This is a genomic window from Gemmatimonadota bacterium, from assembly GCA_016720805.1.
Taxonomy (GTDB): domain Bacteria; phylum Gemmatimonadota; class Gemmatimonadetes; order Gemmatimonadales; family GWC2-71-9; genus Palsa-1233.
In genome coordinates, this window is the sequence record JADKJZ010000003.1 from 1 (window position 1) to 227,995 (window position 227,995).

Here is a 227,995-nt window from a genome sequence, read left to right on the forward strand (position 1 = left end):
CACATTGGCCATCGGCATGATGCCGAGCGAGTCGAACTGGGACGCGACCGGCCGCCGGGCGTTGGCACGGGAGCGTTGGAAGACCTGCGCGCCCTGCGCCCGCTGCGCCGGATGCGGCGCCGGACGCGGATCGGGGAGGAGGCGCATGGTCGGCGAGGCGACGCGGGGCCGACCGCTGACCTGGGCCAGGAGCGGCGTCGACGCATGGTGGAGCAGCGCGAGCCCGAGCAGGATCGTGGCAGATCGGGTCATCGCCCGCTTCCGTTGGTCTGGCGAGGGCTCCAGGCGCGGGTGAGCTTCCACGTCAGGCCGCTGCGCGTAAAGGTCAGGACACCACCATCATCGGCAGTCTTGCCTGCCGGATAAAGGACGACATCGACCTGTGAGGGCGCACGGTAGCGGTACGAAGTGATGGTGTTGCCGGTCAGGGAATCGGCGGCGCCCGGGCCCGGGAGGCGCGTCCCGAACCCGGTCACGATCTGCGACAACCCCTCCGGCGTGACCGCCGCGTCGACCAGCCCGCCGAGCAGGGCGATCGCGGCGGTGGCGCCGATGCCGGAGCGTGCCCGGCCCTCGAGACCCTTCCGGAGGTCTTCCCGCAGGTTCATGCGGAGCACCGGGAAGTCGACCGTGGCCTCGAGTTCGGCCTCGTTGCCGAAGGCGACGCCCTGCAGGAAGCGGTCGTAGGCTCGGCGCGGGGCGACGTAATACCAGACGCCGGTCACGAGCAGGGCCATCAGGACGGTCCAACGGAGGAGGCGGGCCATGCTGGAATGTAGGGGGAGGTCGGCGAACCGCGAACGGCGAGCGGCGATTTGCGCTCTGCATTTAACGGCGTTAGGCTGACGGTATGCCCTCCAAGCGCCGCCGCACTCGCGAACGCGAAGCCACCCACGACCGCATCCTCGATGCGGCGCGGGAGTTGTTCGTGGAGCGCGGGGTCGAGGCGACCACGATGCGGGCGATCGCCGACCGGCTGGAGTGCACCGCGCCGGCGATCTATCACCACTTCGCCGACAAGCAGTCGCTGCTCCGCGAGCTGGTCACCCAGGACATCGGTGCGCTCGGCGCGAGCTTCCAGCGGTTGCGGCAGGTCGCCGACCCGGTCGAGCGGCTGATCAAGTTGGGGATGGCCTACGTCCGCTTCGGCCTCGAGCATCCGCAACACTATCGGCTGCTCTTCATGACGCCGGGGGCGAAGCGGGACATCGGTGGGGACGGCGTCGGCCGGATCGAGCGTCATCCGGAGAGTGACGCCTACGGCATCGTCCGCGCCACGGTCACCGAGGCGATCCAGGCCGGACGCTTTCACGGACTGTACGGCGATCCCGAGCGCGTGTCGCAACTCTGCTGGGCGTCGGTCCACGGGCTGATCTCGCTCCACGCCGTCTTCGCCGATGATGCGTGGATCGAGTGGCGTGACGTGGAGACGAGTGCGGAGCGGATGCTTGCCGCGCTCGTAGATGGGATGATGGATGATGGATGATGGATGGGCGCTGGCAGCCATCCATCATCCATCATCTCTCATCCATCATCCTTACGGCGTCGTCCCCGGCTCCGGCACCAGCATGAACCTCGCGACGTTCTTCGGGTCGAGGAACTTCTGCGCCGCGGTACGCACCATCGCCGGGGTGAGCGCGGTCAGGCGCGCATCCCAGGTGAGGATCTCCGCGAGCGGGCGTCCTTCCTGCTGTGCCTGACGCAGTTGGCCGAGCCACCAGCCGTTGGTCTTGACGGCGACTTCGGTGCCGCGGCGATACTGCGCCACGAACTTCTGCAGCTCATCGGCCGTCGGCCCGTCCTTCCGGAGCGCGGCGATGATCCCCTGTGCGGCGGTCCACAGCGTGTCGACCTGTTCCGGCGTCGACGTGAACTGGATCATCGCGTTGTATTCCCCGTGCGGCTGGCGGCTCACCTCGGTCATCGCGTTGACGCTGTAGGTGGCGCCCATCGCCTCGCGGAGCGTTTCGAGCAGTCGCGTCTGCAGGATCTCGCCGACCGCCTCGGCGGCGAGTTCGGTCATCGCATCGGGCGGTTCGGTCGCGCCGGAGAAGACCGCGAACTGCTGGGCCACCGGCTCCTTTCCCTTCCGAATCGTCTTGGTGATCACGCCGGCGGGCGGCCGCGGGGCCACATCCTTCCAGCTCTCCTTCCGTCCGGTGACGGGGAGGGCGCCGAGCCACTGCTCCACCCGCGGACGGAGGGAGTCGAGTTGCACGTTGCCGACGATCAGGAAGGTGTAGTCACCGAAGTCGGCGAAGCGCTCCGTGTAGATCGCCCGCGCCCGATCGGCGTTGAACATCTCCAGGGTGGCGGCGGTGACCGCCGGCTGGCGCGGTGAATGCTGCGTCATCACCGCCGACAGGGTGTCGAGCAACGCCATCGTCGGGATGCGATCGCGGCCGGCGAGTTGACTCTTCAACTGGTTGACGAAGGCGGTCACGGCGTTGGAGTCGTAGCGCGGCGCGGTGGCGTTGAGCCAGAGCAACTCGAAGAAGGTGTCGAGGTCCTTCGGCGTCGTGGTGCCGCCGATCCCTTCCGTGAGATCGGCGATCGAGGCAGAGACGCGCGCGACCTTGCCGGCCAGTCGGCGACGAAGCGAGGCGGCATCGAAGTCGCCGACGCCGCTCTGCTGCACGATCACGGTGGCGAACTGCGCGTTGAGGACGTCGGCATCGCTCACCAACGAGGCGCCGCCGGGCGACCAGCCGGAGACCACGATCTCATCCGCCTTGAAGGTGGTCGGCTTGACGAGCACCCGGATGCCGTTGGAGAGCGTCCACTCGGTGAAGCCGAGCTCGCTGTTCTGTTTCTCGGCCACGATGCGCCCCGCCTTGGGGATCATCGGGACGAGCGGGCCGGCCACGGTGGTCTCGGTCCATGCGTCGGTGGTCATCGTGTCGGTGCGCGCGACGATCGCGAGCAGCGCCGCCTGTGTCGGCACCGTCATCCCGGCCTTTTCCGGAATGCGCGCGGCGAGGAAGCGATCGCTCCCCGCCGCCTGCTCGCGGAGGGCGGCATCGATTTCGGCCTTGGTGATCGTCGGCAGGAGTTGCTGCGCGAGCGCGAAGCGCGTCTTCGCCGATGGGGTGGTGTTGCCGCTGGTGATGGCATCGACGTAGAGGTCGACGAAGGCGTTGCTGAACGCCTTCTCCTGCTCGTTCGCGGCCACTTCCCGCCCGCGCAGCAGCGACGCCTTGGCGCGCTCGAGCTCGGCGGGGAGGACGCCGTGTTGCGCCAGGCGACGCGCCTCGCGCAGCACCTCCTCGAACGCCTGGGTCAGCTTCCCTTCCTTCGGGCCGACCGAGACCGAGAAGAGCTCGACGTCGCGAATGAGGCGCGTCGGGCCGATCCCGGCGCCGACGAAGCCGGCATTCGGATTCCGCGCGAGGTCGGCGAGTCGCTGGCCCGCGATGGTCGAGACGATGGCATTGATGAGGGCGCGACGCTCGTCCGCCTCACGCCGATACGGCCCGTGGGACGGGCGCCGCACCAGCAACTGGATCGACTCGCTGCCGAGCTCGGGATCGGTGACGATCGAGACGCGGGTCCCCGGCTGTTCCGGAATGGGGGCATCGACGCGCGGCCTTGGCCGCGGCGGATTGGTGAGCTTGCCGAAGCGATTGCGGATCAGCGCCTCGAGCCGATCGGCCGGCACGTCGCCGACGGCGATCACGGCCATCAGGTCAGGGCGGTACCAGTCGCGATAGTAGCGCTTGAGCGGCCCCGGCACCGCGTGCCCGATCGTGGCGGTGTCGCCGATCGGCAGCCGCTCGGCGTAGCGCGAGCCGCGGAAGAGGAGCGGGAATTCCTTGTCCTGGATGCGCTTGCCGGCGCTGAGACCGCTGCGCCATTCGCCGAGCACCACGCCGCGCTCATTCACGACCTCGGTCGAATCGAACGAGACACCACTCGCCCAATCCTGGAGGATGTCGAAGGCGCGCTCGAGCAGCTCCGGCTTGTCGGTCGGGACGGGGAGGATGTAGACCGTCTCGTCGAAGGAGGTGTAGGCGTTGAGGTCGGCGCCGAAGCGGACCCCGATCGATTCGAGATACGAGACCAGGTCGTTCTTCTTGAAGCGCGTGGTCCCGTTGAAGGCCATGTGCTCGATGAAGTGCGCGAGCCCGCGCTGATCCGGATCCTCCTGAATCGATCCGGCCCGCACCACCAGCCGCAGCTCAAGTCGATCGGCGGGGAGGGGGTGCTGTCGGATGATGAATCGGAGGCCGTTGGAGAGCGTCCCGGACCGGACCGCGGGATCGGCTGGGATCAGGGCATCGGGGGTCTGGGCGGCGAGCGGGGCGGCGGCCAGGAGGAACAAGGCGAGCGAGAGGTGACGCATCGACGGTCCGGAGAAGAGAGATGCCGGAAGATACCGCGCGTCAGAGGGTGATGGCCGCCACGCGCGGGTCGCCATAGCGGGCCGCGGCCACCCGAAGGCTGAGGTTCGGCAGGATCGTCGCCTCCCTGGCGGCGTGGGTGTGTCCGGCCAGGACGGTGAGCTGGTGGTCGGGATGGGCCATCGCAAAGCGTCGGAGGACCGCCCCTGTGGCTCCGGAGACCAGCAGCGGGTGCCATTCGGGGCGGGAGAGGCGGCCGCCGGCGGGGAGTCCCTCGACAAAGGGCGGCACATGGGTCGCGACGACGATGCGGCGGTAGCCCGGCGCGGCCCGCTCCAGGAGGGTGGCGAGCCGCGTGGCATCGGCGTCGGCCAGGACGCGCTTGACCGCAAGCTTCGAGATCCGGTCGGGCTGCGCTGCGACCTCGGCGATCAGCCGATCATCATTGAGGACCAGCGGGGTGGTGAGGGCGTTGCCGGCGCGGCCATCGGCCCAGCCGTCGACGCCGACGAGGGCGGTGTCCGGATCGAGGGGAACGACGCCGGCTGGCGGCAACCATCTGATGGCTGGATGGGTCTCACCCAGAGCGATCACCGCGTCCCGGACGCCACCGACGCTGCCGTGGTAGTGGTCGTGGTTGCCGAGGACGAAGTAGAGTGGCGCGGCGGCGGCGTCGGCGAGGTCGACCAGGTCCTGGACGAGGCGCGGGGCGGTGGAGAGGTCGCCGGTCAGGATGACGGGAACGGCCGGCCCCCGACGCAATGCGAGGCAGAACGACTCGATCACCCCGGGTGCGGCGTGGTCGAGATGGAGGTCGGTGGCCCAGCGGATCCCGGTCATCAGCGTCTTTACCCTTGGCCGGGGCGGCGCGTCAAGTCTGGTGCGAACTGCCGGAATGTATAGATTGGATGCACTGCGGTATTGATTCAAAGTAGAACGTCCCACCGTTGGAACGCAGGATAAAGCACCCCTACTCACTCTGTTGGAGGCTTCACGTATGCGGATCAAGTCCATGTTTGCAGGTGCAGTGCTGGCGCTCGGCGTTGCCGCCTTTGCGCCGTCGACCGCCTCGGCGCAGGTCGGCTTCGTCGTGCAGGGCAGCTACGGCTTCGACGTCGAGGAGATGGGCGTCGGCGCCGGCGTGAACCTCGGGTTCTGCGGCGCGTTCTGCGATGGCCTCGACAACAGCGAGATCGGCATCAACGTTCTTGGCGGCTACAAGCTCGGCACCGGCAAGGCGGCTCCGTTCGTGCAGGCCCGTTTCGCCATCGGCGGCGCGGAGCAGCTCTACGTGACCGGCGGCTTCCGCTTCTAGTCACCCTCGGCGCATGACCCTTCGGGGTCGGGCGTCGGACCACGCGGGGACCTCCTCAACGGGGGGTCCCCGCGTCGCGTATTGGGGGGGATTGGCGCGGAGCGAGCGAACGGGGCGCAGCATGCTGCGCCTGTACACTGAGCTTCGGCGCGGTTCGTTGGGATCACGGTAGGGTGAGCCGGGCGCAGCATGCTGCGCCCATACACACTGAGCGTCGGAGCGGTGCATGAAGATCTCGAAGTGGGCAGGGGTGCTCGGGGCGGTGCTGGCGCCGCTCGGGGCGGGGGCCCAGGCGCCGCGGCTGTCGATCATCACACAGGCAAGCTACGCGACGGACTTTGAGGCCTTCGGCGTCGGTGCCGGGCTCGGCTTCCCGATCCAGGAGTCGAAGGTGGGCGACGGGATCCGCGGCCAGGCGACCTTCGACTGGTTCTTCCTGGACAAGGTGGTTTCCGGCCCGCTCGCGACGAAGCCGACCTACTGGGAGTTCAACATCAACGGCACCTATGAGCTGCCCAAGACGCACGGCGTCTACGTCGGTACCGGGTTGAACTACACCAACTACACGGTCGATGGCGCGCTCTACACCAACGCCGGCGGGACGGAGCTGGGGTTGAATGCGATCGCCGGACTGAAGCTGGGGCGGGGCCACGGGGCACCGTTCGCCCAGGCCCGCTACGAATTGGGCGGCGGCAAGCAGCTGGTGCTCACCGGCGGCATCGAGTTCTAGGGGAGGCGGGGCCGGGTGATTCCCGGCCCCGTTACTTTTCACGACTTCCTTCCTGCCCGGAGCCCCATCCGATGCTTGCCCATGTCGAAGACGCCTACGAGGCCCTCTACACCGGCCGCTCCTACCAGCACGAGATCGGGCTGGTGGATCGCCTGCTGGACGTGCGGCTCCCGCCGCCGCCCGAGGACGAGGAGCCGGAGCCACGTCGGGTGCTCGAAATTGGTTGCGGGCCGGGCCTCCGCCTCGCGGTGCTGAATCAGTGGCACGGGAAGTACCGCCCGGAAGGACTCGACCGCGACCCCGAGATGCTCCGTCTCGCCGCTCGCCGCCTCGGCGAGGTCCCGCTCCACCTCGGCGACATGCGCGACTTCACCGTCGAGGGACAGTTTTCGGCGGTGCTCTGCCTCTTCGGAATGATCGGCTACATGAAGGACGTGGCCGATCTGACCAAGGCGGCAGCCCGGATGCGGGCACACCTCGCGCCGAAGGGCGTCCTGCTGCTTGAGCCGTGGCTGTCGCCGGAGCAGGTGACCGGCGGACACGTCAAGATTGACCGGGCCGTACGCCCAGGGCTCTTCGTGCAGCGGATGAACTACACGCGCATCGTCGGCAACCGCTCGCTGCTCGACATCCACTACCTGATCGGCACCGACTCCGGCGTCCGTCACGTGCAGGAGCTCCGCACGCTGACGCTGTTCACCGACGCCGAGTATCGCACGGCGCTCAAGGCGGCCGGCTTCGGCGACGTGGTGCTCGAGGCGTATGGGCCGCAGGGGCGCGGTCTCTATATCGCGCAGGTCTGATCGATCCGTGTTGCCAATTGATGTCATCCTTCCCGCGCTTCGGGCTGCACTCGCCGAGGCGCGGCGCGCGGTGCTGGTCGCGCCCCCGGGCGCCGGCAAGACGACGCGCGTGCCGCTGGCGTTGCTCGATGCGCCGTGGCTAGGTAATCGGCGCATCGTGATGTTGGAGCCGCGTCGGCTCGCCACGCGTGCTGCGGCGACCTACATGGCGGGGTTGCTTGGCGAGCGGGTCGGGCAACGCGTCGGCTACCGGATGCGGCAAGACACCAAGGTCAGCAGCGCCACGCGCATCGAGGTGGTGACCGAGGGGATTCTCACCCGCATGCTGCAGGACGACCCGACGCTCGACGGGATCGGTGCCGTGTTGTTCGACGAGTACCACGAGCGCTCGCTGGTGGCCGACACCGGACTGGCGCTCACGCTGGCCGCTGCCGAACTCTTCCGTGACGACCTGCGGTTGCTGGTGATGTCGGCGACCCTCGATGGCGCGGCCGTCGCGACGCTGCTCGGCGACGCGCCGCTGCTCGAGAGCGAGGGGCGCGCCTTCCCGGTTGAGACCAGGCATGCTCCTGCGCGGAGCGGTGTGCGGCTCGAGGCGCACGTGGCCCAGGTGGTGCGGGAGGTGCTCGCCACCGAGACGGGCTCGGTGCTGGTCTTCCTCCCTGGTGCCGGCGAGATCCGCCGAGTCGAGTCGCTGCTGCGGGACGGGGTGTTGCCGAGTGATGTCAGTGTGCAGCCGCTCTACGGGATGATGGAGGGGAGCGCGCAGGATGCGGCGATCGCCCCGGCGCCGGCGGGGCGGCGGAAGGTGGTGCTGGCCACATCGATTGCTGAGACGTCGCTCACGATCGATGGCATTCGGGTGGTGGTCGACGGCGGAATGATGCGGATTCCGCGCTTCTCGCCGCGCACCGGAATGACCCACCTCGAGACGGTGCGGGTGTCGCGTGCCTCGGCCGATCAGCGGCGCGGCCGCGCCGGGCGCCTGATGCCCGGCATCTGCGTCCGCTGCTGGAGCGCCGGGGAAGAGGCGGGGCTGGTGCCGCAGACGCGCGCGGAGATCCTCGACAGCGACCTGGCACCGCTGGCGCTTGATCTGGCGGCTACAGGCTTTGCGGACCCGACCGCCTTGCGTTGGCTCGACGCGCCGCCCGCCGCGGCGTTCGCGCAGGGGCGCGACCTGCTCACCTTGCTCGGCGCGCTCGATGGCGCGGGTGCCCTGACCGCACACGGTCAGGCGATGGCCGGACTCGGCACCCATCCGCGTTTGGCGCATCTGTTGTTGCGCGCGCGTGAGGGTGGGGCATCGACGCTGGCGCGCGCGGCGGCGCTGGTGGCGCTGCTCGACGAGAAGGATCCGCTCCGCGGCACGATGGGGCCACCCCCGGCGGACTTGGCGCTGCGACTCGACTTGCTCGATCGGCGGAGCACCGAGGGAGCCGGAACTCTTGGGGCGACGGTGGATCGCGGAGCGCTCGAGCGAGTGCGCACCACAGCGGCCTCGTGGCGGCAGCGGGTGGGGAACGCACAGGGTGCTGGCGCAGTATGGTCCGACGGCGTCCTGCTCGCGCTGGCGTATCCGGAACGCGTGGCCCGGCAGCGTGGTGGGCCAGGGCGCTTCCTGTTGCGCAACGGGCGCGGCGCCACCTTGCCGGCGACCGACCCGCTGGCGCACGAGGCGTGGCTGGCGATTGCGGCGATCGAGGATGTCGGACGCGAAGGGCAGATCCGGCTGGCGGCTGCGCTCGACATCGCCGAGCTGCTGGTGCATGCGAGCGAGCAGGTCGAAGTGGTCGACGAAGTGACATGGGACGACGTGAGTGATGCTGTTGTCGCGCGGTGCCAGCATCGGCTCGGCGCATTGGTGCTGCGCGAGCAGCCGCTGCGCGAGGTCGATGCCGAGGCCGTTCGGGGTGCGTTGTTGCAGGCTATTGCGGCTCGCGGCCTCGAGGCGCTGCCGTGGTCGGCCGGCGCGACGCAGCTGCGGCAGCGGCTGCATTTTCTGCACGCCCTCGACGCGCGCTGGCCCGACGTGAACGACGCTGCGTTGCTCGCGACATTGCCTGATTGGCTCGGTCCGAAGCTCACCGGCGTGCGAAAGCTTGCGGCCATCGCGCGGGTGGACCTTACCGGGGCGCTGCTCGACCACCTCGACTGGGAGCAGCGACGGCGGCTCGACGAACTCGCGCCGGAGCACGTCGAGGTGCCGACCGGCTCGCGGATACGCGTGGACTACGGCGATCCGGCGGCACCGGTGCTTGCCGTGCGGTTGCAGGAAGTGTTCGGCCTCCGCGAGACGCCGAAGGTCGGCGGTGGCGCGGTGCCGCTCACGATGCACCTGCTCTCACCTGCGCATCGTCCGATGCAGGTGACACGGGATCTGGCCAGCTTCTGGGCGACGGGGTATTTCGACGTGCGGAAGGACCTGCGCGGGCGCTACCCGAAGCATCACTGGCCGGACGATCCGCTGACCGCGCCACCGGTCCGGGGCGCCAAGCGGCGGGGCTGAGCGCTATCCCTCGAGCGCCTCGATCAGCTCGTCCAGCGTGAACGGCTTGGGCAGAAACGGCACCTCGCGGTTGCTGAAGGTGTGCCGAAGACGATCATCGTCCGTGAATCCCGACATCAGCACGACGCGTTGGGCCGGGTAGCGCTTCTCGATCTCTTCCAGCAATTCGAAGCCGGTGTGGCCCGGCATCGCGTGGTCGGTGAGCACCACGTCAAAGGGCGTAGCGCTCTCGGCGAGCGTGGCGAGGGCCTGCTCCGCGCTGTCGACGCTGGTGACACTGATGCCCCGGTGCTCCAGCAGGCGCTGCGTGCTGCGACGGACGCCCGGCTCATCGTCGACCAGGAGCACGCGGTGCACGGCATGGCTCGCGTGCTTCGGCAGATGCCGGGCGCCGACGGAGGCCGAGTCGTCCACGCCATCGAGGACGGGGATGATGAGGCGCACGACGGTGCCGCGGCCCGGCTGCGACTCGACCTGCACCGCGCCCTGCAGGCGCCGCACAAAGCCATACACCGTCGGCATCCCGAGGCCGGTGCCCTTGCCCTGGGGCTTGGTGGTGAAGAACGGTTCGAAGAGCCGCTCGCGAACCTCCGCGGTCATCCCGATGCCGGTGTCGCGCACGGTGATGATCACGAACCGGGAGGCGGCGGTCGCCTCGGTCGCCTCGAGGTTCGGGACGTCATCCGTCACCTGGGTGGAGATCACGACCGTGCCGCCGTCGGGCATCGCATCGCGGGCATTCGCCACCAGGTTGAGCAGCGCGAGTTCGAGGTTGGCGGGATCGAGACGCAACAGCTGTTCAGGCGCGCCCAGTTCGAAGGAAAGGGCCTGGGCCGGGCCGAGCATCCGTTGGAGCAACGGCGCTACCTGCGACACGACGGCATCGACGACGACCACGGCGCTGTGTTCCACATCCTGGCGCGAGAAGGCCAGCAGTTGACGCGTGAGCGCCTTGGCCCGGTCAGCGGCCATGGCGATGTCCTGCAGGTTCTGCACGTGGGGATCGCCCGCAGGCGTGGTACTGAGCATCAGCTCCGTCGTGGAGCCGATGGCGGTGAGCAGGTTGTTGAAGTCGTGGGCGATGCCGCCGGCGAGCTTGCCCACGGCATCCATCTTCTGCCCGTGACGGATCTGCTCCTCCAGCGCCTTCTGGTGCGTCACGTCGGAGTGCGTGCCGACCATGCGCACGGCATGGCCCTCGGCGTCGCGGGCGAACGCGCGGCCACGGGCGCGAATCCAGACCCAATGCCCGTCTGCGTGACGCATGCGGAAGGTCATGTCGTAGTCGTCGCCGGGCGCCTCCAGGTGCCGCTCGACGGCGGGCCACAGGATGGATAGATCCTCGGGATGCACCAGGTGGGTGAAGACGGAGATGTCGCCGAGCCGGCCCTCGGCCGGGTACCCCAGCATGCCGAACCACTGCGGGCCGAAGTAGATCTCCCCGGTGACGCAGTCCCAGTCCCAGACCCCATCCCGGTTTGCCTCGAGGACGAGGGCGAGGCGCTCCTCCGCCTCGTCCCGCGCCGCCTCGGACAGCTTGCGCTCGGTGATGTCTTCCGCCTGCACGATCATCTGCGCCGGACGATCGGAGTGGCCGCGGACGCCGGCGACCGTCATCAACGTCCAGACGAGCGTACCATCGCGCCGCCGACAGCGCCGCTCGGCCCGACTGCTGGCGAGACGCCCCGCGGCGATCTCGCGGAGCACCACCGAGGCCGCCGGGATCTCGTCGGGGTGGAGGATCTGATGCCACTGCGTCCTGGCCGCTTCCTCGAGGGTATAGCCGAACATGCTTGCCAGCGCCGGGTTCACGCGCAGGGTCGTGCCATCGTTGGAGACCAGGGCCATGCCGACGGCAGAGTCGTCGAACGCGGAGCGGAATTGTTCCTCGCTCTCGCGCAGGCGCGCCTCCGTCTCGACCAGCACCGTGATGTCGCGCGTGATGGCGTAGATGATGCCGGGATCGTCTGCGTGGGCCCGCACCAGCTCGCCGCGGGTGCGCATCCAGCGAATCGCTCCCGAGGGCGTGATGATCCGGTAGGACACCTCGAAGGGAACGGCTTCGCCCGGGTTCCAGGACGGGAGCGACAGTCGTCCCCGACGCACCCGCTCTCGATCGTCGGGATGCACCATCGCGCGGAGCTCGGCGATGGTTGTTGGCAGCGGTGCGTCGGGTGGCAAGTCAAACAGCGTACGATAGCTCTCGGAGACGACCAGGGCCTCGGTGCCCTGGTGCATCTCCCAGGCGGAGAGGCCGGCCGCGTGCATGGCAGTACGATAGCGGCGCTCGCTCGCCTCGAGTTCGGAGCGGTCCTCGATGACCAACTGTCGATAGTCGTAGGGGAGTGGTGTCTCCGACATCTCGATGGGACGCCACACGCCATCGGCCGAACGCAGCTTGCATCGGAGCGATGGCGGATGGACACCTTCCGCGAGCGGGCAATCCAGGTGATCCGGCAGTCGGAGACCGGCCAGGGCGCTCGGTGCCATCTGCATCAGGGTGGCGAATGCCGCATTGGCCTCCACGATCTTCCCGTCCGGCGCCACCAGCACGATCGAGTGGGTGGATCGCTCGAAGAGCAATTCGCGGAGCCGCGTCGACACCGCCAACTGGACGGCGCGCTGGCGCTCCGCGGAGAGATCCTCGATGAGCACCAGCAGCGTGTCGGAGTCTTCACGCGTCGCCGTCTGCCGCACCCAGGTCGCTTCGACGGCACCGGACACGATGGGATATTCGTCCGTCTGCGGCGCGTCACTCGCCAGCGCTTCGGCGAAGCGATCGACAAAGCGGTCAATGCGTGGGGTGGGGAAGATCTGACGGAGCGTCGAACCGGCCACCTGCGAGAGTGGCCGGCGAACCATCGCCGCGATGATGGCGGATGCCTCGGTCACACGAAAGTCCGTGATGCGATCGAGGGCATCACGCACTGCGGTCAGGCGAAAGCCGTTTCCCGGAAGCAGGGACGCCATGGTGAACTATACCCGGTCGGTCGCCGAGGACCAGCTTGCGGCGCGAAGGGGGGAGCGCCGCCCGACGCGACCGCCACACCAAGGTGGGCATGGCGGCCGCATGGCACTAGAACCGCAGGCCGACGGTGATCGGGATCAGCGTCGACTTCGGATCGCCGAAGCCGTACATCAGGCGGCCTTCCGCGAAGAGGTTCTTCCCGAAGCGGATGCCCATGCCGGCCGTCATCGCCGGATCGGAATTGGTGTTGGTGAAGCGGACGCCGCTGACGACGGCCTGATTCTCGTTGCGCACAATGCCGACGCCGCCGATGACATACGCCATCGGGGAGACGTCCAGATCCGCGCGCACGAAGGCGGCGAAGACGTTGGCGTGGGCGTCGGTGAAGGCGTCCTGATTCAGCCGATGCAGCGAGGCGTGCAGCTTGAAGGCCACCTTCGAGTCCAGCGCGCGATAGCCGATGGAGGCGGCGCCGTGGAAGCCGGTCTCGTAGAGGTCGGCAGTGTTGCCCATCGGGATCGTCACGCCGCCGCCGAGGGTTGTTTCGAACGAACCACCCTGGGCCGAGGCAAGGGTCGGCACGGTGGCGGCAAGAAGGGCAGCGAAGAGAACGGTGCGCATGCGGATGCTCCTGGTGAAGGTCCCACCGCGTTGGGCGGTGGTACTAACCAGAGAACACGTCCGAGTGTGCGGATGGCACACACAACTATTTCGGCTTGAAACGTTCTCCATCGTTGGGTGGAGTCCACGGACGCTTCGGTTCGAAGGTTTGCCACAGCAGTGCCGACACCTTGCGCAGGAGGGTGTAGCCCTGATTCGACGCGAGATAGGTGGTGTCCTGCTGGTTGCGCGTGATGACCGCGAAGACGTAGTCGCCGCTCGGGGCGTTCACGAGCACCACTTCCGAGCGCGAGCGATCGACGGCCCCCTGCTTCGACGCGGCTTGCACCCAGGGTGGGATGGCGGAGAGTGCTTCGCCGGTGAAGTAGATGCGCGTCAGGTGTCGATACATCTCGGCCGATGCCGCCGGTGACACCGCCTTCCCGTCGCGAATGCGCACCACCAGTTCGGCGATTTCGCGCGGCGTGGTCTGGCCCCATCCCATCGCGGCGCGGTTGGCCTGACGCCCCGGGGTCCGCGAGTTCATGCGGGTCGAATCGAAGCCGTTGGTCGCGAGCCAGTTGTTGATGACGGTGCCGCCGCCGACGAGCGACTGGAGCCAGAGCGCGGCGGCGTTGTCCGAGGTGGTGATCATCATCAACGCGACCTGCGAGAGGGGCACCTTGACGCCATCCCGCAACTTGTCGAAGAGATCGTCCTCGCCGTTGTAGCGCAGCGAGTCACTCCACGTCAGCGTTGTGTCAAAGCGCAGCGCACCTTGCTGCATCCGGTCGAAGAGGGTGGCGAGGATCGGCACCTTGATCATGGACGCCGTGGGGAAGAGCTCGTCGGCGCGGATGACGGCCCCGCGACCGCTCTTCAGGTGACGGACATAGATGCCGACGTCGCCCTGCACCGCGCTGGCCAGCGCGTGGAGCTTGGCTTCCAGCGCCTGGTCGCGTTTCACGGCCGGCCACTGGCTCTGGGCGGCGAGCGGGGCGGCGGTCAGGAGGAGGAGGAGGGTGGTGCATCGAAGAAGGCGCATCGGGCATCTCATCGGGATGGGGCGGGGCACGACGGGGAATACCTGATAATAGCTGCGAAACCGGGGTAGACTTCCGCCCGCCCGAAACCCCTCCGGAATCCGTGCCGTACAGGCTCCCGTTCGCCGGTTGCCGTTCGCCGTTCGCCGTCTACTCCCCACCCTCCCCCCGGACCTCCGATGCTGTTGCTCGCCACTGCCCTGACCGCTGTGACCCTCGTGGTGCCCGGTGGGCCCGATCCCGATCCGCGGGTGCATTCGGGGCGTGCGGGACAGACGGCGGTGAAGCCGCCGAGACTGTCGGGGGTCACGACGGTCGACGGCGTGCTGGACGAGCCGATGTGGCGGCAGGCCGCGGTCCTGACCGGCTTCTCGCAGTTCACCCCGGTCGACGGTGTGGCGGCGGGCGATTCGACCGAGGTCCTGGTCTGGTACTCGGCCACGGCGCTGCACATCGGCGTCCGGGCCTTCGCCCCGAGCGGCACCGTCCGGGCGACGCTGGCGGAGCGGGACCGGATCGGCAGCGATGACCAGGTGCAGCTGTACCTCTCGACCTTCAACGACGGGCGCCAGGCGTCGTACTTCGCCGTGAATCCGCTGGGGGTACAGGCGGACGGCGCCCTGAACGAGAGCGGCGGCGTCTCCTGCGGGATGATGGGGTGCGGCGCCTCGACGCGGCAGTCCCCCGATCTGTCACAGGATTTTGTCTGGACGTCCAAAGGGTCGCTCACGGAGGACGGCTACATCGTCGAGATGCGGATCCCGTTCAAGAGCATCCGGATGCAGGGGAGCAAGGTGCAGACCTGGGGCATCAACCTGCTGCGCAAGGTCCAACGGAGCGGGCAGGAACAGACGTGGACCACGACGAAGCTGGCGGCGTCGTCCTTCCTGGCCCAGTCGGGCCGACTGGAAGGGCTGACGGACCTCGATGCCGGCCACGTGCTCGACATCATCCCGACGGTGACGTCGCGGGTGACGGGTGCACCGCCGTCGGGCAGCGGTCGATTCGACTACGGTGGGGGGACGCCGGAGTTCGGCGGCGACCTCCGCTACGGCGTGACCCCCAACCTGACGTTGCGCGCCACGGCGCATCCCGACTTCTCGCAGGTCGAAAGCGACGTCACGCAGTTCGCCTTCGATCCGCGGCAGGCGGTGCGCTACCCGGAGCGACGGCCGTTCTTCCTCGACGGCGTCGAACAGTTCGATGCTCCCTCCGGATTGATCTACACGCGCCGCATCGTGCAGCCGGTCTTCGCGACGAAGTTGACGGGCAAGGTCGGCAACACCCAGGTCGGCGCGATGGCGGCGGTTGACGACCAGGCCGGCTCGGCGTTCGACAGTCACCCGGTCTACGGGATTGTCCGCGCCTCCCACGACCTCGGCCCCGGCTCGCGGATCGCCGGGCTCTGGACCGAACAGCACGACGGCGACGCCAGCAACCGCGTCCTCGGCATCGACGGCCGCCTGGTGATCAAGGGAATCAACTCGCTGACCTGGAGCGCGGCGTACGCCCACGACAACCGCAACGGCGTGGTGACCAACGCGCCGATCTTCAGTGCCGGGTTCCGGCGCGCGGGGCGCAACCTCCGGCTCAACTACTCAATGAACGCGGTGCCGGGCGACTTCATCACCCGCTCGGGGCTGATCGGCCAGCGCGACGTGGCCAACGTCGTCTTCGACCACAGCTACACCTGGCTCCTCGGCAAGAAGACGGTGGAGTCGGTGACCGGCGGCGTCTCGGTGCAGGGAACGTGGAAGTACGACAACTTCGTGCATGGCGGCGAGATCCTGAACCGCTATCTCCACTTCAACTCGACGGCGCGGCTCAAGGGTGGCTGGAATGTCGGCGCATCGTACTTCGTCGAGACCTTCGGCTATGACTCGACGATCTATCGCGGCGTCTATGTGCAGCAGGCCAACGGCGACGTCACGCCGTTCACCGGCGGCGGGCAGCGGCTGCCGAACAGCGACTACGTCCTGCAGTTCAACACCCCGGCATGGAAGCACTTCGACTTCAGCGGCTTCACCCTCGTGGGGCTGAACGACGAGAACTACGCCGAGTGGTCGTCGGGGCGTTTGTTCACGACCAACCTCGGGATGAACATCCGGCCGAACGACCAGCTCCGGCTCGGCTTCTCGGTCAACGAGAACCGCGTCTATCGCGCGACCGATCACAGCCGCGTCCTGTTGCAGGACGTGCTGGTCGGCCGGATTGAATACCAGATCTCGCGTGCGATGCAGATCCGGCTGATCACCCAGTATTCGATCGATACGCGCGATTCGCTGCGTGATGACGGCCGCACCAATCTCCCGCTGGTGGTGAAGGAGGGCAACGCGTTCGTCCCCGCCGCCGCGTACGATCGACGCGGCCTGCAGGCCAACTTCCTCTTCACCTACCTGCCGAACCCGGGCACGGTGATGTACCTCGGCTACGGCAACCTCCGCCAGCGGCCCGACCTCGATGGGCGGGCGGCGCTGGGGCCGACGCGGAGCGACTTCTTCTTGAAGCTGAGCTATTTGCTCAAGATGAGGGGATAGCGGCGAACAGCGAACAGCGAACAGCGAACAGCGAAGCGTGAGACGTGAGGGAGAGGGTGAGGGGATGATCTTCCCGCACCCCTCACCTCTCGCTCGCTTTCCCGTTCGCCGTTCGCTGTTCGCCGTCAGGCCAGCCTGCTGCTCCCGTTCGCCGCATCGACGAACGCCTCGAAGAGGCGGCCGACGCCGACGTCACCGCCTTCGAACATTTCGGGGTGCCACTGGACGCCGACGGCGAAGCCTTCCGTGGCTTCCGCGGCCTCGATGAGGCCGTCGGGGGCGGTGGCGGTGGCGACCAGGTTGTAGCCGAGGGTGCGGATTCCCTGGTGGTGCATCGAATTCACCGACACGGCACCGTGCCCGAGGGCTTCGCCGAGGCGGGAATCGCCGCGGACTTCGACGTCGTGGGCCCGGTGTTCACGGGCCCAGCCGGCCGTCGGGAAGAAGTCGTGCTTGAGCGACTCGGGGCGTTCCTCGGCGAGGTCCTGCCAGAGGGAGCCGCCGAGCGCGACGTTGAGCACTTGCAGGCCGCGGCAGAGGCCGAGCAGCGGCTTGGCGTCCTTGACGGCCCAGCGGGCGATCACCAGTTCGGAGGTGTCCCGGGCGGGGTCGAGGCGGCCGAGCTTTTCGTGGCGCGGGGTGCGGTAGTAGGCAGGGTCGATATCGACGCCGCCGGGAATGAGCACCCCGTCGATCCGCTCGTAAATGGCCCGGAGGGTGGCCGGGTCCTCGGCCAGCAGGGGGATCAGCACGGGAACGCCGCCCGCCGCCATCACGGCGTGGACGTAGCGCTGGTTCATCACCCAGGAGACGGGGAGGTCCTGGGGGATGCCGTCGATGGCGTGCAGGGTCTGCGTTGTCACCCCGATGAGGGGTCTGGTCCGGGCCATCTACCGCACTCCTTCCGCTGTTTCTGCCACGAGGCGATCCACCACGTCGTGAAGATTGCCAGTTTCGCGCCACGTCGCCAGCTGGCGGTCCGCCGAGGTCCCCTCGTTGAGGATCTTGTAGGCGTACTCGACCTCCTTCCGGGAGCCGAGCTCGTCGAGGACGTCGTCGAGGAACCACTCGATCAGCTCGCGGATCAGGTCGCGGGCGGGGAACTCCTCGCCCTTGCCGAGGTCGATCAGCTTCCCTTCGAGGCCGTAGCGGATCGCCCGCCACTTGTTCTCCTCGATGAAGTGCACCGAGTACTGCCGGAAGGTCAGGTTGTCGCGGCGCAGCTTCCACAGCTTGAAGCAGATCGCCTGGAAGATGGCGCCGATGCAGACGGCCTCGTCGACGCGGGTGCAGATGTCGCAGATCCGGAACTCGAGCGTCGGGTAGCTCCAGCTCGGCCGCACGTCCCACCAGATCTTCGAGGCGTTGGGGATCGAGTTGGTCTTGACCGACAGGTTGACCAGCGACTCGAAATCGTTCCACGACTCCATCGTGCGCGGGATACCGGTGCGCGGGAAGTTGCGGAAGACGACGCTGCGGTAGCTCTTGAGGCCGGTATTGCGGCCGAACCAGAACGGCGACGAGGTCGAGAGCGCGAGGACGTGCGGCAGGAAATAGCGGCAGACGTTCATCGCATCGATGAGGAACTCGCGGTCCTCGATGCCGATGTGCACGTGGGTGCCGAAGATCAGCAGCCGCTGCGCGAGGTCCTGCAGGTCCTCCTTCACGCCGGCGTAGCGATCGAGCGGCGTGATCTCCTGATCCATCCACTTCGAGAAGGGGTGGGTGCCGGCGGCGGCGATCACCAGGCCGTTCTTCGCGGCGAGGTCCATCACCATGCCGCGGAGCCGGACGATCTCCGCGCGCGCCTCCGCCGGGGTGTGGCAGACCTGGGTGCCGACCTCGACCATCGACTGGTGCAACTCCGGCTTGATCTCGCGGAGGATCGCGGTGTCGGCCTTGAGCATCTCGGTGATGTAGCTCTTCAGCTCGCGAGTCACCGGATCGATGATCTGGTACTCCTCCTCGATGCCGATCGTGAACGACGGCTGCTTCTCGTCATCGGGGCTCCACAACGAAAGTGGGGATGGTGGAGCCGCCACCGGCGGTGACGTTCACCAGGGTCGAGGTCGAGATGCGGGTGAGACAGCCGTCCATGAACGCCCCGTGCCAGCAGAACGGCGCGGTGTCGACGATCCGATCCTCGACGTGGAGCGCGCCCTCGTGGATGGCGGGGAACGGCTCGCTCGGCAGGGCGATCCGTTGCTGCACCACGTACGGCTCGGCGACGGCGCGCGCGACGGCGGCGTGCCAGGTGGTGTCGTCCACTTCCCAGCCGAGGACGATGCCGGTGCCGCCGTAGTCGTCATTGGGCTTGAGGACGAGCGACGCGCGCTCGCGCAGCATCCAGGGCAGGAGGTCGATCGGCTCGCCCTCGATCACCGTCTTCCGCTCCTCGACCACGCGGGTCCAGGGGACGTGGCGACTGATGGCCGCCCGCTCGTCGTGGGAGAAGCGGCCGGCATTGCGTTCATCGGAGAGCACGGCGAGCGACGCCTTCTTGTGGAGCGGCTTGCAGGCGAACGGGTTCACCATGCAGACGGCGCCGTCGGCCACGGCGCGCACCATCGGGTGGTCGAGGCCGCCCTCGGCGATCAGCTCGTGCAGCAGGACGCGCTTGTAGATCAGGTCGATCACGGTGCCGTCGGCGTCCTTGAGCTTGCCCCCCTCGTAGCGCAGCGCCTCCGGCGTCGTGATCCGGCAGGGCACGCCCATGGCGCGGAAGTAATCGCGGCAGATCCGGAACTCGGCCTGGGTCGGAACGTCGTCCCAGTCGACGATCGCGATGGTCGGCACGGAGCGGACGCCGCGGAAGCGATGCCAGCTCTCGAGCAGGACGTTGTGCACGTGCCCCATCGCCGGGAGCGGGCGCACCACCCAGCGCTCGAGGAAGGGCCGCATCGCCGGCAGTGCGAGAAAGAGCTCGGCCAGCGCGTCGGTGTAGCCCGTCCCGGCCGGTGTCTCGCCGTTGTATTCGGTGATTCGGGCGATGCCGGTGACCGGATCGATGAAGGCGTCGAGGCGGGAGAGCGGTGCGGCGACGTGCAACCGGGGCGCGCGTTCGAGGAGCTGCTCTTCCCAGTCGGCAAGACGGAACTGGGCCCGGAACTCGGCGTCGTCCTGGGCCATCGCGCCGGCGTGCCGAAAGGCGCCGAGCAGCGAGGCTGACGCGGTGCGCAGCGTGTCGTACTCGTGCGGCGAAAGGAAGCGCGGCCGGATGACGGTGCAGAGCGGTCGTTCGCCGAAGGTGAGGCCGATGTCGCGCTGGCGCGCGGTCAGCCACTCCGACGACTCGCGGGCGAGTCCGTCGTCGAGGCCCTCGTGGTAGGCGGCGACCGCGTGCTGGCTCATCCCGCGCGCTCGTGCCCGGCGAAGAGGTGCTTCGCCTTCGGCTTCGGGGCGACCCGCTCCTCGAGGGCCAGCGCGATGGTGACATCGGCCATCGTCTGCACGGCCCACTCGAAGTGGGTCGGCGTGAGCGAGTTGATGTCGAAGTCCGGCGCCGGATTCATGAAGTCGATGGCGTAGGGGACGCCGTCGCGGATGGCGAATTCGATCGAGTTCATGTCGTAGCCGAGGGCGCGGCAGAGCTTCCGCACCTGCTTGATGATCGTCTCCTTCATCTCGGGCTCGAGGAACTCGCCGACGTGGTACTTCCGCTCCTTCGGGTCGTACTTCATCACCAGGACATGCTCGCGGCCGATGCAGAGGCAGCGGATGAACTCCTCCCAGACGATGAACTCCTGCACGATCATCGTCAGCATGCCGCAGCGGTCGTAGTGGTAGAGCAGTTCGTCGAGGGTGTGACAGACGTAGACGTCGCGCCAGCCGCCGCCATGGGCGTCCTTGAGGACACAGGGGAGACCGATATGGTCGATGATCCCCTGCCAGTCGAGCGGATACTCGAGGTTGCGCAGCGACTCGTCGTGCTTGATGCCGGGGACGTAGTCCTTGTTCGGCAGCAGGATCGTCTTGGGCGAGCGGATGTCGTTCGCCTCGGCGAGGGTCGCGCCGAAGAACTTGTCGTCCGCGGTCCACATGAAGGGATTGTTGATCACCTTCACGCCCCGCGTCGCGGCGTGCTTGAGCCAGGTGCGATAGAACGGCACCTCGTGGGAGATGCGGTCGACGACCACGTCCCAGGGGATGACGTCGTCGAGGGTCGGTCCGCCGAGGGTGACGAATTCCGCCACCACGCCGGCATCCCGACGATTCACTTCCTCGATGAAGGCGGGGGGCCACGACCACTCGCGTCCCACCAGGAGTCCGATGCGCTTCGGGCCGGCCTGCGATTCCTTGCTCATGACAACCTCAGTCGTGTCCACCGATATAGAGTCGCACCATCTGCTTCCACCAGGGCCAATCGTGTGCCCAGCCGTCCCAGAGCCGGAGGGCGTTGCCGATCCCGCGCTCCCAGAGGACGCGGGAGAATGCCTCGTTGCCGGGACGCAGCGGGTCGTCGCGCCCGACCGCCAGGATGATGTCCATCCGGCGGAAGGCCTCGAGGCGCACCGGGTCGTGCTCGTGCCGCATGAAGTCGGCGGGATTGTACGCGTAGACCAGGTCGTCCGAGTAGCCGTGCGTGAGCCGCTTGATGTCGACCAGTCCGCTCATGGCCAGGACGCGGCTGACCAGGTGCGGATAGCGGCAGCCGAACGCCAGCGCGTGGTAGGCGCCGAAGGACGCCCCCATCGTGATCAGGAACGGATTCGGATTGCTCACCAGAGTGAACGGCACCACTTCGTCGCGCAGATACGCGTCATAGCGCGCGTGCCACTCGGCCTGCTGGTGCGGGTGCGCGTGATCGTCGTACCAACTCTCGGCGTCGACCGAGGCGACGCAGATCAACTGCAGATGGCCCGCCGAGAGCTGATCGGCGAGCAACTGCGCCATCCCCTGGTCTTCCCATTCGTGGAACCGTCCCATCGAGGTCGGAAAGACCAGCACGCGCGCCCCGGCATGGCCATGCACCACGAGTTCCATCGACCGCCCCAGGAGGTTCGGGCTCTCCCAGCGGTGGGTGGTGCGCTGCCACATCCTGTCGGGTCCGGCGTTGAGGGTGAAGAGAGAAGCTAACAGCGAACGGCGAACAGCGGACAGCGGACAGCGATCAAGTGACCTGTGACCGGTAACCCGTGACCAGGGGTGTTCCGGGGGACAGGTCACTGGTTACTGGTCACCGGGGTTTCGGTGCATTATGAAACAATTGAGTGCCCGTCCCCGAATTGCCAGAAAGTCGATCTGGCTCCGGCGTGTAAGTGGGTACTTGCTCCGTTAAACGTTGTTAGGTAAAATCGGTCCATGGACATCAGAGCATCGCTACTCGAAGTCACCGCCCAGCTCTTTGCCGAGCACGGCTGGCGCGGGACCACGACCCGCCGGATCGCCGAGGCGGCCGGGGTCAACGAAGTGACCGTGTTCCGGCACTTCGGCTCGAAGGAGGTCCTGCTTCGGGAGGCGATCGAGTCGGCGGCCACGGTGGGTCCGCTGGCGATCCTGCCTGAGGAGCCTGGCGAGGTGCGGGCGGAGTTGTTGTCGTGGGCCCGGGCGGTTCATGCGCATGTACAGGGGCAGCGGAAGCTGATCCGGACGGCGCTGGCTGAGTTCGAGGAGCATCCCGAGGTGGCCCCGGTGAGCTGCGAGGGGGCGATGCGGGCGATGGAGCAGATGGTGGGGTATCTCACGAAGGCGCGTGCGCGTGGACTGATCGCTGACGAGGGGTCGCTCGAAGGGGCGACCGTAATGCTGATGAATGCAATTTTTCTGGATGGAATCACCCGCGATGTGGTGCCGTCGTGCGCTGGCATGACGGCGCCGGTGACGATCGAGGCGTTCGTCGACCTGACCTCCCGCGCGCTGGGGGTGACGGCGTGAGGGGCGCGTGGGTGGTGGTGGGGGCGATGATGATCGCGGCGGATGGCTGGCGCAACGGGGCGAATGCGGAGGGGCGCAGCATGCTGCGCCCCTACCCGGAAACACCCGCGGGCCGGGCGACGCCCTGCGCCTGACGTTGGGGGACGCATTGGCCCGCATGGATTCGGCGTCGGAATCCGTCGGGATCGCGCGCGCCGCGGTGCGGAGTGCCGAAGCGGGGCAGATGCGTGCCCGCTCGGCGTATCTGCCGCAGCTGAACGGGAGCGTCGCCTACACGCGCACGCTCAAGACGCAGTTCGCCGGGTTGTCGTCGGGGAGCAACGACTCCACGCCGGCACCGACCAATTGCGGGACCTTCCGCCCCAATCCTGCGCTGCCACTCGCCGAGCGACTCGACTCGCTCGAGCGCGGTCTCGACTGCACCGCGAACGGCAACGGCGGACTCGACTTCTCGAATCTGCCGTTCGGCCGCGCCAACCAGTGGAACTTCGGCCTCTCCGCGACGCAGACGATCTTCAACCCGGCACTGGCCGGCCGACGGGGTGCGGCGAACGCGGTGCTCGATCGGGCCGAGCTCGTGCTCGCGGCCGAGCGCGCCAAGGCGATCCTCGACGGCGCGCAGGCCTATCTCGATGCGCAGCTCGCCGAGCGATTGCTGGCGATCGCCGACTCCTCGCTGGCGCAGGCGGAGCGTACGCTTGGCGAGACGCGTCTCGCGCGGGAGGTCGGCAACGCCGCCGAGTTCGACCTGCTGCGTGCCTCGGTGGCGCGTGACAACCAGCGCCCGGTGGTCATTCAGCGTCGGGTGCAGCGTGATCAGGCGTTGCTGCGCCTGCGACAACTGCTCGACCTGCCTGCCGGAACGACGCTCTCCCTGGTCACGCCGCTCGGCGATACCAGTGCCGTCACGTTGCCGGCCTTTGCCGCGACGATCGCGGCGGCTGGGAGCGGCGGTGCCATGGACCGGGCACCGGTTCGTCAGGCCGAGGCCGGATTGCGGGCCAGCACGGGAAACCTGTCGTCGGCGCGCGGCAGCCGGTTGCCGTCGCTCGCGCTGAGCAGCGACTACGCCAAGATCGCGTTCCCCGACGATGTCTTCGGCATCAAGAAGTTCCTCACCGACTGGACCGTCGCGGTGCGGGTCAAGGTGCCGCTCTTCACGGGCGGGGCGCTGCGCTCCGACGTGCTGGCCGCCGAAGCCGCGCGTGATGATGCCGCGCTCCGGTTGCGCCAGGCGACCGAAGTGGCCACCCGCGAGGCGGAGTCGCTGCAACTTGAGCTGCAGGGGGCGGAAGCCGCCTGGGCTGCGAGTGCCGGCACGGCCGAGCAGGCCGCGCGCGCGTATGCGATCAGCGAGGTCCGCGTGCGCAACGGCCTCTCGACGTTGACCGATCTCGCGGAGGCCCGGCTGCAGTTGCAGCAGGCCGAGGCGAATCGTGCGCAGGCCGCGCGCGACCTCCAGGTGACGCGCCTCCGCATGGCGCTGCTGCGTGACCTTCCGTTTGGCACCGCCGCCACGGGTGGTTTCTGATGGACTCCCTTCTGACCCCACGGCCCGCGATGACGGGCGTTGAGACGACCATGCCGACCCCTCAGTCCCGCTTGCGGCGCTTCGTGCGCCTCGCCCCACTCGCTGTGCTCGCCACGGCGGCCTGCAGCAAGCCCGCCGCCGATGAGTCCGCGCCTGAACCACCAGTGCAGGTGGCGGCGGATCAGGTGGCGATGGTGGATTCGCTCGAGGTCGAGAGCGGCCCGGCCCTCTCCGGCACGCTGACCGCCGAGCGCACCGCGCAGGTCCGCTCCCAGATGAGCGGCACGGTCCTCGTGCTCTACGTCAAGGAAGGGCAGGCGGTGAGCGCCGGTCAGGCGATCGCACTGATCGACACCACGGTCGCGGCGGAGCAGGCGCGCTCGGCGCGCTCGGCACTCCGCAGTGCCCAGGTGCAGTCGCAGCTCGCCACGCGCAATGCCGAACGCGCCGCCACGCTCCTGAAGGCCGGCGCGATCGCCGATCGGGACGAGGAAGGCGCCCGGGCACAGGCGCAGTCCGCCGCCGCCGCCGTCGCCGACGCCACCTCGCGTCTGGCCTCGGCCGAGAAGCTGCTGCGGGACGGCACGGTGCGCGCGCCGTTCGCCGGTGTGATCAGTGAACTCCCGGTGAGTGCCGGCGACGTGGTGCAGGGGGGCGCCGGTGGCGCGACGCTGCTGGCGACGGTCGTCGACCCGAGCGAGCTCACCCTGGAGGCCTCGGTGCCGGCGGAACACCTCGGCGCCATCAAGCGCGGCGCCCAGGTCGAGTTCACGCTCAACGGGATGAGCACGAAGGTGGTGACGGGGACGGTGGCACGCATCAATCCGACCGTCGATCCGACCACGCGGCAGGTCCGCATCTACATCGTCGTCCCCAACCGGAATCAGGCGCTCGCGAGCGGACTCTTTGCCGAAGGGCGGGTGACGGTCGAGGCGACGCGGGCACTCGCCGTGCCGATCTCGGCGCTCGATCCGCGCGCGACGACGCCGTCGGTGAAGCGGTTGAAGGGCGGCAAGGTCGAGCTGGTGCCGGTCACGCTCGGCTTGCGCGATGCGCTGCGTGAGCGGGTCGTCGTGACCGGGGTGGCGCGTGGCGACACGGTGCTGCTCGGCGGCGCGATCGGAACTCCCACCGGCTCGTTGGTGCGCATCACGCGCGCCGACGGCTGATCGGGGAGCGACACCATGTGGATCTCTGATTTCGCCATCAAGCGCCCGATGATCACCATCGTCTCGATGCTGGCGCTGGTGGCCTTCGGCGTCGCGGCGCTGTTCAACCTGCAGACCGACGAGTTCCCCGACATTCAGCAGCCGATCGTCGCGGTGAGCATCGTCTATCCGGGCGCGTCGCCGGACATCGTCGAGCGCGAGATCGTCGAGCCGATCGAGGAAGCGGTGCTCGCCATTGCCGGCGTCGACCGCACCAAGACGAAGGCGAACGCGGTGGACGGGCTGGCGCAGTTCACGGTCTTCTTCGAGTTCTCGAAGCCGGTGGCGGAGGCGTCGCAGGACGTGCGCGATGCGATCGCGGCCATCCGCGACGATCTGCCCACCGAAATGAAGGAACCGATCATCACCCGCTTCGACCCGGCGCAGCAGTCGCTGCTGTCGCTGAGCCTCGCCTCGGCGACGATGTCGCCGGAGGCGCTGACGCGGGTGGCCGACCCGACCGTGGTGCGGGCGCTGCGTTCGGTGCCCGGTGTGGCCGAGGTCACGGTGGTCGGCGGGTCGTATCCGGAGATGACGGTGCAGATCAAGCCGGCCGCGATGCAGGCGGCCGGCGTGGGGGTCGATGCCATCGTCGCAGCGGTGGGGCAGCAGAACCTCGCCGCGCCGGTCGGCCGCCTCAACGGCGCGCTTGACGAGCGCTCGATCCGCCTGAAGGGACGCCTGGCCGATGCCGAGGCGTTCCGGCAACTGGTGATCACCAGCCGGAACGGCGCCCTGGTGCGGCTGGGCGACGTCGCGGATGTCTTCGAGGGGAACGAGGAGCAGCGGACCGCCGCGAACTTCAGCGGCAAGCCGGCGGTCGGCATCGAAATCAAGAAGGCGAAGGGGTATTCGACCACCGCCGTGGTGGCCGACCTGAAGGAGGAGCTGAAGGCCCTCGAGGGAAAGCTCCCGGGCGACGCGAAGGTGAGCATCGTGCGCGACCAGGGCTTCCGGGTCGAGCGCGCGGTGGCCAACGTGCAGTCGGCGCTCATCGAAGGCGCGGTGCTGACGGTGCTGGTGGTCTTCCTCTTCCTGAACTCGTGGCGCTCGACGGTGATCACCGGCCTGGCGCTGCCGGTCTCGGTGCTGGCCTCGTTCATCGCGGTATGGGCGTTCGGCTTCACGCTCAACACGATGTCGCTCCTCGGCCTGTCGCTGGCGATCGGCATCCTGATCGACGACGCCATCGTGGTGCGCGAAAACATCGTGCGCCACATCGAGATGGGAAAAGACCACATGACGGCCTCCCACGAGGGGACGGCCGAGATCGGTCTGGCGGTGGCGGCAACGACCTTCTCGATCGTCGCGGTCTTCGTGCCGATCGCCTTCATGTCGGGACAGGCCGGGCAGTGGTTCAAGCCGTTCGCGCTGACGATCGCCTGCGCCGTGCTGGTGTCGCTGTTCGTCTCGTTCTCGCTCGACCCGATGCTCTCGGCCTACTGGGCCGACCCGCACCAGGAGGAGCACGAGAAGGGCGTCATCACCCGGACGCTCGACAAGTTCAATCGCGGGTTCGACCGGATGACCGAGAGCTACGCGAGCGTGGTCGGCTGGGCGCTCGACCACCGCAAGTCGATGGTGGTGCTGGCGTTGTTCTCGTTCGCCGGCGCGATCTTCCTGCAGGGGGCGATCGGCGGATTCGGCTTCGTGCCGGTCGCCGACCGGTCGGAGTTCGAGGCGATCGTCGAGTCGCCGCCGAGCGCGAACCTCGCCTACACGCTGGAGCGCGCCGAGGCGGTGGCGAAGATCGCCCGCGCGCACCCCGAGGTGGCCTACACCTACATCACGGCGGGCAACCCGCTGCCGATGCGGACGCCCGGCGTCGACCAGGCGCAGGTGTACGTCAAGCTGACGCCCAAGGCGGAGCGGAAGACCTCGCAGGCCGACATCGCCACGATGCTGCGGAAGGAATTCCAGCAGGTCGGCGGCGTGAACGTCTCGGTGTACTCGTCCGGCTTTGCCGGCGCGATGAAGGAGATCCAGTTCGAGTTGCAGGGGCCGGACGCGGCGGTGCTGACGCAACTGGCCGAGCGGGCCGTCGCCGCGAGCAAGACGGTGAAGGGCGCCGCGGACGTCGGCCTCTCGGTGCGCGGCACGCGCGAGGAGGAGACGGTCGATCTCAACCGTGGGCTGGCCGGCTCGCTCGGGCTCTCGGTGGCGCAGGTGGCGCAGGCGTTGCGGCCGTCGTTCGCCGGCATCGATGCCGGTGACTGGGTCGACCCGACCGGCGAGACCCGCGACGTCCGGATCCGGCTGGCGCCGAATGCACGCTCGCGCACGGCGGACCTGGCGCAGCTGCCGATCACCGTCCGCGGGGCGAACGGCACCATCAGCACGGTGCCGCTCGGTCAGATCGCCACGGTGCGGAGCGAGATCGCGCCGGGGCAGATCGACCACCTCGACCGCAACAAGGTGATCACCCTCGGCGCCAACACCGACGGCCGTGCGCTGGGCGAGGTCTCGGCCGACATTCGCGCCAAGCTCGACAAGCTCGGTTTCCCGCCGGGGTACGGCATCATCGAGGGGGGTCAGGGGCGCGACCAGGCCGAGGTGTTCCGCAACGTCTTCACGGCGCTCGGCATCGCGGTGCTGATGATGTACCTGATCCTGGTGGTGCAGTTCGGCTCGTTCCTCGATCCGATCGCCATCCTGATCTCGCTGCCGCTGTCGCTGATCGGCGTGGTGCTGGCGCTGATCATGACCGGCGACACGCTCAACATCATGTCGTTGATCGGCGTGATCCTGCTGATGGGGATCGTGGCGAAGAACGCCATCCTGCTGATCGACTTCGCCAAGTGGGCGCGCGAGCAGCGCGGACTGCCGCTGCGCGAGGCGCTGATCGAAGCGGGGCGGATCCGGCTGCGGCCGATCCTGATGACCACCTTCGCGCTGATCGCCGGGATGATTCCCGTCGCGCTCGGCCTCGGCGAAGGCGCCGACTTCCGCGCCCCGCTCGGCCGCGCCGTGATCGGCGGCACCATCACCTCGACGATCCTCACCCTGCTGGTGATCCCGACGTTCTACGAGATCATCGACGGGATGCGGACCCGCTTCGCGAATTTCGCGGGACGGTACTTCGTGGGGGCATCGGAGTGGCGGGCGAAGACGGGGGAGTTTGTGGTGCCCGTGAAGGAGTCCTGAGTCGTTAGTCGTTAGTCGTTAGTCATCCCGAGCGAAGCGAGGGACCTGCGTGCACGCCGTTACGCAGATCCCTCACTTTGTGTGGGATGACGCTTTTCTAACGACTAACGACTAACGACCAACGACTCACTTCAGCATCCCCACCAATCTCGTCCACTGCTCATCGACTCTCCTTCCCCATGACGCTTCGTCGTGGTCGCCGTCGGGATCCTCGAGGTAGTGGAGTCCCTGATTCAGCTTCCAGCCGCGGGTGACGAGGAGGTCGCGCATCTGGCGGACTTCGTCGAGCTGGTCGTCGCCTTCCTTCACGCCGGTGTCGAGCCAGAGCTGGCCGACCGGGCCAGGTTGGGTGGCCACCCAGTCGTAGATGGCGCCGCCGGCATACCAGAAGGCGGGCGAGAGCACCCAGGCGGCGCCGAAGGTCCCGGCTTCCTGAATCATCGCGTACAGCGCGAGGAGGCCCCCCATCGAGGAGCCGCCGATGCCGGTCGATACCCGTTCCGGTCGGGTGCGGAAGGCGCGGTCGACGAGCGGCTTCACGGTGCGCGCGATGTAGCGGAGGTAGGCGGTCCCCTCGCCGACGCCGCGGATCACGTCGTCGAAGGGGGAGTACTCGCGCAACCGGCCGTGGCCGAGGTTGGGGATGCCGACGAGGATGACGGGATGCCTGGGGTGCGCGGCCATCGTCTCGAGGAGACTCCAGTGCCCGGCGTAGGAGGTCATCGGGTCGAAGCAGTTCTGGCCGTCCTGGAGGTAGACGACGGGATAGCGGGTCCGCGGGTGATGGTCGTAGCCCGGCGGCAGGGCGACCAGGACATCCCGGCGCGCGTCGCCGGGCCCCACCACGCCCTCGAATGCCCAGAGCGAGGGCGGCTCCTGGGCGTCGGGGAAGGCGACGGGCAGCGGGAGGCGGATGGGGGAGGGCACGGGGGGCAAGGATAATCGGCGAACCGCGAACGGCGAACTGTGAACGGAGATTGAGGTAAAAGGTAAGAGGTGAAACGGAGCCTCATTCGGCGCCCGTTTCACCTCTCACGTTTCACGAACAGCTGTTCGCCGATCGCTACTCGCTGTTCACTGCTAGAACAGCGTGCTGACTCCGAACATCACTCGGCGGCCGATGACGGCGCCACCAAACATCTGATAGCGCTGCTGATCGAGGATGTTCACGCCATTGGCGAACAGCCGGTAGCCTTCGCCGGTGTCGAAGCCGATGGTGGCGTTGATCTGCTGCTGCGCCGGGACGCGGCCGACGAACACACCGGCGGCCCAGTCATACGACGCCACGAAGCGGGAACTCAGCGAGGCGTTGAGGCCGTTGCGTGCCCCTTCGTAGGTCAGGCCCAGCGTCGCCTTGCGGTCCGGCGTGTTCGGCAGGAGCTGGTCGCCGGCGCGCTGGCTGTTGACGGTGAAGTCGAAGAACGAGAAGGTGGCGTCGGCCCGCAGCTCGGACGTCAACTGGAAGCCGACGCCGACGTCGAGGCCCTTCTGGTCGACGTCACCCGCGTTGGTGTACGAGACGAGCACCGCCGTGTTGCCGTTCTCGTCGCGGGTGAGGCCGGCGGCCGCGAGGGCCGTGGCCGGGTTCGCGCCCAACTGGGCCTTGATGGCCCCAATGAGGCCCGGCACCGCAGCGCCCGGCACGGCCGCCGGAGCGGTCCAGTACGGGAACGCCGAGTTCACGCCCGGGAGGAGGTCGGTGATGAAGCCGGTGATGTTGTTCTGGTAGAGATCCACCGTGACATACACCTTCTCGCTCAGCGCGCCCTTGTAGCCCACCTCATAGCCGGTGGTCTTCTCGACGTCGAGGGCCGCGTTGCCGCGGGCAAGCACCGGCACCGCGGCGGAGTTGGTGAAGAGCTGCCCCTGCGGCACGCCGGCCAGCGCGGGACCGAGCTGAGCGTTGGCGCGGAGCCCGGCCTCGAGGGCGGAGAAGTTCACCGGCGCGCCGGCGTTGGCGCGGAGGAAGAACTCCGAGTAGTTGGCGGTCTGGAACGCCTTGTTCACCGTGAAGCGGAAGGCGTGGTTGTCGTTCGGCGTGAAGACGATCGCGCCCTTGGGCGAGACCTGCCCCTCGAAGAGGTCGCCCTCGTCGTAGCGCGCGGCGCCGACGAGACGGACCTTGTCGCCGATGCGGAGCTCGCCCTGACCGAACACCGACTTGACGGCGTCGCTGCGGTCGTCGTCGGCGAGGCCCATCAGCGTGCCGAAGGTGTTGAGCGCATAGTTGCGGTACGACGCGCCACCGATCACGCGGAACTTGCCGTCGAGGAACGTCTGGTTGCCCTGTGCCTCGATGTGCGAGACGGTGCCGGTCTCCATCAACCCGTTGCCGCTGTTGAGCAGGTAGGTCGTGTCGATCGACTCGCGGCGGTTCATGTAGCCGAAGACGTTCAGGTGGCCGCTGTTGTACGCGGCGCGGAGGAACGGCTTGCGGGTCTTGCCCACCTGGGCCCGGCCGATGCCGGTCACCAGCACTTCGCCCTCGACCTGCGACGCGCCACCCTCGAGGGTGACGACGTTCGAGCCGAAGTAGCGGTCGAGGCGCACGGCGCCGTAGGCGCTGTTGATCAGGTCGCGATCACCCTTCGGACGGCGCGTGGTGCCGGCGCAGGCCTCGGAGGTGCCGCCGCAGTTCTGGCCGGCCAGCGCACGGAGCTCGGGCGTCTGCGCCTTGATCACCAGATCGCTGGCACCGGTGCGGGCCTCCTTGTATTCGGAGCGCAGCGCGAACGAGAACGCCGCCCCGGTCGTCGCGGAGACCGAGTCGATCGAGGTGCGCGAGCGGCTCCAGGTGTCGCTGGTGCTGTAGCCACCGGTGACGCGGATGCCGTAGCGGCCGGCGCCGAAGAGCGCCGAGAGACGGCCGTCGACCTTCTTCGAGGAGAGCCCGCCAATCGAGGCGCTGACTCGGCCGCCGAGCGCTTCCCGCGGCGAGAGCGTGGTCATGTTGAGCACGCCGGCGAAGGCATTCGGGCCATACAGCGCCGAGCCGGGGCCGCGCACCAATTCCATCCCGCGCATGTCTTCGGTCGACACGGTGAGCGAGTTCCACTCCTGCGAGCCGAGGAAGTCGATCGCCAGGTCGCGGCCGTCGAGCAGCGTGAGCACGCGACGATTGAGCGACGAGTTGAAGCCGCGCGCGTTGATGTTGAAGTCGTTGACACCGCTCTGCACGATGTCGACGCCGGCGGTCTGCGCCAGCGCGAGCGGCGCCTGGCCGGTGGCGCCGGTGGCCTGCAGCACGCGCGGCTCGATGCTCGAGACGGCGGCCGGCGCTTCGACGATCCGCTCCGGCTCCTTCGAGGCCGCGGTGACGGTCAGGTCGCCGAGGGCCACGGCCTTCGGCTCCAGCTCCGCATCGACGGTCTGGTCGGTGCTGACGGTGATCGTCTTCTCGACCGGCGCGTAGCCGAGCCAGCGGAAGACGAGCGTCTGGCTCCCCGCGGGGACGCGGAGGAAGACGTACTTGCCGTTGCCATTGGTGGTGGTGGCGATCGTGGTGCCCTTGAGCGTGACGACCACGCCCGCGACCGGTTGATTGTCGCCGGACCGGGTAACCGTGCCGCGGATCGCCGCGATCTGCTGCGCGGTCAGCGGGGTCACCGCGCCGAGCAGGAGTGCGAGCGCCGCGCCGAGACGAACGTTCCTCAGGAACATGCCGTCAATCCTTTGCTGGAGTATGCAGGGGGGTGAGCAGAACCAATGGGCCTGGCGGTAAAGATCATTGCGGAATGGGATTTGGGGAAGAGTCTCCCCCGGTCTGAGGGCCGAGGGCGGCGGCAAAGCGACGGACCACCCCCCCGGCGGGTTCGATCGCCGTGATCCGGGCGACCGACCGACCCGCCTGCCAGTACTCGACCTTGCCGTGGGCATCGAGCGAGCTGCGCTTGAGCTGCCACAGCGAGCGGAGGGCATAGATCGTCCGCATCCAGTGGCGGGTGCGCCGGCCCCGGAGCATCCACCGCGCGATGGGACCCGCCCGGAGGCCCATTCGTTCCACGAGAGGCGTCCGGATGATCGCCACCGGAACCCCGGTGATTCGTTCCGAGAGAACGATATCATCTTCGCCGGCCTTGAGGATCGCTGCCTTGTAGGCATCACTGGTCCGGCATTCCGTGGTGGCGATGAAGCGGGTGCCACACTGCACGGCGGCATATCCCAGGTCGAGCATCGCCCGGAATTCATCGGCCTCGCCCACACCGCCGGCCGCCACCACCGGCACCCCGAACGGGGTCAGTTCGCGAAGGAGGGTGACGGCGTCGCGCCCACCCGCGTGTCCGCCGGCGCGTCGGTTGACGGCAATCAGCCCATGCACGCCTCCCGCGAGGGCCTTCTCGGCCCACTTCGGTTCGGTGACATCGTGATAGACGACCCCGCCGACGGCGGCGACTCGTTCGACCACCCAGCGCGGATTCCCCAGCGACGTGATGAAGAAGCGGATCCCTTCCTCGAGGGCGATCTCGATCCACTTCTCCATCTGCACCCGATAGCGCGCAGATGACTGCTCGATCAGGGCGTTCATGCCGATCGGCTTCGACGTGAGCGAGCGGATGAGTCGCAGCCCCTCGCGGAATTCATGGCCATGCACGTAGGTCAGCGCGATCGGCTGGACCACGCCGAGCCCGCCGGCGTCGGACACCGCCGCCACCAGCTCCGGATTCGAGCAGGGATACATCGGGCCGCAGATGAGCGGGACCTCGACGCCGGCAGCACGCGTGAACGGCGTCTCCATCAGAGGGCCTCGAGTCGCCAGGTGACCGTCGCCACGGCGACCTCGTCGCCGGCGGCATCCCGGATGGTCGCGGTGATCTCGGTGTCGATCGGCTCGGCGCCCACCGTCGGCGGCATCGCCACGCTCTCGGCGACCAGTCGCCCGCGCGCTTTCTTGCCGTAGCTGATGCGCAGCCCGATCACGATGCCACGAACATTTGACGGGACGGCGGTGAGCATCGCGAGTCCGCTGGTCACTTCGGCCAGATTGACCAGGGCGATCGCGTGAATTGAGCGCAGGTGATTGCGGACGGCGCGTCGGTCACGCAGGGACACCGTCACGTGACCGGGTACGAGCGACTCGACCCGCGCGCCGATCGACCCGGTGTAGGGCACCATCCAGCCGAGGAGGCGCGAGAAGAGCCAGCGGCCCCCCGGCACCGCGTGCAGCCGAGCCCAGGCGGCCAGGAGGCGGGGTGCGGGGGAGACCGCCATCAGCGGCGCCGGCGGCGGCGACTGCCGCTTCGGATCATCACCTCGGAGCTGTCAATCGGGGGGAGCGCGCTCCGTGGCCTGAAGCGCCGGCGCATCGGCAGCCAGCACCGGACGCTGCGCCGGTAGAATTCGTAGTCGCGGCCGAAGCGCCGCTGCAGTTCGTGCTCGGAGCCGGGGCGAATCAGCAGGTGCCACCCGAGGGCGAGGAGCGCGAGGTAGCTGACCAGCAATGCCGATCCGGTGTACAGGGCGACGCCGATGCCCTGGGCGATGGTGGTGGCCGCAATCGGATTGCGCAGCCACGCGAACGGCCCGGTGACCACGAGCCTGGCGGGCGGCGTGAAGAGCACGGCCATCCCTTCGCCCCGGACGGCGAGCGTGAGGCGACTCCACAGATTGAGGGCCGCGGCGATCGTGAAGACCACGAGCCCGGGAATGACCAGCGGCTCGATGCCGATGTGGCGGAGCTCGGCGGCCTGTTGCCACCGGACAATGGCGCGCGGGATGTAGTACTGCAGCACACCCCAACTGACGGCCCCCTGAAGCAGTGCCGTCACGACGGGCCATGCCACGCGGGCGATGGGACGCATCCGGGCTCGGGGTGCGGGAGAGTCGGGCGCGCGGGCTTACGCCCGCGTCGCCACCGTGTTCGCGAGGAGGTACTCGAGCACATCGACTGCCGAATAGCTGGTGCGGCCCTGCAGGAACTCGGCGATCATGGTGAGGTCGTCCCCGCTGGTGAGCAGCTGGGTCTCCTGGAACCCATCCTCCCGGAACTGGCCGATGTTCACGTTGGCCATCAGGGAATTGCAGAGACAGCGACGGCCGACCGTCTCCGCCACGTCACCGCCCTTCTTCACATAGTCTTCGATCGGCTCGGAGGCACAGCGGAACCCGATCTTGCCGTCCTCGCGCGCGTAGGCGGTGCGCAGGTAGCCCATGTCGCAGATGCGCTTGCGGGGAATGCCGGCGTCCTTGTCGCCGCTCCAGGTCACCACCTTGAACGGATAGCCGGTCGGCGAGGCGAGCGGATCGGTGCGCACGGCCACCTCGCCCCGGATGGCGCTCTCCAGCACGGAGCGCTTGAGCTCGGCGGTGAAGCCGGACTCATTCGAGAAGGCGAAGAGGGTGCCGATCTGGATGCCCGCCGCACCGGCTGCCTTGGCCTTGCAGAGCCGGTCGGGCCACCCTTCGCCGCCCGCCAGCCAGAAGGGGAGACCGAGCTCGCCGATCTGCGACAGGTCGACGACGTCGCGCTCGCCATAGATCGGCTCGCCAGCGTCGTTGAGGATCATGGTGCCGCGTGGCGGCGCATTGTGGCCACCGGCCGTCGGCCCCTCGATGATGAAGCCCTGCACGCCGCCGCCACCCTTGCGGGCAAGCATCGTCGCGAGCGAGTTCGACGCGACGATGGCGAGGAACGCGGGGCGCGTCACCGGAATCGGCGTGGCACCATCCCAGTGGTCGGCGGGGTCGAGCGTGATGTACTCGGTGCGTCCTTCCTCGAGCCCGAGGACATCCATCTTCAACTGTGCCTTCTGGTGCGTCGCGAAGGCGTCGAGGGCCGGCGGAATCTCGCGCGGGATGCCGGCGCCCATCAGGATGTAGTCCACCCCGGCGAGCATGCAGCCATACAAGGCCGCCAGATTGGGGCGCTGGATCTTGGTCAGCAGGTTGGCGCCGACGAGTCCATCGTGCCCTTCCTTGGCGAGCCAGACCTCGACGAAGGCGGCCAGCATCTGGGCCTCCTCGCGCTCGCGGCGGACCACCTGCTTGTACATCGGAAGCAGCGCGTAGGGCTGCCCCGGCTCCCGTCCCTCGGGGAGGAAGTACTTCGTCAAGAACCCATCGGCCGCCCGACGAATCGGGAAGGCGGCCAGGGCCCGGCGCATGTGACCGCCCGGATCGCCGTCCTGCATGCGGCGCACGAGGACGGTGTCGATACCGGTCGCGGAGATCACCCCGAGCTGTCCGGCCATCGAGACAGTCCGGGCGAGGCGCCAATCGGAGACGGCGACGCCCATCCCCCCTTGAATGATCTCGGGCAGCGGGTGCGTGATCATGGCGTGGTCAGCCATCAGGGGCGGCGTCCTTTGGTGGTGCGTCCGCGCGCCGACGAGGCACGCGGGCGATCGCCGCGCGGGGCGGCGGGGGCGGCAGGGGCGGCGCCAGGCTGGGAGGCACGACGCGCGGCCTTTTCCTTGGCGCGCGCACGTTCATCCGACTTGCGGGCGCGGATCGCGGCGATCCGCTCGGCGAGCGGGACCTCGAGCGTGGCCTCGGGCTTGGCGCGATAATCGAAATCGGGGACGGTCACGCGCGGAAGGCGCTTGTTGAGCACCTTCTCGATCTGGCGCAACTCGCTCTCTTCTTCCGGGGCCACGAAGGTGAAGGCATCGCCGGTCGCCTCGGCGCGCGCGGTCCGGCCGATCCGGTGGATGTAATCCTCGGGGACCAGCGGGACGTCGAAGTTCACCACGTGGCCGAGCTCTTCGATGTCGATGCCGCGGGCGACGATGTCGGTCGCGACGAGGACGCGGTACTTCCCCTTCTTGAAGCCGGCGAGGGCCTCGGTCCGCTGGGCCTGCGAGCGGTTGCCGTGGATCCGTTCCGCCGGAATGCCGTGCTTGCTCAGGAAGGCGTGCAGCCGGTTGGCGCGGTGCTTGGTGCGGGTGAAGACCAGGACTTCCTGCATCTCGCCGCGCTGCAACAAGGTGAGCAGCAGCGTCGACTTCAGCTCCTGCGCCACCGGGTAGAGCGCCTGGGTGATGCCGACGGCCGGCTTGGACTGCCGCTCGAGGTTGATCAGCACCGGATCCTTCAGCATCTCGCGGACCAGCGTCATGATCGGCGCCGGCATGGTGGCCGAGAAGAAGAGCGTCTGGCGCTTGGCCGGCACGTGCTTGAGGATCCGCTTGATGTCCGGGAGGAAGCCCATGTCGAGCATCCGGTCGGCCTCGTCGAGGACCAGGTATTCGATGCCCGGCAGCTTGCCGTACTGCGACTTGAAGTGGTCGAGCAACCGGCCCGGGGTTGCGATCATGACGTCAACGCCGCTGCGGAAGGCGTGCTCCTGCGGTCCCATCCCCACGCCGCCGAAGACGGCGGCGCCGGTGATCGGGGTGTGGACGGCGAGATCGTTCAGGTCGGCGAGGATCTGCGCGGCCAGTTCCCGGGTCGGCGTCAGGACCAGCGCCCGGGTGGTCCGGCGCGGCTTGGCAATCAGGTTGTGCAGAATCGGCAACAGAAAGGCCGCAGTCTTGCCGCTGCCGGTCTGGGCGCACGCGAGCACGTCGCGACCCGCCAAGGCGGGCGGGATGGCATCCGCCTGGATGGGGGTCGGTCGGGTGAAGCCGAGTTCCTTGATGCCGCGCAGGAGGTCGGGATGCAGGTCGAGACTGCTGAAAGGCACGCAAATTCCTAGGTCGGGGACGGTGTTTCGCACGGAGCAACCTAACAACCTGTCCCACGGAATGACGACAGACGGCCTCCTGCAACCCATGCTCAGGAGTGATACGCCCCGACCCGGGCGATTGTTCACGCTTCGGCCATTCCCGGGGTGACTTACGGGCCTGGCGTGGTCAGTTCACGGAGCCAGATGTTCCGAAACTGTACAGTGACGCCGTGGTCCTGCAGGGCGATGGGCAGCCGGTCGGGGTGGGCGGTGTAGGGGGTGCGGACGCCGTTGCTGGTAGGCCCCAGCAGGATCGCCTCCTGATGGACCAGGATTCCGTTGTGGAAGACGGTCATCCGGGCGGGGACGGCGAGGAGGCCAGCGGCGTCAAAAATCGGGCGGCGGAAGACGATATCGTAGCTCTGCCACTCCCCGGGGGCCCGGGAGGCATTCACCAGGGGAGGGAATTGGCCGTAGATCGAGGCCGCCTGGCCATCGGCGTAGGTGGTGTTTTCCCACGAATCGAGAATCTGGACCTCGTAGCGCCCCATCAAGAAGACGCCGCTGTTGCCGCGCTCCTGACCGGTCCCCTTGACCTCCTTGGGGGTCCGCCACTCGAGGTGGAGCTGGACGTCGCCGAAGGGCTGCCGGGTCCGGATGGTGCCGGTGCCGGGGACGACCTCCAACGCCTTCCCGACGATCCGCCAGGGGGCCGCGCCGCCGGAAGAGTCCTTGGCGGTCTGCCACGCGGCCAGCGAGCTGCCGTCGAAGAGGACGATGGCATCGGCGGGCGGGGGGACCGGGGCGCCGGCGGGGCCGGGATGGACGATCGGCGGCTTCGGGCGCGTCATCGAGTGCTGGGGCCACTCGACGGGTGCCTGGCCGGCGAGGGGGAGGATCAGCATGGCGGTGAGGGCGGTGGCACGAGCGAGCGAGTTCAGCATGACGGCTCTCCAGGGGAATGCGCCAATCGCGGCGGCGCAGTAAGTTATCGCGCCGGCTCAACGCATGGCGTTCCACCCGTCACGGATCGTCGATCGGTCCCGTGTCGTCCTCCCCTCGGAGAATCAACTCTATGGTCTCGCTGCTCCGCGTCGCGGGGGTGGTGACGTGCGTCGCCACGATCGCATCGCCGCTCTCCGCCCAGCGCACCGCCTCGGCGGCCTACGCCATCACCAACGCCCGCCTGGTCCCGGTCTCGTCGCCGGTGATCGAGCAGGGCACGGTGGTCATCCGTGGCGGTCTGATCGTCGCGGTCGGCGCGACGGTCGCCGTGCCTGCCGATGCCCGCGTGATTGATGGCACCGGGCTCACGATCTACCCCGGCCTGATCGACGGCTTCGGCACGCTCGGCCTCCCCACGGCGACGCCCGCGGCCGCCGGGGCGGGTGGCCCGGGCGGCGGCGGTGGTCGAGGCGGCGGTGGCGCCGCGGCACCGCGGGCACCGAATTCGACTCAGGCCGTGGGGTTGCAGCCGGAACTCGCGGTCGTCAATGAGCTCGGGCCGGACGCGGCCGCGTTCACGGCGCCGCATGCGGCCGGCTTCACCACGGCGTTCACCTCGATCGGCGGCGGCGTCTTCCGCGGCCAGTCGGCGGTGATCAACCTCGACGGCACCGACGTCTCGGCGATGATCGTGAAGAGCGGCATGACGCAGCAGCTGGCGTTCTCGCGCGGCGGCGGCGGGGGCGGCTTTCCCGGGCTCGCTGTTCGGCGTCTTCGCGGCGATCCGGCAGGAGCTGCTCGACGCCCAGCGCTATCGCGACCTGACCGCGGCGTACGCGCGCAGCCCGAAGGGGATGGTGCGGCCGGCGTACGATCCGTCGCTGGCCGCGCTGCAGCCGGTGCTCGCGCGGCAGCAGCCGATGGTGATGCTGGCCAACACGCAGCGCGAAATCGAGCGCGCGCTCGACCTCGCGAAGGAGTTCAACCTGCGCGTGATCATCGCGGGCGGGACCGAGGCGTGGAAGGTGGCGGGACGGCTCAAGGCGGAGAACGTCCCGGTGCTGCTGACGGTCAACTTCCCGCGCCGCACGACGACGCCGGCCGCGGACGCCGACCCCGATCCGCTGCGCGTGCTGCGCGAGCGGGTCGAGGCGCCGAAGGGTCCGGCGGTGCTGCAGGCCGCCGGCGTGACCTACGCGTTCACCTCCGGCGGGGCCTTCCCCGAATTTCTCGCGAATGTCCGCCGCGCCGTCGGCGGTGGGCTGACGACCGAGCAGGCGCTCAAGGCAATGACGACGACGCCGGCGCAGCTCTTCGGCATCGCCGATCGGGTGGGTGCACTCGAGGCGGGGCGGATCGCCAACCTCACCATCACCAAGGGCGATCTCTTCGTCGCGGGCAGCACGGTGCAGCAGCTCTTCATCGATGGCCAGCCGATTGCGATTCCGGCGACGGCCCCGGCGGCGGGCGGCGGCGCCAATGGCGGTGGTCGTGGCGGGCGCCCGGGCACCCTCGATGGCCAGTGGACCGCGCGGATCGCCTTCGACGGCGCCGAGCGTGAGGTCACCTTCACGTTGACGCAGGACGGCGCGTCGCTCGGTGGCATGCTCGAGGGGACCTTCGGGTCGGCCGTGCTCGAGGAAGGCAGCATCGCGGCGGACGGCACCTTCCGCTTCGCCGCTTGGCTGATGCATCACGACGGACTGGAACGGGCGCAGTTCCGCGGCACGCGGCGGGGCGACGCCCTCGTCGGCGAGGTCGCGGTACAGGGCCATGGCACGTCGCGCTTCACCGGCAGCCAGGAGCGCTGAGATGACCACCACTTTCGAGGCACCCATGATGAAGTCCGCCGTGGCGCTGGCGCTGTTGCTGGCCGCGCCCGCGCTGTCGGGTCAGGCGCCGCGCGCCGCGGCCCCCGCGACGCTGATCCGCAACGCCACCGTCCTCACGGTGACGAAGGGGACGCTCGCCGGCACCGACGTGCTGCTCCAGAACGGCAAGATCGCGCAGATCGGGAAGAACCTGACGGCCCCGGCCGGCGCGACGACGATCGACGGCACGGGGAAGTTCCTGATGCCGGGGATCATCGACCCGCACTCGCACATGATGAGCGACGCGACCAACGAGGGCTCGCTCTCGGTGACGTCGATGGTGCGGATCGCCGATGTGCTCAATCCGACGGCGCCGAACATCTATCGCGCGCTCGCCGGCGGCACCACGATGCTCAACATCCTGCACGGCTCGGCGAACACCATCGGCGGGCAGAACGCCGTGGTGAAGCTCAAGTGGGGGCGCACGGCGCAGGAGATGCTGGTGCCGGGCGCGATGCCGGGGATCAAGTTCGCCCTCGGCGAGAACGTGACCCGGAAGAACAGCCAGACGGTGATCGTGCAGGGGCAGCCCGCCGCCCCGCGCCGCTATCCGACGACGCGCATGGGGCAGGAGGTCATCCTCCGCGATGCCTTCACCCGCGCGCGCGACTACCAGGCGGCCTGGGCCGACTATCGGGCGCGACTCGCGAAGAAGGAGGCGGGGTTGATTGCGCCGAGGCGCGACCTCGAGCTCGAGCCGCTGGTCGAGGTGCTCGAAGGGAAGCGGTGGGTGCATGCGCACTCGTATCGCGCCGACGAGATGCTGATGCTGCTCAACCTGGCCGATGACTTCGGCTTCAAGATCAAGACGCTGCAGCACGGCCTCGAGGGCTACAAGATCGCCTCCGAGATCGCCAAGCACGGCGCCGGGCTTTCGACGTTCGCCGACAGCTGGGGCTACAAGATCGAGGCGTACGATGCGATCCCGTACAACGTCGCGATCCTGATGCGCCACGGCGTGCTGACCACGATCAACTCCGATGACGACGGCCGGGCGCGCCGCCTGAACATCGATGCCGCGAAGATGGTGCGCTACGGCGCACTGACCGAGGACGAGGCGCTCCGCATCATCACCTACAACGGCGCGGCGCAGCTCGGCCTCGAGAGCCGCGTCGGCTCGATCGAGGTGGGGAAGGAGGCCGACGTGGTGCTGTGGAATGCGCACCCGCTGAGTGTCTATGCCTCGCCGGATTACACCTTCATCGATGGCGAGCTCTTCTTCTCGAAGGCGATGGACGCCGAGCAGCGCGCGGCGCGCGTCGCCGAGCGCACCGAACTCGAGAAGGCCGAACCCAACCAGGCCCCGAGCGGCCGCGGCGGCGCCGGTGGCCGCGGTGGCGCCGGCGCCCCTCCCGCCCTGCCTTCGAAGGAGAACCGCTGATGCGCGGCCTCATCCGTTCTGCCACGACGAGCGCGGCGATCGCGTTGTTCGCGGCCTCGCCGCTCACGGCCCAGCTTGGCTCCTTCAATCCGCGCCCGGGTCCGCAGGGGACGTTCGCCATTCGCAATGCGCGGATCGTTCCGGTCAGCGGCCCGGAGATCGCCAACGGCACGCTGGTGATCAGTGGCGGGAAGATCACCGCGGTCGGCGCCGACGCGACGATTCCCGCCGGCGCGCAGATCATCGACGGCACCGGCCTCTCGGTCTATCCCGGGATGATGGACGCCGCCAACGAGATCGGCCTCTCGGAGATTCCGCAGGGCGCCAATGCCACGATGGACGCCAGCGAGGTGGGGTCGTTCAACCCGCAGGCGCGCGCGATCAACGGCTTCAATCCGCACAGTGCCATCATCGGCGTGACGCGGGTGGTGGGAATCACCCACATCCTGTCGCGGCCGAGCGGCGGCGTGATCGCCGGGGCGGCGGCGCTGATGAACCTGGCGGGTGACACGCCGCCGACCATGGCAGTGGTGCCGCAGGCCGCGATGGTGCTCACGCTGCCCGGTGGCGGCGGCGGGCGTGGGTTCGGCGGTGGTGGTGGGTTCGGCGGCGGTGGCGGCGGTGCTGGCGCGGCAACCGCGCAGCGCGACTCGCTCAAGCGGTTGCTCGACGACGCGCGCGCCTACGGCAAGGCGATCACGGCGGCCGAGGCCGACAAGGCGCTCCCGCGGCCGACCCACGACCTCGCGCTCGAAGCGCTGCTGCCGGTGGTGAACGGCACGATGCCGGTGCTGATCGCCGGCACCACGGCCGCGAACATCCGCGACATCATCGCCTTCGCCGACTCGCAGAAGATCCGGCCGATCATCCTCGGCGGCCGTGATGCGCTGCAGGTCTCGGCGCTGCTGAAGGAGAAGAACGTCCCGGTGCTGCTCACCGGGGTGCGCGCCCTGCCGAGCCGCGAGGATGATGCGTACGACATCAATTACACGCTGCCGGCCAAACTCGCGGCGGCGGGAGTGCGCTTCGCGATCACCTCCGGCGAAGAGACGCCCGACACGCGCGACCTCCCCTACGTGGCGGGTGTCGCGGCCGCATTCGGTCTCAGCCACGAAGACGCCCTCAAGAGCGTCACCCTGTGGCCCGCCGAGATCTATGGCGTGGGCGACAAGCTGGGATCGCTCGAGGTCGGCAAGATCGCCAACGTCGTGGTGACCACCGGCGACATGCTCGAGGCGCGCACCGAGACGAAGTACCTCTTCATCGACGGCCGCATGGTGCCGCTGGAGACCAAGCACACGCAGCTGTATGAGATGTTCAAGGGGAGGCCGTAACGAGAGGGTGAACGGTGAACGGTGAACGGGTCGCGGTGGTCGGGAGGGAAAGGGTGCCACCCTACTCACTACCGTTCACCGTTCACCGTTCACCGTTCACCGGTTACAGATAAATCTCACTCCCCTTGGCCCGGAACTCCGCCGACTTCTCGGCCATCCCGGCCTTGGCGGCGTCGCGGATGTCCTGCGAGATCCGCATCGAGCAGAACTTCGGTCCGCACATCGAGCAGAAGTGCGCGATCTTGGCGCCTTCGGCGGGCAGCGTCTCGTCGTGATAGGCGAGCGCGGTCTGCGGGTCGAGCGCGAGGTGGAACTGGTCGCGCCAGCGGAATTCGAAGCGCGCCTTGCTGAGGGCATCGTCGCGGCGCTGCGCGCTCGGGTGGCCCTTGGCGAGGTCGGCGGCATGCGCCGCGATCTTGTAGGTGATGACGCCGGTCTTCACGTCGTCGCGGTTCGGGAGGCCGAGGTGTTCCTTCGGCGTCACGTAGCAGAGCATCGCGGTGCCGTACCAGCCGATCATCGCGGCGCCGATGGCACTGGTGATGTGGTCGTAGCCGGGCGCGATATCGGTGGTGAGTGGCCCGAGGGTGTAGAACGGCGCCTCGCCGCACCACTCGAGCTGCTTCTCCATGTTTTCCTTGATGAGGTGCATCGGCACATGGCCGGGGCCCTCGTTCATCACCTGCACGTCGTACTCCCACGCAATCTTGGTCAGCTCGCCCTGCGTCTTGAGCTCGGCGAACTGCGCCTCGTCGTTGGCGTCGGCGATCGAGCCGGGGCGCAGGCCGTCGCCCAGCGAGAACGAGACGTCGTACGCCTGCATGATCTCGCAGATCTCGCGGAAGCGGGTGTAGAGGAACGACTCCTGGTGGTGCGCCAGGCACCACTTCGCGATGATGCTGCCGCCGCGCGAGACGATGCCGGTCATGCGGTTGGCCGTCATCGGGATGTAGCGGAGCAGCACACCGGCGTGCACGGTGAAGTAGTCGACGCCCTGCTCGGCCTGCTCGATCAGCGTGTCGCGGTAGACCTCCCAGGTCAGGTCCTCGGCGATACCGCCGACCTTTTCGAGCGCCTGATAGATCGGGACGGTGCCGATCGGCACCGGCGAGTTGCGGAGGATCCACTGCCGCGTCTCGTGGATGTCCTTGCCGGTGGAGAGATCCATCACCGTGTCGGCGCCCCAGAGCGTCGACCAGCGGAGCTTCTCGACCTCTTCCTCGATCGAGGAGACGACGGCCGAGTTGCCGATGTTGGCGTTGATCTTCACGTGGAAGCCGCGGCCGATGATCATCGGCTCGACTTCGGGGTGATTGATGTTGGCCGGGATGATGGCGCGGCCGCGGGCGATTTCGCTGCGCACGAACTCGGCCGGGAGCCCCTCGCGGAGGGCGACGAACTCCATCTCGGGGGTGATCTCCCCCTTCCGGGCGTAGTGCAGCTGCGTCACCGGAGCGGTGCCACGGACGACGGTGCGACGGAGTCCCTCCGGCATCGCGACGCCGAGGGCCTGATCGCGCTCGGGGCGGAGCTCGACGGCGCGGGCGCGGATCCACGGGTCGCGGATCGGGGGGAGCCCCTGTCGGACATCGACGCCCTGCGGCCCGGAGGTGTCGTAGACCCGGAGCGGCGGATTCGGAGTGCCGTCGGGGGAGTCGGCGAGGGTGATCTCGCGGACCGGGACGCGCACGCCGTCGGGACCGAGGAGGTGGACCTTTTCGGAGCAGGGAAAGGCGTCGGCGAACGACGAGCCGGGGATCAGGGCAGTGGCCATGGGGGTGGACCTCGTGCTGGGTCGCCTTCCTCCGCCGGTATGAGCCGGGTCAGGTTCGAAGGGTACCTCTCAATCCCACGCCGGACGTGGCGCGGGATGCCCCTGGCGACCGGGCAAAGATAAGGGTCGGACCGCCCTCTGGCGCACCGGGGACTCGACCCCAATATTGGAATCGTCGCTTTTTGCGCCGTCGCCCCCTGACGGACTCGACAGGATGCCGATCCCGGCATCCGGCTCGACGTCGACCGACGCCGGGCACCGGGGACAGACCCGTCCCCATTTCCTCCGTTCCACTGGAGGTACCATGCGTCGAAGTGTTTTCTCAGCCGCCTTGCTCCTGACCGGCTTCGCTCTCGCCACCGCGCCGCTTTCTGCCCAGGGTTTCGTCGGGGCCGGCGTGACCACCCCGATGGGTGATTTCGGGGACGGCGCCAAGATGGGCTGGGTCGCGAACGCCGGCTTCCGGCCGTACCAGTCCGCCGACAAGCGGATGTCGATCTGGGCCGAGGGGCTGTTCGGCCAGAACAATTTCAAGAACAATGTCGACGGCAAGACGACGATGATGGGCGGCTTCGGTTCGCTCACCTACAACCTGACCGCCGAGGCGAGTGCCGTCCCCTATGTGATCGGTTCCGTCGGGTACCTCTCGAGCAAGGTGGAAGTGAACGGCGTGAAGTTCGATGCTGAAGGCGCGCTCGCCTTCGGCGGCGGCGTCGGCGTCGGCCTCAAGAAGTTCTACCTCGAGGGCCGCTACCTGACTGCCAGCAAGGATGGCAATACCACGGCGTTCATCATGTGGACGGCGGGGTATACGTTCTAGAGGGTGAACGGTGAACGGTCGCGGGTGACCCGTGACCAGTAACCGGTGAGACGTAAGAGGTGAAACGTGCCCGCGCGCCGGGACCCGTTTCACCTTTCACGTTTCACGTCCCGTCCACCGTTCACCGTTCACCGTTCACCTTCACCCCCCGTTAGCTTTCAGGACCTGCCGCCCCGGAGCTCCTGCCGTGCTGCACCTCGCGTTGGCGCTGTCGCTTGTCCTGCCCCAGCAGTCGACCCAAGGTCTCCGTCAGTTCATTCCGCCGGTCCCGACGCCGGCGTCGTTCATTTCCGATGCGCGCCATGTGCTCACCGACTCGGCGCACGCGGCGCTGGACGCACGGATTCGTGGGCTGCAGGCCGGCGGCTTCGGCGACATCGCCGTGGCGATCCTCCCCGACATCGGCGATTTCAGCCCTAACGACATCGCCGTCGCGATCTACCGTGACTGGAAGGTCGGCAGTGTCGCGCCGATCGGTTCGGCGCGGCGTGACGTCGGGGTGCTGATCCTGATCGTGCCGAAAGAACTGGCGCCGAACAAGAAGGGGCAGTGCTACATCGCGCCCGGGACTGGCGCCGAGGGGATCGTGACGGATGCGGCGAGCGGGACGATCTGTCGCGACGCGATCATTCCGCTGCTGAAGACGCGCGACTATGCCGGTGCCGTCGCGGCAGGCATCGAGGCGATCGCTGCGCGGCTGACCAATGACGAAGGGCTCGCCGACACCAGCGCCGCCGCGCACCTGGTGGAGCCGCCGCCGCCGACCGGCTGGTTCCACTGGTGGTACATCCCCGGCGGCCTCGCCGCGGTGGTGGCCTGGGTCGTGGCCGCGATCGGGATGCGGCGTCGACGCCCGCGAACGTGCCCGCGATGCGGCCGGCGGATGCATCGCCTCGGCGAATCGGACGATGATGCCTTCCTCGTGCCGGGGCAGGTCGTGGAAGAACAGCTCAAGAGCGTGGACTACGATGTCTGGGAATGCGATTGCGGCGAGCACCTCGTGCTGCCGTACAAGGCGCTCTTCACCAGCTACACCACGTGCAAGCAGTGTCAGCGTCGAGCCGCCAAGGCGAAGCGGACGGTGCTGGAGCATGCGACGACAGTGTCGACGGGCCGAGCACGCGACGCCTATCGCTGCAAGGCGTGCGAGGCGACCTGGGAGGTGATGGTCACGCTGCCGATCATCGTCGCGTCGAGTGGCGGCTCGGGCGGTGGTGGCGGTGGCGGTGGGGGCGGGGGATCGTCGTTCGGGGGGTCGGGATCGAGCAGCGGGGCCGGAGGCGGCGGCAGCTACTGATGATCCTCCTCGACGGCATCGGGCACCGACTGGCACGTTACCTCACCAAGCCCCGGCACGATCGCGTGCATGCCACCACGGCGTCGCCCGGCGCGCTTGCGCTGACGATCCGCCCCGGTGATGTGCTGTTGGTCGAGGGGAGCTCGCGCATTGCGGCGGCGATCAAGTACACGACGCAGTCGACGTGGTCGCATGCCGCCCTCTGCGTGGCCGCTCCGGCGCAGGGCGTCACCTCCGTCCAGGAACCGTCGATCCTGCTCGAGGCGGATGTCGTGGATGGCGTGCATCTGGTGCCCTTGGCGAAGTATGCTGCCCTGCACACCCGCATCTGCCGACCGGTCGGGCTGACCGTCGAGGAGATTCGTCGCGTGCTGGACTTTGCGCTCGCCCACGTGGGCCATCGCTACGATGTGAAGCACATCCTCGACCTGGCGCGATACCTCTGGCCGACACCACCCGTGCCGATCCGCTATCGTCGCCGCCTGCTGGCGCTTGGCAGCGGCGATCCGACGCGCGCCATCTGTTCCGCGCTGATCGCCGAGGCGTTCCACGGCGTCGGCTACCCGGTGCTGCCGACCGCGCGCCTGCTGCCGCCCCGCGACCCGGCGGCCGCGGCGGACTACCGCGAGGCGCTCCACATTCGGCATCATTCGCTCTTCACGCCGCGAGACTTCGATGTCTCTCCCTACTTCGAGATCGTCAAACCGACGCTGGCGCAGGGGTTCGATCCGCACCGTCTGCAACTGATCACCGATCCGCCCGGGATGGCGTGAGGGAGCTACTTTTCGGCGTCGTCCCTACTTCCTCACGTGAGGTTTCCCCTGATGTTCCGTACCCTCCGCCTTCCGGCGCTGCTGCTCGCCGCCGTGACGGCCTGTTCCTCCACTGACTCCCCCATTCGGGATGCCCAAGTGATCGAAACCACGACCTTCGCCCCTGCGCTCGGTGTCAATCTCGCCGCGTCCACCAAGCTCCCGAGCGGGATGTACATCCGCGACATCACCGTCGGCACCGGCGCCGATGTGGTCGTGGGGCAGAACGTCTCGATGCGGTACACGGGCACGTTCAACAATGGCACCCAATTCGATGCCAACACGAGCGGGACGCCGTTCTCGTTTCGTCTGGGCTCGGGGCAGGTGATCGCGGGATGGGATCAGGGGATTGTCGGCATGAAGGTCGGCGGCGTCCGGCAGTTGATCATTCCTTCCGCACTCGGCTACGGCCGGTCCGACTATGGCCCGATTCCGGGTGGGTCGATCCTGGTGTTCTCGGTGACGGTGGTCTCGGTCCCGTGATCGCATGAATCCGGCGCTGCAGGTCTTTCTCGCCTTCGTCGTCGGACTCGGTGCCGGCATCGTGGTGCCGAGCGAGGGCGTGCTGCGTGCGGTGGAGCCGTTGGGCACCTTGTGGATCAACGCGCTCCGCATGCCGATCCTGCCGCTGATCGTGATGCTGACGATCGCCGGAATCGCCAAGGCGCGTGACACGCGCGAGGCGGGGGTGCTCACCGGCCGTGCGATGGTCACGTTCCTGCTGCTGCTGGTCACCTTCACCGCGATCATGACCGCGCTGGCGCCGCTGCTCCTGACGGGGCTGCCGCTCGATCCGGCGGCAACCGCCGCGCTGCGTGCCTCCGCCAGTGCCGACGCGGTGAGTGCCGGCGCGCAGTTGACGGTCTCGGGGTGGCTGCTCTCGCTGGTGCCGACCAATCCGATCAAGGCGGCGGCCGATGGAGCACTGCTGCCGCTGGTGGTCTTCGCGCTGTTGTACGGGCTCGCGCTGACGCGCCTCCCGGAGGATGTCCGGCGCCGGCAGGGTGATGGCGCGCAGGGGATCGCCGACGTGCTGATCGTGATCATCCGCTGGGTGCTGCTGGTGGCCCCGATCGGTGTCTTCGCGTTGGCATACGGCCTGGGCGCCAAGGTGGGCGCGCCGGCCGCTGCGGCGGTCGCACGCTATCTCGTGGTGACGTCGCTCGCGATCTGCGTGGGAGGCGTGGTGCTCACCGCGATGACGCTGGCGATCGGGCGGGTGGCGCCGAAGGCCTTCGGCGCGGCGCTCGGGCCGGCGCTGGTCATCGCCTTCTCCTCACGCTCCTCGCTGGCGGCGCTGCCGGTGCTGATCACCGGTGTGCGTCAGCACCTGCGACTCCCCGAACCGGTGATCGGCGTGGTGATGCCGCTGGCGGCGTCGCTCTTCAAGTTCAACGCGGCGATTACCTGGGCCCTCGGCGCGGTCTTCGTGGGCGCACTCTACGGGGTCGAGCTGCACGCTGCCCAGCTGGTGACCTTCGGCGTCGGCACCGTGCTGCTCTCGCTCACCACGCCGGGTATTCCAAGTGGCGGCTTCCTGGTGCAGGCGCCGCTCTATCTCGCGGTCGGATTCCCGGCCGAGGGGCTCGGCATCCTGATCGCGATCGACCTGATCCCCGACCTCTTCAAGACGGCGATCAACGTGACGGGGTATGCGAGTGCGGCGGTGATCGTGGCGCGGGGAGCGAGGCGGGGTGAGCCCCACCCGCGGGGCCCCCCCCCCCCCCCCCCCCCCCGGCCCCCCCCCCCCCCCCCCGGGCCCCCCCGGGGCGGCGGGGGGGCCGGCCCCCCCCCCCCCCCCCCCCCCCCCCCCCCCCCCCCCCCCCCCCCCCCCCCCCCCCCCCCCCCCCCCCCCCCCCCCCCCCCCCCCCCGGCCCCCCCCCCCCCCCCGCCGCCCCCCCCCCCCCCCCCGGGGGGGGGGGCGCGGCACCGGCGAAGCCCGCCACCGACACGGCGATCACGACCTGGAACACGCGCGGCCTGATCATCCGCTTTCCCCGCTCGGTCTCCCCCGATTCGATCACCTACGACACCCGCGTTGCCGATGCCTTTTCCGGCTTCGAGTGGCGCCTGATCCTGATCACTGATCAGCGCCCCTACATGGCGGCGCTGGTGATCACGCCGAGCGACTCGCTCACCCTGCAGCATGTGCCGACGATCGCGGAGGCCTACCGCGTCGGCGACCTGCGCAGTTGCGATCGGACCACCGGCAATCTGGTGCTGCGTTGCAATCGGCTGGCGCAGGGGCTGGTACGGGACGTGGAGGGCCAGCTCGAGATCGCGATCGTCGACACCCGCTGGCTGCAGGCTTTGATGGCGTCGCGGACGGCGCGGGTCCACCTGCTGGTGAAGGTGGCGAAGGAGACGGTATGGGAGGAGGAGCGCCCAGTCAGGTGGGTGAGCGGGCCGTAGGGACGACGGCGAACGGGAGATCGGTGGCTTGACAATATTCCCATATGGTCATATAGTAGAGGTATGCCCAAGCGTCTTCTGCTCCCCATGCTCCTCCTGGTCGGCGTTGCCCCCCTGTCGGGGCAGGCGCTGACGCTCAGCGAGGCCCTGCGGCGTGCCGATTCCGCCGCCTTTCCGAACCGAATGGCCCGCGCCGCCTCGGCGGCCGCGTCGGCCCGCGCCGCTGGCGCCGACCAGGGCGTCCTGCCCGGCCTTCGGGCCGAGCTCGGCGCGGTGCGGACCTCCGACCCGCTCGGCGCCTTTGGCTTCCTCCTCCGGCAGCGCGGCGTCACACCGCAGGCGTTTGACCCCGCCGGACTGAACCGACCCTCGGCACGCACTGACATCGGCGCCGCGATGGTGGCGGAGGTCCCGCTGCTCAACCTCGACGCCTGGGCCGGACGCCGGGCGGCCCGCGCCGCGGCCGACGCCGAATCGGCTCGCGAGCAGTGGGCCGCGACCGGCGTCGAGCTCGACGTCATTCGCAGCTATTTCGGCGCGGTCCTGGCGCGAGAGCAGGCGCGGGTCCTCGCCGCTGCGGACCTTGCCGGGCAGGCGCACGTCCGCCGCGCCGAGAACGCCCTGGCCAATGGCCTGGTGACCAGGTCGGATCTGCTGCTGGCGCAGGTGCGGCTCGGCGACATCGCCACCCAACGGCTGCGGGCCGACGCGGATGCTCTTCTGGCCCGGCAACAGCTCGCCCTGGTGCTCGGCACGCCCAACGACACCGCTGGCGCGTTGCCCTCCCGGATTCCCGGCGTGGCCACCCGAGAGATCGCCGGCGCGGGAACACGGGCAGACCTGAGTGCCATTGCGGCGATGGTGAACGCCGCCACTCAGGAAGCGGATCGGCGGAGCCTGGCGCTGCTGCCGCGCGTGAACGGCTTCGGCCGATACGAATGGCACGACGCCTCGTCGCCGCTGGCCGGCAAGCCGATGTGGACCGTCGGGGTGATGGCGACCTGGGCGCCGTTCAGCGGGGGGGCCGAATTGGCGGCGCGCCGCGAAGCACGCGCCAACCAGGCGGCCGCGCAGGCCGGGTTGGCAGCAGCGCAGGGGGCGGCCGCGCTGGAGCTCGCCTCGGCGGAAAGCGGTGTGCGAGTGGCCGAGCAGGCCTTGGCAATCGCGATGCGCGGGACGGCGCAGGCGGCCGAGGCGCACCGGATCGTCGTCCGCAAGTACGACGGCGGGCTGGCCACGGTGGCGGAACTGCTCGATGCCCAGGCAACCGACCTCGGCGCGCAGCTTGGCGAGGCCAAGGCGCGTCATGACCTGATTGTGGCGATCGCCACGGTCGCGCGACTGCGCGGCGGCGATCTCAGCATGTTGGCGCAGGCGCTCGACGCGTCGGCCACGAACCCGGAGTGACACCCATGCGCGGACACTGGATGATCGGCCTTCCCCTCGTGCTGGCAGCCTGCGGCGGCGACGCCTCACCGGCGAAGACAGCGACGCGCGCCACTGACGGCGTTGCGATGGCAGTCGTCGACACGATGATTGTCGGCACGACGGAGGCGACCGGGCTCGCGTCCCCGATGGAGAGCAGCACACTCTCGACTCGCTTGATGGCGAGCGTGGTGGACGTGCTGGTGCTCGAAGGGGCAAAGGTCCAGCAGGGGCAGGTGCTGGTCCGGCTGGACCTTCGCGACCTTGCCGCGAAGCGCCAGCAGGCGCAGGCCGGGCTGGCCGACGTCGAGGCGCAGCGGCAACTCGCCCTGGTGAGCGCCACGCGCCTGCGCGCCATGTATGCCGACAGCGCCGCGCCGAAGGCGTCACTCGACGCCGCCGAAGCGGGACTGGCACGAGCCGAGGCGGGCGTTCGGGCCGCGAAGGCGGCATTGGCGGAACTCGACGCCGTGGCGTCCTACGGTGAGATCCGTGCGCCGTTCGCGGGCGTGGTGTCGCGACGGTTCGTCGATCCCGGCGCCTTCGTGGCCCCTGGGGCGCCGATGCTGACGGTCGATCGACTCGGCGACCTGCGGATCTCGGTGACGGTGCCGGTGGCTGGAGTGGCTGGGCTGACCCCCGGCCGGACCGTGATCGCGGTGATCGAGGGCGACACCGCGACGGCGAAGATCGAGGGCGTCGCGCGCGAGAGCGGAGGCACGTATGCGGTCAACGCGGTGGTGCGCAACGCCGACGGGCGCTTCCGTGGCGGCAGTTCGGCGGCGCTCAGGCTTCCGGGCACCGAACGGCGCGCGCTGTTGATTCCGACGGCCGCGCTCCGGCAGGAAGGTGATCTGCACTCGGTGCTCCGACGCACGGCGCAGGGCGACCTGATGACGGTGGTGCGCGTCGGTACCGCGATCGGTGATCGGACCGAGGTGCTCGGCGGTCTCACGGCGGCAGACAGCGTCGTGGTCCCTGCCGTCGCCGGGAGGCCGTGATGGGCATCGCCGGCAAGATTGCCGCATCGTGGCTGCACTCGAAGCTCACCCCGTTGGTGACGATCGCGTCGCTGGCGGTGGGCGCGCTGGCCATCGTCGCGACACCGCGTGAGGAAGAGCCGCAGATCTCTGTCCCGATGATCGACGTGATGGCGCAGCTCCCTGGCGCCGGACCGAATGAGGTCGAGCAGACCATCCTCCGGCCGATCGAGCGCCGGATGCGCGAGATCGCCGGCGTGGAGCACGTCTATGGCGTCGCCGGCGACGGCTGGGCGATGGCGACCGTCCGCTTTGCGGTGGGCGAGCCGCAGGACCTGAGCGTCGCCAAGGTGCACGCCAAGTTGATGGCCGCGATGGGCGACATGCCGCCCGGCGCGTCGCCGCCGCTGGTGACACCCCACTCGATCGATGACGTCCCGATCCTCGCGCTGACGCTGCACGGCGGTGGGCTCGACGCCGAGGGATTGCGTCAGATCGCCGTGCATCTCGAGGACGAACTGCGCACGCTCCCGGATGTGGCGCGGACCTTCACGGTGGGTGGATCGCCGCGCCAGCTGCGAGTGACGCTCGATCCGGCGCGACTCACCGCGGCGGGTGTGTCGCCGGGCGAGGTGGTGCAGGCGCTGCGCGGCGCGACGGCGCGGATGCAGGCGGGTGAATTGACGACGTCGCAGGGTGTCCTGCTGGTGGAGGTCGGCGCCCCGATCACGACGGCGGCCGACGCGGCGCAGGTGATCGTGGCATCGCGCCAGGGTCGCCCGATTCCGCTTGGCGCGGTCGCAACGGTCAGTGAGGGGCCAGCCGAGGCCACCCGACAGGTGTCGTATGCCGACTCGCTCGGCACGGCACCGGCGGTGACGATCGCGCTGGCCAAGCGGCCCGGCGCCAATGCCACGGCGGTGACGCACGCCGCGCTCGCGCGGGTCGAGGCGGCCAAGGGACGGATCATCCCGGCGAATGTCTCCGTGGTGGTGACCCGTGACTACGGCGAGACCGCTGGGGAAAAGGCCTCGGAGCTGATTCTCCACCTGGTCCTCGCCACGCTGTCGGTGACGGTGCTGATCGGCTTCTTCCTGGGATGGCGCGAGGCGCTGGTCGTGCTGGTGGCCGTTCCGGTCACGCTCGCGCTGACGCTCTTCGTCTATTACCTGCTCGGCTACACGCTGAATCGGATCACGCTCTTCGCGCTGATCTTCTCGATCGGCATCCTGGTCGACGATGCGATCGTGGTGGTCGAGAACATCTACCGCCACCTCGCGATGGGCGGGAAGGACGCTGACGTGGCCGCAGTGGAGGGCGTGGACGAGGTCGGCAACCCGACGATCCTGGCGACCTTCACGGTGATCGCGGCGATCCTGCCGATGGCCTTCGTGTCGGGGATGATGGGGCCGTACATGCGGCCGATCCCGATCGGTGCCTCGGCGGCGATGCTCGCCTCGCTCGGCGTGGCGTTCGTGATCACGCCGTGGCTGGCGATCCGGCTGCTCAAGGGGCATGTGAAGCCGAGTGGTCACGCCGAGGCCGAGTCGGCGGCGATCGCCAACGGGCGCTACTCGCGACTCATGCGCGGCCTGATCGAGAACGCGTCGCGTCGACGGCTGGTCTACCTCGGCACCGTCGGCTTGTTGCTCGCCTCGATGGCGCTGCTGGCCGTGCGGCTGGTGCAGGTGAAGATGTTGCCGTTCGACAACAAGTCGGAGTTCCAGGTGGTGCTCGACTTCCCCGAGGGGACGCCGCTGGAGACCTCGACGGCCGCCGTCGACGAGATCGCGGCGGTCCTGCGCACGGTCCCGGAGGTGGTGAGCACCCAGACGTATGCCGGCACGGCCGCGCCGTTCAACTTCAACGGCCTGGTCCGGCACTACTTCCTGCGGCAGGGAACGCACGTGGCGGACGTGCAGGTCAACCTGCTGCCGAAGGGGGAGCGCAGCCGGCAGAGTCACGAGATCGCGGTCGCGGTCCGTCCGCTGGTGGTGGAGATCGCCACCCGGTATGGCGCGCGCGCGAAGATCGCCGAGATCCCGCCGGGGCCACCGGTGATGAGCACGCTGGTCGCCGAGGTGTATGGCCCCGATGACGCCACGCGCCTCGCCGCCGCCGAGCGCGTGCGGCAGGTGATGGAGGCGACGCCGGGCGTGGTCGATGTGGACTGGAGCGTCGAGGCGCCGCAACACCGGCTCTCGTTGCGGGTCGACCGCGCGCGGGCTGGCGCCGCTGGCGTCGCCGTCGAGCAGATCACCTCCGTGCTGGCGCTTGGCCTCTCCGGCATGCCGGTCGGCCTGGCGTCGCAGCCGAGTGCGCGCGAGCCGGTGATGATCGTGCCACGATTGGCCACGGCCGATCGACAGGACCTCTCCGCGTTGCTCGCCCTGCCGGTGGCCACACCGACGGGACCGCTGCCACTCGGCCGATTCGTCACCGTCGATTCGCTCACGCGGACCTCGGCTCGGCAGTCGCGCAACCTGCGGCCGCTGATCTACATCACCGCGGACGTGGCCGACGTGGTCGAGTCGCCGGTCTATGCGATCCTCGCCATGAACGCGGCGCTCGATACCGTCCGCGTGAATGGTCAGGCGATCGCGCGGTACAACGCGGTCCAACCGGATCAGCTCGACGAGCTCGCGCTCAAGTGGGACGGCGAGTGGCAGGTGACCATCGAAGTGTTCCGCGACCTCGGGCTCGCCTTCGCGGTGGTGCTGCTGCTGATCTACCTGCTGGTGGTGGGGTGGTTCCAGTCGTACACGATCCCGCTGGTGATCATGGCGCCGATTCCGCTCACGCTCATCGGCATTCTCCCCGGGCACGCCATCACGGGCGCCTTCTTCACGGCGACGTCGATGATCGGCATGATCGCCCTGGCCGGCATCATCGTCCGGAACTCGATCCTGCTGGTGGACTTCATCCAGCTGGCGGAGGCGCGTGGCGAATCGCTGGAACGGGCCGTGATCGAGGCCGGCGCGGTGCGCTTCCGGCCGATCGCGCTGACCGCTGCCGCCGTCGTGATCGGCGGGATCGTGATGGTGCTCGATCCGATCTTCCAGGGGCTGGCCGTGGCGCTGATGTTCGGGGCGGTTGCCGCGACGGCCTTGACAATGGTGTTGGTGCCGCTGTTGTACTGGGAATTGATGCGCCGCCGTGAGCGGCAGGAGTCGTCGTCATGAAGCTCGTGCTCTTCCTCTACCTGGGTCCCGATCCGGAGCGGTTGCACGCCCTGGTCGAGGGACTCGGCCTGCCGGGTCACACCGACCTTGGCGAGGTGCACGGCGCCGGCCGTACCGGCCGGCACGAAGGCACCCGGGCATTCCCTGGCGGTGGCTCCGCGATGTTCAGCGTCGTGGAGAGCGCACAGGTGCCGGTGGTGATGGCCGCCGCCGCCGCCGCGTCGGCGGCACTGCCGCCAGGCGAACGGCTGCATGCCTTCGTGCTGCCGGTCGAACAAACGCTCTGATCACCACCTGCCCCCGGAGGGGAGTCCTCATGTGTCCTGATGGCATCATCCGCCGCTTCGCCGGCCTGTTCGTCCTGCTCTCGTTGGCGCTCGCCCATTGGGTGAACCCGGCGTGGTACTACTTCACCGCGTTCGTTGGCGTGAACCTGGTGCAATCGAGCTTCACGGGATTCTGCCCGCTGGAGAAGATCCTGGGCGCGGCGGGGGTGTTGGGGTGCAGGAAGGGGTGATCGAGGTAGGGGCGACGCATGCGTCGCCCCCACACAATGCGATATCCCGGCGCGACGCCAGCCGCGGCCGTCACGCTGTTCGCCGATCGCTTACCTGCCGACAATCGCCGCGTAGATGAGCGCCCGAATCCGCTGGTGGTCATCGACGCCACCAGTGTCGTTGAGGTTGGTCATGTAGGTGACGACCATATCCTCCTGCGGGTCGACCCAGTAGGTCGAGTGGTAGGCGCCGCCCCAGCCGTATTCGCCGATCGAGCCGGGAAGGCCGGAGGTACCGAGGTTCTGCTTGATCGAGAAGCCGAGGCCGAAGCCGTCGGAGCCGTAGAGGGTGCCGGCATGGTTGACGGTCATCAGCTTGACGGTGGTCGGCGAGAGGATGCGCGTGCCGAGCAGCTCACCGCCGTTCAGCATCATCTGCAGGAATCGGGCATAGTCGCCCGCCGTCGAGGTGATGCCGGCGCCGCCGGAGAAGGCGATCCGCGGCCCGTCGACGTAGGCGCCCTGGCCCGTCATCGCGCCCGGTGTGGGCGAAGGCTCGAGCTTGCCGTTCACGGCGGTGTACACGGTGGCGAAGCGGCCGCGGTTGGCGGGGTCGACGTAAAACGCGGTGCTGGTCATCCGGAGCGGCACGAAGAGCCGGGCCTTCAGGAAGTCGGCAAGAGTCTGGCCGGAGACTGCCTCGATCACGGCGCCGAGGATGTCGGTGTTGTAGCCGTAGACAAATGCCGTGCCGGGCTGGGCATCCATCGGGAGCGCGGCCATCCGCTTGACCACCGCCGCGACGGTTTCGTTGCGGTCGGCGAAGTACCACCCCTGGATTCCTGCGGCCTTCCACTGGTCGCTGGCCGGGCCGTAGCCGTACCCGATCCCGGCGGTGTGGGTAAGGAGGTCGCGGAGGGTGATGCGCCGCTTGGCGGGGACCACGTCGTAGCCGCCACCGCTCTTCGCGACGGCGACCGTGGTCTTCTCCCATTCCGGGAGGTAGCGGGAGAGCGGTTGATCGATCAGCAGCTTCCCTTCCTCCTGCAGCATCATGATGCCGACGCTCACCAGCGCCTTGGTTTGCGAGGCAATCCGGAAGATCGCGTCCGGGCGCATGCTGTCCTTTGTCTCGCGGTCGCGCATCCCGAACGCATGCTCGTAGACGACCTGACCATGCCGCTGGACGCGCAGTACGCCGCCGGCGAGGGCACCCTGCGCCACGTAGTCGTCGAGCAGGGTGGTGAGATTGCGGAGTCGGGCCCGCGAGGTGCCTTCGACCCTCGGGACGGCTGGTGTCGTTTGCGCAACGAGCGGCGCCTGCAGCGGAGCCGCCACCAACGCGGCGAGCAGCAGCAGGCGGCTGGTGGCGGCGCGGATCATCACTGGCCCCGGCTCGACGGTGGGACCATGCCATTCATCCGCAGGTAGGTGACGATGTTGCCGTAGTGCTCATCGTCGTGTGCCGTGTTGGTGACCAGCGCCCAGAGTTTGCTGTGCTTCTCGCCCCAGATGGTGATCTCCTGATGGATGGCCGCGTCGGTGATCGCATAGGCCTTGGCACAGTAGGCGGTCGACGCCTTGAGCGCCGCCACCAGCGCCGTCTTGGTCGTCGCGGACTTCTCGACGGCGTCCTCCTTCGGCTGCGGATCGCCGAGGACGGCGGCGCAGATCATGTTCTGCGCGCCGGCGACGTGGCCGATCAGCTCGCCGAAGGTCCGCACCCCCGCCACCGGCCGGAAGGCGTACTTCGCCTCGGGCATCTCCTCGGCGGCCGTGGTGATGAAGCCGATGGTCGGCGTCCAGACGTCGCGGACCGTGCCGGCGACATGATTGCCGGACTGTGCGGCGACCGGGGTGGCGGCGAGGAGGAGGAGGAGGAGGAGGGGAAGGCGCATGGGGGGCTCGGGGCAGGATGATGGATGATGGATGATGGATTATGGATGGACCAAGGAAAGGTGTCGCCCCGTTCCCCAAAGGGGAATCCTCGGATTCGGCTTGGCATCCATCATCCATCATCCATCATCCTGCTGTTCGCCTCTTCCCATCCCGCCTCCTCCCCCGCACGTTTGACGCTTCCCTCAGCCTCCGGTCCGGTGCCCATGTTCCGTCGCGTCCTTCCGCTGCTCCTGTTCGCCACGCCACTCGCGGCACAGGCGCGCGATTCGGTCGTTCCTGACGTGCTGGCGTTGGTGGCGCGGCCTCGGAGTGAGGTGGCGCCGGTCCTGGAGCGCTGGTCGACGGACCGGGCGGCGCTGGGGCGGCGCTATGCGGTGGAGTATTCGCCCGAGCGGCGGGAGCGCTTCCGGTCGTTCTATCGGGGCTGGCAGGCGGAGCTGCAACGGTTGCCGTTCGAGAAGCTCTCGCGGCCCGGGCAGGTGGATTTCCTGCTGCTCGACAACAAGCTGCGCTACGAGCTGGCGCTGCTCGACCGCGAGCAGAAGCTCGCCGCCGAGATGGCGCCGCTGCTGCCGTTTGCACCGACGTTGTTCGGGTTGGTCGAGGAGCGGCGGACGTTTGTGCGCCCGGCACCGGCCGATGCGGCCAAGCGGATCACCGCGATGACGACGGCGCTCGAGGCGGCACGGGCGTCGATGGCGACGCCGGCCAACCGACCGACCAAGATCGTCGCGCTGCGAGCGGCCGAAGCGGCGGCCGATCTGCGCGGGCAGTTCCAGGGGTGGCTGCGCTTCTATCAGGGCTACGACGCCGAGATGACCTGGTGGGTCGGTGAGCCGGCGAAGCGCTTTGATGCGGCGCTCGAGGCGTGGCGGAAGTACCTGCGGGAACAACTGGTTGGTGCGCGGGATGGGCAGGACGAACCGATCGTCGGCGATCCGATCGGCGCCGAGGGGCTGGCGGTGGATCTGCAAGCGGAGATGATCGCCTACACGCCGGCGGAGCTGATCGCGATCGCGGAGAAGGAATACGCGTACCTCCTGGGCGAGGCGCAGAAGACGGCGCGCAGCATGGGCTTCGGTGACGACTGGAAGAAGGCCGCCGAGAAGACCAAGAATGACTTTGCCCCGGTTGGCATGCAGACGCTCGCGGTGCGCGACATGGCGTTCGAGGCGATCCAGTACGTCGAGAAGAACAACCTCGTGACGGTGCCGCCGCTGGCGAAGGAGATCTGGCGGATGGAGATGATGTCGCCGGCGGCACAGAAGGTCTCGCCCTTCTTCCTCGGCGGCGAGGTGATCCAGGTATCGTCCCCGACCGACGGAATGACCGACGAGGAGAAGTTGATGGTACTGCGCGCCAACAACCTCCATGGCTCCCGCGCGACGGTGCAGCACGAGCTGATTCCCGGTCACCACCTGCAGGGATTCGCGGCAGCGCGGAACGGGACCAGCCGCGGCATCTTCTCGACGCCGTTCTATGTCGAGGGGTGGTCGCTCTGGTGGGAGCTCTTCCTGTGGGATCGTGGCTTCCCGGTGACGCCCGAGAACCGGATGGGGATGCTCTTCTGGCGGATGCACCGTGCCGCGCGGATCATCTTCTCGCTGAAGTTCCACCTGGGCGAGTGGACGCCGCAGCAGTGCATCGACTTCCTGGTCGATGCCGTCGGCCACGAACGCGCCAGCGCGACCGGCGAGGTCCGGCGCTCCTTCAACGGCAGCTACTCGCCGCTCTATCAGGCCGGCTACCTCCTCGGCGGAATGCAGTTGCGCGCCCTGCACGCCGAATTGGTGACCAGCGGCAAGATGACCGACCGGAGCTTCCACGACGCCGTGCTGGCGGCGGGGCCGATGCCGATCGAGATGGTGCGTGCCCAGCTGGAGCCGGAGCGCGCGCTCACCCGCACGTATCGGAGCGCCTGGCGCTTCGGGGAGTGACCTGATGGCGACGCACAGCGCGCAGCAGCGCGCCGACCGCATCATGGCGTTTCGCGCCGAGCTGTCCGAGCTCGAGGCGGCGGGCGTCGCGACGCTGGATCCGATGATGGCCGCACAGATCCGCGCGCATCACGACGCCGTCCTGACCCGGCTCGCGGCCGAGACGGAGGTCGACCTCTCGCGCGGCGAGGCGCGCCTCTCCGCCGGCATGCGCGCCGCGTCGATTCTCGGCGCCGCGGCACTCTCGGCGGCGTGGGGCTTCTTCGTCGCCGCCACCTGGAACGACATCGGCCGGCCGGCACGGCTGGCGTTGGTCACCATCCCGCCGATTCTCCTCACCATCGGCACCGCCGTGGCGGCGCGCCGTGAGAAGAGCGGCTACGTGGCCTCGATCGTGGCGACGGTCGCGACGATCGCCTTCGGCGTCAACCTCGCGGCACTCGGCGTGCTCTACGATCTGCCGGATTCACGGAATTTGCTGCTGGCGGTGGGCAGCTTCGCGATGATCCTCGCCTACGGCTACGGGCTGGTGCTGCCGTTGCTCGGCGGGATTGTCGGGATCGGCGGCTGGCTCTGGTCGCTGGCGGCGATTCCGCAGGGCCTGTGGTGGGATGGTGCGTATGGCGATTTCGAGCCGCTGGCCTTGCTCGGCCTCGGCGCGATGTTCCTGCCGCGCCTGCTGCGACGCGGTCCGCCCAGCTTCACCACGACATGGCGGGCGTGTGGTGCCGCGGCGGTGATGGTCGCGCTGCTTGCGCTCGGCGAGACCCATAGCGCGTCGCTCTTCGACGGGATGAACAAGGCACTGCTCGAGGGCAGCTACCAACTGCTCGGCGGCGCCAGCTTCGCGGTGATGATCTGGCAGGGACTCGCGCGGGACCGCAGTGAGCTGGTCCGCATGGGGACGATCGGGATGGGGATGCTCCTCTTTCTCCGCTCGGTCGACTGGTTCTGGGACCTCATGCCGAAGTGGCTCTTCTTCCTGTTGGTGGGGGCGTTGGCGTTCGGGACACTGTTGCTGTTGCGGCGGTTGCGCCTCGCGGAACGGAGGCTGTCATGAGAGCGGTCGGATTGGCGGTCGGGCTGGTGGTGGTGCTCAATGCGGTGGTGATTGTGCCCGCTGCCCGTGAGCGGGCCGCTCCAGTCCACCATGTGACGGTGCAGGCCTGCGGCGATCACATCCAGGGCGGCTGGCGCGATGGCGAACTCCCGTTGCTCACGCTGCCGTTGGCGCGTCCTGCGGGCGGTTGGGGCGATGCGATCGACGGCGTGACACTGACGAGCCTTGGCTTCACGGCAGCGCACCTGGCCTTGCTGGGCGACACCACCGCGTCCTTCGGCGAATTGCCGACGCCGCGCGAGGCATGGGTGACCATGCGCCAGCGCGATGACTCCCTCCATGAATACGACGTGGTCGGGGCCGCGACGACCCAACCCGCGGCCGGTGATGGCGTGCTGGTCTTGCGAGGGCTGGTCGGGTTCGACTGGTTCGACCGACCGCTCCCTCCCGGGATGGACTCGTTGCCATCGGCGGCGTACCGCTCGCAGGTCGGCGTCACGATCATCCGGCTGCTCCCGCCGCAACTCGGCCTCGACCGCGCGCAGGCCAACGCGCTCAAGTCGCTCCGGGATGCGACCGGCGCACGATGCCCTCGGACTCTCGCGGTCAGGTTGGCGTTCGGGAGTCGTGGCGCGGTCTGGGTGGAGTCGGTCGGCGCGACGCCCTGATGGCGATCGGCTAGTTGGTGGCCGCGAGGACGCTGCGGACGGTGGCCAGCAGCTGGTCGATCATGAAGGGCTTGCTCACAATGGTCACGTCCGCACCGACTCCAGCCCGTTCGCGCGTGAATTCGACCGAATAGCCGGAGGTGAGGATCACCGGCATGGTGGATCCCCCGGCGCGAAGGCTGGCAACGAGATCCCCCCCGCCCAACCCAGGCATCATCATGTCGGTGATCATCAGCGCCAGCGAGCCTCGGTGGGTGGCGATCGCGGCCAGCGCCTCCGCGCCGTCCACCGCCTCGATCACCTCGAAGCCGCTCCGCTCGAGCACCCGCCGCATCACCCGCCGGATCGGCTCCTCATCGTCGACGACCAGGATGCGCTGCACCGTGGCAGAGCCTCCGTCGAGGGGGAGCGGTGCGGGCAGCGTGGGCTGCGGGGCGGCGGGGAGTGGCGCCGCGACATCGTCGCCCGCGCCGGCGCCGGGTAGACGGATGGTGAAGCTGGTGCCCCGGCCCGGTGTGCTCAATGCCGTGATCCGACCGCCGGCACCGGTGATGATACCGAGGCAGGTCGCGAGCCCCAGCCCGGTGCCCTTGCCGGCCTCCTTGGTCGTGAAGAACGGTTCAAAGAGATGCTCCTGCGCCTCGGCGTCCATCCCCATGCCGGTGTCGCGTACGGTGAGCTCCACCCAGCTCCCTCCGTCTTCCGACGGGAGGCGAGTGTTGGCCATGGCGATCGTGAGTGTTCCACCATCGGGCATGGCGTCGCGGCCGTTGATGGCCAGGTTCATCACGACCTGTTCCATCTGACCCCGATCGATCAGCACCGGCGGGAGGTTCTCGGCGAATCGGGTTTCGATCTCGATGTTCTCCCCGATCAACCGTTCGAGCATCGGCAGCAGGCCACGAACCACCTCTGCCAGGTCGACGCGGGCGACCTTTGCGGGTTGCTGGCGGGAAAATCCGAGCAGCTGCCGCGTGAGCAGGACGGCACGCGCTCCGGCGCGTTCTGCTTCCTTCAGGTCGGGCCTGGCCTCATGGTCCGGTGGCAGTGCAGCCTGGGCCAGATCGATCGACGAATTGATGACGGTGAGCAGATTGTTGAAGTCGTGGGCGACCGACCCGGCGAGGCGGCCGACGCTTTCCATCTTCTGTGATTGATGGAACTGGGCTTCAAAGCGGCGCTGCGCGGTGACATCGCGCTTGATGGCGATGAAGTGCGTGACCACGCCATTCGGGTCAGACACCGGGGTGATCGTCTGCTGTTCGACATAGCGGCTCTGGTCCTTGCGGCGGTTGACGAGTTCGCCGCGCCACACCTCGCCACGCAACAGCGTCCCCCACATCTCCTCATAGAACGCCGGATCTTGTGCCCCCGAGCGAAGCAGCACCCGAGGGCTGCTGCCGAGGGCTTCCTCGCGAGTGTAGCCCGAGAGGGTCAGGAAGGCCGGGTTGCACCACTGGATGACGCCGTTTCGGTCGGTGATCACGACGGCGTCGGCGGCCGCATCGAGCGCGACCATCTCGAGGCGGGCGGACAGTTCCGCAGTCTTGCGCTCGGTGATATCGGTGTGGGTGCCGAGGATTCGGCGGGGCCGACCGTCGAGCCCGAGATCGATGCCCCGTCCGAGTGAATGGATCCAGATGAAATCCCCACGGGCCGTACGCTGGCGGAACTCCAACTGGAATTCGAGGCGTCGACCCGCCAGCACATCCTGAAAGTCCGCTTCGATGCGCAAACGATCGTCGGGGTGCATCCGATCCAGCCAGGCCGCTGCCGAAGCGTCGAAGTCGGCGGGATCATGGCCGAGCATGGTGACGTACTCGCGGCTGAGCACTGCGAGGCCAGTGGCTGGATCGAGGTCGAAGGTCCCCTGGCGACCGGCCGCGATGGCGAGGGCGAGCCTGGTCTTCGTCTCCGCAAGGTCCGCGAACTCCCGGTCACGCCGGACGCGGTCGCGCATCAGGAGGCCGAGCAGCATGGTGGCCAGCGGCAAGACCAGCAGCACCGGGGTCATCATGGCGTCCCGGGCTGCGGCGCGATGGTCGGCTGGAAGCAGGGCCGTTCCGAGGAGCGTGCCGACGTTCACCGCCACCCCGAGTGCGAGGAGCTCCGGCCAGCGCAGGTCGGCGAGCTGGTCGCGACGGCGGTGATGCCAAACGATCCCGATGGCTCCGGAGGTGACGATGCTCGCCAGCCCCATCGGCAGCCCCTCACCACCGAGCGCGATCCTGCGCGCGGCCGTCATCAGCATCGCGATCACCGTCGGCACGACGCCAGCATACAATCCGGCGACGCCGAGCAGGACGGCACGGGCGTCGAAGTGGATGCCGGGGGCCTCGTGGTATGGGAGCAACATGAGCGCGATCCCGATGCCCCCAAGCAGGAGCCCGAGCACCGCGTCCCGCCGGAGGCCGGATGCCGGGCGCAGCTTCGCTGTGACCATGTCGTAAATGGCGACCATCGCAAGCAGCAGGACGGCGTTGGCCGCGAGGGCCTTGACGGCGGGCAGGAGCATGCGCTCCTCAGAACCGGGGGTGGAGTGATGCTACTGCGAATACTACCTCATATTCGTCAGGCCGCCAGCATTGGCGCTCTTGTTGGCGGGGCACTTTGGTGCGATCCTCCGGGATGCGCTCCTACCTTGCCCCTTTGGTGCTCCTGCTGGCTGCCTGCGCGGGCGGTTCGCGCGTTGACCCCACCCCGGTGCCAGCGGCTGGGGGAGGCACGGTCCTGCTGATCTCGCTCGACGGCTTCCGCTGGGACTTCCTCGATCGGGCGGTGGCACCGAATCTCCAGGCACTGGCGCGCGGCGGCGTTCGGGCGCAGTGGATGACCCCCGCCTTTCCGTCGCTGACCTTCCCCAATCACTACACGATGGTCACCGGGCTCTACCCGGAGCACCACGGGATCATCGCCAACAACATCCGCGACGCCGCGCTGGGGACGTTCCGGATCTCCGACACGACCGCGGTCCGCAATGCGGGGTGGTGGGGCGGCGAACCGATCTGGCGCACGGTCCAGCGGCAGGGAAAGCATGCGGCGGCCTTCTTCTGGCCGGGTTCAGAAGCGCCGATCGGTGGCGCGATGCCATGGCGATTCATGCGGTTCAACGACGCGTTCCCGAACGCGGCCCGGGTCGACTCGGTGCTCACGTGGCTGTCGCTCCCGACGGGCGAAGCCCCGTCGGTGGTGACCCTGTATTACAGCGACGTCGACCACGCGGGTCATGACGACGGCCCCGACGCGCCCGCAACCGATTCGGCGATCGCCCGCGTCGACTCGATGATCGGCCGCCTGATGGCCGGCCTCGCCGCGCGCAAGCTGACCGACCGGGTGAACGTCATCGTGGTCAGCGATCACGGCATGATTGCGACCTCGGCCGAGCGGGTCATCAAGCTCGACGACTACATCTCCTTGGCCGACGTCGAGGTGGTCGACTGGTCACCCGTCGGCACCCTGATCCCGAAGCCGGGCAAGGAGGAGGCGGTCTACGCGGCGCTCTTCCGCGCACATCCGCAGCTCACGATCTACAAGAAGGGCGAAATTCCCGCGCGCCTCCACTTCAACAGCCATGCGCGGATCACGCCGCTCGTGCTGGTGGCTGATCCGGCTGGACCATCACCACGACCGCGCGCCTCGCGGCACGGCGCCCGAATGCCGGCGGTCACGGCTTCGATCCGGCGGCGCGCGAGATGGGAGCGCTCTTCGTGGCGTCGGGGCCGGCGTTTCGGCAGGGCGTGACCGTCGCGCCGTTCGAGAACATTCATCTCTACAGCCTGATGGCGCACCTCCTCGGGGTCACGCCGGCGCCGAACGACGGCTCGCTCGACAGCGTGCGCACCTTGTTGCGCGGCGCGCCGGAACAAGGGGCATCGGCGGATCGGATTCGCGGTCACTTGATCACGTTGGCCTCCGACGCATACGAAGGCCGGCAGCCCGGCACCCGTGGCGACACCCTGGCGACGCGCTACGTACAGCGTGCGATGGCGTCAGCGGGACTCTCGGCGGGCAGCGCGGATGGCACGTGGTTGCAGTCGGTGTCACTCCTTGGCGTCACACCAGGCGGGACGGTCCGTCGCTGGCAGGACAGCGCGACACGCTCGACATTCGACGCCAGCGATCTCCTGCTCTGGACGCGTGGCTTGGATGGTCCGCGTCGACTCGACGCGGGGGACGTGGTGTTCGTGGGTCATGGCATCGTCACCGCCGACGGACGCTGGGACGACTACAAGGGCGTCGATGTGCGCGGGAAGGTGGTGGTGCTGCTGGGGGGTGTGCCGCAGGCCGCGACGGGGGTGTCGCTCGCGCCTGGGGAACAGCAGCGCACGGCGACCGCGCGCGGTGCGTGGGCCGTGGCGATGATCGTGAATCCCGCCCAGTGGGCCCAGCTCAGCCCCGCCTTCCGCCGCGAGACCGTTCGACTCGCGGGCGACACCAGTGTGGCCGGGACACTCGAAATCCTCGTGCATCCGGATGCCGCGACACGCTTCTTCGGTGACGGCACGGCGCTCGCCGCCGCCCGCAGCGAGGCTGCGGGGGCGAACTTCCGGCCGCGTGCATTGCCGGGCAAGGTGCTCGTCGAGTATCTGCCGCGTCGCCGGGCGGTCGTGTCGCCCAATGTCCTCGGCCTGCTCACGGGCAGCGACCCCGCACTGCGCGATGAGGCGGTGGTGGTCACGGCCCATTGGGATCACTTCGGTCGCAATCCGACGCTGACCGGCGACCAGATCTTCAACGGCGCCTTCGACAACGCGCTGGGCACGGCGAGCATGCTCGAAATGGCCCGGGTGCTCGCGGCGGGCCCGCGACCGAAGCGCAGTGTGCTCTTCATCGCCACCACCGCCGAGGAGTCCGGCCTGCTCGGCGCCACGTGGTACACGCGCCAACCGCGCTTCCCACTGGCCAAGACCGTGGCCGCGGTCAACCTCGATGCCGGCAATCCCTGGGGTCGCACCCGCGACGTCATTGTGCTCGGCGGGGCGCTGTCATCGCTCGACAGCATCTTTGGGGCGGTGGCGGCGGCACAGGGGCGACGCGTGACGCCCGATCCCTATCCGGAGCAGGGCTTCTACCGACGCTCTGATCACTTTGCCTTCGCGCGTGTCGGCATCCCCGCGATGTTCACCGCCACGGGCATGGATTTCGTCGGTCGGCCAGCCGGGTGGGGAAAGGCGTTGTTCGATCGCTACCTCGCCGGCACGTACCACTCACCAAGTGACGAGGTTGGCGGGGACTGGGACCTCCGCGGCGGTGCCGAGGATGTTGATGCACTGGCTGAGACCGTGCGCCGCATCGCGAACGCAGCGGGTCGGCCCAGGTGGAACAATCAGCCGGAAACCGCCTCCTTCCGCGCGGCGCAGGCCGCCCAGGGCAAGACGCCATGACGATCGATCGCCGGCACTTCCTCGCCGCGAGTGCGGCCGCCATCCCTGCCCTGCGCGGGCTGCAGCCGCGACTCACCGTGGCACCGAGCGCCGACCGGATGGCGTGGTGGCGCGAGGCGCGCTTCGGGATGTTCCTGCACTGGGGGCTCTACTCGATCCTCGCCGGGAAGTGGAAGGACGACGATCGGTGGGCCGAGTGGATCCGGCACAACGCGAAGATCCCGATCGACGAATACGATCAGCTGCGGGCGCGCTGGAATCCGACCGGCTTCGATCCGGACCAGTGGGCGCACATGGCGCAACGCGCCGGAATGCGCTACGCCGTGCTCACCACCAAGCACCACGACGGCTTCTGCCTCTTCGACTCGAAGGCGACCGATTTCGACGTGATGCAGACGCCGTCGGCGCGCGACATCTGCCGCGACCTCGCCCCGGCGCTCCGGAAGCGCGGCATTCGCGTGGGGTGGTATCACTCGATCATGGACTGGCATCACCCGGACTACCTGCCGCGCCGCGATTGGGAAGCGGCGACCCGGCCGGCGTCGGAGGCGCAGTTCGCCCGCTACGTCACCTACCTGGAGACGCAGATCGACGAATTGCTGACCAACTACGGCGGCATCGACGTGCTCTGGTTCGATGGCCAGTGGGAGGCGACCTGGACGCACCAGTTGGCGCTCGAGCTGGAGCAGCGGATTCGCCGGCGGGCGCCGCACATCGTCATCAACGACCGGATCAACGGAAGCGGCACGCCGAAAGGCGTCCGGCTGGGTGACTTCGGCACCCCCGAGAACGAGGTGCCGGCGACGGGAACGCCCGAGCGCGATTGGGAATCGTGCATGACGATGAATGAGAACTGGGGCTACAAGGCGAAGGACCAGAACTGGAAATCGCCACAGAAGCTGGTGGAACTGCTGGTGGAGACGGCCTCGAAGGGCGGCAATCTCCTCCTCAACGTGGGCCCGATGGCGGATGGCCGGTTTCCGGCACCTGCGATCGAACGACTCGAGGCGGTTGGCGCATGGATGGCGGTGCATTCATCGGCGATCTACGGCAGCCGGGCCTCACGCTTCGCGAAGCCGGTCGGCTTCCGTGCAACGACGCAGGCACGCCGCTGCAACCTCTTCCTGACGAGCTGGCCCAGCGGGCTGCTGCCGTTGCCGGGGCTGCGAACAATGCCGACGCGGGTGGAGCTCCTGGGAACTCCGGGCGCCGCCGTGCGGGTGGTCGAGCAGGGGGCGGGGCTCGCGCTCGAGGTCCCCGCCACGGCGCCGGCGGGGTTGCTGCCGTGCGTGGTACTGCACTTCGCCGACGACTGGCAGGTGATCACGCCGCGCGGCTGAGGCCCTTCAACCCGTCGGGTTTTTCGAGTAGCTTGCCAAGGTGACTGCTTGCGCGGTTCCCGCACCACCCCGTGCCTGAGGTGACGATGGGATTCTCCGCCCGACCGCGCCTTCGCTTCGGCGATGGCGATGTCTACCAGCTCCGCATCGAATTGGAAGGGATCCTCCCTACGGTCTGGCGCCGCGTGGCGGTGTCGGGTCGTGCCTCGCTCCAGGAGCTGCACGGCATCATTCAGCGGGCGTTCGACCAGGACGACGAGATGTCGTTCGGCTATCGCTTCCTGGTGGATGGGGTCGAGTATCTCGACCCCGATGACGAGCCACGCCGCGGCCACGCCGCCGATGCCATCGCCCTCGAGCAGCTCGGCCTCCTTCCCGGCGCCCGCGTCGAACACGCGGTGGAGCACCACGGCGAAGGATGGCGGCACGTGGTGTCGCTGGAGCAGGTGACGCCGCGCCTCGTGGGTCAGCGCCTGCCGTCCTGCCTCGGCGCGGGACGTGCGGCGCCCCCGGAGCATTGCAGCGGGGCTCCCGAGTACCGGCGCTTGCTCGAAGCGCTGCACGATCCCCTTGACCCCCACGCACGCGACTGGCTGCCGGAGGATTTCGATCCGGCGTACGTCGACGTGGTCGCGATCAATGCGGCGCTGGCGAAGTTGAAGCGGCATCGGCCGGCGGCGTGAACACCAGGGATGATGGATGATAGATGATGGATGATGGATCACCGCTTGCGGGGCCCGATCATCCTGCATTCACAGACTTCATCCATCCTCCATCCTCCATCATCCATCATCCTGCGGTCTCCCATGCGCCGTCTCCTCCCGCTCTGCCTCGCGTTCGTTGCCTGCTCCAAGGCGCCGTCCGTTCCCCCCACCGACCTCGTGCTGCGCAATGCGACCGTCTACACCGGCGATTCGCTGGCGCCGACGGCGACGGCGGTCGCGGTGCAGGACGGCAGGATCGTCTATGTCGGCGACGAGGCCGGGGTCGCCAAGTACATCCGCGAAGGCACCGAGACGATCGACCTCGCGGGGCGCTTCGTCTATCCGGGCTTCGTCGATGCGCACGCGCACTTCACCGGGATCGGCCAGCGTGAGCAGCGGCTGAACCTCGAAGGGACCTCGACCAAGGACGCCTTCCTCGCCAAGGTCGAGGCCGCCGTCGCCAAGGCGAAGCCGGGGGAGTGGGTCACCGGCCGCGGGTGGATCGAGACCTTCTGGACGCCGCCGGTCTTCCCGACACGGCACGATCTCGACAAGATCGCGCCGAACAATCCCGTCGTGCTGACGCGCGCCGACGGCCACGCCTCGGTGGCCAACAGCGCGGCGCTCAAGCTGGCGGGGATCACGGGCATGTCGGTCGCCCCGGCGGGTGGCGCGATCAACCTCGACCCCGATGGCGAGCCGACGGGTATGCTGATCGACGCGGCGCAGGGGCTGCTCCGCGACCTGGTGCCCGAGCCGACCGAGGAGGAACTGGAGCGGGCGCTCGAGTTGGCGAGTGATCGCTCGGTGATGCTCGGCTGGACCGCGCTGCACGACGCGCACGGTTCGTGGCCCGAAGTGGCGCGGATGCGGAAGCTCTTCGGTGAGGGGCGGATCAAGGTCCGGCTCTACAAGACCATCAGCGGCCCGGGCGAGGCCGCCGATTCGCTCATCAAGCTCGGGCCGCTTCCCTCGGAATTCGACGACCACTTCACGCTGCGCGACATCAAGCTGGTGATGGACGGCGCGCTCGGCTCGCGCGGTGCGGCGTTGCTCGCCCCGTACACCGACGACCCCTCGACGACCGGACTGATCACCACCGACACCGTCGCCGTGCGCGACATGCTGCAGCGCGCCCTCAGGGCCGGCGTGCAGGTGGAGATCCACGCGATCGGCGACCGTGGCAATCGCCTCTCGCTCGATCTCTTCGAGGCGGCGTTCAGCGCGGTGCCTGCGACCGAGCGAAAGGTGGCAGCGCCGAGGTGGCGGATCGAGCATGCGCAGATCGTGGCGCCGTCCGACTTGCCGCGGTTCAAGTCGCTCGGGTTGATCGCCTCGATGCAGCCGTCGCACGCGATCGGCGACCTCTTCTTCGTGCCGAGCCGGATCGGCGTGGCCCGCACGTCGGGGGCGTACGCCTGGGAGTCGTTCCTGAAGATGGGCGTGCCGGTGGCGGGCGGCACCGATGCGCCGGTTGAGCGCGGCGAGCCGTTGATCGAGTTCTACGCCGCCGTGGCGCGGAAGTCCCTCGACGGGAAGGACGGTCCGGGCTGGCATCCGGAAGAGAAAGTCAGCCGCCATCAGGCACTGCGGATGTTCACCTGGTTCCCCGCGTTCGCGTCGTTCCAGGAGGATCGGTCGGGGACGATCGCCGTCGGGATGCGCGGCGACTTCACGGTGTTCGACAAGGACATCATGACGATTCCCGAGCCCGAGATCCTCACGACGACGAATGTGCTGACGGTGGTGGGGGGGAAGGTGGTCTTCAAGAAGTAGTCATTAGTCCTTAGACGTTAGACGTTAGACGTGACTAGCGACCAACGACCAACGACCAACGACCTACGACCTACGACCTACGACCTATGACTTACGACCTCCCGAGCGTGCCTGCGATGTCCAACCGTCTCCTGCTGGCGCTTGCTGCCCTCGGAGTGATGATGAGCGATGCCCCGCTGGAGGCGCAGGACTGGGCAGGGCTGAATCGCTATCGCGCGGCCAACGCGGAGCTCGGCCTTCCGACGCCCGGTGAGCAGCGGGTCGTCTTCTTCGGCAACTCGATCACCGAGGGATGGGCACCCTACTTCGCCGCGCAGTTTCCCGGAAAGCCCTACGTCGGCCGCGGGATCAGTGGGCAGACGACACCGCAGATGCTGATCCGGTTTCGGCAGGATGTGGTGGCGCTCAAGCCGGCGGTCGTGGTGATCCTGGCGGGGACCAACGACATCGCCGGCAACACCGGGCCGTCGACCCAGGCGATGATCGCCGACAACCTGATGGGGATGGTGGAGATCGCCCAGGCGAACGGGATCCGGGTGGTCCTCTCTTCGGTGCTCCCCGTCTCGGACTATCCCTGGAAGCCGGGGCTCGAGCCGGGGCCGAAGATCGTCGCGCTCAACGCCTGGATGCGCGAGTACGCTGCGGCCCACCACGAGACCTACCTCGACTATCACTCGGCAATGGTCAACGACAAGCTCGGCCTCAACCCCGACCTCGCCGCGGACGGCGTTCATCCCACGGAGAAGGGGTACCGGGTGATGGCACCACTCGCCGAGGCGGCGATCGCGCGGGCCCTGCGGGCGCAATGACGGGATCTGGCGCGATCCTGCGCAATGCCGGGTAGGATTCCTCATGCCCCGCCGGAGCGCCCCGTCATGTCCGCTGTCAGCAGCCTCAGGATCGGTTCCCGCCAGATCAGCCTCTACCGCTTCACGGGAGAGGTGCTGGATAGCCAGCGTTCCTCCCACACCACGGTGACCAGCCACCAGAACGGGCAGGTCAGCGCCCAGACCGAGCACTACAACCAGGTCTTCCTGCGCGCGTCCGATGGCGAGGAACGCTCGGTCGAGGTCGCGTCGGCCGGCGTCGCGGTGCGGGTGGGCAACATCGTGACGGTCGGGTGGGGGCTGGTGGGGAGCAATGCCACCGGAAGCTACGCGACGGTGTGGAACCAGGACACGAACCAGCTCGGCCACATCGCCAAGGCGATCAACGACACCGCCGGCCCGCCGCTCTACAACATGATGATCATCGTCTTCGTCTTCATCGGGGTGTTCAACGCGATGGGCGTGTTCGCGTTCAATCTCCGCGCGATCTTCTGGGTCGGCCTGACCGCCTTCTTCTTCTGGTGGCTGACCCAGCGGCGGCGGACACTGCGCGCTGCGCTGGAAGCGGTGGTGCGGGGGGGCTGAGGGGGCGACGCATGCGTCGCCCATACCCAATCGGAGCGCAGTGCGAGCGGTTGGGATCAGCCCGCGATGAGGCCTTCCTCCATGGCGAGCTTGGTGAGTCCGGCCACGGTCCGCACGTCGAGCTTGGCCATCAGCGATTCGCGGTGGGTCTCGACGGTCCGGTGGGAGATGCCGAGCCGCGCGGCGATCTCCTTGTTGGTCTCGCCGCCGGCCACGCCGATCAGGACTTCCTTCTCGCGCGGCGTGAGGACATCGGTCGCCGCGGGCTGCGGCGCCGGAGCCCGCAGGGCATCGGTCAGGCGCGCCGCGACGGCGGGCGGGAAGAACTGTTCGCCGTTGAACACGGCACGGACCGCGCGGCGCAGTTCGGCCGGCGGGGAGTCCTTCAGCAGGTAGCCGCGCGCCCCCGACTTCACGCTCTCGAGCACGTACTCCGGCTGGTCGTACATCGAGAGCATCAGCACCTTCGTGCGGCTCCCCTGACGGTGCAGCTCGGCGGCCACCTGCAGGCCTCCCTTCTCCGGCATCGCCACATCCATCACCAGGACGTCGGGCTTCTCCTTCGCCACCAGGCGCAGGGCCTCGTCGCCATTGGCGCCCTCGCCGACGATCACCACCCCCGGCTCGCCCTCGAGCACACGGCGGATGCCCTCGCGAACCACGGCGTGGTCATCGACGACGGCAACTCGGATCTGGGGCATGCGGGGACTCGGGGAACGGGAACGGTGAACGGTAAGCGGAGGGTCATCGAGTGATCGATCAGGGGGGGGTCGATCAACGATCCCCTGACTCACCTGCGGCGGAGGCCGCGTCCCGTTCACCGTTCACCGGTACTTCGACCACCACCGTCACGCCGCTGGCGCCACTCACGTGCACGGTGCCGCCGAGTGCGGTGATCCGCTCGCGCATGCCGGCCAGGCCGAGGTGACCGTCGCGCTCGAAGGCGGCGATGTCACTGCCGGGGGGGAAGCCGCGGCCGTCGTCTGCCACGGTCAGCCGGAGGTTCCTGCCAATGCCGGTCAGCGTGAGGGTGACATGGGACGCCTCGGCATGGCGCACCACGTTGGCCAGCGCCTCCTGGGCGGCGCGGAAGAGCGCCAGTTCGGCGTCGGGGCCAATCCGGGCCAGCGCGTCGTCCAGCTTGGTGGAAATCTGCAGCCGACTGCGCTCCGCCACGTCGTTCGCGAGCGAGCGAATCGCGGGGACGAGGCCGAGGTCGTCGAGCAGGGCGGGGCGGAGGTCGTTGATGACGCGCCGAATCCCGCGGATGCCGCCATCGACCAGGCCGAGGACATGGTCGAGTCGGGCACTGGTGGTGGGGTCGGCACCCTCGCGGAGCATGCCCACCTCGAGCTTCACCGCCGAGAGGGTCTGTGCGGTTTCGTCGTGCAGCTCGCGCGAGAGTCGGCGGCGCTCTCCCTCGTATTGGCCGACGACCCGCCCCTGCAGGCGCGCGAGCTCATCGGTGCGGACGGCGAGCCGTGTGGCGAGTTCGGAGAGCACCATCAGGCCGAAGCCGATGCCGACCGCCAACTCGAAGAGGATGTCGAGATAGTAGCCCCAGGGCTGCCACGCGCCCTTGGCGCGGAGGAACGGATAGTCGAGGTGGTGGAGTCCCCAGAGCCAGAAGGTGACCGCCACGAAGCGGGCACCGCCGGAGTTGTTGCGTCGGGCGTGTTGCCAGAAGACCCACCCGGTGTAGATGGTCACTCCCGAGATCAACAACACCATCGGCAGCGCGACCAACAGGAATTGGTCGAGGCCATTGACCGCGACCCAGGCCCAGCCGACGGGGATCAGGGCGAGCGATGCATACCCGTTGCGCCACGGCAGGTCTCGGGAGAAGACCAGCGCGGCCCAGAGAATCACGAGGGCGACCCAGCCGGTTACGACCTGGTGCCAGAAGAGCCAGGCCAGGTCGCCGCTCCGCAGGAAGCAGATGATGGCGACAAGGCGCAGGAAATAGAGGGCCCAGGCGGCGGCCCACCAGACGAACCAGCGGGCCCGCACGCGCCACCAGAGGACCAGTGCGAAGCTTGCGAGGCCGGCGGTGATGAGCGCCTGGAAGACGGCATCGGCGAGTTCCGAGCCTGCGGCGAGGGGCATGGCGGGTTCCATGCCCAGAAGGTAAGCCGGAATTCGCTCCGTGGCCGGAGTGGTACGGCGTGCGGCCTACAGCGAATCGACCGAGACCGCCTGTTCCCGGGCGCGGCGGGCGGCCGCAGAGTCCTGGAGGCGCATGGCGCCGTTCACGCCGCGCGCGCCGGGGAGTCGGGACTGTCCGATGATGCTGTCCTTCTGGTGCCGCGTCAGCGAGTCGGCGGCCGGCGCGGCGGGCTTGCTGGCGCAGCCGGCCAGCAGCAGGACGAGCAGCAGCGTCTTCATGCATCGCTCCGGGGTGGGAGAGGGGCAGGCTCGCAGCGCACCTCGGTGGTGACCGAGTTGGCGATGAAACAGAGGCGGTGCGCCTCGTGGTGGATCGCCTCGACCTCCGCGTCCGTCGGCTGCACCTCGCCGCCCCACTCGACCGCAGGCCGTAGCGTCACGACCGTCATCACCAATCGTCCCGCCGCGTCCTTCGCCAGCGTTCCCTCGGCGTCATCCCGGTAGCGGTTGACGCGGAAGCCCCGTCCGGCAGCGATGCCGAGAAACCAGAGCAGGTGACATGAGGAGAGCGACGCGACGAAGAGCTCCTCCGGGTCGACGGCCGTGGGGTCTGACATCGGGATCGGCACGATCTGGGTCGACGAGGAGGCCGGCAGCTCGACGCCGCCATCGAAGTGGAGCGTGTGGCGCCTGGAGTAGCGCTGGTCGAGGAAGTCTGCGCCATCTCGCTCCCAGCGGGCGGTGGCGGTATAGCGGCCCATTGTGGCTCCTACGCCTGGTCGAAGGTGTAATCGAAGTGGTAGGAGTGCTTCCCCGCATCGATGTTGATCTGCAGCGTGCCGCTCAGGCCGACCAGCTCGTCAGTTCCGGAATCGGGGACGACCGACACGCTCAGCGACGCGGCGCCCCGGTTCATGATCCCCACATGCGAGAGCATGAAGGTGCCGGTGCGCCCGTGCAGCGAGCCGGTGACCGCCTCCATGGCCACGTACGCCGCCGAGCCGGCCACGGCGGTGCGCCCGGCCAGCATCTGGCCGTTGCTGGTCCCCTCGAGGTCGCCGTGGAAGTGCTTGTCGAGCAGCATCCTGCCGAAGGGACCAGCCGTGGCCGGATCGTCCTGCTGGGGAATGAGCTTGACGTCGAAGGGGCCGCTGGCGTGGAGACGGGGCATGGAGGGTCCGGGTCGTGGGTTGCAGGTCGTGGGTCGTGTGCGGATGATAGTCGGGGGTGATGGCCAGCGGGTCAGACGTTAGATTTGTCGGATCCCCTCCCCGGAGTCAGCCGATGTTCGTCCGCCCCCCGCTCGCGGCGCTTGCCGTCGCATTCCTGCTCGCCGTCCCGCCACTCGCTGCCCAGGCCAATCGTGCCGACTCGCTGCGTACCGCCGGTCAGATGGATGTCGGCGGCCGGCATGCCGAGGCGCGCGCGATCTACCAGGCACTGATCGCGACCGCCCCGGATGCGGCTGCCAAGGCCGCCGCGACCCGCCGACTGGCGATGTCGTACGGCTACGACGCCAACTGTGCCAAGGTGATCGAGCTCGAGGAGCAGGTGATCGCCTACTGGAAGACGCGCCGCGAGGCCGAGCCGCAGAACGCGCACTATCAGGAAGGGGAGATGGCCAACGAGGCAGCCCGTGTCTGCATCGATCACGGCTTTTTCGACGAGGCAGAGCGGATGTACCGGCGTGGCACCGCCCTCGGCAACGCCGAGCCGGCGCCCCGGACGCACCCCGCCTCGCTCTGGGCCTTCCGCGAGGCGCACGCGATGGCACGCGTGGCGGCGCGCCGGGGGAACGCGGCAGAGGCGAAGCACTGGGTCGGTGAGGCGCGCAAGGCACTCGACTCGGATCCGGCAATGGCCAAGGCGCAGGAGCAGTACTTCCCGTATCTCGAGGGCTACGTCGCGCTCTTCACGGGCGACCTCGCCACGGCTCAGACCGAGTTCACCAAGACCGTGGCCGCGATGCCGAACGACCCGTTCCAGCTGGTGCTCCTCGGGATGACGCACGCCAAGATGGGGCATGCCGACGTGGCGAAGGGCTTCTACCAGAAGGCGTACGACATGGCGACTGGCAGCAACCCGCCGGCCGTCTATTCGCGCACGTTCACGAAGAAGGTCCTTGGCCTCCCCTGATCGGAGCACACCATGTCGGGTTTCCAGCTCAAGGTGAATGGCACCTCGCACACGGTGGATGTGGCCGATGATACGCCGCTGCTCTGGGTGCTGCGCGATGCACTTGGATTGACCGGGACCAAGTTCGGGTGCGGGATCGGGGAGTGCGGGGCCTGCACGGTGCATCTCGACGGCGTGGCCACGCGCTCCTGCTCGCTGCCGGTGAGCGCGCTGGGCGGGAAGGCGATCACCACGATCGAGGGGCTCTCAACCGACCGGAGCCACGCGGTGCAGCAAGCGTGGATCGCAGAGGACGTGCCGCAGTGCGGCTATTGCCAGTCGGGGCAGATCATGGCCGTGGCGGCCCTGCTGACCAAGACCCCCAAGCCCACCGATGCCGACATCGACACCGCGATCACCAACATCTGTCGCTGCGGGACGTATCCGCGGATGCGGGCCGCGATCCATCGCGCCGCCGGGGAGGCGTGAGATGACCACACCACGCCGCGTTTCGCGCCGCGAGTTCTTCCAGACCACGGGGGCCGCTGGTGTCGGCCTGCTGATCGGCTTCTCGCTGCAGTCGTGCGCGCCCGGCGAGAAGCTGGTCGCCGGCCCGCCCGTGCCGCTCACCGCGTGGCTGCGGATCACGCCGGATGACAAGATCACGATCCTGGTTGACCGATCGGAGATGGGGCAGGGCGTTGCCACGGCGTTGCCGATGATCCTCGCCGAGGAACTCGAAATCGACGTGTCGCGCATCGCCGTCGAGTTTGCGCCGCCTGGCGACAGGGCCTACATCAACCCGGACTTCGGGATGCAGGGCACCGGCGGCAGCAGCAGTGTGCGCGAGGGTTGGCTCCCGTTGCGGACCGCCGGGGCGCAGGCGCGCGAGATGCTGATCGCGGCCGCGGCAGCGGAATGGAAGGTCGCGCCGGGTGAATGCCGCGCCGAGGGCGGTGCGGTGATCCACACCGGCAGCAAGCGCACGCGCCGCTACGGCGCGCTGGTCACGGCGGCAGCCGCGCTCCCCGTGCCGGCCAACGTCACGCTGAAGGATGCCAAGGCGTGGAAGGTGATCGGCACGCGCGCGAAGCGCAGCGACACCCCGATGAAGGTTGATGGCAGCGCGGTGTACGGTATTGACGTGAAGGTGCCCGGGATGCTGGTGGCGGTGGTGGCCCGTCCGCCGGTGTTTGGCGGGAAAGTGGCGCACTTCGACGCCGCCAAGGCGAAGGCCGTGCCGGGTGTCCGCGATGTGGTGCAGATCTCGAGCGGGGTTGCGGTCGTCGCCGACGGCTACTGGCCGGCGCACCAAGGTCGGGCCGCGCTCGACGTGACGTGGACGGATGGTCCGACGGCCGCGGTGTCGAGTGCCAGCATCGCGGCGCTTCTCGAGGCCCGCGCCGCCCGCCCCGGGGCCCAGGCGCGGCACGACGGCCGCACCGACGCCGCGCCGGCGGGCAGCACCATGCTCGACGCCACCTACCGGATGCCGTACCTGGCCCACGCCACGATGGAGCCGATGAACTGCACCGCCCACGTCCGGGCCGATGGCGTGGAGATCTGGGCGCCGACGCAGCTGCAGACGGCCGTGCAGATGACCGGTGCGGCGATCGGCGGCGTACCGGCCGAGAAGGTCGTCGTGCACACCACCTACCTGGGCGGCGGCTTCGGACGACGCGTGGAGCAGGACTTCGTGGTGGAGGCACTGGAAACGTCGAAGGCGATGAAGGCGCCGGTCAAGGTGATCTGGTCGCGCGAGGACGACATGCAGCATGACTTCTACCGCGCCGCGTCGCATCATCAGTTCCGTGGTGGCCTCGATGCCGCCGGGAAGCCGGTTCTCTGGACCCATCGGGTCGCGACCTCGTCCTCGATGATCCGCTTCTTCCCGGAGAGCGTGAAGGACGGCCTCGACCTGGAAGTCGTCGAGGGGGCGATGGCGATGCCGTATGCCATCTCGAATGTCCATGTCGACTGCATCCTGGTCGACGCCGGCATTCCGGTCGGCTTCTGGCGTTCGGTGAACAACTCCTACAACGGCTTTGCGGTCGAGACGTTCATCGACGAGCTGGCGCACCTCGCCAAGCAGGACCCGTGCGAGTATCGCCGCAGCCTCCTGACCGCAGCACCGCGGCATCTCGCGGTGCTGAACCTCGCCGCCGAGAAGGCGGGCTGGGGCACGCCGCTGCCGGCGGGCCGGGCGCGTGGCATCTCGGTGTACAAGTCGTTCCAGACGTATGTGGCCGAGGTCGCGGAGGTCTCGGTGGCGGCCGACGGGACGCCGACCGTCCACCGGGTCGTCTGCGCCGTGGACTGTGGCCAGGTCGTGAACCCGATGATTGTCGAGCAGCAGATCGAGGGATCGATCGTCATGGGACTCACGGCGGCCCTCTGGGGCGAGATCACCATCGATCGGGGTCGGGTGGTGCAGGGCAACTTCGACACCCACCGCATGATGCGACTCAAGGAGATGCCGATCGTCGAGGTGCACATCCTCCCCAGCACCGAGAAGCCGACCGGTGTCGGCGAGCCCGCCACGCCCGGCATCGCGCCAGCGGTGGGCAATGCCATCTTCGCACTGACGGGGAAGCGCATCCGCACGCTACCGATCGGCAAGGTGGTGTGACGACGCAGTCCCCGCCGGTCCTCTCCCTCGACGCCGTCTCCCGTCGCTTCGGCAGCACCGTGGCGGTCGACGGCGTCTCGCTTGCCGTGGCACCGGGAGAATTCTTCTCGCTCCTCGGCCCATCGGGATGCGGCAAGACCACCACGCTGCGCCTGATTGCCGGCTTCGAGCACCCCGATGCCGGGCGGGTGCAGATGCTCGGCGAGGACGTCACTTCGCGTCGGCCGTACGAGCGGCCGATCGGGATGGTCTTCCAGAGCTACGCGATCTTTCCCCACTTGAGCGTCGCCGGCAACGTGGCCTTCGGGCTTGAGGAGCGGCGTGTCCCGAAGGGCGAGGTGGCAGGTCGCGTCGCGCGCGCACTCGAACTGGTGCGACTGGCCCCGAGTGAGTTCGCCCATCGACGCCCCGCCGAGCTCTCGGGCGGCCAGCGTCAGCGCGTGGCCCTCGCGCGTGCCCTGGTGCTGGAACCGCCGATCCTCCTCCTCGATGAACCGCTCGCCGCCCTCGACCTGCAGCTCCGCAAGGAGATGCAGCTCGAGCTCAAGGCGCTCAACCGTCGACTCGGCATCACCTTCATCCTCGTCACGCACGACCAGGAAGAGGCGCTGGTGATGTCGGATCGGATCGCGGTGATGCATGCCGGACGCGTCGAGCAGCTCGGGACGCCGGCCGAGATCTACGAGGCGCCGCGGACCGCGTTCGTGGCGGAGTTCATCGGGGAGGCGAATTTCTTTGCAGGGGCGGTGGAGGAGGGTGACACCGTGCGGCAGCAGGATGGCTTCACCTGGCGGCTACCGGCCGGGGCACGGGTGAGGGGTGAGGGGGTGCGGATTGCCGTGCGGCCCGAGTGGCTGGACGTGCATCGCCCCGGAGAGAGTCCTGCCGGTGAGAATGTCCTTCGCGGCACGGTGCGTGAGACGATTTTTCTTGGCGAGACGCTGCACGTGCTGGTGGTCCTCGGAGACGGTCAGGTGGTGCGCGTGGCGCTCCGCAACGAAGGGTTGCTGACCAAGCCGCTGCCGTGGGCCGCTGGCGAGGCCGTCGAGGTGGCGTGGCACCCGGATGATGCCCAGGTGCTCGAGGCATGAGCATGCGCAGGCGGTTGCTCGGCGCGCTGCATCGCGTCCCGGCGCTCGAGGCGACGGCGGCGCTCCTTCCCGCGGCCGGATGGATGCTGCTCTGGTTCGGCGTGCCGATCGCGATCATGGCGACCTATGCCTTCCGGCCTCGCCATCTGCTCGGCGGCGTCTACCCCGGGTGGACCACGAGCTCCGTGGCGCGCCTGCTCGATCCGCTCTACCTCACGATCCTCTCCAAGTCGCTGCTGATCGCCGCAGTCGCCACGCTGCTGACGCTGCTGCTCGCCTATCCGATTGCGCTGGTGATCGCGCGCGCCACGCGATGGCGCTCGCTGCTGTTGCTGCTGGTGGTGCTGCCGTTCTGGACCTCGTTCCTCGTGCGCACCTACGCGACGGTCTTCCTGCTGCGGGATACCGGCCCGCTCAACCAGCTGCTGATGGCGCTCGGGATCGTCACGGAGCCGATTCCGCTGCTCTACACCACCGGCGCCGTGCTCTTCGGTCTGGTCACGTGCAGCATTCCGTTCGCGGTGCTGCCGATCTATGCCTCGCTCGAGAAGCTCGACCCCGTGCTCCTCGAGGCCGCGGAGGCGCTGGGCGCAACGGAATGGCGGCGGTTCGTGCGGGTCACCTGGCCGCTCACGTTGCCGGGCGTGATCGCCGGCGCGCTGCTGGTCTTCATCCCGACCCTCGGCTCGTTCCTCACGTCGGACCTGTTGGGCGGTGCGAAGGTGGTGCTGATCGGCAACCTGATCCAGAACCAGTTCACCTCGGGCCGCAACTGGCCGTTCGGTTCGGCGCTGGCCTTCCTGTTGATGGCGGTGGTGCTGGTCGGGATGCTGGTGCGACTGCGCTGGGCGCGCGACGAGTCGCTGGCGTGAATCGTCGCCTCGTGGCAACGGTCGCCGGCCTCGGCCTGCTGGCGATGCACTTGCCGCTGCTGCTGCTGATGGCGTGGAGCTTCAATGCGTCGCGCACCGGGGCGCGCTGGGATGGCTTCACGCTCGGCTGGTATGCCCGATTGCTCGATCGCCCCGACCTGCTCCGCGCGCTCTGGACCTCGGTCGTGGTCGGCACGATCTCGACGCTGCTCGCCACTGCGCTCGGGACCGGCGCCGCGCTCGCACTCGCACGTGGCCGATTCCGAGGCCGGGCACTCTTCGAGGCGCTGCTCGCGGTGCCGATCGTCACGCCAGAAATCGTCGCCGGCATTTCGCTGCTGATCCTGGTGACTGGCCTGGGGATGCCGCTCGGCCTGCTCACCGTGATCATCGCGCACACGACCTTCTCGCTGCCGTTCACCACGCTGGTCGTGCTGGCGCGGCTCCGCGGCATGGACACCGCACTCGAGGAGGCGGCGCTCACGCTTGGCGCCGACGAGTGGACCGCCTTCCGCCGCGTGACGCTGCCCCTGCTGATGCCCGGGGTGATCGGCGCAGCGCTGCTGGCGTTCACGCTCTCGTTCGACGATTTCGTCATCACCTTCTTCACCGCCGGGCCGGGAACCACCACGCTGCCGCTGATGGTGTACTCGATGGTGCGGCGGACGGTGGAGCCAAGCGTGAATGCGATCTCCACGCTGCTGGTGGTGGGGACGACGGCGTTGCTGATCGTCGCGGCTCGACTAGGGGGGCTGGGGCCCCGGCGGTGAGGGTGAAGAGTGAGGGGTGCGCCGGGACAAGGGCGCAGCACGCTGCGCCCGTACGACCATTCCGCGCCGCGAATTCCTGCTGCATTGCGCCCAGCTGGGGCTGTCGGCATCGACGGCGTCGCTCCTGCTGGGGTGCATCACCAAGCGGACGCCGCCGCCGAGCGATGAAGCGGCGGCGTCTGCGGCGGGGCCGCTCGAGCGCGAGCTGCGGATCTTCAACTGGTCCGACTACATCGGCCGCACGACAGTGGCGGACTTCGAGCGCGAGTTCGGCGTCCGGGTCTCGTACGACACCTACGAGAGCAACGAGGAGCTGCTGGCCAAGCTGGTGGCGGGAGGCGGTGGCTACGACATCATCTGTCCGACCGGATACCTCGTGCCGTTGCTGGCCGAGGCCGGGATGCTGCAACCGCTCGACCACGGTGTGCTGAGCAACTGGAGCAACCTGTTGCCACTGTTCGCCGGGCAGGGGGTCGACGCGGGAGGCCGGTACGCGATGCCGTATCAATGGGGGATGACCGGCGTCGCGTACCGGACCGATCTGGTCGCCGCGCCACCCGAGAGCTGGGGCGCGTTCGCCGATGCGGCGCTGCACGGCCGCTCCACGATGCTGGACGACGGGCGCGAAGTCCTGGGCGCGATGCTGCGGTGGCGCGGCGAGTCGCTCAACGCCACCGAGCCCGCGCTCCTCGAGGCGGCGCGGCAGGACGCGCTGGCGATCAAGCCGAATCTGCGCGCCTACATCTCCGCGCCGGTGAAGGGGCAGTTGATCAGCGGCGACATTTCGGTGGCGCAGCTGTACTTGAGCGACGCCCGGATGGCGCGCGGCGAGGAATCGCGGGTGGCGTTCACCGTGCCGAAGGAAGGCTCAACGCTCTACGCCGACTACTTCGCGATCCCGCGCGATGCGCCGAATCGGCGTGCGGCGCACGCCTTCCTGAACTACGTGTTGCGAGCAGATGTTGGGGCGGCGATCAGCAACGAAGGGGGCGGCGCCTCACCGAATGGCGCCGCGCTGCCGCTCCTGACCGACCCGGTGCCGCCACCGGACGCGGCGCTGCAGGCGCGGCTGGAATTCCAGCGCGACCTCGGCGCGGCGACCGACCTGTGGGACCGGATGGACGGAGGTGAAGGCGGGGTAGTCGTTGCCGCGCGTGTCACGGCACCAGGGTGATGGTGCGGCGATCGAGCGGTCGGAGCACGCTGAAGTGCCGACGGTCGGTGGTCAGGATCTCTCGGGCGCCGAGCCGTTCGGCCGTCGCGAGCACCGTCGCGTCGACGAAGCCGAGCGGAAGGTCGGCATACTCCCGCATCAGCGCGGTGGCCCGCGCGACGTCCTCGGCCTCGAGTGGTTCGGTGATGAACTCCCCCTCGGCGACCGCGCGAATGAACGCCTGCTCGGCCGCCGAGCTGATGCGGGTCTGGAGCAGATAGCTGACTTCAGGCAGCACGGTGACCGGAACGACCACGTGCCGTGGTTCCGCACCCCACCACCCCACCACCCGTTGATGCCACGCGTCTCCCTTGTCAATCAGGGCATAGAGTGGCCCGGTCGGCGACGGTGGTCACGCGTGCGGATCGGGCCAGAGGAGCTCATCGACGCGTTCAGCCGTGTCACGGTGTTCGCTGGTGAACTGACCGGCGATCGCGGGGAGCGCAGTGCCCGACACCGGGGCATCGAGGTACCGGCTTACGGCTTCGCGGACGAGCATGGCCGCGCTGACCCCCTGCCGCTGGGCGGTCCGCTGCAGCCGCTGGAGGGTCTGTTCGTCGAGGAAGATGGTGGTCCGCTTCATGGCATACATGGTACAGCATATATATGCTGTCCGTCAAGCGGCCCGTACGGCGCGCTACTTCGCGGCTTGGTCCACGGCGCGTTTCATCTCCCGAACCCAGTTCGGGATGACGCGGAAATAGCCGGGACTCGCCTGCTCGGGGCCTTGGACGTAGATGATGCCACCGTCGTGGGTCGGGACGTTGGACCAGCCGGAGGTGTCGGAGAAACGAGGATCGTTGGCCCACTGCACGGGCGCGCCGCTGGGCTCGCCGGTGGTCGGGTTCACGGTGGCGGTGTACCACGAGGCCCCTTGGCGGAAGAGCACAGTCCTGGGCGAGAGCATCAGCGGCTCGACGCCTTGCGAGGCGATCTGCCACCGCCGCCCTGCAGCGGGGAAGGTGGTCACCATGATCCGGCTGCCGTCCATGCTCTGGTAGGCCACCAACTGTCCGGTGGCGGAGACGCTCGGGAAGCGTGCGCCTCTGAGCACGGTGTCCATCGTGGCCGATGCCCGGCGCGGATCGAAGCGGACCACGAGCGCTCCGAGCCATTCCTGCGCGATCGCCGTGCTGTCGTTCGGATATCCGAGGGCGTCGAAGGTCACGCCAGTGGCCGCGTAACGGGCCAGCGTATCGGTCGGTGTGCCTGCTCCGGGCGTACCTCGAAGAAGCGACCACTGGTCGCCTGCCCGCGCGGCATAGAGAATGGACTGACCGTCCGGGCTCCACATCGGATGCCGGATGATCTCGGCGCGTTGCCAGACAGTGTGTTGCCCGGTGCGCAGGTCGTAGATGCGCAGCTCGTTGAGCGAATTGCCCTGCACGACCGCCGCCAACCAGCGGCCGTCCCGGCTCAGGTCGTAGCGCTGGAAATGCGCCCCCTCGATCGGGAGGGGCACTGGGGCGGCGTTCGAGATGCGGCGCACCAAGCGTCCCTTGGTGACGTCGAGGCCCGGCGCGTAGACCAGCGTGCCATTCTCGGAGACGTCGAAGTGCGCCTCACCGATCGATTCCCGGCGGATGCCCGGGACCAGCGGGACGGCTCGCTGGACCAGGCGGGTCTCTGGGTCGAAGTTCGCCCCGGTGAGCACGCCGTCCGGGCTGATGAAGACGAGGTAGCGCTCGTCGATGATGCGAAACTCGGAGCCGGCAAGCGGGCCGCCAGGCGTGCCATCGCCCTGCAGGGTGCGTACCTCGTATGTGGAGTCGGTCTCGAGGTCGATCATCCGCGCCGCTCCGTTGAAGCCGCAGAGCAATTCCTTCATCGACGGGGCCCAGGTGCCGAGTGGACAGCGGACGATGGAGCGTTCACGTGGCTCGCCACCACCGAGCTTGATCCAGAGCGCCCGGTCGCCATCGGAGCCGAGCGCGAGGAGTTGGTCGGCGGAGATCCAGTCGAGCATGCGCCCATCGAGGAGCGTTGCCAAGGGACGGGGCTCCCCTCCGGCGACCGACACCACCATCACCTGATTGCCGGCGAAGTACGCGACCTGGGTGCCGTCGGGTGACACGCGCGGGACGCTTGCCCCGGTGGTCCCGGGGAATGGTCGGGTGTCGTCGGTGAGCAGGCTGCGATACCAGAGCAAGGCCACCGAGTCAGGCTGCAGGGCGACGTACACGGCGAAGTCGCCGGTGGGGGCAATCGACACGGTCCGGCCGACTGCGCCGTAGGTCGCGTAGCTCGAGCTCGTGTTGATGAAGGAGACTCGGGCGCTGTCGGGTGTCGCGACGTCGTAGACAGCAGGGCCGGCGCTCGCCGTGGTACCGCCACGCCGGCCCAGGAGCCAGCCACCCGCGAGGCACAGGGCGGCCAGCGTCACCCCCGCGACGACGTAGCCGCGCCGCTGCCCGGGGCTGGGGGCCACCGGTCGCGCGGCCGAGCGGGTCGTCGCGCGCGCCGTCGTGCCGCCCGCCAGAGCCGCGGCAAATTCTGCAGCAGTGGCGAAGCGGTCGGCCGGGAGCTTCTCGAGCGCGGTCAGGACCGCGTCCTCGACCGCCTCGGAGATGGTGCTGCGCGTGCGCGAGAGCCCCGACGGCTTTTCGGTGAGCACCTTGGCCACGATCGCCTGCGCGGTGGAGCCGGTGAAGGGCGGGTCACCGATCAACATCTCGTAGGTGACGCAGCCGAGGGCATAGACGTCGGAGCGCGCGCTGATCTCGCGCTCGCCCATCGCCTGCTCGGGACTCATGTAATGGGGCGTGCCGAGGGACATCCCGGTCTCGGTCATCCGGGAGCCACCGGCCCTGCTCGCGGCGAGGGCGATGCCGAAGTCGGCGACCAATGCCTGCCCTTCGTGCAGCAGGATGTTCTCGGGCTTGATGTCGCGATGGATCACGCCGCGCCGGTGGGCGTAGTCCAGCGCCGACGCCACCTCGCTCGCGATCCGCACCGCCTCGCCGATCGGCAGCTGCTTCTCGCGGTCAAGCCGGTCGCGCAGTGTCTCGCCCTCGATGAAGGGCATCACATAGAAGAGGTAGGGGCGAGGCATGCCTCGCCCCTCGTCGTCCCCAGCGGTGCCCGAATCGAAGAGCGGCAGGATGTGCGGATGCTGCAGGTTCGCGGTGGTCTTGATCTCGGTGAGGAAGCGATCGGCCCCGATCACGGCAGCGAGTTCGGGGCGCAGCACCTTGATGGCGACATCGCGGTCGTGCTTGAGGTCGCGCGCGAGATAGACGGTGGCCATGCCGCCGGCGCCGAGCTCGCGCTCGATGGTGTAGCGGTCGGCGAGGGCCGTGATGAGTCGATCTGGCGCGCTCACGCTCAGGGCGTCCGGGCCGCAGGACGAGCCAGTCCGGCGTTGGCCGCTGGCAGCGCATAGGTCCACGGTTGGGTCGGCAGCTTCCGCACGCGCGGATAGATCTCGTCGAGCGTGTTGCCGTCGTAGAGGCGGCCACCAACCATCACCATGCCCACCGAATTGCTGTTGCGGATGTTGACCAGCGGGTCGCGATCGAGGACGATCAGGTCCGCCAGCTTGCCGACTTCGAGCGAGCCGATGTCGGTGCCCAGTCCGATCGCCTCGGCGCCGACGATCGTGGCGGCACGCAAGGCATCGTGCGTCGGCAGGCCGCCGCTTTGCAGCAGCCACAGTTCCCAGTGCATGCCCAGGCCCTGCAGCTGGCCGTGGCTCCCGACACCGATCTTGCCGCCCGCCGCCACGGCCTTCGCCACGTCCTCGGCGTGCTGCCACATGGCGTACTCCTCACGGACAGCGAAGCCCGCCGGGCCAGGCGCGTTCCCCGTGCCGCGGCGGCGGATCTTGGAGGCCAGGTCGATCGGATGCGAGAAGCGGCGCAACTTGGCGTCGTTCACGAGGTCCTCGGTCTGATAGAACCACCCCTCACCGAACGGACCGCCATACTCGACAATCAGCGTCGGCGAGTTGGTCGTGCCGGTCGCGGCATACCACTCGAAGAGATCGCGGTACTTGGGCGTGATCGGCAGGGTGTGCTCGATGCCGGGGTAGCCGTCGATGCCGTGCGTCAGGTTGAGCTTCTGGTCGAGGCCACCTTCGGTGGTCGGCATGATCCCCTGCTCCTTCGCCGCCTGGATGATCCACTGCCGCTGCTGGCGGTTGCCGCTCATGTACATCTTGAGCGTCTTGGTGTCGTAGTAGGTCGAGTAGCGCTTCATCACCTGCCGCGCGTGCTCGAGGTCGCGCACCCCTTCGGCCGAGAAGACGCCGGGGCCGGTGGTGTAGATGCGCGGCCCGATCATCTCGCCGGTGGCGACGCGGTCGCCGTAGGTGAGGAAGTCGGTGGTGGCGGTCTGCGGATCCCGCGTGGTCGTGGTGCCGTAGGCCAGCGTGGCGAGGTACTGCCAGGTCTGGGTGTTGTGGACGCCAGGCGTGAGCCACTGCGGGTGATAGTGGGTGTCCACCATGCCCGGCATGATCACCTTGCCGGCGACGTCGATCACGCGGGCACCGTCGGGAATGGCGACCGTCCCGCGGGCGCCGATGGCGACGATGCGGTCGTCGCGAATCACGAGGTCGGCGTTCTCGATGATCTCGTGATCGCGCATGGTGATCGCCTTGGCACCGCGCAGCGCCACCACACCCCGGGCCTTGTCGCGGGTGGCCTTGACGGACACGCGCTGCTCGGCGGCGTGGTACCCCGGCTTGATCTTGGTGGTGGTATCGGCCTTGGCGAGCGAATCGGCCCGCGCCAGCGAATCCTTCTTGGTGGTGTCGGCACGGAGCAGGGCGATGCGACGCGCGTCCACCGCGAGCGAATCATCCACGACCTGGGCGCGGTCAAGGTCGTAGGTCCAGACGGCATTGCCGAGGCCCCACACCACCCGACGACCGTCACCGCTCCACGCAGGGAATTCGCCACCGACCTCGTTCAGTTTGCGCACCGGGACCGCCGCGCTGGCCGGCGACGCCACCGACACGCTCGGCGCGGCAGCACCGGCCGGCGGAACGGTGACCACGTACAGGTCCATGCCGACCACCGCCAGCGCCTGACCACCCTTGGGCGACATGAGAATCAGTGAGGCCGAGGGAGGCGTCGGGTTGCTCTCGAGGTCGTCGTTCTCCCAGTGCGATTGCATCGGGGTCCCCGCCGCCGCGTCATACGCCTTGGGCGGACGTGGTGCCGCCGGGCGCGCGCCGCGGCCACCGACGAGCCGCGCGGCCTGCGCGTCGAGTCCGGCGTCGAGTGTCATCCCGCCACCTGCGCCCGGAGGCATCGGGCCGGTGACCTTGAGGTGGGTCTTGAGGTCGGTGCCGTCCCAGCGAAACGAGACCAATCCGGCGCTGCCCCCCGAGGCGAAGATCCGGTCGCGATCGGTGCTGAAGTGCGGATTGCTGAGGCCGCCGGTCGGCATGATCATCGTGGCGGCGCCGCCAGTGGCGGGGAACCAGACGAATTCGGCGGCCGTCGGTCCGAAGAAGGCCCCGCCAGCTTCCTGCATTTCACGAGCGGCAGCGCGGGTGGCGACGATCCGGTCCCCGGCGGGCGACCAGGCCAGATCGGTGTAGTAGCCACCGCTGGTGATCGGTTGCGTCGTCCAGGCACCACGGGCGCCGAGCGTGGCGCGCACCACGCCACCGCCCTCGGCATCGGACCACGTGGTCCAGGCCAGCGCACGGGAATCTGGCGACCAGGTCGGCATGAACTCGCCCACGGTTGCCGTGCTCACCCGGCGCGGCGTGCCGTTGGGGAGATCCATCACGTAGATCTTGTCGAGCGACGAGAACGCGAGCTTGGTGCCATCGGGCGACGGGGCGAGGTCGCGGCTCTGATGTGCGGTGAACGTGGCGGTCGTGTCCACGCGGTAGGCGAACTTCACCTCGGGGCCCATCTCGAGGGCCACGTCGGCCTCGAACGGGATCTTGGCCGGCGCGGTGCCATCCACCGGCACGCGCCAGATGCCACCACCGTAGGTCACGACCACGGCACGCGAATCGGGGGTGAATGAGTAGCCGGGGTATGCATCCATCGGCGCGCGGGATTCGGTGTCATCGCGCTGCACCGGGAACGCGAGCCACGATTCCTCTTGCGTCTCGAGGTTCCGGAGCCGAAGGCCGGTCTTGGTCTCGAAGCGGGTGGCATAGACCAGGTACTTGCCGTCGGGCGAAAGCGTTGGTCGGAAGGCCGAGCCGAAGCGGGTGGACATCTGCGCCGTGCGGCCGTTGTCGCGGTCCCAGGTGTACAGTTGGTACTGCGGCCCGACGGCATTGTATTGCCAGTCGCCGGTGCGTGCCGCGAACCAGAGGAAGCGCGGGTCCTTGCCGTAGGCGGCACCGAGCATCTTGAGCGTTGCCGGTGGGGCAGGCGTCGCGGAGAGTGCCACGCCGGTCCCGCCCTTGACGTTGTACATCCAGAGCTTCGCCGCGCCGCCGAGCTGTCCCGACTTGGACGCGACGACGTAGTCGCCATCGGGGGTCCACTCCGGCGAGACGTAGAGGTTGTTGTTCCCCTTGGTCAGCTGCGTGGTGTCCTTGCCGTCGAGCGAGAGCATCCAGACATTTTCCCCGCCGCTCCGATCGGAGACGAAGACCACGCGCTTCCCGTCGGGCGAGAAGCGCGGCTGCACGTCGTACGCCATGCCGCTGGTGATCCGCGTCGCCTTGCCGCCGGTGATCGGCAGCGTGTACAGATCGCCGAGGAGATCGAAGACGATCGTCTGGCCATCGGGCGAGACATCGAGCGAGAGCCACGTCCCCTCGGTCGCCGTGAAGCGATGGGTGCGCGCGGTTTTGAGCGGGAGGGTGACGGCGGCGCTCGCGGCGGCAGTGCCGGCGCTTCCCTGCGCGGCGAGCCGCTCGGCGGAGGTCACGGCCAGCGTGGCGCACACCAGCGTGAGCAGGGTCGTGGGACGAGGCGTCATGGGCATCTGGCGTTCCGGGGTGTGATGGGTGCGCGGGGGACACCCAGGGTCAAGAGGCGAACTCAGGCCGGCGCGCGTCCGGCGAGGATGGTGATGTTGTCGCTGCCGCCGCGGCTGAGCGCAAGTTCGAGCAACTCGCGGCACAACTGCTCCGACGAAGTCATCCGGTCGAGATGCTCGGCCAACTCCGCATCGGTGACGTGCTTGGTGAGGCCGTCGCTGCAGAGCAGGATGACGGAACGGCGGTCGCGGATGTCGAATCGCGACACGTCGGGCTCCGCCTGGTCGCCGCCGATCGCGCTCACCAGGACGTTGTTGAGCGGCGAGCGGGTCACCTTCTCGCGGCTCAGCACACCCTGATCGACGAGCGCCTGCGCCATCGTCTGGTCCTTGGTGACCTGGGCGATCTCGCCCGAGAGGTAGCGATAGCAGCGCGAGTCGCCGACCTGCACCACGTAGACCCACGGCCAGATGATGATGGCCAGGGTGAGCGTCGTCGCCATCTTCGACCCGTCGCCATGGGCCGCCGCCTCGGCGCGCACCGCGGCATGGGCCTGGAACGCCGCCGAGCGGAGTGCCGCCTCGAACTCGCCGTCGTGCGCGCCGCCTGCGAGGTGGTAGCAGCGCAGCGACGACGACACGTAACCCATGATCGCCTCGACGGCGAGTTGGCTGGCTTCCGCACCGCCGGCCACGCCGCCGACGCCATCGGCCACCATCATCAACGTCGCGACGCGCTCACCACGGAGCGGCAACTGCTCGGCGCCGGCGAGCGAGGTGGCGTGCAGCACCACCTGCGGATGGATGGTGGCGAGGAGGAACTGGTCCTGGTTGTCGCGCCGGACCTTGCCCGCGTGCGTGAGCCCGAAGAGGTCGAGTTCGTCGTCGCGCGGACGCTCCGACTCGGTCGTGGTGCTGAAGGCGGTGATCATCCGCGCGGCCGGTCCATGCCGCCGGAGACGATCCGCTTGAAGCGCTCGTTGTTCTTGAGCGGCGTGAACATCGGGTCGGCCTTGAGGTAGCCGCGGGTCACGAACGACTGCCGCGTGAGGATGTCCTCGATGCCGTCCAGGGCCGCCTCCTGTTCGCCGAGGGCGAGATGCATCCGGATGGCCTGCAGGCGCACGTACGTCTCATTGGTCCCGCTCCCCTTCGGGGCGTCGGCAACCGCCTGTGTCATCTCCTTGTTCGCGTCAGCCCCGCGGCCCACATAGGCCAGGCTCACCGCGTACAGACCGCGCAACTGCGGATCCTTCGGCGAGGCATCGACCTGCTGCTTGGCAGTGGCGAGCGAGGAGTCGGCGTAGGCCTTGGCGCGCTTGAGGTCGCCTTGCTGGTGGGCGGCGGTCGCCAGGGACTGCCCCCACCAGGCGATGTCGTTGTCATACGCCGCCGGCGTCATCCGGAAGAGGAGCTCACGCTCCTTGTCGCCGAGGACGTACGCAAGCTCCTGATAGCCGGCGAAGTAAGTAATCAGCTCGACGGCAGGGACGCGCTTGAGCACGTCGGCCACCACCTTCTGGGCGCCGGCGAAGTCACCGGCGCTCAGGTGGGCGAAGGCTGCCCACTGGATGACGTCGTATCCCTTCGGTTCGAGTGCGAGCAGTTCGGCGCTGGTGACCAGCGCCTCTTCCGTCCGCCCCAGATAGATCTGCGCCTGGATGAGTCGGTTCAGGACGCCAACCGATCGCGGGTCGATCTGCCGCGCCTTGGAGAGCTTTTCGAACATCGCCTGATAGTTGCCATCGTCGAGGTCGTACCCGGCGGCGGTATTCAGCGCCCAGATGCTCTTCGGGTCGAGCGCCAGCGCTCGCTCGGTCTCCTGGCGCGCGCGTGGCAGGTCACGGACCACGTTCGCGTAGTAATTGGCCGCGATCAGGTGGGCGCCGGCCGAGTCCGGGGCCAGGCGCACCAGCCGATCGAGCGCCTCCTTGGCACGCCGGGCCACGGCCGCATCGCGGCTCCCGTCGCTGTAGAGCACCGAAAGGTTCCAGGCCAACCCGGCCCACGCCCGCGTAAACAGGGAGTCGAGTGCCACGGCCTGTTCGTACAACGTCGCGCGGGCCCGCGCGCCGCCGGTGCCGATGATCCGCACACCCTGCGCCTTCAGGTAGAGATCGTACGCCTCGGGGTTCTTCGTCAGCGTGCTCGCGAGCGCGTCGGTCGCGGCCTGGCCGAGCACGGTGCCGAGGGCGCCGGTGACGCGGGTGGCGATCTGCCCCTGGATGGTGAAGGCGTCTGCCATCGGGGCATCGAAGGTGTCGCGCCAGGTGACCTTGCCGGTGGCGCCATCAACGAGCTCAGTGGCGACGCGCACCTGCCGTGTGCCATCGGCGCCGCTGGCGTAGCGCACCTTGCCGCGCAGCACCTGATCGACGCGGAGTTCCTTGGCGATCTCCACGTCGGTCTTGGGCGAGGCGCGGTACTGGTCGGCGCTCGCAGACGCCGTCACCGTCAGCTTGGGGACGTGCGAGAGTTTGTCGCGCAGCTCATCCACCAGTCCGTCGGCGAAGTAGGCATCGTCGGCCGTGCCCTGGTTCTCGAACGGCAGCACCGCAAGCGTCTTCTCGGCCGTGCTCGCCGCCGCACCACCCTTGCCGCCGAGCAGCTTGGAGCCGGCCACGCCCGCGGCGAGCAGCACCAGCGCGGCGACGGCGAGCTGCCATGGCCGGACACCGCGCGCCGGGGTGGCCGCCACGACCTCGCCCGACGGCGTGCGCACCTGGTCCTCGGCGCTGTTCAGCGCCGTGACGAACTCCGCGCCGGTCGAGTAGCGGTCGGCGGCGGTCTTGGCGAGCGCCTTCATCACCGTGGTGTTCACGGCGGCGGGGAGCGAGGTGCGGGTCTGGTCGAGCGGACGCGGATTCTCGGTGAGCGAGCGCGCCAGGATGGCCTGCACCGTCGGGCCGGTGAACGGCGGTTCGCCCGCGAGCATCTCGTAGAGGACGCAGCCGAGGGCGTAGATGTCGGTGCGGCCATCGATGTCGGTGGCACCAGTGGCCTGCTCGGGGGACATGTAGACCGGGGTGCCGATCGCGAGGCCGGTCTGCGTCAGCGCCTCGCCGCTGCTTTCCATCGCGCGCGCGATGCCGAAGTCGGCGACCAGCGCGTGCCCGGCACTGAGCAGGATGTTGGCCGGCTTGATGTCGCGATGGACGATGCCCCGCGCATGCGCGTACGCCAGCGCTTCGGCGACCTCGCGCGCGAGCCGCAGCGCCTCGAGCGCCGGCATCTGCTTGTCGCGCGCCATCCGCTCGGGGAGCGACTCGCCCTCGACCAGCGGCATGACATAGTAGAGGAAGCCGTCGGCCTCGCCCGAGTCGTACACCGGGAGGATGTTCGGGTGCGAGAGCTTGGCGGCGATCTCGACTTCGCGCAGGAATCTGTCGGCGCCCATGGACGCCGAGAGTTCGGGGCGCATCACCTTGATGGCGACCTGGCGACGGTGCTTGAGGTCTTCGGCGACGTAGACGGTGGCCATGCCGCCGCGACCGAGCTCGCGCTCGATCCGGTAGCGGTCAGCCAATGCGGCGATCAGACGGGCTGGTGCGCTCACGCGCCTCGCTCGGGTCCGGAGGGATTCAATTGTATCGGGAACCCGGGAAATCTACTGCCGGAACGGGGGTGGCGGAACGGGAGGGCGGCGCAGATTGGGGTCTATGCCAATGGGTGTGACCAGCGGAGTCCGGGGAACCGCGCGAAGTCTCGGTCGGTGGTGATGAACTCGCATCCGGATTCGATCGCCAGCGCCGCCAACCAGGCGTCGGGGATCAAGTTGCCTTTTGCCCCGACCTCGCGACAGAGTCGCTGGAAGATCTCCCAATGCCTCACGCCGGGCGTGATCATGACGGCGTTGGGCTGGCTGCGGAACGCATTCGCGAAGCCAATGGCGGCCTCGATTGGTGCCGGCGGATGGAAGATCCGCGGGTGCGTCGCAATCCGGAGGAAGCCGCTCAACACCTGATCGGACACGGCGTAGGCCTCGTCCGACCGGACCAATCGGTCGAGCCACGATCGATGCAGGGCGTGCTCCGGTGCGCTTTCCCGAAAGGCGTACACGAGCACGTTCACGTCAACCAGTCGCAGGGGAATCCTCCTCGTCCATCAATTCGAGGAGCGCCGCGGTGTCGTCGAGATCGACACCGGGAGCCAGGGTTCCTCCGGCGAACGTCGGCAACGGCGTTCGCCCGCCCTCGACGGAGTCGGAGCGGGTGGTAGTCTGTGCCTCGAGTGCTTCCAATCCGCGACGGAGGATGTCCGACTTGGTCGTCCCAAGTCGCTCGGTGAGGCGCTCCAGGCGCTCCCGATCTGGTGGCTGCAGGTAGACCTGTACCGGCTCCGCCACCCGGGGCGCGGGTTTCTTGTCATCATGACGATACTTCATGAAATCATGATATTGAACGGCGCTCGGGCTGTCAACTCTGCGACGAGTCCCTACCGCTTCAGCCGCGCCGCCAGGTCGGCGAACCAGTTCCGGACCAGGATCACCGTCGGCCGGGCCGTGCCGACCCCGGTTGCCCGCTGCCGCGAAAAGAGGAAGCTCTTGCCGTCGGGGGAGACGGCGAAGGAGGAGTGGAAGAGGTCGAGGTTGTAGCCGTTGGTGTCGAAGAGGGGGCGGAGCTGGACCACCTCGAAGCCGGCGGTGGTGAGCAGCTCGGCGGCGACCAGCTTGTTGGATGCGCTGATGAAGTAGAGCTCCTTGCTGTCCGGGGACCAGACCGGCGACATCCCGCCGCCGTTCGAGACCTGCCACCGCCCGCCGTTTGTGGCGGGGAAGGGGCGCACGTAGATCTCGTTCGCCCCCGATTCGTCGGAGATGTACGCCAGCCAGCGGCCATCCGGCGAGAGCGCCGGGTGCATCTCGGTGAACTTCGAGGCTACCAGCGGCACCGGCGTCGAGTCGCCGCTGGTGCGGACGCCGACGAGGTCGCCGGCGCCGGCGGTGCCGTTGTCGGTGCGGAGCACCAGCCACTGGCCGTCATTCGACCAGATGACCTCCTGAATCGGGCGATCGATCCGGGCCAGGCGCCGCTCCCCACCACTGCCGTCGGCCGCGATGCCATACACACCGCCGCCATTCAGCGAGTCGCGAACGAAGGCGACGGTCTTGCCATCGGGTGACCAGGTGGGGCGTCGGTCCTGCCCGCCGAAGGAGAGCCGTGAGAACGCGCCGGCGTCGAGCTGCTTGAGATAGATCGAGAGGCCGCCACCGGTGGTGCCGGTGCCGACCGCGGCCCGACGGCCATCGGCCGAGAGCGCGAACGAATTGAAGACGCCGGACCAGCTGGTGTCGATCCGCGTGGCGACTCCCTGCCGATCAACGCGGACGAATTCCGAGGTGCCGGTCCCCGCCTTGCCCCGCGCGAAGAGCAGGGTCCCGCTCCGCGAGATGGCGAGCATCGGCACGGTGCGGAAGAGCGCATGGATCGTGGTGCCGTCGAGTACGGCGGTGGCCGGTCCGGTGATCGTCAGCTTGTCGAGGTCGAACGGCGCCACCATCGCGGTGAAGTCGGTCCGGACGTAGAGCAGGTTGCCGCTCGGGAGGTACCACGCCTTCATGACGTCGGGGAGGAGCCTGGTGAGCTTGCTCGTCTTCAGGTCGATGACGCTCATCGTGCTGGTGGCGCAGTTCGAGGTGCAGACCGCCGCGAGCACACCGCGCGCGTCGGGGAGCGCGGTGACGTTGAGCAGGCCGAAGCCCCGGAGGGCGGTGTCCGCGAAGGCGACGGTATAGCCACCACCGGCGGCGCTCACGCGACGGAGTTCCGAGCCAGAAGGTGACGGATAGATGATGGTGTTGTCGTCGAGCCAGGCGAGACCGTACTCCTGCGAGGCGGCCGAGTCGGCGAGTATCATGGAGGCGCCGCCATCAAGCCGCACCTTCTTGAGCTGCCGATCGGCGGTGAAGGCGATCCACTGGCCGTCCGGCGAGAAGGCGGGCGTGGCGCCGCGCTCGGTGCCGGGAATGGCGGCCGCTTCGAGGCGGTCGGCACGCTTGAGCCAGATCGGACTGTTCTGGATGCTCTTGCGGAACAGGATGTTCTCGCCGGTCGGCGAGATGGCGAGCATCGAGCCGGGCTGGTCAAACTCGAGCGAGTCGCTGACGACGATCGTCTGCCAGTTGGGTGCCTCGACGGGTGCGGGGCGGAACCACGCGAACGCTGCGGCCGCGAGCGAGAGCACCGTCACGCCGCCGAGCAGCGCAACGGCGCGGTTGCTGCGCGGCGTGGCCGCCATGGCGCGGGTGCGCGAGGTCGCGGCGGTCGCGAGGGTCGGGTTGACCAGTGCGGCGGCGAATTCGGCGGCGGTGGCGAAGCGATCGGCGGGGAGCTTCTCGAGCGCGCGCAGCACCGCCGCCTCGACGGACTCGGGGACCGCCTTTCGCTGCGAGCCGATCGCGCGTGGTTCCTCGGTGATCAGGCGCGCGACGATCGCCTGCACGGTGGGGCCGGTGAAGGGGGCTTCACCCACGAGCATTTCATATGTCACCGCGGCGAGCGCGTAGATGTCGCTGCGGGCGTCGATCTGCTTCTCGCCCATCGCCTGCTCGGGACTCATGTACTGCGGCGTCCCGAGACTGAGGCCGGTCTGCGTCATCCGCTGGCCGCCGGCGGACTGCACGGCGAGGGCGATGCCGAAGTCGGCCACCAGCGCGTGCCCGCCCTGCAGCAGGATGTTCTCGGGCTTGATGTCGCGGTGGATCACGCCGTGTTCGTGGGCGTACTGGAGCGCGTCGGCGACTTCGCGCGCGGTGCGAATCGCTTCTTCCACCGGAAGCTGACGATCACGCTCGAGGCGTGCGCGCAGCGTCTCGCCGGTGACCAGCGGCATCACGTAGTAGAGCAGGCCGTCGGCCTCACCCGAGTCGAGCAGCGGCAGGATGTGCGGATGCTGCAGGCGGGCCGTGGTGCGAATCTCGGAAAGAAAGCGCTCGCCACCCAGCGCCGCGCCCAGGTCGGGGTGCAGCACCTTGATCGCGACGTCGCGATCGTGCTTGAGGTCGTGCGCGAGGTAGACGGTGGCCATGCCGCCCTGGCCGAGCTCGCGCTCGAGGCGATAGCGGTCGGCGAGGGCGGCGGTGAGGCGGGCGTGGGTGCTCATGGTTTGGCCGCGGGGCGCACGCGCTCGAAGAGGTATTTGCCGGGATAATCGGGATGGCGACGGATGCCGGGGAAGGTCAACTCCAGCCGTCCGTCCTTGAGCAGGCGGAAGCGGCGCTGCGTGTCGCGGCCCGTCACGCGGCCACGTTCGAGCACGAGTGCGTCTTTTTTCCACTCCGCGCGCGTGCGATACAACGCCGTCCCGACGGCTTCCTGTCGGGCGAGCCCATCGACGGTCCACCACATCGCCGACGCCCCGTCGGCGAAGATCGTCACGGTCGAATCCTCGACCGCGAAGGCGATCGAATCGCGCGGGTTCGTCTCGACCCAGAGTGGATACGCGTCGCTGGCACGCGGCGGCACCGGAAACGGACCGGGGGCCCAGCGGATCTGGTCCACGGGCACGAGCGGCTGCTGGGCGATCGGCAGGTCGGGGCCAGTGCGGGGCGCGCGGGTCGTGTCGTACGCCGGATGCTTCGAGACCAGGTACCAGGTGCCGGCCAGCGTGCGCAGCGTCGGTGTGGGGGCCGACTGGCCAACGGCGTTGGACGCCGGTGCGAAGGCGACGACGACGAACGCCACCACAAGGCGCAAGAGGATCGGGCGACTGGAGTGACGGGCACGCACGCTCACAGGAGCTCTCGGGTCGCAGGGGCAATTGTGATGGGAAGCCTCGAAAGATACGGCCAATCCGCCGATCGGGCGAAACACGACCTACGACCTACGACTTACGACTTACGACCTCTAACGACCAACGCCTAACACCTCACCCATCCGCCAACCCCACCCGCACCACCATCGGCCAATACCGCGGGTCGTGCCGGATCGGGTCGAGCCGCGGATGCATCCGCAGCCAGATCACCCCCGACGCCTTCTCGGCGATCGCCGTCTCGAGCCAGGCGAAGGCCTCGTCGACGTCGCCGAGCGAGGCGTGCACGGCGGCGATCCCCCACGCCGAGACGACGCGGCTGCTCCTGGCGGCCGTGAGCTCAGCGAGGATGCGCCGCGCCTCGGCGGTGTTGCCGGCGGCGGCTTCGAGATGGGCGAGCCCGAATGACGGACCGGCAATGCCGCCCGCGAGCTTGCGCCCCTCCTCGTAGGCGGCGCGCGCCTCGTCGAAGCGGCCCAGCGCCTCGAGACTGCGCGCCATGTCGGTGTGGGCACCGTCGAAGCGCGGGTCGAGCTCGATCGCCATGCGATACTGGAAGACCGACTTCTGGTACTCGCGCGCATAGTAGAGCGCGTCGCCGAGCACCGTGCGGATGATCGACGAGAGCGGGTCGAGTTCGATCGAGCGAGTCGCCGCGGCCACCGCCTCGTCGATCCTCCCGAAGGCACAGAAGGATCGCGACAGCATGTTGTGTGCGAAGGCATGGCCCGGATTGAGTTCGACGGCCTTCTGCAGCATCGCCATGCCACCCGCTGCGTCGCCGCTCATCGAGGCGATGAAGCCGAGCGAGGTCCAGGCGTCGGCCAACTTCGGGTCGAGCTCACGCGCCCGTTCCGCCGCCGACCACGCCTCCGCCCCCGCTTCCGCCGGCGACGCCATGCCGCGCCCGACACGGAGCACCTGGCAGTCGGCCAGTGCCGACCAGGCCGCGGCGTAGCTGGGGTCGAGTTCGAGGGCGCGCCGTGCATAGCGCAGCGCCAACTCCACCGCGTCCTTGGTGCCCGCAAACATCGAATGTCGCGCCTTGAGCACTTCAAGGTGCGCCTCGGCGTTGACCACCTGCCGTCGCGCGAGGTGACCGGCCTCCTCGGGAGTGAGCTGCACGGCGACTTCTCTGGCCACGGTCTCGGCCACATCGCTCTGCAAGGCGAGCACGTCGTCGAGCTGACGATCGTAGCGATCGGCCCAGAGCGTCTGGTCGCTCCGCGCGGCGACGAGCTGCACGCTCACGCGCACGCGGGCGCCCACAAGATGGGCCGACCCTTCGAGCACGGCGTCGACATTCAGCTCGCGCGCGATCTCGGGGAGCGTCTTGGTGCTCCCCTTGTACTGCATCGCCGAGGTGCGCGAGATGACCCGCAGCGCCTTGATCCGCGAGAGGTCGGAGATGATCGCTTCGGTGAGGCCGTCGGCGAAGTACTCCTGCGACGGGTCGCCGGAGACGTTGCGGAGCGGGAGGACGGCGATCGCGCGGATGGTGTCGCGCGCGGGCACGGCCACGGGACCCGACGACGGTCCGCTGCCGAGCGAGCGGAGTGCGGCGGCCACGGCGGTCGCGGTGGCGGGGCGCCGCGCGGGGTCCTTGCTCAGGCAGGCGTCGATCAACTCGTCGAGTGCGGCGGGGGCATCGGCGCGTAGCGAGCGGACGGCGGGCGGGGCGCTGCCGAAGATCTCGAACATCAGCGCCTCGGGGCGCTCCTTGAGGAACGGTCGCCGGCCCGTGGCCATCTCGAAGAGCATCACGCCGAGGGCGTAGATGTCGGTGCGACTGTCGTCGGCGTCGCCGGTGAGCTGTTCGGGCGCCATGTAGGGGAGCGAGCCGATCAGCATCCCGGTCTGCGTGAGCTTGCTGGCCTCGCCGTGGCTGCCCATGAGCCGGGCGATGCCGAAGTCGAGGATCTTCGGCGCCCCAGCTGGCGTGAGGACGATGTTCGCCGGCTTGAGGTCGCGGTGGAGGATGCCGCACTGGTGCGCCTCGGCGATCGCATCGGCGATGGCGGCGCCGATTTGGGCGACCTCGTCAATCGGCAGCGGACCGGAAGCGAGCCGCGTCTCGAGCGAGCCGCCGCTCACGAGCTCCATCACCAGGAAGGCGGTGCCGTCCTGGGCATCGAAGTCGTAGATCGTCGCGACGCCGGGGTGCGAGAGCCGCGACAGCGCCAGTGCCTCGCGGCGGAAGCGCTCGGTGGTGGTGGCATCGGCCGCGGTCCCCGGGGCGAGCAGCTTGATGGCGACTTCGCGATCGAGGTTGGCGTCGTGGGCGCGCCATACTTCGCCCATCCCGCCCGCGCCGAGGCGATCGAGCAGGCGGTAGCGGCCGAGGGTGGTGCCGAGGGCGGTGAGGCGGTTGCTCATGGATGGCTCCTCGCCGCGAGCTCGGGGCGGTAACAGTCGCGCAGTGCTGTGGCGAGACGATCGGAGACGCTCAGGGAGCCTTCCGGAAACGGGAGCCGAATTGTCGGGGGGAACGCGTGAAGTTACTGCCGGATCAGAGGTTGGGGAACCGGGAGGACGATGATCGATGATCGATGATCGATCATCGAAGTCACGTCTTGAACCCCAGCGCCTCCGCCACCGCCCGCTGTCGATCGTCCAATGTCAAAAAGGTGAGTTCGGAGGGGTCCGGTGCGAGGGAGAGCGCCGTGGCGAGGTGCCACGCATCGGCGCCGCGGACGTAGCCCGCCTTGAAGACCCGCTCGAGTTCCTCGCTGAGGGTGCGATCCTGGAAGATCCACTGGACCAGCTCGAGCTCCGCGAGGTTGGGTTCGACCTGCTCGCGACGCAGGGCGCTGCGCCATTCCGCCTCGAGTAGGGGGGAGGCGTACAACTCGAAGCTGGTCAGGGCGTCTCGAAATCGCTCCGCGCCCGGCTGGCTGAATCGGATCGCGACCACGACAGAGGTGTCCAGGTAGGCCAACATCAGTCGCGATCGTCCAGGAATCGCTGCAGCGCACCCTCGCGATACTCCCCGATCGGGAAGGCCCGGGGGTCGTCGGGCGTCGTCCGCGCCGGCGTGATCAACCCCTTGGCGCGCAGTTCCGCGACCCGTGCCGCCAGCGTCGTCGCCTTCGGTTTCGGCTCGATCGGCCGCAGCTCGGCGACCGGCTGCCCATGGACCGTGATAACAAAGCTCCGCCCCTCGCGGACCTGGCGGACCAGCGCCGAGAGCTTCGCCTTGGCGTCGTAGATGGAATATTCTTCTGGCATGGGGTATAATCTGGTCAGACTAGTCAGACTAGTCAATGTTACAAGATTCTGCGTAAGTCATTTCTGGGGCGTAGATTGAATCCATTCGCACGTAACCTGTAACCTGTGACCTGTAACCAACTGCCGGTCGCTGGTCACAGGTCACAGGTCACTGGTCACTGGTCACTGGTCACTGGTTACAGGTCACAGCTCACCGTTCACAGCCACCCGAGCTCCCCATGCGCCTCCTCCCAGCCCTGCTCCTCCTCGCCGCCCCGCTCGCCGCCCAGTCCGGTGGCATCGTCCCGCCCGGCATGCTCTGGGAAAAGGGGTTCCGCGCCTGGGACGCCGGCCGCTACATCGAGGCAACCGACGCGCTCCGTTCACTCCTGGTGCCCGGGGTGGCGCGGCCGTGGATCGACTCGGTGGCGGTGCTCACGGGCGAGCGCTTCGAGACGGTGGAACTGACCCCCGACGGCGGGAGGCCGATCTGGTCCGCCGACGGTCAGACGATCGCCTACGAGAGTGGACTCCCCGCCGTACGCGTCACCCGGGTAGTGCGCCGGAGCGCTCCCACGAAAGTCCTCCTCGAGGTGGTGGGGAGCGGCGCCGCGCTCTCGCCAACCGGAGCGCTGGTGGCGTGGATCGCGCCCACCACGTTGAATCGCGTCCCCCTGGGCATCAAGGAGGTCGCCACCGGACGCGAGCTGCCGATTACCGGCCTGGGCGAGTGGCTGCCGACCGGCGCCACCTTCGGCACCGACGACGCCACGCTCTTCGTGGTGGTCTCGCGCGCCTCGGACGGGACGCGCAACGACATCCTCCGCCTGACGCGCACCGGCGACAGCTTCGCGGTGCAAGGCATCGTCGCACCGACGGCAGGCTTCAAGGGCGTGCCCGTGGCGCTCCCCGGCGGGCGGTTCCTGGCGTACCCTGTCCCGAGCGGCAATCCGGTGCGCCTCCCCGTCGGCCTCGCCGGACTCCGCGCCGCCGCACTCTTCGCGATCGTCGACCTGCAGGCCAACACGGTGCGACGGATCGAGGGCCGCGCGGCGACCATCTCGGCCGACGGCTCGATGATCGCGTGGGTCGAGGGGCGACTCGTCGTGCAGGGTGACATCGCCACCGAGGAGAACCGGCTGATGGCCGCACCGGTCGCCGGCGGCGGCGCCATGACGCTCTACAAGGGCATTCGTCGGATCGACGCGCCGGCGCTCTCTCCGGACGGCAGCCGGATCGCGTTTCAGATGATGCCGGTGCAGGACTGGGAGCTCTACACCCTCGACATTTCGCCAACCGCCTCCGCCACGCCGACGCGCATCACCCGCGAGATCCAGCACGACGTCCTCCCCCAGTGGCTCAGCCCGACGACCGTGATGGCCGTCATGGGGGAGCCGAGGCATCGCCGCTCCTATCGCTACGACACCGAGACGGGGGCGCGCACGCGGCTCTTCCACAACAACACCGTGCGCACCATCGCCCCCGAGTACGAGTGGCTGCCGACGCCTGACGGTACGGCACTGCTCACGGTCGCCGAGCGCGATGGCAACACCGTATCAGTGGAGCGCGGGCTCTACCTGACGGAGCTGAATCGGCTCGTCACGCGCGAGGCAGTCATCGCGCGGCTCGGCGCCGACCGTGCCGGCGAGGTGTCGCTGCGTGACCGTGGCATCGCCTCGTTTGCGCCGATTGCGGCCGAGGTGCGCGCCGTGACGACGCAGGTCGACGTCGGCCGCGTGTACAGCTACGAGAAGGCGCTCTTCGACTTCGATTCGAAGCACATCTCGCAGCCGGGCAACGCCAAGGCGATCGACTATCTCCTCGCGACCTACAAGAGCTTCGGCTACGATGCCCAGCCGCAGTGGTTCTCGCCGCAGGGCGCCCTCGGTGGGAAGACGGCGAACGTTCTCGCAGTGCTGAAGGGGACGGAGAATCCGGAGTTGGTGTACGTGGTGAGTTCGCACTTCGACTCGCGCGCCGAGGGGCCCGGGGCGGACGACAACACCTCGGGAACGGCGGCGCTGCTCGAAGCGGCGCGCGTGATGGCCAAGCACCCACAGCCGGCGACGATCGTCTTCGCCTCCTTCACCGGCGAGGAAGCGGGCCTGCTCGGCTCGCGCGAGTACGTTCGCCGCGCGGTGGCCGACTCGATCAAGCTCGTCGGCGCGCTCAACAACGACATGCTGGGGTGGGCCAACGACCATCACCTCGACAACACCATCCGCTACTCGAATCCCGGCATCCGCGACATCCAGCACGCCGCCGCCGCGCAATTCTCGGCGATGATCACCTACGACGCGCTCTACTACAAGAGCACGGATGCAGCCGCGTACTATGAGGCCTACGGTGACATCGTCGGCGGCATCGGTTCCTATCCCGTGCTCGGCAACCCGCACTACCACATGCCGCACGACATCCTCGAGGTCGAGAACCATCAGTTGATCGCGGAAGCAAGCAAGACGACGGTGGCGACGCTGATGCTGCTCGCGTCGAGCCCGTCGCGGCTCAAGAACCTTGCGGTGGCGAACGGCACCGCCACCTGGGCGAAGAGCCCCGAGAAGGGCATCATCGGCTACGTGGTGACGTGGGGCCCGGCCGATGCGCCAGAGAAGAACCGCCTCCGCGTCACCGCGCCGACGGCGCGGATTCCCGGACTGCGCGCGGGGATGGTGGTGCAGGTGAAGGCGGTGAATGCGAAGGGGTTGATGGGGTGGGATTGGGCAAGAGTCGTTGTGAAGCGGGAGTGAACGGTGAACGGTGAACGGGGAGCGGCCTGCGGCCGCGCAGGGTGAGACGTGAAAGGTGAAACGGCCTCGAAGGTTGGCTCCGTTTCACCTTTCACGTTTCACCATTCACGTCCCGTTCACCGTTCACCGTTCACCAAGCACCTCAATAGTTGTTCGGATACAGGAAGTAGCTGATCGTCGTCCCGTCCTCCATCTGCGCCTCGACCCAGACCAGGCCAAAGCGGTGATTGGCGTGGTAGACGAACTTGCGCACGCCGGCGAGGTGGGACTCCTGCTCCACCTTGATCGTCTTGATCATCAGCAGGCCGTACGCGAAGTCATCCGTCGTGGACACCTTCGTCACGGTCCGGGTGATGGTGCTCCCGTCGCTGAGCGTGGTGCGATAGGTGTCGCCCACCTTCGCGTCGTAGCGCACCAGCGTTTGCTGTTTCTTGTCGGCGTTGAAGAAGTCCTGGATCCCCTCCGAGGTGATCCGGAGCTTGATGTCGGTGCTGATCGCGCCGCCCGAGAGGAAGCCGGCGACCCAGCCGCCGGGGCCGGCGAGCGAGGTGGCCATCGCGTTCACCTTGGCCTGCAGCGCCGGGGCGTTGGCGAGATCCGCGGTCAGGTGGAGCGTCGTCAGGCCGCCGTTGTTGGCGGTCACGGTCAGCGAGCTGCCGACGTTGTAGTAGGTGCCGCTGAGGTTGACCGAGCCGGTCGGGATCGTGTTGCCGACGGCGCTGATCGCGAGATCGGTGTCGCCGCCGATCGGATCCGAGCCCGTGGGGCTGTCCTTACCGCACGCGACAAACAACCCGCCGACGACGGCGAGCGAGAGAAGTCGAGTCCTGGTCCACATAGCGCCTCCAAGTGAAGAGGAGGAGTGGGGGTGTCCTCCCAGCGGTGCGCTGAGTCCAAGCTATGGGCTGCCGGGTGCGGGAACCAGAGGGCGAGGCAGTCGGGATTCGCCGCGTTGCCGAGGCCGCGTGGGTCCTGCTATTCTTGGCGTCGGATCAGGCGTGGGTGTCGTAGTCCGCCAGAACGTTTCAAGGAGAAACTTCGTGCTCTATTATGTCGGAATGATCCTGGCCGGACTCGGCGCCGGGGTGCTGATCGGTGCGCTGACCTACGTGACCATCATGCTCGGTCTCGTCATCACTTCGATGTTCGCCTTCACGGCCGGCCCGATTCTGGACAAGGTCCTCAAGGACTGACCGGCGGATCGCCCTCCTCCTTGGCATCGCGCTCCGGCGTGGCCGCGATTCGGAGGGCGCCTTCCAGGTTGATCTTCACGCCGGCCAGCAGTTCCCGCAGCCCGCGCACCTTGACCTGCAGCCCTCCCGCGCGGCGCAGCATCATCCCCATGTAACCGAAGCCGTCGCCGATCGGGGTCAGGTTCAGGGAACCGGCCTGGGCCTTGAGTTCGTCGCACATCCGGCCGAGGCCGCGTACCTGGCTTTCGTCGGCCTGCATGGTGCTGATCATCTCGATGATCCGATTGGCCTTCTCGAGCTTCGGGGGGAGCGATTCGAGCCAGGCCAATTGGGCCTGCTGCCGTGCGGTGAGCTTGGCACCCATCACGAACTCCTGCGGGTTGAACCTTGGGGTCCTGCAATTCGTAGTCTCGACGGGCAGCGCGCCCGCCGTCCCCGACAAGATAGGGCCTCACGATGAAGATTTCGGACGTATCCATCTCCCGACCCGTACTGGCCACGATGGGCTCCCTCGCCCTCGTGCTCTTCGGCGTGCTCGGCTACCTGCGCCTGCCGGTGCGAGAACTCCCCGACATCGACCCGCCGATCGTCTCCGTGGAGACCTCGCTGCGGGGGGCCAATCCCCGGGTGATGGAGTCGTCGGTCACGGACGTGCTCGAGGAGGAGCTGAGCACCGCCGAGGGGATCCGGACGCTGACCTCGTCGAGCAACGAGCAGCGCAGCAGCGTCCGGCTGGAATTCGGTCTCTCGCGCGATGTCGAATCGGCGGCGCAGGACGTCCGCGACCTGGTGAGTCGGGTGCGCGGTCGTCTCCCCGAGGACGTGGACGAGCCGGTCGTCGCCAAGCAGGACGCCGATGCGCGTCCCTTCTACTATCTGGCCCTGACCTCGACCACGCTCGACCTGCTGCAGCTCAACGACGTCGCCGACCGGATCGTCAAGCAGCGGCTGCAGACGATTCCCGGCGTGGCGCGCGCGCAGATCCAGGGCGAGCGTCGCTACGCGATGAAGATCTGGCTCGACCAGAATGCGCTCACGGCGCGGTCGCTCACGGTGCAGGACGTCGCGGCCGCGATTCGGGCGCGCAACGTCGAGGTGCCGGCGGGCCGGATCGAGTCCTCGCAGCGCGAGTTCACGGTGCGCTCGCTCGGCGAGTTGCGCACGCCGAATGAATTCTCCGACCTCGTGGTCTCCAGTCAGGGCGGCGTCCTCACCAAGCTGCGTGACGTCGGCCGCGTGGAGCTCGGGCCCGCCAATGACCGCTCCGCGCTGCGCTTCGACCAGACGCCCGGCATCGGCCTCGGCGTGATCCGCCAGTCGAAGGCCAATGTCATCGAGGTCTCCAAGGCGATCCAGGCCGCGCTGCCCTCGATCCAGGCCGCACTGCCGCCCGGCGTGAAGCTGGTGCAGGCATTCGACCAGTCGGTCTTCGTCGAGCGATCGATCCGCGACGCCCAGCGCACGCTGATCGAGGCGGCGCTCCTGGTCGTGGTCATCATCTTCCTCTTCCTGCGCAACCTCCGGGCGACGATCATCCCCGCCTTCGCCATTCCCGCCTCGATCATCGCGACGTTCGCCGTGATGTCGGCACTCGGCTTCTCGATCAACAACTTCACCCTGCTGGCGCTCACCATCGCCATCGGCATCGTCGTCGACGACGCGATCATCGTGCTGGAGAACGCCTATCGCCACCAGGAAGAGCTCGGCAAGTCGCCGGAGCAGGCGGCGCGCGATGGCACCCGCGAGATCGGATTCGCCGTGGTGGCGACAACCGCCTCGCTGATGGCGGTCTTCGTCCCGCTCGCCTTCCTCAAGGGCAACACCGGCAAGCTCTTCAACGAGTTCGGCATCGCGGTCGCGGGCTCGGTCTTCATCTCGGGCTTCGTGGCGCTCACGCTGACGCCGATGCTCTGCGCCAAGCTGCTCAAGGTGCCGCCGAGTCATGGCCGGATGTACCAGATGTTGGAGCGCGGCTTCGACAGCCTCGCGACCGGCTATGCGCGGGTCCTGGGCCGCTCGTTGCGCCATCCGCTCACGGTGGTGGTGGGGATGCTGGCGCTGGTGGTCGGCGCGGCGCTGGTCTTCCAGACCCTCAAGCGCGAGTTCATTCCGGCGGACGACCGGGGCGTGGTCAACATCAACATCGTCGGCCCCGAGGGCGCGACGCTGCAGTACACCGACGGCTACCAGAAGCAGGTCGAGGCGATTCTCGCCACGGTGCCCGAAGTGAACTCCGTCTTCTCGGTCATCGGCCGCGGCGGTTCGCCGAACGGCGGCTTCGTCGTCGCGCGACTCAAGTACTGGGAGGACCGCGAGCGGAACATCGAGGAGATCATCGCCGAGCTGCGGCCGAAGTTCGCGGCGATCGCCGGCGTGCAGATCTTCGCCTCCAACCCGTCGGCGATCGGCGGCTTCGGTTCGCCGGTGCAGTTCATCGTGCGTCACCCGGACTATGACTCGCTGCTGGTGGCCAACGAGCGACTGATCGCGGCCGCGCGCCAGGTCCCGGGCCTGGTCAACGTCGACACCGACCTCAAGAACAACAAGCCGGAACTGACGATCGCCTACGATCGCGACCGGGCCGACGACCTCGGCGTGCCGATCGGCGACGTGGCCACGACGCTGCAGTCGATGCTCGGCGGCACCCGCGTCTCGACCTTTACGCGCGACTCGCGCATCTACGACGTCTTCCTCCAGCTCGACGCCGCCCACCGCACCACGCCGCAGGACATGGACCAGCTCTTCGTGCGCGGGCGCAACGGGCAGCTGGTGCGCGTGGATGCCCTCGCGTCGATCACCGAGACCACCGGCCCGCGCGGCATTGCCCACTACGAGCGGGTGCGGGCCTTCACCCTCTCCGCCTCGCTCGCGCCGACCCTCGCCCTCGGCGACGCGATCGATTCGCTCACCGCCATCGCGACGGCCCAGCTGCCGGCCAACACCACGATTGCCCTCGGCGGCGACGCCCGGGAACTGAGCGAGAGCGGCAACGAGCTGCTGCTCGCCTTCGGCCTCGCGATCCTGGTGGTGTTCATGGTGCTGGCCTCGCAGTTCGAGTCGGTGGTGCATCCGTTCACCGTGCTCATGGCGGTGCCGCTGGCGGTGATCGGCGCGATCTTCACGCTGAAGCTCGCCGGGGCCACCATCAACCTCTACTCGCAGATCGGCATGATCCTGCTGGTCGGGCTGGTCACCAAGAACTCGATCCTGCTGGTGGAGTATGCCAACCAGCTCCGGGCCAAGGGGATGGAAGTGGTGGATGCGATGCTCGAGGCGGGGCGGATCCGGCTGCGACCGATCCTGATGACCTCGGTGGCGACGATCATGGGCGCGATCCCGATCGCCCTCGGCTCCGGTGCCGGCGCCACCGCGCGCCGTCCGCTGGGGTACGCCATCGTCGGCGGCATCGCCTTCTCGACCGTGCTGACGCTCTTCGTGGTGCCGGTGGTCTGGATGCTGGCCGAGCGGGGGCTGGCGCATCGACGCGCCAGCCGGGAAGCCACCGCCGAGTTCGCCTCGGTGGAGGCCCCGTGATCGCCGCCCTCCACCTGCTCGCCACGCTGACGATGGCGCCGGTCGACACCCTGCCGGTGGTGACGCTGCGTGATGCGCTCCGCGAGGCGGTGCGGCTCGATCCGACGTGGGTGCAGTCGGCCGGCCTGGTCGACAACGCCGAATGGGCCCGCAAGGCGGCGCTGCTGGTGTTCGTGCTGCCGACGATCAACGCCACCGCCGACTACTCCGAGCTCTCGACCCAGCAGTTCAACATCGGCACCGGCCGCGCGGCGAACGCCACCGGCCGCGCCTCGATCGATGCCCGCTACGAGCTCTTCACCGGCGGGCGCAAGCTCTTCGGCGCGCGGCAGGCGAGTGCCGACCTCGAGACGGCGCGGGCCGGCGAGCTCGCGCAACGCTACGAGACCGCGCTCAACGTGGAGCGCGACTATTACGATGTGCTCGGTGCCCGCGAACTGCTCGACGTGGCGCGTGACCGGGCCGCCCGCGCGGCCGAACAGTTCGGCACGGCGCGCGCCCGCGTGACCAGCGGTGCCACGGTGCCGTCCGATTCACTGCAGGTCCTGCTGGAACAGCAGCGCGCCGAGGCCGAGGTGTTGCGGCGGGAGGCCGCGTTGACCGTGGCACGGCTGCAGCTCGGGCGGCGGATCGGGCGGGCCGTGCCGGTGGATGCGGCCCCGATCGATTCGACCACCCCTGCCGCGCTCGCGATCACGCTCGATGAAGCGGTCACGCGGGCGGTGGAGCAGGGACCGGCGTGGCGCGAGGCGCGGTCGGCCGAAAAGTCGAGCGAGGCCCAGATTCGCGTGCGCCAGGCCAGCTACCTGCCGTCGGTCACGCTGACGGCATCGCTCGGCAAGTTCGACGACAAGTTCTTCCCGACCCTCACCAATCGGCGCAGCATCGGCTTCTCGATTGCGCTGCCGATCTGGGATGGTGGCCAGCGCGAGCTGGCGATCCAGCGCCTCAAGACCAACCGCACCGTGGCCCGCGCCATCCGCGAGGACCTCGAGCGCTCGGCGCGGCGCGACGTGACCGAGGCGTACACCGGCTACGACGTCTCGCGTCGGGCGCTCGACCTGGCGCACGCCGGAGTCGGCGTCGCCACCGAGATTCTTCGGGTGCAGAATGCACGCTACCGCGCCGGTGCTGCCACGGTGCTCGAACTGCTGGATGCGCAGGCCCAGCTGGTGCAGGCGCAGGCCGACCTGGTCCAGGCGCGCTACGCGGTTCGCCTGGCGCGCGCCTCGCTCGAGGTCATCCTCGGGCAACGATTGACCCCAGATTCCGATCGGAGCATTCCGTGAGCCGTCGTCCCGTGATTGGATGTGCCCTGCTGCTCCTCGCCGCCTGCGGCGGCGCCGAACCGAAGGACGCCAAGGGCGGCGGCGGTGGCCGGGGTGGCGCGCAGGTGCTGCCGGTCGAGGTGAGTGCCGCCTTCACCGACACCGTGATCGATGCGATCATCGCCACCGGGCAAGTCGAGGCGATGCAGCGCATCGAGCTGCGTCCCGACATCGAAGGGCGCGTCGTCGACATCCTCGCCCGCGAAGGCGCCACCGTCGGTGTCGGCACGCCGCTGCTCAAGATCGACGATGCCGAACTCAAGGCGCAGGTGGCCCGTGCCACCGCCGACCGCGATCTCGCCAAACAGGCCCTCGAGCGGACCCGCCTCTTGTTGGCGGAGAAGGCGGCGGCGCCGGCCGATCTGGAGCGCGCCGAGGCGTCGTCCCGCGCGGCCACCGCATCGCTCGACCTGCTGGCACTGCGTCTGGAGCGGACCGTGGTCCGTGCCCCGTTCGCCGGCGTGGTCGGGCAGCGGCTGGTCTCGATGGGCGACTTCGTCAACAGCCAATCGCGGCTGCTCACGCTGCAGACCGTCTCGCCGGCCCGCATCAACTTTGCCGTGCCGGAGCGCTACGCGGCCGAGTTGAAGATGGGGCAGGAGGTCACCTTCCAGGTGGCGTCGTTGCCGGGGAAGACGTTCACGGCGCGCGTCGACTTCGTCGACCCGGTGGTCACGCTGCCGGGGCGCACCATCACGGTGAAGGCGATCACCGCCAACAGCGGTGGCACGCTCCAACCGGGGATGTTCCTCGAGGCACGGCTCGCGACCGCGATGCGTGCGAATGCCGTGGTGGTCCCGGAGGAATCGATCGTGCCGACCGCCGGGGCGACGTACATCTGGGTGCAGCAGGACAGCACGGTCACGCGTCGCGAAGTCGAACTCGGCGTGCGCTCCCCCGGCTTCGTCGAGATTCGCCGCGGGATCGAAGTCGGGGACCGTGTCGTCGTGGGTGGGCTCGAGCGGCTGGTCGAGGGGGTGACCGTCAAGGCCACCACCGTCGAGCGGCGGCCGAAAGGCGCGCGCGAAGGGTGACCATCCGCGCGGCGGCCGCTGCCTTCTGGCTGGTGCCGGCCGCGCTCGGCGCGCAGGAGAGTGCCACGCGCTGGGCGGTGCAACTGCGCACCGCCGCCGGCGTGGAGTTCGCCGACCTGCGGCTTGATGGTGCTCGCAGCCGCCTCCTGCTCGAATCGCACGACTCGGTCTTCTTCCCGCTCACCAATCTGCAGCGCACCGGCAATCACCTCTCCTTCGGTGTCGGCGCGCTTGGCCTGCGTGCCGAGCTCGATGTTGATGGCGATGGCGCGGTGATGTCGGGCCGCCTGCGCTACGCCGATGGCGGCGGGGCCTCCTGGGAGGGCGAGCTGATCCGCCCCGGGACGGTGCGCTGGCCGGTGCGACCGCGGGTGCGCGTGCGTCAGCTCGCCGTCGGCACCCGCGCCAACGCCACGGTGATCCCCGCCGCGTGGGCTGCCGCGCTGTCGGACTCCATGACCCTCGAGCGCGAGTACGCCGAGTTGGTGCGGCGGACCGGCCTCCCGGTGGTGCGCGGTGGTGAGCGGGTGAATCGTTCCCGCGCGATGGCACTCGGTGCCGATGAGGCGACGCGCGCCGCGGTTCGCCGTCAACTGCAGGCGATCAGTGGGAGTGTCGCCAACGACAGCACCTTCCAGCGGCTCTTCCTGGTCCGCGGTGCTGGCATCGTCATCGATGTGCACGAACGCGCCGAGGCGTTCGCGGCGAGCCGTGATCCGAGCTACCGCCACGCCGCGGCGTTGCGCGCGCTCCGGGGCGGTGCTCCCGATCAGGGTGACGCCGACCTCGCCCGGTTGCGCGAGGCGGCCTACGCCCTCTGGCCCGCGTGGGAACGTGGCGATTCGCTGTTGCGGCAACGCGTCGCGGCCCTGGCCGTCACCGACAGCGAAGCATCGCGCTCGCTGACGGCGCTGCTCGACGGCTACATCTCGGCCGTTCCCTGGTGGCGCGAGGCCGTGGGCTGGTTGCTCACGCACCCGTGGCTCGAGACTGCCGGGGTGAGGCAGGCGCCGGCGCAGCTCGTGGCCGCGTTCTGGGGGCGCAGCGTCCTGCCGCCCCCGAAGCTCGTGACCGAGTGGCTCGGCGGCTTCGAGGCGATGCCGCTGGTGTCTGGCGATCGCCTCGCGCGGACCCTGGTCGAACCGGCGAATGCGTCCGCTCGTGAGTGGCTGCCGGCGGGGCGCCTCGAGGCGCTCACGGCATGGTTCGCCCTGACCTGGTCCGACACGCTCACGTTGTCGGCCGCGGGTGGCGACGTCGCCCTTCTCCCGCCATCCCGTGTGCCGGGCCTCAAGACGCTGCTGGCGACGGCAGACGGGATCCGCATCGACCCGGGCATCATGCCGCTGCTGGCGGTGGCGACGGTCATCCACGAGTGGCACCACGTTCTCGCGGCCGTCACCCGGCTCGAGGGGAAGGGGGTCTCGCGTGCCGACGGGTCGACCGTCGCCCGCCTGCTCGAGGACGATCCCTGGCTGGCCGAGGGGTTCGCCGAGTGGGCCACCGAGGAGACGCTGCGTCCCGCCGCAGTGTCGACGCCTCTCCTGCTGCTGCTCGACGCCGAGAAGCGGATGGCGCTCTGGGGCGGGATGAGCGAGGATCCCCACGCGCTCGGCTACCGCCTGGTCCGCTCGGCGGCGGCACGCCTTCCGGTGGCGACGCGGCGGAGTACCTTCGTCTCGCGACTGCACGACCCGACCGCCGTCGCCCGACTCGCTAACTTCCCCGCCGGCGCGCGCGGTGCGCCGCTGCTGCTGCGACGGCCGGTGACGGCCGCGGTGGTGCCCGAAATCACCTTGACCTGGGATGCCGGCGTGGCCGATGCCGTGGCTCGTCGACTCCTCTTTCCACCCTACCCTCCGGAGCACTGATGGCTCGCCCGCTTTCCTGGCTCGCTGGTGTCGCCCTGCTGGCCGCCACGCCACTCGCTGCGCAGCAGACCGTTCCCGAGCGCACGGCCGGGGAGCGGACGTCGAGTCACGCCGAGGTGCTGGCCTTCCTCGACTCGCTGGCGAACCGTGGTGCCGCGATCCGCGTTGGCACCCTCGGTGAGTCGCCGCAGGGTCGCCGGATCCCCTACGTCGTCGCGGCACGCCCGATGGTCGCCGACCCCGCCGAGGCGAAGCGCAGCGGCAAGCCGGTCTTCTACATCCAGGGCAACATCCACGCGGGTGAGGTCGAGGGGAAGGAAGCGGTGCAGCGGCTGCTGCGTGATCTCACCCTCGGCCCGCTCACCAAGCTGCTCGACAGCGTGATCGTGGTCTGGGTGCCGATCTACAACAGCGATGGCAACGACGCCTTCGGCTCGGGGGATCGCAACCGTCCGGGGCAGAATGGTCCCGCGATCGTCGGCCTGCGTGCCAACGGGCAGGGGCTCGACCTCAACCGCGACTATGTCAAGCAGGAAGCGCCGGAGACGCGCGGCTCGCTGGCGCTGGTGGCGGCGTGGGACCCCGATGTCTGGATGGATCTGCACACCACCAACGGCTCCTACCACGGCTACAATCTCACGTGGGCGCCGGGGCTCAATCCGAACCAGACGCCGGCCAACAGCTGGCTGCAGGACAAGGCGCTCCCCGACATCCGCAAGCGCGTCCGCGATCGCCACAAGTTCGAGACCTTCCCCTACGGCAACTTCCGCAACCAGCATCCCGACTCGCTGGTGCTCGGCTGGGACACCTATGAGTCCTACGCGCGCTACGGCAGCAACCTGATGGGGATGTCGCGGATCTCGATCCTCTCCGAGGCGTACAGCAACGATCCGCTGCTGAAGCGGATCGATGCCACCTACGCGTTCGTGCTCGAGTCGATGCGCTACATGGTCGAGAAGCAGGCCGACCTGCGCCGGGTGATGGCGGCGACGATTGCCGCGCGTCCCGACTCCGTCGCGGTGCGCAGCGCCTTCGCGCCGCCGCGCATGGACACCGTCATTGCCGAGCTCACCAGGCAGGGTGAGGGGAACGGTGGCTTCGCGCGGCGTCAGCGCACCGGCGAGATGAAGAAGGTGTTCATGCCCGTGGTCGACCGCTTCGTCGCCACCCGCCGCGAGGCGATTCCGGCGGCGTACGTGCTCGACGCGCAGTGGACCGAGATCGTGACGTTGTTGCGTCGACAGGGCATCGTGGTGGAGAAGCTCACCCAGCCATGGGTCGGCCAGAGCGCGCGCTTCCAGATCGACTCGGCCGTGGTCGCCGCGCGCCCGTTCGAGGGGCATCGGGCCATGAAGGTCGACGGCAAGTGGCTCGCGCCGGCGGCCGACTCGCTCCCGGCCGGCAGCTACATCATCCCGACCAACCAGCGCTTCGGGATGCTGGCGGCCTTCCTGCTCGAGCCGGCGTCGGAAGACGGCTACACCACCTGGAACTCCTTTGACCGCGCGGTTCGTGCCCGGGCGAGCCATCCGGTGCGCCGGTTGGCGGCGGTGCCGAGCGTGCCCCGCGCGCTGGTGCCGTGACCTCCGCAGCACTACGGATGCTCCAACCGGGGGACAAGGCACCAGATTTCACGACGCTCGATGCCGAGGGGAAGTCGGTGGCCCTCTCGGCGCTGCGGGGCCAGCGGGTGGTGCTTTATTTCTACCCGAAGGACGATACCTCCGATTGCACCGAGCAGGCGTGCGGCTTCCGCGATGCCTGGCGGAAGCTCCGCCGGCGAGGCACCACGGTGCTCGGGGTGTCGCGGGACGACGTGAAGGCGCACCGGAAGTTCGCGGCGAAGCACGCGTTGCCCTTTCCGCTGCTGGCCGATGACGAGCATGCCATCGCGCAGGCCTACGGCGTTTGGGTCGAGAAGTCGATGTATGGCAAGAAGTATTTCGGGATCGCACGCACCACGTTCGTGATCGACGCCGAGGGCGTCATCACCCACGTGTTCGAGAAGGTGAAGGTGACCGGGCATGCCGAGGCGGTCCTGGCAGCGCTCGATGACTGACTGCTCTTTTCACGCACCACGAGGTTTCCCATTCGTACCCCATTGTCGGCCACCGCTGGTCTCGCCCTCCTCGCCGGCTGCGCCACGCAGACGGCCAACCCAGGGCCCGGCAGCTCGGCCTCGACGACCTTCTACGCGCCGGAGCCGGGGGAGCAGCACTTCACCCGCCTGCGCCAGCTCACCTTCGGCGGCAACAACGCCGAGGCATACTTCTCGAGCGACGGCAAGTGGCTCACCTTCCAGAAGCAGAAGAAGGTGACCGAGGGCTGCGACCAGCAGTACATCATGCGCGCCGACGGCTCCGGCCTGCGGCAGGTCTCCAACGGCCTCGGCCGCACCACCTGCGGCTACTTCATCGAGAAGGACCAGCGGATCATCTTCTCGTCGACCTTCCGCGGCGACCCGGCCTGCCCGGTCCCGCCGGATCGCGCCATGGGCTACGTCTGGCCGCTCGGCCGCTTCGAGCTCTTCACCGTCAAGCGCGACGGCACCGACCTCAAGCAGCTGACCGACAACGGGGCGTACAACGCCGAGGCGACGGTGTCGCCCGATGGGAAGCACGTGATCTTCACGTCGACCCGCGACGGCGACGTCGAGCTCTACACGATGAATCCTGACGGCAGCAATCTCCGTCGTCTGACCACACGGGTCGGTTACGACGGCGGCGCCTTCTTCTCGCCCGATGGCACCAAGATCGTCTGGCGCGCGCAGTACCCGGTGACGGCCACCGACAGCGCGGACTATCAGCGGCTGCTGAAGGCCCGCCTGGTGCGCCCGGCCAAGCTCGAGCTCTGGGTCGCCAATGCCGACGGCAGCAACCCGAAGCAGATCACCACGCTCGGTGGCGCCAACTTCGCGCCGTTCTTCCACCCCGACGGCAAGCGGATCATCTTCTCGTCGAACCACAAGGACCCGAAGGGCCGTGGCTTCGACCTGTTCATGATCAACGCCGACGGCACGGGGATCGAGCAGATCACGCACTACAGCGACTTCGACGGCTTCCCGATGTTCTCGCCGGATGGCAAGCAGCTGGTCTTCGCGTCGAATCGCCATGGCAGTGAATCGGGCGAGACGAACCTCTTCATCGCCGACTGGAAGAACTGAGCATGGTCAAGGGCCGCGTGGCCGGTGCACTCCGCATTCTGGTGGACTGGGTCAAGTCCATCAGCATCGCACTGGTCGCGTGGTTCCTGCTGCGCACCTTCCTGATCGAGGCGTTCCGCATCCCCTCGGGGAGCATGCAGAACACGCTGCAGATCGGCGACTTTCTCTTCGTCAACAAGTTCCTCTACGGTGCCGAAGTGCCGCTGCTGAAGGCGAAGCTGCCGGCGGTGCGCGAGCCGGCGCGTGGCGACATCGTCGTCTTCGATTCGATCGAGGAAGACCTGAAGGTCGTCAAGCGGCTGATCGGCATTGCCGGCGACACGCTCGAGATGCGGAGCGGCGTGGTGTACCGCAACGGTCGCCGGCTCGAGGAGCCGTACGCCGTGAACAGCGAGCCGGAGAAGTCCGAGGACCAGCTGATGCGCTCCCGGATGCGCGCCTGGCAGGTCCCGCACTTCGCCGGTCCGGTGCCGATGGGCTACGAGCCCGACCTGCACGACTGGGGTCCGGTCGTGGTGCCGCAGGATTCGCTGTTCGTGATGGGAGACAATCGCGACGGCTCGTATGACGGCCGCTACTGGGGCTTCCTGCCGCGCGTCAATGTCGTCGGCACGCCGGTGCTGGTGTATTTCAGCTACGATGTGCAGAGCCTCAAGTCGATGGCGTTCCTGACCGAGGTCCGCTGGCACCGGTTGTTCAGCACGCCGCGCTGATCACCTCGGTGCAACGGACGACGACGGCCACTCCTTACGGGGTGGCCGTTTGCCGTTCGCGCGGGAAGAGTGTGGCGGCCAGCAGCAACGCACCCGCCGCCATCGATGCCGAGAGACGGAACGCTCCCTCCGCCGAGGCCGCCTGCATCATCGCGCCGGCGACGATCGGGCCGATGATCCGCGCCAGTGACGACGCGCTCTGCGTCACGCCGAGCGTGCGGCCCTGCACTGTGGCCGCGGCGCGGCGTGAGGCGAGGCCGATCATCGCGGGGCCGGCCATCCCGAAGCCGGCGCCGAGGAGTGCCAGGGCGGTGTAGAAGAGCGGGCCCGGTGCGCCGAGCGCCCCGGCGGGCGGGATCAGCAGGAAGCCGACCGCCATCACCCCGGCACCGAGCCGCGCCACGCCGACCTCGCCGAGCCGCGTGACCAGGCGCCCGAGCAGTCCGCCCTGCACGATCGCCGTCGCCAGCCCCACGTAGGCGAACCAGTAGCTCACCACGCTGCGGCTCGCCTTGAAGCGCAGTTCGCCGAAGAGCGGGAAGACCACGTACATCACCGAAAAGGCGAGCGTCGCGAGGAAGAGCACCGCGACCGGTGCGGCCAACGCGCGCCACGGCGTACGTGCAACCGGGGCGTTGGCGGCGACGGCCGCGGGGACCGACTCGGGGAGGACGCGCCACGCCAGACCCAGGTTCACGGCGGTGATGATGGCGGCAATGATCCCCGGCAGGGTGTTGCCGATGGCCGCGGTGATCCCGCCGAGGATCGGGCCGACGATGAAGCCCAACCCGAAGGCGGCGCCGACCATCCCCATCGCCTTGGTGCGCTGCTCGGGGGTGGTCTCGTCGGCGAGGTACGCCTGGGCCACGTTGACGGTCGCCCCCGACCCCCCGTCGAGGATCCGCGAGAGCAGCAGCAGCGGCAGCGAGTTGGCGAAGGCGAAGACCAGGTACGAGGCAACGCTTCCCGCCAGCCCGATCAGCAGGACGGGACGGCGGCCGATGCGGTCCGAGACCCGCCCCCAGAGGGGGGCGAGGATGAACTGGATGGCGGAGTAGGAGGCGACCAGCAACCCGATGTTCCCCGGCGTCCCCCCCAACCGCGCCGCGTAGCTCGGCAGGAGCGGAAGGACCATCCCGAACCCGATGACGTCGATGAAGACGGTGGCAATGACGATGGGAATGGCGGAACGGGGCAGGGGCGCAGACGTGGTCATCGGGGGAGGATGGCCGACCCCCGGAGGCAGGTCAAGCGGGCGGGTCGATCAGCGAGGCGAGGTGGAGACTCCGGCCCGGTCGATATAGGCGACCAGACGGGCGCACTGTCCGCAGGTGAGGACGACCCGGCCCAGCGTGGCCCCCCCCTCGGCGGGGCGCTCGGGTGTTCGCTCCATGGCCTCACTGCCGCAGGATGGGCAGTGGATTGCCCGTCCCTCCCGGTCGGCGCTGATGAGGGCGAGTGCCTCGTCCGGCCGGTATTCCTTCACGTGGCGACGGCCCATCGTCGCTCCTCTGTGGCTCCGGGGGCCGGGAAGTCGGACCCGTGGCGCACCCTCTTAGGTACGCTTTTTCGGGGGGTCCGTCAAGAGTCCGACCGTCCAATACCTTGACGGGGGGCGTCCACGGCGCGTACGTTGCCGTTTTTCCGAGGCCCGTGAATGACCGAATTGGCCGCGCCACAGATCTCCTCCTTGATGGAAGCCCTCCCGGGCATTGCGCATGTCCTCCGGAGCCCGGTCGCCAACGCGATCGTGGCGCTGTCGCGGGCTGGCGCAGGCTTGGAAGAGTATGCCATCGCCCACGCCGAAGAGCTGATGCGCTACGGTGTCCGCCGGAACCTGCTGACCCACGACGAGGTCGAGAAGGTGCTGGCCGAGATTCGGGAGACCCCGGCGGGGAAGGCCTCGAAGCCGTTGGTGATCGAGAAGCCGAAGCGGCCAACGCCTCCGCCGCCGGTCCACCATACCCCCGCCAAGCCCCCTGAGGCCCCGGTGGCCGCCAAGGCGGTCGGCGTGAAGGCCACGGTGACCTCCAAGGACCCGAAGGCCGCCCGGACGGCTCCTCCGGCCAAGGCGCCCGCCAAGCCGGCCCCGAAGGCTGCGGCGAAGCCCGCCCCGAAGCCGGCCGCCAAGCCCGCCCCGAAGGCCGCCGCCAAGCCGGCGCCCAAGGCCGCCGCGAAGCCGGCCCCGAAGGCTGCCGCCAAGCCGGCGCCGAAGAAGCCGGTGGCCAAGGCGGCACCAGCCAAGAAGGCCGCGCCGGTCAAGAAAAAGAAGTGAGGGGAGAGGGGTGAAACGTAAGAGGTGAAACGGGCCCAGGGCGCCGTTTCACCTTTCACCTTTCACGTCTCACGTCACTCAGACCCGGAAGCCTCGCACCAACCTCGTCAATCGATCGGCGGTGTCCACCACGGTGGTCGCCGCCGTTGCGATTTCATGGGTGGCCCCCGACTGCTCCACCGCCGAGTCGGTGACGGCCTGGGCGGCTCGGGCGTTGACCTGCGCGGCCCGGGCCACGTCGGCGGCGGTGGCGCCAAGGCGGTCGGCGAGCTCGCGGTGCGCGGCGGCCTCGCGCGCCACCGTTCCGGCGGCCGCGGCCACTTCCTCGACCGAGCCGACGATCTCGGCGAGCGCCGCCGTCACGCCAGCCGCCACGTCCTCGACGCCTGCCACCCGCTCGGTGCCGGCTTCGACCGTCTGCGCCACCAGCCGCACCTGCTCATCCAGCGTGGCCACTGTCTTGGCGATCCGCCGCGCCCCTTCCGCACTGGTCTCGGCGAGCTGCCGGATTTCGCCGGCGACGACCGCGAAGCCTTCCCCGGCCGCTCCGGCACGCGCCGCCTCGATGGCCGCGTTGAGTGCCAGCAACTCGGTCTGCGCCGCCAGTTGGCCGGTGAGCGCCACGAACTCCGACACCGCCGCCGCCGCATTCGTCAGCCGGCCGACCGATGACGTTGTCTGCGCGACCACCTCGTGCAACTCCAGCAGTGTTTCGGACGCCGCGCCGAGGTGGCTGCGGTGAGTGTCGGCCGTGCGGCGAATCCGATCGGCCACCAGCACCACCCGCTGGCCCGCGCCGGCGCTGCGTGCCGCGGCGGCCCGCAGGTCGCTGAGCAGGTCGTCGCTCTCGCGCGTGGCCGTTGCCTGCTTTTCGGCTGAGGCCGACACCGCGCCGATGGCGCGCGACACCTGGGTGGCGCTCTCGGTCAGCTGCTCCGAGCGACGCGAGAGCGCGCCGGCGTTTTCGGTGAGCGTGCTGCTGACGTCGGCCACACTGCCCACCACGCCGCGCAGGCCTTCGCTCATGCGGCGCACGGCCGCCGCGAGGAGGCCGAGTTCCTTCGGCATCGGGCCGAGGTCGATCGGGCGGAGGTCGCCCGCGCCGACCCGTTCGGTAGCCTCGACCAGTCGGCGCAGCGGCAGCACCACGGCGCGCACGGTGTAGACTGCCGACCAGATGCCGAGAATCAGCGCCAGTCCGAAGAGCAGCCAGACGTAGGTCCGTCGCTCCTCGCTGTTGCTGGCGAGGTCGCTGGCCCGATCCGACGCGGCCGCCGCCTGCACCGCCACCAGGGCGCGCACGTCGTCGAGCAACGAATCGGCGGTCGCCACCCGGCGGCCGTCGGGGGTCCCCGGCGCGCTGCTCCGCTCGAGACGCGAGACGAGGGTCTCGATGCGGCGGAGCGCCTTCCGCTCGGGATCGGTGAGCGAAAGCGCACTGTAGCTGCTGCTGGCGCCGCGCACGTTGGCGAACGCCGCCGAGAGCTGGACGCGGTTGGTGGAGTCGTCCGGCGTCAGAGCCAGTGCATCTCCGATCCGGACCGCCGTCACCACGTCGCGGGTGAGCTCCTGGACGACGACCGTTGCCTCTCGAAACGTCGCCAACTCATCCTGCACCGCCGAATCGAGCGATTTCATCGCCGACACGCCCTGTAACGTCATCCCCCACACCAGCAGGAGGAGGAGGACGGTGCCGGCGGTGACCCGACTGCGTAGAGAGGGGAGGTCGCTCATGGCGCGAAACGTGGGTCCGCACGAGGCATCGACGCAAGCGGGGGCCCTACCCGCGACTGCCTCGGCGGTCTATCATCACAGCATGACTACCCCGACGACGCTGACGATTCGCACCTTCGCGGACCGGGCCGAGGCGATGGCACACGCGGTCTTGCGAGCCGGCGAGGCACCGCGCTTCACCGCCTTCGACGACACGATCGGCTGCCCCATGGAACAGCTGCTCGGTGCGCTCGAGTGGACCCGCGTCGTCGGCATCCTTCCCGATGACGATCTCCTCCACGCGGGCCGCCTCACCAGCGATACCGCCGCGGCGGTCGTCGAACGGAAGACCGCCGAGGGACGCCGCTACATCTTCCTCGGCCCGCGCCTCGACACGCCGCAGGCATTGCCGGAGGATGGCGAGGTGCTGCTCGACGAGCCGGGCGTGTTGGCGATCGGCTTTGCCGAACGGGCGATCGCGTTGGCGCACTTCCTTCGCATCACCATGGGCGCGGGGGCGATCTTTGCGCAGCTGGGGCGTCGTGCCCCGGAGCTGCGCCACCTGCGGCGCTGGTTGCCGCCGATCGTGCAGGAACTGGATGGATCACGCCGAATGATTGCCGGCTGGTTTGCCGCCTCCGCCGGCGGTGTACTCTTCCTCGGCGACGAGGGGACGGACGCGGCCTGGCGTTACATCGAAGTGGGGATCGACTCATGAAGGCCGGATGGATGATGCTGGGCGCCCTGCTGGTGGCCGCGCCGCTTGCCGCGCAGGAGCCGCCCTCGGAAGCGATGAAGCGGATGACACCGGAGGAACGCGCGCTCGCGCAGCGCAAGCTGAACGCCGCCGCCTCGATGCTCTATGACATTCCCCTCGACTCGGCCAAGACCGGGCTGCGCAGCTTGCTGATGATCATGCGCGACTCGCTGATGGTGGTGCAGACGGAGGCGTCGCGGGTGCAGCGTGCCTCGTCGCCGGCGGTCGCCACCTCCGCGGCCCGAAGGCTCCGCGTCGCCTGTGGTGCGGCGTCACGGGTGATGATCGGCGCGGAGCCGCACATTGCCGGGATGAAGGCCTCGGCCAAGGCGGGGGCCGAGGCGCTGATCGCGTATCAGAAGGCGCTGGGCGTCACCTACACCGAGATGACCAAGTGCGATCGGGCCGTCGCGCTGCAACTGGCCTCGCCCACTCCCGGGCTGGCCCAGCTCCGGACGAGTGCCGCGGGCGCCGAAACGGCCGCCACGCACTACGACACGGCGGCCGACGGGCTGCTCCGGGTCTTCGACATCCCGATGCGTCCCAAGGGTGTCCCCGGCGGATTGTAACGAAGTACGGTCAATGGCATGTGGGGATGTGGATTAACATCTCCACATCCCGTGGAGAAAGGGGGGAACTGCCGTGGTGATGGGCACTTCGAACCCACAATGTTGCCCACCGCAGGTGAGCTAACCCGAATAAAATCAGGCACTTGCGGCTTTTCTGGGGGACGGTAGCTTGGTAGGAGTACCGATGGGGCGTTCGCACGCTTCATCCTCTCCGATCCAGCGCCTCGGAGAGCCGTGTGGGCGAGCGGTCCGCGAGCCGATCTGACCCACAGCGCTCATTCTCTCGCAACGCCCCCGAGCGTCTGCGCTGGAGTGCGAAGCGGTCGATCAGCCCTGCTGGTCGGCCGCTTCTTCGTTCCCGCCACCCTCGTCGCGCCCGAAGTCCGGTGCCAACCGCACCAGCCAGCGATTGTCGAACTGCCAGACCTTCTTGGTCGACGTCCTGGCGTCCCCGGGGAAGAGCTCCGGCGAGGCATAGGCTTCGTTGATCGAGGCCGTCTTCGCCGAGGCATCGTCGGCGTAGTGGAGAATCTCCGCCTCGAGGGTCAGCGGCCGGACCGGCGAGCCGAATTCGAGCTGGCCATGGTGCGAGAGGATCAGGTGCTCGATCAGCAGCTGTTCCTCTGGCGTGCATGGCGGGGTCGGCTGCGCGTTGACCCGCTCGCGGAACATGGCGTAGCCCTGGACCACGTGTCCCAGCAGCCGACCGCGTTCGGTGGTATCGAAGACGCCGGTCTCCCAGCTGTAGGTCTCCAGCTTGCCGATGTCATGGAGCATCGCGCCGACGGTGACGATTTCCGCATCGGCCCGCGCCACGCGCGCCATCTGCTTGCCGATGCTGACGACTTCACAGGTGTGCTGCAACAGCCCGCCGATGGCGGCGTGGTGGCCGGTGCCCGGCGCGCCGGGACATTCCTGATACCGGCTGCGGAACTCGTCGTCGGCATAGAAGAGATCGACCACGGCCCGAAGCCTTGGCGCGGTCAGCTTGGCGCGGATGTCGTCGAGGAATTGCCAGTAGCCGTCGACGGCGCCGACGGAGGGCGCCAAGTCGGCGAGCGGGATGGAGCCCTTCGGCAGCGCCCGCACCGAGGTGGCGTCGAGCTGGCGCGACTCGCGATACGCGGTCACCGTGCCGACGACCTGGACGATCATCCCCTTGCTCAATCCCTTCACCTGATCGTCGCGCCCGGCCCAGAACGGCGCCGTGTCGATCCGCCCGGTCCGATTGCCGAGGACGAGCACGGTGCGCGGGTGATCGCCACCCTTGGCCACGACATCGAGGACGAGGAAGGGGTGGTGGACGCTGTCGCCGACGGCCAACGACGAGATATCAAGCATGCGCGAAGCCTTGGTGGAGGGGCGAACGGCGAACAGCGAACAGCGAACAGCGATCTGCTACGGATCGGGGGAATGTAGCATCGGCTTGAGACGCTGTTCGCCGTTCGCTGTCCGCCGTTCGCTGTATCTTCCGGCATGCCCTCCCTCCACATCCGCCTCCTTGTCACCGACCCCACCCGCGAGGACGTCGTCGCGCTGGCCGACACGCTCCGCGCAGGCGGGCACGTGGTGGTCTTCGAGGAGGTCGCGACCGTGCCGCCCGGGGTGGCGCCCGCGCCGGAGTTCGTGGTGACCGAGGCGGCGATGCTGCCGGCCCCCGAGACCCTCGAGGCCGCCGAAGCGCGCCACCTCCGCGCCACCCTGCACTTCACCCACGGCAATCGGCGTCAGGCGGCACTGCTCCTCGGCATCGCCCGCTCGACCCTGCTCGCCAAGATCCGGAAATACCACCTCACGGGGTGATCCGCCCCAACCGCGAGATGACGACCCGACGGCTCGCCCCGAGGCGCGTGAGCGTGAGCGTCCGATTCGACACCCCCACCGCCAGCCCCGCCGCCCCGAAGTGGATCGGCGCCCCGCCCCCACTGAGCTGGACGCCGCGCGTTCCCGCCCCGGCATGCAGCCAGCGCAGCGTGGTGTCGCCGTCGGCGAGGAGCTCGAGCCGGTAGCTGCTGTCGCTCAGGGTGAGGCGAGTGACCGCACCGAAGCGAATGGCATCGAGCCGCGCGGCGTCGAGCGCCACAACCAGCTCGGTGGCCTCATGCCGGAGCGCGGCGGCCGCGGCGACCGCGCCGAGGCGAGGAATCCCCAGGCCGGCGAGGATGCCGACGAGGACGAGTGCGAGCAGCAGCTCCAGCAGGGTGACGCCGCGTGTCATGCCCCGACAATACCGAACGCGGGATCCAGTGCTTGGCACCGAACCCCGCGTCATGGACCGGATTTCCGCCGCTCAGGGCGCGCGACTCTCGTCGAGGAAGACCAGTGCCCGCCGACGGGTGATCACCGCCGCCAGCGCCCGATGCACATCCGGCGAAATCACCGTGCCGACCAGGTCGCGCATCCGGGACACCGCCTGCTCCTGACTCATCTTCTCCTGATACGGGCGGACCGTCGTCAACGCGTCGAACACCTCGGCCACCCCCAGGATGCGCGCCCCGATCGGGATCGCCTCGCCAACCAATCCGTCCGGATAGCCGGTGCCGTCATGACGCTCATGGTGCGAGCGGACATAGCTGATCACCTCGCGCAGGTGATGCAACGGCGCGAGGATCTGCGCCCCGATCAGCACGTGCGTCTTGACGTGGTCGAACTCCTCCTCGGTGAGCGGCCCGTGCTTGTGCAGCACCGCTTCCCGGATGCCGATCTTGCCGATGTCGTGAAGACGGCCCGCGGTGCGCACCATCTCGATCTGCTCGTCGGAGAGCCCCATCTCGGCGGCGATCATCGCCGAGAGGTCGGCGACGCGCGCCGAATGGCCGCGGAGGTAGGCGTCCTTCGCCTCGAGGGCGTTGACGAGTGCTTCCAGGGTGGCCACGGAAATCCGCTCGAGATTGCCGCGCTCACGGCGCAGCTCCGCCCCGCGCTGCACGATCTCCTGCTTGAGCCACGCCTGCGTCTCGGCCTGCTCGATCAGGTCACGCCGACGGGCCAGTGCCCGCCCGATGGCGCGCTCGAGGTCCTGCAGGTCGACCGGCTTGACGAGATAGTCCATCGCGCCACGCTGCATGCAGAGCGCCGCGGTGTTGGCGTCGTTCACGGCGGTGAGCATCAGGATGGCGGCGTTGGGCTCCTCCTTGAGGATCATCGGCACCATGTCGGGGCCGGACGCATCGGGGAGGCGGACGTCGAGCAGGATGCAGGCGACCTTCCGGCGGCGGATCTCGGCGAGGGCCTCGCCGGCGGTGCCGGTGGCGATGACCTCATGGCCCATCGAGGTCAGGAGTCGCTGCAACGCCGACCGGATCGAGTCCTCGTCGTCGACCACGAGGGTCGTGACCAGGCCGATCTCGTCTGCCATCGGGTCGGGCGTATCCGGGCTCATCGATGCTCCAGGGGTGGGGGCCGGCACCTCCTTCAATATATCGGTCGTTCCGATCCGCGCCTCGTGTGGCCGCCCCGTTTCGAAACCCCCGGCGCCACTCGTCCCGTACAGGGAGGGTTGCATGGCAGTCGGGCGGTTCCGACGGGCCTCCCGTTCGTCCATCCGGGCACGGCGGCCGGGTGTTAGCTTATCCGACTCCACTTCCCACCCCCCCTCATGAGGTCGTCCCCGATGAAGCGAGTCTGTTCGGCTGTCCTCCTGCTGCTCCCGTTGGCATTGAGCACAGCCTCCGCCTCCGGCGTCCGCGACGAACGCGGCCCGTCGTTCCCGCAGTTTGGCGCGACGGTCGCGATCGTCGGCGATCAGGCCTTTGTTGGCGAACCCCGAGGCCCGAAGTCCGGTACGGTCCACCTCTACCGCCGTGGTCCGACGGGGTGGAAGGAGACTGGCACGCTGCTGCCGCCCGCCGGCTCCCCCAACGATGGCTTCGGCACCGTCCTGGTCGCCAACGCGACCACGCTGCTCGTTTCGCGGATCGACGGGCCCTCGGCCCCCGATAGCGCCAAGGGCGAGGTGCATGTCTTCCGGCGGGGCGCGAATGGCGCCTGGACGGCGGCTGGCGTGCTCCAGGCGTCGAGTCGGGTGGGTCGGGCCGAATTCGGCCGCTCGCTCGCGCTGTCCGGCGACCTGTTGATGGTCGGCGCCCCCCGCGACGGCAACGGGGTGGTCTACCTCTACCGCCGCGGCGCCGATGGCAGCTATGCCCCCGCCGGGACGTTGCCGGTCCAGAACAGCGAACCGGGCGACCAGTTCGGCGCCGCGATCGCGGTCGATGGGGCGCGGCTCGTGGTCGGCGCTCCCGGCCGCTCGATGCGGAAGGGCGCCGTCTTCGCCTACGGCCGCCAGGCGGATGGCGCTTGGCAGGCCGAGGGGATGCTGATGGCGCAGCGGGGCACCGACAACGCCCAGCTCGGCAGCGCCCTGTTGCTGCAGGGCAGCCGGGTCATCGCCGGGGCGCCGGGCGCCCTGGTGCTGGCCGGACCGGGTGGCGGCAGCGCCGGGGCGGCGGTGGTCTTCGAGCGGAGCGCCAGCACTGGCGCGTGGCGTGAGCGGCAGACGCTGGCCCCGTTCCAGCTCATCGCTGGCCGCTTCGGCGCGACGCTGGCCGCCGCCGGCGACGAGATCTGGATTGGCGCCCCCGCGACCGAGCGCAATACCGGCCGAGTCTACCGGTTGGCCCTCGCGAAGGACGGCAGTCTCGCCAGCATGAGTGCACTGGCCGTCGGCGATCTGGAGCCGGGTGCCGGCCTCTCGGGATCGATCGCCACGTCGGGCGACGCGGCCGTGGTCGGCATGCCCTCCGATGGCGGTGGCGGCGGCACGGTGCTCTTCCTCGGGCGCAGCCCCACCGGCGCCTGGACGGTCCGGAACAGCCTCTATCCCGCGAGCACGGCGCCGACCTACGCCGCCGTGAAGGGGAAGGAGGTTGCCTGCGGTGAGTCGGGCAAGGCGGGCGAATTCGAGTGCGGCAATGCGTCGTTGCAGTCGTTCCTCCCGATCTCGGCGATCGGCGGCAAGCGCGGCACCAACATGAACGACAACTGGGGCTGGACCGACCCGGTCACCAAGCACGAGATCGCGATCCTGGGCCGCACCGACGGCACCTCGTTCGTCGATGTCACCGACCCGTCGAACCCGCGCTACCTCGGCGACCTGCCGAAGACCAAGGGCTCGCCGTCCTCGGCGTGGCGCGACATGAAGACCTACAAGGATCACGTCTTCATCGTCTCGGACAACGCGGGCGAGCACGGCATGCAGGTCTTCGACCTCACGCGCCTGCGGAAGGTGACCACGCCGCAGACGTTCACGCCGGACGTCACCTACGACCGCATCAACAGCGCGCACAACATCGTCTCGAATGAAGAGACCGGCTTCATGTACACCGTCGGCAACTCGGGCGGCGGCGAGACCTGTGGCGGCGGCTACCACATGATCGACGTCCGCGATCCGAAGCACCCGCAGTTCGCCGGCTGCTTCGGCGACCCGAAGACGGGCCGCGCCGGCACCGGCTACTCGCACGACGCGCAGTGCGTCGTCTACCGCGGTCCCGACGAGAAGTACCGCGGCCGCGAGATCTGCATCGGATCGAACGAGACCGCGATCTCGATCGCCGACCTGACCGACAAGAAGAACCCGGTGGCGATCTCGCGCGCGTCGTACCCGAACGTCGCCTACGCCCACCAGGGGTGGCTGACCGAGGACCAGAAGTACTTCTACCTCGACGACGAAGGCGACGAGTCGAGCGGGCAGGGCGAAGCGGCGAAGGGGACGCGCACGCTGGTGTGGGACGTCTCCGACCTCGACGACCCCGTCCTCGTCACCGAGCATGTCGGCGTCGCGAAGGCGATCGACCACAACCTCTACGTGAAGGGCAACCGGATGTACCAGGCCAACTACACCTCCGGCCTGCGCATCCTCGACGTCACCAACCCGCGGGATCCGCGCGAGGTGGGCTTCTTCGACACCCACCCGGGTGACGACGGCAAGCCGTCGTTCGCCGGCGCGTGGAGCGTCTACCCCTACTTCAAGAGCGGCACGATCGTGGTGACCAGCATCGGCGAGGGCGTCTTCTTCGTGCGTGACCGCACCTCGACGGTGCCATGATCCGCAGGTTCCTGACGGCCGGGGCGGCATTCGCCGTCCTGGCCTGCAGCGGCGGGGGCACTGCTCCCGCCACGGCCCCGAGCCCGTCCGGCGGGGCCAAGCTGTACGTGGTGAATCAGTCCGGGGCGAGCATCTCGGTGATCGACCAGCAGCGGCTCGCGGTCGACACCGTGATCGACCTCCGCGGCCTCGGCTTCACCGCCAACGCCAAGCCGCACCATATCGCCGTCGAACCCGACGGCGCGTTCTGGTATGTCTCGCTGATTGGTGACGGCCGCGTGCTCAAGTTCGACCGCGCCAATCATCTGCTCGGTCAGGTGAAGATGGAGACGCCGGGATTGCTGACGCTCGACCCGGTGCATGACTCGCTCTATGTGGGGCGCTCGATGACGGCCGTCAACCCGCCGAAGGCACTCGGCGTGATTGCGCGGAAGGCGTTCGTGATGGTCGAGGAGCAGGAAATCCTGATTCCGCGGCCGCACGCGCTCGCCGTCACGCTCGACGGGAAGTGGGTGCATACCGCGTCGCTCGCCGAGAACCGGATCGCGTCGGTCGAGACAGCGACGGGTCGGGTGACGATCACCACGATTCCCGGTGCGCCGCGTTCGCTGGTGCAGTTTGCGCTCTCGCCCGATGGCAAGACGATGGTGGCCGGGGGTGAATTGTCGAACACGCTGCTGGTCTTCGACCTCACCAGGCCGCCGCCCTTCGTTCCGGTCAAGGAGATTCCGCTGGCGGGGAAGCCCTGGGACCCGCGCTTCTCGCGCGACGGCCGGCATGTCTACATCACGCTGCTGGTGAAGAATGCGCTGGCCGAGGTGGACGTCGTGACCGGCACGGTGACGCGGATCATCGAAGGGCGGATGGCGCAGCCCTACGGCCTGCTCCTTCGGGCAGACAACAAGTACGCCTTCGTCGTGAATCAGAACACCGGCGCGATCATGCCGGGGCAGAGCGGCCACGAGATGCACGGGATGGAGGGCCACGCTGCCACCGATGGGTGGCTGACGATCCTCGATCTCGCCAAGGGCACCGTCCACTCGACGCTGATGCTGGGCAACGGTCCGACCGGGATCGGCGCGGCGCGCGCCCGGTGAATCGCGTCCGCACCCTCCTGGTGTGCGCCGCCCTGCTGCCCGCGACGCTGGGGGCGCAGGGCGGTGGCGTGTTCACCCGCCGCGTCGCCCCCTTCCCGGTGGCCGACCGCACCGGCGCGCCGACGCCAGAGCCGTTCCTTGGCGGCTTCGACGTCCCGCGGCCGCAGCTGGTCGACATCGACGGCGACGGTGACCTCGACCTCTTCGTGCAGGAGCGCTCGAATGCGCTGATGTACTTCGAGCGGGTCGACGGCCGCTATGTCTGGCGCACCGACCAATACCAGGGCCTCGCCGTCGGCGAGTGGTCGCGCTTCGTCGACCTCGACGGCGACGGCTTGATGGACCTGCTCGGTGAATCGCCGATCAGCTACATCCGCGCCTGGCGCAATGTCGGGACGAAGTCGGCGGCGCGATTCGCCGTCGCGGCCGACTCCCTCCGCGACGGCGATGGCGTCCCGCTCGCCGCCGATCGGCAGAACATCCTGAACCTCGTCGACATCGACTGCAATGGTCGCCTCGATCTCTTCCTCGGGCGGGTGGCCGGCACGGTGGACCGGTACGAGGCGATCGCGGGGACCGCGAGCAACGGGATTCCCCGTTTTGGCCTCGTCACCGAGCGGTTCGAGGGGATCGAGGTGCTGGGCCCGGTCCCTGGACAGCCCAACTCCATCGAGGGACGCGGCTCCCGCCACGGCGCCAACACGCTCGCCTTCGGCGACATCGACGGTGATGGCGATCCCGATCTCTTCTGGGGCGACTATTTCGAGCCGGGGCTGCTGCTGTTCGAGAACCGTGCGCGCGGCTGCGCGGCACCGGACCTGCGCGCCGCGCCGCAGCGCTTCCCGATCGGCGACGGGGTGCTCACCAGCGGCTACAACGCGCCGGCCATCGGCGATGTCGATGGCGACGGGCTCCTCGACGTGGTGATGGGTGTGATCGGCGGCGCCTTCTTCCCGGCCCGCACGGCGGTCGAGAACCTCTACTACCTCCGCCAGGCGTCACGCGGGAAGTTCGAGAAGGTGACCGCTCGGCTGCTGCCGACCGTCGACGTCGGCAACGAGTCGGTACCGACCCTCGCCGACCTCGACGGCGATGGCGACCTCGATCTCCTCGTGGGCAACAAGATCGAGCCGAACGCCGATACCACCGGCACGATCACCTGGTTCGAGAACAGCGGCAGCGCGCGCGCCCCGACCTTCCGCGACCGCGGCCCCCTGCCGATTCGCGGCGAGTTCCACTACGCCCCGACCAGCGCCGACCTCGACGGCGACGGCCTGCCGGACCTGGTCATCGGGACCTGGCGCGACCGCGTCCACTGGTGGCGCAACAGCGGCACCCGCACCGCGCCGGCGTGGACGCTCACCGACACCGCGCTCGTCACCCTCACCCGCGGCAGCAACACCACCCCCGCCCTCACCGATCTCGATGGCGATGGCGATCTCGACATGATCGTCGGCGAGGCGAGCGGCCAGCTCAACCTGTACCGGAACGTCGGCAGCCGTACCGCCCCGAAGTTCGAACTGGTCAGCGACCACTTCCAGGACATCGACGTCGGGCGCCGGTCGGCGCCGACCTTCGTCGACCTCGATGGCGATGGCCGGTCCGATCTCGTCCTCGGCAGCGAGGAAGGCGGCCTCCAGCTCTGGCGCAACGTCACCGTTGACGGTGTCATCCGCTTCGAACGGGACCCGGCCTTCGTGGTGCCGACCGACCCTTACTCCGCGCCGACCTTCGGCGCGCTGCGGGGCGATGGCAGCCTGAGCATCTTCGTGGGGGCGATTTCGGGGGGATTGCTGTATTTCGAGCGGCAGAAGTAGACGATGATCGATGATCGATCATCGATGATGTCATCCCGAACAACGTGAGGGATCTGCGTATTCGCCACCACGCAGGTCCCTCGCTTCGCTCGGGATGACAATCGATCATCGACCATCGATCATCCTACAAATTCAACTTCCACCCTGCTCGGAATGATTCCCGCCTCGGCCGCCCGGTCCAGCAGCAGCTGTACCGCTTCGCGGCCGCGATTGCCGTAGTCGACGGTCCACTCGTTGACGTACATCCCGACGAACTCGTCGGTGCGCTCGTCGGAGATGCCGCGATTGTACTGCTTGGCGTGAGCCAGTGCGTCGGCACGGTGGACCAGGCCGTAGACGATCGAGGCCTTGAGGTCCTTGGCGACCTGCTCGATCACCTCGCGGCCGAGGTCGCGGCGGACGACGTTGCCGCCGAGCGGGAGCGGGAGGCCGGTCTCGTCGAGCCACCACTCGCCGGTGTCGGCCCAGAGGTGGAGGCCGTCGTCGACGTAGGTGAGCTGCCCCTCGTGGATGATCAACCCCAGGTCCACCTCGCCCTTGTGGACGGCGTCCTCGATCGCGTCGAAGGCTATCACGACCGGGACGAAGTCGGGCTGCCACAGCTTGAGCGCCAGATAGGCGGTGGTCAGCAGCCCGGGGACGGCGATCCGCATTCCCTTCGCGGCGGCGCGGATGATGGCGGAGTCGGCGCGACGGTCGCCCGGGGGCGGCGTCAGCGAGACGAGCCGCGGGCCGTAGCCGTCGCCCATCGACGAGCCGCTGTTGAGCAGCGCGTAGTCGTTGGCGATGTAGGCGTAGGCGTGGATCGAGACCGCCGAGACGTCGAGTTCCTTGTGACGTGCGCGCTGGTTGAGCGACTCGATGTCGGAGAGCTCGTGCACGTACGTGATGTCGGTGTCGATCTTCCCTTCGGCCAGCGCATAGAACATGAACGCGTCGTCGGAGTCGGGCGAATGGGCGACGCGGATCGTCGTGGTCATTTACTTGGGTCCCGGGGTGGTCTTGAAGCTCTCGAGCAGCGGGCGGTGTGCCTCGTACTCGTCGCGCTTCTTGGCGATCTCGGCGTCGTAGTTCTTCCGGAAGGCGGTCCGTGCGGCCTCGGCACCGACCTTGTTCCCCTGATAGTCGCCGACGATCGCCTGGACGAAGAAGCCCATCAGGTTGTTGGGCGCCTCCTTCAGCATCGTGTCGGCCAGGGCCAGCGCTTCGGGGAACATCCCGACCTGGGCCTGGATCATCGCCGTGTGGTAGCGGGCGTCGATGTCGCGGTCGCCCGGCGGCAGGTTGGTGTAGGCGCCGAGGGCCATCGGGGTGAAGCGGAAGACGGTGGCGGTGTCGCCTTTCTCGGCGGCGGCGGTGACCCGGTCGGTGAGGCGGGTGAACTGCTCGCGCGGCGTCATGTTCGAGATGTCCGGAGCCCCGGTGGCGCCAACCACGCCGCCCGCCGGCGCACTCCCCATCGCCGGCGGCTCCGCGGCCGTCCGATCGGTCGCGGCGTAGATCACGGCGACCACGGCGACGACCGTCAGCAGCCCGGCCACGATCCATGGTGCCGCCTGGGTCGGGGCCTTCGGGGCCGCTGCGCCGCCCGCGGAGGCATGGGCGTTCGGGGCGGCATGGGCCGCCGAGGTGCCACCGACGGGAGTTCCGCAGGCCGAGCAGAAGCGAACGCCGGTCGGCAGGGTCACGCCGCAGCCGGTACAGAAGCGCTGGGCCTGGGGGGAAGCAGGGGTATCGGACACGGGGTCTCCGGGGAAATGCTGGGGGATCGCCGCCATCGGCGGCGCCGCAATATAGTGGCCCCTGCTGGCGCAGGCCGTGGCCCCTCGCTACCCTTGAAACGTCCTCCGCCCCGGTGACCATGACCACACCTCCTTCCGACACGATCGACCTCTCCAATGCCGACCACATGGGCGACCTCGCCCGGGGCGGCACCAATTGGTCGGTTCACCTCGAGACGCGCCAGGACGGCCCCCTCGCCGTCGGCCGGGTCCACTTCGTCGCCGGCGACGTCCGCCGCTCCTCTGCCTGGATCTTCCGCGAATGGAGCGTCCCCGACGTGAAGGCCCGATTCGCGGAGTTTTCGCCGCTGGAGTTGTGGCGGCTGTTGGAGTCGTTGAGCTGAAGCAACCGGGATGGTGGATGATGGATGATGGATGGTGGATGACGCTCCCCGCGAGGGCAGGGCGCATCGCGCGGCGCGCTCGATCCATCATCGATCATCCATCATCCATCATCCTGGCGTTGATCCTCGCCCCCGCACCGCTGCTCGCCCAGGCGCCCGTCGCCGCCGTCGTCCTCGAACGCCGCTCCATCTTCGACCCCGACGAAACCCGCTTCTGGCTGCTCAACCTCGTCAATCGGCTGCACGTCACGACGCTGCCGTACGTGGTACGGCGCGAGATTCTGGTGCATCCGGGCGAGCCGTACGATTCGGCGAAGATCGCCGAGAGCGAGCGCAACCTTCGCCGCCTCGGGGTGTTCCGCAGCGTCAAGATCGACACCACGTCGGTCGACTCGGGGTTGGTCGTCACCGTCACCACGCGTGATGGCTGGAGCACCCGCCCCGACTTCCGCTTCCGTTCCACCGGCGGCGAAGTGGCGTATACCCTGGCGTTGATCGAGGACAACCTCCTCGGCACCGCGACGCAGACGTCGCTGCTGTATCGCAAGAATCCCGACCGCAGCACCACCACGTTGGCGTTCCGGCAGCCGCGGTTGATCGGCGGCACGATTGGCATGGTCGCCGCGCTGGAGGACCGCAGTGACGGCCAGCTGGCGGCGGGCACCATCGGGAAGTCGTTCTTCAATCTCGGCGCCAAATCGGCGTGGAGCATCACCGGCGATACCCGCCGCGAACGGCTCCTCCGTTTCCGCGACGGGATCGAGCAGGCGACCGACACGCTGCAGCGGCGCTATGTGCTCGGCCGCGCCGAAGTCGCGCGCGCACTGCGCACGCCGAGCCTCGGCTATGTGCGCGCCGGGTTGGTGGCGCAGCTTCGACGTGACGACTTCACCACGCAGGCCACCTACGACAACATCGGGATCACCGAGCGATCGATAACCGGCGCGTTCGGTGGCTGGATCGAGGCGCGGAAGGGACGCTACGTCAAGCTGCAAGGCTACAACTCCCTCTCGCGCGACGAGGACCTCGACCTCTCCACCGTGGTGCGTGCCTCGGTGCTGCTGGCACCCTCGGTGTTCGGCTACGAGAAGAGCGGCATCGCCCCGGCGATTGCGGGGCGCACCGGACACGGCTCGGCGCGCGGCTTCTCGCTGCTCGAGTGGAATGTTGGCGGGATGATCACCAGCAGCGGGCTCGACTCGGCGACGGCGCAGCTCTCGGCGACGGCGGCGTGGATTCCGTCGCCGAAGCACCTTGCCCTGGTGCATGCCTCGGGCGGCGTCCTGCGCGGCTTGCTGCCGGGCAGCGAGTTCGACCTGGGGCTGGGCGCCGGACCGCGCGCCTTCCGGTCGCACGCGTTCACGGGAGACCGCGCCTTCTTCGTGACGGCCGAGTATCGCTACGGCGCGGCGGTCGACTTCCTGAAGGTCATCGACGTGGGGATCGCGACCTTCGTCGACCACGGCGGGGCGTGGTATCGTGGCGCCACCATGCGGACCGGCTGGGACATGGGGGTCGGGCTGCGCCTCGGCGCCTCACGCGCGCCGGACCTCGAGGCCAATCGGATGGACCTGGTGTACCGGGTGGGGAATGACCGCGAATCGTCGGGCTGGGTCTTCGTGGTGGGGAAGGGCTTTACCTTTTCGACGGGCCTGCGCGGCGGGCGCTGATCGATCCATGCGGGTTGGCCGAACGAGGGGGACGCCATGTCGGATGCACCAAAGGGGAAGCGCCGCTGGGGGCTGATCGCGCTGGCGATCGTGGTCGTCCCGGTCATGCTCTTCTCGATCTATGCGGGGGCCGCGCTCAACTGGGCCTACTCCGAAGGGGAGCGCGCCGGCGTGCTGCAGAAGTTCTCGAACAAGGGGTGGCTCTGCAAGACGTGGGAAGGGGAGATCGCGATGACCACCGTCCCCGGCGTCGCACCGGTGATGTGGATTTTCACGGTGCGTGACGATCAGGTGGCCAAGTCGATGAGCGAGGCGGTGGGGAAGCGCGTGGTGCTCCACTACGCCGAGCATCGCGGGGTGCCGACCACCTGCTTCGGCGACACGCCCTACTTCGTCGACAAGGTCACCATCGCGCCCTGACGGCCCACTATATTGCGGGGTCTGCCAACGTGGAGCGCACGTGATGTTGTCCAAGATTGTCGCGGTGGTGATCGGTGCGGTGGTCGCGCCGGCAGCGCTGCTGTTTCACACTGAACTGAAGAGCTCGGTCCCCGGGCGCGATTCCATCGTGAAGGGGCCGCCGCGCGAGGTCGTCCTGACCTTCACCGGCAAGGTGAATCCGAAGGTGTCGTCGATCACCATCCTGCGTCCCGACTCGAGCAACGTGATGTCGCTGGTGATCGACACCAAGGCGGCCGGCAAGGAACTCCACGCCCCGCTGACCCGGCCGATCCCGCCGGGGCGATACGTGGTGCGCTGGAAGACCGCGTCGGCCGACGGCCACGTGGTGCGCGGCGCGTACGGCTTCTCGGTCGACTTCGTCGAGTGAGGCGCGTGTGGTTGGCGCTGCTCGCCGTGGGCACCATCGCCTGCGGCGAGAAGCTCGATCGTGAACTCTCCCCCGGCGGCTTCATCGGCGCCGAGGTGGTGACGCCGCGCCCGATGCCCGATGTGGTGCTGACCGATGCCAAGGGTGCGCCATACCATCTTGCCGAACAGACGCGCGGCACGGTGACGCTGCTCTTCTTCGGCTACATGCATTGCCCCGACGTCTGCCCGGTCCACCTCGCCAACCTCGCGGCGGTGCTCGACAAGCTGCCAGAAGATGTCGCACGCCAGGTGAAGGTGGTCTTCGTGACGGTCGATCCGTCGCGTGACTCGATGGCGGTGCTGGCACCGTGGGTGGCGGGCTTTGACCCGCGCTTCATTGCGCTCACCGGGTCTGACTCCACCATCAAGGCGGCGCAACTCGCCGCGGGATTGCTCACGGCCGAGCAGGACACGACGCGCGGCGCGAAGGACTATCTGGTGGGGCACGCCTCGCAGGTGATCGCGCACACGCGCGACGGACTCGGCCGGGTGCAGTATCCGTTCGGGACACGGCAGCGGGATTGGGCGCATGACATTCCGAGGCTCGTGGAGTACGGCCGATGATCGATCATGGATGATGGATGATGGATGATGGATGATGGATGATGAATGATGGATGATGGACCTACGACCTACGACCTACGACCTATGACCTCCGCGCGCCTGCTCCTGCTGCTCCTCTGCACCACGGCCTGCGGCGCGGCGGAGGGTCCGCTCAGGGTGTCGCGTCTCGAGGTGAGCATGGCTCCCGTCGGCGCGGTCGCCGCGTCGGGCTACTTCGTGCTCCGGAATGCGGGCGCGCTGGCGGACACGCTGGATCGGGTGACGACGCCTGCCGCCGATTCCGTGACGATCCACGAATCGATGGATCACGGCGACGGCCAGGTGATGATGATGCCGCTGACGTGGGTGGCGGTGCCGGCCGGTGATTCGGTGGTGTTCGCGCTGGGTGGGCGGCATCTGATGCTCGAGCACTTCCCGACGCCGCTCGCGGTGGGCTCGGCGGTGACGCTGACGTTCCACTTCCGCAGTGGCCGGACCATCACGCAGTCGACCACCGTGCATGCGGTCGGTGGAAAGGAGTAGCTGATGCAGTGGTGGTGTGCGGCGACGGGGCTGCCGTGGAGCTGGCAGTGGCAATGGTACCCCGGGGTGCACCTTGCCCTGTTGCTGCTCGCGGTCGGCTGGTGGCAGCTCGGCGTGCGGCAGCAGTGGACGCAGCGGCCCTGGGGCTGGTTTGCCACGGCGTGGATCGCGCTGCTGATCACCCTCGATTGGCCAGTGGGCAAGCTGGGCGCCGGCTATCTCGCCTCGGTGCACACCTTCCAGTTCCTGATGCTCACCCTGCTGGCGGGGCCAGCGCTGCTGCGCTCGATCCCCGAGGAAGGGTGGCTCGCGTTCGCGCCCGTGGGGTCGAGTCGCCATCGACTGCTCAGCACCATGGCGAAGGCGATCCCCGGCCTGGCCTGCTACAACCTGATCGTGGTGGCGAGCCACCTCCCCGCCGTCGTCGATCCGGCGATGCAGTCGCAGCTCGGCTCCTTCCTGATCGACTTCAGCTGGCTCGCGGCGGGGCTCTTCCTCTGGTGGCCGCTGGTCGCGCCGAAGGCGTTCACGCGGCTCGGCACGTTCGGGAAGATGGGCTACCTCTTCGGCGCGACCATTGTCCCGACGATCCCGGCGATGATGATGGTCTTCTCCGACTGGCCGCTGTACGCGCTGTACGAGCTGGCGCCGCGCGTCGATGTCCGCCTCTCGGCCAACGAGGACATCATGCTCGCCGGCCTCACGATGAAGCTGCTCGGCGACATCCCGCTCTGGATCGCCCTGGCCGTCGTGTTCTTTCGGGGGACCGCACAGCGGGATACCGTCGACGCGTGAGGCGGATCAGGCCGCCTTCGGCCCGCAGCGGTTGATCCCCAGGGCCGAGTAGAGGGGGCAGAAGCCGGTCAGGCCGGTCAGCAGGGGGACGAAGCCGAGCCACTGCAAGACGGTCCCGGCGGTCCCGGTGACGGTGTGGGTCCAGCCGAGGTAGAGCATGGCGAGGCCGGCGACGACACGGATCCCGCGGAACAGGGGGGATTCATTGCAGGGCATGGGGTACTCCGGAATGGGCAGAGTGGGGGGACACCCTACCAGAGGATAACGCCCGGTACCGGTTCCCGGTTCCCCGATTCGGTGGACACCGGCCAGAGGGGCGACTAGAATCCCCCGGCATTCGGCGCCGTAGCCAAGTGGTAAGGCAGAGGTCTGCAAAACCTCCATCACCGGTTCGACTCCGGTCGGCGCCTTGGGAAGCAGCGAACAGGGAACAGCGAACGGCGAACAGCGTGAAATGGTGAGGGGTGAGGGGTAAGGGGGCTGTTCCCCCTCACTCCTCACCCCTTACCGCTGTTCGCTGCTCGCCGTTCGCCGTCTCCCATTCCGACTCCCCCCGTGGTGAATCTTTCTCCGGTTCTCGGGGTATGATGAGACTCACTTCTACTGTTGAGTCTCAGATGATCTCGGATCTGCTGGCTTTTGGTGGCGTTGGGGCGCACCCCGTCCAACCGAAGGAACTCGCGGCCGCTCGGCCGCTGTATGAATGCCGCGCGGCGTTGCTCGCGGCGCATCTGGCGCATGTCGAGGCCACCTCGCCGGCCGACGCCGGTCCGCACCGGATTGCCGCGGCACGTGCCCAGGGCGAACTCGAGTGGCTGGCCGTCCGTGAGGCCGAGGAGAAGCGCTACGCCGAGTACACGCGGGCGAACCCGGCGGGGCTGGGAAGGGACCTGAAGGAGATGGTGGCGAGCTTCTTCGGACGGTGAGGCAGGAGGATCGATCATCGATTATCGATCATCGATCATCGTCTATCTTTCGCCCATGACTGCCTGGCATCTCAAATACGTCGGTCGCCGCTGGACCCTCGTCGGCCTCGTGCTGGCGATGTTCCTCTCGGCGATCGAGGCCACCGTCGTGGCCACCGCCCTCCCGACCATCGTCCACGATCTTGGTGGTGACGCCCGCTACGGCTGGGTCAACATCGCCTATCTGCTGGCCAGCACGGTCGCGATTCCGCTCTACGGCAAGCTCGCCGACCGGCATGGTCGCGCGCCGCTGCTCTATATCGGCCTCCTCCTCTTTGCGCTCGGCTCGCTGGTGTCGGGCTTCGCCCCGACCTTCGATCTCCTCGTCCTCGGGCGGGTGATCCAGGGTGCCGGGGCCGGCGCGATCCAGCCGGTCACGATGACGATCGTCGGCGACCTCTGGGAGGTGCACGAGCGCGGCAAGGTGCAGGGGATCATCGGCGCGGTCTGGGGCACGTCCGGCGCGATCGGTCCGCTGCTCGGCTCGTTGCTCGCGACGACGGTCGGCTGGCGCTGGATCTTCTGGATCAACATTCCGTTCGCCCTCGCGGCGATCGGCATCGTGGCGCTCGCCTATCGCGAGCCGGCGCGGGTTCGCAGCACCGTCCCGCTCGATCGCCTCGGCGTGCTCTGCACCGCGGTCGGTGCGTTTGCACTGCTGCTCGCGATCGAGCAGGTGGCCACGCTCCCGATGGCGATTCTCTCGATGGCGGCCTTCGGTGCGCTGGTGTTTGTCGAGCAGCGCGCTGCCGATCCGGTGATTCCGGTCAACATTCTGCGGTCGCCGAGGCTGGGAACGGGGATCGCGTTGCTGGGGCTGTTGGGGGCGATGATGATGGTGGTGCTCACCTGGTTGCCGCTCCGTTTGATTGCTGGCGGCGGGTCGATCGCGGCGTCGGCGGCGCTCTCGCCCTTGCTGCTCGGGTGGCCGATCGCGGCGAGCCGCTCGCCCGCGCTGATGATGAAGCAGGGCCGCCGCGCGACCATCCGGCTCGGCGCGCTGCTGCTGGCAATTGGCGCGCTCGCGCTCGCGGGCTTCGTCTCGAGCAACGCGACGATCTGGGTGCTTGCCGCGATCATGTTCGTGATGGGCCTCGGCTTCGGCCTCCTCTCGACGACGACGGTGGTGGACGCGCAGTCGACGGTGGCGCACGGCCAGCGCGGTGTCGTCACCGCACTCGGCGCCTTCTCACGCTTCCTCGGCGGCGCGATCGGCGTCGCCGCCCTCGGCGCACTGCGCGGATTGCCGGGGCCGGTCGCCGGGCACGGGATGACGTGGGTGTTCGTCGGGCTGGCCGGGGTAGGGCTGGTGACGATGGCGGTGGCGATGGGGTATGCGCATGACATGCATGTCGAAGCGGGATGATCGATGATGGATGATGGATGATGGATGATGGATGATGGATCAGTGCGTCGTCATCCCGAGCGCAGCGAGGGACCTGCGTGGTCGCGAATGCACTGACACCTGGCCCATCTGCGGCTACGCAGATCCCTCGCTCTGCTCGGGATGACCACTGCCTGAATGAAGTGCGTGCACTTGTCACTGCAATCCGAAATTCCCTCTCGCCTCAGAGGACTGGATGATCACGGTCGAATGCCGACTGCCCTCCTGGGCCGCCCGATGACGATGCTCACCGTCCGCATTGGTTCGGCTGTGTTTGCCGCCGTGTTGGAGAGCGAACTCGCCCCACAGACGGTCGAGGCATTCCAGGCGCGCCTCCCATTTGCGGGGCAGCTCGTGCAGGCGCGCTGGAGTGGTGAGTCGGGTTGGGTCCCGCTCGGCGATTACGATCTGGGCGTCGGTGAAGAGAACGCCACCAGTCACCCCGCACCCGGGCAGGTGCTCTGGCATCCGCCCGGGCTGAGCGAGGCGGAGCTGCTGGTGCCCTACGGGAGCACGGTTTTCTCAAGCCGCGTCGGGCAGCTCGTGGGCAATCACTTTCTGACGATTCGCGACCCACAGGGTGAGCTCGCCGAGGTTGGACGCCGACTGATGTGGGAGGGGGCGCTGCCGATCTCGTTTGAGGTGACCGACCCCTAGTTCGGCCCTCGGTCGGCGATCCACCTCGCTGGTGGCAATCGGACCACGACTCGCGACACTCCGACGCGGGGCGCGTGTTCCGGCATGGCGCGCGTGGCGCCTCGCGCCGCTCGGGACGGTGATAGCTTTATCAAGATTTCCAGGAGGCATGCCGTGGCCGGTTCGGAAAAGGTGCAGGGCCCAGCGTCCTACTTCCCGTCCATCGAGAAGAAGTACGGCCATCCGGTCGCCCACTGGTTCGGCGTGCTGCAGCGCGCGGGCGACCTCAAGCACATGGAGTTGGTCGCGCTGCTCAAGTCGGAGCACGGACTCGGCCACGGCCACGCGAATGCGCTGGTCGCGTATCATCTGGCGAAGCGGTAGGGTTTGGCCGAGCTCCCGCACCCGTGGCGCCCCGCCTGACGCGGGGCGGGGGTAGCTTGGAGGATGCTCCGTCGCACGTCCGGTCAACGGCACAGCGTGCACCCACATCCCGACGCAGAGTCACCTCCCCCGTCCCCTGATGAGGCACCTGCATGTTCGGAAATCTCGGTGGTGCTGAGCTCCTGATCATCCTTGGGGTCTTCGCCGTCCCGGTGGCGGCGGGCTGGGCCCTCGTCAGGGCCTGGGACCGACGGGACACCGCCGCGCGCGATCTGCACCGGCTCAGCGCGGAGGTCGCGGCGCTGGCCGAGCAGAATTTCCTGCTGGCCGATGAGTTGGCCGACCTCGCCGCCGAGGCGAAGGCGTCGGCACGCCTCGCGGCCACGGATCGGCCGCCGCGCGCAGACGCCAGCCTGACCCATCCACCGACCGCATAGGAGGCTGACCGATGGGCGGACTCCTGTTGTTCATGATCCTGGGTGGTGCCGCGTACTATGCCGTGCGGATGCGCCGGAACAACGACACCCACGGTTCCCTCGCCGCACGCGTGAGTGAGCTCACCAGTCAGCTCGGTCAGCTGCGTGAGGCGCAGTGGAAGATGCGGACGGCGATTGACAGCCTGCGCGAAGAGCAGGACTTCAGGAATCAACTCACCACGCCGAGCGACAAGGAACAGTAGGGCGCCACGAGCCACGATCCCGGACATCGAGGGATCGTGATCACCCCGGAGGTTGTATCCTGCTGAGACAGATCGCGCTCGCCGGCGCACTCACCCTGCTCACCTCTTGCCGCGAGGCCGACCCTGCGTCGACGTCCGCCGCGGTCATCGACCTCGACCCGGTTCTCGACAGCGTCGTCGGCGTCGATCAGCCCGAGGTGGCCTACGAGACGGCACCCGGCGTGCTGCTGCTGCCGGAGCCACTGCTGCCGGGGTTGATCCGGCTCGATTTCGCGACCGGACGCCGCGACACGGTTGGTCGCGCCGGGGAAGGCCCGGGGGAGTACAGGGCACCGGGCTTCGTCTTCGCGTTGCCGGCGGGTCGGATCGGGGTCGTGGACGGCCCCGCCCGACGGGTCACGGTGTTGGCCCCCGCGCTGACCTTCGAGGAGCACCGTGCCATTCCCGCGGGGCTCTCGCCGTTCCTGCTGCGTGCCGACACGCTGGGCAATCAGCTCGGTGTCGGCCCAGGCGCCCCGCAAGCGGCGCCCGGTGATTCCGCGCCCGTCGTGCGCCTTCGTGCGGCGGCCACGACCGTCGACACCGTCGGCTTTGTGGAGCGGTTGCAGACGGCCCCGATCCAGATCGGTCAGATGGGGATGATGGCGCCGGCGGAGTACGCGCCGCGTGATCTCTGGGGCGTCGATCAGGACGGCACGGTGTGGATCGCGCGGGGATCGCGTCGAGCGTTGGAGTTCATCAGTCGCGAGGGCACGCGGACGACCTTCCCGATCCCGTTCGCGCCGATCCCCACGGTCGACGCCGATCGCGCCCTCTTCCGCGGCCTTCCCGCGCCCGAGGGGCTCGACCGCGCCGCGCGCGTGCTGGCACCGATCAAGGGTCCGTTCCAGGAAGTCCGAGCCGACCTGTCGGGACGCTACTTCCTCTGGCTGAATCAGCCGGCCGGTTACACCACGGAGCTCTATGCGGAGTTCGATCGCACCGGCACGCACCTGCGCACGATTGCCCTTCCGCAGTCGTGGAAGATCATCGCCGTCAGTGCCACCGCGATCTATGCCGCGCGCGAGTCGGAGAGCGGGGAATGGAACATCCGGCGCTATGGCAGGCCTCGGTGATGATGCCACCGTCCACTGGACGCAGGCTCGGACTCATGACCTGCTGCATCGTCGCACTCGTTGCCGCGGTCGTGCCGGCGGCGGCGCAGGGCGGCAATCGGAGTGGTCTCACGCTCGGTGCCGGGCTCTACACCTCGGCGCGGTCGCTGGGTACGCGGAATGGCGGCACCGCGCAGCTGTCGAACGCACCAGCGGTCACCGTGGGCTTCGACGCGTGGCCTCGGGCTGCCTCGGTCGGATTCAGGATCGTGGCGATGGCGAGTGTCACCGAAGGCTACCGCGTGGAGCCGACGGCGCGCTGCCAGCACGACTGCACACCGCGGGATCTGCAGGCTGGTCGTTTCTGGGCGGCGACCGCCAGTCTGGTTCGTGCCTTTGGTGGCGATGGTCTGGGCGTCGAGCTCGAACTCGGCGGCGGAGTCCGGCAGTACGCCTTCTCCGACCTCACCTGTGTGTGCGTGCCGATTCCCCCGAACTGGGACCCCGAGACGGTGCTGGTCTCGACGGCGTTCCACCGATCGCATACGGCGCCGCTGCTCCGGCTCGGCGCCGCGGTTCGGCTCCCTTGGCGGGCCCTGCCGGTCCGCGTGACCGCGGCCGATCATGTGAGCCGCGGTCCAACCGGGCAGGTGGCGCACGATCTGCTGTTCTCGGCCAACATGCTCTTTCCGGCCGTACGTCGGCCGTGAGCCGCACCATCACCCATCCCAACGAGGCCGCCTTCCCCAAGGGCGTCGGCGGCCCGGTCTTGCGTGCGCTCGCCAACGCGGGGATCCGCTCGATGGCGGAGCTGGCGAAGTGGGCCGAAGCGGACGTTGCGGCACTGCACGGCGTGGGACCGAAGGGGATGCGGCTGTTGGGAGAGGCCTGGCAGAGGGGCCACCAGCGATGATCAACGCGAAGTGGCACAAGGACCACGTCATGCCGATGGGCTCCACGCTGAGTCAGCGGGTCCAATGGCACGTGGCGCACGCGAAGGCGTGTGGCTGTCGCGAGATCCCGCCGACTGTGTTGAAGGAACTGGAGCGGCTCGGGAGGACGCCGCCGAAGCGGAAGGGGCACGACGGCTGAGCGCCAGCTCCACGACCATGCACTGCCACAGCTTCCCGCCGATCGCGCGCCCTGACGCGCGCCTCCTGATCCTCGGCTCCATGCCGGGGAAGGTCTCGCTGCGCGACCAGCAATACTACGCCCATCCCCAGAACGCCTTCTGGGCGATCATCGCCGACATCCTCGGCTTCGACGCCGCGAGTCCCTACACCGATCGCGTGACCGCGCTGCAGGATGGTCGGATCGCTCTCTGGGATGTGCTCAAGTCGTGTACCCGCGAGAGCAGCCTCGACGCCGACATCGATCCGTCGACGATTGTCCCCAACGACTTTGCAAAGTTCTTCGCAACGCATCCGGACATCCGCCGCGTCTGCTTCAACGGCGCCAAGGCGGCGACGCTCTTTGCCAGGCACGTCACCCCGACACTCCCCTCGACGCACGATCTCGAATTGCTGCGGCTCCCCTCGACCAGTCCCGCCAACGCCGGCGTGTCGCGCGCGGAGAAGTTGCGGGCGTGGCGGGTGATTGGGCATGTTGACTAGCCGCCCCACTCGGAGCCCCCATGTCCGGCCGCATTGAAGCCCTCTGGAGCAAGCGCGCGCATCGCGGGCCGATGGACCCGCGCGCCGACGCCACCCTGGTGCCGAACAAGGGGATGGCCGGGAGCGTCGGCCGCAGCACGCGCCGCCAGGTGACCATCCTCTCGCGCGAGGCGTGGGAGACCGCGACCACCGAGCTCGGCGCCACGGTCGACCCGTCGATGCGCCGCGCCAACATCCTCGTCTCCGGCCTCGACCTCCACGACACGCGCGGACGCACGCTCCGCATCGGCAGCTGCCGACTGATCATCGGCGGCGAGCTCACTCCCTGCGAACGGATGGAGGAGGCGTCGCCCGGTTTGCAGGCGGCGCTGACGCCGAGGTGGCGCGGTGGCGTCTTCGCGCAGGTGGAGGAGGGTGGGGAGGTGAGGGTGGGGGATGTGGTTCAATGGGAGCCCGGTGATCTGTCATCCCGAGCGTAGCGAGGGACCTACGTGAACATGAATGCACTTATGCCCACCCATTCGCAGCGACGCAGGTCCCTCGCTACGCTCGGGATGACACGCTCGGAAGCGACCGACGATAAATTCCCCCGCAACCCTCCAACCCTCCACCCCCCTGACCCGAGGCCCCCCATGAAGATCACCGTCGAAACCGTCGTGAACGCCCCCATCGATGAGGTCTGGCGCGCCTGGACGACGCCGGCCGACATCATCCAGTGGAATGCCGCGTCCGAGGACTGGCACACCACCGCGGCCACCGTCGATCTCCGCGCGGGCGGCGCGTTCTCGTCGCGAATGGAGGCGAAGGACGGCAGCATGGGGTTTGACTTCGCGGGGACGTACACCAGGGTGGAGCCGCATCGGCTGATCGAGGCGGCGTTCGGTGATCGAGTCATGCTGGTCGAGTTCGAGACGGAGAACCACGGCATCGTGGTGCGCGAGACCTTTGACGCCGAGACCACCCACCCCGAAGAGATGCAGCGGGCGGGGTGGCAGGCGATCCTCGACAACTTCAAACGGCACGTCGAACAGGGGCGGTGATGCCTACCGCGTGACCCGATTCACGTATTTCTCGATCCCGTCCAGCACGCGCTGCAGGCCGAAGTCGAAGGACTCCACCATCGTCCGACCGGGTGACTCCGCCGGCGCGGTAAGGATTGCCGCGAAGGCGGCGAAGCGCGGGTCGCCGATCGCCCGCCCGAGGTCTGCGCCGACCGCCGCCCCCCACTGCCGTTCGGAGATGCCGCGTGCCCTGGCGCGCGCCAGCGAGATCGAGGTGTCCGCGGCGCCGCGCGTGTAGCCGTCGATCACGCTGATCATCTGCCCGACATCCGCCGGCGTCATGGCCGTGCGTGACAGGGGCCGCGCGACCGCTTCCAGCCAGGCCATCCAGTTGGGGCCATGCGGCGCTGCGACGAATGGCAGCTCCGCCAACCAGGGTCGGCCACAGAGCATATCCCGCTTCGCGTGCGCCCACGCCGCCACCTCGGCGCGCCACCCGACACGGGGACCTTTGGGTGTCGGCGGGAGTCCCATCCCCGCGTCGACCAGCGCGTCGATGAGTGCGTCCTTGCTCGGGAAGTAGCGGTACAGCGCCATCGCGGTGACGCCGAGCTGCTGCGCCACCGCCTGCATCGTCACGGCGCTGAGCCCGTCGGCGTCGGCGATCGCGATCGCCGCCTGCACCACGTCGTCGGCCGTGATCGACGGTTTCGGCCCTCGGCCCGGGACTGAGCGTGCCTCCCACAGCAACTCGCTGCGCCGCTGCAACTCCGGGTCGGGAGCGCTCGCGGCCTGCATCAACGCGTCGTGCGTCAGCTCCCGGCCGATGCCGGGTGCCGCGCCGCCGCTCTGCTTCCGGCGGCTCCCGCTCGCCGCTGCTTTCCGTGCCATAGCTCCCACCGCCATAGGGGTTGACAAACCCTAAACTGTTTATAACATATACAGCAATAGTATACGACGTATACTAATAACCGTCGGCCCGGAATGCGAGCACCGCTCGCCACCGCCCGGCACCACGCCCGACCCGAGGATCGCTCCATGACCGCCTTCGCCCTGACCCCCCGCACCCTGACCGCCGTCCTCCTGCTCACGGTGGCCGCCGCCCGCCCCGCCCGCGCCCAGGAAGAAGTCCCCCGCTGGCAGTTCCGGATCGCCAGCGGCTCGCTGCTGCCGACCGGTGCCCAGCGCGATGCCGTCAAGCGCGCGCCGATGATCGCGGCGCAGCTCTCCCGCGGCATCACGCCGGCCATCGCCGTGGTCAGCACCATCGGCTGGGCGCGGAGCCGCGACCTCGCGACCATCGATGCCGCCCGGCTCGACATCTTCAGCGCCGATCTCGGCCTCGAGGCCACCGCCTCGACCCGACAGATCAGCAAGACCTTCTCCTTCACGCCGATCATCGGCCTCGGTTCGGGCATGCGGTACTACCATCATCGGCACCTCGCGGCCGATGCGACCACCACGCTCGGCGGGTACGTCGCGGCCGGCGGCGAAGTCGGCATCGGCCGCGTCGGCGTGCGCCTGGAGGTGCGCGACTACCTCACCAACTTCACGCCGCTGATCGCTGGCGGACGCAGTGCGGTGCGCAACGACGTCATGCTGCTCGGCGCGCTGCGCCTGAAGCGGCGCTAGTCGATCGTGTCACCGATCGGCGGGGGCGGGGGAGGAAATCCTCTCCACGCCTCACGCCGCCGTGGTACCTTCAACCATGCCGCGCGCGCTCCCCACGACGCTACGTCTCATCACTTGCACCCTGGTCATCGCGATCGCACCGCTGACGACCTCGTGCGGCTCCGACGCGACCCGTGATACCGTCGTGCGCGACAGTGCCGGCGTCCGGATCGTCGAGAACGCCAGGCCCACGGCCGCGACGATCGCACTCGAGCCTCGTCCGCAGATCGACATCGGCCCTGCTGCCGGCGTGCAGGGCGAGTTCATCGGCACGCCGATTTCGGCAGTGCGACAGCGCGACGGCACGATCGCCGTCGCTGCGTGGATCACGACCGAGTTCCGGCTCTTCGACTCGACCGGGGCGTGGCGGCAAACTGTCGGGCGGAGTGGTGAAGGGCCGGGGGAGTTCGACGTCCTGGGCTTTCTCTTTCGCGGCCCCGGCGATTCGCTGATGACGTTCGAGCCTGCGCTCCGGCGCGTGCAGCGCTGGACGCCGGGCGGCCAGTTCGTGGCTCGGCACGAGCTTACCCCGCCACGGGGCCGGCCCGCAGGATGGCTCGCTGGTGTCTTCGCCGACGGTACCCTCCTGCTGACAACCAGCCGGCCCGATCCCACGCGAACGACCAACACCACGATGGGTGGCACGGTCCTGCTGCAGGGGGTCGCGCTCGAGGGCGCCCGCTGGGATTCGCTGCTCACCTATCGGGAAGCACGCACGCTCCGCCACATCCAGCATCCCGACTGGGGGTATGCCGAGCCGCTCTTCGAGCCGGTACCGAGTGTTGCCGTGCGGGGGTCCCGCATGGCGTTCGCCACCGGGGAGCGGTTCGAGATCGAGCTGCGCAACGCCAGAGGCGAGCTCACGATGTTGCTGCGTCGTGACGCGCCCGAGCGCGTCGTGAGTGCCGCCGAGCGGGAGCGCGCGATCGAGGCCTGGGTGGGTCAGCGACGCGACACGCTTCGCACCCTGATGCTGCCGCGACTGCGGAGTGTTGCCGATCGCCGCGCTCGGCCGGCGATCTCGTCGGTGCACCTCACCGAGGACGGCGGCGTCTGGGCAGTGTACGGCGATCCGACCCTCGGGGAGGCTGTCCGTGCGTCGGTCTTCGATGCCGCCGGGCAGTGGCTCGCGGACGTCGTCCTCCCGAGTGGCTTCGAGATCGCGCAAGTCGACGCGGACGGGGTGCTCGGCGTGACGGTCGACGGCGAGGGGTTTCGGCACATCCAGTTCTATCGAGTGACGAAGTAAGGTCCGGAAGCGCGTCGGAGGAGGGGCCGTCACGCGAAACGCGGATGAAGTCACCGGTGGCTTCATCCGCGCATTGATCCCGCATCTATACCTGCAGGCCTAGTGGCCGGGACTTCCGTGCGCGTCCTTCTTGGGACTCGCGGTATCGACGCCGCCCTCATGGGTCGAACGGTCCCGATGGTCACCCATTGGTGCCACTCCACTGGGTGACCGTGTCATCGCGGAACCTCGCGCCGGCGCGCCTTCGGATAGCATGTGGGACGTGGCCCGGCCCACGGGGGACACATGCTGCGCAGGTGATGCATTTCCCTCGGCACAGCCCGAGCGGCTGGGTTCGAGCAAAGCGGTGTCAGCCCGAGCGCAGCGAGGACCTGCGTGATCGCGAATGGACTTCAGCCTCCGTGGTCATGGGGTGAGGCGCTCAGGGGGCTGCCTCGTACCTCACCGCCCCACCTCACCCCGCGCGCCCCGTTCACCTTTCACCCTTCACGTCCCGATCCACTTCGAACGATTCTCCCGCCGAGAGTGTCCAACAGCTGAGTCACACCTCCTGGCCCCGCCAAGCGGGGCGTCTCGTCTGTCCGAGGTCCGTCGTGCCCCCACTGTCATCATGCCGCCGCGCGCGGTTGTTCTTGCTGCTGCTCGGCGCTGCCACTCCCTTGGCTGCGCAGACGCCCCCTCGCCTGCCGATCACGCGCGAGGTGCTGGTCCCGGCGGAGCGTGCGAATCTCACGGAGATCGGCACCACGCTGTTGCTCCGCAACGGCGATCTGATCATGACGCAGTATCGCGAAGGCGTAGTGCGGCGCTTCGATCGCTCCGGTGCACCCACCGTGATTGGACGGAAGGGGGAGGGGCCGAGCGAGTTCCAGATGCCGACCATCGCAGGGACGGTGGGTGATTCACTGTGGATCGGGGACGTCCGCCTGCGACGGACGACGTTCTTCCGACCCGATCGCACGCTGCTGCGCACCGTCCCGTATCCCGATGCGGCAAAGGCCTCAGGGAATGGCGTGCGGTGGCAGATGGTGATGCCGTTGGCATATCTGCGGAATGGCGTCCTGCTCGCCGACGGTTGGCACGATCCCGTGGCCGCGCGCCCGGCGTGGGCGACGCCGACCGAGTGGAGCGGTTCGGCCATCCTGCGCCTCGCGGCGAGCGGCGTGATGCAGCGCGTGGTGGCGTGGCTCCCCACGAGCAACTGTTCCGAGACGGTGCCGGTGAAGGGGGGCGAGGTGATCGTCCGGATTCCATTCTGCACTGGGACGCCACGGCATATCGATCCCGAGAGTGGACGCATCGCCCTGGCCCTCGCCAGCGCCGGCGGTACCCGGCTCGTGGTGCTCTCGGCGCTGGGCGACACGCTCTTCACCAAGCTGCTGCGGATTCCGCCGGTGGCGATCCCGAAGAGCCAGCGCGACAGCGCGAGTCGAGCGGAGGCGGAGCGAAATGGCGTCGGCGGGGCCGCGTTCGAGAAGGCGATGGCGCGGATCCCGACGGTGCATCCTGCGGTGGCGCGCATCCTCAACGGCCGCGACGGGTCGCTGTGGATCGAGGTGGCGTCGCCGGGCGTCGATCGGGTGTGGCAGCTTCTTGATGCGCGTGGCAACGTGCTCGGTGCCGTGACGCTGCCGGGTGCGGTGCAGCTTGCGGTCGCCGAGCGGGGGATGCTGTGGGGTGTCGAGAGCGATGAGGATGGACTGATGCAGGTGGTGGGGTTCCGCGTGGGTGCGGCTTCGCGGAGGTAAGGAGGGGGAAACGAAATCGGGGGCCCCTCCGTCGGACGCTGGAAGTGAATGTGGTGCCGCGTCCTTCCCACCCTCGCAGTACCTTCCGAGGGTCGCCCCACCCCAGGAGCCCGAGATGATCCGCCCCGTCGCGCTGGCGCTGGCCAGCCTCCTCGTCCTGCAGCCCGCCCCGCCGACCTGGCGCCTCGTGGAGGAGTGGCGGGTCGGCGGCGAGCCCTCCGGCCCCCATGCGCTGCATGATGTGCGCGACCTGGAACTGCTCCCCAACGGCAACATCGTGCTGCTCGAGTTCAAGGATCAGCAGATCCACTTCCTCGACGGTCGCGGGAAACCGGTGCGGACGGTCGGTCGCAGTGGCGGGGGTCCGGGCGAGTACCAGAATGCGAACGGCTTCGTGGTCTTCCCGAATGGCAACCTGCTCGTCAACGATCCCAATGCCCATCGCTTCACGCTGCTCAACAGCAAGGGCGATTTCCTCAAGGCCGTTCCGATGGGTCAAACGCGCAGCTTCGGGTGGCTGTGGGACGCCTGGGTCGACGCGCAGGGGCGGCTGGTCGAAATCGACTACGTGCGGCGAGGGGAGAAGTTCATGGCGGCGCGCGAGCGGTGGTCGGCCGACCTCACCAAGAGCGAGACGCTCTTGCCGGCTGAGTGCCCACCGGTCCCGGGGCCACCCGCGGAGGCGCGGTCGTATTCCTTCCGGAATGCAAATGGTGGGATGTCGATGTCGATCCCTTACGTCGGGCCCACCATGCCCGCCCTCTTCACGGTGGATGGCGCACAGTGGGGCGCGTCATGGCCTACCTTCTCGCCAATCAGGCGTCTTCCGGCCGGGACATGCACGCCGGACGTGACGATCCCGCTTGCCGGCGCGCCCGTCGCGATTCCGACCGTCGTCCGCGACTCGGCGGTGAAGCGGGTGGTGGAGGCGGCGAGCAAGTACAGCTCCACGCCGCCAGATCTCTCGCGGATCCCGCGCGTCTTTCCAGCGTTCGATGTGATGCGGCTCGACCAGCTCGGCCAGCTCTGGGTCTCGCGCTGGACGGATGCCACGCGCAAGCGTTTCGAGGTGTACGGCAAGGGCGGCGTGCCGGTGGCGACGCTCGATGCGCCGCCGTCGCTCGTGATGGTCCGGCCGACGATCATCACGGCCGATCGCTTCATCGCGATCGTGACCGACGAGGATGACGTCCCGTATCTCGTGTCGTATCGGATCGTGAAGTAGAGGCGACGCATCCGTCGCCCACCGTCCAGCCACCAGGATCCGTTCCATGTCCCAGCTCTCCCTCGTCGCCCTCGTGGTCCGCGACTACGACCCGGCGATCGACTTCTTCGTGAACGTCCTGCAGTTCGAGCTGGTCGAGGACACGCCCTCGCTGACGAACGACGGGCGGCCGAAGCGCTGGGTCGTGGTGCGTCCGGTCGGCGCTGAGACGGGGATCCTGCTCGCGCGGGCCGACGGGGCGCAGCAGGAAGCCGCCGTTGGCCAGCAGTTCGCGGGGCGGGTCGGCTTCTTCCTGCGGGTCGATGATTTCGACGCCACCTATGCGCGAATGGTCGCCGCCGGGGTGACGTTCGTGGGCGCGCCGAGGGAGGAGTCGTACGGGAAGGTGGTGGTGTTTCTGGACCTGGAGGGGAATCGATGGGACCTTCTGGGGTAGCTTCCTCGATGAGCTCTCCCCGCTTTCTCCGGCGTGCCTACCTGCGCCCAGACGCCGAGCTTCGGCCGGATCTCTTTCCGGGGACGTTGCCGTTTGTCCGGAGCCTCGATCTCCAGTTCGACGCGCCCGTGACCATCCTGATCGGCGAGAATGGCTCGGGGAAGTCGACGGTGGTCGAAGCGCTGGCGGAACTCTGCGGGCTCCCGGCCGGTGGCGGCGGTCGCAACGAGCTCGCCGACCTGCGGACGCCCCAGGGTCGCAGCGAGCTGGCGCCGTTCCTCCGCGCGTCCTTCGCGACCAAGCCGCGGCATGCCTACTTCTTTCGGGCGGAATTTCAGGCGCACTTTGCGACGCTGCTCGAGGAGCGGAAGGCGGACCCCGAGTTTCTGGGCGATCCCTTCGCGCGCTATGGCGGCCGCTCGCTGCACACGCGATCGCACGGCGAGGCCTTCTTGTCGGTGCTCTCATCGTGGATGACCCCGGGCCTGATCCTGATGGACGAACCCGAGGCGGCGCTCTCACCGCAGCGGCAGCTGGCGCTGCTGGTGCAGATGGCGAGACTGGCGCAGGGTGGGGCGACGCAGTTCGTGATCGCGACGCACTCGACCATCCTGATGACCTACCCCGGTGCCGCGCTGCTCTCCTTCGACGACGGGACAATCAGCCCCACGACGCTCGAGGAGACGTCGCACTTTCAGATCACCAAGGGGCTGCTGGAGCATCCCGAGCGCTACTGGCAGCACTTGTTGCGTGACGAGGAGCAGGGGTAGTGGTGGAGGACTACGCCCCCCGCCGCCACGGGCGCAGCACGGTGTAGACCGGGACCGACGTCGGCGACGCACGGTCGACGGCCAGGAGGCGGCGGTAGACGAGATGCGCGATCGCCGACTGCACCGTGCGCTTCGACAACCCCGTCGACTCGGCGATGTCCTGCAGCGCCATCGCGATCTGCGGGCGATGCGGGCTATGGGCCCAGCGCGTGAGGGTCAGGTAGACGAGAAAGGCCGACGGCTGTCGATCGTGGCTGACCAGGTCGGCCATCAACGTGTCGATGATGTACGGGTCGAGCGTGATCACCATGGGGTCGCTCCGGGGGCTATGGCAGTCCTTGCCATAGTAACGATTACGCGCCTTGCGCGCCAATTCCCCGCGGGCGATGGTTTCCGCCGTACGGCATCGCAACTTCGACCCTTTCGCCTCCGGAGCCTCGCATGATCAAGCAGGTGAAGTTCGTCAGCATTCCCGTCCACGACCAGGACCGCGCCCTCGCCTTCTATACCGAGAAGATGGGGTTCCGCATCGCCACCGACTCGCCGATGGGACCCGGGCAGCGATGGATCGAGTTGAGCATCCCGCGCGCACAGACCGGCGTGGTGCTGTTCACGGCACCCGGCCAGGAGGGGTGGATCGGCGGCTTCATGAACATCTCCTTCCAGTGCGACGATGTGGTCGCGACGTACCACGAGCTCAAGGCCGCCGGCGTCGAGTTCGTGAAGGAGCCCAAGGTCGAGCCGTGGGGCACGTCGGCGATCTTCAAGGACAGCGAAGGAAACCAGTTCGTGCTGTCGACGGGGTGAGGGCGGGGCCTACCCCGCACACCCCTTCACCGCCTGTGCGCGATACGCCACCCTGCGCGGATCCGCACGCTCCTCGGCGAGCCGCGCCGCCTCGGCGTAGCTCTGCCGGGCCGCCGCGGTCTCACCGGCCCGACAGAGCGCCTCCGCCAGCGCGCGATGAACGTTGAGCGCCGCCGGAAAGAGCGCCGCGTTGCGACGGAACGTCGCCAACGCCTCGGGTACGGCACCGCCTCGCAATTGGGCCAGGCCGATCTGGTTGATCACCCGCTCGGCATCGACCGGGTAGGCAGCCCGGTAGTCGAGCGCGATCCGCCACGCCAGCGCATATCGGCGCGCTTCGACCTCCATCCGCGCGACGCGGAGCAGCAGCTCCACCGGCGGGGCGATCCGGTAGCCGAACGACGCCGACATCCGGGCATACATCGCCTGCAACGCCTCGAACCCACCCGCCTTCGCAAGCCCGAGGGAATCCTCGAAGAAGGGAAAGCGCCACGCGGCGTACCTTGCCTCCAGTGCCTGGGCCACGGCAGGAAACCATGTCGAGCTATGGTCCCCACCGGGGAGGTCGATCAGCGTGGAACGAAGCCCTCTCGACTCCGCGCTCCGAAGCTCGGCCGCGAAGCGCTCGACGCCGCCCCGCAGGTTGGCGTTCTCCCCTTCACCCACGACGAGGGTGACCGTCGCACCGGCACGACCCGCCGATTCCATTCCCCGTGCGATGTCCTCCGCCAACCCCTCGTATCGCCACACCGGCGGACTGACCACGACATAGCTGCGGAAGAGTGCTGGCTGGTTGAGCAGGATGTGGACCGCGAGACTCCCGCCGAGGGAGTGTCCGACCAGAATGCGATCGGGCGCGGCGCGATAGTTCTTGGAGATCCACGGGAGGAGTTCTTCCGCCAGGAAGCGTTCGAAGGCGACCGCCCCGAGCCCGGGGGTGAGGTCCCGCTGACGATTGGTGTTCGGGATCGCAACGACGAGCATCTCGGGGACGCGATGGCGCGCCGATGCGAGGAACTGGACGATCCCGGAGGCCTGGATCAGGTTGTCAGGGGAGCCATCGAGGAGCACGAGGAGCGGATACGCCACCGTGGTCTCGTCGTAGCTCTCCGGGAGGGCGATCAGGACCTCGCGATCCTCGCCGAGGACGGCGGAGTGCATCGTGCGGGTGACACCAACCGTGATCGGACGGGGATCGCCTTGTGCGCTGACGCTTGCCGTGCCGAACACCAGCAGGAGTGCGAGTGAGGAGAGCATCGGGAAGCGAGTGGGTGGCATCGACGATCCTTCAGTGGCAAGTGAACGGTGCACGGTGCACGGTGAACGGGACTGTCGCAGGTAACAGTGAGGACGCCGGTCGGGCGGATTGGTTCAACGGCACCCCGGCATTGAACCATTTACGGGGTGGTGCGTCTCTCACGGGGGGATGCATCTCATCGGGCGGAGGGGCGGAGGGAATGAGCGGAGCGAGATCAGGGAACTGTCGTCGTCGTGCCACCGGCTGGCCGTGACGAGCATCGAGCGCGATCGCCTCGCGGAGCAGGTGATAGTGCTGCGCGCCCAGCTCGGCGCGCGCGATGCCTGGGCATGGCTGGTGGCGCATCATGACGCCCGTTTGCTCTTCTATCTCCGCCGCCTGCTCGGCTCGTCGCACGACGCCGAGGATGTGCGGCAGGACGTCTGGCTCACCGCGATCCGGAAGCTCCATACCCTGGAGGATGCCGGCGCCTTCCAGTCGTGGCTCTACCAGATCGCGCGCCGTCGTGCCTACTCGCTCCTCAGCCGGTCGCGGCGGGAGGTGATGGTGCCGGAAGACTCGTTCGAGGATGTGGCCGTGATCGCCGCCGACGCGGACGAGCTCACCTTCGCGCCGGAGACCGCGGCCGCCGTGCACGCCGCGCTCGATACCCTGTCACCAGCGCATCGCGAGGTGCTCACCCTCCGCTTCCTCAGCGGCCTGCGCTACGAGGCGATTGCCACCGTGTTGGAATGCGCCGTGGGGACGGTCCGTTCCAGGCTCCACTACGCCAAGCTGGCGCTGCGCGCCGCAGTCACCGAAGATCCCGCGACACTTGCGATGGAGAGCGACCATGAGTGATGAAGGCGCCGAGCATGATCGGTTCGTCGAGCGGCTGCTGCAGGAGGACGCGCGCCGTGCGGCGGGGACCAGCCGCGTCGAGGACGGGCTGAGCCTGTTGGAGCGGTTGCTCGACGAGGAGATGGCGCGCGAGCGCCGTGTCCGTCGGGCGGCGATCGCGGCGTGGGGATTTCTGGTGCTCCTGGCGCCACTCGGCGGAGTGACGATGTATCTGCAACGGATGGGGAGCGACCGGGGCCAGGAGATCGGGCGGGCCGGCTTTCAGGTGATCACGTGGCTCGCGGCGATCGCCGCTGCGCTGGGGATCCTGATGACGGTGGCGTGGCTCTTCCGTTCGCGGTCGGTGTCCCTCGGCGCCATCGAGCGACGGCTGGCCCGGCTGGAAGGGATGATCAACGGATCGGGGTGATCCCGCGTGGCCCGCGGGAAATGCGTCTGGCGATGCCGAGTGGTTGCGAACCCCCAGCGGCGCGGTGGTCAATGCCGACGTCACGAGCGGCCCCGCCATTCCGATTCCGGAGTCGGACATGATCGGGCCCAACCACCCGCCGTTGCAGGTCGAGCGGAGCTATCGCTTGAGGGTATTGATCCAGGCGCGCCATGCTGCTCCATCTGCGCCGAGATCGGTCCCATGGAGTTTAGTGAGGAGTTGTCTCGCGGGTGCCGATCGTGACTTCTCCGGGCTCTCCGCAAAATTCACCAGCATCTCACCGCCGTGCGCCAGAAACGCACTTGCCAGGGTCGGTCCGATGTCGGATCGAGGGGCGAGGATGTCGATCAGATCGTCGAGCACGAAGAGCGACGTACCGTCGAGGATGGCGTACACGGCCGGCGCCAGGGCTTTCCAGTCCGGTGTCATACGACTCCGTTCCGCGACCGTGCTGATCGCCTGGTTCGCCATCTCTTTCACCAGGCCATCGGATTCACGGATGGCATCCAGCAGCGCAGCCCAGGTGTCCTGTTCGTCGGGAAAGTGGGTCACAAGGATGGCAGCGACTGCGCGATCTCGGAAGTTCCGTGATGTGGCCAGGACGGTGAGTGCAGTGCGGTAGTCCTCTCTGCGACTCCGATTCTGAAAAAATGCCGCGATGGCGACTGCGGCAGTATCGGCCGGTGCGACGATTCTCCCGGCGAGAAACGCGGCGGCACCTGCTCGAAATGCCCTTGGGGATGCACCGATCACGGATGTCGCGGAACGCCACTCCGGACGTGGCGCAGTCGTGTCCAGTGGCATCGCACGGTACCGGACGCGCGCCGAGTCTTGCGGTTCACGGACGTCGACGAAGATGACATCGCGAGCGCGTGGCTCCATCCGCAGGGTGCTCGCCGCCGCGTCCGCGAAATGGAGCTTGTATCGCAACACCGCGGCGCACGCATGCGATTGGAGGGAATCGCCCGGTGAATAGCGATTCAGCGAATCCTGAATCATGGCGACGGTCCAACGCTTGAGTCCCGTGATGTAGATCGTTCGGCCATCGGTCAGTTTGAGGACTGCGGGCGGCTGTTGCGCCGGCGCCGTGCGCGCGGCCGATCCAAGGAGGGCGATCGCGTGGAACACGAGCGTCAGGGTACGCATGGGGTCTCTGTCTCGGCAGACTGGGTGCTGTGGTCGGGTGATGGCTTCAGTCTCCGTAGATGCTGGCCAGGACCGAATGGTTGCCGCGTTCGGGCACCCGCCCGGCGCCAGGCTCCCGTCCTCAACCGAGGTGGGCGAGGCGATGCCCCCACGACCGAACCGCAGGGCTCAACACCCGTCACGGGGGGTGGCGCGCCATGTCTCGGAAATTGATGGTAGCTTGGATGGGTGCGGCTCGCACCAACCCCGAACGGAGACATCAGCATGAAATACGTGGACGGCTTTCTGATCGTGGTCCCCGCCGACAAGCTCGACGACTATCGCGCGATGGCGGAGGAGGGTCGGGACGTCTGGATGAAGCATGGTGCCCTCGATTACAAGGAATGCGTCGGTGACGACCTCCACCCGCAGATGGGAGGGATGGAGACCTTGTCATTCCCCACCCTGACCGGACTCGCGGCGGATGAGCGGCTCATCTTCGCCTTCATCGTCTACAGCTCGCGGCAACATCGTGACGAGGTCAACGCCAAGGTCATGAGCGACCCCGCGATGAGCCCGGAGAAGATGCAGGACAAGCCGATGCCCTTCGACTTCAAGCGGTTCAGCTTCGGCGGGTTCGAGGTGCTGGTCGACATCTAGGCTGCCTGCAAGGAGTCATCCGTGATCATGCGCACCATCCGCGCCGTCCTCCTCCTCTCGTTGCTTGGAGCCGGCGCCCACGCGCAGTCCCCGGCACCACGCTGCCAAGCGGCGGTCAGTCCGGCCGAGGTGAAGCCGTCGACGCTCGACCCAACACGATTGATTGGCCGGTACACGCTCACGGTTGTCTCGACCTGGGCGCTGCGGCGCGACACGATTGCGACCGGCGCGATGACGCTCTGGCTCGATTCCACGCCACCGCCGGTCCGCCCGCCGAGCACTCGGCCGCTCATCCTTGGCGCCGAGTATCCGAGGCCAAGCCTGGTCGGCACGACGGCGGCCCCAGTCAAGTTGCTGCAGATCTGGACGAGCATCGACCCGATGTCACGGAAGCCCGGCGGACCGGCGATTCGACTCGTGGACTCCACGCTCTGGTTTGGCGCGTGCCCGGAGGGAAGCGAGTGCGAACCGTGGTTCCGGACCGGCTTCGTGATCACGGCATCGGACAGCCTGGGATTCCGCGGATGGTGGGAGCCGACCCGGCACTCGCTCGTCGAGCCGATCGGTGCAGGCTGGTTCGGGATGCCACGCGGTTACTTCTGTGCGGTGCGAGTGCCGTGACTGGGACGGACTCCGTACCCCCGCCCCCGTGCTACTTTCAGCCATCCCTTCGACGAGCGAGTCCGTGCCGTTTCCTGATTTCGATCGCGGCCTCCCTCCCGCGCGCACGCTCTCGGTGCGCGCCGCCGTCGATCGTGGCCACGCGGTCGTCACGCGCAGGGTGATACAGATCATGGGCGCGCTCTTCGCCGCCGGCATCGGCGTGGAAGTGTTCGCGGACCGACTCTATGACGGCACAATCATCGTGATCTTGGCGCCCTTTGCCGCCTGGGCGTGGTGGTCGTGGGCCACGCCGCGTTGGCGCGCGTGGGCGCATGCCCGAGGCGTGAACGCCGAGGAACTCCAGCGCCTGGCCGAAGCGGAGAAGCTGGTGTGGCCGGTGGGGCACTTCTTCCAGTACACCGAGTTTCGCCTTTGGCGGGAGTAGGCGCGCTGACAAGCTTGGATCCACCCCGCCATGCGGGGGCGGGGAAACGCCAATCCGACCCCGCCCGCTCTCCGGATGTAGCTTCAGAATATTCGCGCAATTGGCCTGACCGTCTTCCGACCTGGAGCAGACGATGATGCACATCACCCAAGGGTTCTACTACACCCTCCTTGCGGCGCCGGTGGTCACCTTCCTGATCGGGGCGGGGTGGATGCGCTGGCGCATCCAGTCGCAGCGCCTCCGCCCGATGGCGGACGTCACGCCGTTGCCGCTGCAGTCGCCGGGGCTCGAGACGCAGCTCCTCGACGCGCTTGACTCGGTGCAGGTGCAGCTCGCCGAGCTGGCGGAGCGGCAGGACTTCACGGAGCGGATCCTGACCCGCCAACCGAAGCGCTCGCGGATCGACACTCCGACGCCAGTGCCGACCCCGATCTAACCCCCGAGCCTCTGATGACCGTTTCCCGCATGGACAACGTCGGCATAGTCGTCGCCGACCTCGACGCCGCGATCGCCTTCTTCGTCGAGCTTGGCCTCACGCTCGAGGGGCGGATGCCGATCGACGGCGAGTGGGCCGGCCGCGTGACCGGCGTGCGCGGGCAGCGCGTCGAGATCGCCATGATGCGGACGCCCGACGGCCACAGCCGCCTCGAGCTCTCGCGCTTCGACGCCCCCAGGATCGCCTCCGATCACCGCACCGCGCCGGTGAACTCGCTCGGCTACCTGCGAGTGATGTTCACGGTCACGGACCTCGCCGACACCCTCGCGCGCCTCCGCCCCCTCGGCGCCACAGTGGTCGACGAGGTGGTCGACTACGAAGGGATCTACCGGCTCTGCTACATCCGCGGACCGGAAGGGATCCTGATCGGATTGGCCCAGGAGCTGCGGTGAACTACTCGAACAGCGTCATGCTGGCGGGTGAGCCCGACCGATTCGGTGGAGGCGTTCTGGTCAACCGGCTTCGTGGGCACGACGCTGATGCTGAAGGTGCACGGCGACACGCTCATCGGCACGGCGACGGCGTCCACCGATGTCCGGGGCGGGCCGCCCGACCCGACGGCGAGCGCACGAGCGGTGCGGGTGGCGTGTCCGGCGGTGATGGGTTTGATAGGGGATAGCTGAGAGGCAAGGGGGGCGCCTCCGACCTGTCATCCCGAGCGCAGCGAGGGACCTGCGTACTCGCGAGCGGGCCGAGCCCCAGCCCATCCACGATTACGCAGGTCCCTCGCTGCGCTCGGGATGACATGTCTTTCCGCCTGCGCCGTACGTTCAATCGGACACGCACCCGAGAGTCAATCATGTTCATGCGCACCACCCGCGCGGCATTCGTGACCGCCCTGACCTGGGGTGTGGTGTGGGCCGGCGTGGGCGCCCTCATGGGCCTCTATCAGCTCATGCGGGCGCCGGCCGGGCCCTGGCCCTCCCCCCTGCTGAACATCCTCGCCCTTGCGGTCGGCGGACCGATGCTGATCCTCGGCGTCGCCGGCGTGCTGAGCGGCGCGACCTTCGCCATACTGATGTCCGGCGCCGAGCGCGGCAAGTCGCTCAGTGGACTCGCGGCGTGGCGCGCCGGGGTCTGGGGTGCGCTCGGTGGCCTGGCCTTCTCTGCCGGAATGATCGCACTCATGGCGAATCAGTTCGGACTCGACGACCCCGCCACGCAGTTGGCCTTCTGTTGGGTTGTCACGGCCACCACGCTCGGTGTGATCAGTGCCGCCGGTTCCCTCGCGATCGCCCGCAAGGGGAGCCCCGGACTCCTCGAAGAGGCGGCGGAGATGCAGCGACTCAGCGGCGCCCGCGAGAACGGCGGATGATCTGGCGCCTGCTCCGGCGCGTCCTCCTCTGGCACGCGGTCGGCATCTTCCTTGGCGGCCTGGGCCTTGCCCTCGGGTACTTCACGGCGGCCCTCCTCGGCGGGACCACCGGCTCCGAGCTGATCGCTGCGTTCACGTACATGGGCGTGTACGCCCTCATTGCGTTCACGGCGTTCACGCCGGTGGCGGTCGTGCTGCTGGCGGCGTGGAGCTACGGCACGGCGAGGCTGCCGAGCCTTGAACCGCCGGCGCTGTTCCGCCGGCTGCTCGTGCTGTCGGCTGTCGCAGCGCTGCTGACACTTCCAGTGGCGGTCGGCACCATCCTGGTATTGGGAATGGACAGTGGCCGCGATCCCGGATCGCCGCTGATGCGTGTGACGGGGATGGTCGTCCGCGAGTGGCGAATGCTCTTCACCTTCTTCCCGGCGGCGTTTGGTTGGTTCGTTGTGCCGAGGATGCTGGTGCCGTCGCTGCGGGGGCGGTTCGGGGTGGAGGAGGGATAGCGTTCCCCGCCCGTGGGTGCAGCCCGGCCGACGGGGCCTCCGAAGTGGGTACCTCAATCAGAAAGCGACCGATCCGCCAAAGAGGTCCGCATGGAAATCGAATCCCGGCACCACGGGCTCTGGATCTGCGGGGGGCTGCTGGCTGGAACCTGTCTCATCGGATTGAAGGCGCCGGCGTTGGCGGCGGCCGAGCCGGTGTCTGCGGCGGCACTCGTTCCAGCGGCCACGAGCAACGCAGTGCGCGACACCGTCGCCCGCACCCCAGACGGCTGCGCGGCGATCCATCTGGTCATCACCGCGACCACCGTCTCGGCGGCGTACCCCGACCTGAAGAGCTGTGGCGCCGGTGTCGTCCTCCGGCCTGCGGGTCCTGTGAAGTTGGAGCGCGGGGCGAAGCGGTGGCGACTGACGTTGCGCGTCGCGTGGCTCAACACGACCGGCGCCCCGATGGAGGGCGCACGCCGGCTGATCCTTGCGCCGGATTCCGGCATCGTCCTCCTCCCGATCGCCAGCTACGGTGTGGACCCGACGCCGGTGAACGCCACGGGGGTGATTGGTGGCGCGTTCTACTGGAACGTGGGCGGGGCCACAACAATGTCGGGGACTATTGGCCTCGACGCGTTGGTCGTGCTCGACATCCCCGTCGGGACGGAGCAGCTCTTGTTGCGTTTCGGCGGAGAGCAGCTGGCTCCGTCGGTCGGGCGTCCTCCGGTGCCGAGCGGGTGGTTTGCGCCGACGGATGCGACTCTCGCCGTCGTCAACACCGATGCAGAGGGCGGAGCGAAGGTCTACCTGACCTTTCTGGCCGTCCGGTTCCGCCCGATGGCGACTGCGGAACAGGTGCGGGCCGCGCTTCGGAGTCGGCGGGCCATCATTGTCGGTGGAAGCTCGGGCGGGCTACTCGGTGTCCCATCGTACCTGGTTCAGATTCCAAACCCGGGGTCGTTCGAGGGACTGAAGGCGGTCATCGTTGCACTTGCCGCCGAGCCGGGGGTTACCCGGGTGGGAAAGCAGTACTACGGGTCGACGATCGTTCCGCGAACCCGGTCCCCCGCCCGTCCTCGTTAGACCCGTGACGGCCTTCGTTGGGTGGGATGGCGTCGGTGGTGCCCCACCCGTCACCGGGTCGCGGTAGCTTCAAGAGATCTCCCCAATCGGCTGGTACCCGAACGCGCCCCCGGTTGCGACCGCGAGCGGTGACCTCCGCTTTCCAACAGTTCCCCGACGCACGGCATGACCCGTGGAGGTGCTCCCCTTGATCAGCTCCCCCAGCGGACGCCTGCTCGCAGCGCTCCTGATCGCCGTCGCGGCCTGCAGCGGTGATACCTCCCAGCGTCCCAAGGACCATCAGGCGGCCCAAGGGCCCACGTTGCATCTGGTTGATTCGGTGCGGCTTGAGGAGCGGCCTGATGCGTTCATCGGGATGCCCATCGCGCTCAGCGTCCTGGAACACTCCAGGCAGTTGGTCATCGGCGATGCGATGTCCGGGCGGATCTTCCGCTTCGCGTCGAGCGGTGCGTTGCAGGCGGTTCAGGGCGGGCAGGGGACAGGGCCCGGAGAGTTCACGGCACCTGGCCCGGCGGTTGAACTGCCCGACGGTACCATCGCGGTATCTGATTTTGCGACCGATCGCCTCATCCTCCTCGAGCGCGATGGGACGGAGCGCTCGCGTATCGGGGTCGCGGGACTCGCCTTCTCGCTCGCGACGGATGGCGCGACCATCTATGCGGGGCGCCTTGCACGCCAGGCACCATGGACGGCCGCGATCAGGCTCGACGCCGCAACGGGCGTCTGGACTCCTCTTGGGGTTGCCCCCGGGCCGTACGGTGAGGCTCCGCAGTTGCGGGTCGCGCATCCGTATGTGTCGGTGGCGAGGCAGGCGGGCGCACTCTTGGTGGGATTCACGGGTGCGAATCAGCTCGTCCGCGTCGCGGATGACGGAAGCGCCCAGGAACTCCTGATCCCGGCGGTGCGACGGAGGCTTCTCCCCGCGGATCTCGCCGCCCGGTTCTCGAAGCCGCTCCCCGATTCCGTGATCGCGGAGATGGCATCCGTGCTCACGGGGCTGCACCCGATCCCCTCCGGGGAGGTCGTGACCGTGCATCTCGACACTCGCCTGCGCGGGCGACGGCTCGAGGCGGCTGGGTGGGTCTCGCTCCTTGACGTGGCGGGGAAGCGCGCCTGTGTTGATGCGGTGCTGCCGGTCCGTGGCGTCGGCAAGCCGCTCACCGCGGTCCTGCACGATACCCTCCTGGTCATGGAGCAGGTGGCGGAAGGAGGGGAGACGGCGCCGCGTGCGATGGTCTACAAGTACCTCGTGTCCCGCGATGGATGCGACTGGCAGCCGTTGCCACGCTAAGGAGCGCACCATCAGAGGTTCCCCCGTGCCGGTGAGGAGGTCGTGATGGCGCTCACATCCGCAAGTCGCCTCCGCGCTGCGCACCAGCTGCTCGCGGCATGCCTCACGGCGACCCTCCTCCCGGCGACGGCAGGCGCCGAGCGGTGGATCGCTCGCGACACTGGACGGGACGCACCGCAGGGCATGCGCCCCGACACCGTCGCCCGCACCCCCGACGGCTGCGCGGCGATCCATGTGGTCATCACCACGACCACCGTCTCGGCGGCATACCCCGACCTGAAGAGCTGCGGTGCCGGTGTCGTCCTCCGGCCTGCGGGGCCTGTGAAGTTGGAGCGTGGCTCGGAGCGGTGGCGACTGTCGTTGCGCGTCGCCTGGCTCAACACGACCGGGTCCCCGATGGAGGGTGCACGCCGGCTGATCCTTGCGCCGGATTCCGGCATCGTCCTCCTCCCGCTCGCCAGCTACGGTGTGGATCCGACGCCGGTGAACGCCAAGGGGGTGATTGGTGGCGCGCTCTACTGGACCGTGGGCGGGGGAACGACTGCGCCAGGCGAACGCGGTCGCGACGCGGTGATCCGCGTCGATCTTCCCGTTGGCACCCAGCAACTCCTGCTGCGGATGACCGGGGACGGTCTGGCGCCGTCGGTGGGGCGGCCGCCGGTACCGAGCGGTTGGTGGGGGCCGAGTGACTCAACGCTGGCTGTCGACAACACCGACTCGTACGGGGCCACGAGAGTCTTCCTCCACGTGCTGGACATCCAGTTCGAACCGTCCGCCACTCCGGATCAGGTGCGGGCTGTGCTGCGCGGTCAGGACGCCGTCATCGTCGGGGGGAATTCTGGAGGACTCACGGGGATTCCCTCGTATGTCGTGCAGATCCCCAATCCGGGGAGCTTTCAGGGACTCAAGGCGGTGATTGTGGCGCTTGCCGGGCAAGCAGGCGTGAAGAGCGTCGCGAAGTCCTACTTCGGGTCGACGATCGCGCCTCGCTCCGTGAGCCGTCCTTAGCCATCGAATCGCGGCGGGGGTGGTGCCACGCCTGTCGTATTCTCGTAGTAGCTTGGAAGGGACCCTCCCGCTGGAGCATGCCGTGACGCATTCCGAAGTCCGCCATCTGCTCGCTGGCATCATGGTCTTGTCGTCGCTGTTCGTGCTGGGCAGCGCGGCGTGGGCGTACCGCGCGCGGCGGCTGTGGCGGGGCACCGCACTGATGGGTGGCGGCTGCCTGCTGATGGGGCTGGTGGGAATCGCGACCGAGTCGCGCGACGAGCTCGGCGGGACGCTGACGATCGTGGCGGGGATGATCGTGGTGGCAGGGAGTCTGACGGAGCGGCGTGAAAAGAAGATGGGAGTGGGGTGAACGTGGTGGTGATGGCAGCGGGGGGAATATTCTCTGCAGTACGATGCCCACCGCCCCAAGCACGCGTCTGCCGCAGTCGGGGCGTGACGCGGCTGTGCACACTGGGTATCGCCGCCTTCATGGCAGGAGCACCGCTCCTCGGGCTCGCCGCACAGCGTCCTGGACCTTCGACGGTTGTCGTGCCGGTGAAGCGGCTGGAGGCGGGAGTCACCGTGCTCACGCACGATCGTGCTGCCTTCGCCCGCGCCGCGCAATTCACCATTGCCACTGCACCAGAAGCTGTGTTTGGCGGAACCGACGGAGACCCGGCCTACGACCTGACTGGCGTGACGAGCGTCGTGCTGCAGGCCGATGGCGGGATCGCGGCCTGGACCAGCGCCCAACACCTCGTCGTGTTCAACCCCGATGGAACTGCCAGACGGATCGTCGGGCGCCGGGGCCAGGGCCCGGGGGAGTTCGCAGGCGCGCGTGAGTTGCTGGCGTTGGCTGCGGACACCTTGCTCGTGACGGACTACTCCAATGTCAGGATGAGTTGGCTCCTGCCGTCGAAGGGTGTCGTACGGACGGAGTCATTGCAGGGTCGCCTCCCGGCACTGGTCCAGAGACCGGCCGGAGTATTGCCGCGCGGACGTGTGGTCATGACTTCGGCCGGAATATGGACTCCGTCAACGCATCCACCGAGTGGCGCCTTCCGCACTGGGGCCTCAATCGTCGTCGTTCCGCTGCGGGGTCCGGCGCCGGTCATTGCGACAGTTCCGGATGTCCAGCTCAAGACGGTGCAGACCAATTTCAATGGCCGTCCGGGAGTGATGGCGGACTATGTCCGGTACGGTGCAACAGCCCACGTGGTCGTGTGGGATACGTTGATCGCGACGGCCACTGGTGAGGCCTACCAGATCGACCTCCGAAATGGCGAAGGGCGGGTTGTCTCACGAATACGGATCACCGCCCCTCGGCGAGCCGTCACGCCCGCGATGCGGAACGCTCGAATCAAGGAGGAAGTGGATCGCCTCCGCCAATCCCTTTCCCGTGGGGAAGGGACGCGCGACCCCATCGAAGCGGAGCGGCTGTTCCGGGTCGCGCCAATTGCGGATTCGCTCGCCGCCTGGGCCGGCGTGTTGGTCGCACCCAACCGAACGCTTTGGCTCCTGGACCCGATCGTGCCATCCGACACGGGGTGGACGGCAACCGCCCTCCGCCGTGACGGCGCAATCATTGGTCGCCTCCACGGACCTGGGCGAGCGATCCCGGTCGCGTTTGGCGACGACCGTGTCGTGCTCAGATCCGCTGATGCCGATGGAGTCGTGATGCTGGCGATCCACCGCATTGTCCGTGCGCCGTCGCGCTGAGGCCTCGCCACCGTCGCCGCGAGCACCCTTGGGCGGTAGCCCTTCCCACAGTCGCGCCTGACGCAGGCGCAGCATCGCACTCCCTGGAACAGCACGCACCGCACGAGGATCGACCATGAACGCAGGAATGCCACGCTTCTCACTGACACTGGGCGCCTGCCTCGCGCTGATGGCACCGCAGGCAGTGACCGCGCAGGTCAGCACCCGCCTCGTCCCGATTCAACGCTTCGGGTGGGAGGACCCCGCCGGTCCGGATGGTCGTGCCACGCCGGCACAGCGCCGTCTCGATGGCGGCATGCTGAGCCAGGTCGTCGATCTCGCCGAGGGTGCGGATGGGAGCCTGTACGTGCTCGACCGGGGTGGATTCAAGGTGGTGGCGTTCGACGCCAAGGGAAATGTGAAGCGCGTCATTGGGCACGGTGAGGGAGAAGGCCCGGGCGAGTGGGTCGCTCCGACCAGTCTGACGCTCTCCGATGCGGGCGAACTCTTCGTGCTCGACCAGAAGCAATCGCGCGTCACGGTCTTTGACACCACGGGAAAGCTCAGTCTGAGCTGTACCCGATTCGGTGGACGCTTGCCTAAGCTACTTGAGACTGTTCTTCATACCTGATCGGACTCATGTACCCGAGTGTCGAGTGGCGCCGCGTCGGATTGTAGAAGCGCTCGATGTAATCGAAGACATCCGCCCGGGCCGCGTTGCGCGTGCGATAGAATTTGCGGGCCGTCCGCTCCGTCTTCAGCGACGAGAAGAAGCTTTCCATCGCCGAGTTGTCCCAGACATTCCCCGAGCGACTCATGCTGCACGTCACGCCCAGCTCGCGCAGCAGCCGTTGGAAGGTGTCCGCCGTATACTGGCTGCCTCGATCCGAGTGATGGAGAATCGCCTCACTGCGACCGCGGCGCCAGATGGCGGTCAGCAGCGCATCGGTGACCAGCTGCGTGGTCATCTCCGACTGCATGGCCCAGCCGACGATGCGGCGCGAGAAGAGATCCATCACGACCGCGACGTAGAGCCACCCCTCGGCCGTCCAGAGATACGTGAAGTCGGCGACCCACTTCTGATTCGGCGCCGTCGCCACAAACTGCCGATCCAGGACATTGGCCGCTGGCGCGACACTGGGCCGCGCGCCGCGATCGGGCGGCAGGCCACGACGTCGCGGGCGAGCGCGCAGCGCCTGGGCCCGCATGAGGCGCTCGACCTGGCGTCGCCCCACGGGATGGCCCGCCTCGAGCACATCGCGCCACACGCGCCGTGCGCCGTAGGTCCGATCGCTCGCGACGAAGCTCTGCTGGACGGCGGGGGCCACCCGCGCATGGCGCTGGGCCCGCACACTCGGCGCCCGCCCCAGCCACGCGTAGAAGCCACTGCGCGACACACCGAGCGTGTCGCAGAGGACCGGGACCGGCCACGTCGCTCGGTGCTTTACCACGAAGCCGAACTTCACATCGACTCCTTGGCAAAGTACGCCGCGGCTTTTTTTAGGATGTCGCGCTCCATGCGCAGCTTGGCCACCTCGCGGCGGAGCCGGGTCAGCTCGGCGGCCTCCGGCTTTTGCTGGCCCTCGCCCGGGAAGGCGTGCCGCGGATCGGCCTCGTGCTCGCGGACCCATTTGCGCAGGGTATTCAGGTGGAGCCCGAGATCGCGGGCGCCCTGGGCCATGCTGACCCCACGCTCGGTCACCAACCGTACCGCCTCGAGCTTATACTCTCGACTGAACCGCCGTCTGGCTGTCATCCCTACCTCCGGTTTGAATAAGAACACCTAGATGAGGTGTCCTCCAAACCGGGTACAGCTCACTCTATCAAGGCTGGATCACGCATGTGGAGATTGGCAAGGACGGCGATCTGGAGCAGTTGGTGCTGGAAGGTGCTCGTCGGGGCCGAGGACGTGGTGACGGATTCGAATGGGTGGATGTGCCTGGCGATAAGTTCGTGATCGCCGGTTCGAGCGTTCACTCAATCAATCTACGGTATATCGTCGTCTCTCGAAGGCCGTTGCTAGGGGGCAAGCAACCCCGATTGCCCATGCTGGTGGCCTGGGGACGGAGTTTCCTCTTTCAAGAACCATAGCGTGGTCCATCCGTAGCCACTTCGTAACCGCTGGTCATCTTGAAACGGCGATACGACACGCTGGACGAACCGCTCGGATCCCCTACCCCCCAAACCTCCCCGCCACCTCCCTGACCTCCCCCAGCATCGACAGCGTCTCCAGGTGCCGCCCCACCAGCGGCCGGTCCGCACCCGCAAACGCCGCCGCAGCCTCCGCCTCGGTCAGCGGGGCCCGCCCCACCAGCGCCTGCAGCGCCGCCAGCTGCTCCACTGCCGTCGCGGGCCACGGCACCAATGCCACCGGGGCAACCTCCGCGACCAGCTCCGATGCCGGCAGCTCCAGCTCCGCCACATGGTCCGGCGCGAACCGCGGGATCTGATACTCCGGCCTCAGCCAGCGGATCACCCCGCGCTGCTCCTCGGCCACGCGCTCGTCGTGTAACGCCACCAACCGCTCGAGGACCTCCTCCTTCTCCATCGGCCAGGGCCAGCCATACGCCTCGGCGACCAGCGCGTCGAGCTCGTCGTGCATGTCCCGCAGGATGCCGCATGCCGCGACTTCGTGAATCGCCCGCTCCTTCGGCGTCAGCGCCTCGCCCGAGCGGAGCTTCTCGACCACGTTGTACATCCCCGTCATCGTCACCCGCTCGTCACGTGCGATCGCGTCCTTGCGATGCTGATCGAGCTTCTCGGCGAGTGCGCCAATCCGATCACTGAGCTCCGAAGTGGCATCGGGAAAGGGGAACGCGTCGAAAGATGGACCCTTCGCATACGTTGGGTCGTTGCCGACGCCCAATCTGCCGCCTGAGGCCAATGCCCATGCGGTGTGAAGCCCGCTCGAAAGCACGCCTAGGATCCACGGCGAGCTTAAGGCGAAGCAAATGAGCTTGCTGTCCGGGGCCACGGTGGTATCGAGGAACGTGAAGAACCTGTGGCGCGAGGTCTTCACCGTGGCTACATATCTCGGAATAGAGAAAAGCGCATCTCGGAGAGATGGACGCGGCTCCGCAAATCGCCACCAGTACTTCCGATAGCTCAATCGTGCATTCGAATCTCGCTGGGGCTTGACGCGGGTTCGGATTAGATCGAAGGCGACAGGATATGCCCGTGCTTCCGCCTCATCCATTAGCCCAAAGTCGATGATGAATGAGCCGCGCGGCCGTTGCGCGAGGTCACGGCCGTTGAGGTAAGGTCGTATCACGTCGGCCTGGTTAGGGCTGGACGTGAGAACCGATCCCGCTTCCTCGGGTTCGAGAATGAATCCGAGTCCATTGGGGTCAAAGCCGTTCGACGAGATACCCGCGTTAGCAAGTAGCTCAGTTTCGGAACCGGTCGCGACATCTGTGCCAGCCGAGAAATCGGAGTTCAACGAAGGTGCGCGGACTGTGCAGATCGGCTGGCCATCCTGATCAACCAGGATGAGGGTGGCAAGACCTGCCGGACGGGCGATGACGGACATCGCAACCCGTACTGCCGCACCGTCTGCCTCATCGACCCACGGATGGTTGGGGATGGCCCATACCGTTGATGCTCCGCTAACCGCAGCCGCGGAAATGACACTACGATTCTGGCCCTGGGTGATCGACTTCGTCGTGATCAGGCCAGCGCGAAAACAGGTTGAGTCGGCGACGGATTCAGCAGCCCGATACCACCAATAGGTGACGAGGTCCGCTGTATTGGGCAGGTTCGGGTAACAAGCGCGGAGCGCCTCAACGTAGCCGTCCCCCAACGCTTGCCGCTGCCGTGCCTGCCCCAAATACGGCGGATTCCCCACGATGAAATCCGCTTCCGGCCACTCCGCCTGCCGCGCCCCCACATACTCTAAGTATGGGAGCTTCGCCGCCGGGTCCGGGACCAGCTCGCCCGTGACCGGGTGGACCAGCCGCGGCGTCGGGTCCGGCCGGTCCTTCTCCGGCCGATGCACCGTGGCGTCCCACGCCAGGATCGCGTCGCGACACTCGATCGTCCCGGTGTCCTCGAGGATCGGCACCGGCGGCGTCCGCCCCCCGTGCGCCTCGCGCCAGAACTGGTGATACCCGATCCAGAGCGTCAGCTCGGCGATCTCCCGCGCCCACCAGTTGACCTCGATCCCGTGGAACTGCCGCGGATGCACCTCGTCGAGGACCAACCCCTCCTGCCCCCCATGGAGCCGAGCCAGCTCGCGCAGCACCTCGAGCTCGATCCGCTTGACCGCCGCCATCGTCACGTAGAGGAAGTTGCCGCTGCCGCAGGCCGGGTCGAGGAAGCGGAGGGAGCGGAGCCACGCATGATACGCGCGCACCTCCTGCTCGGCTTCTTGGAGGTCCTTCTTCTTGCCTGATGCCTCGAGTTGCGTGACGCGCGCCTGCACCGCGCTCCACCGTTCGCGGAGCGGCTCGACGACCGTCGGCTCGACCAGGCGCTCGATGTACTCGCGCGGCGTGTACTCGGCGCCGAGCTTGTGGCGTTCGGCGGGTTCGAGCGCGCGGACGAGGAGGGTGCCGAAGATCGACGGTTCGACGCCGCTCCACTCAAAGCCGGCGGCCTCGACCAGCAGCTGCACGTCGGCCGGTTCGAGCGGGAGCGATTCGAGGGTGCGGAAGAAGTGCCCGTTGAACTGCTGGATCCGGTCGGCGCCGAACATCCCGCCGGCGTCCATCACCCGCCAGAGCGCGGTGATCGTCTCGGCCACATGGGCGGAGTCGCCCGTCTCGCGCGCGGTCTGCAGGGTGCGCTCGAAGAGCTTCTTCGGGAGGAGCCCGACATCCTCGGCGAAAAAGCAGAAGACGCAGCGCATCAGGAAGCGCGCGACCCGTTCGGGGTCGTGGCCGCGGTCCTCGAAGGCGGCGGCGAGTTCGGCCAGCTTGCCGGCAGTGTCGCGGGTCACCTGCTGCGCCTTCCCCCGGGGGTCGCGAACCTTCGGCTGGGTCCAGATGTCCTGGAGCAGGGCAATGTCGTCCGGCCGATCGGGGAGCTGGTCGAGGAGGATCCGTCGACCGGCCGCGAAGCCGCCGAAGCCGCCGCGCCATCCCTCCCAGATGATCAGCTCGCGGGGGACATCGACGACCATCAGATACGGCGGGATGGTACCGGGTTCCGCGGCGACGTACTGCGTCAGCTGCTTGAACGCCTTCCGGAGTGGGACGTCCTTCGGACCCTCGCCGCCGCCGGTCGCCTTCGCCTCGACGGCGAAGTGCCCGGCCTTCCAGCAGTCGATGAAGTTGGTGGCGAGGTTGCCGTCGGCAGTGATCACCTTGACCGGCTGTTCGAAGCAGTAGGTCCCCTGCTCGTGCGGCGCGGGCTGGTCGACGCCGAGGGCGTCGCAGAAGTCGCGGAACCAGGACTGGAAGGCCTGGCGCTCGCCGAGGGTGGAGGTGGCCCAGCGCTCGGCGAGGGTGCGGAGGGCGGGGGCGACCTCGGCGGGGGTGGGCAGGGGCATGGAGGAGGATCGCAGGGGAAGGGCGTGGGGGGAAGGGGTGGCGGTGGTGGTGCGCCGTTTGTCGCCGGCTCGTGGTATGGTTGAAGGGATCCCCCTGACCCTTCACCCGACGAGCCCGTATGAGCAGCCGCACGCGTGTTCTGGTGGCCGATGATTCCCCGCTCTTCCGCGACCTTCTGGAGCGGGATTTGGCGTCGAAGTACGAGATCGTCGAGGGCGCCTCGACGCTGGCAGAGGTCGATGCGGCCCTTGCCCGCGGCCCGATCGATGTCGCGCTGATCGACCTCGCCTGGCGCGACGAGGGCGCGTGCCTGCCGCGGATGCGGTACTGGCAACAGCTTCAATCGACTTGCCGAATCGTGATCCTTACCGCCTACGACGAGTGGAGCCTCTGCGAGGCGTCCCTCCAGGCGGGCGCCACCGGGTTTGCCGTCAAGGGCGACCCATTCACGGAGATGATCCTGGCAATCGAGATGGCTTCGCGCGGTGAGCAGTACATCAGCGGCAAGGTGCTGAGGGAGCCTCCGTCCTCGCGCGGCCCCGCCCGTGGCTGCCTGTCGCGGTCGGCGCGACGTGTGCTGGAGTTGCTGGCCGAGGGGTTCACGCAGAAGCAGATCGCGAAGACGCTCGGGTTTAGCGTGCGCACGGTCGAGGATCATGTGAAGGCGATCAAGCGGTACTTCGGGATCGATTCGCGTGCGAAGCCGAATTGGCGCGTGTATGTGACCGGGGTGAATGGAGGGGCGGAGCGGGACGTGGTTTGAGCGTGGTTGTGGTCAGAGGATGCGCTTCGCAGATTGGTTCGATCTGAGGGTCTGGGCACGGCCTGACTGTCTCTCGAAGATGAGGGTGCATTTCAAGCCCCAGCCCCCGGGTCACGCGATGCCGGCCCCCGAATCCCGTTCTCGTCACGAACCAATCTCCAGGAGTACTCCCATGAACCGTTTTGACAAGCTGATGATCAGCTGCCTCGCGCTTGCTGCGATCGCCCTCTCCGGCATCTCAACCGTGCGGCCGGCGTTTGCGGCCGAAGAGGAAGCTCCTCCGGGGAACGTGCAGTGTGGCACCGGTGTGCAGAACAAGTGCGGTCAGAAGTGCACCGAGCGCACTTGGTACGGCGCGTGTGACGTCTGGGAAGATATCTATAATCGAACGGGCAACTGAGCCCTTCTCCAAGACCTCCCACCTAGAGGTCCTACGAGCTCGTTACATCCCCCTGAACTGAGCGGGCGCCGGCATCGCAACCACCCCCCTCACAGTTCTTCCAGTATACTCCAGCAAGGCTAAGGTCCATCATGTGGCGTGCCATACTCGCCCTTGCTACCGCGCTCCTGCTCGCAAATATCGCGATGCTGAGTTCGCAACGTCGCCCAAAGACCTCAATCGCCACGGCATTCACGGGGGGAAGCGACGCTGGCCCGGCGGACAAAAGGGCGACGGTATATGTGGTGTTTCAAGCCGCAGACTGCCAAATTGCGATGCAGAAGCAGATGGCGGTCTGGAATGACATCCACCATCGACAGTTAGCCGATGTAAGAGGAATCCTCTTGGGCGCTCCACCGGACACCGCAATTCGGCGACAAGTTCTCAACGCGGGCGGTGTACATATCCCTGTGCAGGATGGAGCGGCGGGGAAATCGGAGACGCGTTGAGGCAACTCGGCTACTCAACGTCACTCGTCGCAGTTGTTGTCGAGCCGGCCGGCCGAGCGAGGCTGGTCCTTCCATGGCATGCCACTGATTCGATGCAAGTTGCTCGCTTGCTCCACCTCATTGAGCCGGAATCCCAATGATCCAGGACGCTCGCTGGTCCCTCTCCGCAATAGTGCTCGCGCTCGTCGCCTGTGGTGCTGAGCTCACCCCGCAGCGCGGGCCGTGGTCGGACGAACCTGCGTCGACCGAGCAGCGGAAACTTCTCTCCTCAAGCTGGGACACGCTCGCCATTGGTGGCGGCGCTGCGGACAGCTCACTTGGCGAACTCTGGCTGGCTGCCGCAGACTCCTCCATGGTCGTCGTCTGGGACAACATCACCCAGGAGGCGCTGGCCTTCACCCCCGACCTCAAGCCGCTGTGGCGCTTCGGTCGGAAGGGCGCTGGTCCGGGCGAGTTCCGGCAGGCGCGGTCCCTCGCCTTCACGCAGGCCGGCGAGATCCTCGTCTTCGACGTCGCCGCCCAGCGCGTCACTTTCGTCACTCGACAGGGGACCATGCGTGATGCCGTCCTATTGAAGGAATCGGCCGAGCAGGTCAGGCCGATGCACGACGGACAGCTCCTGGGCCTCGCCCCGAACCGGATCGGCACACCGCTCGTCACGATCCCGGCCGATGGGCAGAGTGCTGCCGAACTTCCCCTCCCCTGGTCGGGGTTTGATGCGCTGCACCCGCTGGTCCGCAGCGGATTCATCGCCTCAGACCCTTCCAGTGGTGCGGCGGTGATGGTGATGGCGTACGGCGACGGATGGTTCGGCTTTCCTGGACAGCCCGGCGCGACGTATACGGGGCGCTATGTCGAGCACCAGTTGATGCCCGGAATCCAGGAAAAGGGCGACACCCGACTGATCATGGGTGGAACACTGGCCGGCCAGGCCGTGAGCATCGCCGCCGGCGTGGTGACGGTGCTGCACGAGGGCGCGTCCCCCGAGGCGCGCCGCTGGCTCGATCAATATCGGCTGACCGACGGTCAATATCTCGGCTCCTATCTTCTGCCACGGCGGATCAACGGCTTTGCCTCCATGCCCGACGGTAGCTTTCTCGTTGTCTTCAACGTGCCGAGCCCGACGATCATGCGATTGCGGGCGAAGTAGCGCGCCTGGAATGTGCTCGACCTGATTCGGGAGTCACCCGATTGCTTCGGTCCACGCTCAGTCTTCTTTCAGTACTCCTCCTCGGCGCCACACCGATCAGCGCCCAGAGCACGCCACGCCCCGTCGACAGCCTCGTCTTCGAACGGCTCACCTCCTACGGCCCCGAAGCGCCGCGCCGGCGTACCACCGCCCTCGGCAAGAGCGGCGACGCGCCTCTGATCGGCCTCGCCGCCGTTGCGGCCCCCGGCCCCGGCGGGCGGGTATACGTGCTCGACCAGCTGACGCAGTCCATCTACGTCTACTCCGCCGCCGGCACACCCGAGCGCGTGATCGGACGGTCCGGACAGGGGCCGGGCGAATTCAAGATGGCGTTCGCCTTCGATGTCGCCGCCGATGGCCGATTGGCAGTCCTCGATGACGGCCTCCGACGCGTGACGCTCTTCGACGCGAAGGACGCCGTCATCACCACGCAGCCGCTCGGTGGATACGCCGCGTTCGGGATCGTCCTCGGCACCACCGGCTTCGACCTGCTGCGAGAGTTCGGCCGCACCACCCCGACCGCGCTCGAGTTCGTCCCCACGAACGGCGCCGCACCCCGGCCCTATCTGACGCCAACCCCGCGCGACCGCGCCTTCGCACGTGGCGGATCGCCGGGCTTCCTCGCCCGCGGTGTCGGCAACGAGCTCCTCTACTTCAGCGGCGCTCCCGGGACCTGGGCCGTCATCGATGCCCAGCATCGAGTCAGCGCACGCCGTGGCCTGGAGCTCTTTCCCGAGGCCGATTTCGTGGCACGCGACGAGGGCCGAGGTCCGCCGTTGCTCTACACACCGGCGGGCGTGGTCGGGGGCGGGGTCGTCGGGAATCGAGTCTTCATTGTCTATCTCGTGACCTCGTTCGCCTCCCCCACCGCGCGCGATGTGAAGCAGTCATGGGGCATTGCCCTCTTTGACCGCGACGGCACCATGCGAGCCCGGGGCACCCTACCCGCCGAGTGGGGTCACCCGGGACGGATCCGTGCCGGTCACGGCGACACCATCCTGATCCCGTTCCAGGAGCCGGAACCTCATGTGCGGGCCGTGCGGCTGCGCGTGGTGCCGCACGGGCGGTGAGGGGTGGCAGGGAGGGGCGGTCGATCGTCTGGGGTGGTGGTAGTTTGGACGATGGTGAATCGGGCTATCACGACGCCCAGCGATGGGCGGTCGGGCCCATCGAGTGCCATGGTCGGCCAGGCTCCCAGCAACCCCAGGAGGCGCCCCATGGGTGAACTCAACTCGTCCAAGACCCGGGTCGTCCCGGTGTTCAAGAAGCTCTTCGCTGCGGACCCGTCCGGCGCGAGTTGGCTCCCGGCCGTGATCGGTCTCGGATCTCGCGCGGATCAGGTTCCCGCGCCGGAAGGGCCCCACCGGCTGACGCCGCGGCACGCAGCGACCTGGGGGAAGGACGAATGCGCACTGCCGGCACCGAAGGCGCTGCTCAAGCATCTCGTGCAGATCGTGACACCCGAGCAGGTGAACGCGAGCGGTGCGAAGGGAGAAACGCGCACGAAGCGCGAAGCGTTGGCCCGGCGCGATGCCGCCGTGCTGCATGAGGCGATCGCGCACATCGACGCCGGACACCTCGGCCGCAAGTGGTGGGTGCTCGAAGGGCCGTCCTGCCCCGATGCCACCCTCGAGATGCCCAACGCCGTGATCGTCATCGAGGGCAAGCGCACCGAGGCCACCACGACCTCCAAGACCACCTGGATGCAGGGGCGGAGCCAACTGATCCGGCACATGGATGCCGCGATGGAGCAGTGGCCGAAGAAGCAGGTCTTCGGTCTGCTGATCGTGGAGGGGAATGGCGGTGCGGATGCTGTCGAGGTGCCAGCAGCATGGCGCGGGATGTCCGATGAGCAGACGTCGAAAAGCGTACTCGCCTCAAGCCTGCCGCACCGCACCGCCGCGGAGAAGGCGCTCTTCGCGAAGCGCGACCTCGGCGTGACTACCTGGCAGGCGGTCTGCAAGCAGTTCGGGCTGGCGTGGCCGCCGGGGTGACGGCAAAGGCGGGAAGGGTCCCGTTCCCGTCGCGTCAACGCTCGTACACACCCGGCGAGTCACAATGGTCAGGGCACTCGGTACCGGATCACGCTCTCACTCCCGTCCGCATCTGCTTCGACGCCAACGATCCCGCTCTCGTTCGCCGATATCCCCCTGAATCCACGAGGTAGTGATACTGCGCGGATCCCGGGCCTCCCGCTCGAGACGAGGAGCCACCGACTGGTCGCGTCCTCACCCCAAGGCTGAAGCCACAGGTCGCCGGTGATCCCGATGATGACGGTCCGAACACAGGGAAAGACCTTGGGAACCTCCAGAATCTTTCGCATGGCATCGGCGATCTGGGGCGTTGGTGCGCGGCCGAGATACGCAGCGCGCGCGCTGTCGGCGACTCTCGCGGGAATAGGGATTGCAGGCATGGTGACCCGCCGCACGCTTCCCCGACCGGTTTCAGCCTCCAACGCGGTCAATTGCACTGCGCACTGCCCGGCACCTTCGGCCATACCTCGGGCAAGGACCGGCGCATGCCCGTCCTCCTGGATGATCGGTCGCTCGGTCATGCAGAATGGTTGGGAAACCTGGAATTCCCCGCCGGCGGTCGTTGCTGTTGCCACGCAGTGGTCAGGCGCACTCCAGCCGATCATCCGCTTCACCTGACCATCTGCCCCCACTCGAAGAATTGGACGCCCTCCGACGGGGACGGTCCCTGCCCACTGCGGAATCGACGCCCCGCGTCGGATCGAGACGCGCACGAACGACTCGCCGTCCGGGCTGCGGCCGAGGAGTTCAGGCAATACAAAGAGTGATGGGTCCGGAGTGCCCGGCGGCGGGAGGAGGGGGAACGGCGCCTTCTGGGTACCCAGGAACTTTCCGTTCGAGGTGAACGAGGAGATTCGCCGCAGCGCTGGATCGAGTACCCACAGTGTGTCGCCAATCCAGCCATGCGGCCCGAGGGTTCGAAACTCCCCTGGACCCTCCCCGCTTCGGCCGACCGTGGTCACCCGGCCACCGGCCGCATCGATGAATCGCAAGGCCCTTTCCGCACCCGATGCGACCACAAGCGCGCCCTTCGGCCCGGCACTGATCCAGGTGACTGCATCCAGGAGAGTGGACGATCCGTCGATCACGACTTCACGTTTCGCCGCGATGACCGTCGCTGTGCTGGCCGAGTACGATTGTTGTGCCCGGAGTGGCAACGCACTGACGACGGCAACGAATGGAATCGCGGGAGACCACTTCATTGTGAACGCTCTCAGAAAAGGTCAATCAAGACATGGCGTTCAACCAGCTCCACTCCGTCGGGCTTGGTCACGCGGAGCGTCAGCCGGTACTTCCCCTTGCCGAGGCGAGAGAAATCCAGCGTCCGCGTGAGTTCCGAGAAGGCTGTATCCAGCGATTGGCTGAACTTGACCTGAAGCATCGGAGGCGCCTCTTCGGCCTCGGCATCACGCATTTCGAGCTCGATCCGGACCTCACGTACCGTGCTGTCGCGCCACATTTGCAGGTAGAGCTCGATCGGCACCTTGCGGTCGAAGCGAAGCGAGGAGGAAAGCCACACAGTTCGGCTACCAAGCGCCCACGACAGATCACTACCCTCAACGCCGAGCACGGGATCGGACATTCCGAAGGGAGTGGAGAGGGGCGGTGAGTCCCCACGCAGGGTCGCGAAGTGGTCGTCACGTCCCACTGCATTCACTCGCCACGCGAGAGGGCCACCCGGGTCGGCAACTGCGACCACCGCGCTCACGGGACTGCGATCCTTCACGGTGTCCATGCGACTCGACCACGTGTTGGTCGCCGCGCTCCAGATGCTCACTTCAGCGGTCATCGCGGGGAGGGCGTCGACCGTGCTTGCCTTTCCGGGTTTCGCAGTGATGGGCACGAGAAGGAGAGAGGCATGGGAACGGGGGTCGACGATTCGGAACAACGCCGCGTCGGCGGGAAGTGCTTGGAGATCGAAACGCAGCTGCCCATAGAAATAGCAGGTGCGGCCATTGGCGACGGGGAGACAGGTGTTGAAGGCACTTGTCGAGGGGACCAAGGTAAGAAAATGACGCGCGACCCGGTCACCATAGTTGCCCGTGATCGCATCAAGTTCCCGGTTGCGTTGGCGGACCCATCCCAGGAGCGAAGAATCCGGCAGGGTGAAGAGCGCTGTCACCTCCGCTGGTGTCATCCGCTGCCATGAATGCATGTACTGCACCTGATTCCACTTGCCGACATTCCTGCCGAAAAGGTGCCACCCCAATTCTGCCCGCGTCGCGGAATCGTGGGCAGTCGTCACCGCCAACTCGAAGAGATTCTCGCCAAGCGGCAGCTGCTTTGCGCGGAATGCGATCCACGCCAGCCGGAGGAAGTGCCAAGTGGAGTCATGCCCCACCTTGAGCGCCCGATAGCCACACTTCTCTGCCGTCGATCGATCGGCGAGGTGCAAGCTCACCGCGACGCAGCCCCGCAGGAAGTAGGGGTCGGTGACCGAATCCCGGACGCCAACCGCAATCGGGGCCGCGAATGTCTCGGGGCGCATGACGGCATCTGGACTGACCTTCTCGCGCTCGCCGTCCGCGGGTAGGGTTTCAAGCGCAAGCATCCCAAGCAAGCGTGCAGCACGGTCGTCCTTGCCGCGCAGTGTCATCGCCTGCTCCAGTGCCGCGAGGATTCCCCGTGCCCATGACGTGCCGATCGGCATCAGGAGCCCATCTCGGGCCCGCGCGCCACGAGCAAAGAGCAGCCCCCGGGCACAAGCCAACCGATACCATGCCTCGGAACTCTTCAGAGCGGCGGCAGAGTCCGCGCGGCGTCGCTCAAGCGCCGCCAGCTGGGTCGTCGTCGCGAGGCCAGGGACACCGCAGAGCTGCTGAATCCGCTGCCGGCCGATCGGCGCATCGTCAATGCGGCGGAAGTTGCCGTGGCGGTCGACCACGGGCAGAGACTGCGCGTGTGCGGCTCGCACAGCGCCGCCGGCAGAGAGGGCCGCGATGACGACCCCAACGCAGTGCGCGCGGCCCCACGGCGTGGAAACGGCGCGGTGCAGAATCGCTCGGCTTCGGCGTTGCTCCACGGGGTTACGTGGCATTTGCGCTACCTGCGTTGCGGGGGTCCGTCCAGGGTGGGAGGCATGTGGCGGGGTATCCTTCAATCTATCTGTGGATCAATCGCCCCGGCGGGAGTGGCGGGTCGACCAAGCACGGACGTCAGAGCTTCGTAAACCCGCCCACAACGCCGGATCGCTTTCGGGGAATCGCGCATCTCAACTGCTTGGGTATTCGCAGACTTCCTCTCACGCGACGTCCGCTCGCAAGGACTCCTCGACATGCGGTTTGCTCTCATCCTCCTTCCGGCGTTGGTACTCCCCGGCACGATGGTCGCCCAAGGGAATCCGCTCATCGGCACCTGGCGTGTCAACGCACCGGCAGGCACTCGCATCACGAGCGAGGGAGCCACCGCGATCTACGCCGAGGGGACACTGACGATCGTGGCGAAGGAGGACTCGCTGATCGCCACCCTCGCCACGCAGCCGATCGAGGGGAATACGCCGAAGCCGCCGCTCCGCCTTGCCGTCCGACCGCCCGCGAGCGGGGCGGTGACGTTCACCGCCAAGACGGAAACGCGGACGCTGCTGAATGGCCAGGAGCTCAACCCCACGGCGCTGCTCGTGACCCTCGTGTTGCGGGTGAGCGGCGATTCGCTCGGCGGCACCATGGAGCGGGTGCCGACGAACGACGACGAGTTGCCGCGGACGGGGCCTCAGCCGATCACGGGACAGCGCGTGAAGTCCTGAGCGGAGCGGCCCATCGGGACGCGGCGTCGAAGGCTTGCCCTCTCAGAAGCTCGTTGCCTGACGGGACCGAGTGGGAGGAGCCAGACGATCAGGCCGTGAGCGTAACGCGTGGCCGGCGCGTCACATGCGTTCGACGCAGGACGACCAGACAGTCCCTCCAGTGCCACGAGCGGACCACCGGAGGGACCCGTTGCGCGTCAGAGCGCCCACGGCGGTGTGAATGGCGCCGCGCTTCCCACGACGACCTCGCCACCGACGGGGTAGATCGCGATCGCCTCGAATGCGGCGTCGTAGGGATTGCCGAGCGCGAGGGTGCTGGACGCTGGGACGATCAGGGTGCCGCCGGTCTCGAGTTCGTGGAGCTGTCCGTCCACGGTCGCTCGGGCGCGCCCGGCGAGGGCGATGATGATCTCCTCGCGCGTGATGCGGTGGGGCGTCTCGGGAGTCCCGGGTTCCACCCGCACGCGCCAGGCGGCCGTCTCCGACGCGCCGCGGCTCGGCGCCGCCAGCCCGGTGAAGCTGGTGCCGGAAAACTTGAAGGACGGGTGGTCGGCAGGGTGCAGCAGTGGCATAAACTCCTCCTCAGGGTTATTGTTCACCACAGATTATAAACCTAGGTGAAGCTTATGGCAACTCCGTCGTCCGACACCGACCTTGGCGTGCTCCTCAACCTGGCCTACGGCGCCTTCGTCGCGCGGCTGCATGCGGCGATGGCCAAAGCCGGCTTTCACGATCTCGGCCGTTCGTTCGGTTACGTCTTTCGGCTGCTCGATGAGGGGCCGGCGAGTCTCAGTTCGCTCGCGACCCACCTGCAGATGACTTCGCAGGGCGCCCTCAAGATCGTGGCCGACATGGAGGCGAAGGGATACGTCGAGCGACACGACCATCCTGGCGACGCGCGCGTGCGGATGGTGGCGCTCACGGCTCGCGGACGAAAGGCGCTGCAGACCGCGCGGCGCTTCCACGCCGCGTTCGAAAAGCAACTGGCGACCAGTGTTGGGGCCTCGCGCGCCGCGGCACTTCGCAGCACGCTGGAACAGATCGTCTCGGACGCCAGTGCGGATGGGATCGATCTGACGGCGCGCCCAGCCTGAGCGCCAACGCTTCCAGTCCTCCCGCCCTCGCCATCTCCCATGACAAGGACGGCGGGCTGCAGCTTGCTGCCCGCGACACCGGGAGCTTCGCCCGCGTGACGGGGCCGAGGGGGAGGAGTCAGACGATCAGGCCGTGAGCTTCCGGAGGCCGGTGCCTCTCCCTTGACAGGTGTACCAAAAATGGTACATTCGTAACATGGATCCGGAGCTCAAGCGGATTCACGCGCACTTCTATCAGACGCTTGCCGGTAACGAGCCGGTGCGAGAGTGGCTGAAGCAGTTGTCAGTCGCGGATCGACGTGCCATCGGGGCCGATATCAAGGAAGTCGAGTATGCCTGGCCCCTCGGCAAGCCACTGGTCGATTCACTTGGTCGGGGGCTGTGGGAAGTGCGAAGCACGATCGCCGACGGAATCGCCCGCGTGATCTTCTGTGTTATCGGCGATCAGATGATCCTCCTGCACGGCTTCATCAAGAAGTCCAGGAAGACACCCGACCACGAGATCGCGCTGGCCTACCGTCGAATGCGGAAAGGAGTCGATAGATGAAGAAGAAGCACATCGGATCCAGCTTGGACAGCTGGCTCCAGGAAGAAGGCATCCTTGAGGAAACGACCGCCATCGCGGTCAAGCGTGTGGTGGCGCGCCAGATTGCCGCAGAGATGGCCAAACAGAAGCTGTCCAACACGGCGATGGCAAAGCGCATGGGGACCAGCCGTATCGCCGTCGACCGTCTCCTCGACCCGAAGAATCAGGCGGTCACGCTCAAGACGCTCTCCCGGGCGGCTACCGCGGTGGGCCGTACACTGCACCTCGAGCTCGTCTAGCGGGTCACTCTCCGAGTGAAGTGACGACCAGAGCGATTTCGGAGCCTCCGGTGATCGATCCTCGCCCGAGGGTGGCCGCCACCAACGGCTCCGCCCTCGGTCTCTCCGATGCAAGGACGGCGAGCTGCAGCGCTTTGCCCGCGGCACCGGGAGCTTCGTCCGGGACTCGGGACCGGCGCCGAATGGGCACGCATGAATCGGTGCCTAGGTGCGGTCCTCCGGTCCGCCGTCCAATGGCGATGCGCCCATCATCGGCGGCATGCAGCCCCGGGTGGTGTACCCGGCGCGGCGGCGCCGGCGTCCCGGTGGGGGCGCGGATCGGCCGCCTTGTTGAAACCTAAGCGTTGGGTTAACGTCCCTTATGCCGACGGTCCTCAAGACGGCCGGCTTCATCATCCGGGTCCATGGACCGCCGCGCGAGCATCCGCCCCCGCATGTCCATGTCGAACGCGGTCACGATGAGCTCGTCGTCATCCGACTCGGGACGGCGACGTCACCACCCTCCGTTTGGGCGGTGTACCGGATGCGGAATGTCGATGTGCTTCGGGCGTTCCGCTTGGTCGAAACCCATCATGCGCTGATCGACGCGGCGTGGAGGAGGCTGCATGGCTAGAGCTCGAGCGTCAGACGCCGACATCCTCGCGCAGATCCCGGCGGCGCGGCGGCGAGCGCGTGCCGGGCAGCCCGTCGCCGCAGAGGCACACTACGACCGCGCCAGGCGGTGTCTCCGGATCGGGCTCACGAATGGCACCGTGCTGTCAGTGCCGATCGAACTCGTGCCACCACTCCGACATGCGACCGACCGGGAGTTGGCCGATGTGACGGTCGGCGTCGCCGGGGTGAGTCTTCGCTGGGATCGCCTGGACGAGGACCTGGGTCTCTCGGCGCTCGCGCAACTGGCCCTCGGTCGCGGGCTCCTCCTGCGTGCCTCCGGCGCGGCCGGCGGTGCCGCGCGAACCACCGCCAAGGCTCAAGCCTCCCGTGCCAACGGCGCACTCGGTGGGCGGCCGCGCAAGACCGCCAGCTCGGGGTGAGTGACGTGAGGAGCAAATGCCGGACTGGGCGCCCCCAACTCCCGCCCCCGCGGCACTTACGCACCCTCCAACTTCCCCCGTCAAACCTCCAGAATCCTGGTCCGGACGCCGATCTCGCCGCATCGCACGACCATTGCTTTCGAATTCACGACCAACAATCCGTTCACCACGACCAACTCACGACGCCTCACGAGCAACTCTGACCTCACCAGGACCGACTTCCTCCTCACCAACACCAACATCGACCTCACCGGGACCATCAGCGGGTCGTTGACCTGCATCTCGGCGCTTGCAGCCTCCCGCCGGAAATTTCCAACGGCAACTTCGACCTGTCAGCCTCCAACAATCGATCGTGCAACGCCAGCTCACGCCGCATTGGGAGCATCTTGCGGCGTGCTGCCTCCAACACTTGACTCACCACCACCAACATTTCGTTGATCGGGGGGTGTTTCTCGAGGCGGAAGGGGCTGTTTCCGGGGGGCCGGGTCGTGGGGCGGGTGGCGCCTCACACGCTCCTGCCACCTCCTATACTTCGTCACTCCGCTCGTCCGCCGCTCCCCCGGCCACGGAATCCCGATGCCCCATCTCCGCCCCGGTGCTTGGCTCACACTCGTCGGCCTCCTATCAGCATGCGCCGGCGAACCTCCCGCCCCCGTGCCGCCTCCGGCGACTTCGGCCCTGCTCCCCCGCCTGGTGCCCGTCGCGTTCACCCCCGCCGAGGATGCGCCGCCGTTCACCACCGCCGATCGCTTCGCGCTCGGCCCCAAGGGCGATGTCGCGCTCCCGATGGCACAGGGTAGCGAACGGATGCTCGGCATCTTCGATTCGACCGGAGCCATGCGCACCACGGCAGGCGTCTCGGGCGAGGGCCCGGGTGAGCTGCGCATCCCGACCCCAGCGGTCTTCGAAGAGGATGGCCTGATCATCAGCGACATGGGGCTGCCACGGGTCGTCACCTTCGACCCGCAAAACGGCAAGGTGATCGCGACCACGCCCATTTCGCAGCCGATTCCGATTCTCGGTGCCTTCGGTGCCCGACTTCTCATGGCGGTCCCGACTGCAACTGGACTGATGCTGCCGGGGTGGCATATGCCAGGCGATGCGGACTTCACGCCGCTCGTCTCGCCGAGCGACAGCTTCGTCGTGACACGCTTTGCGCCAGCGGCCGACACGCGCCTGTCGCCACTCGCCACGCTCGGCGCCTGGCGTGGCGGCGTGCTCGTCGCCGACGGAAGAGGCTACGCCATCGGCGTCTATGACGGCACCGGCCGCTTCTTGCGCGCGTTGACGCGCGAGGTCGCGCCCCGATTCGCGACGCCCACGATGATCACCGCGTTCCAGCGACGCGCCGAGGCATACCGTGGCCCTGATGGAAAGGCGCACAGCCCCGCCCGCATCACCGCCGATGTCGACAAATTCCGTGCTGCGCAGCAGCCGCACTTTGTCCACTCGTCACCGCTGCGCGAGGATCGTCTTGGTCGCATCTGGATCGTCGGGATGGAGGGCGACTCCGCCTTCGCCGATCTCTTCACCCCGACCGGTCAGATCGGGCACCTCGGCATCGCCTGTCCCGCCTTCACCGGGCGCTGGTCCCTCAATGGCGAGTGGCTGGCGCTACTCTGCGATGCGCCAGCGGCGTCAGATCGGGGTGCGGTGCTGCAGTTGTACCGGATCGTGGAGTCCGGGGCCTAGGTGGCGGAATCGAGCATGGACCCGTCCACGGGCAGTGCGCGACGACGCTTCTTCAGGCCGAGCCGCGCGGCAGCGTTGCTCTTCGTGGGAGTCATCGGTTGCAGCGACGGCAGACGCATTGCGCCCGTACTCCCAGACGCCGACCTCACCTCGACGCCACTCTTCGTCCTCGAGGAAGTCCCCAACGCCCCGCTCGGCGACTTCTCCTCCCTCCTCCGCTGGCGCGACGGGTGGGTGCTCGCCGACGGGACCAATCAGCAGATTGTCCTCTTCGACAGCACTGGTCATCGACTCGGCAGTCTGGGAAGGCCAGGGGCAGGGCCAGGCGAATTCCGCCGACTGGGTCCGCTCGCCCTGCTCGATGACACCACGATCATCGCGCTCGATATCGATCTGCAACGACTCTCTCGCTGGGACCTGGTCAAACGCGGACAGGTCGGCATCGAACGGGCGGTCAGCGCCCCGAATGTTCCCACGCTGCTCCTCCATCGGGCCGATGGCATCCTGATCGGCGACATCTATGCCAAGGACCTCTTCAGTCTTGAACTGGTCGATTCCGTCACGCTTGCGCCGATCCGTCGGGCCGCCAAGGCGCCGGGGCTCTATCACGCCTCTCCCTACGTGGCAGGGTCGTTTGCGAGCGTCTCGGTTGTGCCCACCGGAGATTCGCTTCTGATCGGTTGGCAACTCGTCGATTCCATGCAGATGCTCGGTCCGTCACTCGAGCCGGGGCGCATGATCTCAGTGCCCGTATCTCGTCGGCGCGGCTCGCCGCCGGACCTTATTCAGCGAGGGAAGAACTATGGGGATGTGGTCGGGATGATTCCGCACACGTCGCTGATGAGTCGCCTTGGGCTCCTCGCCGACGGTCGCATTGGTGTCATTCACGTCGACCTGATTCGGAAGGACAACGGCAAGGGAAGGACGCGCGCCGGCAGTCGGGAGGTGTGGCTGAGCGTGCTCGACCACACAGGAACGCCGCTGTGCGTCGACCAGCGCATCGCGGCGCGCACCGAGGACGTCGTGCGCAGCTACTTCATTCGGGGGGAGCTGGTTGTGTTTCGAACGAGTGCGGACGACGGCATGACCCGGGTGTCGCGGGTGGAGGTGCCGGCCGAGTGCGGGGGCAGGCAGTAGCGTTGGTCCGTTCTGCGAGCTTACGCGCCCCTACCCCCGCTCACTCACATCCAGCCGCACGATGCTCTGCACGCCCATCTCGTTGGTCTCGATGCCCCAGATGGCGTTGCCGCGGACAGCGAGTGGACGGAACGTCGGCGGGAAGCGCACCGGACCGAGGTGCTGCCCCGCCTCGCTGAAGACCTCCCACACCGATGAACTGCCCCGCAACCCCTCCATCGTCAGCGCGGTGCCGCTCGCGCGCATCTCCGGGATGGTCAGGAAGCGCTGCACCATGATTGTGCCGAGGGGTCCCGGCCGCATGGCGATGAAGGTCGGGTAGAACTCCGCGAAGGAGATGTTGCCGAGGAGTGTTTCGATCATCGAGGCCGGGGCGGGACCGTTCGTGGCGAACTGTTTCTCGAAGTAGTCGCGAACCGCGGTGCGCGCGGCGCTCTGGTCCTCCTTCGTGACCGGAGTTCGTGGCGCAACGAGGGAGACCTCGCGGGTGACCACGCCACCGTCGCCGTATTCCCGATAGGCAAAGCGATCGGGGTCGCCGACCACGAATCGCCCGGACGGAAGGGTGGTCCACGACGGCTCGCCCTGGAACAGCGTGATCTTCATGGTGGAGAGCCCGCCACGCGTATCGAGGACGCCGCCCCCGTGGATGGCGAGGATGGTATCGGGCGGGGTCGTGAGGCGGACGATGTAACTGATTGGAGTGGACGTGCTGTCCCCGTCCTGGGCCACGCGCTTCAGTTGCATCAGGACGACGCCGTCGGGCGTGATGCCCCACGTGACGGGGGCACCGCCGCGCAGGATCATTGGCTGATCAGTCCGGTGCGTGCCGCTGCTGTCGTAGAAGTGCAGCCGCTGGTTGCTGTTGTCGACCACCGCGATCGTCCCGTTGTCGGCCGCGAGCAGGTGCTTCACCCCCGGGCCAAGTTCTCCGGGGCCTTCCCCCGGGCCGGCAAAGGTGCGGAGCAGCGCGCCCGCAGGCGAGAACTTCAGGATCACTCGGCGATCGGCATCGATGGTGTAGACGTTCCCTGCGGGGTCGAGGGCCAGGTCGGTCAATTGGCCCAGTTGCGATTCTTCGGCGCCGCTGTCACCAGCGATGCGCAGCCCCTCGACCAGTGTCCACGGCCCGGAATCGGCGGCTGCTCGCGCAGGATTGCGGACGAGCGTGACGCCGGCACTGTCCGACGTGCCGGCGGCATCACGAGAAGCGGTGCCGCAGGCGGTCAGGCATGCCGCGAGCAGGAGGATCGAGGGAACCGGGATGTGAGAGGGCATGGGGGAGGATCGCGCTGAAATAGCGGGAGGGGAAGGGGTGGCTGTTTCGACGAGCTCCCATCGCTCGGGCTACGCCCGGGGGCGGGGAATGTCTCGCATTTGTTTGCCCCCTACCCACCTTGACCGATTGTATATACATTCGCATGTTGCCGCATGCAGTTCATCTGGGACGAGGCAAAGAGCGAACGCACGTATCGCGAGCGGGGTTTCGACTTCGCCTTCGCCACGTTGATCTTTGAGGGGCCAACGCTTGAGCGCGAGGATACGCGGCAGGATTACGGAGAGCGTCGGATGCTCGCCATCGGCATGGCGCAGGGCGTTGAGCTCACAGTCTGTTACACTGATCGCGTCACTACCACCGGGAGCATGATCCGGCGGATCGTGTCCGCCCGAAGGAGCCAATATCGTGAGCGCAAAGCGTACCACCAAGCCTTCGAAGGTCGCTGAGCCTGCCCGGCGTGGCCGTGCCGACCTCGCACGACTCCGGGTGGTTCGCGATGCCGAGATCACCCGCACCAGCCCACGAGAACTCGCCGGATTGCCGGCAGACTTCTGGGCGGGCGCCGCAGTGGTCGAGCCGGTTGCCAAGCAGGCCATCTCCCTGCGGGTCGACGAGGACGTCCTGGCCTGGTTCCGGAGCCTCGGCCCGCGCTACCAAACCCGGATGAATGCGGTCCTTCGTTCCTACATGACTCAGACTGCCGCCCCCGCCCGGCGACGTCCGAAAAATGGGGCGGCGTAAGGGGGCCCAACCCCCCGGCCTCACTGGCGCCCCACCCTCCGCCCCGTCGCAGTAGCTTCAACGGGTCTCCCTCCCGTGAGCCCCGCAGCATGCGCTCTCCCCTGATCCTGCTGCTCGTTGCGCTGCTCCTCGCCGGCTGTGCCGATCGCGCTGCTGACCCGCGCACCACGGCCGCGACTCCCGTCGTCGTCACCGGCACCGGTGACACGATTCCGATGCGCGAGACGCTCCGCGTCGGCGTCCTCGATGGCGACCCCAACTATCAGTTCGACCGCGTCCTCTGGCTGCTGGCGCGACGCGACGGCGGCGTCCTCGTCTATGATATGGCGTCGAACACCCAAGGCAAGCTGATCCGTCAGTACGACGCGCAGGGACGGTTCGTGCGCGTGATCGGCGGCCGCGGCGAGGGTCCCGGCGAGTACGACGATTTTCCCCAGGGGACGCTGCTCGCCGATGGATCGCTGCTGATCGTGAGCCAGGGTCAGCAGCGCATCATGCGCTTCGACTCCGCAGGCAAGTTCACCGGCAGCTGGCCCGGGCCGACCGCCATCGTCGACGTCGCACCTGCCACGGACAGCGGGTGGTACGTGGCAAGCGTCTCGGCGCACTATCCGCAGGAAGCGAGGGCACGAGCGATCACCTATTTCCGCTATGACCGACTGGGGCAGCTCGTCGACACGATCCCCGCGCCGCCAGCGTATCGCGATGGCCCATCCGCCGATGCCTTCGGTCCGACGGCGATGATCATCGTCCTCCCCGACGGCCGCTTCGTGAGCAGTCGCACCGACTCGATCGCCTTCCAGATGGATGGCCCGACCGGCTCGACCTCCTACGCCCGCCCCTCGGACCGCGCGCGCTACAGCGAGGAGGAGAAGAAATCGATCGTGGGCGAATTTGCGGTTGTCAGCCGGATGTCGGGGATGAAGCCGCAGCCGATGGAAATACCGGATCTGAAGCAGGCGTTCTGGTACATGGTCTCCGACCCGGATGGTCGGATCCTCTTCCTCCGGCGCACCGCCGGCTTCCCGATTGCCGATACCACCAATCTCCGACCTGAAGATCCGCGGTGGCGCGGCATGCTCGAGATCGACGTCTTCGACTCTTCCGCCACGTATCGCGGACGGCTCGTCACGCCGCGGGATGTCGTGAACCGCCTCTACGCCTTCGGCAAGGGCCACCTCTGGCTGATGCACGAAGGGGAGAGCGGCGAGCAGTATCTGGTGCGGTGGGAGCCGGCGCGGGAGGCGTGGTAGGGGGGCTTCCCCCGCCTCGAATGATCCTCGCCGGCCAGCATTGTCGCGTTCCCTGAAGAGCAGCTTTCCTCAGGGAGGATACCAATGCGACGACTTTGGCTGGTGATGGGACTGAGCTTGGCGGCGTGCGGTGGTGGCAGCGATCCGGTTGTACCTCCGCCCCCGCCCCCGCCGCCGCCAGCGGCGGTCGCCACGGTGGTGGTCACTGCGGCGAATGCGTCGCTGCAACCACCCCAGACCACCACCCTCACCGCCACGCTCAAGGATGCCGACGGCACCGTGCTGACGGGCCGGTCGATCACCTGGTCCTCCAGTGCCGAGGGCGTCGCCTCGGTCGCGGCCGGCGGGCTGGTCACGGCCGTCTCGGCCGGCACCGCGGTGATGACCGCGACCAGTGAGGGGAAGAGTGGCTCGGTGCAGATCACGGTGAGTGCGGTGCCAGTGGCGACCAGCGTGGTCGTCACCCCCGCCACGCCGACCGTGATTTCCCGGGCCACGCAGGCGATGACCGCGGCCATCCGGGATCAGCTCGGCAACCCGGTCAGCGGAACGGTCACCTGGCAATCGGCCGATCCGGCCGTGGCGACCGTCAACACCACCTCCGGGCTGGTCACCGCGGTCTCCCCCGGCACCACCACCATCACCGCGGCCAGCGGCGCGCTCACGGGCACCACGCTCCTGACCGTGGTGCCCGCCAGTCTCACCGCGATCGTCGAGACGTACCGGGCCCAATTCGGGCTGCCGGCGCTGGGGGCCGCCATCGTGACGCGCACCGGCAAGACGATCGCCATCGGCGTGTCGGGGAATCGCCGCTGGGGCACGGTGACGCCGGTGACGCTCACCGACAAGTGGCACCTTGGATCGGACACCAAGGCGATGACGTCATTTCTCGCCGCGATGACGGTCAAGGCCGGCCTCGTCTCGTGGACCGACTTGATGGTGCAGCGCTACCCCGAACTCGCGACGATTGCGCGCCCGGAGTTTGCCGGGGCAACCCTGCGCACCCTGGCGACGATGCAGTCCGGCATCACCGGCAATCCGAATTTCACCCCGGTGGGGACGCTCGCCCAGCAGCGCGTTGCGGTCGACAACTGGGCCGTGCAACAGGCACCGGCCGCCACGCCCGGCACGTACTACTACAGCAACGTCTCGTACCAGATTTTCGCCGAGATCATCGGGCGGGCCTGGGCCACCGGGTACGAGCAGGCGATGCGCGACAAGCTCTGGACGCCGCTCGGGATCACCACCGGCGGCTTCGGCCCGACGACCGGGGCGGGCCAAAGCGATCAGCCGGTCGGCCATGAGCCTGCGGGCGGTGGCTGGACGCCGTGCGAGGCGTGCGACAACTCCTGGGCCGCCGGGTCAGGCAAGATCCACATGAGCCTGCCGGATTGGTCGCGATTCATCTGGGAGGTGCTGCGCGCGGATGTCGGACAATCGTCGTTGCTCAGCCAGAGCGAAGCGCGGCTCCTGACGACCGGGGCCACGACGGTCAACGCCAACCTGGGCTATGCCTACGGCTGGACGTCGTGGAACAACCAGCGGACGATTCAGCATGACGGGACCAACGGTCGGAACCGGGCTCGCGCCCTGCTCTATCTCGATGCGGGCGTGGCGTACATTCTGACGACCAATGCGGGCGATTCGGCCGATGACGGCGGTGCGCCCAATGCCGCCTTCAACGCGCTGGTGACGCGACTGCAGACCTTCTACCAGACCGGCCAATAGCCCGACGCGGCAACTGCGGATGGAGAGGGCCCCCACACGGGGCCCTTTTCATTGCGGTGTGGCGGCCGGCAGCTTGGCCTGCCAGCGCGCGGCCTCTGCCGGCTTCTTCCACGCGGTGTAGAGTCCGACCAGTCGGGTTCGGGCTTCCTGCACGATCTCCGAGTCCTCGCCGCGCGCGGCCACCAGGGCCTTCTCGCTGGCCAGCAGCCGGCGCTCCGCTTCGGGGTAGCGGCCCGCCCGCACGAGGAAGTCGCCCAGATAGCTCTCACTCGACGCGGTGAGATAATGCCCGGCCGGGAGCGTGGCCGCTCGCAGCTGCCAGCTGGCCCGCAACCACCGTTCGGCCTCGGGCAGGGAGTCGAGGTGCGCCAGCGAGTTGCCGAGGACGCGCATCGCGGTGGCGACCGCGGGATGATTGTCCTGCAGGGTCGTGCCGCGGAGCGCGAGGACCTTTCTGGCCCAGACCGTCGATTCGCGGTAGCGGCCGACCCGGCCGAGATGGTCGGCGTAGTTGAACATCGTCCACGCATAGTCGGGATGCGTCGGGCCGAGCAGCTTCTCGCGCATTGCGAGCGCCAGCCGGTAGGTGGAATCGGCACCGCGAATGTTGCCGGCGTACTCCTGCACCGTGGCGAGCGGCGAGAGGATGGCGGCGACCAGCGGATGCTCATCGCCGTGGACGCGTCGCGCGGCGGCGACCGCCTGGGTCAGCAGCGACTCCGCCGCGGCGTGGTCGCCGAGTTCGTCGGTCACCACCCCGAGGTTGGCATAGGCGTCAGAGCGGGCGGAATCGTTGACCGGCAGGATGCGAAGATGCAGGTCGAGGGATCGCTGCAGGGCGACCTTGGCCTCGGGCATCTGACCGAGCCGCAGGAGCAGTCGGCCGCGCACGTCGAACAAGTTGGCCAGCGCGGCGTCATCCTTCGGGGCGAAGCGGGTGAACAAGCGGTCGGCCTCCTGCAGCACGGAGTCGGCGGCGGCATAGCGTCCCTCGAGTTCGAGCACCGTCGTCAACCGTGTGAGCGCGGTCGCGGTCGCCCGGCTTCCGTTCGGGGCGAGCCGCCGGTGGGCGGCGATGGCGAGGCGATACTGTGCCTCGCTCGGTTCAAACTCTCCGAGGGCGAGGTAGGTCCCGCCGATGATCTCCCGAATCTCGGCCTGGAGCGCCGGTTGCGCCTCAAGCTCCGCGGCGCGCACGGCCGCGGAATCCAGCACGACGCGCATCGTCACATCGCGCCCGAAGGATGCCGGATTGGCCGCACCGAGCATCGTCACCAGGAAGGTCTTGACCTGATCGGCTCGCTCGCGCTCCCGGATCGTCGCGCGCGCGTTCAGCGTCGTCGCCACCATCCCGCCGATGAGCGAGATCACGGCCAGCGAGATCGCGGCGGCCTCCGCGCGATGGCGCCGGACGAGCTTCCCGAAGCGGTAGCCGAGGCCCTCGGGGCGCGCGAGCACCGGACGGTGCTCGAGAAAGCGCCGGATGTCCGCCGCGAATTCCTCCACCGATCCGTAGCGCCGTTCGGGCTCCTTGCGGAGTGCCATGAGCACCACCGCGTCGAGGTCGCCGCTGATCTGGGCGCGGGCGCGCTCCAGGCTGCGCTCGGACAGGGCGCGCGCGCGGGCCGGCGGCAGGACGGTGCTGGGTCGCGTCGGCACGACGTCGCGCACGACGCGCTCGGCGTCGGCGGCCGACATGTCGTCGACGTCGAGCGGCCGCGTGCCGGTCAGCAACTCGAAGAGCACCACGCCGAGGGAATAGACATCCGACCGGGTCCCCATCGGCCTGCCGGAGAGCTGTTCCGGTGAGGCATAGGCGGGGGTGAATGCCCGGGTGCCGGCCGCGGTGGCCGTCGCGCTCGTGGTGTCGTCCTCCGTGGTGTCGCGGAGAAGCTTCGCGATGCCGAAATCCAGGAGCTTGACGGCGCCGTCCCCGGTCACGAGGATGTTGCCGGGCTTGAGATCGCGGTGAACGACGAGACTCTGGTGCGCGTACTGCACGGCCGCGCAGACTTGCAGGAAGAGGGCGAGTCGCTCGGGCACGGTGAGGGCGCGGTGGTCGGCCCACTGCGTGATCGGTTCGCCCTCGACAAACTCCATGGCGAAGTACGGCTGACCATCCGGCGTGACGCCGCCGTCGAGCAGCGCGGCGATGTGGGGATGGACCAGCGAGGCGAGGATCTGGCGCTCGTGGCGGAAGCGGCTCAGCGCGGCCTCGCCAGCGGTGTGTCGGCGCAGGAACTTGATGGCCACGCGCATCTCGAACTGCTGGTCGACCCGGGTGGCCTCGTAGACGGTGCCCATTCCGCCGAAGCCGATTTCGCGGACGATCTGGAACGCGCCGACGCGGGTCCCGACTCGATGATCGACCGCCTCCTCGTGGAGCCACCGAGGGGCATTCGCCGCCCCGCGCTCGAGGGCGTTGCCCGTGCGAGCGTGCGCCGCGAGCAGTCCCCGGACCCTGCTCGCCAGTGCCGAATCGTCCTGCGCGAGCTGGTGGAGGTGCTGCGCCCGGGCCGCCTCGTCCTCGATGGCCAAGGCGCTCTCGAACGCGTGCTGCAACTGCTGCAGGCGTTCGGGGGTCAATGCGGCGTCGTCCATGTCGGCATCCTGGGACGGAACGTGGGGGGGTCAGGCGGTGGGGCCGAGGGCCTCCAGCAGGAAGGCACGCGCAAAGGTCCAGTCCCGCTTGACGGTGGCGATGGAGACGCCCATCACCTCGGCGGCCTCGTCGATCTCGAGCCCCCCGAAGAAGCGGAGCTCAATGACCCGGCCCTGACGAGGCGCGAGGCGCTCGAGCCGCTGCAGGGCATCGTCCAGGGCGATCAAGTCGAGGGCGTCCGTGGTCTCCGCGCGCACCGAATCATCAAGGGTGATCCGGACCCCGTGGTCCCGCTTGACCGCGCGGCGTGCCCGGGCGTGGTCGAGCAGGATCCGTCGGATGGTGGTGGCGGCCACCCCGTAGAAATGCGACCGGTTCTGCCAGGCGACGGTGCGCTGCCCGAGCAGGCGCATGAAGGCCTCACTGACCAACTCGGTCGGGCGCAGGGTGTGGCCGTCCTGCTCGTGGCGCATGGCGTTGACGGCGATGCGATGGAGTTCCCCATAGACCTGCTCGGCGAGCGCGTCGGCCGCGCCCGGCACGCCATCGCAGACCTGGTCGAGCAACCTGGTGATTTCCGGCTTGGGGGTCTCGGGCATCCCTTCAAGGTAATTCGGCGGCGGCGAGAGGGTCCGCGCGTCTGGTCACGGGTCACAGATAACCGGTCACCGGCCCCTGATCCGGCATTACTTTAAGCCATGGCCTCCCTCCATCGCCTCGAACGCCTTCCGGTTGAGATCCTCGATCCGCCGGAAGCCCTGGCGCGCGCCGCCGCGCGCCGCATCGCCGACCTGATCCGCTCCCGCGCCGCCCAGGGGAAGGGAACCGTCCTCGGCCTCGCCACCGGATCGACCCCCGTCGGGGTCTACGCCGAACTGGTGCGCATGCACCGCGAGGAGGGGCTCTCGTTCCAGACCGTCGAGACCTTCAACCTCGATGAGTACTGGCCGATGGCGCCCGACTCGCTCCACTCCTACCACCGCTTCATGCGCGAGCATCTCTTCGACCTGGTCGACCTCGACCCGGCCAAGTGTCACGTGCCGCCGGGGTCGGTCGATCGGGAACAGGTCGAGGCGGTCTGCGCCGCGTACGAACAGCAGATCCGGGACGCCGGCGGGATCGACCTCCAGCTCCTCGGCATCGGCAAGACCGGCCACATCGGCTTCAACGAGCCCGGCTCGGGCGATGATTCGCGCACCCGGCTGGTCACGCTCGACGCCGTGACGCGCCGTGACGCCGCCGCCGACTTCTTCGGCGAGCGCAACGTCCCGCGCCAGGCGATCACGATGGGCGTCGCCACGATCCTTGAGGCGCGCGAGATCCTCCTCCTCGCGACCGGTGAGCACAAGGCGGGGATCCTCCGCCGCGCGATCGAGGGCGAGATCGATCACCACGTCGCCGCGACCTTCCTGCAAGGCCACCCGAACACCATCGTCTACTGCGACGCTGCCGCTTCCGCCGACCTGACGCGCATTGCCACGCCGTGGCTGCTCGACGAGATCGAGTGGACACCGGACCTCGAACTGCGTGCCGTCGCGTGGCTGTCGCAGACCGCGGGCAAGGCGATCCTCAAGCTCACCGAAGCCGACTACGCCGAGCATCATCTCTCGCCGCTGGTGGCGCGGCATGGCGAGGCCGGTGCCGTCAACGGGGAGGCGTTCAACGCCCTCGGCGCCAAGATCCGCGGCCGCTCCAAGCTCCCCAAGGGCCAGACGATCATCTGCTTCTCGCCGCACCCCGACGACGACGTCATCTCGGCGGGCGGGATCCTGCGCAAGCTGATCCTCAACGAGAATCAGATCATCGTGGCCTACATGACCAGCGGCAACATCGCCGTCTTCGATCACGACGCGCTGCGGTACGTGGAGGTGATCGAGCGGCTCGCGAGCGATGCGCACCTGGGGCGACGCGCGGTCGATTCGCTCGCGGAGCGCGTGCGTCACTCGCTCGAATCCAAGGCGCCTGGCGACATCGACTCTGCCGAAGTGCAGGACCTCAAGCGCGTGATCCGCGAAGGCGAGGCGGTGAGCGGGATCGAGACCCTCGGCCTCTCGCGCCACAACGCCCGCTTCCTGAACCTGCCGTTCTACCAGACCGGCAAGGTGAAGAAGGATCCGATCGGACCGCGCGACGTCGCGATCATCCGTGCGCTGCTCGAGGAGATCAATCCCGACCTGGTGCTCGTCGCCGGCGACCTCTCCGATCCGCACGGCACGCACCGCCTCTGCAAGGACGCCATCGAGCTGGCGCTCGCCGAGGTGAAGCCGGCGGGGATCGTGCCGGAGGTGTGGCTCTATCGCGGCGCGTGGCAGGAGTGGCCGGTCACCGAGGCGACGTGGCTGGTGCCGCTCGCGCAGGAAGAGCTCAAGCTCAAGATTCAGGCGATCTTCAAGCATCAATCGCAGAAGGATTCGGCGCCGTTCCCGGGCCAGGACGATCGCGAGTTCTGGCAGCGGGTCGAGTCGCGCAACAAGGGGACCGCGGAGCTGCTCAACCAGCTGGGATTGGCGGAGTACTTTGCGATGGAAGCGTACGTTGTTGGGTGAACGATGATCGATCATCGATCATCGATGATCGATCATCGGCTGACTCGACGTCAATGGCTGCTTCGCGCCGCCGGCATCACGGTCGGCACCGGCCTCGCCTCCCTTGGCTACGCCGTTGGCTGGGAGCCGGAGTGGCTGGAGGTCGTCACGCGCGATCTCCCGATCCGCGGGCTTCCTGCCGCGCTCGAGGGAAAGACGCTGGTGCAGCTGAGCGACCTGCACATGGGCCCGCGCGTCGACGACAGCTACATCGCCAGGACTTTCGCCACGGTGACGGCGCTCAGGCCGGACATCGTGGTGATGACCGGTGACTGGATCAGCTATCGTCGCACCACGCAGCTCGAGTCGTTCGACCGGCTGATTGCTTCCTTCCCGCAGGGCCAGCTGGCGACGATCGGCATCCTCGGCAACCACGACTACGGCACCAACTGGCGGATGCCTGCCGTGGCGGAAGCCATCACCACGCGTGCCGAAGCGCACGGCGTGCGGATGCTGCGCAATGAGGCCGCGGTGGTCGATGGGCTCACCATCATCGGCCTCGAGGACCTGTGGGGACCGTACTTCACGCCACCGCCTGCGCTGCTGGCGGCGAGCGACGCGCCGCGGCTGGTCCTCTGCCACAATCCCGATGCCGCCGATCACCCGATCTGGAGTGGCTACCAGGGCTGGATCCTCGCGGGGCACACCCACGGCGGGCAGTGCAAGCCGCCCTTCCTGCCACCACCGATCCTTCCGGTCGAGAATCGGCGCTACACCTCGGGCGAGATCGCCGTGCGTGGCGAACGGCGACTCTATATCAATCGTGGCGTCGGTTACCTGATCCGGGCGCGGTTCAATGCGCGTCCGGAGGTGACGGAGTTTCGGTTGAAAGGGTGAGGGGTGAGGGGTGAGGGGGCGTTGTCATCCCGAGCGTAGCGAGGGACCTGCGTAGCCGCCAGCACGCAGATCCCTCACGTTGTTCGGGATGACGTTCCCCCCTTACCACTCACCCCTCACCAACTCTCGATCACTGTTCACCGTTGCTTCACCATCCCACATCAGGAATGGGTCATGCACATCGAACGTCATCGCAGTGATCGGATCGGCTGGCTCCGCGCCGCCGTGCTCGGAGCGAACGACGGGCTCATCTCGACGTCGTCGCTCGTGGTGGGTGTCGCGGCGGCGGCGCCGGACCGAGCGGCGATTCTCGTCGCGGCCGTCGCAGGGCTCGCGGCTGGTGCGCTCTCGATGGCGGCAGGCGAGTATGTCTCCGTCTCGTCGCAGGCCGACACCGAGCATGCCGACATTGCGCGCGAGCGCGGCGAGCTCGCCACTGATCCGGAGCCCGAGCTGGCCGAGCTGGCCGGCATCTACGTGAAGCGCGGCCTCACGCCGGACCTCGCGGCGCAGGTCGCCGTGCAGCTCACCGCGCACGACGCCCTCGGCGCCCATGCGCGCGACGAGCTCGGCATCCACGAATTCACCACCGCCAAGCCGATCCAGGCGGCGATCGCCTCGGCGGCGTCGTTCGCCGTGGGAGCGGCGCCACCGGCGATCCTCGCCGCGGTGTTGCCGACCAGCGTCCTCTCGGGCGGTGTGGTGGCCGTCACCATCGTGCTGCTGGTCGGTCTGGGAGCGGTGGCGGCGCAACTCGGTGGCGCGTCACTGGTGCGCGGCGCGTTGCGCGTCGCCTTCTGGGGCGGCGTGGCGATGGGGGTGACGGCGCTGGTGGGGAGGTTGTTCGGGGCGGTGGTGTAGTCGCGGGGCGCAGCTACCGGGCGCCGTCGAGCACCGATCGCACCCGCGCCGCCAACTCGCCGACGGTAAACGGCTTCTGCAGAAAGTTCGCGACCGAGTCCACCACGCCGCGGCGGATCATCTCGTCGCTGCTGTAGCCGGAGAGGAAGAGCACGCGGCACTCCGGGCGCGAGGCGAGGAGCACATCGGCCAGCTGGCGGCCGCCGAGGTGGGGCATCACCACGTCGGAGAGGAGGAGGTGGATCGGTTCCTTCAGCGCTCGTGCCAGCGTGATGGCGGTCGCACCATTCGCGGCCTCGAGCACCTGGTAGCCGAGGCCGCGCAGCATGGTGCGCACCAGGTGCCGGAGCGCGTCGTCGTCCTCGACCAGCAGGATCGTCTCCGTGCCTCGCGGCAGCGCGCCCGGCGTCACCACGGGCTCAGCGGCCGCCACGACGCCATCGGCCCGCGGGAGATAGACGCGGAAGGTGCTGCCCTTGCCGAGTTCGCTCTCGACGGTGACGTAGCCGAGGGCGTCGCGCACGATCGTCGCCACCGTCGCCAAACCCAGCCCCGTCCCCTGCCCGGGCGCCTTCGTCGTGAAGAACGGCTCGAAGAGGTGGGTGTGCGTGTCGGCCGTCATCCCGGTGCCGGTATCGGTCACCTCGAGCAGGACGAAGTCGCCAGCCGGCACGCCATCGAGGGGCTGCGCGATGGCCTTGCACGAACTGCGCATCACCAGCGACCCGCCCTGCGGCATGGCATCGCGCGCGTTGACGGCAAGGTTGAGCAGTACCTGCTCGAGCTGGCCCGGGTCGGCATGCAGCGGCCAGGGCTCTGGTGTCAGCTCGGTGGTGAGCGAGATGTCCGCGCCGATCAGTCGGCGGATCATCCGCTCGCTTTCGGCGATCACCGCATTCAAGTCGAGCATCTTCGGTGACACCACCTGCTGCCGGCTGAAGGCGAGCAGTTGCCGGGTCAGGGTGCGCGCGCGCGCACCGGCCTCGCGGATCTCGTCCAGCAGCTCGCGCGACGGCAGGTCCGCCGGGAGCTCGGCCTGAAGCAGTTCGCTGCAGCCGTTGATGACGGTGAGGATGTTGTTGAAATCGTGCGCCACGCCGCTCGCCAGCTGGCCGACGGCCTCCATCTTCTGCGCCATCTGCACCTGCCGCTCGAGGGCCTGTCGCTCCGCCGCCTGCACGAACGCATCGAGCGCGAGCGACACCGTCGGCGTGATCTCGCCGAGCGTCTCGATCAACTCCGGCGTGAAGAAGCCGGGTTGCTCGGCGTAGAGGCTGAGGACGGCCGCGACCCGCCCCTTCTCGAAGAGCGGAAACGCCGCGGAGGCACCGAAGCCGGAACGCCGACCATGTTCATGCCACGGAACTGTCAGCGGCGATGCCAGGAAGTCGTTGACGACGGTCGTCGAACCGGCAAGTGCGGCCTGCCCGGTCGGCCCCTGCGACGTCGGATCGGTCGGATCGAGGGAGACATGCAGCGAGGCGAGATAGCCGCCGTCGTCGCCCGAAAAGGTCATCGGTTTCACGATCCCGTCGGTGGGGATGCCGATCCAGGCGAAGCGGAAGTGGCCGGTGTCGACCGCGATGCGCGTGAGCGCCTGAAAGAGCTGCTCGCGACTCTCGGTCGTGAGCACCGCGCGGTTGGCCTCCGCCATCATGTGATAGAGGATGGTCCGCAGACGGAGGGCGGCTTCCGTCTGGTTCGCGGCGGGCTCGTTCATTCGCGATCCTTCGGTGCGGGTGCACGGCGATCCGAGGGGGAGGGCTCGTCGCGATCAGGCCCCACTCGGAGTATCGCGCCACACCCCCCTTCCCGCCAGAGCGGCGGTGCCAGCCGTCAATACGCGGTGAGGTCCCGCGCGACCGCGACGCGGCCCGTGAAGCCGCCGCGTCGGACGCCGCCGACCAGCTCGGCATCGCTCCCCCCCATGCGCACGATGTGCGTCAGCACCACCTGCTTCACGTTGGCGCGCACGGCGAGCTGCCCGACCTCGACATCGCTGGTGTGCACGCTGTGCATGTACGCCGGCCAGGCATCGCCACCCGGCCGATCCTCCGGCTTCAGGCGCACGGACGGATAACTCTCGTGCACCAGCAGGTCGGCGCCGCGCGCCGCGGCACGGAGCGCATCGCCCGGGCCGGTATCCCCCGAAAGGACGATGGTCCGCGTTGGCAGCACGATGCGATAGCCGAATGCGACGGCAAACTCACCATGCACCACGGGGATCGCCTCGATCCGCACGCCGGCGCTGTCGTAGACCACGCCTCCGCGCGACTCGATCACGGTGACTCCCGGACCGGCCGGCTGACCCTGTTCGAGGCCATTGATCCGCGCGGTGATGTCCTCCTGCCACGCCGCCAGCAGGCGATCGACCATGGTGCGCGTCCCGGGCGGACCAACCAGCGGGAAGGGTCCCCGGCGTCCCATGGTCCAGGTCGTGAGGAGGAGGTCGGGGAGCCCGAGGGTGTGGTCGCTGTGGAGGTGGGTCAGGAAGGCGCTGGTCATCCCGTCGATCGGGAGCCCGGCCGCCGCGACGCGACGCATGACCCCGGCGCCGGCGTCGAAGAGGAAGGTGCGCTCGCCGTAGACCAGGAAGTAGGCAGGCCCTGCACGCTCCGGATCGGGGACCGGCGTGCCCGAGCCAAGGACGATGAAGCACCCCGCGGCACGCTGGGCGGCGGTGCAGGGCGAGCTGGCCGTGAAGCGGCGAGGAGACTGGGCTGCCGCGCCATGGACGAAGAGAGCGAGCACGATGACGGCGGCGAACAGTGGGGTGGGGCGCATTTCGGAAACTAAGCCGCGGGTCGCGTTGGCCTCCAGTGTCGTCGCTCCCCTTGCGGGGCTGGAACAGGGCGCGTAGTTTAACCAAATGGTTAAACCAAAAAGTAAGTCGCGGCGCGGGTCGGTGGAGACCCCGGCTCCGGTCGTGGACCCTTCGACGGCGGACCGTATCCTCGATGCGGCGCACCGGGTTTTCCTCCGCCGCGGCACCGCGGGGGCGCGGACCCAGGAAATCGCCGCCGAGGCCGGGGTCAACAAGGCGCTGGTGCACTACTACTTCGGCACCAAGGAGGCGCTTGCCGACGCGGTCTTCCAGCGAGTCGCCTCGGTGCTGCTTCCGTCAATGTTCGCTGTCCTCTCCGCGCCCGATCTATCCCTCGCGGAGCGGGTCCGGCGCGTGTCCGAACGGCAGGTCGCGTTCCACCGCACGCATCCCTACATGGCGATCTACCTGCTGAGCGAGATCCACACGGCGCCCGAGCGACTCGAATCGCTGGTCGGGCGGCACGGTCGTCCCTCGCTCGAATTGCTGCGGTCGCAGCTGGATGCCGCGGCGGCCGCAGGGACCATCCGCCCGGTCACGATCACCGAGTTCATGGTGAACCTCATGTCCCTGTTGGTCTTTCCGGTGGTGGCTCGGCCGATGATCCGTCACATCGTCGGAATCGGCGAGGCCGAGTACGACCAGTTCCTCGACCAGCGGGCGGAGCAGGTCGTCACCTTCTTCTTCGCGGGGCTCAGGCCATGATCCTCCTTGCCGCCACGCTGTTCCTCGCCCCGGTGCCACAGGATTCCCTCACGCTCGCCTGGGTGCACGCCCGGGCCGAAGCAATGGATCCACGACGCGGGCAGCGCGACCAGCTCGCGGCCGCCTCCGAACAGCGTACCGCCGTCCTGCGCAGCGCGCGGCTGCCGCAGCTCGCGATCCGGGCGCAGGCCACGCACCAGAGCGATGTCACCCGGGTGCAGCTGCCAGGGGCGAACATCACGCCGCCTCCCCGTGATCGCTGGCAGGCGGTGCTGCAGGCCGAGCAACTGCTGTTCGACGGCGGACTCGTGGAGGGCCGAGTGGCGCTCGAATCGTCGCGATTGGTCGAGCAGCAGGCCGGGGTTCGCGTCGCGCTGTACGCACTGCGTGGTGAGGCCGAGACCGCCTTCTTCGGGGCGTGGCTGCTACAGGAGCGATTGGACGAACTCGATGCCGTCACGGCCGACCTCGCCTCGCGACTCGGCGAAGTCCGCGCCAGGGTACGAGAGGGTCTTGCCCTGCCGCGTGACACGGCAGCGATTGCCGCCGAGCGCCTCACGGTCGTGCGGCGCCGCGCCGAGGCCGACGTGCAGCGGCAGGCCGCGATCGCCGTGCTGTCACGGCTCACCGACACGACGTTGGCGGCCAGTGTGCGACTCGTCGGGCCGGTGCTGAGTGGTGTCGTCGATGCGATCGCCACCACGGCGCTCGACACGCTGCGCCACCGACCCGAGTTCGCGCAACTCCAGGCCACGCAGGATCGGCTCGCGCGCGAGGCCGCGCTTGCCGCCGCCGAGAATCGCCCGACCCTCTCCGCATTCGCCGAGGGTGGCGTCGGTCGACCGGGGTTGAACCAGTTCGAACCCGATCCTGCGGCCTTCTGGCAGGGCGGCGTGCGCGTGACGTGGCGCCCGTGGACCTGGCGTTCGGCCGAGCACTCGGCTGGCGCACTGCGCGCGCAGGGCGAGGTGGTGGCGGCCGATGCGCTGGCGCTCGCCGCGCGCCTGTCGCGCGCCGTCGAGGCCGACCTGGCCATGATCCACCACCTGCGCGAGGGGTTTGCCGACGATGCCCGCCTGATCACGCTGCGCTCGGAAATCGAGCAGGCCGCGCAGGCCGAACTTGCCGAAGGGATCATCACGGCGGCGCGTTACGTCGAGGCGCGCACCGACCTCGCCGAGGCGCGGCTCGCCGAGCGACGGCACCGTGCCGAACTGGTGCGTGCCGAGGCCGCGTTTCTGACCACCCTGGGGATCGCGATCCCCGCAGCCCGTGAGTGACCCGATGACGATGATGCGATGGAGTCTGCCCATGCTGCTGTTGCTTGGGGCATGTGCCAAGGACGACACGGCGGCCTGGGGCACCTTCGAGGCCGACGAGGTGACGGTGGCGGCGCAGGCGAGTGGCCCGGTGACGCGCGTCGCGGTGCGCGAGGGCGACAAGGTGGCAGCGGGGGACGTGATCGCCGAAGTGGATGCCGGGCCACTCGCGCTGCAGCGTGACGAGCTCGAGGCGCGCCGCGCCACGGTGACGTCGCGCCTCGGGGAGGTGGCGGCACAGCGTGCGGCGCTGCAGGCGCAGCTCGAGCTGGCCCGGCGCGACGAGGGCCGGATGCGCCGACTCGCCGTGGCCAAGGCCGCAACGCCGCAGCAGGTGGACCGTGCCGAGCGCGAAGTGGCCGTGCTGGTGGCACAGCTCGGCGGGGTCGACGCAACACGCGCCACGATCGGCCGCGAAGCCGCGGCGATTGGCACGCAGGTGGCGCAGCTCGAGGATCGGGTGACGCGATCGGTCGTCCGCGCGCCGCTGCATGGCACGGTGCTCGTGCGCATGGTCGAACCGGGCGAGGTCGTGACCGCTGGGCGGCCGATGGTCGTGATGGCCGCACTCGACACCCTCACCTTTCGGGCGTGGGTGAGTGGCGCGCAGTTGCCGGCCATCCGCCTCGGCGCCACGGTGACGGTGCGCACGGACGGCGGCGAGGGAACGCTCGTGGAGCACACGGGCACGGTGACCTGGATCGCCGAGCGGGCCGAGTTCACCCCGACCCCGATCCAGACGCGCGATGAGCGGGTCACGCAGGTCTACGCCGTGAAGGTGCGCGTGGCCAATCCCGACGGAACGCTCAAGGTCGGCATGCCGGGCGAACTCGTGCTCGCCGCCGCCACGCCGTGACCGCAGCCGAGCCCGCCATCGTCGTGCGCGACGTGCATCTGGCACGCGGCGCCACGCGCGCGGTGGATGGCGTGTCATTCACGGTGCCAAGAGGCGAGCGGTTCGGCGTCATCGGGCCCGACGGCGCGGGGAAGACCACGCTCTTTCGGATGCTCACCACGCTGCTTGTTCCGGACCGGGGAACTGCCGTGGTCCTCGGCCACGACGTGGCCGGTGCGCCATGGGCCGTGCGCCCCCAGCTCGGCTATATGCCGGGACGCTTCGCGCTCTACCCCGACCTGTCGGTGGCGGAGAACCTGGCCTTCTATGCAGACGTCTTCGACACGACGGTCGAAGCGGGCATGGCCCGCATCGCCCCGATCTGGTCGCAACTCGCTCCATTCACCGCGAGGCGCGCTGGGGCGCTCTCCGGAGGGATGAAGCAGAAGCTCGCCCTCTGCTGCGCGTTGGTGCACCGTCCCACGCTGCTGGTGCTCGACGAGCCGACCACCGGTGTGGATGCCGTGTCTCGGCGCGAGTTCTGGGACCTGCTCGACACGCTGCGCAGTGACGATCTCACGATCCTCGTCTCGACACCATACATGGACGAGGCCTCGCGCTGCGACCGCGTCGCGCTGATGCAGGGGGGGCGCTTCCTGGCGGTGGACACACCAGCGGCGATCAGCGCGGGATTCCCACTGCCGTTGTTCGCCCTGCGGGCCGCCGATCGGATCGGGATGCTCGCCACCTTGCGCGCCTTCCCGCACGCCGTGGGGGCGTGGCCGTTCGGTGAAACGGTGCACTATACCGATGCCCGCACCGGCATGGCCCCGGAGGTGGTGCTCGCCGAGTTGCGGGCATGGGCGGCGTCGCGTGGCATTGCCGACCTCGCTGGAGAGGCGATCACGGCGGGGATCGAGGATGTGTTCATCCATGAACTCGCCGAGCGGGAGCGTGCGGCGTGACCACGCCCGCGATCCAGGCCACGAACCTGACCCGTCGCTTCGGCGACTTCGTCGCGGTGGATGCGATCACGCTCACCGTGGCGCGCGGCGAGGTGTTCGGCTTTCTCGGTGCCAACGGCGCCGGGAAGACGACGGCCATCCGGATGCTGATCGGCCTCCTGGCCCCCTCCGATGGCGAGGCCACCGTGGCGGGGGCCGACGTGCGCAGCGATCCCGCTGGCGTGCGGCGGCGGATCGGGTACATGAGCCAGCGCTTCTCGCTGTATGACGACCTCACGGTCCGCGAGAACGTCGAGCTCTACGGCACCATCTACGGACTCACGCGCGACCAGATCCGCGCGCGAATGGACGAGCTGCTGGCGCGCATCGGCCTCACCGAATCGCGCGACACCCTGGTGCGGAAACTGCCGCTCGGGTGGAAGCAGCAGCTTGCCCTGATGGTCGCGCTGCTGCACCGCCCGGAGGTGGTCTTCCTCGACGAACCGACCGGCGGCGTGGATCCGATCACGCGCCGACGCTTCTGGGAATTGATCTACGCCACCGCGGCCGAGGGCACCACGGTGCTGGTGACCACGCACTACCTCGACGAGGCGGAGTACTGCGATCGGCTCTCGATCATGGTGGATGGTCGCATTGCGGCGATGGGGACCCCAGCCGAGGTCCGTGCGCAGGTCGGTGTCGCCACCCTCGATGAGGTCTTCCTCACCCTCACCCGCGCGGCGGGCGCACCATGAGCGCGTTTCGGGGGCTGGTGCGCAAGGAGACGCTGCATCTCCTCCGGGATCGTCAGACGCTGGCGATCCTCCTGCTCCTGCCGGTCGTGTCGGTGCTGCTCTTCGGCTTTGCCGTACGGACCGACGTGCGCGCGATTCCGATCGTGGTGGTGGCCCCTGCGCCCGATGCGGCGACGCGCGCGCTGGTGGAGCGGATCGCGGAGTCGGAGCAGTTCCTGCTGCGAGGCACGCTGCACAGCGAGGCGACGCTCGACAGGGCCTTCCGCGCCGGCACCGTGCGCCAGGCGATCGTGCTCCCGCCCGATACCGAGCGGCGCCTGGCCCGGGGCGAGCGGCTGGTGGTCGGGCTGGTGACCGATGCCTCCGACCCGAACACCGGTCGCGTGATGGAGGGATATGCCGGCGCCCTCCTGCGCCGGTGGCATGCCGAGCGATCGGGACCGGCGCCGTCTGGCGGCGTGACGCTGCTGACGCGGATGCGCTTCAACCCGACGCTGGAGAGCGTGAACCTCTTCGTGCCCGGGCTCATCGCGCTGATCCTCACCATCGTGGCCGCGATGATGACGGCGATCTCGATCACCCGCGAGAAGGAGCGGGGCACGATGGAGCTCCTGCTCGTCTCGCCGCTTCGGCCCTCGGCGGTGGTGTTGGGCAAGGTGGCTCCCTACGTGGTGCTCGGGATGGCGAACATGGTCACCGTGCTGCTCGCGGCGCGGGTCGTCTTCGGCGTCCCGATGCGTGGCCACCCACTCCTGCTGCTTGGCGCATCGCTCCTCTATGTGGTGTCCTCCCTCGGGTTGGGGATCCTCATCTCGACGACGGCGGAGACCGAACGCACCGCCATCATGGCCGCGCTCGCGGGGCTGCTCCTGCCGACGCTGATGCTCTCCGGCTTCATCTTTCCGCTCGACGCCATGCCGCGTCCGCTCTGGCTGGTCTCCCACCTCATCCCCGCACGGTGGTTCCTCACCATTGTCCGCGGCGTGATGATCAAGGGCGCCGGACTCGCCGACCTCTGGCGCGAGCTGGCCATCCTGGCGGCGATGTCGGTGGCGCTGCTCGGCATCGGCATTCGCCGCCTCGCGATCCGGTTGCCATGAAGATCCGGACGATCGGCGCCTTGATGCGCAAGGAAGTGTTGCAGGTCTTCCGGGATCCGCCGACCCTGGTGCAAGTGCTGGCCATTCCGCTCATCCAGCTCGTCGTGCTCGCCAACGCGACGACGTTCGACACCGGTGCCACTCGCCTGCTGGTGCGGGACGATGATCGCACCGTGGCCTCGGCCGCGATGGTGGCGGAACTGGTGGGGAGCGGCGAGTTCACCGTGGTGGGGACCGCGATCGCGCCGGATCGGATCGAGGCGGTGTTGCGCCGCCGCGAGGCGGCGGCCGTGCTGCACATCCCGGATGGCTTCGAGGCCTCCCTGGCGCGCGGGGAACGGAGCGCCGTGCAGTTGCAGATCAACGCGGAGGAGGGGGCGGTCGCCGGCCTCATCCAGCAGGCGGCGCAAGCGATCGTCGAGCGGCAGGGCGGAGTGCCGAGCATGCTGGAGGTGCGGCAACAGGGGTGGTTCAACCCGACGCGCCGCTACAAGGACTGGATGGTGCCCGGGATCCTCGTGTCGCTCACGACCATCATCGGCCTCCTCCTCACCGCGCAAAGCATCACGCGCGAAAAGGAGCTCGGCACGCTGGAGCAGCTCAACGTGACCCCGGTCACCAAGGGCGAGTTCATCACGGCCAAGCTGCTCCCCTTCTGGATGATCGCGATGGGGATCTTCACGGTGGGGCTGACCGTGGCCAAGCTGGTCTTCGCGATTCCGACGGTGGGCGCCGTGCCGATCGTCTTCCTTGCGGCAATGGTCTATCTCACGGTGGCGCTCGGCATCGGGCTGCTGATCTCCACGGTGACGCAGACCCAGCAGCAGGCGATGTTCGTCGCCTTCTTCGTGCTGCTGATCTTCCTGCTGATGAGCGGCCTCTTCACGCCGCTGGAGGCAATGCCCGACTGGGCGCAGGCCGTGGCCCATGCCAATCCGGTGATGCACTTCGTCAAGTTGATGCGGGCGGTGCTGGTGCGCGGGGCGGGGCTCGCCGACGTGGGACCGACGATTTTCGGGCTGGGGATTGCGGGGGCGGCAGTGCTGGGCCTGGCGGTGGTGCAGACGCGGAAGACGCTGGACTAGTGGGTGAAGGGTGAGCGGGGGACGTTACCGGTTCACCCCTCTCCCGCTTCGATTCGCACCTGCACTCCATCGGCCCGCGACTCGACCAGCGTCACGCGGCGACCGGCCGGTTCAAGGAGCGCGACGAGCGGCTCCGGATAGAAGGGCAGCAGCACATCGAACGACTCGCGCGTCTCCTCCACTCGCTGCAGGATCACCAGCAGCGGTTCCGGCGGCGGGAGCAGCCGCAGGTCGAGCACGCCACTCGGTGCCGGCGCCACCTCCGTGGTGGTCACTGGCGCGCGCATTGGCGTATCGGCCTTCCAGAACCAGGTCGACCAGTCGTCGTCGCCGAAGCAGAAGGAGTGTGACGCGAAGCCGAGGTGGCCCAGGCGGGAGCTCAGCGGCGAGGGACGGAAGGGGGAGCGGAGGTGCAGCACCTGCCCGGGGCCGAGTTGCTCGGCGATCTTGAGGATCTGCGGCAGCGGCTCGCGGCCCGCGGCGAGCTCGTCGCGCACGTCGAGATCGACGATCGTCGACGGATCGAATTCGGGGAGGGTCATGCCGTCCGGCGAGGTCATGGACACAATGTGCGCCCTGCAGAGCGGGGCCGCCGTGACGGATGTCTCATTCGTCGCCCCGGGCATAGTCGCGCAGCCGAGCCGCGGGTACGAGCTCGAGGAGGTTCCCCTCCTGCGAACGGATCAGCCCCTTGGTCTTGAGCTGCTTCATGGCGCGGGAGACCGACTCGCGCGCGGTGCCAATCGCGGTGGCGAGCTGTTCCTGGGTCTGGTCCAATTCAAGATGCACGCTGTCGCCGGTGACGGTGCCGCGCTGATCGGCCTGGTCGGCGAGCAGCATCGCGAGCCGGGCGGCGACGTCACGGAAGGCGAGCGTCTCGACCAGCTGCACGAGGTGGCGGAGCCGACCACCGAGGGCCCGCACCACGGCGGTCGCGACGTCTGGGTCGGTCTGAAAGGCGTGCTCGAACTCGGCGCGCGGCAGGAAGGCGAGCCGTGACGGCTTCACGGTCACCGCCGAGGCGGGGTAGGGCCCGCCATCGAAGAGCGGCAGCTCGGCGACCGGTCGCCCGGGGCCCTCGAGCGAGAGCGTCTGCTCGCGGCCGTCGGTGGCGGTGCGATAGATCCGCACCTGGCCATCGAGCACGAGGTACAGCCCGCTGCAGCGATCGCCGCTCCGAAAGAGGGTGAAGCCGTCGCCCACCGTCCGCGGGACGCAGCGCGACGCGAGCTTTTCGAGCACTGGCTCGGGGATGTCGGCAAAGAAGGGGATGCCGCGGAGGATGTCGGCGGGGGAGGCCATGGGGGAACGATAACCGGGCGGACGCGGAGGCATCGATGATCGATGATCGATGATCGATGATCGAGTGGTGTGACAACCGTCACGGCCCCACGCCCCCCACCCCGCGATCCTCCGGCTGTCCCCCACGTGGAGTTGTCGATGTTGCCTGAGGTCCTCGTTCCTGAATCCACCGCTCCGGCGGGTCGTCCCCTGGTCACCGATGTATCGGAGGCCGGCGGCGTGCGCTCGTTCACGTTGCAGTTCGCGCCGGGGCAGACGCTGCCGGATCATCGCAATCACGCGCGGATCACCATCCTCGTGATGGCAGGCCGCGGGATCTTGACCGTGGCGGAGGCGGGACCGCGGGCGATCGTCTCGGGCGACCTGGTGCAACTCGATCCGAATGTGCTGCACTCGGTCGAGGCCTCGGACGGTGCGCTCGAGTTGCGCGTGACGCTGCGCGCCAACTGCTGCGACTCCTGCTGATGGACCGCGCCGTCATCCGCTTCCTGCGCGCCTCGCTGCTCTGGCTGGCAGCGGGCGTCTCCCTCGGTGTCGCCATGGCGGTTCACCCGGCGTGGACCCGCTATCGGCCGGTGCACCTGCACATCCTGCTGCTCGGCTTCGTGACGATGATGATCGCGGGCGTCGCGTATCACGTCTTTCCCCGCTTTGCGGCGACACCGCTGCATGCACCGAAGCTGCAGACGGTGCATTTCGTCCTCGCCAATGTCGGGCTGGTGCTGGTGGCCTGCGGCTTTGCGGCCCGCGCCGACGGTTCGCCGTTCGGCATCTGGTTGCTCGGCAGCGGTGGCACCCTCTCCGCCGTGGGTGCCTACCTCCTCGGCTGGAACCTCTGGCGCACGCTTGATCATGCCGCGATCCCCCCGACGCGGCTTCCGGCGGCTCGACCGATGCCGGTGGTCGAGCGGCCGGCGATGCGCTAGGCGATGTCCGCCATTTCTCGTCGCTTCCTCGCGACGGCCGCCGCCTTCCTGGGCTGCGGCCTCGCGTTGGGCCTCTGGATGCTGGTCGGCCGCGAGCTTCGCGGCGTGTGGCCGTCGCCCTGGCTCGTCTCGGCGCACACTCATCTGCTCCTCGTCGGTACCATCCTCTCCACCATTCTCGGCACCGCGCTCTGGCTCTTCCCGCGCCCTCCCCGCGTCGCCCCACCGCTCCAACCCTGGCTCGGCGAGGTGGCCTACTGGTGCCTCACCCTGGGCACCACGGCGCGCGCGATTGGCGAAGTGGCGCATGCCAGCAGCAACGCCGCCGCCTGGCGGCTGCTCACCGTGATTGGCGGCGCGCTGCAGCTGGTCGGAATGGGTTTTGGGGTGGGGGCGCTCAGGGCCAGGGTGAGGGGGCCGGCGTTGGGGTGAAGGTGACGGGCGAGCAGTGACCAGTGACCGGTGACCCGTGACCAGTGACTAGGGGTGGGGTGAAACGTGAAACGTGAGACGTGAGGCGGAACCACATCACGGGCACCGTTTCACGTCTTACCTCTTACAGGTCACAGGTCACAGGTCACAGGTCACTCCTCCCACCCCCGTTCGCTGTTCGCCGTTCGCTGTTCGCCGTTGTGACAACCGTCACGGCGCCCCGTTCCGCCAGGCGCGATTCTCCCTGTGTGCCACCGCGACTGCGGAGCGGCACCGGACCGGCCCCACGGGGCCCCAAGCGCATGAGGCGGGCATGTCCCTCCGCACCATCTCCCAGTCCTCGTTGCTCGCGGCGGCCGCCTTGCTGGCCGCAGGCTGTGGCAACACGGCTCCCAAGCAACTCGTCAGCGGCGACGCCGCCCAGCGCGTGTACGTCGCGCCGGGCGAGCACGACGAGTTCTACTCCTTCATGTCCGGCGGCTTCAGCGGGCAGATGACGGTGTACGGCCTCCCGTCGGGCCGCCTCCTCAAGACGATCCCGGTCTTCTCGCAATTCCCCGAGAACGGCTACGGCTACTCCGAGGAGACCAAGCCGATGCTGGAGACCTCCTACGGCCCGGTGCCCTGGGATGACACCCACCATCCGCAGCTCTCCAAGACCAACGGCATGCCCGACGGGCGCTGGCTCTTCATCAACGCCAACAACACGCCGCGCATCGCCCGGCTCGACCTGACCACCTTCGAGACCGACGAGATCCTCGAGATCCCCAACGCCGCCGGCGGCCACGCCTCGCCGTTCGTGACCGCGAACTCCGAGTACGTCGTCTCGGCGATCCGCTTCTCGGTGCCGGTGCCGAACAAGGACGTCCCGATCGAGACCTACAAGCAGAACTTCAAGGGCTCGCTCTCGTTCGTCACGGCCAACCAGCCCGGCAAGATGGACATCGCCTTCCAGATCCTGATGCCCGGTTACAACTACGACCTCGGCCGCGCCGGCAAGGCGAAGTCCGAGGGGTGGTTCTTCTTCACCACGTACAACTCGGAGCAGGCCTACACCAAGCTCGAGCTGAACGCCTCGAAGAACGACAAGGACTACATCGCGGCGGTGAACTGGAAGGAGGCCGAGAAGTGCGTGGCGGCGGGGAAGACGACGACGGTGCCCGCCAACTATCGCCACAACTACATGGTGGCCGCGACCCGCTCGGCGGTGAGCGAGAAGAAGACCTCGGTGAAGATGCTGCTGCCGACCAACTGCCCGGGCGCGGTGTACTTCCTGCCGACGCCGAAGTCGCCGCATGGCGTCGACATCGACCCGACCGGCGAGTACATCGTCGGCGGCGGCAAGCTCGCGTCGGTGATTCCGGTGCACTCGTTCACCAAGATGATCGCGGCGATCAAGGCGAAGGCGTTCGACGGCGAGCTCGACGGGATCCCGGTGCTCAAGTACGACGCGGTGATCGCGGGTGAAGTGCAGAAGCCGGGCCTGGGGCCCCTGCACACCGAGTTCGACGCCAAGGGCAACGCCTATACCTCGATGTTCATCTCGTCGGAGATCGTGAAGTGGAAGCTGGGCACCTGGGAGGTGCTCGACCGGATGCCGGTCTACTACTCGATCGGCCACCTGATGATTCCCGGCGGCGACGGGACCGAGCCCTACGGCAAGTACGTCGTGGCCTTGAACAAGATCACCAAGGACCGCTACCTCCCGACCGGCGGCGAGCTGTCGCAGTCGGCGCAGTTGATCGACATCACGGGCGACAAGATGAAGATGCTGCTCGACTTCCCGACGCAGGGCGAGCCGCACTACGCCCAGGCGCTGCCGGCGGCGCTGATCAAGGACAAGCAGGTCAAGTTCTTCTCCCTCAAGGACAACCAGCACCCGTATGTGGTGCGGGCCGAGTCGGAGAGCGGGGTGTCGCGGAAGGGAAAGCAGGTCCACGTGAAGATGGTCGCGATCCGCTCGCACTTCGCGCCGGACATGATCGAGGGCGTCGAGGTCGGTGACACGGTGTACTGGCATGTCACCAACATCGAGCAGGACTGGGACATTCTCCACGGCTTCGCGGTCCTGGGGATGCAGACGGCCGAGCTGGTGCTGCAGCCGGGCGAGACGCGCACCATCGCGTGGACGCCGAAGGCGCCCGGGGTCTATCCCTTCTACTGCACCGACTTCTGCAGCGCGCTGCACCAGGAGATGCAGGGGTACGTCCGGGTGAGTGCGCCGGGGAGTGGCGTGCAGTTGAGTGCGGGGGTGAGCCCGCGCTCGGCGACGCAGCAGGCACGTGCTGCCGCGCTGCCGACGGCGGCCAATCCGCATGCCGGGATGAAGATGCCCGCCGGCGGGCGCTGAGATGAGCACCCGAGCGCGCCTCCTGCTGGCGGTCGCGGCCCTCCTCGGCCTGGTGGCCCTGGTCTCGCCGCTGTGGGAGGTGCGCCTCGGGGCGCCGCAGTACCCCGAGGGGCTGGGCCTCCGCATCTATGCCCACACCGTCACGGGGATCAAGGAACACGACCTCGACAACATCAACGGACTCAATCACTACATCGGGATGCAGCCGATCACGCCATCGGCGATTCCCGAACTGGTCTACATGCCGTGGCTGATCGGCGCACTGGTGCTGGCCGGGCTGGGCGTCGCGGCGCGCGGATCGCGCCGCGGGGTCCTGCTCTGGCTCGCCGCCTTCGCGCTGCTCGGCGCGGTCGGCCTCTGGGACTTCTGGCGGTGGGAATACGACTACGGCCACAACCTCGACATGGAGCACGCGATCATCATCGTGCCGGGGATGAGCTACCAGCCTCCGATCATCGGCTCGAAGCAGTTGCTGAACTTCACTGCCACGGCATGGCCCGGCCTCGGCGCCATCGCCCTGGGTGTTTCCTTCCTGCTCGCGGCGGGCGTCTGGGTCGGGACGCGTCGCCGGGTGGAGGCCGCGTGATCCGCCACTCTGCCGCCGCCACGGCGCTGATCGCCGTACTCGGCATGATCAGCTGTGCCCCGGCGACGCCGTCGATCGCCTGGGACATCGACAACTGCGACTACTGCCGGATGACGGTGAGCGACCAGCGCTTCGGAGCCGCGGCGATCACCAGCGGCGGCCGCACGCTGCACTTCGATTCGATCGAGTGCCTCGCCGCGTGGACCGATGCACAACCGCAGCCACCGCGCGAGCTGTGGATTGCGGATGCATCGGCGCCGGGGACGCTGCGGGCCGTTGCCGCACTTCGCTTCCATCGCACGGCAACGGGGAAGTCTCCCATGGGGAAGGGCTTCATTGCGGTGGACAAGGCGGCGGGCCACACCGACTGGGACGGGCCGACGCTGACGTGGGACGAAGTCCGTGTCACCGTGCAGCGGGAAGGGATGCAGACCACCACCGCCCACGCGGGAGGGCACTGAGATGCTGCTCTTCGCCGCCCTCCTCGCCGTGCAGGGGCCGCTGGTGGTGGCACCCGACGGGCCGTACCGGAGCATCGCGGCGGCCGTGGCGGCGGCTCCGGACGGCGGCACGGTGCGGGTGACCGCCGGGGTGTGGCGCGGGCCCCTGCTCCAGCTGGACCGGCCGGTGACGCTCGTCGGTGACGCTGGCGCAATCCTCGACGGCGAGGGATCGCACGAGATCGTGGTGATCCGCGCGCCGCACGTGACGCTGCGTGGCCTCACCTTCCGCAACACCGGCCGCTCCTATCACGAGGACCGCGCGGCGGTGCACGTCGACAGCGCGGCGAGCTGCCTGATCGAGCACAATCGCTTCGACGACACCTTCTTCGCGATCTACCTCGCGCAGACCGAAGGCTGCGTGGTCCGGCGCAATGTGGTGACCGGCCGTCCCTCGACCGAAACGGCCACCGGCAACGCGATCCATTCCTGGGGATCGCGCAACCTCACCATCGAGGACAACCAGGTCAGCGGCCATCGCGACGGGATCTACCTGGAGTTCACGCGCCACGCGGCGGTGCGCCGCAACGTGAGCGAGCAGAACTTCCGCTACGGGCTGCACTTCATGTATTCCGATTCGTCTGCCTACGAGGGCAACACCTTCCGGCAGAACGGCAGCGGTGTCGCGGTGATGTACTCCCATGTGGTCCGGATGGCCTCGAACCGCTTTCTCGCCAATCGTGGTGCCACCGCGTACGGCCTCTTGCTGAAGGAGATCGCCGATGTCACGCTGATCGGCAACGACTTCACCGGCAACACCACCGGATTGCTGGCCGACGGCGCCGAGCGGTTGGAGGCGAGGAGCAACCGCTTCACCGGCAATGGCTGGGCGGTGCGGCTGCTGGCGAGCACCAGTGGCGGGCGATTCACGGACAATCACTTCGCCGGCAACTCGTTCGACGTCGCGGTGAACGCGCGCACGGTCGATGCCGAGTTTGTCGGCAACTGGTGGGATGCGTATCGCGGCTGGGACCTGGACCACGACGGCACCGGCGACGTGCCGCACCATCCGGTGCGCCTCTTCGCGCTGCTGGTCGAGCGGGCCCCGGCGGCGCTGATGCTGCAGCGGGCACTCTTCATCCGGGTGCTCGATGCCGCCGAACGGGTCGTGCCGGCACTGACGCCGGCGCAGGTCGTCGACCGCGCACCGCGCGTGTCGCGGAGCAGGGGGAGCGAATGATCATCACACGTGGGGTGATAAAGCGGTTCGGCCGACGCACCGTGCTGGACGGGCTCGACGCCGAGATCGCGACCGGGCGGATCACCGCGCTGGTCGGGCCGAACGGCGCCGGGAAGACCACCTTCCTCAAGGTCCTGCTCGGTCTCGCCCGGCCGACGTCCGGGCAGGTGGTCATCGACGGCACCATACTCGACGGGTCGCCGGCGTACCGCGCCGCGATCGGCTACATGCCGCAGATCGTCCACTTTCCGGCGCATCTGCGCGGCACCGATCTGGTCGCGATGGTCACCGCGCTGCGTGGCGGCACGGCGCTTCCCGATCTCTCGCTGGCCGATGCGTTCGAGCTCGGTGAGACGATGGCGCGGCCGCTCGGCGAACTCTCCGGCGGGACGCGGCAGAAGATCAACGCGGTGCTGGCCTTCGCCTTTGCGCCGAAGCTCCTCATCCTCGACGAACCGACGGCGGGACTCGATCCGCTGGCGGCGCGGGTGCTCAAGGATCGGATCCTCGCGGAACGGGCGCGTGGGACGACGGTGTTGATCACGTCGCACGTGTTGCCGGAACTCGAGGAGCTGGCGGACGACGTCCTCTTCCTCGTCGAGGGGAAGACGGCGTGGGCGGGCGCCGTGAAGGCGCTGACCCACGGCACCGGCGAGCGGACGCTCGAACGCGCGGTCGCGCGGCTCCTCGGCGGCGGCGTCCGCCTGGCGGTCGCATGAACACCGCCCTCCGCGTCCTGCCACCCGTGCTGCGTGACGCCCTCCGTGGGCGCTGGCTCCTTGGCCTCCTCGCCACCCTGCTGCTGATCGGCGAGCTGTTGCTGCGCTTCAGCGGCGGCGGCGCCACCACGCGCGTCTCCCTGCTCGATGTGGTCTTGATCCTCACGCCACTGATCGGGCTGGTGGTCGGCACCATGCAGGTCCACCACGCGCGCGAGATGACCGAGCTGCTGCTGGCACAGCCTATTGCCCGCCGCACGCTCTTCGTCGCGCTCTACCTCGGCACCGCGCTGCCGTTGGCGGCGGTCGTGGTGGTCGGCCTGTTGGCACCGTTCCTCTGGCACGGCATGCTCCTGGGCGATGCCCTGGTGCCGATGCTGGCGCTGGCTGGCGCTGCCGCTGGCCTGGCCATGCTCTCCACCGCACTGGCCTTCGTGATCGCGCTCGGGGCCGACGACAAGGTGCGGGCGCTGGGGATTGCGCTCGGGGTCTGGCTGGTGACGGCGGTGCTCTGGGACGGAGTGCTGCTGCTGTTGGCGCTGCTCTTCGGCGACCGTCCCATCGAGCTGCCGATGCTGGTCATGCTCGCCCTCAATCCGTTCGATCTCGCGCGGGTCCTCCTCCTCCTCGGCAGCGACGCCGCCGCACTCCTCGGCTACACCGGGGCGGTGGTGCAGCGGAGCCTGGGGAGCAGTGGTGGCCGCGCGATGCTGGTGTCGTTGCTCACGCTGTGGCTGGTGGTTCCCTGTGTGATTGCGGCGCGAAGCTTCGCCCGCAAAGACTTCTGACTTCGTAACCCGAAAGGATCTGACCATGACGATGACCCCCCGCACTCTTGCCCTCGTCGCCCTCCTGCTCGCCGCCTGTGGTGGCGCGAAGGATGCGGCTCCTGCTGGTGATGCTGCCCCCGCAGCACCGGCCGGGCCCGCCCCGACCGGCAAGGTGATCGAGATCCAGATGATCACCGACGGCACCAGCAACCGATTCGAACCCGCCGAGATCGAGGCGCATCCCGGCGACGTGCTCCGCTTCACGCTGCAGGTCGGCGTGCACAACGTCCACTTCCTCGCCGACAGCAACCCGGGGATCCCCAACTTGCCGCCCGCGAGCGACATGCTCCAGCTGCCGGGCCAGACGGTCGACGTGATCGTGAATTTCCCGGTCGGGAAGACGATCTACTTCCAGTGCGATCCGCATGCGCTGCTGGGGATGGTGGGGCATGTGAAGATCGAGTCGTGAGTCGTTAGTCGTTAGTCGTTAGAGGTGAAACGTGAAAGGTGGAACGTGAGACGTGAACCGTTTCACTTTTCACGTTTCACGTCTTCCCCCTCACCCCCACCCCGTCCGCGTGGTATAGTCCTCGGTACCCCTCCGTAAGCACTTCCGCACCTCGCATCGTCCCATCGCCGTGCACTCCTTGGAGCGACCGATCACCGATCGCGCGAGACCGCTCATCCTCGCCTGAGCAGGATGCCGCCTTCTCGGGGGCGTGCGGGGATCAGCGGGGGCTGGGGATGCCGACCAGGACATCGCCCAGGGTGCTGCTCACTGCCGGAAGGTGCCACCTGGGGGCGGTCGGTGCTGCAGCTGGCTCTACGGCGACCTGAAGGCGGCGGTCAGCAAATGCGCGAGCGGTTGGCGGGCGGGGGCCAGCATGCCCGTTGACGCTGGGTGGCGGAACTGGTCCGGGCTTGAGCGTGCCAGGAGCAGAGGTGTTCATGGTGGATCTGGAGAGTCCCGAAAGTGCCGCCTGCATTGGTTGGTGCGGGCAATTGCCTGCGATGCTCCGAGCACCACTGCTGGGTTCGACCGCGATGCTGTCGGGCGGGACGGTGACACCTGACTGGCACCTGCCATTGCCCGTGCCGGTGGCGATGATGATGGAGGAGCTGGGGGTGGGGGGGGGGGGGGTGCGGGGGGGGGGGGGCGCTCGGCGGGGGGGGGGGGGGGTGTGGTGGCGCTGGGCGGTGGTGGGGGTGGGGGGGGGGGCGGGCGGGGGGCCTGCAGGGGGGGGGGGGGGGGGGCCGGAGGAGCGTGGAGCGGGGGGCGCGCAGCAGTGCGGGGGCGTCGGCGGGTGGGGTGGGGGGGGGGGGGGGGGGCAGAGGGGACGCTCCGGGTGCGCTGGGGCCGGGGGGGGGGCGGGGGGGGGGGCGACGCGCGCTGGATGATCGTTACCGCCCTCACCCCTCACCTCCCGCGGCCTGGCGGCCGCGGCTGAATGCGCCCCAACCTCGGCTGGGGTGTTTCATTTCCCCCATGCCGCGCCGACTGCTGGCCGCCCTGTTGCTTCTCCCGGCTGCGCTCCCCGCGCAGGGGGCGAAGCTCGAGGCGCGGGCCTATGCCCTCCTCGGGACTGCGGGCGACACGATCGGGGTCGAGCGCTGGGTCGCCCTCGGTGGCGCGATCCGCGCCGAGCAGCGGCGGCCCGGCGGTGACGCGCCACTCCGCTTGCGCCTCGACGAAGACCCGGAAGCACGGCTCGAACGGCTGACCCGCATCATCGGCCCCGCGGGCGGTGCCGAGCGGGCCGAAGCCGTCAGCGTCCCCGGCCTTGCCGCACTCCGAAGCGGCGTCGAGGGGCGCCCGACGGCGAGCCGCGACACGCCACCGGGAAGTGCGCTCCTGGCCCCGCGCTCGCTCGCGCTGCTGCAACGGCAACTCCACCGCGCCGATCAGCAGGGCGACATCTGGTACAACGGCCACTGGTTCACCCCCACGGTGACGCTGCGTGGCGAGGCGTTGGTCATCGACACGCTGCGGGTCACCGCGATCGGCGTCGACACGCTGCTGGTCGAGTCGGCGGAATGGCAGCTGCGCCTCGCGGTCGACGCGGAGGGGACCATCAGCGGCGGCGGCGGGCGCGGCGCCGAGGGCCAGCCACTCCGCGTGGTGCGCCTGGCCGATCGCCTCGCCGCCGATGGCTGGTTGGTCGATCTGGGCGACTATGCCGCGCCAGCCGGGGCACCGTGGCAGACGAGCGCCGTCTCCGTCCCGGTCGGCGGTGGTGTGACGCTCGGCGGCACACTCACCATGCCGGATGGCCCCGCGCCCCACGCCGCCGTGCTGCTCCTCTCCGGCTCGGGCGCACAGGATCGCGACGGCTCCACGATGCTCGGCTATCGACCGCTGCGTGAACTGGCCGACTCGTTGGCGGCGCACGGCATTGCCTCGCTCCGCCTCGATGATCGCGGCGTAGGGGCCTCCGGCGGCGACTACCCTTCCCGGACTATCCACGAGCTCGCCGAGGACGCCTCGCGGGCATTGCGGCTCCTGGCGGCCCTTCCGGGCGTCGATGCCGAGGCGCTCGGCATCGTCGGCCACAGCGAGGGCGCGTTGGTCGCGATGCAGGCGGTCGCCAACGGTGCCGATGCGAAGACGCTGGTGTTGCTGGCCGCCCCGTCGCGACCCGGTCGGGAGCTGGTCGCGCTGCAGCAACGCTACGGGGCGACCCGCATGGTCCGCGACAGCGCACCCGATCGGCAACCGGCACTGATCGAGGCGCTGCTGCAGGGCTCGAGTGAGGCGGTCGAGGCGTTGCGGCGCGACTCGCGCGGCTTCCGTGCCCTCCTCGGCTATGACCCCCGAGCCGCCGCCAAGCGCGTGCGGGTACCCACCCTGCTGCTCCATGGCGACCAGGACACCCAGGTGCCGGTGGGTCAGGCCGCAGAGTTGGCGGCCGTGCTCCGGCGTGCCGGCGCGGATGCCGCCGTGGAGCGGCTTCCCGACGTGAACCACCTCTTCCTGGCCGACCGCAGTGGCGATCCCGCTGGCTACCTGCTGCTCCCCGATCGACGACTTGCGGACGGGGTCGTGGCGGCCGTGGTCCGCTGGCTGCAGGCGCGGCTCCCCTGACCGGGCGATATCTTCCGAGGATGCGCACTTCATCCGCCGTCTCCCTGCTCGTCCTCCTCGCCGCCTGCGGCGAGCCCCCCGCCCCCGCTCCGGTGGTCCGCCTCGCCGAGACGGCCGACACGTTGATCGTGCCGGTGGTCCAGCTGACCGACGCCAAGCCGCTCAGCGATGGCCGCTGGGTGATGATCGCGACCAACGAGTTGGAGCTGCAGGTGGCCGACTTCGCCAAGAAGACGGCGATGCCATTCCCCGGCATGACGAAGGAAGAGGTGCCCGGGCCGAGCACCCTGCTCGCGGCGGGCGACACGATGCTCGTCGGCGACTGGGGTTTCCAGCGGGTCACCTTCTGGACGGTCGGCTCGAAGCGGCTCGAGGCGGTGCCGATGCCGGACGCCGCCAACGGCGCGCTGCCGCGTGCCCGCGATGCGGCGGGGCAGTGGTACTTCGAGGGGACGCCGTCGCCGGGCCGTGACGGCCGTGGCCTGGCCGACAGCGGGCGGGTGATCCGTACCGATGCGATGCTGACGAAGTTCGACACCATCGCCCAGCTGGTCTCGCCCGACCTCGCGATGGTGCAGCGCGAAGGCGGACAGCGGCTGGAGCGACGCATCCTCACGGGGATGGACAAGTGGGGCGTGCTCGGCGACGGCACCCTCTGGATTGCGCGGACCAAGCAGAACCAGGTCGAATGGCGCAACCCCGATGGCTCATTGCAGGCGCAGACCAAGCCGCTGCCTGACCCGATTCTCCCGGTCCAGGAGATGGATCGGCAGCTCTACCTGCGGCGCTTTCCCGAGGACCAGCGGCAGGCCGCCAACACGCAGGTGTTCGCGGAACTGAAACCGCCGTTCGAGGCCGCCTTCGCGACGCCCGACCGGCGGATCTGGTTGTTCAAGAGTGCCCCGGCGCTCGATTCGATCCGCACCTTCCAGGTCGTCGACACCACGGGCCTCAAGGCGGTGATCGAGGTGCCGAGCCGCGGCAGCGCGATCGGCATCGACGGCAGCGTGGATCATCATGGCGGAGGAATTCCCCGAGGGGATCCGCCTGCTGCGCTACCCGATCCCTGCGGCCGCCAAGGGCAACTAGTCCATCAGCGAGGCGTCGGCCGACTCCGCCGTTTCCTCATCGGGAAGCGTGCTGGGGCGGCGACGCTCGCGATTCTCCTCGTACCACTCGCGGGTGATCTCGCCCGCCAGCCGGCGATTCCCGAAGCCGAACGCGAGGCCGACGGCGAGCGCGACCGCGCCGAGGATCAGCGTGAAGGCCGACGTCACGATCTCCTCGGCGACCCCCAGCTGCTGCAGCGCCATGAAGATCGCGATCACCACCACCGCGGCCTTCGCCACCTTCGCCAGCGTCGGCACCCCTTCCACGCCGCCGGCTGACGCGACGATCACCCCGCGCACGAACTCGCCGACGATCATCCCGAGGATGACGATCACGATCGCCGAGATGAGGGTCGGGATGAACGAGATCATGATGCCGAACATCTCGTTGATGCTCTCGAGGCCGAGGGCGGCCGAAGCGAGCAGGATCACGATCAGCATCATCAACCAGAACAGCAGCTTGCCGACGGCGTGTTCCGGGTCCATCCGGGAGCCGGTCCGGTCGACCGCTTCGCGCAGGCCGCCCGCTTCGGCGACCTTGTTGAAGTTGAGGCGCTTCAGCGTCGCATCGACCCACTTCTCGATGGTCCGGGCGACGAAATAGCCCGCCACAAGAATGAGGATGGCGATGAGCATGGCGGGGATCACCTGCCAGAGTTGCTCCGCGCCATTGCGCAGCCGTTCCGAGAGAGCGTTCACGAAGAGACCTCAAGCACGAGTTTGCCGAACTGATCGCCGGCCGCGAGGCGCTGGTAGGCCGCGGCCCCATCGGCGAGGGGAAAGATCGCATCGACCGGGGGTCGGAAGCGTCCGGCGTTGCCATGGGCGACCACCGCCGCGAATTCGCTGCTGGTGCCCATCGTCGATCCGAGCAGGCTCCACTGGAACCAGAAGAGCCGGCGCAGGTCGAGAGTCACCTCGGGGCCGCCAGTTGCGCCGCAGGTGACCAGGCGGCCCCCGGGGCGCAGCGCCTTGAGCGACCGTGGCCAGGTCGGCGCCCCCACCGTGTCGACCACGACATCGACGCCGCGCCCGAAATGTGCCTTGACGGCCGCCGGGATGTCAGCGGCGCCGCCGTGCTGGAGCGCGAGTTCGGCGCCGAGCGCCGCGGCCCGGGCCAATTTGGCGTCGGAGCCGGAGGTGACCGCGACGTGGGCGCCGAGAAAGCGGGCGATCTGGAGCGCGGCGACGGCGACTCCGCCGCCGATGCCCCAGATGAGGACCGATTCTCCCGCCTGTACCCGCGCACGGGTCGTCAGCATCCGCCAGGCGGTCAGCGAGGCGAGGGGGAAGGCGGCCGCCTCGGCCCAGCTCCACTCGCCCTCGAGTCGGGCGACGTTGCGTGCGGGGAGCACGATCTCCTCGGCGGCGGTGCCGGGGCGATGCTCTCCGAGCAATCCGAAGTGGCGACAGAAGACTTCGTCACCCGCGAGACATGCGGTGCAGTGGCCGCAGGAGACGCCGGGGTTCACCACCACGCGATCACCGACCTGGACCGAAGTGACGGCAGGGCCGACCTCGAGCACGACGCCGGCGGCGTCGGCCCCCACGATATGCGGGAACGCCTTGATTGGCGCGGCCGGCAGCCCGTCGGCCACCCAGAGGTCGAGGCGATTCAGGGCGATGGCGCGGACGCCGATGCGGACCTCATCGGGCGCCTGCAGGCGCGGCGCGGGGAGGTCGAGAACGGCCAGATGCTCGGGACCGCCGGTGGCGGTGAGAGAGAGCGCGCGCATTCGTTGGTGACGACACCTTGCAGAAGCGAGGGAGTGACGCGACATATAATAGCGCTTCGACCTGTACCGGCGTGCACTGCACCTGACAACGCGGGCCCGGCGAGAGCGATCCCAACCCTTTCCCACTGCATCCTGCAGGAGAGTACCGATGGCGATGAACGAAGATTCGCTGTTCTACGGGTCCTTGGAGTCCCAGGGCCAGAGTGCCGCCGCCGTCCCGGCGTTCGACATTCCTGAGCCGGCCGTGGGCAACCTCCCCGCGCCGAAGACGCGGAAGAAGGCGCCGAAGAAGGCGCCGGCGAAGCCGGCCCCGAAGGCCGCGGCGAAGCCCGCGCCGAAGGCCGCCGCGAAGCCTGCCGCGAAGGCCCCGGCCAAGAAGGCAGCGAAGCCCGCGAAGAAGGCGGCCAAGCCGGCCAAGAAGGCGCCGGCGAAGAAGGCCGCGAAGCCCGCCAAGAAGGCGGCCAAGCCGGCGAAGAAGGCGGCCAAGAAGGCGGCCAAGAAGGCGGCGAAGCCGGCCAAGAAGGCGCCGGCGAAGAAGGCCGCCAAGCCCGCGAAGAAGGCCGCCAAGAAGGTCGCGAAGCCCGCCAAGAAGGCGGCCAAGCCGGCCAAGAAGGCGCCTGCCAAGAAGGCGCCCGCCAAGAAGGCCCCGGCGAAGAAGCCGGCCAAGAAGGCCGCCAAGAAGCGGAAGTGATTCCACTTCAGGGCTCCATGATGGCGCGCCCCGGGTTTCCCGGGGCGCGTCGTCACTTGGGGTGGTGGGCCACCGCGCTGCTCTGCTGGCTCGGTGGATGTCTTGGTGCACCCGCCGGGGTGGGTGTGACCGCGCTCACCGGGGCGACCGTGATCGACGTCGTCTCGGGGCGCCCGATTCCCGATGCCGTGGTGCTGATCCGTGATGGGATGATCGTCTCGATCGGCTCGTCCGCGGAGCTGGCCGTCCCCTCGGGCGCGACGACCGTCGACCTGGCCGGTCGCTGGATCGTCCCGGGCTTCATCGATGCCCATGCGCACCTGCAGCCGTGGGGCCTCGCCGCGTCGCTCCGCTACGGCGTCACCACGGTGCGCGACCTCCACGACGGCCTGCCGTTGGCCGACACGCTGCGCGCGATGGTGGGCCGCGGCCCGACGCCGCGCCTCTTTCTCGCCGGCGCGATGGTCGATGCGCCGCCGACCACCTATCCCGATGCGATCGCCCTCGCCGAGCCCGATTCGGCCGCTGCCGTGGTCCAGCGTCTCGCCGCCACCGGTGTCCAGTGGATCAAGGGCTACACGCACCTGACCCCGCCGCTGCTCGGCGCGCTGGTGACCGCCGCGCGGGCGCAGAGCCGCCCGGTCGCGGTGCACCTCGGCCTGACCAACGCCGTCGAAGCGGCGATGCTCGGCGTCACCTCGATCGAACACCTGAGCGGTGTCCCCGAGGCCTCGGACGATTCCCTCGCGCTGCAGGCCGGACATCGCCGCGGCTTCTTCGACGGCTGGACCGCCTTCGAACTCGCCTGGGCGCGGATGGCACCCGCGGCGCTCGGTGGCATTGCCCGCGACCTCGCCGCCACCGGCGTGGTGCTCGTCCCGACCCTCGGCTTGCACGAGACCTTCGCGCATCTCGACGACTCGCTCGTCTATCGCTCCCCCGATCTCGCCGCGGTGCCCGACTCCGCACGCCGCAACTGGAACGTCCCCGGCATGATCACGCGCGCCGGCTGGACACCAGGGATCTATCCGCGCTTCCGCGAGGCGCGGCCGATTCAGGATGCCTTCGTGCGGAGCTTCGTGGCCGCCGGTGGCCGCGTCGCGACCGGAACCGATGCGTCGAATCAGCTGCTCGTCCCCGGCGCCGGCGTGCACCTCGAAATGGAGCTGCTGGTGCACGCCGGCCTCTCTCCCCTCGACGCGCTGCGTGCCGCGACCGTCAACGGTGCCCAACTCCTCCGTGCCGATCATCTCGGCCGCCTGCGCCCCGGTGCCGCGGCCGATCTCGTCGTCCTCGGCGGTGACCCGCTCGTCGAGATCCGCAACACGCGGCTGATTGTCAGGGTGATGAGCAGGGGGGAGTGGGTACAACGATGATGGATGATGGATGATGGATGGTCGATGGCTCGGGGGGTATATTCGGGGCGTGCGATGTAGCCGGGCCCAGATCCATCATCCATGATCCATCATCCATCATCCCCTCCGGGTGCTCCGCCCACGCCATGGCCTCCTTCCGCTGGACCCCCGAGCGCATGGAACAGCTGGAGCACGCGGTGCGCCGGCGGAAGCGAGTATTGTTGCGGCGGCGCGGGAACGAGTACGTGGTGGTCGCCTCGGCGATCACCACGTCGCGCGGACGGGAAGCGTTGGCGGGCTATCTCGCGATGACCGGGGATGACATGCTCTTCATCCTCGGCGACCTCGACCATTTCCAGGTGATCGACCCCTGACCAAGTCTTCGCTTCCTATCGCCATCGTGCATCTCGACGAGAGCTGTCTCGGCAACGGCAAACCGGGCGACAACCCCGGCGGCGCCGGCGGGCTCGTCGAAATCCGCACCAGTGCCGGCCTGCAGCGCCGCGAGTTCTACCTCCATTCCAAGGCGACCACCAACAACCGGATGGCGCTTGCCAGTGCGATCGCCGCGCTCCAGTTGCTCGGGCAGAAGAAGAATCGTCTCCGCCTGCTGGTGATTTCCGACAGCGAATATCTGGTAAAGGGGATTCGCGAGTGGGCCCCGGCGTGGAAGGCACGCGGTTGGGTGCGGAAGGGCGGCGGGATCGAGAACCTCGAGCTGTGGCGCGCGCTCTGGCAGTCGCTCGACCTGCACGACGTGCAGTTCATCTGGGTGCGCGGCCACGCGGGCCATCCGAAGAACGAATACGCCAACGACCTCGCGATTGCGGCGGCGACGAAGCAGATCACCTCCGATGGCATCATCGAATCCGGATACGATGCCTGGCTTGAGGGAAAGCACGCTGCGCGCCAGTATCTGGGGTACGACCCCGACGCGACCTTCGCGGCGCTCGAGGCACGGCTCGCGGCCGGAGAGCGCTTCCCGATCAAGGAGGTGGGGGCATGACCGATCTTGAACGCCTCGCCGCCGCGCTGCTGGCGCAGTGGCGCGCCGAGGGTGGCCCCGTCGATGGGCCGATCGCCGTCGGGTCGATCCTCGACCGCACCATGCCGTATCGGGTGGCGCGCCGACTCCTCGGCATCGATGTGAGCGAGGACTACGAGGCGCTGCTGCTCCGCCTGATTGCCGAGGAAGAAGGGCTCGTCATGGCGGAGCCTGCCGATGCGGCCGAGATGGCGCGGACCACGATGGCGGCGCGAATCCCCGACCTCGATGTCCTGCAGTTGCTGCGGTCAGCCACGGTGACCTTCCATGCCAGCACGGCGATGCGGCTCGACGGCGTGTTGCCGCTTCGGCCACCGACCCCGCCCGAGCCGTCGCCCTGGGCGCCGCCGACGCCGGACGCTCCGCCCGAGCCGGTGGTCGAGACGCCGGTGATCCCGATTCGCGCCGAGGTGGCTGCCGATCACGCCGCCGTGGCGGCGCCGACACCGCCGATGCCGCCGGCGCCCGCGCCGGCCTTCGTGACGCAGGTGCGCTTCGATGCCCCCGGTGCCGGATGCTGGAGCTGCGATGCCACGCTGCCGAGCGGCCGGACCGTGAAGTTCTGCCCCTTCTGCGGTGCCGATCAGCGCGAGCCGACGTGTCCCGCCTGCAACGTGGCGGTGGAACGGGGCTGGAAGCACTGCCCCGATTGCGGCGAACGGCTGCCAGCCAGCTGACCTGACGCCGTGCCCCGGCCGGGGGGCGCGGCGAACCACTCCCCTCGCCATATTCCGAGGATGACGGACATCGTCTTCCTCTCCGCCGTCCGGACGGGCTTCGGCACCTTCGGCGGAGCGCTCAAGGATCATTCGGCCACCGACCTCGGCGTGATTGCCGCCGAGGCGGCGCTGGCGCGTGCAGGCCTGGACGCTTCGCTGGTCAATCACGCCATCGTGGGCAACGCGATGCAGACCTCGCGCGACGCGATGTACTGCGCGCGGCACGTGGCGCTGCGCTCGGGCCTCGCGGTCGAGACCCCGGCGGTGACCGTCAATCGGCTCTGCGGCTCGGGCTTCGAGGCGGTGGTGCAGGCGGCGCATCGACTCACCCTCGGCGAGGCCACCGCGGTCCTTGCCGGCGGCACCGAGTCGATGAGTCAGGCGCCGCACGTGGTACGCGGTGCCCGGTGGGGCATCAAGTACGGGCCGTCGCCGCTGCTGGAAGACTCGCTCTTCGAAGGGCTCACCGATTCCTTCGGTGGCTGCGCGATGGCCGACACCGCCGAAAACCTGGCGCAGCGGTATGACATCACGCGGGAGGCCTGCGAGGCGTGGGCCCTGGTGTCGCAGCAGCGTGCGGCCGCCGCGTGGGCCGCCGGCGTCTTCGCGGACGAGGTGGTGCCGGTGATGCTGCGCGACCGCAAGACGAAGCAGGACGTGCCCTGGGCGCGCGACGAGCACATCCGCGGCGACATGACGCCGGAAGGGCTCGCCAAGCTGCCACCGGTGACGCGGGCCGGGGGCACGGTCACCGCGGGCACGGCGTCGGGGATCAACGACGGCGCGGCAATGCTGGTGATGACCACCGCCGAGGCGGCGGCGAAGGCGGGCGCCGCACCGATCGGGCGACTGGTCTCATGGGGCGTGATGGGGGTGCCGCCGGAGATCATGGGCATCGGCCCGGTGCCTGCCGCGCGGCAGGCCTTGGCACGGGCGGGGATGACGATGGCGCAGATGGATCTGGTGGAGATCAACGAGGCGTTTGCGGCGCAGTATCTCGCGGTGGCGCGCGACCTCGAACTCGACCCGGCGCGCGCCAACGTGCACGGCGGGGCAATCGCCATCGGCCACCCACTCGGCGCCAGCGGCGCGCGGATCACGGCGCATCTGCTGCACGCACTGCGTGCGCGTGGCGGCGGGATCGGCCTGGGTGCGGCCTGCATCGGCGGCGGGCAGGGCATTGCCGTGATCGTCGAAGGGTTCGGGGGCTGACGCGATGGCCAACAATCTTCCCGGGCGAATCGACCGCGCCACCTTCGACCGCGTGCTGCAGCGCGCCGCCGAACTGCAGGCCGCCTCGCACGACATCGGCGAGGGGCTGACCGAGGACGAAGTCGTCGCCCTCGGCAACGAGGTCGGCATCGCACCGCAGGTGCTCAAGCAGGCGCTGCTCGAGGAACGGACCCGCATCGCGCCGATGGAGCCGCAGGGGATCCTCGACGAATGGGTCGCACCGGCGGAACTCCGCGCCGAGCGCGTGGTGCAGGGGACCGAGGCCTCGGTGAGTGCCGCGCTCACGGCGTGGATCGACAAGCACGAGCACTTCGTCGTGCAGCGCGCCACGCTGGGGCGCACCACCTATGAGCCGCTCGACTCCTTCGCCGGCGCGATGCGCAAGATGAAGCGGGTCTTCGAGGGCACCAGCGCCAAGCCCTACCAGAACGACACCGAGCTGCTCACCGCGGTGATCACCCCGCTCGAAGATGGCTTCTGTCATGTCGCGGTGATGGCCACCCTGCGGCGCAGTCGCCGGAATTACGTCACCGGCGCCAGCGTGCTGGCCGGGACCGGCGTCGCGGTGACGGCGGGGGTGATGGCGCTGGTGCAGTACCCTGCCGCCGAACTGCTCGCGCTGATTCCCGCTGTGGCCGGGCTCGGCACCGGTGCCCTGACGGTGCGCAGCTTCCGGCCGATCTCGACGCGCGCACAGCTGGGGCTGGAACGGATGCTCGACGACCTGGAACGGAGGCCTGCGCTTGGCGCCGGGTCGCCGCCGCCGCGGTCGCAGCAGCTCGCGCGCGAGGTTGGCCAGGTGGTCAAGGACATCACCCGCGAAGTCCGCAAGGCGCTGGAGGAGAAGTGAGCATCGGCACGGTGGGGGTGGTCGGCGCGGGATTGATGGGCAGTGGTATCGCGCAGGCGGTGGCGATGGCGGGGCACGATGTGCTCATCCACGACAGCAACGGCGCCCAGTGGAACACCGCGCGCGGCCGGATCGAGTCGTCGCTGGCGAAGCTCGTCGAGAAGGGGAAACTGACACCGGAGGCGCTCCTCGCCACCAGCAGCCGGATCAACTTCGTCCCCGATCTCGGCGCCTTCGCGGTCTGCGACCTGGTGATCGAGGCGATCGTCGAGTCGCTCGACGCCAAGCGCGCGCTCTGGCAGCGCCTCGAGGGGATCTGCCGCGCCGAGACGCTCTTCGCGACGAACACGTCCTCGCTCAGCGTGGTGGACCAGACCGTGGGGTTGCACCTTCCGGAACGGCTGCTCGGCATGCACTTCTTCAATCCGGTGCCGATGATGCCGCTGGTCGAGGTGGTGCGCTCGGTCCGCACTGCGCCAGACGCGGTCGATGCGGCGCTCGAGTTCGCTCGCGGCCTCG

Annotated in this window: 218 protein-coding genes, 1 tRNA gene, 1 pseudogene and 1 riboswitch (1 of these 221 cut by a window edge); of the genes and pseudogenes, 148 read left to right on the top strand and 72 right to left on the bottom strand. The window is 68.5% G+C overall.

The features are described 5' to 3' along the window. A partial coding sequence (locus tag IPP98_04715) for a hypothetical protein (protein ID MBL0178414.1) occupies positions 1 to 252 on the bottom strand: 252 nt, incomplete at its 3' end. Then, the gene (locus tag IPP98_04720; protein ID MBL0178415.1) at positions 249 to 767 is read right to left on the bottom strand and encodes a DUF2939 domain-containing protein; all 519 of its coding nucleotides are present in this window, start codon (positions 765 to 767) and stop codon (positions 249 to 251) included. The genes IPP98_04715 and IPP98_04720, both read right to left, overlap by 4 nt. 83 nt (positions 768 to 850) lie before the next feature. Here IPP98_04720 and IPP98_04725 point away from each other — a divergent pair, with 83 nt between their 5' ends. After that, positions 851 to 1,486 carry a TetR/AcrR family transcriptional regulator gene (locus tag IPP98_04725; GenBank protein ID MBL0178416.1) on the top strand — a complete coding sequence of 212 codons (636 nt, stop codon included), beginning with the start codon at positions 851 to 853 and terminating at the stop codon, positions 1,484 to 1,486. A 51-nt stretch (positions 1,487 to 1,537) separates the two neighbouring features. Here the strand turns inward: IPP98_04725 and IPP98_04730 are convergent, their stop codons facing one another. Together IPP98_04730 and IPP98_04735 are read right to left on the bottom strand one after the other, a co-directional pair. After that, on the bottom strand, positions 1,538 to 4,342 hold the full coding sequence (locus IPP98_04730; GenBank protein ID MBL0178417.1) for an insulinase family protein: 2,805 nt from the start codon (positions 4,340 to 4,342) through the stop codon (positions 1,538 to 1,540). Positions 4,343 to 4,382: 40 nt separating this feature from the next. Beyond that, positions 4,383 to 5,180 (bottom strand): metallophosphoesterase, encoded by a 798-nt coding sequence (locus tag IPP98_04735; protein MBL0178418.1) that lies wholly within the window; start codon positions 5,178 to 5,180, stop codon positions 4,383 to 4,385. A 157-nt stretch (positions 5,181 to 5,337) separates the two neighbouring features. Between IPP98_04735 and IPP98_04740 the strand changes: the two genes are divergently transcribed. The 4 genes from IPP98_04740 to hrpB all read left to right on the top strand — a co-directional run bounded on the left by IPP98_04740 (position 5,338) and on the right by hrpB (position 9,697). After that, entirely contained in the window at positions 5,338 to 5,655 is a 318-nt protein-coding gene (locus tag IPP98_04740) for a hypothetical protein (GenBank protein ID MBL0178419.1), read from the top strand. 226 nt (positions 5,656 to 5,881) lie between these two features. Beyond that, positions 5,882 to 6,385: a hypothetical protein gene (locus IPP98_04745; protein MBL0178420.1), complete on the top strand. Its 504-nt coding sequence runs from the start codon at positions 5,882 to 5,884 to the stop codon at positions 6,383 to 6,385. Positions 6,386 to 6,456: 71 nt separating this feature from the next. After that, entirely contained in the window at positions 6,457 to 7,188 is a 732-nt protein-coding gene (locus IPP98_04750; protein MBL0178421.1) for a class I SAM-dependent methyltransferase, read from the top strand. Beyond that, positions 7,148 to 9,697, top strand: coding sequence for an ATP-dependent helicase HrpB (gene hrpB, locus IPP98_04755; protein ID MBL0178422.1), 2,550 nt, complete (start codon positions 7,148 to 7,150; stop codon positions 9,695 to 9,697). Before IPP98_04750 ends, hrpB begins: the two co-directional genes overlap by 41 nt. 3 nt (positions 9,698 to 9,700) lie before the next feature. Here hrpB and IPP98_04760 read toward each other — a convergent pair whose 3' ends face one another. The 3 genes from IPP98_04760 to IPP98_04770 form a co-directional block, all read right to left on the bottom strand. Further along, positions 9,701 to 12,667: a PAS domain-containing protein gene (locus IPP98_04760; protein ID MBL0178423.1), complete on the bottom strand. Its 2,967-nt coding sequence runs from the start codon at positions 12,665 to 12,667 to the stop codon at positions 9,701 to 9,703. 106 nt (positions 12,668 to 12,773) lie between these two features. Further along, positions 12,774 to 13,286 carry an outer membrane beta-barrel protein gene (locus tag IPP98_04765; protein MBL0178424.1) on the bottom strand — a complete coding sequence of 171 codons (513 nt, stop codon included), beginning with the start codon at positions 13,284 to 13,286 and terminating at the stop codon, positions 12,774 to 12,776. A gap of 85 nt (positions 13,287 to 13,371) precedes the next feature. Next, positions 13,372 to 14,310: a serine hydrolase gene (locus IPP98_04770; protein MBL0178425.1), complete on the bottom strand. Its 939-nt coding sequence runs from the start codon at positions 14,308 to 14,310 to the stop codon at positions 13,372 to 13,374. A 177-nt stretch (positions 14,311 to 14,487) separates the two neighbouring features. Between IPP98_04770 and IPP98_04775 the strand changes: the two genes are divergently transcribed. Next, positions 14,488 to 16,845, top strand: a complete 2,358-nt coding sequence (locus IPP98_04775) for a carbohydrate binding family 9 domain-containing protein (protein ID MBL0178426.1) — start codon at positions 14,488 to 14,490, stop codon at positions 16,843 to 16,845. A gap of 125 nt (positions 16,846 to 16,970) precedes the next feature. Here the strand turns inward: IPP98_04775 and IPP98_04780 are convergent, their stop codons facing one another. From IPP98_04780 to IPP98_04800, 5 genes are read right to left on the bottom strand one after another with little or no spacing between them, the layout of a single operon-like run. After that, positions 16,971 to 17,735, bottom strand: coding sequence for a gamma-glutamyl-gamma-aminobutyrate hydrolase family protein (locus tag IPP98_04780; GenBank protein ID MBL0178427.1), 765 nt, complete (start codon positions 17,733 to 17,735; stop codon positions 16,971 to 16,973). Next, positions 17,736 to 18,887 carry a carboxylate-amine ligase gene (locus IPP98_04785; GenBank protein MBL0178428.1) on the bottom strand — a complete coding sequence of 384 codons (1,152 nt, stop codon included), beginning with the start codon at positions 18,885 to 18,887 and terminating at the stop codon, positions 17,736 to 17,738. Continuing rightward, positions 18,844 to 20,196, bottom strand: coding sequence for a hypothetical protein (locus tag IPP98_04790; protein ID MBL0178429.1), 1,353 nt, complete (start codon positions 20,194 to 20,196; stop codon positions 18,844 to 18,846). Before IPP98_04790 ends, IPP98_04785 begins: the two co-directional genes overlap by 44 nt. Next, positions 20,193 to 21,149, bottom strand: coding sequence for a hypothetical protein (locus IPP98_04795; protein ID MBL0178430.1), 957 nt, complete (start codon positions 21,147 to 21,149; stop codon positions 20,193 to 20,195). The genes IPP98_04790 and IPP98_04795 overlap by 4 nt, the downstream gene beginning before the upstream one ends. Before the next feature lie 7 nt (positions 21,150 to 21,156). Then, entirely contained in the window at positions 21,157 to 21,882 is a 726-nt protein-coding gene (locus IPP98_04800) for an esterase family protein (protein MBL0178431.1), read from the bottom strand. A gap of 264 nt (positions 21,883 to 22,146) precedes the next feature. On the opposite strand from IPP98_04800, the gene IPP98_04805 reads away from it, so the two are divergent. From IPP98_04805 to IPP98_04820, 4 genes are all read left to right on the top strand, one after another. Next, positions 22,147 to 22,719: a TetR/AcrR family transcriptional regulator gene (locus tag IPP98_04805; protein ID MBL0178432.1), complete on the top strand. Its 573-nt coding sequence runs from the start codon at positions 22,147 to 22,149 to the stop codon at positions 22,717 to 22,719. 148 nt (positions 22,720 to 22,867) lie between these two features. Next, complete coding sequence (locus IPP98_04810; GenBank protein MBL0178433.1) at positions 22,868 to 24,250, top strand: TolC family protein; 1,383 nt, start codon at positions 22,868 to 22,870, stop codon at positions 24,248 to 24,250. 50 nt (positions 24,251 to 24,300) lie between these two features. Next, a complete protein-coding gene (locus IPP98_04815) occupies positions 24,301 to 25,419 on the top strand; it encodes an efflux RND transporter periplasmic adaptor subunit (protein MBL0178434.1) in 1,119 nt (372 codons plus the stop codon). 15 nt (positions 25,420 to 25,434) lie between these two features. Then, on the top strand, positions 25,435 to 28,602 hold the full coding sequence (locus IPP98_04820) for an efflux RND transporter permease subunit (protein MBL0178435.1): 3,168 nt from the start codon (positions 25,435 to 25,437) through the stop codon (positions 28,600 to 28,602). A 126-nt stretch (positions 28,603 to 28,728) separates the two neighbouring features. Here the strand turns inward: IPP98_04820 and IPP98_04825 are convergent, their stop codons facing one another. The 10 genes from IPP98_04825 to IPP98_04870 form a co-directional block, all read right to left on the bottom strand. Then, positions 28,729 to 29,529, bottom strand: coding sequence for an alpha/beta hydrolase (locus IPP98_04825; protein ID MBL0178436.1), 801 nt, complete (start codon positions 29,527 to 29,529; stop codon positions 28,729 to 28,731). 153 nt (positions 29,530 to 29,682) lie between these two features. After that, positions 29,683 to 32,262: a TonB-dependent receptor gene (locus IPP98_04830; GenBank protein ID MBL0178437.1), complete on the bottom strand. Its 2,580-nt coding sequence runs from the start codon at positions 32,260 to 32,262 to the stop codon at positions 29,683 to 29,685. 64 nt (positions 32,263 to 32,326) lie between these two features. Next, complete coding sequence (locus IPP98_04835) at positions 32,327 to 33,337, bottom strand: nitronate monooxygenase (GenBank protein ID MBL0178438.1); 1,011 nt, start codon at positions 33,335 to 33,337, stop codon at positions 32,327 to 32,329. Next, positions 33,337 to 33,810: a DUF4442 domain-containing protein gene (locus tag IPP98_04840; GenBank protein ID MBL0178439.1), complete on the bottom strand. Its 474-nt coding sequence runs from the start codon at positions 33,808 to 33,810 to the stop codon at positions 33,337 to 33,339. The genes IPP98_04835 and IPP98_04840 overlap by 1 nt, the downstream gene beginning before the upstream one ends. Continuing rightward, positions 33,810 to 34,400: a hypothetical protein gene (locus tag IPP98_04845; protein ID MBL0178440.1), complete on the bottom strand. Its 591-nt coding sequence runs from the start codon at positions 34,398 to 34,400 to the stop codon at positions 33,810 to 33,812. The genes IPP98_04840 and IPP98_04845 overlap by 1 nt, the downstream gene beginning before the upstream one ends. Before the next feature lie 36 nt (positions 34,401 to 34,436). Further along, positions 34,437 to 35,834, bottom strand: coding sequence for a nitronate monooxygenase (locus IPP98_04850; protein ID MBL0178441.1), 1,398 nt, complete (start codon positions 35,832 to 35,834; stop codon positions 34,437 to 34,439). Between the two features lie 53 nt (positions 35,835 to 35,887). Then, positions 35,888 to 37,312, bottom strand: coding sequence for a DEAD/DEAH box helicase (locus IPP98_04855; protein ID MBL0178442.1), 1,425 nt, complete (start codon positions 37,310 to 37,312; stop codon positions 35,888 to 35,890). A 62-nt stretch (positions 37,313 to 37,374) separates the two neighbouring features. Next, the gene (locus IPP98_04860) at positions 37,375 to 38,148 is read right to left on the bottom strand and encodes a DUF1080 domain-containing protein (GenBank protein MBL0178443.1); all 774 of its coding nucleotides are present in this window, start codon (positions 38,146 to 38,148) and stop codon (positions 37,375 to 37,377) included. A 220-nt stretch (positions 38,149 to 38,368) separates the two neighbouring features. Further along, positions 38,369 to 38,509 carry a hypothetical protein gene (locus IPP98_04865; GenBank protein ID MBL0178444.1) on the bottom strand — a complete coding sequence of 47 codons (141 nt, stop codon included), beginning with the start codon at positions 38,507 to 38,509 and terminating at the stop codon, positions 38,369 to 38,371. Positions 38,510 to 38,659: 150 nt separating this feature from the next. Beyond that, entirely contained in the window at positions 38,660 to 38,854 is a 195-nt protein-coding gene (locus IPP98_04870; GenBank protein MBL0178445.1) for a hypothetical protein, read from the bottom strand. Between the two features lie 149 nt (positions 38,855 to 39,003). Here IPP98_04870 and IPP98_04875 point away from each other — a divergent pair, with 149 nt between their 5' ends. From IPP98_04875 to IPP98_04885, 3 genes are read left to right on the top strand one after another with little or no spacing between them, the layout of a single operon-like run. Next, entirely contained in the window at positions 39,004 to 39,960 is a 957-nt protein-coding gene (locus IPP98_04875) for an amidohydrolase family protein (protein ID MBL0178446.1), read from the top strand. 1 nt (position 39,961) lies between these two features. Beyond that, entirely contained in the window at positions 39,962 to 41,401 is a 1,440-nt protein-coding gene (locus IPP98_04880) for an amidohydrolase (protein ID MBL0178447.1), read from the top strand. Then, positions 41,401 to 42,735 carry an amidohydrolase family protein gene (locus IPP98_04885; protein ID MBL0178448.1) on the top strand — a complete coding sequence of 445 codons (1,335 nt, stop codon included), beginning with the start codon at positions 41,401 to 41,403 and terminating at the stop codon, positions 42,733 to 42,735. Before IPP98_04880 ends, IPP98_04885 begins: the two co-directional genes overlap by 1 nt. A gap of 103 nt (positions 42,736 to 42,838) precedes the next feature. On the opposite strand, the gene thiC is transcribed toward IPP98_04885, so the two are convergent. Beyond that, positions 42,839 to 44,509, bottom strand: a complete 1,671-nt coding sequence (gene thiC, locus IPP98_04890) for a phosphomethylpyrimidine synthase ThiC (protein ID MBL0178449.1) — start codon at positions 44,507 to 44,509, stop codon at positions 42,839 to 42,841. A gap of 9 nt (positions 44,510 to 44,518) precedes the next feature. After that, positions 44,519 to 44,623, bottom strand: a riboswitch (TPP riboswitch). 190 nt (positions 44,624 to 44,813) lie between these two features. On the opposite strand from thiC, the gene IPP98_04895 reads away from it, so the two are divergent. The 11 genes from IPP98_04895 (at position 44,814) to IPP98_04945 (ending at position 55,954) form a co-directional block, all read left to right on the top strand. Next, positions 44,814 to 45,329, top strand: coding sequence for a hypothetical protein (locus IPP98_04895; protein ID MBL0178450.1), 516 nt, complete (start codon positions 44,814 to 44,816; stop codon positions 45,327 to 45,329). Positions 45,330 to 45,516: 187 nt separating this feature from the next. Continuing rightward, complete coding sequence (locus tag IPP98_04900; GenBank protein MBL0178451.1) at positions 45,517 to 46,626, top strand: TPM domain-containing protein; 1,110 nt, start codon at positions 45,517 to 45,519, stop codon at positions 46,624 to 46,626. Further along, on the top strand, positions 46,626 to 47,399 hold the full coding sequence (locus IPP98_04905) for a lipo-like protein (protein MBL0178452.1): 774 nt from the start codon (positions 46,626 to 46,628) through the stop codon (positions 47,397 to 47,399). Before IPP98_04900 ends, IPP98_04905 begins: the two co-directional genes overlap by 1 nt. A 51-nt stretch (positions 47,400 to 47,450) precedes the next feature. Beyond that, on the top strand, positions 47,451 to 47,921 hold the full coding sequence (locus IPP98_04910) for an FKBP-type peptidyl-prolyl cis-trans isomerase (GenBank protein ID MBL0178453.1): 471 nt from the start codon (positions 47,451 to 47,453) through the stop codon (positions 47,919 to 47,921). A gap of 4 nt (positions 47,922 to 47,925) precedes the next feature. Beyond that, complete coding sequence (locus IPP98_04915; GenBank protein MBL0178454.1) at positions 47,926 to 49,422, top strand: dicarboxylate/amino acid:cation symporter; 1,497 nt, start codon at positions 47,926 to 47,928, stop codon at positions 49,420 to 49,422. A 116-nt stretch (positions 49,423 to 49,538) separates the two neighbouring features. Beyond that, a complete protein-coding gene (locus tag IPP98_04920; GenBank protein ID MBL0178455.1) occupies positions 49,539 to 49,850 on the top strand; it encodes a hypothetical protein in 312 nt (103 codons plus the stop codon). 63 nt (positions 49,851 to 49,913) lie between these two features. Beyond that, the gene (locus IPP98_04925) at positions 49,914 to 51,257 is read left to right on the top strand and encodes a TolC family protein (protein ID MBL0178456.1); all 1,344 of its coding nucleotides are present in this window, start codon (positions 49,914 to 49,916) and stop codon (positions 51,255 to 51,257) included. A 5-nt stretch (positions 51,258 to 51,262) separates the two neighbouring features. After that, positions 51,263 to 52,276, top strand: a complete 1,014-nt coding sequence (locus IPP98_04930; protein MBL0178457.1) for an efflux RND transporter periplasmic adaptor subunit — start codon at positions 51,263 to 51,265, stop codon at positions 52,274 to 52,276. Next, positions 52,276 to 55,437 carry an efflux RND transporter permease subunit gene (locus IPP98_04935; GenBank protein MBL0178458.1) on the top strand — a complete coding sequence of 1,054 codons (3,162 nt, stop codon included), beginning with the start codon at positions 52,276 to 52,278 and terminating at the stop codon, positions 55,435 to 55,437. The genes IPP98_04930 and IPP98_04935 overlap by 1 nt, the downstream gene beginning before the upstream one ends. After that, complete coding sequence (locus IPP98_04940; protein MBL0178459.1) at positions 55,434 to 55,724, top strand: hypothetical protein; 291 nt, start codon at positions 55,434 to 55,436, stop codon at positions 55,722 to 55,724. Before IPP98_04935 ends, IPP98_04940 begins: the two co-directional genes overlap by 4 nt. Before the next feature lie 29 nt (positions 55,725 to 55,753). Then, positions 55,754 to 55,954, top strand: coding sequence for a DUF2892 domain-containing protein (locus tag IPP98_04945; protein MBL0178460.1), 201 nt, complete (start codon positions 55,754 to 55,756; stop codon positions 55,952 to 55,954). A gap of 90 nt (positions 55,955 to 56,044) precedes the next feature. Here IPP98_04945 and IPP98_04950 read toward each other — a convergent pair whose 3' ends face one another. After that, a complete protein-coding gene (locus IPP98_04950; protein MBL0178461.1) occupies positions 56,045 to 57,316 on the bottom strand; it encodes a beta-lactamase family protein in 1,272 nt (423 codons plus the stop codon). Continuing rightward, on the bottom strand, positions 57,316 to 57,831 hold the full coding sequence (locus IPP98_04955) for a DinB family protein (GenBank protein ID MBL0178462.1): 516 nt from the start codon (positions 57,829 to 57,831) through the stop codon (positions 57,316 to 57,318). The genes IPP98_04950 and IPP98_04955 overlap by 1 nt, the downstream gene beginning before the upstream one ends. 204 nt (positions 57,832 to 58,035) lie before the next feature. Here IPP98_04955 and IPP98_04960 point away from each other — a divergent pair, with 204 nt between their 5' ends. The 3 genes from IPP98_04960 to IPP98_04970 are packed head-to-tail and all read left to right on the top strand — an operon-like array spanning position 58,036 to position 61,497. After that, complete coding sequence (locus IPP98_04960; GenBank protein MBL0178463.1) at positions 58,036 to 59,769, top strand: DUF885 family protein; 1,734 nt, start codon at positions 58,036 to 58,038, stop codon at positions 59,767 to 59,769. A 4-nt stretch (positions 59,770 to 59,773) separates the two neighbouring features. Then, positions 59,774 to 60,829 carry a DUF2157 domain-containing protein gene (locus IPP98_04965; protein MBL0178464.1) on the top strand — a complete coding sequence of 352 codons (1,056 nt, stop codon included), beginning with the start codon at positions 59,774 to 59,776 and terminating at the stop codon, positions 60,827 to 60,829. After that, positions 60,826 to 61,497, top strand: a complete 672-nt coding sequence (locus IPP98_04970; GenBank protein ID MBL0178465.1) for a hypothetical protein — start codon at positions 60,826 to 60,828, stop codon at positions 61,495 to 61,497. The genes IPP98_04965 and IPP98_04970 overlap by 4 nt, the downstream gene beginning before the upstream one ends. A gap of 10 nt (positions 61,498 to 61,507) precedes the next feature. Here IPP98_04970 and IPP98_04975 read toward each other — a convergent pair whose 3' ends face one another. Continuing rightward, positions 61,508 to 64,012, bottom strand: a complete 2,505-nt coding sequence (locus tag IPP98_04975; protein MBL0178466.1) for a PAS domain-containing protein — start codon at positions 64,010 to 64,012, stop codon at positions 61,508 to 61,510. 113 nt (positions 64,013 to 64,125) lie between these two features. Here IPP98_04975 and IPP98_04980 point away from each other — a divergent pair, with 113 nt between their 5' ends. The 7 genes from IPP98_04980 (at position 64,126) to IPP98_05010 (ending at position 72,113) form a co-directional block, all read left to right on the top strand. Beyond that, the gene (locus IPP98_04980; GenBank protein ID MBL0178467.1) at positions 64,126 to 65,238 is read left to right on the top strand and encodes an alkaline phosphatase family protein; all 1,113 of its coding nucleotides are present in this window, start codon (positions 64,126 to 64,128) and stop codon (positions 65,236 to 65,238) included. Then, positions 65,190 to 66,881 (top strand): M28 family peptidase, encoded by a 1,692-nt coding sequence (locus tag IPP98_04985; GenBank protein ID MBL0178468.1) that lies wholly within the window; start codon positions 65,190 to 65,192, stop codon positions 66,879 to 66,881. The genes IPP98_04980 and IPP98_04985 overlap by 49 nt, the downstream gene beginning before the upstream one ends. Continuing rightward, positions 66,878 to 68,221: an alpha-L-fucosidase gene (locus IPP98_04990; GenBank protein MBL0178469.1), complete on the top strand. Its 1,344-nt coding sequence runs from the start codon at positions 66,878 to 66,880 to the stop codon at positions 68,219 to 68,221. The genes IPP98_04985 and IPP98_04990 overlap by 4 nt, the downstream gene beginning before the upstream one ends. Positions 68,222 to 68,307: 86 nt before the next feature. Further along, the gene (locus IPP98_04995; GenBank protein ID MBL0178470.1) at positions 68,308 to 68,904 is read left to right on the top strand and encodes a plasmid pRiA4b ORF-3 family protein; all 597 of its coding nucleotides are present in this window, start codon (positions 68,308 to 68,310) and stop codon (positions 68,902 to 68,904) included. Positions 68,905 to 69,027: 123 nt separating this feature from the next. Further along, positions 69,028 to 70,701, top strand: a complete 1,674-nt coding sequence (locus IPP98_05000; GenBank protein ID MBL0178471.1) for an amidohydrolase — start codon at positions 69,028 to 69,030, stop codon at positions 70,699 to 70,701. Positions 70,702 to 70,817: 116 nt separating this feature from the next. Then, positions 70,818 to 71,510: an SGNH/GDSL hydrolase family protein gene (locus IPP98_05005; GenBank protein ID MBL0178472.1), complete on the top strand. Its 693-nt coding sequence runs from the start codon at positions 70,818 to 70,820 to the stop codon at positions 71,508 to 71,510. Between the two features lie 66 nt (positions 71,511 to 71,576). Continuing rightward, positions 71,577 to 72,113, top strand: a complete 537-nt coding sequence (locus IPP98_05010) for a hypothetical protein (GenBank protein MBL0178473.1) — start codon at positions 71,577 to 71,579, stop codon at positions 72,111 to 72,113. 56 nt (positions 72,114 to 72,169) lie between these two features. Here the strand turns inward: IPP98_05010 and IPP98_05015 are convergent, their stop codons facing one another. The 5 genes from IPP98_05015 to IPP98_05035 all read right to left on the bottom strand — a co-directional run bounded on the left by IPP98_05015 (position 72,170) and on the right by IPP98_05035 (position 75,390). Continuing rightward, positions 72,170 to 72,814: a response regulator transcription factor gene (locus tag IPP98_05015; GenBank protein MBL0178474.1), complete on the bottom strand. Its 645-nt coding sequence runs from the start codon at positions 72,812 to 72,814 to the stop codon at positions 72,170 to 72,172. A 73-nt stretch (positions 72,815 to 72,887) separates the two neighbouring features. Next, positions 72,888 to 74,219, bottom strand: coding sequence for a sensor histidine kinase (locus IPP98_05020; protein MBL0178475.1), 1,332 nt, complete (start codon positions 74,217 to 74,219; stop codon positions 72,888 to 72,890). A gap of 66 nt (positions 74,220 to 74,285) precedes the next feature. After that, positions 74,286 to 74,498 carry a hypothetical protein gene (locus IPP98_05025; GenBank protein ID MBL0178476.1) on the bottom strand — a complete coding sequence of 71 codons (213 nt, stop codon included), beginning with the start codon at positions 74,496 to 74,498 and terminating at the stop codon, positions 74,286 to 74,288. Continuing rightward, positions 74,495 to 74,980: an OsmC family protein gene (locus IPP98_05030; protein ID MBL0178477.1), complete on the bottom strand. Its 486-nt coding sequence runs from the start codon at positions 74,978 to 74,980 to the stop codon at positions 74,495 to 74,497. Before IPP98_05030 ends, IPP98_05025 begins: the two co-directional genes overlap by 4 nt. An 8-nt stretch (positions 74,981 to 74,988) precedes the next feature. Further along, positions 74,989 to 75,390, bottom strand: coding sequence for a DUF3224 domain-containing protein (locus IPP98_05035; protein MBL0178478.1), 402 nt, complete (start codon positions 75,388 to 75,390; stop codon positions 74,989 to 74,991). A gap of 113 nt (positions 75,391 to 75,503) precedes the next feature. Here IPP98_05035 and IPP98_05040 point away from each other — a divergent pair, with 113 nt between their 5' ends. The 7 genes from IPP98_05040 to IPP98_05070 are packed head-to-tail and all read left to right on the top strand — an operon-like array spanning position 75,504 to position 82,870. After that, on the top strand, positions 75,504 to 76,355 hold the full coding sequence (locus tag IPP98_05040) for a hypothetical protein (GenBank protein ID MBL0178479.1): 852 nt from the start codon (positions 75,504 to 75,506) through the stop codon (positions 76,353 to 76,355). Between the two features lie 12 nt (positions 76,356 to 76,367). Next, positions 76,368 to 76,823, top strand: a complete 456-nt coding sequence (locus IPP98_05045; protein ID MBL0178480.1) for a (2Fe-2S)-binding protein — start codon at positions 76,368 to 76,370, stop codon at positions 76,821 to 76,823. A gap of 1 nt (position 76,824) precedes the next feature. Beyond that, on the top strand, positions 76,825 to 78,963 hold the full coding sequence (locus IPP98_05050; protein ID MBL0178481.1) for a xanthine dehydrogenase family protein molybdopterin-binding subunit: 2,139 nt from the start codon (positions 76,825 to 76,827) through the stop codon (positions 78,961 to 78,963). Continuing rightward, positions 78,960 to 80,054: an ABC transporter ATP-binding protein gene (locus IPP98_05055; protein ID MBL0178482.1), complete on the top strand. Its 1,095-nt coding sequence runs from the start codon at positions 78,960 to 78,962 to the stop codon at positions 80,052 to 80,054. Before IPP98_05050 ends, IPP98_05055 begins: the two co-directional genes overlap by 4 nt. 2 nt (positions 80,055 to 80,056) lie before the next feature. Beyond that, entirely contained in the window at positions 80,057 to 80,926 is an 870-nt protein-coding gene (locus IPP98_05060) for an ABC transporter permease (GenBank protein ID MBL0178483.1), read from the top strand. Between the two features lie 44 nt (positions 80,927 to 80,970). Beyond that, positions 80,971 to 81,696, top strand: a complete 726-nt coding sequence (locus IPP98_05065) for an ABC transporter permease (GenBank protein MBL0178484.1) — start codon at positions 80,971 to 80,973, stop codon at positions 81,694 to 81,696. A gap of 16 nt (positions 81,697 to 81,712) precedes the next feature. Then, positions 81,713 to 82,870: a spermidine/putrescine ABC transporter substrate-binding protein gene (locus tag IPP98_05070; GenBank protein MBL0178485.1), complete on the top strand. Its 1,158-nt coding sequence runs from the start codon at positions 81,713 to 81,715 to the stop codon at positions 82,868 to 82,870. Here the strand turns inward: IPP98_05070 and IPP98_05075 are convergent. From IPP98_05075 to IPP98_05135, 13 genes are all read right to left on the bottom strand, one after another. Further along, on the bottom strand, positions 82,854 to 83,231 hold the full coding sequence (locus IPP98_05075; GenBank protein MBL0178486.1) for a PIN domain-containing protein: 378 nt from the start codon (positions 83,229 to 83,231) through the stop codon (positions 82,854 to 82,856). The genes IPP98_05070 and IPP98_05075 overlap by 17 nt on opposite strands. 30 nt (positions 83,232 to 83,261) lie before the next feature. Next, a complete protein-coding gene (locus tag IPP98_05080; protein MBL0178487.1) occupies positions 83,262 to 83,492 on the bottom strand; it encodes a ribbon-helix-helix protein, CopG family in 231 nt (76 codons plus the stop codon). A gap of 54 nt (positions 83,493 to 83,546) precedes the next feature. Beyond that, on the bottom strand, positions 83,547 to 86,231 hold the full coding sequence (locus IPP98_05085) for a serine/threonine-protein kinase (GenBank protein ID MBL0178488.1): 2,685 nt from the start codon (positions 86,229 to 86,231) through the stop codon (positions 83,547 to 83,549). Positions 86,232 to 86,233: 2 nt separating this feature from the next. Next, entirely contained in the window at positions 86,234 to 89,809 is a 3,576-nt protein-coding gene (locus IPP98_05090) for a PD40 domain-containing protein (GenBank protein MBL0178489.1), read from the bottom strand. A gap of 62 nt (positions 89,810 to 89,871) precedes the next feature. Next, positions 89,872 to 90,741, bottom strand: coding sequence for a serine/threonine-protein phosphatase (locus IPP98_05095; GenBank protein MBL0178490.1), 870 nt, complete (start codon positions 90,739 to 90,741; stop codon positions 89,872 to 89,874). After that, positions 90,738 to 93,365 carry a protein kinase gene (locus tag IPP98_05100; GenBank protein MBL0178491.1) on the bottom strand — a complete coding sequence of 876 codons (2,628 nt, stop codon included), beginning with the start codon at positions 93,363 to 93,365 and terminating at the stop codon, positions 90,738 to 90,740. The genes IPP98_05095 and IPP98_05100 overlap by 4 nt, the downstream gene beginning before the upstream one ends. A gap of 101 nt (positions 93,366 to 93,466) precedes the next feature. Beyond that, complete coding sequence (locus IPP98_05105) at positions 93,467 to 93,895, bottom strand: type II toxin-antitoxin system VapC family toxin (protein ID MBL0178492.1); 429 nt, start codon at positions 93,893 to 93,895, stop codon at positions 93,467 to 93,469. Continuing rightward, positions 93,882 to 94,193 (bottom strand): hypothetical protein, encoded by a 312-nt coding sequence (locus tag IPP98_05110; GenBank protein ID MBL0178493.1) that lies wholly within the window; start codon positions 94,191 to 94,193, stop codon positions 93,882 to 93,884. Before IPP98_05110 ends, IPP98_05105 begins: the two co-directional genes overlap by 14 nt. Before the next feature lie 50 nt (positions 94,194 to 94,243). Next, complete coding sequence (locus IPP98_05115) at positions 94,244 to 96,910, bottom strand: serine/threonine-protein kinase (GenBank protein ID MBL0178494.1); 2,667 nt, start codon at positions 96,908 to 96,910, stop codon at positions 94,244 to 94,246. Further along, entirely contained in the window at positions 96,907 to 97,536 is a 630-nt protein-coding gene (locus IPP98_05120) for a hypothetical protein (protein MBL0178495.1), read from the bottom strand. The genes IPP98_05115 and IPP98_05120 overlap by 4 nt, the downstream gene beginning before the upstream one ends. A gap of 139 nt (positions 97,537 to 97,675) precedes the next feature. Beyond that, positions 97,676 to 99,934: a protein kinase gene (locus tag IPP98_05125; protein ID MBL0178496.1), complete on the bottom strand. Its 2,259-nt coding sequence runs from the start codon at positions 99,932 to 99,934 to the stop codon at positions 97,676 to 97,678. Positions 99,935 to 100,124: 190 nt separating this feature from the next. After that, positions 100,125 to 100,499 carry a type II toxin-antitoxin system VapC family toxin gene (locus IPP98_05130; GenBank protein MBL0178497.1) on the bottom strand — a complete coding sequence of 125 codons (375 nt, stop codon included), beginning with the start codon at positions 100,497 to 100,499 and terminating at the stop codon, positions 100,125 to 100,127. Then, entirely contained in the window at positions 100,499 to 100,786 is a 288-nt protein-coding gene (locus IPP98_05135; GenBank protein MBL0178498.1) for a type II toxin-antitoxin system prevent-host-death family antitoxin, read from the bottom strand. Before IPP98_05135 ends, IPP98_05130 begins: the two co-directional genes overlap by 1 nt. A 218-nt stretch (positions 100,787 to 101,004) precedes the next feature. On the opposite strand from IPP98_05135, the gene IPP98_05140 reads away from it, so the two are divergent. Next, positions 101,005 to 103,512, top strand: coding sequence for a M20/M25/M40 family metallo-hydrolase (locus tag IPP98_05140; GenBank protein ID MBL0178499.1), 2,508 nt, complete (start codon positions 101,005 to 101,007; stop codon positions 103,510 to 103,512). A gap of 142 nt (positions 103,513 to 103,654) precedes the next feature. Here IPP98_05140 and IPP98_05145 read toward each other — a convergent pair whose 3' ends face one another. Continuing rightward, positions 103,655 to 104,350 (bottom strand): hypothetical protein, encoded by a 696-nt coding sequence (locus tag IPP98_05145; GenBank protein MBL0178500.1) that lies wholly within the window; start codon positions 104,348 to 104,350, stop codon positions 103,655 to 103,657. 202 nt (positions 104,351 to 104,552) lie between these two features. Here IPP98_05145 and IPP98_05150 point away from each other — a divergent pair, with 202 nt between their 5' ends. Continuing rightward, complete coding sequence (locus IPP98_05150) at positions 104,553 to 104,705, top strand: hypothetical protein (GenBank protein ID MBL0178501.1); 153 nt, start codon at positions 104,553 to 104,555, stop codon at positions 104,703 to 104,705. Here the strand turns inward: IPP98_05150 and IPP98_05155 are convergent. Further along, complete coding sequence (locus tag IPP98_05155) at positions 104,695 to 105,069, bottom strand: hypothetical protein (protein ID MBL0178502.1); 375 nt, start codon at positions 105,067 to 105,069, stop codon at positions 104,695 to 104,697. The two genes, IPP98_05150 and IPP98_05155, sit on opposite strands and share 11 nt — an antisense overlap. 92 nt (positions 105,070 to 105,161) lie before the next feature. Here IPP98_05155 and IPP98_05160 point away from each other — a divergent pair, with 92 nt between their 5' ends. From IPP98_05160 to lepB, 8 genes are read left to right on the top strand one after another with little or no spacing between them, the layout of a single operon-like run. Continuing rightward, complete coding sequence (locus IPP98_05160) at positions 105,162 to 108,239, top strand: efflux RND transporter permease subunit (GenBank protein MBL0178503.1); 3,078 nt, start codon at positions 105,162 to 105,164, stop codon at positions 108,237 to 108,239. After that, positions 108,236 to 109,528 (top strand): TolC family protein, encoded by a 1,293-nt coding sequence (locus IPP98_05165; protein ID MBL0178504.1) that lies wholly within the window; start codon positions 108,236 to 108,238, stop codon positions 109,526 to 109,528. The genes IPP98_05160 and IPP98_05165 overlap by 4 nt, the downstream gene beginning before the upstream one ends. Then, on the top strand, positions 109,525 to 110,601 hold the full coding sequence (locus tag IPP98_05170; GenBank protein ID MBL0178505.1) for an efflux RND transporter periplasmic adaptor subunit: 1,077 nt from the start codon (positions 109,525 to 109,527) through the stop codon (positions 110,599 to 110,601). Before IPP98_05165 ends, IPP98_05170 begins: the two co-directional genes overlap by 4 nt. Then, positions 110,598 to 112,472, top strand: a complete 1,875-nt coding sequence (locus tag IPP98_05175; GenBank protein MBL0178506.1) for a hypothetical protein — start codon at positions 110,598 to 110,600, stop codon at positions 112,470 to 112,472. The genes IPP98_05170 and IPP98_05175 overlap by 4 nt, the downstream gene beginning before the upstream one ends. Then, positions 112,472 to 114,055, top strand: a complete 1,584-nt coding sequence (locus IPP98_05180) for a hypothetical protein (protein ID MBL0178507.1) — start codon at positions 112,472 to 112,474, stop codon at positions 114,053 to 114,055. The genes IPP98_05175 and IPP98_05180 overlap by 1 nt, the downstream gene beginning before the upstream one ends. A 17-nt stretch (positions 114,056 to 114,072) precedes the next feature. Then, positions 114,073 to 114,531: a thioredoxin-dependent thiol peroxidase gene (gene bcp, locus IPP98_05185; protein ID MBL0178508.1), complete on the top strand. Its 459-nt coding sequence runs from the start codon at positions 114,073 to 114,075 to the stop codon at positions 114,529 to 114,531. A gap of 30 nt (positions 114,532 to 114,561) precedes the next feature. Further along, positions 114,562 to 115,635, top strand: a complete 1,074-nt coding sequence (locus IPP98_05190; protein MBL0178509.1) for a PD40 domain-containing protein — start codon at positions 114,562 to 114,564, stop codon at positions 115,633 to 115,635. Positions 115,636 to 115,637: 2 nt separating this feature from the next. Further along, positions 115,638 to 116,348: a signal peptidase I gene (gene lepB / locus IPP98_05195; GenBank protein ID MBL0178510.1), complete on the top strand. Its 711-nt coding sequence runs from the start codon at positions 115,638 to 115,640 to the stop codon at positions 116,346 to 116,348. Positions 116,349 to 116,382: 34 nt separating this feature from the next. On the opposite strand, the gene IPP98_05200 is transcribed toward lepB, so the two are convergent. Next, on the bottom strand, positions 116,383 to 117,564 hold the full coding sequence (locus tag IPP98_05200; GenBank protein MBL0178511.1) for an MFS transporter: 1,182 nt from the start codon (positions 117,562 to 117,564) through the stop codon (positions 116,383 to 116,385). A gap of 48 nt (positions 117,565 to 117,612) precedes the next feature. Beyond that, positions 117,613 to 117,849, bottom strand: coding sequence for a hypothetical protein (locus IPP98_05205; GenBank protein MBL0178512.1), 237 nt, complete (start codon positions 117,847 to 117,849; stop codon positions 117,613 to 117,615). 564 nt (positions 117,850 to 118,413) lie between these two features. Here IPP98_05205 and IPP98_05210 point away from each other — a divergent pair. Continuing rightward, positions 118,414 to 118,623 (top strand): annotated as a pseudogene (locus tag IPP98_05210) (hypothetical protein). 78 nt (positions 118,624 to 118,701) lie between these two features. Here IPP98_05210 and IPP98_05215 read toward each other — a convergent pair. Further along, positions 118,702 to 120,357 carry a methyl-accepting chemotaxis protein gene (locus IPP98_05215; protein MBL0178513.1) on the bottom strand — a complete coding sequence of 552 codons (1,656 nt, stop codon included), beginning with the start codon at positions 120,355 to 120,357 and terminating at the stop codon, positions 118,702 to 118,704. 82 nt (positions 120,358 to 120,439) lie between these two features. On the opposite strand from IPP98_05215, the gene IPP98_05220 reads away from it, so the two are divergent. Next, positions 120,440 to 121,054: a hypothetical protein gene (locus IPP98_05220; GenBank protein MBL0178514.1), complete on the top strand. Its 615-nt coding sequence runs from the start codon at positions 120,440 to 120,442 to the stop codon at positions 121,052 to 121,054. Continuing rightward, positions 121,051 to 121,662: a hypothetical protein gene (locus IPP98_05225; protein MBL0178515.1), complete on the top strand. Its 612-nt coding sequence runs from the start codon at positions 121,051 to 121,053 to the stop codon at positions 121,660 to 121,662. Before IPP98_05220 ends, IPP98_05225 begins: the two co-directional genes overlap by 4 nt. A gap of 327 nt (positions 121,663 to 121,989) precedes the next feature. Here IPP98_05225 and IPP98_05230 read toward each other — a convergent pair whose 3' ends face one another. Further along, a complete protein-coding gene (locus IPP98_05230) occupies positions 121,990 to 123,003 on the bottom strand; it encodes an HD domain-containing protein (GenBank protein MBL0178516.1) in 1,014 nt (337 codons plus the stop codon). A 135-nt stretch (positions 123,004 to 123,138) separates the two neighbouring features. Here IPP98_05230 and IPP98_05235 point away from each other — a divergent pair, with 135 nt between their 5' ends. After that, positions 123,139 to 123,465 carry a hypothetical protein gene (locus tag IPP98_05235; GenBank protein MBL0178517.1) on the top strand — a complete coding sequence of 109 codons (327 nt, stop codon included), beginning with the start codon at positions 123,139 to 123,141 and terminating at the stop codon, positions 123,463 to 123,465. Here IPP98_05235 and IPP98_05240 read toward each other — a convergent pair. After that, positions 123,455 to 123,880, bottom strand: a complete 426-nt coding sequence (locus IPP98_05240) for a GspH/FimT family pseudopilin (protein ID MBL0178518.1) — start codon at positions 123,878 to 123,880, stop codon at positions 123,455 to 123,457. The genes IPP98_05235 and IPP98_05240 overlap by 11 nt on opposite strands. 72 nt (positions 123,881 to 123,952) lie before the next feature. Then, the gene (locus IPP98_05245; GenBank protein ID MBL0178519.1) at positions 123,953 to 125,044 is read right to left on the bottom strand and encodes a response regulator; all 1,092 of its coding nucleotides are present in this window, start codon (positions 125,042 to 125,044) and stop codon (positions 123,953 to 123,955) included. 231 nt (positions 125,045 to 125,275) lie between these two features. Here IPP98_05245 and IPP98_05250 point away from each other — a divergent pair, with 231 nt between their 5' ends. Genes IPP98_05250 through IPP98_05260 form a run of 3 tightly spaced genes read left to right on the top strand, consistent with a single transcriptional unit; the run spans position 125,276 to position 130,622 of the window. Further along, positions 125,276 to 127,708 carry a choice-of-anchor B family protein gene (locus IPP98_05250; GenBank protein ID MBL0178520.1) on the top strand — a complete coding sequence of 811 codons (2,433 nt, stop codon included), beginning with the start codon at positions 125,276 to 125,278 and terminating at the stop codon, positions 127,706 to 127,708. After that, positions 127,705 to 128,805: a YncE family protein gene (locus tag IPP98_05255; GenBank protein ID MBL0178521.1), complete on the top strand. Its 1,101-nt coding sequence runs from the start codon at positions 127,705 to 127,707 to the stop codon at positions 128,803 to 128,805. Before IPP98_05250 ends, IPP98_05255 begins: the two co-directional genes overlap by 4 nt. Continuing rightward, positions 128,802 to 130,622: a VCBS repeat-containing protein gene (locus tag IPP98_05260; GenBank protein MBL0178522.1), complete on the top strand. Its 1,821-nt coding sequence runs from the start codon at positions 128,802 to 128,804 to the stop codon at positions 130,620 to 130,622. The genes IPP98_05255 and IPP98_05260 overlap by 4 nt, the downstream gene beginning before the upstream one ends. Before the next feature lie 119 nt (positions 130,623 to 130,741). Here IPP98_05260 and IPP98_05265 read toward each other — a convergent pair whose 3' ends face one another. Together IPP98_05265 and IPP98_05270 are read right to left on the bottom strand one after the other, a co-directional pair. Next, a complete protein-coding gene (locus IPP98_05265; GenBank protein ID MBL0178523.1) occupies positions 130,742 to 131,602 on the bottom strand; it encodes an ABC transporter substrate-binding protein in 861 nt (286 codons plus the stop codon). Beyond that, entirely contained in the window at positions 131,603 to 132,364 is a 762-nt protein-coding gene (locus tag IPP98_05270) for a zinc-ribbon domain-containing protein (protein MBL0178524.1), read from the bottom strand. Between the two features lie 119 nt (positions 132,365 to 132,483). Between IPP98_05270 and IPP98_05275 the strand changes: the two genes are divergently transcribed. The 7 genes from IPP98_05275 (at position 132,484) to IPP98_05305 (ending at position 137,168) form a co-directional block, all read left to right on the top strand. Further along, on the top strand, positions 132,484 to 132,747 hold the full coding sequence (locus IPP98_05275) for a hypothetical protein (GenBank protein ID MBL0178525.1): 264 nt from the start codon (positions 132,484 to 132,486) through the stop codon (positions 132,745 to 132,747). Positions 132,748 to 132,785: 38 nt separating this feature from the next. Then, complete coding sequence (locus tag IPP98_05280) at positions 132,786 to 134,417, top strand: hypothetical protein (protein MBL0178526.1); 1,632 nt, start codon at positions 132,786 to 132,788, stop codon at positions 134,415 to 134,417. Positions 134,418 to 134,522: 105 nt separating this feature from the next. Beyond that, the gene (locus tag IPP98_05285; protein ID MBL0178527.1) at positions 134,523 to 134,837 is read left to right on the top strand and encodes a hypothetical protein; all 315 of its coding nucleotides are present in this window, start codon (positions 134,523 to 134,525) and stop codon (positions 134,835 to 134,837) included. Between the two features lie 43 nt (positions 134,838 to 134,880). Then, on the top strand, positions 134,881 to 135,246 hold the full coding sequence (locus IPP98_05290; protein MBL0178528.1) for a copper resistance protein CopC: 366 nt from the start codon (positions 134,881 to 134,883) through the stop codon (positions 135,244 to 135,246). Then, entirely contained in the window at positions 135,243 to 135,851 is a 609-nt protein-coding gene (locus IPP98_05295; protein ID MBL0178529.1) for an SCO family protein, read from the top strand. Before IPP98_05290 ends, IPP98_05295 begins: the two co-directional genes overlap by 4 nt. 84 nt (positions 135,852 to 135,935) lie before the next feature. Continuing rightward, positions 135,936 to 136,373: a copper chaperone PCu(A)C gene (locus tag IPP98_05300; protein MBL0178530.1), complete on the top strand. Its 438-nt coding sequence runs from the start codon at positions 135,936 to 135,938 to the stop codon at positions 136,371 to 136,373. A gap of 3 nt (positions 136,374 to 136,376) precedes the next feature. Further along, positions 136,377 to 137,168, top strand: a complete 792-nt coding sequence (locus IPP98_05305; GenBank protein MBL0178531.1) for a cytochrome c oxidase assembly protein — start codon at positions 136,377 to 136,379, stop codon at positions 137,166 to 137,168. A 6-nt stretch (positions 137,169 to 137,174) separates the two neighbouring features. Here the strand turns inward: IPP98_05305 and IPP98_05310 are convergent, their stop codons facing one another. Next, entirely contained in the window at positions 137,175 to 137,384 is a 210-nt protein-coding gene (locus tag IPP98_05310; protein ID MBL0178532.1) for a DUF2892 domain-containing protein, read from the bottom strand. A 123-nt stretch (positions 137,385 to 137,507) separates the two neighbouring features. On the opposite strand from IPP98_05310, the gene IPP98_05315 reads away from it, so the two are divergent. The 14 genes from IPP98_05315 (at position 137,508) to IPP98_05380 (ending at position 144,963) form a co-directional block, all read left to right on the top strand. Next, a tRNA-Cys gene (locus IPP98_05315) sits at positions 137,508 to 137,578 on the top strand. A gap of 207 nt (positions 137,579 to 137,785) precedes the next feature. After that, positions 137,786 to 138,094, top strand: a complete 309-nt coding sequence (locus tag IPP98_05320; GenBank protein ID MBL0178533.1) for a hypothetical protein — start codon at positions 137,786 to 137,788, stop codon at positions 138,092 to 138,094. A 55-nt stretch (positions 138,095 to 138,149) separates the two neighbouring features. Further along, positions 138,150 to 139,499, top strand: a complete 1,350-nt coding sequence (locus IPP98_05325; protein ID MBL0178534.1) for an MFS transporter — start codon at positions 138,150 to 138,152, stop codon at positions 139,497 to 139,499. Between the two features lie 255 nt (positions 139,500 to 139,754). After that, positions 139,755 to 140,174 carry a DUF3830 family protein gene (locus IPP98_05330; protein MBL0178535.1) on the top strand — a complete coding sequence of 140 codons (420 nt, stop codon included), beginning with the start codon at positions 139,755 to 139,757 and terminating at the stop codon, positions 140,172 to 140,174. Positions 140,175 to 140,327: 153 nt separating this feature from the next. Further along, a complete protein-coding gene (locus IPP98_05335; protein ID MBL0178536.1) occupies positions 140,328 to 140,537 on the top strand; it encodes a DUF4287 domain-containing protein in 210 nt (69 codons plus the stop codon). 152 nt (positions 140,538 to 140,689) lie between these two features. Continuing rightward, a complete protein-coding gene (locus tag IPP98_05340; protein MBL0178537.1) occupies positions 140,690 to 140,974 on the top strand; it encodes a hypothetical protein in 285 nt (94 codons plus the stop codon). Between the two features lie 11 nt (positions 140,975 to 140,985). Further along, positions 140,986 to 141,216: a hypothetical protein gene (locus tag IPP98_05345; protein ID MBL0178538.1), complete on the top strand. Its 231-nt coding sequence runs from the start codon at positions 140,986 to 140,988 to the stop codon at positions 141,214 to 141,216. A gap of 197 nt (positions 141,217 to 141,413) precedes the next feature. Then, positions 141,414 to 142,331 carry a hypothetical protein gene (locus IPP98_05350; protein MBL0178539.1) on the top strand — a complete coding sequence of 306 codons (918 nt, stop codon included), beginning with the start codon at positions 141,414 to 141,416 and terminating at the stop codon, positions 142,329 to 142,331. Between the two features lie 35 nt (positions 142,332 to 142,366). Then, positions 142,367 to 143,020 (top strand): hypothetical protein, encoded by a 654-nt coding sequence (locus IPP98_05355; protein ID MBL0178540.1) that lies wholly within the window; start codon positions 142,367 to 142,369, stop codon positions 143,018 to 143,020. After that, positions 143,017 to 143,223: a DNA-binding protein gene (locus IPP98_05360; GenBank protein MBL0178541.1), complete on the top strand. Its 207-nt coding sequence runs from the start codon at positions 143,017 to 143,019 to the stop codon at positions 143,221 to 143,223. The genes IPP98_05355 and IPP98_05360 overlap by 4 nt, the downstream gene beginning before the upstream one ends. Further along, on the top strand, positions 143,223 to 143,402 hold the full coding sequence (locus IPP98_05365) for a hypothetical protein (protein MBL0178542.1): 180 nt from the start codon (positions 143,223 to 143,225) through the stop codon (positions 143,400 to 143,402). The genes IPP98_05360 and IPP98_05365 overlap by 1 nt, the downstream gene beginning before the upstream one ends. Positions 143,403 to 143,419: 17 nt before the next feature. Continuing rightward, positions 143,420 to 143,923, top strand: coding sequence for a DNA-deoxyinosine glycosylase (locus IPP98_05370; protein MBL0178543.1), 504 nt, complete (start codon positions 143,420 to 143,422; stop codon positions 143,921 to 143,923). Positions 143,924 to 143,943: 20 nt separating this feature from the next. Next, positions 143,944 to 144,402: an MOSC domain-containing protein gene (locus IPP98_05375; protein ID MBL0178544.1), complete on the top strand. Its 459-nt coding sequence runs from the start codon at positions 143,944 to 143,946 to the stop codon at positions 144,400 to 144,402. A 153-nt stretch (positions 144,403 to 144,555) separates the two neighbouring features. Next, the gene (locus IPP98_05380) at positions 144,556 to 144,963 is read left to right on the top strand and encodes an SRPBCC family protein (protein ID MBL0178545.1); all 408 of its coding nucleotides are present in this window, start codon (positions 144,556 to 144,558) and stop codon (positions 144,961 to 144,963) included. A 3-nt stretch (positions 144,964 to 144,966) separates the two neighbouring features. On the opposite strand, the gene IPP98_05385 is transcribed toward IPP98_05380, so the two are convergent. Next, on the bottom strand, positions 144,967 to 145,815 hold the full coding sequence (locus tag IPP98_05385) for a TetR/AcrR family transcriptional regulator C-terminal domain-containing protein (protein MBL0178546.1): 849 nt from the start codon (positions 145,813 to 145,815) through the stop codon (positions 144,967 to 144,969). A 147-nt stretch (positions 145,816 to 145,962) separates the two neighbouring features. Here IPP98_05385 and IPP98_05390 point away from each other — a divergent pair, with 147 nt between their 5' ends. The 6 genes from IPP98_05390 to IPP98_05415 all read left to right on the top strand — a co-directional run bounded on the left by IPP98_05390 (position 145,963) and on the right by IPP98_05415 (position 152,023). Continuing rightward, positions 145,963 to 146,556: a hypothetical protein gene (locus IPP98_05390; GenBank protein MBL0178547.1), complete on the top strand. Its 594-nt coding sequence runs from the start codon at positions 145,963 to 145,965 to the stop codon at positions 146,554 to 146,556. 76 nt (positions 146,557 to 146,632) lie between these two features. After that, positions 146,633 to 147,844: a hypothetical protein gene (locus IPP98_05395; GenBank protein ID MBL0178548.1), complete on the top strand. Its 1,212-nt coding sequence runs from the start codon at positions 146,633 to 146,635 to the stop codon at positions 147,842 to 147,844. 593 nt (positions 147,845 to 148,437) lie between these two features. Continuing rightward, a complete protein-coding gene (locus IPP98_05400) occupies positions 148,438 to 149,592 on the top strand; it encodes a hypothetical protein (GenBank protein MBL0178549.1) in 1,155 nt (384 codons plus the stop codon). 115 nt (positions 149,593 to 149,707) lie between these two features. Then, a complete protein-coding gene (locus IPP98_05405) occupies positions 149,708 to 150,817 on the top strand; it encodes a hypothetical protein (GenBank protein ID MBL0178550.1) in 1,110 nt (369 codons plus the stop codon). A 46-nt stretch (positions 150,818 to 150,863) separates the two neighbouring features. Next, positions 150,864 to 151,253 carry a VOC family protein gene (locus IPP98_05410; protein ID MBL0178551.1) on the top strand — a complete coding sequence of 130 codons (390 nt, stop codon included), beginning with the start codon at positions 150,864 to 150,866 and terminating at the stop codon, positions 151,251 to 151,253. A gap of 8 nt (positions 151,254 to 151,261) precedes the next feature. Next, entirely contained in the window at positions 151,262 to 152,023 is a 762-nt protein-coding gene (locus IPP98_05415; protein ID MBL0178552.1) for an AAA family ATPase, read from the top strand. A 10-nt stretch (positions 152,024 to 152,033) separates the two neighbouring features. Here IPP98_05415 and IPP98_05420 read toward each other — a convergent pair whose 3' ends face one another. Beyond that, positions 152,034 to 152,333 carry a helix-turn-helix domain-containing protein gene (locus IPP98_05420; GenBank protein MBL0178553.1) on the bottom strand — a complete coding sequence of 100 codons (300 nt, stop codon included), beginning with the start codon at positions 152,331 to 152,333 and terminating at the stop codon, positions 152,034 to 152,036. Between the two features lie 131 nt (positions 152,334 to 152,464). Between IPP98_05420 and IPP98_05425 the strand changes: the two genes are divergently transcribed. Then, positions 152,465 to 152,830, top strand: coding sequence for a VOC family protein (locus IPP98_05425; GenBank protein ID MBL0178554.1), 366 nt, complete (start codon positions 152,465 to 152,467; stop codon positions 152,828 to 152,830). Positions 152,831 to 152,839: 9 nt separating this feature from the next. On the opposite strand, the gene IPP98_05430 is transcribed toward IPP98_05425, so the two are convergent. Beyond that, positions 152,840 to 154,108, bottom strand: a complete 1,269-nt coding sequence (locus tag IPP98_05430) for a hypothetical protein (GenBank protein MBL0178555.1) — start codon at positions 154,106 to 154,108, stop codon at positions 152,840 to 152,842. A 148-nt stretch (positions 154,109 to 154,256) separates the two neighbouring features. On the opposite strand from IPP98_05430, the gene IPP98_05435 reads away from it, so the two are divergent. Continuing rightward, entirely contained in the window at positions 154,257 to 154,928 is a 672-nt protein-coding gene (locus IPP98_05435) for an RNA polymerase sigma factor (protein ID MBL0178556.1), read from the top strand. Continuing rightward, complete coding sequence (locus tag IPP98_05440; protein MBL0178557.1) at positions 154,921 to 155,337, top strand: hypothetical protein; 417 nt, start codon at positions 154,921 to 154,923, stop codon at positions 155,335 to 155,337. The genes IPP98_05435 and IPP98_05440 overlap by 8 nt, the downstream gene beginning before the upstream one ends. A 159-nt stretch (positions 155,338 to 155,496) precedes the next feature. Here the strand turns inward: IPP98_05440 and IPP98_05445 are convergent, their stop codons facing one another. Further along, entirely contained in the window at positions 155,497 to 156,504 is a 1,008-nt protein-coding gene (locus IPP98_05445) for a hypothetical protein (GenBank protein MBL0178558.1), read from the bottom strand. 264 nt (positions 156,505 to 156,768) lie between these two features. On the opposite strand from IPP98_05445, the gene IPP98_05450 reads away from it, so the two are divergent. The 14 genes from IPP98_05450 (at position 156,769) to IPP98_05515 (ending at position 166,183) form a co-directional block, all read left to right on the top strand. Beyond that, the gene (locus tag IPP98_05450; protein ID MBL0178559.1) at positions 156,769 to 157,143 is read left to right on the top strand and encodes a DUF1428 domain-containing protein; all 375 of its coding nucleotides are present in this window, start codon (positions 156,769 to 156,771) and stop codon (positions 157,141 to 157,143) included. A 27-nt stretch (positions 157,144 to 157,170) separates the two neighbouring features. Further along, positions 157,171 to 157,764 (top strand): hypothetical protein, encoded by a 594-nt coding sequence (locus IPP98_05455; GenBank protein ID MBL0178560.1) that lies wholly within the window; start codon positions 157,171 to 157,173, stop codon positions 157,762 to 157,764. A 64-nt stretch (positions 157,765 to 157,828) separates the two neighbouring features. Further along, positions 157,829 to 158,191, top strand: a complete 363-nt coding sequence (locus tag IPP98_05460) for a hypothetical protein (GenBank protein ID MBL0178561.1) — start codon at positions 157,829 to 157,831, stop codon at positions 158,189 to 158,191. Between the two features lie 133 nt (positions 158,192 to 158,324). Continuing rightward, complete coding sequence (locus IPP98_05465) at positions 158,325 to 158,627, top strand: hypothetical protein (protein ID MBL0178562.1); 303 nt, start codon at positions 158,325 to 158,327, stop codon at positions 158,625 to 158,627. A 14-nt stretch (positions 158,628 to 158,641) separates the two neighbouring features. Beyond that, entirely contained in the window at positions 158,642 to 159,079 is a 438-nt protein-coding gene (locus IPP98_05470) for a VOC family protein (protein MBL0178563.1), read from the top strand. 27 nt (positions 159,080 to 159,106) lie between these two features. After that, positions 159,107 to 159,310 (top strand): hypothetical protein, encoded by a 204-nt coding sequence (locus IPP98_05475; protein MBL0178564.1) that lies wholly within the window; start codon positions 159,107 to 159,109, stop codon positions 159,308 to 159,310. A 182-nt stretch (positions 159,311 to 159,492) separates the two neighbouring features. Continuing rightward, positions 159,493 to 160,002, top strand: coding sequence for a hypothetical protein (locus IPP98_05480; protein MBL0178565.1), 510 nt, complete (start codon positions 159,493 to 159,495; stop codon positions 160,000 to 160,002). Beyond that, the gene (locus tag IPP98_05485; protein MBL0178566.1) at positions 159,999 to 160,505 is read left to right on the top strand and encodes a hypothetical protein; all 507 of its coding nucleotides are present in this window, start codon (positions 159,999 to 160,001) and stop codon (positions 160,503 to 160,505) included. Before IPP98_05480 ends, IPP98_05485 begins: the two co-directional genes overlap by 4 nt. 90 nt (positions 160,506 to 160,595) lie before the next feature. Continuing rightward, a complete protein-coding gene (locus IPP98_05490) occupies positions 160,596 to 161,573 on the top strand; it encodes a hypothetical protein (protein ID MBL0178567.1) in 978 nt (325 codons plus the stop codon). A 187-nt stretch (positions 161,574 to 161,760) separates the two neighbouring features. Continuing rightward, positions 161,761 to 162,864, top strand: a complete 1,104-nt coding sequence (locus IPP98_05495; GenBank protein MBL0178568.1) for a hypothetical protein — start codon at positions 161,761 to 161,763, stop codon at positions 162,862 to 162,864. A gap of 45 nt (positions 162,865 to 162,909) precedes the next feature. Continuing rightward, positions 162,910 to 163,872, top strand: coding sequence for a hypothetical protein (locus IPP98_05500; protein ID MBL0178569.1), 963 nt, complete (start codon positions 162,910 to 162,912; stop codon positions 163,870 to 163,872). Between the two features lie 82 nt (positions 163,873 to 163,954). Then, complete coding sequence (locus IPP98_05505) at positions 163,955 to 164,224, top strand: hypothetical protein (GenBank protein ID MBL0178570.1); 270 nt, start codon at positions 163,955 to 163,957, stop codon at positions 164,222 to 164,224. 83 nt (positions 164,225 to 164,307) lie between these two features. After that, positions 164,308 to 165,573, top strand: a complete 1,266-nt coding sequence (locus IPP98_05510; GenBank protein MBL0178571.1) for a hypothetical protein — start codon at positions 164,308 to 164,310, stop codon at positions 165,571 to 165,573. Positions 165,574 to 165,700: 127 nt separating this feature from the next. Then, the gene (locus IPP98_05515) at positions 165,701 to 166,183 is read left to right on the top strand and encodes a 6-bladed beta-propeller (protein ID MBL0178572.1); all 483 of its coding nucleotides are present in this window, start codon (positions 165,701 to 165,703) and stop codon (positions 166,181 to 166,183) included. Here IPP98_05515 and IPP98_05520 read toward each other — a convergent pair. Further along, positions 166,152 to 167,308 (bottom strand): IS3 family transposase gene (locus IPP98_05520; protein MBL0178573.1). Its coding sequence is split into 2 segments (ribosomal slippage): positions 166,152 to 167,056 and positions 167,056 to 167,308, totalling 1,158 coding nucleotides; the frame shifts between segments, so codons are not numbered across the junction. The two genes, IPP98_05515 and IPP98_05520, sit on opposite strands and share 32 nt — an antisense overlap. 417 nt (positions 167,309 to 167,725) lie before the next feature. Further along, positions 167,726 to 171,040: a class I SAM-dependent DNA methyltransferase gene (locus IPP98_05525; GenBank protein MBL0178574.1), complete on the bottom strand. Its 3,315-nt coding sequence runs from the start codon at positions 171,038 to 171,040 to the stop codon at positions 167,726 to 167,728. 119 nt (positions 171,041 to 171,159) lie between these two features. Between IPP98_05525 and IPP98_05530 the strand changes: the two genes are divergently transcribed. The 5 genes from IPP98_05530 (at position 171,160) to IPP98_05550 (ending at position 175,875) form a co-directional block, all read left to right on the top strand. Then, on the top strand, positions 171,160 to 171,804 hold the full coding sequence (locus tag IPP98_05530; GenBank protein ID MBL0178575.1) for a response regulator transcription factor: 645 nt from the start codon (positions 171,160 to 171,162) through the stop codon (positions 171,802 to 171,804). A 172-nt stretch (positions 171,805 to 171,976) separates the two neighbouring features. Further along, positions 171,977 to 172,204 carry a hypothetical protein gene (locus tag IPP98_05535; GenBank protein MBL0178576.1) on the top strand — a complete coding sequence of 76 codons (228 nt, stop codon included), beginning with the start codon at positions 171,977 to 171,979 and terminating at the stop codon, positions 172,202 to 172,204. A 624-nt stretch (positions 172,205 to 172,828) separates the two neighbouring features. Then, entirely contained in the window at positions 172,829 to 173,842 is a 1,014-nt protein-coding gene (locus IPP98_05540) for a hypothetical protein (GenBank protein MBL0178577.1), read from the top strand. A gap of 41 nt (positions 173,843 to 173,883) precedes the next feature. After that, entirely contained in the window at positions 173,884 to 174,951 is a 1,068-nt protein-coding gene (locus tag IPP98_05545; GenBank protein MBL0178578.1) for a 6-bladed beta-propeller, read from the top strand. Between the two features lie 147 nt (positions 174,952 to 175,098). Further along, positions 175,099 to 175,875 (top strand): hypothetical protein, encoded by a 777-nt coding sequence (locus IPP98_05550; protein MBL0178579.1) that lies wholly within the window; start codon positions 175,099 to 175,101, stop codon positions 175,873 to 175,875. A gap of 1,252 nt (positions 175,876 to 177,127) precedes the next feature. On the opposite strand, the gene IPP98_05555 is transcribed toward IPP98_05550, so the two are convergent. Beyond that, a complete protein-coding gene (locus IPP98_05555) occupies positions 177,128 to 178,564 on the bottom strand; it encodes a hypothetical protein (GenBank protein MBL0178580.1) in 1,437 nt (478 codons plus the stop codon). A 624-nt stretch (positions 178,565 to 179,188) separates the two neighbouring features. Between IPP98_05555 and IPP98_05560 the strand changes: the two genes are divergently transcribed. Next, a complete protein-coding gene (locus IPP98_05560) occupies positions 179,189 to 179,656 on the top strand; it encodes a hypothetical protein (GenBank protein ID MBL0178581.1) in 468 nt (155 codons plus the stop codon). 197 nt (positions 179,657 to 179,853) lie between these two features. Here the strand turns inward: IPP98_05560 and IPP98_05565 are convergent, their stop codons facing one another. Continuing rightward, positions 179,854 to 180,228 (bottom strand): cupin domain-containing protein, encoded by a 375-nt coding sequence (locus IPP98_05565; GenBank protein MBL0178582.1) that lies wholly within the window; start codon positions 180,226 to 180,228, stop codon positions 179,854 to 179,856. 54 nt (positions 180,229 to 180,282) lie between these two features. Between IPP98_05565 and IPP98_05570 the strand changes: the two genes are divergently transcribed. From IPP98_05570 to IPP98_05600, 7 genes are all read left to right on the top strand, one after another. Continuing rightward, the gene (locus IPP98_05570) at positions 180,283 to 180,750 is read left to right on the top strand and encodes a MarR family transcriptional regulator (protein MBL0178583.1); all 468 of its coding nucleotides are present in this window, start codon (positions 180,283 to 180,285) and stop codon (positions 180,748 to 180,750) included. 196 nt (positions 180,751 to 180,946) lie between these two features. Beyond that, entirely contained in the window at positions 180,947 to 181,297 is a 351-nt protein-coding gene (locus IPP98_05575) for a type II toxin-antitoxin system RelE/ParE family toxin (protein MBL0178584.1), read from the top strand. Further along, positions 181,294 to 181,575 (top strand): XRE family transcriptional regulator, encoded by a 282-nt coding sequence (locus tag IPP98_05580; GenBank protein ID MBL0178585.1) that lies wholly within the window; start codon positions 181,294 to 181,296, stop codon positions 181,573 to 181,575. The genes IPP98_05575 and IPP98_05580 overlap by 4 nt, the downstream gene beginning before the upstream one ends. Before the next feature lie 361 nt (positions 181,576 to 181,936). After that, positions 181,937 to 182,188, top strand: a complete 252-nt coding sequence (locus tag IPP98_05585; GenBank protein MBL0178586.1) for a DUF4160 domain-containing protein — start codon at positions 181,937 to 181,939, stop codon at positions 182,186 to 182,188. Further along, positions 182,181 to 182,609: a DUF2442 domain-containing protein gene (locus tag IPP98_05590; protein MBL0178587.1), complete on the top strand. Its 429-nt coding sequence runs from the start codon at positions 182,181 to 182,183 to the stop codon at positions 182,607 to 182,609. The genes IPP98_05585 and IPP98_05590 overlap by 8 nt, the downstream gene beginning before the upstream one ends. Before the next feature lie 654 nt (positions 182,610 to 183,263). Next, the gene (locus tag IPP98_05595; protein ID MBL0178588.1) at positions 183,264 to 184,301 is read left to right on the top strand and encodes a hypothetical protein; all 1,038 of its coding nucleotides are present in this window, start codon (positions 183,264 to 183,266) and stop codon (positions 184,299 to 184,301) included. A gap of 15 nt (positions 184,302 to 184,316) precedes the next feature. After that, positions 184,317 to 185,438 (top strand): hypothetical protein, encoded by a 1,122-nt coding sequence (locus tag IPP98_05600; protein ID MBL0178589.1) that lies wholly within the window; start codon positions 184,317 to 184,319, stop codon positions 185,436 to 185,438. 30 nt (positions 185,439 to 185,468) lie between these two features. Here the strand turns inward: IPP98_05600 and IPP98_05605 are convergent, their stop codons facing one another. Beyond that, positions 185,469 to 186,716 carry a hypothetical protein gene (locus IPP98_05605; protein ID MBL0178590.1) on the bottom strand — a complete coding sequence of 416 codons (1,248 nt, stop codon included), beginning with the start codon at positions 186,714 to 186,716 and terminating at the stop codon, positions 185,469 to 185,471. A gap of 153 nt (positions 186,717 to 186,869) precedes the next feature. Between IPP98_05605 and IPP98_05610 the strand changes: the two genes are divergently transcribed. The 4 genes from IPP98_05610 to IPP98_05625 all read left to right on the top strand — a co-directional run bounded on the left by IPP98_05610 (position 186,870) and on the right by IPP98_05625 (position 190,439). Next, the gene (locus IPP98_05610) at positions 186,870 to 187,163 is read left to right on the top strand and encodes a BrnT family toxin (GenBank protein ID MBL0178591.1); all 294 of its coding nucleotides are present in this window, start codon (positions 186,870 to 186,872) and stop codon (positions 187,161 to 187,163) included. Next, positions 187,123 to 187,458 carry a BrnA antitoxin family protein gene (locus IPP98_05615; protein MBL0178592.1) on the top strand — a complete coding sequence of 112 codons (336 nt, stop codon included), beginning with the start codon at positions 187,123 to 187,125 and terminating at the stop codon, positions 187,456 to 187,458. The genes IPP98_05610 and IPP98_05615 overlap by 41 nt, the downstream gene beginning before the upstream one ends. A gap of 89 nt (positions 187,459 to 187,547) precedes the next feature. Next, entirely contained in the window at positions 187,548 to 188,711 is a 1,164-nt protein-coding gene (locus tag IPP98_05620) for a 6-bladed beta-propeller (protein MBL0178593.1), read from the top strand. Between the two features lie 84 nt (positions 188,712 to 188,795). Further along, positions 188,796 to 190,439 (top strand): serine hydrolase, encoded by a 1,644-nt coding sequence (locus IPP98_05625; GenBank protein MBL0178594.1) that lies wholly within the window; start codon positions 188,796 to 188,798, stop codon positions 190,437 to 190,439. A 48-nt stretch (positions 190,440 to 190,487) separates the two neighbouring features. Here the strand turns inward: IPP98_05625 and IPP98_05630 are convergent, their stop codons facing one another. After that, complete coding sequence (locus IPP98_05630) at positions 190,488 to 193,040, bottom strand: serine/threonine protein kinase (protein MBL0178595.1); 2,553 nt, start codon at positions 193,038 to 193,040, stop codon at positions 190,488 to 190,490. A 30-nt stretch (positions 193,041 to 193,070) separates the two neighbouring features. Further along, entirely contained in the window at positions 193,071 to 193,640 is a 570-nt protein-coding gene (locus tag IPP98_05635; protein MBL0178596.1) for a sigma-70 family RNA polymerase sigma factor, read from the bottom strand. A gap of 99 nt (positions 193,641 to 193,739) precedes the next feature. Between IPP98_05635 and nagB the strand changes: the two genes are divergently transcribed. The 3 genes from nagB (at position 193,740) to IPP98_05650 (ending at position 197,324) form a co-directional block, all read left to right on the top strand. After that, the gene (gene nagB, locus IPP98_05640; GenBank protein MBL0178597.1) at positions 193,740 to 195,587 is read left to right on the top strand and encodes a glucosamine-6-phosphate deaminase; all 1,848 of its coding nucleotides are present in this window, start codon (positions 193,740 to 193,742) and stop codon (positions 195,585 to 195,587) included. A 39-nt stretch (positions 195,588 to 195,626) separates the two neighbouring features. Next, positions 195,627 to 196,463, top strand: coding sequence for a metallophosphoesterase (locus tag IPP98_05645; GenBank protein MBL0178598.1), 837 nt, complete (start codon positions 195,627 to 195,629; stop codon positions 196,461 to 196,463). 174 nt (positions 196,464 to 196,637) lie between these two features. After that, positions 196,638 to 197,324 (top strand): VIT family protein, encoded by a 687-nt coding sequence (locus IPP98_05650; GenBank protein MBL0178599.1) that lies wholly within the window; start codon positions 196,638 to 196,640, stop codon positions 197,322 to 197,324. A gap of 13 nt (positions 197,325 to 197,337) precedes the next feature. Here IPP98_05650 and IPP98_05655 read toward each other — a convergent pair whose 3' ends face one another. Together IPP98_05655 and IPP98_05660 are read right to left on the bottom strand one after the other, a co-directional pair. Further along, positions 197,338 to 199,044: a GAF domain-containing protein gene (locus IPP98_05655; protein ID MBL0178600.1), complete on the bottom strand. Its 1,707-nt coding sequence runs from the start codon at positions 199,042 to 199,044 to the stop codon at positions 197,338 to 197,340. 116 nt (positions 199,045 to 199,160) lie between these two features. After that, positions 199,161 to 200,108 carry an MBL fold metallo-hydrolase gene (locus IPP98_05660; protein MBL0178601.1) on the bottom strand — a complete coding sequence of 316 codons (948 nt, stop codon included), beginning with the start codon at positions 200,106 to 200,108 and terminating at the stop codon, positions 199,161 to 199,163. Between the two features lie 142 nt (positions 200,109 to 200,250). Between IPP98_05660 and IPP98_05665 the strand changes: the two genes are divergently transcribed. From IPP98_05665 to IPP98_05695, 7 genes are read left to right on the top strand one after another with little or no spacing between them, the layout of a single operon-like run. Next, positions 200,251 to 200,853: a TetR/AcrR family transcriptional regulator gene (locus IPP98_05665; protein MBL0178602.1), complete on the top strand. Its 603-nt coding sequence runs from the start codon at positions 200,251 to 200,253 to the stop codon at positions 200,851 to 200,853. Then, complete coding sequence (locus tag IPP98_05670) at positions 200,850 to 202,133, top strand: TolC family protein (GenBank protein ID MBL0178603.1); 1,284 nt, start codon at positions 200,850 to 200,852, stop codon at positions 202,131 to 202,133. Before IPP98_05665 ends, IPP98_05670 begins: the two co-directional genes overlap by 4 nt. 31 nt (positions 202,134 to 202,164) lie before the next feature. Then, positions 202,165 to 203,028 carry an efflux RND transporter periplasmic adaptor subunit gene (locus tag IPP98_05675; GenBank protein MBL0178604.1) on the top strand — a complete coding sequence of 288 codons (864 nt, stop codon included), beginning with the start codon at positions 202,165 to 202,167 and terminating at the stop codon, positions 203,026 to 203,028. Between the two features lie 17 nt (positions 203,029 to 203,045). Then, complete coding sequence (locus IPP98_05680; protein ID MBL0178605.1) at positions 203,046 to 203,972, top strand: ABC transporter ATP-binding protein; 927 nt, start codon at positions 203,046 to 203,048, stop codon at positions 203,970 to 203,972. Then, positions 203,969 to 204,706, top strand: coding sequence for an ABC transporter ATP-binding protein (locus IPP98_05685; protein MBL0178606.1), 738 nt, complete (start codon positions 203,969 to 203,971; stop codon positions 204,704 to 204,706). The genes IPP98_05680 and IPP98_05685 overlap by 4 nt, the downstream gene beginning before the upstream one ends. Next, on the top strand, positions 204,703 to 205,806 hold the full coding sequence (locus tag IPP98_05690) for an ABC transporter permease (protein ID MBL0178607.1): 1,104 nt from the start codon (positions 204,703 to 204,705) through the stop codon (positions 205,804 to 205,806). The genes IPP98_05685 and IPP98_05690 overlap by 4 nt, the downstream gene beginning before the upstream one ends. Then, positions 205,803 to 206,891 carry an ABC transporter permease gene (locus IPP98_05695; protein MBL0178608.1) on the top strand — a complete coding sequence of 363 codons (1,089 nt, stop codon included), beginning with the start codon at positions 205,803 to 205,805 and terminating at the stop codon, positions 206,889 to 206,891. Before IPP98_05690 ends, IPP98_05695 begins: the two co-directional genes overlap by 4 nt. A gap of 32 nt (positions 206,892 to 206,923) precedes the next feature. Here the strand turns inward: IPP98_05695 and IPP98_05700 are convergent, their stop codons facing one another. Next, complete coding sequence (locus tag IPP98_05700; protein ID MBL0178609.1) at positions 206,924 to 207,451, bottom strand: DUF2249 domain-containing protein; 528 nt, start codon at positions 207,449 to 207,451, stop codon at positions 206,924 to 206,926. A gap of 46 nt (positions 207,452 to 207,497) precedes the next feature. Then, the gene (locus tag IPP98_05705; protein ID MBL0178610.1) at positions 207,498 to 208,193 is read right to left on the bottom strand and encodes a Crp/Fnr family transcriptional regulator; all 696 of its coding nucleotides are present in this window, start codon (positions 208,191 to 208,193) and stop codon (positions 207,498 to 207,500) included. A 138-nt stretch (positions 208,194 to 208,331) separates the two neighbouring features. On the opposite strand from IPP98_05705, the gene IPP98_05710 reads away from it, so the two are divergent. The 11 genes from IPP98_05710 to IPP98_05760 all read left to right on the top strand — a co-directional run bounded on the left by IPP98_05710 (position 208,332) and on the right by IPP98_05760 (position 218,738). Next, a complete protein-coding gene (locus tag IPP98_05710) occupies positions 208,332 to 208,658 on the top strand; it encodes a cupin domain-containing protein (protein MBL0178611.1) in 327 nt (108 codons plus the stop codon). Then, a complete protein-coding gene (locus IPP98_05715) occupies positions 208,658 to 209,119 on the top strand; it encodes a cbb3-type cytochrome c oxidase subunit I (GenBank protein ID MBL0178612.1) in 462 nt (153 codons plus the stop codon). Before IPP98_05710 ends, IPP98_05715 begins: the two co-directional genes overlap by 1 nt. A 3-nt stretch (positions 209,120 to 209,122) precedes the next feature. Continuing rightward, on the top strand, positions 209,123 to 209,551 hold the full coding sequence (locus tag IPP98_05720) for a hypothetical protein (GenBank protein MBL0178613.1): 429 nt from the start codon (positions 209,123 to 209,125) through the stop codon (positions 209,549 to 209,551). A 313-nt stretch (positions 209,552 to 209,864) separates the two neighbouring features. After that, a complete protein-coding gene (nosZ, locus tag IPP98_05725; GenBank protein MBL0178614.1) occupies positions 209,865 to 211,901 on the top strand; it encodes a Sec-dependent nitrous-oxide reductase in 2,037 nt (678 codons plus the stop codon). A gap of 1 nt (position 211,902) precedes the next feature. Beyond that, entirely contained in the window at positions 211,903 to 212,487 is a 585-nt protein-coding gene (locus IPP98_05730) for a hypothetical protein (protein ID MBL0178615.1), read from the top strand. After that, a complete protein-coding gene (locus tag IPP98_05735) occupies positions 212,484 to 212,948 on the top strand; it encodes a hypothetical protein (GenBank protein ID MBL0178616.1) in 465 nt (154 codons plus the stop codon). The genes IPP98_05730 and IPP98_05735 overlap by 4 nt, the downstream gene beginning before the upstream one ends. Position 212,949: 1 nt before the next feature. Then, complete coding sequence (locus IPP98_05740; GenBank protein ID MBL0178617.1) at positions 212,950 to 214,167, top strand: nitrous oxide reductase family maturation protein NosD; 1,218 nt, start codon at positions 212,950 to 212,952, stop codon at positions 214,165 to 214,167. Beyond that, the gene (locus IPP98_05745) at positions 214,164 to 214,886 is read left to right on the top strand and encodes an ABC transporter ATP-binding protein (GenBank protein MBL0178618.1); all 723 of its coding nucleotides are present in this window, start codon (positions 214,164 to 214,166) and stop codon (positions 214,884 to 214,886) included. The genes IPP98_05740 and IPP98_05745 overlap by 4 nt, the downstream gene beginning before the upstream one ends. Next, positions 214,883 to 215,674 carry an ABC transporter permease subunit gene (locus IPP98_05750; GenBank protein MBL0178619.1) on the top strand — a complete coding sequence of 264 codons (792 nt, stop codon included), beginning with the start codon at positions 214,883 to 214,885 and terminating at the stop codon, positions 215,672 to 215,674. Before IPP98_05745 ends, IPP98_05750 begins: the two co-directional genes overlap by 4 nt. Before the next feature lie 25 nt (positions 215,675 to 215,699). After that, on the top strand, positions 215,700 to 216,125 hold the full coding sequence (locus IPP98_05755) for a hypothetical protein (protein ID MBL0178620.1): 426 nt from the start codon (positions 215,700 to 215,702) through the stop codon (positions 216,123 to 216,125). 1,017 nt (positions 216,126 to 217,142) lie between these two features. Further along, on the top strand, positions 217,143 to 218,738 hold the full coding sequence (locus IPP98_05760; GenBank protein MBL0178621.1) for an alpha/beta hydrolase: 1,596 nt from the start codon (positions 217,143 to 217,145) through the stop codon (positions 218,736 to 218,738). 1,085 nt (positions 218,739 to 219,823) lie between these two features. On the opposite strand, the gene IPP98_05765 is transcribed toward IPP98_05760, so the two are convergent. Together IPP98_05765 and IPP98_05770 are read right to left on the bottom strand one after the other, a co-directional pair. Continuing rightward, positions 219,824 to 220,546 carry a hypothetical protein gene (locus tag IPP98_05765; GenBank protein MBL0178622.1) on the bottom strand — a complete coding sequence of 241 codons (723 nt, stop codon included), beginning with the start codon at positions 220,544 to 220,546 and terminating at the stop codon, positions 219,824 to 219,826. Continuing rightward, positions 220,543 to 221,583 (bottom strand): zinc-binding dehydrogenase, encoded by a 1,041-nt coding sequence (locus IPP98_05770; protein ID MBL0178623.1) that lies wholly within the window; start codon positions 221,581 to 221,583, stop codon positions 220,543 to 220,545. The genes IPP98_05765 and IPP98_05770 overlap by 4 nt, the downstream gene beginning before the upstream one ends. Before the next feature lie 148 nt (positions 221,584 to 221,731). Between IPP98_05770 and IPP98_05775 the strand changes: the two genes are divergently transcribed. The 8 genes from IPP98_05775 to IPP98_05810 all read left to right on the top strand — a co-directional run. Then, positions 221,732 to 222,274 carry a hypothetical protein gene (locus tag IPP98_05775; protein MBL0178624.1) on the top strand — a complete coding sequence of 181 codons (543 nt, stop codon included), beginning with the start codon at positions 221,732 to 221,734 and terminating at the stop codon, positions 222,272 to 222,274. Between the two features lie 125 nt (positions 222,275 to 222,399). Then, positions 222,400 to 223,650: an amidohydrolase family protein gene (locus tag IPP98_05780; GenBank protein MBL0178625.1), complete on the top strand. Its 1,251-nt coding sequence runs from the start codon at positions 222,400 to 222,402 to the stop codon at positions 223,648 to 223,650. A 125-nt stretch (positions 223,651 to 223,775) separates the two neighbouring features. Further along, a complete protein-coding gene (locus IPP98_05785) occupies positions 223,776 to 224,003 on the top strand; it encodes a hypothetical protein (GenBank protein MBL0178626.1) in 228 nt (75 codons plus the stop codon). A gap of 17 nt (positions 224,004 to 224,020) precedes the next feature. Then, the gene (locus IPP98_05790; protein ID MBL0178627.1) at positions 224,021 to 224,635 is read left to right on the top strand and encodes a ribonuclease HI; all 615 of its coding nucleotides are present in this window, start codon (positions 224,021 to 224,023) and stop codon (positions 224,633 to 224,635) included. Then, the gene (locus tag IPP98_05795; protein ID MBL0178628.1) at positions 224,632 to 225,351 is read left to right on the top strand and encodes a zinc ribbon domain-containing protein; all 720 of its coding nucleotides are present in this window, start codon (positions 224,632 to 224,634) and stop codon (positions 225,349 to 225,351) included. Before IPP98_05790 ends, IPP98_05795 begins: the two co-directional genes overlap by 4 nt. Before the next feature lie 60 nt (positions 225,352 to 225,411). Continuing rightward, entirely contained in the window at positions 225,412 to 226,605 is a 1,194-nt protein-coding gene (locus IPP98_05800; protein ID MBL0178629.1) for an acetyl-CoA C-acyltransferase, read from the top strand. A gap of 4 nt (positions 226,606 to 226,609) precedes the next feature. Further along, entirely contained in the window at positions 226,610 to 227,476 is an 867-nt protein-coding gene (locus tag IPP98_05805; GenBank protein MBL0178630.1) for a hypothetical protein, read from the top strand. Next, a protein-coding gene (locus IPP98_05810) for a 3-hydroxyacyl-CoA dehydrogenase family protein (protein ID MBL0178631.1) crosses the window boundary here: on the top strand, positions 227,473 to 227,995 show its 5' portion. It continues 362 nt past the right edge of the window; 523 of the gene's 885 nt are visible here — the first part of the coding sequence; it begins with the start codon at positions 227,473 to 227,475; its stop codon lies beyond the right edge, outside the window. Before IPP98_05805 ends, IPP98_05810 begins: the two co-directional genes overlap by 4 nt.

Coding starts and splice junctions, on each gene's coding strand:
- IPP98_05715 (MBL0178612.1), top strand. CDS start 208,658: ATGGACCGCGCCGTCATCCGCTTCCTGCGCGCCTCGCTGCTCTGGCTG.
- IPP98_05580 (MBL0178585.1), top strand. CDS start 181,294: ATGAAGAAGAAGCACATCGGATCCAGCTTGGACAGCTGGCTCCAGGAA.
- IPP98_05305 (MBL0178531.1), top strand. CDS start 136,377: ATGCAGTGGTGGTGTGCGGCGACGGGGCTGCCGTGGAGCTGGCAGTGG.
- IPP98_05180 (MBL0178507.1), top strand. CDS start 112,472: ATGGCTCGCCCGCTTTCCTGGCTCGCTGGTGTCGCCCTGCTGGCCGCC.
- IPP98_04915 (MBL0178454.1), top strand. CDS start 47,926: ATGAATCCGGCGCTGCAGGTCTTTCTCGCCTTCGTCGTCGGACTCGGT.
- bcp (MBL0178508.1), top strand. CDS start 114,073: ATGCTCCAACCGGGGGACAAGGCACCAGATTTCACGACGCTCGATGCC.
- IPP98_05500 (MBL0178569.1), top strand. CDS start 162,910: ATGGCGCTCACATCCGCAAGTCGCCTCCGCGCTGCGCACCAGCTGCTC.
- IPP98_04830 (MBL0178437.1), bottom strand. CDS start 32,262: ATGTTCCTGAGGAACGTTCGTCTCGGCGCGGCGCTCGCACTCCTGCTC.
- IPP98_04740 (MBL0178419.1), top strand. CDS start 5,338: ATGCGGATCAAGTCCATGTTTGCAGGTGCAGTGCTGGCGCTCGGCGTT.
- IPP98_04985 (MBL0178468.1), top strand. CDS start 65,190: ATGGGAGCGCTCTTCGTGGCGTCGGGGCCGGCGTTTCGGCAGGGCGTG.
- IPP98_05020 (MBL0178475.1), bottom strand. CDS start 74,219: ATGCCCCTCGCCGCAGGCTCGGAACTCGCCGATGCCGTCTTCCAGGCG.
- IPP98_05560 (MBL0178581.1), top strand. CDS start 179,189: ATGCGGTTTGCTCTCATCCTCCTTCCGGCGTTGGTACTCCCCGGCACG.
- IPP98_05240 (MBL0178518.1), bottom strand. CDS start 123,880: ATGACACGCGGCGTCACCCTGCTGGAGCTGCTGCTCGCACTCGTCCTC.
- IPP98_04725 (MBL0178416.1), top strand. CDS start 851: ATGCCCTCCAAGCGCCGCCGCACTCGCGAACGCGAAGCCACCCACGAC.
- IPP98_05575 (MBL0178584.1), top strand. CDS start 180,947: ATGGATCCGGAGCTCAAGCGGATTCACGCGCACTTCTATCAGACGCTT.
- IPP98_05030 (MBL0178477.1), bottom strand. CDS start 74,980: ATGGGCCGCTATACCGCCACCGCCCGCTGGGAGCGAGATGGCGCAGAC.
- IPP98_05160 (MBL0178503.1), top strand. CDS start 105,162: ATGAAGATTTCGGACGTATCCATCTCCCGACCCGTACTGGCCACGATG.
- IPP98_05470 (MBL0178563.1), top strand. CDS start 158,642: ATGACCGTTTCCCGCATGGACAACGTCGGCATAGTCGTCGCCGACCTC.
- IPP98_05760 (MBL0178621.1), top strand. CDS start 217,143: ATGCCGCGCCGACTGCTGGCCGCCCTGTTGCTTCTCCCGGCTGCGCTC.
- IPP98_05235 (MBL0178517.1), top strand. CDS start 123,139: ATGCCCTCCCTCCACATCCGCCTCCTTGTCACCGACCCCACCCGCGAG.
- IPP98_04965 (MBL0178464.1), top strand. CDS start 59,774: ATGGCGACGCACAGCGCGCAGCAGCGCGCCGACCGCATCATGGCGTTT.
- IPP98_04990 (MBL0178469.1), top strand. CDS start 66,878: ATGACGATCGATCGCCGGCACTTCCTCGCCGCGAGTGCGGCCGCCATC.
- IPP98_05050 (MBL0178481.1), top strand. CDS start 76,825: ATGACCACACCACGCCGCGTTTCGCGCCGCGAGTTCTTCCAGACCACG.
- IPP98_04895 (MBL0178450.1), top strand. CDS start 44,814: ATGCGTCGAAGTGTTTTCTCAGCCGCCTTGCTCCTGACCGGCTTCGCT.
- IPP98_05630 (MBL0178595.1), bottom strand. CDS start 193,040: ATGGACGACGCCGCATTGACCCCCGAACGCCTGCAGCAGTTGCAGCAC.
- IPP98_05230 (MBL0178516.1), bottom strand. CDS start 123,003: ATGCTTGATATCTCGTCGTTGGCCGTCGGCGACAGCGTCCACCACCCC.
- IPP98_05330 (MBL0178535.1), top strand. CDS start 139,755: ATGACGATGCTCACCGTCCGCATTGGTTCGGCTGTGTTTGCCGCCGTG.
- IPP98_04770 (MBL0178425.1), bottom strand. CDS start 14,310: ATGCGCCTTCTTCGATGCACCACCCTCCTCCTCCTCCTGACCGCCGCC.
- IPP98_05670 (MBL0178603.1), top strand. CDS start 200,850: ATGATCCTCCTTGCCGCCACGCTGTTCCTCGCCCCGGTGCCACAGGAT.
- IPP98_05130 (MBL0178497.1), bottom strand. CDS start 100,499: ATGTTGGCCTACCTGGACACCTCTGTCGTGGTCGCGATCCGATTCAGC.
- IPP98_05155 (MBL0178502.1), bottom strand. CDS start 105,069: ATGGGTGCCAAGCTCACCGCACGGCAGCAGGCCCAATTGGCCTGGCTC.
- nosZ (MBL0178614.1), top strand. CDS start 209,865: ATGTCCCTCCGCACCATCTCCCAGTCCTCGTTGCTCGCGGCGGCCGCC.
- IPP98_05320 (MBL0178533.1), top strand. CDS start 137,786: ATGATCTCGGATCTGCTGGCTTTTGGTGGCGTTGGGGCGCACCCCGTC.
- IPP98_04885 (MBL0178448.1), top strand. CDS start 41,401: ATGCGCGGCCTCATCCGTTCTGCCACGACGAGCGCGGCGATCGCGTTG.
- IPP98_05600 (MBL0178589.1), top strand. CDS start 184,317: ATGGACCCGTCCACGGGCAGTGCGCGACGACGCTTCTTCAGGCCGAGC.
- IPP98_05770 (MBL0178623.1), bottom strand. CDS start 221,583: ATGCGCGCGCTCTCTCTCACCGCCACCGGCGGTCCCGAGCATCTGGCC.
- IPP98_05410 (MBL0178551.1), top strand. CDS start 150,864: ATGTCCCAGCTCTCCCTCGTCGCCCTCGTGGTCCGCGACTACGACCCG.
- IPP98_05445 (MBL0178558.1), bottom strand. CDS start 156,504: ATGCGTACCCTGACGCTCGTGTTCCACGCGATCGCCCTCCTTGGATCG.
- IPP98_05420 (MBL0178553.1), bottom strand. CDS start 152,333: ATGGTGATCACGCTCGACCCGTACATCATCGACACGTTGATGGCCGAC.
- IPP98_05090 (MBL0178489.1), bottom strand. CDS start 89,809: ATGACGCCTCGTCCCACGACCCTGCTCACGCTGGTGTGCGCCACGCTG.
- IPP98_05375 (MBL0178544.1), top strand. CDS start 143,944: ATGTCCGGCCGCATTGAAGCCCTCTGGAGCAAGCGCGCGCATCGCGGG.
- IPP98_05290 (MBL0178528.1), top strand. CDS start 134,881: ATGTTGTCCAAGATTGTCGCGGTGGTGATCGGTGCGGTGGTCGCGCCG.
- IPP98_05285 (MBL0178527.1), top strand. CDS start 134,523: ATGCTCTTCTCGATCTATGCGGGGGCCGCGCTCAACTGGGCCTACTCC.
- IPP98_04940 (MBL0178459.1), top strand. CDS start 55,434: ATGAAGCTCGTGCTCTTCCTCTACCTGGGTCCCGATCCGGAGCGGTTG.
- thiC (MBL0178449.1), bottom strand. CDS start 44,509: ATGGCCACTGCCCTGATCCCCGGCTCGTCGTTCGCCGACGCCTTTCCC.
- IPP98_05540 (MBL0178577.1), top strand. CDS start 172,829: ATGATCCAGGACGCTCGCTGGTCCCTCTCCGCAATAGTGCTCGCGCTC.
- IPP98_05610 (MBL0178591.1), top strand. CDS start 186,870: ATGCAGTTCATCTGGGACGAGGCAAAGAGCGAACGCACGTATCGCGAG.
- IPP98_05345 (MBL0178538.1), top strand. CDS start 140,986: ATGGGCGGACTCCTGTTGTTCATGATCCTGGGTGGTGCCGCGTACTAT.
- IPP98_04975 (MBL0178466.1), bottom strand. CDS start 64,012: ATGCTCCTGCCCGCCGTCAAGGCCCTCGCGGCCAACGCCGTCCTGCTG.
- IPP98_04860 (MBL0178443.1), bottom strand. CDS start 38,148: ATGCTGAACTCGCTCGCTCGTGCCACCGCCCTCACCGCCATGCTGATC.
- IPP98_05695 (MBL0178608.1), top strand. CDS start 205,803: ATGAAGATCCGGACGATCGGCGCCTTGATGCGCAAGGAAGTGTTGCAG.
- IPP98_05490 (MBL0178567.1), top strand. CDS start 160,596: ATGGAAATCGAATCCCGGCACCACGGGCTCTGGATCTGCGGGGGGCTG.
- IPP98_05650 (MBL0178599.1), top strand. CDS start 196,638: ATGCACATCGAACGTCATCGCAGTGATCGGATCGGCTGGCTCCGCGCC.
- IPP98_05015 (MBL0178474.1), bottom strand. CDS start 72,814: ATGCCCCAGATCCGAGTTGCCGTCGTCGATGACCACGCCGTGGTTCGC.
- IPP98_05010 (MBL0178473.1), top strand. CDS start 71,577: ATGTCCGCTGTCAGCAGCCTCAGGATCGGTTCCCGCCAGATCAGCCTC.
- IPP98_05590 (MBL0178587.1), top strand. CDS start 182,181: ATGGCTAGAGCTCGAGCGTCAGACGCCGACATCCTCGCGCAGATCCCG.
- IPP98_04995 (MBL0178470.1), top strand. CDS start 68,308: ATGGGATTCTCCGCCCGACCGCGCCTTCGCTTCGGCGATGGCGATGTC.
- IPP98_04720 (MBL0178415.1), bottom strand. CDS start 767: ATGGCCCGCCTCCTCCGTTGGACCGTCCTGATGGCCCTGCTCGTGACC.
- IPP98_05255 (MBL0178521.1), top strand. CDS start 127,705: ATGATCCGCAGGTTCCTGACGGCCGGGGCGGCATTCGCCGTCCTGGCC.
- IPP98_05025 (MBL0178476.1), bottom strand. CDS start 74,498: ATGAAGACGCTGCTGCTCGTCCTGCTGCTGGCCGGCTGCGCCAGCAAG.
- IPP98_04935 (MBL0178458.1), top strand. CDS start 52,276: ATGGGCATCGCCGGCAAGATTGCCGCATCGTGGCTGCACTCGAAGCTC.
- IPP98_04765 (MBL0178424.1), bottom strand. CDS start 13,286: ATGCGCACCGTTCTCTTCGCTGCCCTTCTTGCCGCCACCGTGCCGACC.
- IPP98_04880 (MBL0178447.1), top strand. CDS start 39,962: ATGACCACCACTTTCGAGGCACCCATGATGAAGTCCGCCGTGGCGCTG.
- IPP98_04855 (MBL0178442.1), bottom strand. CDS start 37,312: ATGGGTTGCAGGAGGCCGTCTGTCGTCATTCCGTGGGACAGGTTGTTA.
- IPP98_05755 (MBL0178620.1), top strand. CDS start 215,700: ATGACGATGACCCCCCGCACTCTTGCCCTCGTCGCCCTCCTGCTCGCC.
- IPP98_05675 (MBL0178604.1), top strand. CDS start 202,165: ATGCTGCTGTTGCTTGGGGCATGTGCCAAGGACGACACGGCGGCCTGG.
- IPP98_05795 (MBL0178628.1), top strand. CDS start 224,632: ATGACCGATCTTGAACGCCTCGCCGCCGCGCTGCTGGCGCAGTGGCGC.
- IPP98_05415 (MBL0178552.1), top strand. CDS start 151,262: ATGAGCTCTCCCCGCTTTCTCCGGCGTGCCTACCTGCGCCCAGACGCC.
- IPP98_05710 (MBL0178611.1), top strand. CDS start 208,332: ATGTTGCCTGAGGTCCTCGTTCCTGAATCCACCGCTCCGGCGGGTCGT.
- IPP98_05430 (MBL0178555.1), bottom strand. CDS start 154,108: ATGCCACCCACTCGCTTCCCGATGCTCTCCTCACTCGCACTCCTGCTG.
- IPP98_04775 (MBL0178426.1), top strand. CDS start 14,488: ATGCTGTTGCTCGCCACTGCCCTGACCGCTGTGACCCTCGTGGTGCCC.
- IPP98_05570 (MBL0178583.1), top strand. CDS start 180,283: ATGGCAACTCCGTCGTCCGACACCGACCTTGGCGTGCTCCTCAACCTG.
- IPP98_04750 (MBL0178421.1), top strand. CDS start 6,457: ATGCTTGCCCATGTCGAAGACGCCTACGAGGCCCTCTACACCGGCCGC.
- IPP98_05740 (MBL0178617.1), top strand. CDS start 212,950: ATGCTGCTCTTCGCCGCCCTCCTCGCCGTGCAGGGGCCGCTGGTGGTG.
- IPP98_04925 (MBL0178456.1), top strand. CDS start 49,914: ATGCCCAAGCGTCTTCTGCTCCCCATGCTCCTCCTGGTCGGCGTTGCC.
- IPP98_05800 (MBL0178629.1), top strand. CDS start 225,412: ATGACGGACATCGTCTTCCTCTCCGCCGTCCGGACGGGCTTCGGCACC.
- IPP98_05310 (MBL0178532.1), bottom strand. CDS start 137,384: ATGCCCTGCAATGAATCCCCCCTGTTCCGCGGGATCCGTGTCGTCGCC.
- IPP98_05785 (MBL0178626.1), top strand. CDS start 223,776: ATGGCCTCCTTCCGCTGGACCCCCGAGCGCATGGAACAGCTGGAGCAC.
- IPP98_05135 (MBL0178498.1), bottom strand. CDS start 100,786: ATGCCAGAAGAATATTCCATCTACGACGCCAAGGCGAAGCTCTCGGCG.
- IPP98_05045 (MBL0178480.1), top strand. CDS start 76,368: ATGTCGGGTTTCCAGCTCAAGGTGAATGGCACCTCGCACACGGTGGAT.
- IPP98_04730 (MBL0178417.1), bottom strand. CDS start 4,342: ATGCGTCACCTCTCGCTCGCCTTGTTCCTCCTGGCCGCCGCCCCGCTC.
- IPP98_05280 (MBL0178526.1), top strand. CDS start 132,786: ATGACGCTCCCCGCGAGGGCAGGGCGCATCGCGCGGCGCGCTCGATCC.
- IPP98_04875 (MBL0178446.1), top strand. CDS start 39,004: ATGGTGCGGCCGGCGTACGATCCGTCGCTGGCCGCGCTGCAGCCGGTG.
- IPP98_05095 (MBL0178490.1), bottom strand. CDS start 90,741: ATGATCACCGCCTTCAGCACCACGACCGAGTCGGAGCGTCCGCGCGAC.
- IPP98_05125 (MBL0178496.1), bottom strand. CDS start 99,934: ATGAGCAACCGCCTCACCGCCCTCGGCACCACCCTCGGCCGCTACCGC.
- nagB (MBL0178597.1), top strand. CDS start 193,740: ATGGCCTCCCTCCATCGCCTCGAACGCCTTCCGGTTGAGATCCTCGAT.
- IPP98_05200 (MBL0178511.1), bottom strand. CDS start 117,564: ATGACCACGTCTGCGCCCCTGCCCCGTTCCGCCATTCCCATCGTCATT.
- IPP98_04945 (MBL0178460.1), top strand. CDS start 55,754: ATGTGTCCTGATGGCATCATCCGCCGCTTCGCCGGCCTGTTCGTCCTG.
- IPP98_05065 (MBL0178484.1), top strand. CDS start 80,971: ATGCACTTGCCGCTGCTGCTGCTGATGGCGTGGAGCTTCAATGCGTCG.
- IPP98_05220 (MBL0178514.1), top strand. CDS start 120,440: ATGACTACCCCGACGACGCTGACGATTCGCACCTTCGCGGACCGGGCC.
- lepB (MBL0178510.1), top strand. CDS start 115,638: ATGGTCAAGGGCCGCGTGGCCGGTGCACTCCGCATTCTGGTGGACTGG.
- IPP98_05385 (MBL0178546.1), bottom strand. CDS start 145,815: ATGGCACGGAAAGCAGCGGCGAGCGGGAGCCGCCGGAAGCAGAGCGGC.
- IPP98_05225 (MBL0178515.1), top strand. CDS start 121,051: ATGAAGGCCGGATGGATGATGCTGGGCGCCCTGCTGGTGGCCGCGCCG.
- IPP98_04835 (MBL0178438.1), bottom strand. CDS start 33,337: ATGGAGACGCCGTTCACGCGTGCTGCCGGCGTCGAGGTCCCGCTCATC.
- IPP98_05140 (MBL0178499.1), top strand. CDS start 101,005: ATGCGCCTCCTCCCAGCCCTGCTCCTCCTCGCCGCCCCGCTCGCCGCC.
- IPP98_05655 (MBL0178600.1), bottom strand. CDS start 199,044: ATGAACGAGCCCGCCGCGAACCAGACGGAAGCCGCCCTCCGTCTGCGG.
- IPP98_05390 (MBL0178547.1), top strand. CDS start 145,963: ATGACCGCCTTCGCCCTGACCCCCCGCACCCTGACCGCCGTCCTCCTG.
- IPP98_04760 (MBL0178423.1), bottom strand. CDS start 12,667: ATGGCGTCCCTGCTTCCGGGAAACGGCTTTCGCCTGACCGCAGTGCGT.
- IPP98_05455 (MBL0178560.1), top strand. CDS start 157,171: ATGCGCACCATCCGCGCCGTCCTCCTCCTCTCGTTGCTTGGAGCCGGC.
- IPP98_05525 (MBL0178574.1), bottom strand. CDS start 171,040: ATGCCCCTGCCCACCCCCGCCGAGGTCGCCCCCGCCCTCCGCACCCTC.
- IPP98_04795 (MBL0178430.1), bottom strand. CDS start 21,149: ATGAGCAAGGAATCGCAGGCCGGCCCGAAGCGCATCGGACTCCTGGTG.
- IPP98_05340 (MBL0178537.1), top strand. CDS start 140,690: ATGTTCGGAAATCTCGGTGGTGCTGAGCTCCTGATCATCCTTGGGGTC.
- IPP98_05720 (MBL0178613.1), top strand. CDS start 209,123: ATGTCCGCCATTTCTCGTCGCTTCCTCGCGACGGCCGCCGCCTTCCTG.
- IPP98_05535 (MBL0178576.1), top strand. CDS start 171,977: ATGAACCGTTTTGACAAGCTGATGATCAGCTGCCTCGCGCTTGCTGCG.
- IPP98_05110 (MBL0178493.1), bottom strand. CDS start 94,193: ATGAAGTATCGTCATGATGACAAGAAACCCGCGCCCCGGGTGGCGGAG.
- IPP98_04805 (MBL0178432.1), top strand. CDS start 22,147: ATGGACATCAGAGCATCGCTACTCGAAGTCACCGCCCAGCTCTTTGCC.
- IPP98_04980 (MBL0178467.1), top strand. CDS start 64,126: ATGCGCTCCTACCTTGCCCCTTTGGTGCTCCTGCTGGCTGCCTGCGCG.
- IPP98_05730 (MBL0178615.1), top strand. CDS start 211,903: ATGAGCACCCGAGCGCGCCTCCTGCTGGCGGTCGCGGCCCTCCTCGGC.
- IPP98_05425 (MBL0178554.1), top strand. CDS start 152,465: ATGATCAAGCAGGTGAAGTTCGTCAGCATTCCCGTCCACGACCAGGAC.
- IPP98_05265 (MBL0178523.1), bottom strand. CDS start 131,602: ATGACCACGACGATCCGCGTCGCCCATTCGCCCGACTCCGACGACGCG.
- IPP98_05635 (MBL0178596.1), bottom strand. CDS start 193,640: ATGCCCGAGACCCCCAAGCCGGAAATCACCAGGTTGCTCGACCAGGTC.
- IPP98_05300 (MBL0178530.1), top strand. CDS start 135,936: ATGACCTCCGCGCGCCTGCTCCTGCTGCTCCTCTGCACCACGGCCTGC.
- IPP98_04735 (MBL0178418.1), bottom strand. CDS start 5,180: ATGACCGGGATCCGCTGGGCCACCGACCTCCATCTCGACCACGCCGCA.
- IPP98_05040 (MBL0178479.1), top strand. CDS start 75,504: ATGTTCGTCCGCCCCCCGCTCGCGGCGCTTGCCGTCGCATTCCTGCTC.
- IPP98_04930 (MBL0178457.1), top strand. CDS start 51,263: ATGCGCGGACACTGGATGATCGGCCTTCCCCTCGTGCTGGCAGCCTGC.
- IPP98_05690 (MBL0178607.1), top strand. CDS start 204,703: ATGAGCGCGTTTCGGGGGCTGGTGCGCAAGGAGACGCTGCATCTCCTC.
- IPP98_05275 (MBL0178525.1), top strand. CDS start 132,484: ATGACCACACCTCCTTCCGACACGATCGACCTCTCCAATGCCGACCAC.
- IPP98_05585 (MBL0178586.1), top strand. CDS start 181,937: ATGCCGACGGTCCTCAAGACGGCCGGCTTCATCATCCGGGTCCATGGA.
- IPP98_05215 (MBL0178513.1), bottom strand. CDS start 120,357: ATGAGCGACCTCCCCTCTCTACGCAGTCGGGTCACCGCCGGCACCGTC.
- IPP98_04920 (MBL0178455.1), top strand. CDS start 49,539: ATGGCGGCGCTGGTGATCACGCCGAGCGACTCGCTCACCCTGCAGCAT.
- IPP98_05485 (MBL0178566.1), top strand. CDS start 159,999: ATGATCTGGCGCCTGCTCCGGCGCGTCCTCCTCTGGCACGCGGTCGGC.
- IPP98_04870 (MBL0178445.1), bottom strand. CDS start 38,854: ATGCCGCTCTTCACGATCATCGCCGAGACGTCGGTGCCGTCGAGGTTG.
- IPP98_04845 (MBL0178440.1), bottom strand. CDS start 34,400: ATGCGTCCCATCGCCCGCGTGGCATGGCCCGTCGTGACGGCACTGCTT.
- IPP98_05550 (MBL0178579.1), top strand. CDS start 175,099: ATGGGTGAACTCAACTCGTCCAAGACCCGGGTCGTCCCGGTGTTCAAG.
- IPP98_05565 (MBL0178582.1), bottom strand. CDS start 180,228: ATGCCACTGCTGCACCCTGCCGACCACCCGTCCTTCAAGTTTTCCGGC.
- IPP98_05745 (MBL0178618.1), top strand. CDS start 214,164: ATGATCATCACACGTGGGGTGATAAAGCGGTTCGGCCGACGCACCGTG.
- IPP98_04850 (MBL0178441.1), bottom strand. CDS start 35,834: ATGGGCGTCGCCGTCTCCGATTGGCGCCTCGCCCGGACTGTCTCGATG.
- IPP98_05530 (MBL0178575.1), top strand. CDS start 171,160: ATGAGCAGCCGCACGCGTGTTCTGGTGGCCGATGATTCCCCGCTCTTC.
- IPP98_05660 (MBL0178601.1), bottom strand. CDS start 200,108: ATGCGCCCCACCCCACTGTTCGCCGCCGTCATCGTGCTCGCTCTCTTC.
- IPP98_05325 (MBL0178534.1), top strand. CDS start 138,150: ATGACTGCCTGGCATCTCAAATACGTCGGTCGCCGCTGGACCCTCGTC.
- IPP98_05405 (MBL0178550.1), top strand. CDS start 149,708: ATGATCCGCCCCGTCGCGCTGGCGCTGGCCAGCCTCCTCGTCCTGCAG.
- IPP98_05440 (MBL0178557.1), top strand. CDS start 154,921: ATGAGTGATGAAGGCGCCGAGCATGATCGGTTCGTCGAGCGGCTGCTG.
- IPP98_04815 (MBL0178434.1), top strand. CDS start 24,301: ATGCCGACCCCTCAGTCCCGCTTGCGGCGCTTCGTGCGCCTCGCCCCA.
- IPP98_05705 (MBL0178610.1), bottom strand. CDS start 208,193: ATGGCCTCCCCCGCCGACATCCTCCGCGGCATCCCCTTCTTTGCCGAC.
- IPP98_04960 (MBL0178463.1), top strand. CDS start 58,036: ATGTTCCGTCGCGTCCTTCCGCTGCTCCTGTTCGCCACGCCACTCGCG.
- IPP98_05250 (MBL0178520.1), top strand. CDS start 125,276: ATGAAGCGAGTCTGTTCGGCTGTCCTCCTGCTGCTCCCGTTGGCATTG.
- IPP98_05355 (MBL0178540.1), top strand. CDS start 142,367: ATGACCTGCTGCATCGTCGCACTCGTTGCCGCGGTCGTGCCGGCGGCG.
- IPP98_05115 (MBL0178494.1), bottom strand. CDS start 96,910: ATGAGCACCCACGCCCGCCTCACCGCCGCCCTCGCCGACCGCTATCGC.
- IPP98_04820 (MBL0178435.1), top strand. CDS start 25,435: ATGTGGATCTCTGATTTCGCCATCAAGCGCCCGATGATCACCATCGTC.
- IPP98_05000 (MBL0178471.1), top strand. CDS start 69,028: ATGCGCCGTCTCCTCCCGCTCTGCCTCGCGTTCGTTGCCTGCTCCAAG.
- IPP98_05245 (MBL0178519.1), bottom strand. CDS start 125,044: ATGAGCCCGGATACGCCCGACCCGATGGCAGACGAGATCGGCCTGGTC.
- IPP98_05480 (MBL0178565.1), top strand. CDS start 159,493: ATGCGCACCACCCGCGCGGCATTCGTGACCGCCCTGACCTGGGGTGTG.
- IPP98_05395 (MBL0178548.1), top strand. CDS start 146,633: ATGCCGCGCGCGCTCCCCACGACGCTACGTCTCATCACTTGCACCCTG.
- IPP98_04970 (MBL0178465.1), top strand. CDS start 60,826: ATGAGAGCGGTCGGATTGGCGGTCGGGCTGGTGGTGGTGCTCAATGCG.
- IPP98_05625 (MBL0178594.1), top strand. CDS start 188,796: ATGCGACGACTTTGGCTGGTGATGGGACTGAGCTTGGCGGCGTGCGGT.
- IPP98_04955 (MBL0178462.1), bottom strand. CDS start 57,831: ATGCGCCTTCCCCTCCTCCTCCTCCTCCTCCTCGCCGCCACCCCGGTC.
- IPP98_04840 (MBL0178439.1), bottom strand. CDS start 33,810: ATGGCGGTCTCCCCCGCACCCCGCCTCCTGGCCGCCTGGGCTCGGCTG.
- IPP98_05435 (MBL0178556.1), top strand. CDS start 154,257: ATGCATCTCATCGGGCGGAGGGGCGGAGGGAATGAGCGGAGCGAGATC.
- IPP98_05370 (MBL0178543.1), top strand. CDS start 143,420: ATGCACTGCCACAGCTTCCCGCCGATCGCGCGCCCTGACGCGCGCCTC.
- hrpB (MBL0178422.1), top strand. CDS start 7,148: ATGGGCCGCAGGGGCGCGGTCTCTATATCGCGCAGGTCTGATCGATCC.
- IPP98_05380 (MBL0178545.1), top strand. CDS start 144,556: ATGAAGATCACCGTCGAAACCGTCGTGAACGCCCCCATCGATGAGGTC.
- IPP98_04905 (MBL0178452.1), top strand. CDS start 46,626: ATGATCCTCCTCGACGGCATCGGGCACCGACTGGCACGTTACCTCACC.
- IPP98_04950 (MBL0178461.1), bottom strand. CDS start 57,316: ATGATCCGCGCCGCCACCAGCCGCCTGCTGCTGCTCGCCGCGTTGGTG.
- IPP98_04790 (MBL0178429.1), bottom strand. CDS start 20,196: ATGAGCCAGCACGCGGTCGCCGCCTACCACGAGGGCCTCGACGACGGA.
- IPP98_04780 (MBL0178427.1), bottom strand. CDS start 17,735: ATGGCCCGGACCAGACCCCTCATCGGGGTGACAACGCAGACCCTGCAC.
- IPP98_05775 (MBL0178624.1), top strand. CDS start 221,732: ATGGCGATGAACGAAGATTCGCTGTTCTACGGGTCCTTGGAGTCCCAG.
- IPP98_04800 (MBL0178431.1), bottom strand. CDS start 21,882: ATGTGGCAGCGCACCACCCACCGCTGGGAGAGCCCGAACCTCCTGGGG.
- IPP98_05805 (MBL0178630.1), top strand. CDS start 226,610: ATGGCCAACAATCTTCCCGGGCGAATCGACCGCGCCACCTTCGACCGC.
- IPP98_05450 (MBL0178559.1), top strand. CDS start 156,769: ATGAAATACGTGGACGGCTTTCTGATCGTGGTCCCCGCCGACAAGCTC.
- IPP98_05620 (MBL0178593.1), top strand. CDS start 187,548: ATGCGCTCTCCCCTGATCCTGCTGCTCGTTGCGCTGCTCCTCGCCGGC.
- IPP98_04910 (MBL0178453.1), top strand. CDS start 47,451: ATGTTCCGTACCCTCCGCCTTCCGGCGCTGCTGCTCGCCGCCGTGACG.
- IPP98_05465 (MBL0178562.1), top strand. CDS start 158,325: ATGATGCACATCACCCAAGGGTTCTACTACACCCTCCTTGCGGCGCCG.
- IPP98_05080 (MBL0178487.1), bottom strand. CDS start 83,492: ATGAAGCGGACCACCATCTTCCTCGACGAACAGACCCTCCAGCGGCTG.
- IPP98_04745 (MBL0178420.1), top strand. CDS start 5,882: ATGAAGATCTCGAAGTGGGCAGGGGTGCTCGGGGCGGTGCTGGCGCCG.
- IPP98_05515 (MBL0178572.1), top strand. CDS start 165,701: ATGCCACGCTTCTCACTGACACTGGGCGCCTGCCTCGCGCTGATGGCA.
- IPP98_05035 (MBL0178478.1), bottom strand. CDS start 75,390: ATGCCCCGTCTCCACGCCAGCGGCCCCTTCGACGTCAAGCTCATTCCC.
- IPP98_05205 (MBL0178512.1), bottom strand. CDS start 117,849: ATGGGCCGTCGCCACGTGAAGGAATACCGGCCGGACGAGGCACTCGCC.
- IPP98_05005 (MBL0178472.1), top strand. CDS start 70,818: ATGTCCAACCGTCTCCTGCTGGCGCTTGCTGCCCTCGGAGTGATGATG.
- IPP98_05555 (MBL0178580.1), bottom strand. CDS start 178,564: ATGCCGATCGGCACGTCATGGGCACGGGGAATCCTCGCGGCACTGGAG.
- IPP98_05750 (MBL0178619.1), top strand. CDS start 214,883: ATGAACACCGCCCTCCGCGTCCTGCCACCCGTGCTGCGTGACGCCCTC.
- IPP98_05605 (MBL0178590.1), bottom strand. CDS start 186,716: ATGCCCTCTCACATCCCGGTTCCCTCGATCCTCCTGCTCGCGGCATGC.
- IPP98_05060 (MBL0178483.1), top strand. CDS start 80,057: ATGCGCAGGCGGTTGCTCGGCGCGCTGCATCGCGTCCCGGCGCTCGAG.
- IPP98_05145 (MBL0178500.1), bottom strand. CDS start 104,350: ATGTGGACCAGGACTCGACTTCTCTCGCTCGCCGTCGTCGGCGGGTTG.
- IPP98_05700 (MBL0178609.1), bottom strand. CDS start 207,451: ATGACCTCGCCGGACGGCATGACCCTCCCCGAATTCGATCCGTCGACG.